This window comes from Paracoccus denitrificans, from assembly GCF_900100045.1.
GTDB lineage: Bacteria > Pseudomonadota > Alphaproteobacteria > Rhodobacterales > Rhodobacteraceae > Paracoccus > Paracoccus denitrificans.
Genome location: NZ_FNEA01000004.1, coordinates 1 through 225,223 on the forward strand (window position 1 = coordinate 1; position 225,223 = coordinate 225,223).

A 225,223-nucleotide genomic window follows, 5' to 3' on the forward strand; every position below is an offset into this window, starting at 1 on the left:
CCCCCGCAACCAACGATAATTGCGAAACCTCCGTAGCATTAAGCGCGGAGGTTTTTGCTTTTGTACGCCCCGGCTTCCGCGATACCGCCATCTGACCCAGAAGATTGTCCAGCGCCTCGGCCTCCGACAGGAAATCCGGATCCTTCTTTCCCGCCGCGAAGCGCAGGATGGCGCCGAGGTCGCCGCGCAGCACGATGGCCAACTCGCCCTCCTCCGGCAACAGCGTCACCTGATCGACCAGCGAGCGCAGGATCTCCGCCGCTTGCGCGCGGCTGTCCTCGTGCTGCAGGTTCTCGGAAAGCTCGGTGATGCGTTGGGCATAGAGCGCCGCCATGTTCGGGTGCAGCAGGGGCGGCGGCTCGTCGGCATTGGCCAGCTTCTCCGTCGCCTCGGCCTTGCGGGCCTCCAACTTGGTCATCTTCTCCTTCATCGAGGGGTGATACATGCCGTCGGTGATCGCCTCGATGATCTGGGAAATCTGCCTGCCGATCTTGTCCAGTTCCCGGCGTGCGACCTCCAGATCGGCGCCACGCTCCATCCGCAGCCGGTTCACCTCCCGGGTGAACTCGGCACAGAACTCACGGAACAGCTCCGGCTCCATCAGGTGTTTTTTGAGCCCGTTGAGGACCGAGGCCTCGAGCGCGTCGCGGCGGATGTTGACGCGATTGTCGCAGGTGCCCTTGTTGCGCGCCGTCGAGCAGCCCAGGAGATCCTTCGAGATCATCGAATAGCCACCGCCGCAGCAGCCGCATTTGACCAGGCCGGCGAAGAGGTGCTTCGGGCGCCGTCGGTCGTTCAGCGGATTGCCCTCCAGCCGGCTGCGGGTCGAGAAGGCCAGTTCGCCCTGCCGGGCCTTCACCGCGTCCCAGAGCGCCTGGTCGACGATGCGCAGGTCTGGCACGTCCTGGACCACCCATTCGCTTTCCGGGTTCAGCCGCGACACCCGCCTGCCGGTGTCGGGATCCTTGACGTAGCGCAGCCGGTTCCAGACCAGCCGGCCGACATAAAGCTCGTTGTGCAGGATGCCGGTGCCGCGCTCGCGGTTGCCGTGGATGGTCGACGGCCCCCATTCCCGGCCCATCGGTCCGGGCACGCCCTCGCGGTTCAGCGCCATGGCGATGGTGCGCGACGAGAGCCCGCTGTCGTAATCGGCGAAGATGCGGCGGATGACGGCGGCCTGCACCGCGTTGATCATCCGGTCGCCGCGGATCGGCTCGCCGCTGGCGTCGAACTTCTTGACCACGTTGTAGCCGTAGGAATTGCCGCCGCCGGACTTGCCGTCCTCGACCCGGCCGCGCAACCCGCGGCGGGTCTTGTCGGCCAGGTCCTTGATGAACAGCGCGTTCATCGTGCCCTTCAGCCCGACATGCAACTCGCTGATCTCGCCCTCCGACAGCGTGAACATCTTCACATCGGCATAGCGCATGCGCTTGTAGATGCCGGCGATGTCCTCCTGGTCGCGGCTGACCCGGTCCAGTGCTTCGGCCAGCACCATGTCGAAGCGGCCGCGCGCGGAATCCATGATCAGCGCCTGGAGGCCGGGACGCTGGATCATGCTGGAGCCCGAAATCGCATGGTCGGAATATTCCTCGACCACCTGCCAGCCTTCCTTCTCCGCCCGCAGCCGGCACATGCGGAACTGGTCGGCAATGGACGCATCGCGCTGCTGATCGGAGGAATAGCGGGCGTAGATGGCGACTCTCATGTGCAGGCCTCCTGTTCAGTCGGGGCGGTGTTTGAGATTCTCGCGCTCCTCGGCTTCGACGAACTCCCGTGCCGCGTGTCGGGCCAGCAGGCGGACCAGGTCCGCAAGGCGCCGGTCCGGGGAGGGCAGGGGCGCGGCAGAATCCCGGGCCGGTTCTGCGACCACCCGGAGCCGTTCCGCAACTGTCTGCCTCCGCCGTGCCATCGCCCCGTTCCGCTTCCCGCGCGGCAGGATCCGCGCCAACACGAGCGTGGCGCAGGGAAGGGCGAAATCACAGGCGGGTTCGGGCGCATCGCATCAAGCCTCGGCGCAGCACAGCGTAAACCGGCGCTGCCGCGCCTGCTGCAGGGAGCACTGCGCGGCGGCATCCACGTAGGGTGGCGTAAAAATACTGGAAAAGCGCGGGATATCTCGCGACAAGGGGCGAGATCGGCGGGGTTCCGCCTTTCACGCGGACCTCGCGGTCGAAGCCGATCTCGGCTAACTGGGCCAAGCCGTCGGCGTCATTAGTGTCGATCTCGTTCGGGGCCATGTCCAGCACGGTCTTTGCATGCCTAACGTCGACGCAGATCGTCGGAATGCCTTCGGTGCTCAGGGCATGACAGAACCAGACCGACAATGGGCTGGTCTCAAACACAACCCGCTTTGCATTTGGTGCGAGCCGCCGCAGAATTGCAGCGATTGCTCCCGGATCCGAGGGGTATTTGCTGCGCCAGACCCGTCGGCCGTTCCGTCGCACGGAAATCGCCGTTTCCTTCAGAGATACGTTCAGACCGATATAGTCGCACATAGTTTGTTCCCCGTTCCGATGAATGGGTCCGGCGTCCATCGTGAGCCCGTACCTGTGTCCCATCGAGAAAAACCACCTGCCCAAAATCCGCTGGCATAAACGGACCTTCTACGCAGAGTCGAAGCGACCATACGGCCCCATCGAAAGTCGACATTTATTTTATATCAAGACCAAGCTCCTCTCCACACGGCCGTGGGTCGGCTCAGATTCCCAAGCCTCATCGTGAAAATGTCCGAACGGCAGGCGGTAGATAGTGTCCGATACATTCAGAACAAATAATGAATACGCCCCGTTGTTCCGTTGAAAATTTTACCGAACACTGCTAGATGTTGAGGCTCAAAGGGCTCTACCCGCAAGATGGGTCCATTATGAGAGGTGCGTCTTGTCCGAGCACGAGTATTCAGTCGTTGGTCACAGCCGATCAAGGGTCGGCATGTACATAGCCTTCTTCGCCGGAACAATTGCCGGTGGTTTGGCAGTCGGCGTGGGCCTTCTCATGACTGTCGCCCGCGATGCCGGATACCTGAGCCTGCCAGAAATCGTTCTCTGGCCTGTCACGGGTGCTGCCGTTTTCGGGGCCATGTTTTTCGTGTTCGACAGGTTCGGATGGCGTTGGAGGGGGGTCCGCTCCGCTGTTGGCATCCCGGATATTTCTGGAACGTGGTTGCTTGAGGGAGTGTCTTATGACCAGGGCTCCCAGCCGAAATGGCGGTGGTCCGGGCAGATTGAAATCACCCAGAAATATGAGAAGATTTTCGTCTGCCTGCGCACAGCTCAGAGCGGATCGTACAGTATCTCGGCAGCTCTCATCCCAGAAGGACGCCGTTACAGACTCATCTACAGCTACAGGAACCAGCCGAAGCCGGGAGAGCCAGACCTTCAGGCCCATATCGGCCATTGCGAACTTCTGTTTGAACCCGATCTTCAGTCGGCCGAGGGCAGCTATTTCAACGGCGGCGGCCGCTTCACGCACGGGACTATGAATTTGAAGAGGAGAGCCCCCGATGCCGCGTAATTTTGACGAAAGACTGGCGCGTCTGCGCACTCGTCGGATGGACGATCAGAATACGGTTCTGGCTTCGCGGGGCTTCGGGGAATCCTATGAAAAACGCTCTGCCAACAAGGCGACGAAATATGTTCTCGGTGCCATGCAGGAGGTCGATCCACGGTCTACACAGATTTCGCATGAGGAAGCCCAGAAGGTTGAGAGGAACCTTAAGGAAGGACTGGAAGCTGAAGGGCTTTTTCCGAACTTTCGATTACAGGGATCGGTTCCGCTCAATGTCCACATTCGCGGTGTTAGCGATGTTGATCTGCTCGTCATTGAGGGTTGCTACCTGCGCTACGAAAGCTGCGAAGGGAGCCGCAAGAGCTACCTTCCCTATACTGGTCGGGGCCAATTGGTGGACGATGTTCTGTTCCTCCGATCGAAATCCGAAGAGATTTTAGAGCGACGCTTCTGGGGAGCCACCGTCGATAAATCCCCCGCCAAATCCATTCAACTTTCCGACGGAGCATTCCGGCGAAAGGTGGATGTTGTGCCTTCCAACTGGCTGGATACTGTGAATTACCAGAGAACGCTGGTAGATGCGCACAGGGGCATACAGATCGTCAACAAATATACTCGCGAGCATATCAGCAACTATCCATTCGTCTACATTGCTGAGATTACCTCTAAAGCTCGCCAAACTAATGAGGGAGCCCGCATGGGCATCCGTCTCGCGAAGAACGTTAAGAACGATGCAGAGGCCGAGATTGCGCTTAGCAGCTACGATATCGGTAGTCTAATCTACCATTGCCCCAATCATTACGTCACACATCTGGTTGCACGAGATTTGATGATACTGTCGGGCGTCGAGCGCTGGTTCGATGAATTATCACGCGACCGCGTAAGAGCCACCTCCCTCATGACCCCGGACGGAACAAGGCGAATCTTGGACGGAACCGCGAAGTGGGAGGGTCTGTTGAAGCTGTCCAGTGAATTGACCGATCTGGCCCAAGCCGTCGAGCGGGAACTCGCTAGTCCCTACGATTACGCGCCTCCGGATCGTGACACACTGCGTAAGCGTCTCAATGATAATGCCATCCCGCTGGCACCTGAGTTAATTGTTGGTGGAGTAAGGTTCTAAAGGGTGTATGATCTGCCGCTGGATAAAAATTCAGGGGCAGGTCACGTAACTGAACCCGCCTCGGCGCGGATGACATGTCTTAGGGGCTTTCGACGTCGGCCAGATGGATGCTGGCGAGACCTTTGAAGCCGGTCGACTGGTTGTGCGTTGGGCATCGTCCCTTTCTCTTGCTGCAGTAGTGCTTCTCTACGCGGGATGGCGCTGGCTGCCTATGCTGCAATCGATGATTTTTCCATACCTGGGCGGGTGTTGGCAAGGCGAGGTCCGCTACGTTGATAAGAACCAGAATCCTTGTGCCAAGCCCGTCACGATGGAAGCCAAGCACACCTTATTCGGTATCAAGTTCCTGCTTGACTCAGACGAGTCGACGTCCGCAACACTTGCGGTTCATGCCGAAAAGGACCCAGATTTCGACAGGTACCGCTTGTTCTATGTCTACCTGAACCGCCGCAAAGAGGGTGTGGTCGGTGGTGGAGAGGCCTATAGAGGCCTCGCGGTCGTCCGATGGGCTGACGCACCACAGCCGTCGCTGGAAGGCGATTATTTTACCGATACGCACCGGGATGGTACGCTTCATCTTCGCAGAGTTGAGAAGACACCCTTCTGGAAATTGTGGCGCTGAGGTGAGCGGCGCCGAGGAAAGAAAGGGATCTCGTCGGATAAAGCGGTCATCCCTACACGGTTCGATTAGCGCTTAACGCCCACCCAGCCCCCACGCTGCCGCTGGTCGGCTGAGGTCTGGGAAGTTCAATGAACGCCCAGCATCAAGCATCTTCGTCGAGAAGCTCAAGTCCGCAAGCCGCACAATCAGCGGAAGGCCAAGGCCGATCGACCGTCCGAACGCCCTCTTCAAATTCGCCAAAAGCGGAGCGCCAGCCTTCGGTCAGCTGCCCGCCAAGTGACTCGATGCGGCGCGGCGACGCGACGAATACGCGACTGAAAGATTGTGCCGGTGGATCGAGAAGACAGTCCAGCGCGACTTCCGTGATCATTGCGTTCACGTAGGCGCCGCGATGGGCATACCCGGCCGAACATCTGCGCAATCTGGGAGTTGGCCGGAGCCACGTTTTTGCGCAGCGCCCGGAGTGGTCGTTGGCTTCGCGGCGCTTATATGCTCTCAAGCGAACTGTCGCGGCATGGGATACGAAACGGCATGCAGTGGATACTTCAGCAGTTCGAGGACACGCAGAAGCTGGCCGATGCACTTGATCGGCTTGGCATCTCTTACTCGTGGCACAAGGTCGTTCCATTCATCGGCACGCTCGAGCCCGAGCCGGAGGTGCGCGATCCGCAAGCCGTTGTGATGTTCGGCTCTTACATGCGGTCAGCGGAGTGGCAAGATTATCTGTGGCATATGTCGATCTGATCGACGTGGCGGGAAGACCTGTCGATCTTTTCGACTCGCACCGTTATGTTCTGGTCTGCAGGGGTGTCGTACGCCGGAGCATTCCTTGAGAAACCCTTGGTTGGAGGGTCTAGAACACTGTAGTTAGATGTTTCTTAAAGAGACCCGTGGCGTCTGCTTTGAAAATATGCCATCATAAGCGTCATGGTGGCCGAACGAGCGCAAAACCTGAAGAAGGTCCTTGATGCAGTGCCCTCCGGGTATCTGGTCGATGCGGCATGGCTCACCGCGCATGGCATCGCCTACGAGACCTTTCGTGACTACGTCAAGCGCGGCTGGCTCGAGCGTCTGACCCGAGGCGTTTTCCGTCGCCCGTTTCTGGGCACTTCTGCTTCGGATACGATCGACTGGAAGATCTGCCTGCTCTCAGTCCAGCACATCATGGGTCACGATGTCCATGTCGGTGGCATGACGGCGCTCGCCCAGCAGGGTTACGGCCACTACCTGCGGCTGGGCGGTAACGCCCCGGTATGGATCTATGGTGAAGTCATACCGAACTGGCTTTCGAAGCTGCCGCTGAACGCGCCGATCGAGACGCACAGCAGGTCCCTCTTTGACGATCCGAAGCTGGGCCTTCCCGATGATACCACGGATGCCGGGCAAACCCTTCCTTGGGACTGGCAGCTCAGGATGTCGTCTCCCGAACGGGCAATCCTCGAAGCTATCGATGAGCTGCCCGACCATGAAAGCTTCCACAACCTCGACATGGTATTCGAGAGCCTGACGACGCTGCGGCCGAAAATGCTGTCGGCGCTGCTGTACAGTTGCAGGAAGATTAAGGTGAGGCGGCTGTTCTTCGTCTTCGCTGATCGCCACGATCACCCCTGGCGCAAGCGCCTCGATCCCGAGAAATTCGACCTCGGCAGCGGCGACCGGGCTCTAGTCGAGGGCGGCAGGATACACCCGCGGTACCGGATCGTGGTGCCGGAGGAATTCGCAAAGACCGAGGCTGACGATGGCGCGTGAGGACTATGAAGCTCAGGTCGCGTTGCTCGTGCGCGTGCTCCCGCATGTCGCGAAGGAAAGGGCATTCGCGCTCAAGGGCGGCACGGCGATCAACCTGTTCTACCGCGATCTGCCCCGCCTGTCGGTCGATATCGATCTGACCTACCTGCCGATCAAGGATCGCCGTGAAAGCCTCGCTGAGATCAACGAGGCAATGGATCGCATCGCCGCCGCCGTCGAAGGCAGCATAGCCGGCGTGAAGACGCAACGCATCCAAGGCGGGGGAGGCGGCGCCACCCGTGTTCTCGTTCGACTGGGTGGTGCCGAGATCAAGATCGAGACCTCGCCGGTCATGCGTGGCGCCGTCCACGATCCCGAGATGCGCCCGGTGTCAGATGCGGTTGAGGACGAATTCGGCTATGCAGAGATGCAGGTGGTTTCCTTCGAGGATCTGTTCGGAGGCAAGTTGCATGCCGCAGTGGACCGCCAGCATCCGCGTGACCTCTATGACATCAAGCTGCTGTACGAGAATGAAGGTCTGACAGAGGATCTGTTCCGGACCTTCCTGATCTATATCGCCTGCTCATCGCGTCCCGCGCATGAACTTCTGAACCCGAACTTTATCGACCTCGACCAGCCTTATACGAAGGAGTTTGAAGGCATGACGAAGGTCCATGTCAGTCTTGACGACCTGCTCGAAACCCGCAAACGGCTGGTCGCGGACATCCGGTCTCGTCTTGATGAAAAGGCCAGGACGTTTCTCCTGAGCCTGCATGATGGCACGCCCGACTTCGATGCCATCGAACGGCCGCGGGCGGCTGACCTGCCTGCAGTTCGTTGGAAGCTGATCAATCTGGAGAAGCTGAAGAGCGACAACCCGGCCAAGCATGCGGAGCACCGATCTGTGCTGGAAGCGCTGTTCCGCTAGTCGCAGTTGCGGCTGTCGTTCCGCTCAGAGACTGTCTGGCCGCAGCTCTCCTGTCCTGCCTCTGGCAATAATGCGAAGTGTGAGCGCCTCGAAAACGGGGTTTCCTAAGCCACGGCAATGAGTTACACTAAGCGGCGAGTTTCGGGATTTGGCGCTCGACCAATCGCAAGTATCGTTGGTTGCAGGCCCCCGCAACCACTTCTGTCATAAAACACTCGAAATCCAAGTGTGAGACCTGCTAAATGGCGGGTTTTTGTGTCTTCTGGGCCAGCAAGAGAAGTTCGCCGGACGACGGCGCGAGGACTCGCAAGCCTTTGGCAAATGTGGTGATAGCAAGCACACACATCTGTAAAGCGTCGCTTGACGCTACTCATGTGCTCTTGTAGCAGTGGGTGGAATTCTGCTCATGCAGGCTACGCTTGGATCGGGCAGAGGTGAACCCGTCTGTCTGAGGCAACGCTATGACCGGCATAAGAGTGAAAGCTCCCGCCCATCCCGGCGGATTTGTGAGGGCCGAGGTGATCGAGCCTCTGGGCCTTTCGGTCACGGCTGCTGCTGATGTGCTCGGCGTCACCCGAGCCGCCTTGTCTGCTCTTCTCAATGAGCGAGCTGACTTGTCGCCCGAAATGGCGATTCGCATCGAGAAGGTGTTCGGGGTTTCAATGGAAACCCTTATGCAGATGCAGAACAGCTTTGACATCGCCGAGGCGCGCGCACGAGCCGGGGACATCAAGATCGCCCCATACAGGGGCAAAGAATGAGACTCTTACGGAATAGCGGCAACGAACGTGTGATAGAGGACATTGGCGTCCAGCAGAGCGGTGTAGCGGCTCATGGACGGTGGTAGCCCATGCCCTGTTCCTGCGCTTCGCTGACGAGCTGGTCGAGCACGGCCTCGCGTTCGCGGTCGATGGCGGTCTTATAAGCCATCACGTCTTCCATGCGAATGCGCCGATGCTTACCACGCGGGCTGACGCTGCCTTTGCAGGGCCGATCCAATCCCGGGAGCCCGCTGGGACAAGCTGGCATCCCCAGCGCCGTGCTCGGCTTGACGGCTTTCTTGCGAAAACGGCCTGGGCGCATTGCGCGGCCTTGGTTGCCGGCGCGGTCGTATCGTCTGATCGCCGCACGCTCGACCGTTTCCGCAATCTCCTGTGCGAGTCATGGAACCGACGGGCCTTGCGAGCTTTTCGATGTACGGCCCCGCATGGGCGTGTCCTGGCCTTCGCAAGGGCCATGCGCATGCACGGATCAACTGCAAAGAGCCGTCTCGATATCTCGGGATTTTCATGGTGCTGTGAGAGAGGATTGAACTCTCGACCTCTCCCTTACCAAGGGAGTGCTCTACCACTGAGCTACCACAGCATCGTGGGCGGGGCTTTAGACCGACTGGGCGAAGGGTGCAAGGGGGGAGTTGGAAAAAATCCAACTTCGCCGTTCGTTGCCGATCGCCGCGGCGGCGACGGTGCCGCCGCTGGACGCAAGCCGGCAAGGGCGCTAACAGAAAGACATGACAAGAACACCCCGCGATCCCAAGGGCGATGCACGCGAAGCGCGGCTCAAGGCCGCGCTGCGGGCCAATCTTGCGCGGCGCAAGGCACAGGGGCGTGCGCGGACGGGGGCATCGGACGAGACGACGCAGAACGAGCAGCACGGGCCAGAGATGCCGCCGAACGGACAGGCGCCCGGGAACGAGGAATAGATGGACCAGATCATTGTAAGGGGGAACGGGCCGCTCAAGGGCGAGATCCCGATCACCGGCGCCAAGAATGCCTGCCTGGCGCTGATGCCGGCGACGCTGCTGACCGACCAGCCGCTGACGCTGACCAATGCGCCGCGGCTGTCGGATATCCGCACCATGACCGCGCTGCTGCAATCGCTGGGGGCGGAGGTCGCCAGCCTCCAGGACGGGCAGGTGCTCGCGCTGTCGAGCCATGACCTGACCAGCCACCGGGCCGATTACGACATCGTGCGCAAGATGCGCGCCTCGATCCTGGTGCTGGGGCCGATGCTGGCGCGCGACGGCCATGCCGTGGTCTCGCTGCCCGGCGGCTGCGCCATCGGCGCCCGGCCGGTGGACCTGCACCTGCGCGCGCTCGAGGCGATGGGGGCCGATCTCGACCTGCGCGAGGGCTATGTCCATGCCAAGGCGCCTTCGGGTGGGCTCAGGGGCGCGGTGATCGACTTCCCGCTGGTTTCGGTCGGCGCGACCGAGAACGCGCTGATGGCGGCGACGCTGGCGCGGGGCACGACCGTCATCAACAATGCCGCGCGCGAGCCAGAGATCGTGGACCTGGCCGAATGCCTGCGCCGCATGGGCGCGCAGATCGAGGGCGAGGGAACATCGACCATCACCGTCGAGGGCGTCCAGGCGCTTGGCGGCGCGACGCATCCGGTGGTGACCGACCGGATCGAACTGGGCACATACATGCTGGCCCCCGCGATCTGCGGAGGCGAGGTCGAATGCCTTGGCGGCCGGATCGACCTGGTCGCGGCCTTCTGCGAAAAGCTCGACGAGGCCGGCATCGAGGTGGTCGAGACCGGGCGGGGGCTGAAGGTTTCGCGCAAGAACGGCCGCGTGCGTGCGGTCGACGTGGTGACCGAACCCTTCCCGGGCTTCCCCACCGATCTCCAGGCGCAGATGATGGCGCTGCTTTGCACCGCCGAGGGCACCTCGGTGCTGGAGGAGAAGATCTTCGAGAACCGCTTCATGCATGCCCCGGAACTCGCGCGCATGGGCGCCCGGATCGAGGTGCATGGCGGCCATGCTACCGTCCACGGCGTCGAAAAGCTGCGCGGTGCCCCGGTGATGGCGACCGACCTGCGCGCCTCGGTCAGCCTGATCCTTGCCGGGCTTGCTGCCGAGGGCGAAACCATCGTCAGCCGCGTCTATCACCTGGATCGCGGCTATGAAAAGGTGGTGCGCAAGCTGCGCGGCGTCGGCGCCGATATCGAACGCATCAAGGAGGTCGCCGATGGCTGACGCCCGCTTTACCGACGCCGATCCCGCGCCGCTGGCGCTTCTGGCCAGCGATGCCGAGGATCTGACCGTGATCTCGGCCCTGGCGCAGGACGCGATCCTGCCGGTGACCGAGATCGCCTATGACAGCCGCCACCGGCAGCTCGCGCTGCTTTTGAACCGCTTCCGCTGGGAGGATGCCGAACTGGCCCGCCGCGACGGCCGCCCCTATGAGCGGGTGCGCTCGGTATTGCTGGTCTCCGACGTGCGCCGCGTGCTGAGCGACGGGATCGACCGCAAGGACAAGGACCTGATCCTGGAACTGCTGACCCTGACATGGCAGGCGGGCGAGGACGGCACCGGCCTGCTGCTTCTGGAATTCGCCGGCGACGGCACGCTGGCGGTCGAGGCGGAGTGCCTGAATGTTGAGTTGCGCGACGTGACCCGGCCCTATGTCGCGCCCTCGCGCCACGCGCCGCAGCATCCCGACAGTTGATCCCGCCGTGCCTTCCGGTCGGGGACGGCGCCCGTTGCCAGGCCGCATGAGTATTTGGAGAACGAAGAAGAGAGCTTGGCTTCTCTGTTCCCCAAATACTCGAATCCCGCCATGCAACCGGCGCTGAACGTGCAGGTTCAGCAGTGCCATAGCCGCTTGAGCCCCTTGCCCGCAGCCGCTAACAAGGTCGGGTCATTGAAGGCCCGACCCATGCCCATCCATCTTTCGACCGCCCAGCCCGATTTTGCCGAACGCTTCGCCGCGCTTCTTTCGATGAAGCGCGAGGATGCGGCCGATGTGAACGATGCCGTCGCGTCGATCATCGCCGATGTGCGCGGCCGGGGCGATGCTGCGCTGGTCGAGTTGACCGGGCGTTTCGACCGTCTGGCGCTGACGGCGGAAACGCTGGCCTTCTCGAAGGACGAGATCGCCGCGCAAACGGCGAAGGTCTCGGCCGAGGATCGTGCCGCGCTGGCCATGGCGGCAAGCCGGATCCGGGCCTATCACGCCCGGCAGATGCCCGACGATCTCAGCTGGACCGATCCCGAAGGCGCAACGCTGGGCTGGCGCTGGACGCCGGTCTCGGCCGCCGGTCTTTATGTGCCGGGCGGGCAGGCGAGTTATCCCTCCTCGGTCCTGATGAATGCCATTCCCGCGCGCGTGGCGGGGGTCGAGCGGCTGGTGATCTGCGTGCCGACGCCCGACGGCGTGGTGAATCCGCTGGTGCTGCTGGCGGCGGAGCTTGCCGGCGTGGACGAGGTCTATCGCATCGGCGGCGCGCAGGCGATCGCCGCCATGGCCTACGGCACCCGGACCATCCGCCCGGTGGACAAGATCACCGGGCCGGGGAATGCCTATGTGGCTGCGGCCAAAAGGCAAGTTTTCGGGCGCGTCGGCATCGACATGATCGCCGGCCCATCCGAGGTGCTGATCATCGCCCAAGGCGAGCAGAACCCGGAATGGCTGGCGCTGGATCTGCTGGCGCAGGCCGAGCATGACGCCGATGCCCAGTCGATCCTGATCACGCCGGACGAAACCCTGGCCCGCGCCGTGGTCGCCGAGGTCGAGCGGATCCTGCCTGCGCTGCCGCGCGCCGAGGTGGCCGGGGCGAGCTGGCGCGACTATGGCACGGTGATCGTGACGCGCGACCTCGACGAGGCGGCGGCGCTTTCCGACCGGCTGGCGCCCGAGCACCTGGAGCTTTGCGTGGACGATCCCGAGGCACTGGCGGAAAAGACCCGCCATGCCGGGGCGATCTTCCTGGGCGGCTGGACGCCCGAGGCGGTGGGAGATTATGTCAGCGGCCCGAACCATGTCCTGCCGACGGCGCGTTCGGCACGGTTCTCCTCCGGCCTGTCGGTGATGGATTTCCTCAAGCGCAGCACCATCGCCAGGCTTTCGCCCGAGGCGCTGGCGGCGATCGGCCCGGCGGCGGTGCGGCTGGCCGAGTCCGAGGGGCTGTCGGCGCATGGCCGTTCGGTCTCGGCGCGGCTGGCGGTTTTGAACGGGGGGCAGGGATGAGCCAATCCGCGAACCGGCTGTGCCGGATCGACATCGACGACAGTGCGTTGCCGCCGCCATCGCCCGAGATCGAGCAGGACCGGCGCGTCGCGGTCTTCGATTTGCTGGAAGACAACAGCTTCACCTTGCCTGGCCGCGAGGGGCAGGACGTTCCCCCCGGCCCCTATGCGTTGGCTCTGGCGGTGCGCGAGAAGCGGCTGGTTTTCGACATCGCCACCGAATCGGGCAGCAAGGTGGCCGAGTTCCACCTGTCGCTGGGCCCGTTCCGGCAGACGGTCAAGGACTACTTCCAGATCTGCACCAGCTATTTCGATGCGGTCAAGCGCCTGCCGCCGGCACAGATCGAAGCCATCGACATGGCCCGGCGCGGCATTCACAACGAGGGCGCCCGTACCTTGCAAGAGCGGCTGGAGGGCAAGGCCGAGGTCGATATCGACACCGCCCGGCGCCTGTTCACCCTGATCTGCGCCTTGGTTCCGGGGTGATTCGTGGCCGGACCGATTCCCCATTCGGTGCTGTTCTGCTGCGACCATAACGCCATCCGTTCCCCCATGGCCGAGGGGATGATGAAGAAATTCTACGGCCGTGCCGCCTATGTGCAATCGGCCGGGGTCAAGAACGACATGGAGATCGACGGCTTCGCCATCGCCGTCTGCAAGGAGATCGGGATCGAGCTTTCGACCCATCGCTCGCGTTCCTTCGAGGAGATGAAGGCTTGGGGCGACGACCTGACCAGCTTTGACCTGGTGATCGCCCTGTCGCCGGCCAGCCAAAGGCAAGCCCTTGAACTGACGCGAGTTTCTCATCTGGATGTGGAATACTGGCCGATCATGGACCCCAGCGGCCTGGCAGAGGGGCGCGAGGCGAAACTGGCGCTTTACCGGACTGTGCGAGACCAGATCCGCAAGCGGATGATCGAACGCTTCGGCCCCCCGATCGAGGTTTGAGGAAAAAGCTCTCGCGCTAACGGAATCTTAGCCTATTGGGGCAATCCTGCCGGAAATCCTTTGCGGGAGTTTTCCGGAATGACTGAAATCGAGCGGCTTCACCACGACCTCGAATGGGCCATGCGGGCGATGGGCACGCATCGCGCGGTGCTCATCCTCGATCTTGCGGGCCATATCGTCGCGGTAAACCAGAGTTATCTCGGCATGTGCGGCTATCGGCGCGAGGAATTGATCGGCCGGCCGGTGGCGATCCTGCTGGACCCCTCGGAGAAGGGTCCGAACCGGCTTTGGCGCATGCTCGAGACGCCGGGCGGGTGCGACCTGCGCTTGCCTGGGCTGGCGCAGGTCGCCAAGTCTGGGCGACGCTTCCGGGCCGATGCCCGCCTTTGCCCGATTCGCGACGATGACGGCCATATCTGCCTGAACGTGCTGTTCTTGCGGGAACTGGCCGAGGGTGCGGGGCCGATGCGGCTGGACCTGCCGGGAATGGCCGATATGGCGCAGATGATCTGCCTGCCGGCGCGTGCGCCGGGCGGATCATGGCCGCAACGATACGGCCAGTCCCGGGACGGTATCGCCATCCGCCCCGTGGCGTGTTGCGAGCATTGATGGATGCCGCCCGCCTGCTGGGCGAAGGGCGGCGGTTGTCAGACGACGACCGCCGCGCCCTCGGTCGCCGGCCCGACATGGCGACGGAAGGCGGCGAACAACTCGCGCCCCAATCCCTCGGCCGAATGCGAGGGGTCATGTTCGGCCGGCTGGCGATCCTCGAAGCCGGCGGCGAGGCAGGACAGCGTGCCGCCTACCGCATCCAGCCGGACCAGGTCGCCGTCGCGCAGCCGCGCCAGCGGTCCGCCATCTGCCGCCTCGGGCGAGATATGGATCGCGGCGGGAACCTTGCCCGAGGCGCCGGACATGCGGCCGTCCGTGACCAGCGCCACCCGCAGGCCGCGATCTTGCAGCACGGCCAGCGTGGGGGTCAGCGAATGCAGTTCGGGCATGCCATTGGCACGCGGTCCCTGGAAGCGGACGACGACGATCACGTCCTCGGTGAACTCGCCGCGCTTGAAGGCGGCCTTCACCTCTTCCTGGTCGGAAAACACCCGGACGGGGGCCTCGATGACATGGCGCTCGGGCGCCACGGCCGAGACCTTGATGACCCCCCGGCCCAGATTGCCGGAAAGCTGCTTCAGCCCGCCTGTCGGGGCGAAAGGATCGGCGGCCGGGCGCAGGATCTTGTCGTTCAGCGTTTCGCGCGCGCCTTCGACCCATTCGATCCGGCCGTCCTTCAGCCGGGGTTCGTGGGCATATTGGTCCAGGCCGCCGCCGGCGATGGTGCGCACGTCCTGATGCAGCAGCCCGGCATCCAGCAATTGGCCGATCATGTAGCCAAGGCCGCCGGCGGCATGGAAATGGTTCACGTCGGCCAGCCCGTTGGGATAGACCCGGGCCATCAGCGGCACCGTCTCGGACAGGTCGTGGAAATCCTCGAGGTCCAGGATCACCCCCGCCGCCCGCGCCATGGCAGGCAGGTGCAGCACCAGGTTGGTCGAGCCGCCGGTCGCCATCAGTCCGACGATGCCGTTGACGAAGGCGCGTTCGTCCAGCACCTCGCCTGCCGGCAGGTAGTCGTTGCCCAGCCGGGTAATCGCGGCCGCGCGCTGGACCGCGGCGCTGGTCAGCGCATCGCGCAAGGGCGTGTTCGGATTGACGAAGCTGGAGCCGGGCAGGTGCAGGCCCATGAACTCCATCAGCATCTGGTTGGTGTTCGCCGTGCCGTAGAAGGTGCAGGTGCCGGGCGCGTGATAGCTGGCCATCTCGGCCGCCATCAGCGCCTCGCGGCCGACCTCGCCGATGGCGAATTGCTGCCGGACCTTGGATTTCTCGTCGTTCGGCAGGCCCGAGGGCATGGGACCGGCCGGGACGAAGACCGCCGGGATATGGCCGAAGGTGCCGGCGGCGATGATCAGCCCCGGCACGATCTTGTCGCAAACGCCCAGATACAGCGCCGCGTCGAATGTGTCATGCGTCAGCGCCACGCCCGAGGCCAGCGCGATCACATCGCGCGAGAACAGCGACAGCTCCATCCCCGGCCGGCCCTGCGTGACGCCGTCGCACATCGCCGGCACGCCGCCCGCGACCTGCGCCGTAGCGCCTGCGGCATGGGCCGCCTGCCGGATCAGGTCGGGATAGCGCTCATAGGGCTGATGGGCCGAGAGCATGTCGTTATAGGCGGTGACGATGCCGATGTTCGGCTTGCGCGTGGTGGCGAGATCCTGCTTGTCCGGCATGGCGGCATAGGCATGGGCCTGGTTGCCGCAGGACAGATGGGCGCGGCGCGGCCCTTCCTCGGCGGCGCGGGCGATCTTGGCCAGATAGGCGCTGCGGCTTTTTGCAGAACGCTCGCGGATGCGGTCGGTCACCCGGTCGATGGTGGCGTGCAAGGTCATGGCTGGCGTCTCCTTTGCTGCCAATCTATCCTGTTAGCGGTAACATTGCAACCGGCCCGCTCTTGCCCGCGGGCGCCTGCCGTGGCAGTCCTGCCCCGTTTTGCACGAGGCCGCCATGAACGCCGATCTGCCCATCATCCGATTGCGCCCGAAATCCAAGCCGCAGGCGATCCGCCACGGCTTTCCCTGGGTCTTTGCCGACGAACTGGTCACCGACCGGCGCACGCGGGCGATCCCGCCCGGCAGCTTTGCGCTGCTCGAGGATGCCGAACGCCGGCCGCTGGGTCTGGTCACGGTAAACCCCGATTCGCGGATCATCGCCCGGATGATGGACCCCGACCCGCAGGCGCAGATCACCCGCGACTGGATCGCCGCGCGACTGCAACGGGCACTGGCGCTGCGGGCGCGGCTGTTCGATGCACCGTTCTACCGGCTTATCCATGCCGAGGCCGACGGGCTGCCCGGCACCATCATCGACCGTTTCGGCGATGCCGCGGTGATCCAGCCCAACGCCGCCTGGGCCGAGCGCATGGTCGAGGACATCGCCGCGGCGCTGCGCGAGGTCGCGGGTGTCTCGACCGTCATCCTGAACGGGCAGGGCCGGGCGCGAGCGCTGGAGGGTCTGGACGAGCGGACCGATATCCTGTCCGGTGCGGTCGACGGTCCCGTCGAGGTGCCGATGAACGGTGCGATCTACCTGGCCGATCTGACGCAGGGGCAAAAGACCGGGCTGTTCTACGACCAGCGTCCGAATCATGCCTTTGCGCAGCGGCTGGCGCAGGGCCAGCGCGTGCTGGACGTGTTCTCGCATGTCGGGGGCTTCGGCCTTGCCGCCTTGGCGGCCGGCGCCACCCATGCCACCTGCGTCGACGGCTCGGCCGCCGCGCTGGAACTGGCGCGGGGCGGCGCGCGCGCCATGGGCGCCGAGGCGCGGCTGACCACCCGCCAGGGCGATGCCTTCGAGCAGATGGAGGCATTGGCTGCCGAGGGCGCGCAGTTCGACCTGGTGATCTGCGATCCGCCGGCCTTCGCGCCCTCGAAACCTGCGCTGGAGGCGGGCTTGCGCGCCTATGAGCGGGTGGCGAAGCTGGCCGCGCCGCTGGTCGCGCCGGGCGGCTATCTGGGCCTGTGTTCCTGCAGCCATGCCGCCGACCTGATCGCATTCCGCAATGCCAGCGCCCGCGGCATCGGCCGGGGCGGGCGGCGGATGCAACTGCTGCATACCGGGCAGGCTGGCCCTGACCATCCCACGCTGCCGCAACTGGCCGAGACCGGCTATCTCAAGGCGCTGTTCTTCCGGCTGGACGGATGAAGGCGGTTCTGGACGCCTGCGTGCTGTTTCCGACCGTGCTGCGGGAAATCCTGATCGACACGGCGGCGGCGGGGCTGTTCCAGCCGGTCTGGTCGCGTCGCATCCTGGACGAATGGCGTCATGCCGCAACCCGACAGGGTGCCGCGGCCGGGGTCGAGATCGCGCTGCTGGAGTCGCGCTTTCCGCAGGCGCTGGCCGCGCCGGGGCAGGGGGCAAGCGGCCTCGACCTGCCCGATCCGGCCGACCGGCATGTGGTCGAATGCGCACTGGCGGCGGGTGCCGAGGCCATCGTCACCGCGAATCTGCGCGACTTTCCGCGCGGCACGCTGGCCTCGGTCGGGCTCAGGGCGATCCATCCCGACGAATTCCTGCGCGACCTTTATCTGCGGGCGCCCGAAACCGTACTGGCCGCGATCGAGGCCACCGAGGCGCGCGCCCGGGCCGCCGGCGGCGCCATGACCCGCAAGGAGCTGATGCGGCGCGCCCGCCTGCCGCGCCTGGCCAAGGCCGTCGCGCGGCTGGAGGCCCCCGAAACCGCGACATTTCCGTCGCCTGAAACCGCTATCATCCCCCCGCGGGAACAAGACTGAGATGAGGATGGGTGTGAAGGACTTGATGTTACCGCTAACATCGGCTAATCGGCAGATCAGCGATGAGGAGGCAGCGATGGTTTCACGCATCATTCCGGTTGAGGATTTCGACCTGGTGATCTTTGGTGCAACCGGCGACCTGGCCAGGCGCAAGATCGTGCCCGGGCTTTACCGGCGTTTCGTGGCCGGGCAGGTGCCGGACAGCGCGCGCATCATCGGCGCGGCCCGCACCCGTCAGGACGACGATGCCTTCCGCGCCGAGATGCGGGCCGCGATCGAGGAGTTCATCGGCCCCGGCCAGGACCCGGCGCAGCTTTCGGCCTTTCTGGACATGCTGGGCTATGTCGCCATCGACGCACGCGGCACCGACGGCTGGGCCGAGCTCAAGGCGCGGGTGCGTCCGGGGGTGGTGCATGCCTTCTATTTCTCGGTCGCGCCGGCGCTTTTCGGCGATATCGCCGAGCGGCTGGCGGCCAATGGCATCGCCGATGCGGACAGCCGCATCGTCGTCGAAAAGCCCTTTGGCCGCGACCTTGCCACCGCGCGCGCGCTGAATGCGACGCTGGCCCGGCATTTCGACGAGAACCAGATCTACCGGATCGACCATTATCTCGGCAAGGAAACCGTCCAGAACCTGATGGCGGTGCGCTTTGCAAACATCCTGTTCGAGCCGCTGTGGAACGCGCAATATGTGGACCATGTCCAGATCACCGTGGCCGAGACGGTGGGCGTCGGCGGGCGTGGCGAATATTACGACCATTCCGGTGCCATGCGGGACATGGTGCAGAATCACCTGATGCAGCTTCTGTGCCTGATCGCGATGGAGCCGCCCTATCATTTCGATCCCGATGCGGTGCGCGACGAAAAGCTCAAGGTGATCCGCGCGCTCGAGCCGCTCGCGGCCGAGGACATCGTGCGCGGCCAGTATGTGGCCGGCCCCGACGGCCCCGGCTATCTGGAGGATGCCGAAAACCCGCTCTCGCGCACCGAAAGCTTCGTGGCGCTGAAGGTGCGGATCGCCAACTGGCGCTGGACCGGCACACCCTTCTATCTGCGCACCGGCAAGCGGCTGCGTGCGCGCACCAGCGAGATCGTCGTCACCTTCAAGGAGCCGCCGCATTCGATCTTCGACGACGGCGGCACGCATAAGGCGAACCAACTGGTCATCAAGCTGCAGCCGAACGAGGGCATGCACCTGACCGTGATGATCAAGGAGCCGGGACCGGGCGGCATGCGCCTGGTGCAGGTGCCGCTGGACATGAGCTTTGCCGATGCGCTGGGGGCCGAGGGCTCCGACATGCCCGACGCCTATGAGCGGTTGATCATGGACGTGATCCGCGGCAACCAGACCCTGTTCATGCGCGGCGACGAGGTCGAGGCCGCCTGGGCCTGGACCGACCCGATCATCGGGGCCTGGGAGGCCGGCTCGAAGCGGCCCGAGCCCTACGACCCCGGCTCCAGCGGCCCCGAGGAGGCGCTGCGCCTGCTGCATCGCGACAACCGTCGCTGGAGGGAGATCCGGCCATGACCCTGGAATTCATCGAATATCCCGACCGCGAGATGCTGTTTCTGTCCCTGACCGACCGCTTGGCGGGGCAGCTGTCGCAGCATTTGCGGGTGAACGACAGCGCCAGTCTCTGCGTGCCGGGCGGCACCACGCCGGCGCCGCTTTACGACTATCTCTCGGGCAGCGAGGTCGACTGGCCGCGCGTCGCCGTGCTGCTCAACGACGAGCGCTGGGTGGATGGCGAGCATCTGCGCTCGAACGGCCGGCTCCTGCGCCGCCACCTGCTCAAGGACAAGGCGGCGGCGGCTCGCTATATCGACCTCTATACCGGCGACGAACGCCCCGAGGATGCGGTGCCGGCGCTGGCCGAGGCCATCGCCCCGCATCTGCCGCTGACCGTGCTGCTGCTGGGCATGGGCACCGACATGCATACCGCAAGCCTGTTCCCAGCCGCCTCGGAAACCGTGCTGGCGCTGGCGCCCGACGCCCCGCCGGTAATGGCTGTCAACAGCGTCAAGGACGAGCCCAGGATCACCCTGACCGCCTCGGCGCTGCGCGGTGCGATCAACACCCATCTGCTGATCGCCGGCGCCGACAAGCGCGAGGCTTTCGAGCGTGCGCAGGGCCTCGACCCGACCGAGGCGCCGATCCGCGCTTTCCTTGGCGACATCACCGTGCATTGGGCAGAGTGACATGACCATCTGGAGCCGGCTGCAAGACTACCGCAAATCCCAGGGCGCGCTGCGGATCGAGGCGCTGTTTGACGCCGACCCAGCGCGCGCCACCGCCTTTTCGACCAGCGCCGAAGGACTGGTGCTGGACTGGTCCAAGACAACCATCGACACGGGCGCGCGCGACCTGCTGCTGGAACTGGCCGCGCCCGTCCCCGGGCGTCGCGAGGCCATGTTCGGCGGTGCGCGCATCAACGAGACCGAGGATCGCGCCGTGCTGCATACCGCGCTGCGCAACCTGGACGGCAGCGTCATGCTGGACGGCCGCGACGTGATGCCAGAGCTGCGCCGCACGCATGAGCGGATGAGCGCATTCGCCGCCGCCATCCGCGACGGCAGCTTTGCGGGGCAGGGCGGCCGCATCACCGATGTCGTCAATATCGGCATCGGCGGCTCGGACCTTGGCCCGGCCATGGCCACGCGGGCGCTTTCGCCCTGGCATGACGGGCCGCGGGTGCATTTCGTCTCGAACGTGGACGGGGCGGACATCGCCGATACGCTCAAGGGGCTCGATCCGGCGACGACGCTGGTGATCGTCGCCTCCAAGACCTTCACCACCATCGAGACCATGACCAACGCCCGGACGGCGCTGGACTGGATGGCGGCGTCGGTCGCCGATCCGGCGGCGCAATTCGCCGCGCTTTCCTCGGCCACCGAGCGCACCGCCGAATGGGGCATCGACGAGGCCCGCGTCTTCGGCTTCGAGGATTGGGTAGGGGGGCGCTATTCCATGTGGGGGCCCATCGGCCTTTCGCTGATGATCGCCATCGGACCCGGGAATTTCGACCGCTTCCTTGCCGGCGGCGCGGCCATGGACCGCCATTTCCGCGAGGCGCCCCTGGCGGGGAACTTGCCGGTGATCCTGGCGCTGGTCGGCATCTGGCATAATCAGGTCTGCGGCTACGGCACCCGCGCCGTGCTGCCCTATGACAACCGCCTTGCCCGCCTGCCGGCCTATCTGCAGCAGTTGGAGATGGAATCGAACGGCAAGCGCGTCGCCATGGACGGCAGCGACCTGACCCTGCCCTCTGGCCCGGTGGTCTGGGGCGAGCCGGGCACCAACGGCCAGCACGCCTTCTATCAGCTGATCCACCAGGGCACGGCGGTGGTGCCATGCGAATTCATCATCGCCGCGCGCGGCCGCGAACCCGACCTCGCGCATCACCACCTGCTCCTGATCGCCAATTGCCTGGCGCAATCCGAGGCGCTGATGCGCGGCCGCTCGCTTGACGAGGCGCGCGAGATCATGCGCGCCAAGGGCCTGACCGGCGCGGAACTGGACCGCCAGGCCCGCCATCGGGTCTTTCCGGGCAACCGCCCCTCGACCACGCTGCTGATCCCCGAACTCGCCCCCTATACGCTGGGCCAGATCGTCGCGCTCTACGAGCATCGCGTCTTTGCCGAGGGCGTGATCCTGGGCATCAACAGCTTCGACCAATGGGGGGTCGAACTCGGCAAGGAACTGGCGCTGAAGGTGGCCCCGCTGCTCGAGGGCGAGCCCGCCCCCGGCCACGACCCCTCGACCGAACATCTCGCGGCACTGATCCGCGAAGCGCGCCGCTGAACTTCTTCGTTCCCAAAATACTCATGGGACGGTGCCACCGGCACCATCCCCGCCGATTTACCCCATCCCGCTGCAGATTCCGGGATTGACCCGCTCCGCATCCCGACTAGCCTTGGCCCGCGCAGTGAGGAAGGAAAGCCATGGATCTTCTGGCCAAGGCAACGGCCATTGTCGGTGGGGCAATGGTGCTGATGCGCCGGATGGGCGCCCCCCGGACGCCGGCATTCGGGTCCAGCCCCGCCATCCCCGAGGCGAAGAAACAGGGCATCATGACCCTGAAGATGCCCACCGGCCGCGGCTGGGCGCCGGGGCAATTGCCCAAGGCCGCACCCGGCCTGCGCGTCGATGCCTTCGCCCGCGAATTGCGCCATCCGCGCTGGATCGAGGTGCTGCCCAATGGCGACGTGCTGGTGGCCGAGGCCCTGCAAGAGGCCAGCCCGCCGCGATCGCTGCTCGACCGCGCCGCCCAGGCCACCATGCGCCGCGCCCGCGCGCTGGGAACCAGCGCCAACCGCATCACGCTGTTGCGCGACCGCGATGGCGACGGCGTGGCCGAAACGCGCGAGGTCTTCCTCGAAGGCCAGCGCCAGCCCTTCGGCATGGCCCTGGTCGGCGACACCTTCTATGTCGGCAATACCGACGGCATCGTCGCCTTTCCCTATGCGCCCGGCGCGACGCGGCTCGACGGGCTGGGCCGCAGGCTTGTCGAGTTCAAGCCCGGCGGGCATTGGACGCGCAGCCTGATCGTCTCGCCCGACCGCAAGCGGCTTTACTGCGGCGTCGGCTCGCTGACCAATATCGCCGACGACGGCATGGAGGCGGAACAGGGCCGTGCCGCGATCTGGGAACTGGACCTGGAAACCGGCCAGGCCCGCATCTTCGCCTCGGGTCTGCGCAATCCGGTCGGCATGGCCTGGGAGCCCTCGACCGGCGCGCTCTGGACCGTGGTGAACGAACGCGACGGGTTGGGCGACGAGACGCCGCCCGATTACCTGACCTCGGTGCAGGAGGGCGGTTTCTACGGCTGGCCCTATTGCTACTGGGGGCGGATCGTCGACGACCGCGTGCCGCAGGATCCGGCCGAGGTAGCCCGCGCCATCGCCCCGGACTATGCCCTCGGCGGCCATACCGCCTCGCTGGGCCTGTGCTGGATGCCCGAGGGCACGCTGCCGGGCTTTCCCGACGGCATGGCGATCGGCCAGCACGGCTCGTGGAACCGCTCGACGCTTTCGGGCTACAAGCTGATCTTCGTGCCCTTCCAGGATGGTCGCCCCTCGGGTCCGCCGCGCGACATCCTGTCGGGTTTTCTGTCCGAGGACGAGAAATACTCCCATGGCCGCCCCGTCGGCGTGACCATTGGCCCGGATGGCAGGTCGCTCCTGATGGCCGATGACGTGGGTGACGTGATCTGGCGGGTCAGTGCCGCCTGACCGCGTCCGGCCGCTTCAGAACCACTGGCCCGGCTCCATCAGCCCGAAATCCATCAACTGCTGCGCATTCCACTGGAAAGGGTGCGAGTTACGCCAGCGAAAGCTGCGGATATGCCCGCGCGAGCCGGGATTCCTGGCCAGCGCCTTGGCCACCCGGAACGAGGCGATGGCCGCGGTCAGGTTGTTGTGCCAGGGACAGGCATAGGTGTTGTATTCCTCGACATTGAAGCGGTGATCGGGCAGGAGCCGCAGCCCCGGCTGGCTGCGGAACAGCGCGATGCGGTCGATGCGGCGGCGATCCTGCGGCAGGTGCTCCTCGAAGCGCCAGCGCAGCCCGCCATGGAAGTCCAGCTGACGTTCCTTGTAGCGGCCGTCGCGGTCCATGCGGCCAAGCGCGTAATAGCCGGTGCGGTCGAACATCGCCTCGTCCAGGCTGACCGCATCGGGAAAACGCTCCAGATCCGGGGCATAGAGGTCGATGACATAGGTCAGCATCGCCCGCCGCCGTTCCTCGGCGTGAAAGGTCAGCATCTCGCCCACGGTGCGGCTTTCCGAGAAGGGATAGAACAGGAATTCCGCATTGTAGCCGTAATAAAGCCAGGTATCGGCGGGCGCGGCCTCGATCACCGCATTGACCGCCTCGACATGCGCCCGGCCGCGGCGCGAATCGTGGCGCAGGTTGACGATTCGCTTCGCGCCGTCCTCGGGCAGGGCATGGGCCGGCAGCGGCTCGGGCGAGAGCGCCAGGATCAGCTTGAACCCGGCGGTCAGGTGATGCGCCAGCGTCTGCTGAACCGCGGCCTCGTCCTCGATCAGCACCAGCGCGATGGGTCCCTTGTCCAGCCGGTCGCGCGCGTTCTTCAGGAAATCGGCGAGGCTGGGAAAGCTCATGGCAGGGCTGCCTTGATCTGGTCCAGCGCCTGCGCCAGTGCCGCCGGGTCCAGGGCCGCGTTGTCGAGCAGCGCGATCAGCCCGGCCTTGCGTTCGGCGGAAAGGCCCGATTGCTCGATCATGGTGCGCACCTTGCCCGCGTCGAACCCCTGCGGGGTCAGGGCGGCGTCGATCCCGACCGCTTCGCTGGCGGCAACGGCGGCTGCCTCGGCCTGCTCGGGCGTGGCATTGGCCGCCGCCGCTGCATCCGCGGCGCGGTCGGCTGCGGCGATGGCGGCTTCGGCCGCCGCCTCGGCCTGTTCGGCGGCAGAGCCGGCCGCGCCGACCGCCGCCTGTCCGGCCGAGATCGAGGCATCGGCCGCCGCATCCGCCGCGATGGCGGCCGCATCGGCCGCGGCGTCGGCCGCCGCGTTGGCGCTTTCCTGCGCCGGGGGCTGGTCGGCTGCGGGTGCTGCGGGCGTGGCGGGGGACTCGGCCGGCGGCGTGCTGCCTGCCAGGCGGGTCGGGTCGCCGCCGTTCCACAGCCACAATCCGCCAAGCGCGAGGGCCAGAATCACGATCAAGGCCAGGATTTTCTGCATCGTCTTCTCCGTCAGGGCTGCGGCGGTTCGGGTCCTCTATGCCATGCCGCGGCAAGGGGGAAAAGCGCCCCGGCGACGCAGGTGCCGCATGCCTGCGCATGGCTGCGTCAACCGTTGCGCGAAAGTGCGGGGACGGCCGCCAAACCTTGGCCAGACTCATCGAATCCGGTTGAAAATCCGCCTGCGCAGGACTATTTAACCGCCCGAAAGCCCCGGCAATACAAGGAAGACAGCCATAGCCCGCAGACCGCATAACGCTCCGCCCACCCGTGACACCGGCCCCCGCGTCAACGAGCGCATCCGAGTCGCCGAAATCCGCCTGATCGGTGCGGATGGCGAGAATGTCGGTGTCGTGACACCCGCCCGCGGTCTGGAGCTTGCACAGGAAGCCGGGCTTGATCTTGTCGAAATCTCGCCGAATGCCACGCCCCCGGTCTGCAAGATCATGGACCTGGGCAAGTTCAAGTATGAACAGCAAAAGCGCGAGGCCGAGGCCCGCAAGAAGCAGAAGATCATCGAGATCAAGGAGATCAAGTTCCGTCCCGGGACCGATACCCATGATTACGACGTCAAGATGCGTTCGGTCATGAAGTTCCTGGCCGAGGGCGACAAGGTCAAGATCACCCTGCGCTTCCGCGGCCGCGAGATGGCCCACCAGCAGCTTGGGCTTGAGCTTCTGAACCGCGTCGCCGCCGACGTGGGCGAGGCCGGCAAGGTCGAATCGATGCCCAAGCTGGAAGGGCGTCAGATGGTCATGATGATCTCGCCGAGATAAGGGGCTTTGGAGATGGCGGCCGAGGTGACGATTCTGGTTCTGCGTGAACCGGGCGCCGATCCGGCGCTGCCCCTGCCCGAATACCAGACCCGCGGTTCGGCCGGCGCCGACCTGCGGGCCGACCTGGGCGGGGGCGAGCTGGTGCTCGATCCCGGCCAGATCCGCCTGGTTCCCACCGGGCTGCGCGTGCAGATCCCCGAGGGATACGAGATGCAGGTCCGCCCCCGCTCCAGCCTGGCGCTGAAGCATGGCGTGACGCTGCCCAACACGCCGGGGACCATCGACAGCGATTATCGCGGGCCGCTGGGCGTGATCATGATAAACCTCAGCCAGCAGCCCTATACCATCCATCATGGCGAGCGCATCGCCCAGGCCGTCGTCGCCCCGGTGACCCGCGCGGCCTATGTCATGGCCGAGGCGCTGGAGCAGACCGCGCGCGGCGAGGGCGGCTTCGGCTCGACCGGGCGGGCCTGAGCCCGTGCTGATCCTTGCAATCATGCTTGCCGTGCTGGTCGCGGCGCGCCTGCTTGGCTGGCCGGCATGGCGCGGCTGGGCGGGTGTGGCGGCGCTGTGGCTGGCTGCCGTTGCCGCGCTGGTGCTGGCGCCGGGCAGCGGGGTCGCGCACCTGGTCGGCGGCGATGCCCGGGTCTGGGTGCTGGGCGGCGGCGTTGTGGCGCTGCTGCTGGGCTATCGCCTGCTGCTGCGCCAGTTGCATCGCCGGGCCGTTCCCGTGCCGGAGGCCCCGCAGCCGTCAGCGCAATCCGGCCCGCTGTCTGACCCCGAGCTTGACCGCTATGCCCGCCATATCGTGTTGCGCGAACTGGGCGGGCCGGGGCAGGCGGCCTTGAGGCGCGCCCGCGTGCTGGTGGTCGGCGCAGGCGGGCTGGGCGCGCCGGTCTGCCTTTATCTTGCTGCCGCTGGCGTTGGGCGGATCACGGTGGCCGACGACGACCATGTCGGCCTGTCGAACCTGCAACGCCAGGTGATATTCCGCAGCGCCGATGACGGCCGCCCCAAGGCCGAGGCCGCGCGCGATGCCATGCTGGCGCTGAACCCGCATGTCGAGGTCGCGGCGCTGAACCGTCGCATCACCGATGCCGATGCCGCGCTGATCGCCGAACATGACCTGGTGCTGGACGGCACCGACAGCTTCGCCGCGCGCCGTGCGGTGAATGCGGCCTGCGTCGCGGCTGGCGTGCCGCTGGTCGCCGGCGCCATCGCGCAATGGGAAGGGCAGGTGACCATCTGGGATCCGCGCCATGGCGCGCCCTGCATGACCTGCATTTTCCCCGAGGCGCCGGCCCCGGGCCTTGCGCCGGCCTGCGCCGAGGCGGGCGTCGTCGGCCCGCTGCCCGGCGTCATCGGCAGCCTGATGGCGCTGGAGGCGATCAAGCTGATTGCCCGCACCGGCGAGCCCTTGCGCGGCCGCATGCTGATCTTCGACGGGCTTTACGGCGAGAACCGGCTGATGAAAATCTCGCGACGTGCCGATTGCCCCACCTGTGGCTCTGGACATTTCCGCGCAGGCTGAAACACTCGCGGCCAACCGGAAAAGGAGGCTCGCATGAACCCCGAACTGACGCATTGGACCGGCCCGCTGGGCCTGCCGCGTTTCGACCTGATCCGCGACGAGGATTTCGACCCGGCCTTCGACGCCTGTCTGAAACTGGCCGAAGAGGCGGTCGAGGCCATCGCCGCCAGTCCCGCCCCGCCGACCTTCGACAACACCGTTGCCGCGCTGGAAAGCGCCGAGGAGCCGCTGAACCGGCTTTGCGCGATCTTCTTCACCTTGGCCGGCGTCGATTCCAACCCGGCGCGCGAGGATCTGCAGCGCCGGATCGCCCCGCGACTGGCCGCGCATGGCAGCAAGGTCAGCATGGACCCGCGGCTGTTCGACCGGGTCGAGGCGGTGATGCAGGATGCCGACGAGTTGGCGCCCGAAGATTGCCGCCTGACGGAACTGACCCTGCGCGGGCTGCGTCGGGCGGGCGCGGGCCTGACCGGCGCGGCACGCGAGCGCATGGCCGCGATCCGCGAGCGGCTGGCGGTGCTGTCGACCGAATTCGCCCAGAACGTGCTGGCGGACGAGCGCGACTTTACCATGAGCGTCGCCGACAGCGATCTGGCCGGCTTGCCCGACTGGCTGGTGCGCGCCATGCGAGCCGCTGCGCGCGAGCGCGGGCTTTCGGGCCAGATCGTGACGCTGAATCGCTCGCTGATCGTGCCTTTCCTGGAATATTCCGAAAAACGGGCCCTGCGCGAAGCGGCTTGGCGGGCATGGTGCGCGCGCGGCTCGGGGCAGGGCGCGGGCGGGGCCGCGACCGACAACCGCCCCATCGCCGCCGAGATCTTGCAATTGCGGCACGAGCGCGCCCGGCTTCTGGGCTATGCGGATTTCGCCAGCTACAAGCTGGAGCCCGAGATGGCGAAAACTGCCGAAAACGTCGAGGCGCTGCTGACCGAGGTCTGGGCCGCCGCCAAGGCCCGGGCCGATGCCGATGCCGCGCAGTTGACCGGGATGCTGCACGAGAACGGCGTGAACGGCGCGCTGGAGCCCTGGGACTGGCGCTTCTATGCCGAGCGGCGGCGCAAGGCCGAACACGACCTGGATGAGGCCGAGGTCAAGCCCTACCTGACGCTGGAGGCCATGCTGGGCGCGGTTTTCGACACGGCGCAACGGTTGTTCGGGATCGAGATGCGCGCATTCGACGCGCCGCTCTGGTCCCCCGATGCGCGGGCGTGGGAGGTGACGCGGAACGGCTGGCACATGGCGGTGTTCGTCGGCGACTACTACGCCCGGCCCGGCAAGCGCTCGGGGGCCTGGTGCTCGTCCCTGCAGCAGCAGCACAAGATCGGGGCGGGGCAGCGTCCCATCGTGGTGAATGTCTGCAACTTCACTCCGCCCGAGGCCGAGGGCGCGCCGGCCTATCTGTCCTGGGACGATGCCCATACGCTGTTCCACGAATTCGGCCATGCGCTGCACCATATCCTGTCGGATGTGAACTGGCCCTCGATGTCGGGCACCTCGGTCGCGCGCGATTTCGTCGAATTGCCCAGCCAGCTTTTCGAGCATTGGCTGGAGCGGCCCGAGGTGCTGGACCGCCATGCCCGCCACGCCGAGACCGGCGCGCCGCTGCCCGCCGATCTGCGCGACCGCATCCTGGCGGCGGGCAATGCCGACCAGGGCTTTGCCACCACCGAATATCTGGAAAGCGCCTTGGTCGACCTGGCCTTTCACCGCGGCGAGCCGCCGGCCGATCCCATGGCGCGGCAGGCCGAGGTGCTGGCGGAACTGGGCGCGCCCGCCGCAATTCCCATGCGCCATGCCACGCCGCATTTTGCGCATGTCTTTTCCGGAGACGGTTATTCCTCGGGATACTACAGCTATATGTGGTCCGAGGTGATGGATGCTGACGCATTCGCGGCCTTCATGGAAAAGGGCGACGCCTTCGATCCCGAAACCGCGAGGCGGCTGGAGCAATGGATCCTGTCCAAGGGCGATTCCCTGCCGGCCGATGAGCTTTGGCTGAAGTTCCGGGGACGAAAGCCTGGCGTCGAGGCGTTGCTGAAGGGGCGCGGCCTTCTGGCCGAGGCGGACTGACCCGCTGTCGCGAGGCCGCATGACCCGCGGCGATTCGCTGGCCGGGTGGCGGTTTTACAGGCGGATTTCACAACCGAAGGATGCATTGCCGCGCTGCATGTCGCGATTGGATCGACATGGACCCGTATATTCCGACAGGCCGGCGCGAATTTCTTGATGGGTGCGCGGGGTGCGTCCTATCCTCCCGCAGGCGGGTCTGGTCAGGATATTCGGCGATCTGCCAAGGGGGAAGGCATGCGGATTTCCAATGCGGCCTCGATGAAAAGCGTCGGCGAAGTGCCGATCGACAAGATGGGGCTCCAACATTATTTCGTCAATTACGATAAATATATCGGCCCGCTTCGAATGCGGCCGTTGCGATTGCTGGAATTGGGCATAGCGCGAGGCGATTCGCTGAAATACTGGGAATCCTGGCTGCCGAATGCCGAAATCACCGGGCTGGACATCAATCCCTGCAAGGCCCGTTTCGAAAGCGGCCGGGTGCGCTGCTATGTCGGCGAACAGCAGGACAAGGCGCTTCTGGACCGGATGGCGGCGGAACGGGCGCCGCAAGGGTTCGACGTCATCATCGACGATGCCTCGCATGTCGGGCAATTGTCGCGCATCAGTTTCTGGCATCTCTTTGAAAACCACCTCAAGCCGGGCGGATATTATTTCATCGAGGATTGGGGCACCGGCTATTGGCGGCAATATCCCGACGGCAAATCCTATCGCCCCCGGCCGCCCGGGCTTTCCCCGCGCGAAAGGCTGCTCGACAGGCTGCATCGATCAGGGCTGGCGCAGGCGATCCATCCGCTGGGCAAGCTGACCGGCTGGATGCGCTGGAACCTGGTGCGGCGGCGGTTTCACGGCCATGACCGCGGCATGGTCGGCTTCGTCAAGGAACTGATCGACGAATGCGGGGCCGAGGACATGACCCATCCCGATTTCGGCACCGGCACGCCGCGCAGCTCGCGCTTTGACTGGATGCGGGTCTCGCTGGGCCATGTGGTGATCCGCAAGGCCGGCTGAGCGGTCGGCGCCGGGCCTCAGTCGCGGATCTCGTCGGGATCGACGCCCCAGATCGTGGTCTTGGGCACCCAGCCCTTTTCGCCGCCGCCCGAGACCCGGCACCAGTCGACGATGCATTCGTGCAACCGGACGATGGCGCCGGCCTCGGCCCGGGCCACCACGCTGGCGCGCGGCTCGGGCCGCGCCAGCAGGTCCAGCATGTCCTTGGTCACGATGGCGGTGCGCACGCCCGACAGCAGCGAATAATGCACCCAGCCGCCGGCGCCGTCCTGGTCCTCGACCCGGCGCCAATGGCCGAATTCGGCCACCACGCGCAGCGGCATGCCGGCATGGCGGAACACCCAGTCGATGCGATGAGACAGGCTGGGGCCGCGCCGGGCATTGCCCTCGCCGCCCTTCAGGCTGACATAGCGCGGTAGCGGCAGGTTGGTCACCGACCCGCGGTTCGGGTCGCGCTTGCCGTCCTGATGGCGGCTGATTGTCGCATCGGCGGAAAGCCCGGGGATCTGCTTTGCATCCAGCGTCTCACCCGGATCGGTGGCCTGCGCCAGCGCCGCCGACCCCAAACACGTCCCCGTCGCCAATATCGCGGCGCCGAGCCAGACCCGTCCTTGCTTCATCTGCCCGTCCTGCTTTTTCGGGGTCTTGTGCCTGCCCCGCATCGCGGGCACTTTGCCAAAAGCCGCCCGGCTTTGGAAGAGAGGAGCGACCATGCCAGCCGTTCATGCGACCGATCCGACCCGCTCGCGCCTTAAAGTTACCGTGACCCGGCGCCTGCCCGAGGCGGTCGAGACCCGGATGTCCGAGCTTTTCGACGTTTCCCTGAACGCCGAAGACCGCAGGATGAGTCGCGAGGAACTGGTCGCCGCCATGCGCGTCTCGGATGTGCTGGTGCCGACGATCACCGATCATATCGACGCCGCCATGCTGGCCCAGGCCGGCGACCGGCTGAAGCTGATCGCCAATTACGGCGCGGGGGTGGACCATGTCGACGTGCATTCCGCCCGCCAGCGCGGCATCCTGGTCAGCAACACCCCGGGCGTCGTGACCGAGGACACGGCCGATGTGGTCATGGCGCTGATCCTGGGCGTTACCCGGCGCCTGCCCGAGGGCATGGCCGAGATGCAGGCCGGCCGCTGGCAGGGCTGGTCGCCCACCGCGCATCTGGGCGGGCGGCTGGGCGGGCGGCGCCTGGGCATCCTGGGCATGGGCCGCATCGGGCAGGCGGTGGCGCGGCGGGCGAACGCCTTCGGCATGCAGGTGCATTATCACAACCGCCGCCGCCTGCGCCCCGAGGTCGAGGCCGAGTTGCAGGCGACCTACTGGGAAAGCCTGGACCAGATGCTGGCGCGCATGGATATCGTCAGCGTGAACGCGCCGCATACGCCCTCGACCTTCCATCTGCTGAATGCGCGGCGGTTGAAGCTGCTGAAGCCCTCGGCCGTGGTGATCAACACCTCGCGCGGCGAGGTCATCGACGAGAACGCGCTGACCCGGATGCTGCGCGCGGGCGAGATCGCGGGTGCCGGCCTGGACGTTTTCGAGCATGGGCACGAGATCAACCCCCGCCTGCGCGAGCTGCCCAATGTCGTGTTGCTGCCGCATATGGGTTCGGCCACCATCGAGGGGCGGGTCGAGATGGGCGAGAAAGTCATCATCAACATCAAGACCTTCGCCGACGGCCATCGGCCGCCGGACCTGGTGGTGCCCTCGATGCTGTGATCCCGACGCCCCGGTTCGCCGGGGCGTTTGCGTCTGGCGTCCTGGCCGAATGCGCCATGTCGTTTTTTGCCCAGAACATGTCGCGGGAAATGCGGGCGCCGCGCGCTGTTCCGGCTCTAATCGTGACAGGTAGCCCATGCGCGAAATAAGGAGTCGCTTGCGATGAAAACCCATGTGAAGGCCCTTGTGGTCGGAGGCGGCGCGGTCGGCTGCGGCATCGCGCTGCACCTGGCCCGCGCGGGCTGGGACACGATGCTGGTCGAGCGGGACGAACTGACGGCAGGCTCGACCTGGCATGCCGCGGGTCTCTTGCCGCTGTTCAACATGGGCTATGCGACCAGCCATATCCACGACTATTCGGTCAAGCTGTATGCCGGGCTGGAGGCCGAGACCGGGCTGAACGCCGGTTTTACCCGCTGCGGCAACCTGCGCATGGCGCAGACCGATGCGCGGATGGACGAATACATGCTTTACTCTGCCACCGCCGAGACGGTGGGCATCGAGCATGAATTCCTGACGCCCCGGCAGATCAAGGATCGCTGGCCGCTGGTCCGTACCGAGGATCTGAAGGGCGCGCTGTTCCATCCGACCGACGGCTATATCAACCCTGCCGACGTGACCCAGGCCATGGCGCGGGCCGCGCGCATGGCGGGCGCCACCATCGAGCGCAAGATCCAGGTCAACGGCTACGAATGGACCGGCGAGGAATGGATCGTCACCTGCGAGAAGATGGTCGAGAAGGGCGGCAACCTCGTCTCCTCGGGCGAGCAGTTCGAGATCCGCGCCGAGCATGTCGTGACCGCGACCGGCAACCACGCGCAGCGCACCGCGCGGCTTCTGGGCATCAAGATCCCCGCCATTCCGGTCGAGCACCAGTATATCGTGACCGAGCCCGACCCGGCGCTGGTCAAATGGCGCGCCGAGGGCAACCCAGAACACCCGGTGCTGCGCGATGCCGACGCCAAATGGTATGTGCGCGAGGAGCGCGGCGGCTGGATCCTGGGCCCTTATGAGCGCAATGCCCCGGCGCGCTTCCTCTATGACGTGCCGGAAAGCTTCCGTGCCGACCTGTTCCCGCTGGATCTGGAACGGATCGAAGAGGAATACATGTCGATGATCCACCGGCTTCCCACCTCGGAAACCGTGGGCCTCAAGGACGATTTCAACGGTCCGATCTGCTACACGCCCGACGGCAACCCGCTGGTCGGCCCGGCGCCGGGCCTGCGCAACATGTGGCTGGCCGAGGGTTTCAGCTTTGGCATCACCGCCGCCGGGGGTGTCGGACACTACCTTGCCCAGATGATGACCGAGGGCGAGGCCGAGATCGACATGGCCAGCCTCGATCCCCGTCGCTTCGGCGGCTGGATGACGACCGAATACGCCGCCCGCAAGAACGAAGAGGCTTACGAGCATGTCTTCGTCCTGCACCACCCGGACGAGGAACGCGAAGCCTGCCGTCCGCTGCGCACCGCGCCCGCCTATGACCGCCAGAAAGAGGCCGGCGCGCAATTCGGCCAGGTGAACGGATGGGAGCGGCCGAACTATTACGCGCCCGCCGGTTTCGACGACCATGCCGCGCGCAGTTTCCGCCGTGGCGGCTGGTGGCAATATGCCAAGGCCGAGGCCGAGGCGATCCGGGGCACCGCCGGGCTGATCGACGCCTCGGCATTCGCCAAGCATCGCGTCCATGGCAAGGGGGCGACGGCTTTCCTCGACTGGTTCACCACCAACAAGCTGCCCAAGGTCGGCCGCATCAACCTGACCTATGCACTGACCGAGGCCGGCACGACGCGGACCGAATACACCATCGTGCGGCTGGCCGAGGACGACTATTACCTGATTTCGGCCGGTGCCTGGGCGGATTACGACGGCGACCACCTGCGCAAGATGGCCGAGGAGATGGAGGGCGAATTCGGCCAGGTGATCGTGCAGGACATCACCACGCAATGGGGCGTCTTCGCCATCGCCGGCCCGAACAGCCGCGCCATCCTCAAGGAACTGGTGCGCGACGCCGATCCTGCGACGGCGCTGGGCAACAAGCGTTTCCCCTGGCTTTCGATGCGCAATATCGAGTTGGGCATGTGCCCGGTCCGCGCCATCCGCGTTGCCTATACCGGCGAGCTGGGCTGGGAGCTGCACCACCCGATCGAGTTCGGCCGCTATCTCTGGGACCAGTTGGTCGCCGCGGGCGAGAAGCACGGGCTGAAGCTGGTCGGCGCGCGCGCCCAGAACTGGCTGCGGCAGGAGAAGTCCTATCGCGCCTTCGGCACCGAACTCGGCCGCGACGCGACGCCGCTGGAGGCCGGGCTGGACCGCTTTGTCGATCTGGACAAGGCGTTCAACGGCAAGCAGGCAATGCTGGACAAGGGCATCCGCAGCAAATGCGTGACCCTGCTGATCGACGGGCCGGGCGATGCCGATCCCTGGGGGCGCGAGGCGCTTTACGCCGCCGACGGCACCAAGGTCGGGCGCCTGACTTCGGCCGGCTGGTCCGCGGCCTTCGGCAAGTCCATCGGCATGGGCTATGTCCGTCCCGACCTGGCGGAGCCGGGCACCAGGCTGAAGGTGCGCATGCAGCGCGAGCTGTGGGACGCGGTGGTGACCGAGGACAGTCCCTATGATCCCGAGAACAAGGTGATCCGGGTGGACGGCTGATTTCCTCCCCAGCCGCCGCAGGAAGAAAGGCCCGCCACCGCGCGGGCCTTTTTCATGGCCGTGGTCGAACCTGTCGGGACAGGCCGGCCGGGGTGTTGCGATAGGTTGTTATCCGGCGTCGTGGTTCGGGTCGGGTCCGACCATGGTGCTCCAGTTCTCATGGAAGCCCAGTTTCTCGCGGTTGCGGCTGTCGGCGGCATTCTCTCGCGTAGCAGAGGGGCCTCCCTCGTCGCGGTTCTCCGTTCCCTTTGGCCCAAGGATGATGCGGTGGTCTACGTAAGCAGGGGCTCGGTCGGGTGCCAGCCTTCCGCAAGGCTGGTGTTCCATGCCAGCGGTCGTTTGGGGTCATGTCTAGGTGTTCAGTCCCGGCATCTGGTAGATGGGGTTTAGGATGAATCGATCCGGCTTGAGGTCGCTGTCCCCTCGCGCATCCGGGTTTCGAAACCGTCGCCGGGATGCAGGCCCGGCTTGGCGAGCTGGCATTTCGCGGGCCCGAGGCCCGCCATTTCGACAGATGCTCGGGCATGCTCCGCGCTTTCCGGACCTTGACGGGCGGGGCATCCGTCAGGCGCGGCGCGCGGGGTTCACATATCGTTATCCCCGCAACGCTTCCAGCCGCCGTGCCAGGTCGTTGCGCAGCGCCATGCGCTCCTCGGGTGCCAGGAAGGCGCCCAACTCGACCTCGCGCTTGCCGTCGGTCAGCACCAGATAATCCTCGACCGGGCCGTTCTGGCGCAGGGCGAGGCGCACCCAATAGGGGTTGGTCTGCCAGATGCGATCAGGTCGTCCAGGGTCGCTGCGGGTCAGGATCAGCCGGTCGCGGTCAAGCAGCATGACCTCGCGCGCCGTGCCGTAGCTGCGGACGATGCCCTGCCACAGCCCCCAGACCGCCAGTGCCGCAAAGGGCAGGAGCCCCCAGAGCACCTTCGAGCCGACCACGGCCAGCAAGGGCAGCGCCAGACCCGTCGCGGTCAGGCCGATCACCCAGACGAAGCCCTTGCGGGACAGCGAGCGGTGCGGCCAGACCTCGAGCCGAAAGCATGCGGCCCCGGAATTCTCCGGGGCCGCATCATGCCATGCATAGGGCATCGTTGGATCAATGCGGGGATCAATGCGCGTGTGCGCGATCCCAGTCCTCGCGCTTGGGCAGGGTCTCGAAGGTATGCTCGGGCGGCGGCGAGGGCAGGGTCCATTCCAGCGTGTCGGCATGCTCGTTCCAGTAGTTCGGCACGTTCACGCGCTTGCCGGCGAAGAGCGTGTAGAACACGATGCCGATGAAGAACAGGAAGGACGCGAAGGAGATATAGGCGCCGATCGACGAGATGTTGTTCCAATAGGCGAACTCGACCGGATAGTCGATATAGCGCCGCGGCATGCCCTGGCGGCCCAGGAAGTGCTGCGGGAAGAAGATCAGGTTCGAGCCGATGAACATCATCCAGAAATGCAGCTGGCCCGCCCATTCCGGGTATTGCCGGCCCGACATCTTGCCGATCCAGTAATAGACCCCGGCGAAGATGCCGAACACCGCGCCCAGCGACATCACGTAGTGGAAGTGGGCCACGACGTAATAGGTGTCGTGATAGACCCGGTCCAGCGGCGCCTGGCTCAGCACCACGCCGGTCACGCCGCCGACGGTGAACAGGAACAGGAAGCCGAAGGCCCAGAGCATCGGCGTCTTGAACTCGATGCTGCCGCCCCACATGGTCGCGATCCACGAGAAGACCTTGATGCCGGTGGGCACCGCGATGGTCATGGTCGCCAGCATGAAATAGGCCTGCTGGGTCAGCGACATGCCGGCCGTGTACATGTGGTGCGCCCAGACGACGAAGCCCAGGATGCCGATCGCCGCCATGGCCAGCACCATCGGCAGGTAGCCGAAGATCGGCTTCTTGGCGAAGGTCGAGATGACGTGGCTGATGATGCCGAAGCCCGGCAGGATGATGATATAGACCTCGGGATGGCCGAAGAACCACAGGATGTGCTGGTAAAGCACCGGGTCGCCGCCGCCGGCCGGATCGAAGAACTGCGTGCCGAAGTTGCGGTCCATCAGCAGCATGGTGATCGCGCCCGCCAGAACCGGCAGCGACAGCAGGATCAGCCAGGCGGTGATGAAGACCGACCAGGCAAACAGCGGCACCTTGAACAGCGTCATGCCCGGTGCGCGCATGTTGAGGAAGGTGGTGATGATGTTGATCGCGCCCAGGATCGACGAGGCACCCGAGACGTGGACGGCAAAGATCGCCAGGTCCATGGAATAGCCCGCCTCGGTGGTCGAGAGCGGCGGGTAGAGCACCCAGCCGACGCCCGAACCCATCTGGTCGTTGCCGCCCGGCGCCAGCAGCGAGGCGACGCCCAGGGCCACGCCGCAGACATACATCCAGTAGGAGAGGTTGTTCAGCCGCGGGAAGGCCATGTCCGGGGCGCCGATATGCAGCGGCATGAAATAGTTGCCGAAACCGCCGAACAGTGCCGGGATCACGACGAAGAACATCATGAGCACGCCGTGGTAGGTGATCATGACGTTCCACAGGTGTCCGTTCGGGGTGCATTCCGCCGAGGCGTCGGCGATGAGACGCGCGCCTTCCAGGCACATGTATTGCACGCCCGGATGCTGCAGTTCCATCCGCATATAGACGGTGAAGCATACCGAGATCAGGCCGACGATGCCGGCCGTGAACAGGTAAAGGATACCGATATCCTTGTGGTTTGTTGACATGAACCAGCGGGTGAAGAACCCGCGGGTGTCATGATGGTCACCGTGGCCGTGAACGGCTGCGTCTGCCATGCGTGGACTCCCTAGACATGCGGCTGGCCGGCGCAAAGGCCGACGGACTCGCCTGTTTCTAGACCACAATCCTACCCCTCGCAATGCGAAGAAAGGACTAAAAGTCGCGCCCCTGCGCGCTTTTGTCGCACGCAGGGGCGGGGCCGTCGAGACATCTCGGAGGCGTCGGGATCAGTTCGATTCGCCCTCGGCCGCAGCCTCGCCGTCGCCGCCCGCATCGGGCGAGTTCTGGGCCAGGAAGGCCACCACGTCGGCCTGGTTCTTGCCCATCTTGAAGGTCATCTTGGTCTTGGCGCCCTTGTCGTCGGTCATCTTGACCAGCCAGGGCTTGGGGTCGGTGACGTATTCGATCAGGTCGGCCTCGGTCCAGGTCAGGTCGGGGTTCTTTTCGGCGACCTCGAGGATGCCTTCGCCGTATTTGAAGCCCTCCTCCGAGGCGATCTTGCGGCCGACGACGCCGTAAAGGTTGGGCCCGGTCTTGCCGCCCTTGATGATGTCGGTGCCGTCCGGCGCCTGGATCATGTGGCAAGCCTTGCACTTGTTGAATTCTTTCTCGCCTTTGGCGGCGTCGCCATCCTGGGCCGCAGCGGGCAGGGCGAGGGTGATGGCGGCGAGAGTGGCATAGATGCTGATCTTCATCGCGTTTCCTCTTGGGTATCGCTCATGTCCGGGCAACGGACCTCTCCGCTTCCCGATTGACAGGGCTATCATGTGCCAAGCGGGCAGAATACAGGAAAAACGTCGTAGAACGGCTGAGGGAGAATATGTCGCAGGGCGAAAATCAGCCGGCGAGCGGCGGAAAGTTCCGTGCGAAGCTGCGGCGCAGGGCCAGGTCCAGGTCATCCATGCCGACCGGCAGGCCCATGTCGACCAGGCTGGTGACGCCGTGCCCCGAGATGCCGCAGGGCACGATGCCGGCGTAATGGTTCAGGTCCGGCTCGACGTTGATGGCGATGCCGTGGAAGCTGACCCACCTACGCAGCTTGACGCCGATGGCGGCGATCTTGTCCTCGCGCATGGAGCCGTCGGGCAGGGGCGCCTTGTCGGGTCGGGCGATCCAGACGCCGACGCGGCCGTCGCGGATCTCGCCGCGCAGGTTGAACTCGGCCAGCGCGTCGATCACCCAGTTCTCCAGCGCCTTGACGAAGGCGCGCACGTCGCGGCCGCGCCGGTTCAGGTCCAGCATGACATAGACCACGCGCTGGCCGGGCCCGTGATAGGTATATTGCCCGCCTCGCCCCACGGCATGGACCGGAAAGCGCGCCTCCAGCAGATCGGCTGCCTTGGCCGAAGTGCCGGCGGTATAGAGCGGCGGATGCTCGACCAGCCAGACCAGTTCGCCCGCCTCGCCGGCCGCGATGGCGGCTGCGCGCGCCTCCATGAAGGCGAGGGCTTCCTGATAGTCGGTCAGGCCCGGGGCGGTGATCCATTCTGTCATGTCCGCCAGATAGGCCGGGGCGGGCGAGGCCGCAAGTGGGCCTGCGGATCATGAATCCGCTGCAAGATCATTGTGCGGATGTTGAATTTCACTAAATGACTGTCTGCTTATATACAGACGGTCTCACAACGCCCGGATGCTGCCATGATCTTGCCCCTTTCCCCCGTGTTCGACGCCATGCGCGCGGCTGCGCGCGACCGTATCCTGATCCTCGACGGGGCGATGGGGACGCAGATCCAGCAGCTTGGCCTGTCCGAGACGGATTTCGCCGGCCATGGCACGGGCTGTGCCTGCGGCTGCCATCCCCCCGCGCCGGGCGAGCATCCGCAGCAGGGCAACAACGACCTGTTGAACCTGACCCAGCCCAAGGCGATCGAAGAGATCCATTACCGTTATGCGAAGGCGGGCGCGGATATCGTCGAGACCAACACATTCTCGTCCACGACCATCGCGCAGGCCGATTACGGCATGGAGGCGGCGGTCTACGACCTGAATTTCCATGGCGCCCGTATCGCGCGGCAGGCCCTGGACCGCGCCACGGCCGAGGACGGCCGCCCGCGCTGGGTCGCCGGGGCCCTGGGGCCGACCAACCGCACCGCCTCGATCAGTCCCGACGTGAACAATCCCGGCTATCGCGCCGTCACCTTCGACGATCTGCGCATCGCCTATGCCGAGCAGATCCGAGGGCTGATCGACGGCGGCGCCGACCTGATCCTGATCGAGACGATCTTCGACACGCTGAACGCCAAGGCCGCGATCTTTGCCTGCGAGGAGGTGTTCCAGGACAAGGGCCAGCGCCTGCCGGTGATGATCTCGGGCACGATCACCGACCTCTCGGGCCGCACGCTTTCGGGCCAGACGCCGACCGCCTTCTGGTATTCCATGCGCCATGCCGCGCCGATCACGGTGGGCCTGAACTGCGCGCTCGGCGCCGCTGCGATGCGCCCGCACCTGGCCGAGCTTTCCACGGTCGCCGATACGCTGATCTGCGCCTATCCCAATGCCGGCCTGCCCAACGAGATGGGCCAGTATGACGAGACGCCCGAAGAGATGGCGGCGCAGGTCGCCGAGTTCGCCCGCGAGGGGCTGGTGAACGTGGTCGGCGGCTGCTGCGGCTCGACGCCCGAGCATATCGCCGCCATCGCCCGCGCCGTGGCCGATCTGCCGCCGCGCGCCATCCCCGAGATCGAGCCGCGCCTGCGCCTTTCGGGGCTGGAGCCCTTCGTCAAGACCGACGACATTCCCTTCGTCAACGTGGGCGAGCGGACGAACGTCACCGGCTCGGCCAGATTCCGCAAGCTCATCACCAACGGCGATTACGCCGCGGCGCTGGATGTGGCCCGCGACCAGGTGGAAAACGGCGCCCAGATCATCGACGTCAACATGGACGAGGGGCTGATCGATTCGAAGCAGGCGATGATTGACTACCTGAACCTGATCGCCGCCGAGCCCGACATCGCCCGCGTGCCGGTCATGATCGACAGCTCCAAGTGGGAGGTGATCGAGGCCGGGCTGAAATGCGTCCAGGGCAAGGCCATCGTGAACTCGATCTCGCTCAAGGAAGGCGAGGAAGGCTTTCTGAACCAGGCCCGGCTCTGCCGCCGTTATGGCGCGGCCGTGGTGGTCATGGCCTTCGACGAGACCGGCCAGGCCGATACCGAGAACCGCAAGGTCGAGATCTGCTCGCGCGCCTACGACCTCCTGGTGAACGCGGTCGGCTTTCCGCCCGAGGACATCATCTTCGACCCGAACATCTTTGCCGTCGCCACCGGCATCGAAGAGCATGACAATTACGGCGTCGATTTCATCGGCGCGACCCGGCGCATCACCCAGGCCCTGCCGCATGTGCATGTCTCGGGCGGGGTCTCGAACCTCAGCTTCAGCTTCCGCGGCAACGAGCCGGTGCGCGAGGCGATGCATGCGGTGTTCCTCTATCACGCCATCCAGGCGGGGATGGACATGGGCATCGTCAACGCGGGCCAGCTGGCGGTCTATGACCAGATCGACGCCGGCCTGCGCGAGGCTTGCGAGGACGTGGTGCTGAACCGCCAGCCCAAGGCCGGCGGCACCGCGACCGAGAACATGCTTGAGATCGCCGAGCGTTTCCGCGGCGAAGGCGGGGCCAAGGCTCGTGAAAAGGATCTGACCTGGCGCACATGGCCGGTCGCGAAACGGCTGGAGCATGCCCTCGTCAACGGCATCACCGAGTATATCGACGAGGATACCGAGGAGGCGCGGCTTTCCGTCGAGCGCCCGCTGCATGTGATCGAAGGCCCCTTGATGGCCGGCATGAACGTGGTCGGCGACCTGTTCGGCTCGGGCAAGATGTTCCTGCCGCAGGTGGTGAAGTCGGCCCGGGTGATGAAGCAGGCCGTGGCGCATCTTCTGCCTTACATGGAGGCCGAAAAGGCCGGCAGCGGCGCCTCGTCCAGCGCCGGCAAGGTGCTGATGGCGACGGTCAAGGGCGATGTCCACGACATCGGCAAGAACATCGTCGGCGTCGTGCTGGCCTGCAACAATTACGAGATCATCGACCTGGGCGTGATGGTGCCCGCGACGAAGATCCTGGAGACCGCCAAGGCCGAGAATGTGGACATCATCGGGCTTTCCGGCCTCATCACCCCCTCGCTGGACGAGATGGTGCACGTCGCCTCGGAAATGGAGCGCGAGGGCTTCGACATCCCGCTGCTGATCGGCGGCGCCACGACCTCGCGCGTGCATACGGCGGTCAAGATCCATCCGCGCTATGGCCGCGGGCAGGCGGTCTACGTCACCGATGCCAGCCGTGCCGTGGGCGTGGTGGGCAGCCTGCTTTCGGGCCAGAAGAACGCCTATGTCGAGAATATTCGCAGCGAATACATGGACGTGGCGAACAAGCACGCCCGCGCCGAGGCGGACAAGAAGCGCCTGCCGCTGGCCACGGCCCGCGACAATGCGGTCAGGATCGACTGGACCGGGTTCCAGGCCAAGGCGCCCGAGTTCCTGGGTTCGCGCGTGATCGAGGATTTCGACCTGGCCGAGATCGCCCGTTATATCGACTGGACCCCGTTCTTCCAGACCTGGGAATTGAAGGGCGTCTATCCGCGCATCCTCGATGATGAAAAGCAGGGCGAGGTGGCGCGGCAGCTCTTTGCCGACGCGCAGGCCATGCTCACGCGCATCATCGATGAGCAATGGTTCAAGCCCCGGGCGGTCATCGGCTTCTGGCCGGCGAACCGGGTCGGCGACGATATCCGGCTGTTCACCGCCGAGGATCGGGCGGCGGAACTGGCCACCCTGCACACGCTGCGCCAGCAGGTGACCAAGCGCGACGGCCGCCCGAACGTGGCGCTGGCCGATTTCGTGGCGCCCGAGGGGCATCGCGACTATGTCGGCGGCTTCGTGGTCACGGCCGGCGGCGAGGAGCAGCAGATCGCCGATCGCTTCAAGGCCGCGCATGACGATTTCTCGGCCATCCTGGTGCAGGCCCTGGCCGACCGTTTCGCCGAGGCGCTGGCCGAGATGATGCATGAGCGGGTTCGCAGGCAGTACTGGGGCTATGCGGACGAGGCTTTCAGCCCCGAGGAACTGATCGCCGAGCCCTATGCGGGCATCCGCCCGGCGCCCGGCTATCCGGCCCAGCCCGACCATACCGAAAAGGTGACGCTGTTCCGTCTGCTGGACGCCACCGCCGCCACCGGGGTCGAGTTGACCGAGTCGATGGCGATGTGGCCCGGCGCCTCAGTCTCGGGCCTCTATATCGGCCATCCCGATGCCTATTACTTCGGTGTCGCCAAGGTCGAGCACGACCAGGTTCTGGACTATGCCGACCGCAAGGGCATGCCGGTGTCGCAGGTCGAGCGCTGGCTGGCGCCGATCCTGAACTATACCCCGCAGGCGGCCGTCGCGGCCGAGTGAAAAGAAACGCGTGGCGGGTGCAAAAATGCCCTTTTCATCCGCCGCGCAAGCGTCTAGAAGCCGCCTTGCTACGGATGCGGTCGTGGCGGAATTGGTAGACGCGCAGCGTTGAGGTCGCTGTTCCTTAACCGGAGTGGAAGTTCGAGTCTTCTCGACCGCACCAAGCCTATCCCCCTTTGAAAAGTTGAAAACGCGGTAACGCGGAATCCCGGCGGGTAATGCTGCGGGCTGTGCTGGTCGGTGGGCAAAGGCCGCCCTGGCGCTGAAGTTCGGCACCCGGGATGCTCTGTCCGTTGCGATGCGATTCCCATGCGGGGATGCGGCCATATCGCGCAGGCATATTCTGCCAAATGCCTAAAATTACCCCAAGATCTTTCTTGATCTAGTACAAAATGGACAATAGGACCGGCTGGGTATTCAGTGCGAGGTTTCTTGATGTTCGGACGTATTCTTGCGCTTTGCGCAGCATTTTCATTGGCTGGCTGTGCGACCATCACCCGCGGGACCAAGGACGTGCTGGTCGTGAACTCGACCCCGGCTGCGGCGCAGGTCAAGCTCAGCAACGGGGAATCCTGCGACAATACCCCATGCAGCTTCAAGGTTCCCCGCAAGTCGGAACTGAACGTCCTGGTGACGAAGGATCGCTGCAAGCCGCAGCAGGTCCGCGTGACGAACCGCGTGGCGGGCGGCGGCGGCGCGGCGATGGCCGGCAACGTCCTCGTCGGCGGGATCATCGGTGCGGGCGTCGATGCCGGGTCGGGCGCGATGCTGGAACTGGTGCCGAACCCCGTCGACGTGCAGCTTGAATGCCGCTGAGCCACTCGCCCGGCTGAGGCTCTGCTGATATTCCCAGGCCCGCCCCGTCCAAGGCGGCGGGCCATCACCGACCCGGCGGGACCGCAGCGCGGCGTCCTGGGGATGGGTGCGAATGCCGGAGCGGAAGCCATCGGCGCATCTCTCCTGCATGGCCGGTCGCTTGGGCGGAAGGAAAAGACGCTTGCAGGCCGTGCCGGGAGAATACCTTTCGGCCAATGCCTTGCGGGACGATGGCGCCGTCCTTTCCGGCGCCGGCCCGCGCCTTTCTTGTTCCCTTCCGCCGCAGCTTGCGCCTAGTCTCTGCCTCGAACAAGAGGAGAGTTTCCATGTCCGAGAAATGGGGTTTCGACACCACCGCCATCCACGCCGGCAGCGCGCCCGACCCGGCGACCGGGGCGCGGCAGGTGCCGATCTATCAGACCACGGCCTATGTCTTTCAGGATGCCGCCCATGCCGCGCGGCTCTTTGGTCTGCGGGAGGTCGGCTATATCTATTCCCGCCTGACCAACCCGACCGTCGCCGCGCTTCAGGCCCGCGTGGCCGAGCTCGAGGGCGGGGCGGGGGCGGTCTGCTGTTCCTCGGGCCATGCGGCGCAGATCATGGCGCTGTTCCCGCTGATGGGACCAGGCAAGAACGTGATCGCCTCGACCCGGCTTTATGGCGGCACCATCACTCAGTTCAGCCAGACCATCAAGCGGTTCGGCTGGTCGTGCAAATTCGTCGATCTGGACGATCTCGATGCGCTGCGGGCGGCTGTCGATGACGACACCCGCGCCATCTTCTGCGAATCGATCTCGAATCCCGGCGGCTATGTCACCGACATTCCGGCCGTGGCCAAGGTCGCGGACCAGGTCGGCCTGCCGCTGATCGTCGACAACACGCTGGCCACGCCCTGGCTGTGCAAGCCCATCGAGATGGGCGCGACGCTGGTCGTCCACAGCCTGACCAAATACATGACCGGCAACGGCACGGTGACCGGCGGCGTGATCGTGGATTCGGGCAAGTTCGACTGGTCGGCCTCGGGCAAGTTCCCCAGCCTGTCCGAGCCCGAGCCGGCCTATCACGGGCTGAAGTTCCACGATACCTTCGGCGCGCTGGCCTATACCTTCCACGGCATCGCCATCGGGCTGCGCGACCTGGGCATGACCATGAACCCGCAGGCGGCGCATTACACGCTGATGGGGATCGAGACGCTGGGCCTGCGCATGGAGCGTCATGTCGGGAATGCGCAGAAGGTCGCGGAATGGCTGGAGGCCGACCCGCGCGTGACCTCGGTAACCTATGCGGGGCTGGCCTCATCGCCCTGGAACGCGACGGCGCGGCGCGTCTATCCCAAGGGGGCGGGGGCACTTTTCACCTTTGCGATCAAGGGCGGCTATGACGCGGCGGTGAAGCTGGTCGATAACCTGAAGCTCTTCAGCCATGTGGCGAACCTGGGCGATTCGCGTTCGCTGGTGATCCATTCCGCCTCGACCACCCACAGCCAACTGACCGACGAGCAAAAGATCGCCGCCGGTGCCGGCCCGGACGTGGTGCGGCTGTCCATCGGCATCGAGGATGCGGCCGACATCATCGCCGATCTGGACCAGGCATTGGCCGCTTCCACCGCCTGAGACGAAAAGGGGCGGCGCATCGCTGCGCCGCCCGCCTCTGACAATGCGCCCCTGGTCAGTTCGCCGGGTCAGTTTGCCGGGGCTTCCACGGGTTCGTCCGTGGTCTCGCCCTCGGGTGCCGGCGGCTCGCTGCCTTCCGGCGCATCGGCGGGGTGCATGGCGAAAACCGCCGTGACATTGGCGCTGACGGCCAGTTCGCCCGCCTCGATGGGCGTATCGGCCGCGCTTGCGGCTTCGGCGCGCATGGCCATCATCGGGCGCGGCCCGCCGCCCATCTGCACATCCGACAGCGACAGCAGCCGGCCAAGCCGCATGCCCGCCGCATCGGCCATCACCTCGGCCCGGCGGCGTGCCTCGGCCACGGCCTCGGTCCGGGCCTGATCCTCGGCCTCGGCCATGTCCTCGCGCGAAAATGCGATGCCGCTGATTTCATTGGCGCCCGAGGCGACCAGCTTGTCCAGCACCGGGCCGAGCCCCGCGATGTCGCGCACCCGCACGGTGACGCTGTTTTGCGCGCCGTAGCCGGTCAGCTTCGGCGGCTGACCCTGGTCCGAGTAATCCATCACCGGAGACAGGTTCAGCCCCGAGGTCTGGATGTCGCGCGCCTCGATGCCCTCGGCCTTCAGCGTCTCGATGACCTTGGCCTGCTGCTCGGCATTCTGCGCCATGGCCTCGGCGGCGGTGGCGGCCCGGGTGCTGACGCCCAGGGTGATGGTCGCCATGTCGGGCTGGGTCGTGGCCTGGCCGGCGCCGGTCACGGTCAGCCTGGCGAAGGGGGCGGCATGTTTCATGGCATGATGTCCCATCTGTGCGGGCGGCGGCGGGGCGTCGGTCTGGGCGGGCTGGGCCATCAGCGGGCCTGCGCCCAGAACGATCAGCGTCGCGGCAGCCATCAGGGGTCGGAATTGGGGCATCGGGTCTTTACTCCTTGGCGCGTCGGGGTCGTGCCCTTGCGCAGTTGTCTTCACGAGCCCCAGTAACGCCGCAAATGCGTTTTGGGATGCCTCACAATCCGGTGTTCGGCTTTTCACGCATCGCGTTCTGGGTTAGTTCAGAAGCATCAATCATGAAGATGCGCCCAAGGATGCCCGGGGGCGCCCGGAACCGAAAGCAAAGCCCGTCGATGTCGCTTGATTCCGTTACTGAATACGCCCTCTCCTTCAGCGAGGACGCCGTGCATCTCGAACGGCGCGAGCGGGGCCCGGGGCGACAGGGCGGCGGCGGTGCACCGGCGGCCTGGCGGCATCTTGGCTCGGTCGATTTCACTTCCTCCGATTTTCAGGGGGAACTGGCCCGTCTGCGCGCCATGGCGACGGGCGACGGGACCAGGTCGACGCTGCCCGTCACCCTGATCATTCCCGACGACCAGATCCTCTACACGACGCTGACCGTCGCGCCGGGCGCGGATCGCGAGCATGCGGTGGGCCGGGCGCTGGACGGGCTGACCCCCTATGCCATCGAGGATCTGGCCTTCGATTGGGAAGGCGACGGCGACAGCGTGCGCGTCGCCGCCGTGGCCCGCCAGACCCTGCGCGAGGCCCGCGATTTCGCCGGGCAATACGGCTTTGACGGGCAGGGCTATTGCGCCGTGCCCGAGGCCGGGCTTTATCCGGGCGAGCCGGTCTTCGTGCTGGAGCCCGCCCCTTCCGCCCGCCCGCGGGTCGACCCGGCACAGGCCGGCGTTACCGCCTCGGGGCTGCTGATCGAGGAGGAATTGCCCGAGGAACAGCCGGCGCTGGATCTCGACGGCGACCAGTCCGAGGCGGAGGAAGAGGTTGCGGCCGAAAGCCCGGTCGAGCCGGTCCCCGAGGAGAGCGCCTCGACGGTTGCCGCCAAGGAAACCGACGAGCCGGGAGAGGCCGTTTCAGTATCCGAGCCGGCTCCCTCTGCAGAAATGATCGAGGATTCCGAGGCAACAGAAGAAGTTTCCAGGGAAATATCGGGGAACCATCCTGCTGAAACCCCGCCCGCTGGCATTCCGGCCGCATTGGCCGACGATGCTCAGGCGGCGCCGCTAGACGAGGCCGAGGCCGTCGCCGGGGCCGATGACGTTCCCGCCGCCGGCGCCGTCGAAGCGGCGGCACCGATCCAGGCTTCGGATGCTGCGGAAACGGCAGCGGCTTCGGAGCAGGCCGTGCCCGCTGCGCCCCGTGACGTTGCAGCCCATGATCCGGCGCCCCAGGGCCCCGCGCCGCAAGCGGATGCCGGTCTGAACCCGCGCGCCCGGGCCGTGCATGAGCGCGCTGCCGGTGCTCGCCAGGCCCGCCCGGCGGGCAGCGCTCCGGTCCAGCCCCGCCGGCCGGGCGAGCGCGGCGGCCTTGCCGGGCTGATCGCCATGCTGGGGGCGCTGGTGGTCGGGCTGATCCTGATCTGGGCCTTTCTGGTCCCGGATCGGCAGGAAGCGCAGCTTGCAGCCGTCACCCCATCCGAGCAGGCACCGGCCCCGCAGCCTGTCGAGCCCGTGCCCGCGCAAACCCCGGAACCCGCGCCCGCACCGGAACCCACCGCACCGGCCGAAGCCGAAACCGTCCAGCCGGAGCCTGCCGCGCCGCAACGCGCGGCGACCGAGCCCGAATCTGCCCCGGCGCCGCTCTCGGCCCTGACCGAGGAAGAGCGCCGTCGCGTCCTCGTCGCCGCCGCTGCCGTGGCTGCCGCCGTGGTGCCGCCTTCGGCCTCGGTGCCCGCGGCCCCGGCATCTCCGCCCCCTGCATCCGCCGCATCCGTGCAGGACGGGGAACGCGCGCCTGCCGTCGGCGAAGCGGCGCAACCCGCAGCCGCTGCCCGGCCTGCCGCAACCACGCCGACGCCTGCGGCCCCTGCACCAGCCCAAGCGCAGGCCCGGCCTGCGCCGTCTGCACCCGCTGCCACGCGGCTGACCAGTTCGGCCCGCCCGCAGCTTGCACCGCGCCGCAGCACGCCGCAGACCTCGGTGCCGCGCGCCGATACCGCGCCGCGCGTGCCTGCGGATCCGCTGCCTTTCGAGGCCAGCCAGCGCCGCGCTCAGCCTGTCGGCAGCGCCCGCCCGCCCGAGCGCAGCCGCCGCGCCGCCCCGACCCCTGCGGCGACTCCCGTGGCGGCTCCTGCTGTGGCGGCGCCTGCGCAGGTGCAAGCCCAACCCGCCGCCGCGGCCGGCACTGCCGGGCTGCGCGGTTCGGCGCGGCCGCCGTCGCGCCCCGAGGGCTCGACCCCCGAACTTCTGACGGATGGGACGCAGGCGGACAGCCTGACACCGGCGGAACAGCAGCATCTGCGCGACCTCATCCGCGACATCGGACGGGGTGGACTGGCCTCGCTCGATCCCTTGCCGCGCGGCGAAAGGCTGGCGCAGGCCCGGCCGCAGCGCAAGCCGGGCACGGCCAGCGATGCGGCCGATCCATCGGCGATTGATGCCGCAGTGAGGTCGGCCACCACGCCACCACCGGACAAGCCCGACAGCGTCGAAACCGCTGCCGCGCCCGCCCGGGATCCGGGCGGGCTTTTGCGTGGTTCGGCCCGTCCGCGCGCCCGTCCCGCCGCGGCGGCCGGTGGTGGCGCTGCGGTTTCGGGCGGGGCTGTCGAAGCGGCCATTTCGGCCGCCGTCGCGGCCTCGCCCGCGCCGCCGGGCGGGGTGCAGCTTTCGGCGCTGGCCTCGTCGCCGCTGCCCCCCCGGCGCGGCGAGCGGCCGCCCGCCGCGTCCGAGGCTGCCGCCACTCCGGCGCCCCCGGCCGCTGCCGCTGGCCCCAGCGAGGCCGAGCTGGCCGCCCGCCGCAAGCTTGACGAGCAGTTGCAGGCCCAGGCCGAGGCGCGCATCCGCGCCCGCGCCGCCGCCGATGCCAAGGCCGAGGCAGAGGCCCGCGCCCAGGCCGAAGCCCGCGCCCGCGCCCAGGCCGAGGCCGAGGAGCGCGCCGCCCGTGCCAAGCGTCAGGAATACAAGCCGCCCGAGGTCGACAACGAGCCCGAGATCGCCACGGCCGCCCTGCCCAAGGGCTCGACCTCGGCCAGCGTGGCCAAGGCCGCGACCCAGCCGCGCGGCCTCGACATGGGCCGCACCACGGTGATCGGCATCATCGGCGCCGGCAAGGCCAGCCGCGCGCTGATCCGGCTGCGCAACGGCAAGGTGGTGACCGTCCGCCTGGGCGACCGCATCGACGGCGGCACCATCAATTCGATCGGCGACGGGCGACTGACCTATGTCAAGGCGGGCCGCACCCACGAATTGCGGATGCTGGACGGGCGCTGACAGGGGCCTTCCTGCTGATCGCCGCCGTCTATCTGATGGCAATGGCGATCGCCGTGCCGCTGTCGGTGCGGCTGGGCTCGGCGCTGGGCTATCTGATCGCGGCCATCGTCATAGACGCGATGCTGGATGTTGCTGCTGATCGGGCTGGAGCTTGAGCCGCAGGCGCTGTGGCAGATGCGCCAGCGCCCTTTTGGGGCCGGCCCGCATGCAGATCCTGGGCACGGCGGCGCTCTGGAGCGTCTCACCCATGATCCCGGCGTCGCGCCCATCGCTCCCGGGCCGGATGAACTGCCTTAGCATGGGCTGGCTCGTCCCGTCGAACGCTGACCGCGACCCCCGAGCCGCGATCCGCGACCCTTGCGAGCCGCGCGCCAAGCGCCTAGAAGGCGGGGCAGCCTTGCCAAGGGAAATGCCATGCTCGACCATCTGACCTATACCGCCCCGGAACCGAAGATCATTCAGGGTGCGAAACAGGACTGGGAACTGGTCATCGGGCTGGAGGTCCATGCCCAGGTCGCCTCGAACGCCAAGCTGTTCTCGGGCGCCTCGACCGGCTTCGGGGCCGAGCCGAACAGCCATGTCGCCTTCGTCGATGCCGCCATGCCGGGCATGCTGCCGGTGATCAACGAGTTCTGCGTGGCGCAGGCGGTCAAGACCGGCCTTGGCCTCAAGGCGGCGATCAACCTGGTCTCGGCCTTCGACCGCAAGAACTATTTCTATCCGGACCTGCCGCAGGGCTACCAGATCAGCCAGCTTTATCATCCCATCGTGGGCGAGGGCGAGGTGATCGTGGACATGGCCCCCGGCGTCGCCCGCCGCGTCAGGATCGAGCGCATCCACCTGGAACAGGATGCCGGCAAGTCGATCCACGACATGGACCCGAACATGTCCTTCGTGGACCTGAACCGCACCGGCGTCGCGCTGATGGAGATCGTCAGCCGCCCCGACATCCGCGGCCCCGAGGAGGCGGCGGCCTATGTCGCCAAGCTGCGCCAGATCATGCGCTACCTGGGCACCTGCGACGGCAACATGCAGAACGGCAACCTGCGCGCCGACGTGAACGTGTCGGTCTGCGCGCCCGGTGCCTATGAGCGCTATCAGGAAACCGGCGATTTCAGCCATCTCGGCACCCGCTGCGAGATCAAGAACATGAACTCGCTGCGCTTCATCCAGCAGGCCATCGACTACGAGGCCCGCCGCCAGATCGCCATCATCGAGGATGGCGGCAAGGTGGTGCAGGAGACGCGGCTCTACGATCCCGACCGGGGCGAGACCCGCTCGATGCGCTCCAAGGAAGAGGCGCACGACTACCGCTATTTCCCCGATCCCGACCTGCTGCCCCTGGAGATCGAGCAGGGCTGGGTGGACGATATCGCCGCCGCCATGCCGGAGCTGCCGGACGAGAAGAAGGCGCGTTTCGTCACCGGACTGGGCCTTTCCGAATACGATGCCGGCGTGCTGACCGCCGAGGTCGAGAGCGCCGACTATTTCGAGCAGGTCGCCTCGGGCCGCGACGGCAAGCAGGCCGCGAACTGGGTCATCAACGAGCTGTTCGGCCGGCTGAACAAGGAGGGGCTGAGCGTCGAGACCTCGCCGGTTTCGGCCGCCCAGCTTGGCGGCGTGATCGACCTGATCGGCTCGGGCGCGATCTCGGGCAAGATCGCCAAGGACCTGTTCGAGATCCTGTGGACCGAAGGCGGCGACCCGGCCGAGATCGTCGAGTCGCGCGGCATGAAGCAGGTTACCGACCTCGGCGCCATCGAAAAGGCCGTGGACGAGATCATCGCCGCGAACCCGGCTCAGGTGGAAAAGGCGCGCGCGAACCCCAAGCTCGCCGGCTGGTTCGTGGGCCAGGTGCTCAAGGCCACCGGCGGCAAGGCCAACCCGGCGGCGGTCAACGAGCTGGTGGCAAGGAAGCTGGGACAGTAAGTCCCGGCGCCCTGCCGCCTGTCGCCGTCGTCCCGCGGACCGCCATGCGGAACATGGCGGTTGATGCGGCGGGCTGCCTGTTGCTAAGCATCACCTAAACAACGAGCAGTCGGGACAGGCAAAATGAGAATCCTGAACGCAAGGCCATGGGGGGGCGGGCTGTCCCTCCTTCTCGTCCTGCTGGTCGTGGCAGGCTGCGGGATCGGCCGCCGGCATTCGGAACTGGAATGCATGGAACGTGCCATGTTCTTCGAATCGCACCGCTCCAGCCGCGACGGCATGATCGCGGTGGGCAGCGTGGTGATGAACCGCGTCCAGTCGCGCCAATATCCGAACTCGGTCTGCGCCGTGGTGGGACAGAAGGGCCAGTTTGCGCCCGGCATCATGTCGCGGCCGATGAAGTCGCAGGCCATGCCGGAGGTGCGCGAGGCCGCCCGCTCGGTCATGCGCGGCGAGCGCCATCCGCTCGTCGGCAACGCGATGTTCTTCCATGCCGCCAGCCACAGGTTTTCCTATGACAACATGCATTACGTCCTCGTCGCGGGCGGCAATGCCTTCTACGAAAAGCGCCGCCGCGAACTGGTGACGCAGCCGGTCCCGCCGCGCCCCATAGAAGGCATCACCCGCAGATAGGACAGGGCGGAGGGTGCAAGGCGCCGCCCAGGGCAAGCGGCAACGCTTCCCTTGGCCGGCCATCTCGCCTAACCTGCGCCGTAAAGGGAAAGGCCCACGCATGAGCAGCTACGAATACACCGTCATCCCCGCCCCGGCCCGCGGCGAAAAGACCAGGGGCGCGCGCAGCGGGATCGAGCGTTTCGCCGCCACCCTGACCGACACGCTGAACCAGATGGCCCGCGACGGCTGGGAATATGTCCGTGCCGAAACCCTGCCGGCCGAGGAACGCTCGGGCCTGACCAGCCGGACCACGGTCTATCACAACCTGCTGATCTTTCGCCGCGCGCTCGCGCAGCCCGAGCGTCCGCAAGACGCCCTGCCGCAATCGCAATCGCAGCCGCAGCCGGCTGTCGCCCCGACCGAACCCCAGCCGGAACCCGAAGCCCAGGCACCTGCGCGCGGCCCCTTCAGCCAGCCGATGCGGGCCGCTCCGAAGCCTGCCGCGCCGCCGACCGCCCCGAATGCCCGCGCCCGGGTCTCGGAACCGCCGCTGACGGCGCCGCAAGCTCCGGCACCGACCGGCCCGCGCCTCGGGCCGGCCAGCCGCTGATTTCTCTGTTCCCAAATACTCCGGGGTGAGCCCCCGGCACGGGGGCGAGGGGCAGCGCCCCTCAGGCCCTTACCAATGCGGCGGCCGCTGGTCCGCCAGCGGAACTGTTCCCGCCTCGGCCTCGCGTTCCGCCTCGCGCTCCATCAGCATGCCGACATGCCGCGCCAGCCGCGCGATCTCGCCTTCCTGCCGGGCCACGATGCCCGACAGATCCTCGACGGTGCGCGTCAGATAGGCCACGGCTTCCTCCAGCCGTTCGATCCGTTCCTGCGTCTGCTTGTCCATCCATCCTCCATCCGTTAGACCGCCGCATGGAAAAGCCCGAGGCAAACCATGGCGAAAGATCAGAAGAAACAGCCCCGTCCCAAGGCCGAGACGCCCAAGGGGTTCCGAGACTATTTCGGCGCGGATGTGACCGAGCGCAAGCAGATGCTCGACCGCATCGCCCAGATCTATCATCGCCACGGCTTCGAGCCGCTTGAAACCAGTGCCGTCGAAACGGTCGAGGCGCTGGGAAAGTTCCTGCCCGACGTGGACCGCCCCAATGCCGGCGTCTTTGCCTGGCAAGAGGCAGAGGTTCCCGGCGGCGGGGCCGGCGACTGGCTGGCGTTGCGCTATGACCTGACCGCGCCGCTTGCGCGCGTCGCCGCGCAGTTCCGGGGTGACCTGCCGTCGCCCTATCGCCGCTATGCCATGGGCCCGGTCTGGCGCAACGAAAAGCCCGGCCCCGGCCGCTTCCGCCAGTTCTACCAATGCGATGCCGATACCGTGGGCTCGGCTTCGGTCGCCGCGGATGCCGAGATCTGCGCCATGCTGGCTGCGGCGCTGGAGCATGCCGGCATCCGGCGCGGCGACTACCTGATCCGCATCAACAACCGCAAGGTGCTGAACGGCATCCTGGAATCCATGGGCGTGGCCGAGGGCAAGCCCGCCGACGACGTGCTGCGCACCATCGACAAGTTCGACAAAGTCGGCGAGCAAGGCGTGCGGCAATTGCTGACCACCGGCCGCAAGGACGAATCCGGCGCCTTCATCGAGGGCGTGGGCCTGAGCCCCGAACAGGCCGAGCCGGTGCTGGCCTTCCTGACCTCGAAAGGCGCGGACAATGCCGGGACGCTGGCAAACCTGCGCGCCGCCGTGGGCGCCTCGGCCACCGGGGCCGAGGGCGTCGAGGAACTGGCGCAGATCGCCCGGATGCTCGCCGCCATGGGCGTGGGCGAGGAGCGCGCCATCGTCGACCCTTCCATCGTGCGGGGCCTGGGCTATTACACCGGCCCGGTCTTCGAGGCCGAACTGACCTTCGAGATCCTCGACGACAAAGGCCGCAAGCGCCAGTTCGGCTCGGTCGCCGGCGGCGGGCGCTATGACGGGCTGGTGGAACGCTTCACCGGCCAGAAGGTGCCCGCGACCGGGGTTTCCATCGGCGTCGACCGGCTTCTTGCCGCCCTGCGCGCCAAGGGGTTGATGGGCGGGACCGAACAGGGCCCCGTCGTCGTCACCGTCATGGATCGCGAACGCATGGCCGATTACCAGGCCATGGCCGCCGAACTGCGCGCCGCCGGCATCCGGGCCGAGGTCTATCTGGGCAATCCCAAGAACTTCGGCAACCAGTTGAAATATGCCGACAAGCGCAATGCCCCCGTCGCCATCATCCAGGGCGGGGACGAGGCGGCGCGCGGCGTCGTGCAGGTCAAGGATCTGGTCCTGGGCGCGAAGATCGCGGCCGAGGCCAGCCACGAGGAATGGAAGGCCCAGCCCGCCCAGACCGAGGTGGCCCGCGCCGACCTGGTCGCGGAAGTCCGGCGCATCCTGGGATGAGCAAGCGCGAGAAACAGGCCATAGGCCAACAGATCCTCGCCGCCTTTCGCGCCGCCGGAGCGCAGGAGGTCGCGCCCGACATCCTGCTGGAGGCCGAGACGCTGCTGGACCTCTACGGCGAGGATATCCGCGCCCGCGCCTATGTGACCCAAGACCCGATCCGCGGCGAGATGATGCTGCGCCCGGATTTCACTGTGCCGGTGGTGCAGATGCATATGGCGAACGGCGCCGAGCCGGCACGCTATTGCTATCTGGGCGAGGTGTTCCGCAAGCAGGACCATGGCGAGACCCGGCCCGAGCATCCGCGCGACAACGAATACCTGCAGGCGGGTTTCGAGCTTTTCGCCCGCGACCCCGAGGCCGATGCCGAGGTCTTTGCGCTGTTCCACGACATCCTGGCGCCCTTGAACCTGCAAGCCAGCATGGGCGACATGGACCTGCTGATGGATGCGGTGCGCGCCCTGCCGCTGTCGGGCGCGCGGCGCGCGGCGCTTTTGCATCACATCTGGCGGCCCCGGCGCTTTGCCCGGCTGCTGGCGCGCTTTGCCACGCCGGCCGAGGCGCGCAGCTTTCCCGAAAGCGGCGCGCCCTGGACCGGGCTGCGCTCGCCCGCCGAGATGCAGGCTCGCATCGACCGGCTGCGCGGCGATGCGGCCGAGGCGCCGCTGGCGCCGCAATGGGTCGAGCGGTTGGAGCGGTTGTTCGCGATCGGCGCCCCGGCACCCGAGGCGCTGCGGCAGTTGCGCGAACTGGTGGCCGAGATCCCCGACATTGCCGAGGCCGTGGACCGGCTGGAGCGCAACCTGGCGGCGCTGGCCGCGCGCGGCATCGACGTGGGTGCCGTCCATTTCGACGCCAGCCATGGCCGCCATACGATGGAATATTACGACGGCATGACCTTCAGCTTTGCCGCCGCGGGGCATGAGGACTGGCCGCCGGTCGCCTCGGGCGGGCGCTACGATGCGCTGGCGGCGGTGCTGGGGCAGGCGCAGGGCCGCTCGATCCCGGCGGTGGGCGGCATCATCCGGCCGGGGCTGGTTCACGAGCTGGGGGGCCAGATCTTGGGGAAAGCAGCATGATCCGGCTGGGCGTGCCGTCCAAGGGGCGGCTGATGGAGCAGTGCTTCGACTGGTTTGCCGCCCGCGGCGTGCGGCTGTCGCGCGCCGGCTCGGATCGCGAATATGCCGGCCGGGTCGATGGGGCCGAGAACGTGGCATTGGTGCTGCTTTCGGCGGGCGAGATCCCGCGCGAACTCATGGCCGGCCGCATCCACCTGGGCGTGACCGGCACCGACCTGATCCGCGAGAAGCTGGCCGGCTGGCGCAGCCATGTCGAGGAGCTGGCGCCGATGGGCTTCGGCCATGCCGACCTGATCCTGGCCGTGCCCGCCTGCTGGAGCGATTGCGACAGCCTGGACGATTTCGCCACCATCGCCCGCGATTTCCGCGCCGAGCACGGCTTTCGCCTGCGCATCGCCACGAAATACCACCGGCTGGTGCGGGCCTGGCTCTCGGCCGAGGAGGTCGCGGATTACCAACTGGTCGACAGCCAGGGTGCGACCGAGGGGACGGTGGCCAACCTGACCGCCGAGGCAATCGCCGACATCACCTCATCCGGCGAGACACTGCGGGCGAACCATCTCAAGATCATCGGCGAGGAGCCGCTCCTGCGCTCGCAGGCGACGCTCCTGCGCTCGCTTTCAGCCGGGGACGAGACCGAGGTTCGCGATTTCGTGGCGCGGATCGGGCTCTAGAAACCCGAGGCGGGGCAGGGGCGTTGTGCCCTCGCACCGCTATGGAGAACGAAGATGCGCCTGGCCGTCCTGATGCTGCTTTTGTCCGCGAGTCCCGCGCTGGCCTCGTCCGAGGAGGCTTGGGAACAGTTCCGCAAGGATGTCGAGACCGCCTGTACCGTGCTCGCTCCGGAGGAGGGCGAGACCGCCATCGAGATCAACCCCTTCGGCTCGGAAAGCTATGGCGCGGCGCTGCTCATTACCACGCTCGCCGATGGCGGGGTGGACCGTTATGTCTGCATCTTTGACAAAGAGGCCGGGACCGCCGAACTGACCGCGCCCTTCACGCCGCCGCAGGATGTGGTCGAGATGCAGGCCGATCCGGCGGGCAATGTCGCGCCGGCCGAGGACACCAAGACGGACGCGCATCTCGTCAAGCCGTGACGCCGCGCCGGCTGCGCGGCCGCATGGGTATTTGGAAAACGGAAAAAGGGCCGGGTTCAGTCCCCGAGACCGACCAGCGCACGGGCGAAATCGCGGGCGTCGAAGGCGTCGAGATCGTCGATCTGCTCGCCCACCCCGATGGCATGGATCGGCAGGCCGAAGCGGTCGGCCAGCGCCACCAGCACCCCGCCGCGCGCCGTCCCGTCCAGCTTGGTCATGACAAGACCCGAGACATCGGCGAGCTTCCGGAAGATCTCGACCTGGCTCAGCGCGTTCTGGCCGGTGGTGGCGTCCAGCACCAGCAGGGTGTTGTGCGGGGCCGAGGGGTCCTTCTTGCGGATGACGCGGACGATCTTGGCCAGTTCTTCCATCAGGTCCTGGCGGTTCTGCAACCGGCCGGCGGTGTCGATCATCAACAGGTCGGCACCCTCGGCCTCGGCCTTGGTCATGGCGTCGAAGGCAAGGCTGGCGGGGTCGCTGCCCTCGGGTGCGGTCATCACCGGCACCCCGGCGCGCTGGCCCCAGACCTGCAATTGCTCGACGGCTGCGGCGCGGAAGGTGTCGCCGGCGGCGATCACCACCTTCTTGCCGGCCGCCTTGAACTGGCTGGCAAGCTTGCCGATGGTCGTGGTCTTGCCCGAACCGTTCACCCCCACCACCAGCACCACTTGCGGCCGCTTGGGATAAAGCGGCAGGGGTTTCGCCACCGGCGTCATGATGCGGGCGATCTCATCGGCCAGCAGCTCTTTCAGCTCGGTGGCCGAGACGCGGCGGCCCATGCGGCCCTCGGCGATATTGGCGGTGACGCGCAATGCGGTCTCGACGCCCATGTCGGCCTGGATCAGCATCTCCTCAAGCTCTTCCAGCATCGCATCGTCAAGTTCGCGCCGCGGTTCGGCGACAGCCGGGGCGCGGCCCAGAAGCCGGCCCAGGACGCCGGGGCGTGCTTCCGGCTCGGTTGCGGGTTGCGATGCGGCGGGGGCGGGCGAGGCCGGCTTTTCATCGGCTGCGGCTTCCGAGACGATATCCTCCAGCCCCGAGCCTATCTTGGACGAGGATCGCGTCAGCCGGTCGCGCAGCTTCGAGAAAAACGACATGCACCCATCCTTTTGTCTGTCGCGCGAGAGACTAGGCAATCTTGCCCGAAAGGAAAAGGGCGCCCCGAAACGGACGCCCCTTCACCGTTCGAAAAATACTCCGGGGTGTGGGGCAGAGCCCCACGGCAATCAGGCCTTGCCCAGGTAGATGTCGACCAGTTTCTGCAGCATTTCCAGCGCATCCTCGCGCGAGCGCTGGAAGCTGTTGCGGCCGATGATCGAGCCGTTGCCGCCGCCGTCGCGGATGGCGCGCGCGTCGTCATAGACCGCATCCGCGCCCTTGGCCGCACCGCCCGAGAACACCACGATGCGGCGGCCGTTGAAGGCCGACTGCATGCAATGCTCGACGCGCTTGGCCTGGGTCGAGATGTCGATGCCCTTGGCCTCGTAGACCTTTTTCGCCTCGCCCAGTTCCAGGTGGTCGGTCGAGAGCTTGATCTTGATGACATGCGCGCCGATCAGCGCCGCGATCTGGGCGGCATAGGCGGCGATGTCGATGGCGGTCTCGCCGTCCTTGCTGATCGCCTCGCCGCGCGGATAGGACCAGATCACGGTCGCCACGCCCTTGGCGGCGGCTTCCTTGCGCATCTCGACGATCTCCTCGATCATGTCGAGCGCCATGTCCGAGCCCGGATAGATGGTGAATCCGATGGCTGCGCAGCCCAGCCGCAGCGCGTCGTCGACCGAGGCGGTGATCGCCTGGTTCTTGCCGGCCGTGTCCGACATCAGCGAATTGGCCGAGTTCACCTTGAGGATCGTCGGGATCTGGCCGGCGAAGGTGTCGGCGCCCGCCTCGATCATACCCAGCGGCGCGGCAAAGGCGTTCAGCCCCGCGTCGATGGCCAGCTGGTAGTGGTAATGCGGGTCGTAGCCGGCGGGGTTCGGCGCAAAGCTGCGCGCGGGGCCGTGCTCGAAACCCTGGTCCACGGGCAGGATGATCATCTTGCCGGTGCCGGCCAGCTTGCCGGTCATCAGCATGCGGGCCAGCTGTGCCTTCACACCCGGCGCTTCGCCCTCGTAATTGGCGAGGATCTTGCGGACGGTATCGGTCATCTGCATCGGGAACTCCATGTCTGAATGCGGGCTGCTTAGCAGACCCGCCGCCAAGGGCAATCGCGATTGCGCTAACGGAACCCGTGGCGGCCTTTCGGCGTTGTTCCGCTGTCAGAATTGGGGGGAATTCCCATGGCAAACGAAGATCCTGCCGGCATTCCCGAACAGATCCGCCAGAACCGACCCTTCTTCCTTGTGCTGGGGCTGGCCTTCGTGGTCTCGATCGGGGCCTTTCTCTATATCCTGTTCCTCGATACCGACTCGCGCGATGTCGGGCGCAATGCGCCGCCCGCCGTGACCGCGCCAGCGACGCCGACAGGCGAAGCCGCGCCGGCAGAGGGGAATTGACGCCGCATCTGGCAGGGGACGTGCCTGCGTCCCCTGTCGCACGACCGTGGTGACGGTCGGGCTGCGGTCGCGAAGATCGCCCGGAAGCGCGGCGCCCAGGCCGCACGAGACCGATCCGCAGCGGACCGCCCTGCGTGTTGCCGGCCCTGGCCGGACGATGGGCTGCGCAGCACCAAGGGCTTTCGCCGATGCAAAAAGGGGCCGCGAAGGCCCCTTTCGCATCGCCGCCAGCGGGCGGTTTCAGCGTTTCTGCAAGGCCGCGACGCCGGGCAGTTCCTTGCCCTTCATCCATTCCAGAAAGGCGCCGCCAGCGGTCGAGATGAAGGTGAAGTCGCCCGAAACGCCGGCCTTGTTCAGCGCCGCCACCGTATCGCCGCCGCCGGCGACCGAGATCAGCTTGCCCTCGCGGGTCAGCCGCGCGGCTTCTTGCGCCGCGGCATTGGTCGCGGCGTCGAAGGGCGGGATTTCGAAGGCGCCGAGCGGGCCGTTCCAGATCAGCGTGCGGCTGCTTTCGAAAACCTCGCGGATCTTCGCCACCGTGGCGGGGCCGGCGTCGAGGATCATCGCATCGGCCGGGCAGGCATCCGCCGCCACCGTCTCGCTGTCGGCGCCGGCCTTGAATTCACGCGCCACCACCACGTCCACCGGCAGGTGGATGGTGCAGCCGGTCTTTTCCGCCTTGGCCAGGATGTCGCGCGCCGTATCGGTCATGTCGCGCTCGGCCAGCGATTTGCCGACCTCGATGTTCTGGGCGACCAGGAAGGTGTTGGCCATGCCGCCGCCGATGACCAGGTGGTCCACCTTCTCGATCAGGTTGCCGAGCAGGTCGAGCTTGGTCGAGACCTTGGCGCCGCCGACCACGGCGACGACCGGGCGCTGCGGATTGCCGAGCGCGGCGTCCAGCGCCTTCAGTTCCGCCTCCATCAGCCGGCCGGCCGCGGCGGGCAGGAGCCGCGCGATCCCCTCGGTCGAGGCGTGCGCCCGGTGCGCGGCCGAAAAGGCGTCGTTCACATAGGCTTGGCCCAACGCGGCCAGCGAGGCGGCGAAGGTCGCGTCATTCGTCTCTTCCCCCGGATAGAAGCGGGTGTTCTCCAGCAGCAGCACGTCCCCCTTGGCCAGATCGGCCACGGCGCGCTTGGCGGGGCCGCCGATGGCCTCGTCCGAGAACTTCACCGGCTGGCCGAGCGCCTTTTCCAGCGCCGGCAGCACGACCTTCAGGCTCATGCCGTCCACGCGCTTTCCCTTGGGGCGGTCGAAATGCGCCAGCAGCACCGGGATGCCGCCCCGGCCCTGGATGTCCTTGACGGTCGGCACGATCTTTTCGATCCGCGTGGCATCGGTGACCTGGCCGTTTTCGACCGGGACGTTCACGTCCACGCGGACAAGCACCACCTTGCCGTCAAGATCCAGGTCGTCGATCGTGTTGAAATCCGCCATGCTCATGTCCCTTTCCTGTTGGGCTGACACGTCCCCCGGCGGGTTTTCCCGCATCATGACATTTTCGTCAACCGGCGCCGGACCCGGGCTTGCGGCGAAACGCGCGGCGCCGGCGGGCGTTGTATGGTCCGGGCGAAATGCTTATGCCTTTGCCCAAGCCATCAGAAGGAGACCCCCATGGCCGAGATCAAGGATCCCGAGAACACGGTCATCATCGAGCTGAAGGACGGCCCGGTGGTGATCGAGCTGCTGCCCGACGTGGCGCCCAAGCACGCCGAGCGCATGAAGGAACTGGCCCGCGCCGGGAAATACGACAACGTGGCCTTCCACCGCGTGATCGAGGGCTTCATGGCCCAGACCGGCGACGTGGAACATGCCAACATGGAAAACAACTACAACCCGGGCCGCGCCGGCACCGGCGGCTCGGACCTGCCGGACCTGCCGGCCGAGTTCTCGCGCCTGCCCCATGACCGCGGCACGCTGGGCGCGGCGCGTTCGATGAACCCGAACTCGGCCAACAGCCAGTTCTTCATCAACTTCAAGGACAACCATTTCCTGAACGGCCAATACACCGTCTATGGCCGGGTGATCGAGGGCATGGAGCATGTCGACAAGATCGCCCGCGGCGAGCCGCCGGCGAATCCCGACCGGATGATCTCGGTGAAGGTGGCGGCCGATGTGGAATAAGCTGCTGGTTCCCGCGCTGGTGCTGGCCGCCGGCGCCGCCTGGGCCGAGGGACTGCCGGGCGTCACCGACGGTCCGGGCCCGAACCTCGTGATCGAGGTGGCCGACGCCAAGGGCGCGGCCAAGGGCCGGATCGTGCTGGACCTCTACAAGGACAAGGCGCCCAACCATGTCGAGCGTCTGGTGACGCTGGCGAAATCCGGTGCCTATGACGGCGTGGTGTTCCACCGCGTGATCGACGGCTTCATGGCCCAGACCGGCGATGTCGAATTCGGCAAGCACGGCGGCGATACCGCGCGGGCGGGCATGGGCGGCTCGAACATGCCGGACCTTCGTGCCGAGTTCAACGATGTCAGCTTCCAGGCCGGTACCGTGGGCATGGCGCGGTCGCAGGACCCCAACAGCGCCAACAGCCAGTTCTTCATCGACCTGGCGCCGGCGACCTTCCTGGACGGGCAATACACGGTTGTCGGCCAGCTGGTCGACGGCTGGGACGTGCTCAACGCGATCAAGAAGGGCGACCCGGCCGCCAATGGCGCGGTGGTCGAGCCGGATTACATGGTCAAGGTGACGGTCGAGGAGTGATCCCGGCCCGATCCCTGTCGCGAAAGCCCCGCCCGCGCGGGGCTTTTTCATCAAGGAGTTCCGCATGACCACGCTCTACATCGATGCCGATGCCTGCCCCGTCAAGTCCGAGGCCGAGCGGGTCGCCACGCGGCTGCGGCTGCCGATGGTGCTGGTCTGCAACGGCGGGCTGCGGCCCCCGGCCAATCCGCTGGTCTCGCTGGTGATCGTGCCCGAGGGGCCGGATGCGGCCGACCAGTGGATCGCGGCGCATTGCGGGCCGGGCGACGTGGTGGTCACCACCGATCTGCCGCTTGCCGACCGCTGCCTGAAGGCGGGGGCGCAGGTCGTCCAGCCCGATGGCGAGGTGCTGACGCCGGCCAATATCGGCCCGCGGCTGGCGACGCGCGACCTGATGCAGGACATCCGCGCCGCCGATCCGTTCCACCAGGGCCGGGGCGGCGGCTTCGGCAAGGCCGAGCGGGCGCGCTTCCTGCAATCGCTGGACCGGGTGATGGCGGCGGCGCAGCGGATCGGCTAGGGCGCAGGCAGGTCATGGACAGTGCGGCGCAAAGATGATTTCACCTCGCATCATGTTCACGCGTCGATCCGCCCCCTATTGGGCCACGTTCCTTGTCATTGTCCTGGCGGCCCTCTGGCTGCTCTGGATCGGTCGCGAGCCGATCTGCACATGCGGCAGCGTCAAGCTGTGGCATGGCGAGACGATGAGTTCCGAGAGTTCGCAGCATATCGCGGACTGGTATACGCCCTCGCATGTCATCCATGGGCTGGTGTTCTATGCCGCGCTGTGGCTGGTCGCGCCCCGGCTGAGCTTCGGCTGGCGGCTGGCCATCGCCACGCTGGTCGAATCCGCATGGGAGATCGTCGAGAACTCGGACGCGATCATCGAGCGCTATCGTGCGGTGACCATCTCGCTGGATTACTATGGCGACAGCGTGCTGAATTCGGTCTCCGACATCCTGGCGATGGTGCTGGGCTTCGTGCTGGCCGCGCGGCTGCCGGTCTGGGCCTCGGTCGCCATCGTCATCGGGTTCGAGGCGCTGACGACCTGGCTGATCCGCGACGGGCTGGCGCTGAACGTGCTGATGCTGCTCTGGCCGCTGGAGGCGGTGCGCGGCTGGCAGGCGGCGTTGTGAAAAAGGCTGGGTGAAAAAGGCCGGGATCGCCCCGGCCTTCCTGTTTATCCCAGTTGCACCATCCGGTGCTTCTTCTTGCCGACCGAGACCTTCAGCCCGTCGCCGATCAGCGCCGCATCGACGGCAAGCTGCGGATCGGACACGGCTTCGTTGTTCAGCCGCAGACCGCCCTCGGCGATCAGGCGCTTGGCCTCTTTCCCCGAGGCGGTGATGCCGGTTTGCGCCAGCAGCTGCACCACCGTCAGCCCCGAAGCCAGCGCATCGGCACTGAGGGTCACCACCTCCAGGTCGCCGCCGGCACCGCCCTGCTCGAAGACCTCGCGCGCGGTGGCCTCGGCCGACGCGGCGGCATCGGCGCCGTGCAGGAGCGTCGTCACCTCGTTGGCCAGGATGATCTTGGCCGCGTTGATCTCGGACCCCGAAAGCGCGCCGAGGCGGTCGCATTCCTCGACCGGCAACTCGGTGTAAAGCTTCAGGAACCGGCCGACATCGGCATCGGTGGTGTTGCGCCAGAACTGCCAGAACTCATAGGGCGACAGCATCGCGCCGTTCAGCCAGACCGCGCCGCCCGCCGACTTGCCCATCTTGCGCCCGTCCGAGGTGGTCAGCAGCGGCGAGGTCAGGCCCCAGATCTCGGCATCCAGCACCCGGCGGGTCAGGTCGATGCCGTTGACGATATTGCCCCATTGATCGCTGCCGCCCATCTGCAACCGGCAGCCATAGCGCCGGTAAAGCTCAAGGAAGTCATAGGCCTGCAGGATCATGTAGTTGAATTCGAGGAAGCTCAGCGACTGCTCGCGGTCCAGCCGCGACTTGACCGATTCAAAGGACAGCATCCGGTTGACGCTGAAATGCCGGCCGATGTCGCGCAGAAAATCCAGGTAGTTCAGGCTGTCCAGCCATTCGGCGTTGTTCAGCATCATCGCGCCCTGATCCCCGTAATCGAGGTAGCGGGCAAAGACCTGCTTCATGCCGGCGATGTTCTCGTCGATCTTGTCCGGGGTCAGCAGCGGGCGTTCCTCGGACCGGAAGCTGGGATCGCCGACCTTGGTGGTGCCGCCGCCCATCAGCGTGATCGGGCGGTTGCCGGTCTTCTGGAACCAGCGCAGCATCATGATGTTCAGAAGATGCCCGACATGCAGGCTGGCCGCCGTCGCGTCATAGCCGATATATGCCGTCACCGGGCCGTCGATCAGCGCGTCGTCCAGCGCCTGCATGTCGGTGCAGTCCGCCAGGTAGCCACGTTCGATCATCACGTTCAGGAAATCGGATTTGGCACGGTAGGTCATGGGCTTTTCCTTTCGACTGGCGCGGATATACCGGGGGAAAGGCGGAAGGGAAAGCATGCGAATGATCCGGGCGCTGGGGATGATGTCGGGCACCTCGCTGGACGGGGTGGACGCGGCGATGATCGAGACCGACGGGACGCGCATCGCCGGTTTCGGCCGCAGCGCCTATCGTGCCTATTCCGGCAATGAATCGGGCCTGCTGCACGCGGCGCTGGGGCAATGGCCGGGCGGACCGGACGTGGCCGAGGCGGCCGGGCTTTCCGTTGCCGCCCATGCCGCGCTGGGCGAGGGCTTCCCCGAGGCGGAGCTGGTCGGCTATCACGGCCAGACGCTGGCCCATGATCCTGCGGGGCGCGGCACGCATCAGGCGGGCGACGGTGCCGCGCTGGCGCGCAAGCTGGACCGGCCGGTGGTCTGGGATTTCCGCTCCGAGGACGTGCGGCAGGGCGGCGAGGGCGCGCCGCTTGCGCCCTTCTTCCACTGGGCCTGCGCGGAATGGGCGATGGGGCAGGGGCTTTTGCCGCGCGCCCCGGTCGCGTTCCTGAACCTGGGCGGCGTGGGCAACCTGACCTGGGTCGATCCGACCGCGGGGGCGCCCGAGGCGCCGGGCGCCTGCATCGCCTTCGACACCGGCCCGGCCAATGCGCCCCTGAACGACCTGATGCGTGCCCGGCGCGGCGCGGCGCGGGACGAGGGCGGGCGGCTTGCCCTGCAAGGCGGCCCGGACGAAGGCGTCATCGCCCGCTTCCTGCGCCATCCGCATTTCGCCCGGCCCTTGCCGAAATCGCTGGACCGCGATGCGTTCCCCGACCTTGCGGCCGAGGTTGCGGGGCTTTCGGATGTGGATGCGGCGGCGACGCTGACCCATGCGGCGGCGGCGGCGGTGGCGGCGGGGGTTGCGCTGTTGCAGCGGCCGCCGCAGTTGATCCTGGTCTGTGGCGGCGGCCGTCACAATGCCGCGATGATGGCGGCGCTGGCGCAGCGCCTGTCCGCCCGTGTCGCGCCGGTCGAGGAGGCGGGGCTCGACGGCGACATGCTCGAGGCGCAGGCTTTCGGCTGGCTGGCGGTGCGGGTGCTGCGCGGCTTGCCGACCTCGGGGCCGGGCACCACCGGCGCGCCGGGGCCGGTCTGCGGCGGGCGGATCAGTCATCCGCCGCGGCGCTGAAACAGGGGCGCTGAGACGGGGTGCAGGCACGGGGCGCAGGCCGGCCGGATCACGGGCGGATTTCCGCCTTGTGATTGTTTCGACGCCGTTTCATGGGAACGATGCCGCGGAAAGGGGCGTTGGACGGACATATGACGGCATCGCGCCGTCCGTGACAACGACAACCGGAAAGGACACCGTCCATGAAACCTCTTGTCATCGCCGCCACCACGCTGGCTCTGGCCAGCCCCGTCTTTGCCCAGACCGAAACCACCCCGCCGCCCGAGATTCCGGCCGAACAGGTCGAGGATGCCGCCACCGCGGCCGAAACTGCCGCCGACCAGGCCGAGCAGGCTGCCGATCAGGCGGAACAGGCCGCCGACCAGGCTGCCGAGGAAGCCGGCGCCGCCGCGGCCGATGCCGCCGGTGACGCTGCCGATGCGGCCAGCGATGCCGCCAACGACGCCGCCGGCGCTGCCGCCGAGATGGGCGTCGCCCCCGATGCGCCCGCAGGCGATGCGGTGCCCGAAGCGGCCGAGGGCGCGGCCGAGGATGCTGCCGGCGCGGCCGAGGATGCCGCCGATGCGGCAGGCGACGCTGCCGATGCCGCCGCGGATGCTGCCGCCGAGGCGCCGGTCACGCCGCCCGACGTCAACCCGCCGGCGATCTCCGAGGCCGAGCCGGGCGTGCTGTCGAGCTGGCTGACCAGCCGCCGCATCTGGACCACCAACCAGCCCTCGACCACCGAATGGGTCGATCCCGCGGTCGAGGAGCGTCCGGCCGAATGGCAGGACATCGCCAAGGTGAACGACATCGTGCTGGATGATTCGGGCCAGGTCGTCGGCTATGTCGCCGATATCGGCGGCTTCCTGGGCATCGGCGCCAAGAAGGTGCTGCTGGGCGTGGATGCCATCCACCTGGTGGCCGTCGGCAACGACACGTTCTTTGCCACGAACTACACCAAGGCCGAACTGGAGGCCCTGCCGGATTTCGACGAAAAGACCGTGCGGAAATAAGGTTTCCGGCCATTGCCGGACCGGACGGGGGCGCCTTTCGGGGCGCCCTTGCGTTTTTTGCGCAAGATCGGCCTTGACGCCATCCGCCGCCATGCGTAAACCCCCTCGCACCCCGGACGGCGATCCGGGGAAGTGGTCTGCGCGGTTGTAGCTCAGTTGGTTAGAGTACCGGCCTGTCACGCCGGGGGTCGCGGGTTCGAGCCCCGTCAACCGCGCCACCACCACCATATATCGCCGAAAAGATGCGCGGTTGTAGCTCAGTTGGTTAGAGTACCGGCCTGTCACGCCGGGGGTCGCGGGTTCGAGCCCCGTCAACCGCGCCATCTTTCCCCATGATCATTACGGCTTTGCAGCCGCGCCTGTGGCGCGGTTTTTTGAGTATTTGGGGAACGAAGAAGCCGGCTGCCGGTCGTGCTTCCAGGCGGCGCTAGGGGCTTTTCAAGCCGCCTCATTTCCCTATGCTGGCCCCCAACACGACGGAGGACGCCATGGCACGCGGAATAGATTACGGCGGAATGATGCACCGGGCCATGCAGCGGCTGATTGCGGAGGTGCTGGAGACGGTGGCCGAAGAGGGGCTGCCGGGCGAGCACCATTTCTTCATCACCTTCGACACCCGCGATTCGGATGTCGAGATGGCCGACTGGCTGCGCGAGCGCTATCCCGAGGAAATGACCATCGTCATCCAGCATTGGTTCGAGAATCTCTCGGTCACGCCCGAAGGCTTTCACATCACGCTGAATTTCGGCAATTCTCCCGAGCCGCTCTATATCCCCTTCGATGCGCTGCGCACCTTCGTGGACCCGTCGGTCGAGTTCGGGCTGCGCTTCGAGAACCACGAGGAAGACGAGGACGAGCCCGAAGCGGAGGAGGACGAGCCCCAGGAGCCGGGCGAGGACGGCCCCAAGGGCAGCGCCGAGGTGGTCAGTCTGGACAAATGGCGCAAATGACGCGCTGTTAGCGCATGGCATACCACGGCATGCCGATTGCGAATCCCCGCCATCGGGCCTAGAACCCCCACGACACCGTGAGGGAGCACGCCATGACCAAGACCACCCGCACCGAGACCGACAGCTTCGGCCCGCTGGAGGTGCCCGCCGACAAGTATTGGGGCGCCCAGACCCAGCGCTCGATCCAGAACTTCCCGATCGGCTGGGAGCGGCAGCCCGTGCCGATCATCCGCGCGCTGGGCGCGATCAAGCAGGCCGCGGCCGAGGTGAACATGGCGGCGGGCAAGCTGGACCCGGCCATCGGCAAGGCCATGGTGCAGGCGGCCTCGGAAGTCGTCGCGGGCAGGTTCGATGACAACTTCCCGCTGGTGGTCTGGCAGACCGGCTCGGGCACGCAGTCGAACATGAACGCCAACGAGGTGATCTCGAACCGCGCCATCGAGATCCTGGGCGGCGAGATGGGCTCGAAGAAGCCGGTCCATCCGAACGACCATGTGAACATGGGCCAGTCGTCGAACGACACCTTCCCGACCGCGATGCATGTCGCCATCGCCATGCAGGCGCGCGATGAGCTGCTGCCGGGGCTGGAAAAGCTGCACAAGGCGCTGGTCGCGAAGTCCGAGGAATTCAAGGACATCATCAAGATCGGCCGCACCCATACCCAGGACGCGACGCCGCTGACGCTGGGCCAGGAATTCGGCGGCTATGCCCATCAGGTCGCCAAAGGCATCGAGCGGGTCAAGCTGGCGCTTGGCGACATCTATGAACTCGCGCAGGGCGGCACGGCGGTCGGCACCGGGCTGAACACCAGGAAGGGTTGGGACACGGCCATCGCGGCCAAGATCGCCGAGATCACCGGCCTGCCCTTCGTCACCGCGCCCAACAAGTTCGAGGCGCTGGCCGCGCATGATGCGATGGTGATGTTCTCGGGCGCGCTGAAGACCGTCGCCGCCTCGCTCTTCAAGATCGCCAACGACATGCGCCTGTTGGGTTCGGGTCCGCGCTCGGGGCTGGGCGAGTTGATCCTGCCCGAGAACGAGCCGGGCTCGTCGATCATGCCGGGCAAAGTGAACCCGACCCAGGCCGAGGCGCTGACCATGGTCTGCGCCCATGTCATGGGCAACGATGCCGCCGTCGGCTTCGCCGGCTCGCAGGGCCATTTCGAGCTGAACGTCTATAACCCGATGATGTCCTACAACGTGCTGCAATCCATGCAGCTTCTGGGCGACGCGGCGGGTTCGTTCACCGACAACATGGTCGTGGGCACCCAGGCGAACATTCCGCGCATCGACAAGCTGATGAAGGAATCGCTGATGCTGGTGACGGCGCTGGCGCCGACCATCGGCTATGACAACGCGACCAAGGTGGCCAAGACCGCGCACAAGAACGGCACCACGCTGCGCGAGGAAGCGATCGCGCTGGGCTTTGTCGATGGCGAGACTTTCGATCGCATCGTTCGCCCCGAGCAGATGATCGGCCCGGAAGACTGAGCATGACCGGAGCCGGATCAGGCAAGGTCATAAACCTGCGGGCGGCGCGCAAGACCGCCGCCCGCGATGCCGCCCGCAAGCAGGGCGACGAGAATGCGGCGAAGTTCGGCCGCAACAAATCCCAGAAGCTCGCCGAGAAGGACGCCGCCGCGCGTGCCGCCCGCCATCTGGACCAGCATCGCCGCGAGGATCCCGAGAATGGCGACGAATGATCCACCTGCCGCGGGGCCTTTGCCCCTGCCGCTGCCGCCGATGTCGGCGCCCAGCAAGCGCTCGGTGACCATCGGCGGGCACCGGACCTCGGTCAGCCTCGAGGATGCGTTCTGGCGCGAGTTGCGCGAGTTGGCCCGGGCAGGGGGTCGCACCACCGCCACCCTGATCGCCGAGATCGACGCCGCCCGCCCGCCCGAGGTGGGGCTGGCCACTGCCTTGCGGCTTTTCGTGCTGGCCGAGATCGTCAAGAATCGGGCGTAAAGCTTGCGGCCCCGGCCCTGGCTGACTAAAAGCCGCAGCACATATCCAAATTCCGGGAAATACCATGGCAGGCCATTCCAAATGGGCCAATATCCAGCATCGCAAGGGCAAGCAGGACAAGCTGCGCTCGAAGCTGTTTTCGAAACTGGCCAAAGAAATCACCGTCGCCGCCAAGATGGGCGACCCTGACCCCGAAAAGAACCCGCGCCTTCGCCTTGCGGTAAAGGAAGCCAAGTCGAACTCGATGCCGAAGGACGTGATCGACCGCGCCATCAAGAAATCGCAGGGCGGCGATGCCGAGAACTATGACGAGATCCGTTACGAGGGCTACGGTCCGAACGGCATCGCCATCATCGTCGAGGCGATGACCGACAACCGCAACCGCACGGCGTCCAACGTGCGCAGCTATTTCACCAAATACGGCGGCGACCTGGGCCAGACCGGCTCGGTCAGCTTCATGTTCGACCGCAAGGGCGAGATCCTCTACAAGCCGGATGCCGGCGATGCCGACACGGTGATGATGGCCGCGATCGAGGCCGGGGCCGAGGATGTCGAAAGCGACGAGGACGGGCACTGGATCTATACCGCGGACACCGACCTGGCCGAGGTTTCGACCGCGCTGGAGGCGTCCTTGGGCGAATCCGAACATGCCAAGCTGATCTGGAAGCCGCAGGCGCCGACCGAGATCGACCTGGAGACGGCCACGAAGCTGATGAAGCTGATCGACGCGCTGGAAGAGGATGACGACGTGCAGAACGTCACCGGGAATTTCGACATTCCCGAGGAAGTGGCCGCGCAGCTTTGAGTTTCCGCCTCCGGCGGGGGTATTTGGGAAACGGAAAGTTCAGGGTCGCAGTTCTGCTGCGGCCCTTTTTCTTATGGCGGCGGTCAGGGGGGCGAGGGCAGGGGCCATGGCGCGCTGCACATGCCAATGCAGCGCAACGTCCAGCGGCAGGTCGGGGACCAGCGGTTGCAGGCGGCCCTGGTGCAGGGCCGGGGCGGCTATGCTCTCGGGGATCATGCCCCAGCCGAGACCGAGTTCGACCGCGCGGGCAAAGGGTTCCGAGGCCGGGATCAGGTGGCCGGGCAGGTGCAGGCGCCTGCCGGTGGCCTTTTGCGCCCAGCGGGATTGCAGCGCGTCCTTGGCGTTGAAGGTGATCGCAGGGGCGGCGCGCAGGCCGGCTTCGGTCACGCCGTCCGGGAAATGCCGGGCGAGGAAATCCGGGGTGGCCAGCGCCAGATAGCGCATCGCGCCCAGCGGCAGCGCATCGCAGCCCGGCACCGGGTCTGGGTCCGAGCTGATCGCGGCCGAGACCTGGCCTTGGCGCAGCCAGTCCCGGGCATGGTCCTGGTCGTCCACCACCAGGTCGTAGAGCACCGGCAGCGCCGTCATCACCGGAGGGAACCAGGTCGCCAGGCTGTCGGCATTGACCGCCAACCGCAGCACCGCCGGCCCGCCCGTGGGGCGCAGGCTGGCGGCGAGCGTGGTTTCCAGCAGCCGCACCTGGTCGAGATGCTGCATCAGCCGCAGCCCGGTCTCGGTGCCGCTGGCGGGCGGGCCGCGATGGATCAGCACCTGGCCCAGCCGCTCCTCCAGCCCCTTGATGCGTTGCGACACCGCCGAGGGGGTGACGCCGAGCGCCGCGGCCGCCGCCTCGAAACTGCCGCGGCGGATGATTTCGGACAGGGCGGCGAGGGCGGCGTAGTCGAGCATTAAGGCAACCTTAATCAGTGTAATGATTTTGAATTTGCCTGAACGGTGTCGCGCGGGCAAGACGGCGCAAAGGAGAGCCGCATGCATGCCTATTTCGCCGGCCTTGGCACCGCCCTGTCGCTGATCGTCGCCATCGGGGCGCAGAACGCATTCGTGCTGAAACAGGGGCTCATGCGCCGGCATGTGCTGGCGACCTGCGCCTTTTGCGCGATCTCGGATGCCGTTCTGATCACCGCGGGGGTGCTGGGTGCAGGGGCCATCGCCGCCGGCGCGCCCTGGTTCCTGGCGGCGATGCGCTGGGGCGGCGCGGTCTTCCTGCTGGCCTATGGCGCGCGCGCCTTTCGTGCCGCCTGGAGGGGCGGTGAGAGCCTGCGGGCCGGGGCGGGCAATGCGGCGGGGCTTGGTGCGACGCTGGCGGTGCTGGCCGGGCTGACCTGGCTCAACCCGCATGTCTGGCTGGATACGGTGGTGCTGATCGGCTCGATCTCGGCGGGGTGGGAGAACAAGCCGGGCTTCGTCGCCGGCGCGGTCTCGGCCTCGGTGCTGTTCTTCTTTGCGCTGGGTTACGGCGCGCGCTGGCTGTCGCCGCTGTTCGCGCGGCCCGTGGCGTGGCGGGTGCTGGACGGGCTGGTGGGGTTGGTCATGTGGTCGATCGCGCTGGGGCTGGTGCTGAACGGCTGAGCCTTGCGCTGCCCCGGCGGACAGGGCATGGCTGGCGGCATGAGCAGGGCCACTCCCATCCTTCGCAACGACCTGCCGGGCATCCTGTGGATGCTGGCGGCGGGGCTGTGCTTTGTCGGCGTCAACGGCACGGTGCGCTGGCTGGGGCAGGCGCTGCCGGCGGCCGAGGGCGCCTTCATCCGCTTTGCCTTCGGCTTGCTGTTCCTGGTCCCGGCGCTGGGGCCGGCCTTGCGGCGGGGATTCGCGCCGCGCATCTGGGCGCTTTTCGTGCTGCGCGGCGGGCTGCATGTGCTGGCGGTGATCCTGTGGTTCTATGCCCTGGCGCGCATTACCGTGGCCGAGGTCACCGCCATCGGCTATCTCAACCCGATCGTGGTCACGCTGGGCGCGACGCTGCTGATGGGGGAGCGGATCTCGTGGCGGCGGGCGCTGGCCATCGCCGTGGCGCTGGCGGGCGCGATGATCGTGCTGCGCCCCGGCATCCGGGTGCTGGAGCCGGGGCATGTCGCGCAATTGGGCGCCTCGGTGATCTTCGGGATGTCCTACCTGGTGGCGAAGCGGCTGTCCGAACTGGTGCCGGCCACGGTGGTCGTGGCGATGATGTCGCTGACGGTCTGCATCGGGCTGGCCCCCATCGCGGCGCTGGTCTGGGTGCCGCCGACGCCCCTGCAATATGCGGTGCTGGCCTGCACGGCGCTTTTCGCCACCGCGGGCCATTACGCCATGACGCGGGCCTTTGTCGCCGCGCCCCTGACGGTGACGCAGCCGGTCACCTTCCTGCAGCTGATCTGGGCCAGCCTGCTGGGCGCGCTGGTCTTTGCCGAGCCGGTCGACCTGTGGGTGCTGGTGGGCGGCGCGATCATGATCGGCGCCATCAGCTACATCACCTGGCGCGAGGCGAGGCTGCGGCGCCAGACGATCACGCCGCCGGTGGGCGCGACCCGGGAAAGCTGACCCGGCCGCGCCCGTCCGGGCCTAGTGCTCGACGGCACCGCCGCCCTGGCTGCGTTGCGCGACCAGGCGCGTCATGATGCCCTGCCGCGTCACCCGCCGTCCGCCTTGCAGGGGCAGCATCTCGGCATCCGCCTCGGTCATGATCTGGATGACCTCGCGCACCGGGGTTTCGGGGTCGATGGGCTCGCCCGCCGCTTCGCCCGGCTCGGCCATGTCCTCGGCGGTCAGCACCGCCAGCGGGTTCATGTGGGCCACGAAATCCTCGACATAGGCGTTGACCGGATTGGCGATGATCTCGCGCGCGGTGCCGACCTGCACGATGCGGCCGCCCTCCATCAGCGCGATGCGGTTGCCGATGCGGAACGCCTCGTCGAGGTCGTGGCTGACGAAGATGATGGTGCGGCGGAACCGCTGCTGCAATTCCAGCAACTCGTCCTGGAGCCGGTTGCGGATCAGCGGGTCCAGCGCCGAGAAGGGCTCGTCCATCAGCAGGATCGGCGCCTCGGTGGCGAATGCGCGTGCCAGGCCGACGCGCTGCTGCATGCCGCCCGAAAGGTCGCCCACCTTGCGCTCGGCCCATTCGGCCAGGCCGACGGTGGCGAGCTGGGCATCGACGCGCTTGCGCCGCTCGGCCGCGGGGATGCCGGCAAGTTCCAGCCCCAGCCCCACGTTCTCGCGTACCGAGCGCCAGGGAAGCAGGCCGAATTGCTGGAAGACCATGGCGATGCATTCGCGCCTGAGTCGCCGCAACTCGGCGCCCGAGGCTTTCGTGACCGAGGCCATGCGGTCGCCGTCCCAGATCCGCACCTCGCCGCGGCAGACGGCGTTGAGCCCGTTCACCGCCCGCAGAAGCGTGGACTTGCCCGAGCCGGACAGGCCCATCAGCACCAGGATCTCGCCCTCGCGCACGGTCAGCGAGCAATTGTGAACGCCCAACACCTGTCCGGTCTCGGCCTTGATCGGGCCGCGTTCCAGCCCTTGGTCCATCAGCGGCAGCGCGGCATTGGGCGCGTCGCCGAACACGATGTTCACATTGTCGAATTCGACCGCATTATGTGCGGCTTGCATGCGTTCACTCATCGCGCCCCCTTACCCGCAGCATCCGGTCCAGCATGATGGCGACCACCACGATGATGAAGCCGCTTTCGAAACCCAGCGCCGTGTTCACGCTGTTGAGCGCCCGGACCACCGGCACGCCCAGCCCCGAGGCGCCAACCAGCGCCGCAATGACGACCATGGACAGCGACAGCATGATGGTCTGGTTCAGCCCTGCCATGATCTGCGAAGTGGCCGAGGGCAGCTCGACCTTCCACAGCAGCTGGCGCGGCGTGGCGCCGAAGGCGATGGCGGCCTCGACCAGCGCCTTGGGGGTCGAGCTGATGCCCAGATGCGTCAGCCGGATCGGCGCCGGCAGCACGAAGATCACCGTGGCGATCAGGCCGGGCACCATGCCGATGCCGAAGAACACGATGGCCGGGATCAGGTAGACGAAGGTCGGCAGCGTCTGCATCAGGTCCAGCACCGGCCGCATCCAGGCATAGAGCCGGGGCCGGTGCGCGGCGGCGATGCCCAGCGGCACGCCGATCGCCATGCAGACCACGCAGGCCGACAGCACCAGCGTCAGCGATTGCATCGTCGCGTCCCAATAGCCCTGGTTGAGGATGAACAGAAAGCCCAGCGCGACCAGCAGGCAGGTCTTCCAGCTGCGTTGCAGCGCCCAGGTCAATGCCACGGCCAGCAGGGTGAAGACCAGCGGATGGGGGAACACCAGCATCTTCAGGATGCCGCCGATCAGCCCGTCCATCATCTTCGAGATGAAGTTGAAGACGACCGCGGCGTTGGCGTTCAGCCAGTCGAAGATCGCCTTGGCGGTGCGGCCCACCGGGATCTTTGTATCGGTCAGAAGTGCAGTCAGTTGGTCCATGCGTCCCTTTCTTTCTGCCATGCGGGACATTCGGGCGTCCGGGGACCGGCATGCGCCACGGGATCATGGCGGCACGGCCCGGAGGCGATGTCCCGGCTAGGGTAGAGGAAAATGCCCGATGAGCAAGGCGCGCGGGCAGGAGGCTGCATCCCGCCCGCCGGACCTCACTTGGACAGCACCGTGTCCAGGGCCGCCTGCGCATCGCCGCCATCGGCAGCGGTCACGCCCGCGATCCAGGGTTTTGCCGCGTCCGGGTTGGCCTTCAGCCATTTCAGCGCCGCATCGGCGGGCTGCTCGCCGTCGTTCAGGATCAGGCCCATGACCTCGTTCTCCATGGGCAGGGTGAATTCCAGGTTCTGCAGGAACTTGCCGACGTTCGGGCAGGCCTCGACATAGCCGGCGCGGGTGTTGGTATCGACCCGCGCGCCGCCGAAGTCGGGGCCGAAGACCTCGTCGCCGCCGGACAGGTAGGTCATCTGGAACTGGCTGTTCATCGGATGCGGCTCCCAGCCCAGGAAGATCACCGGCTTGCCGGCGGCGTCGGCACGGGCGACCTGCGCCAGCATGCCCTGTTCGCTGCTTTCGACGACCTCGAAGGTGCCTAGGTCGAACTTGTTGTCGGCCACCATGTCCAGCAGCAGGCGGTTGCCGTCATTGCCCGGCTCGATGCCGTAGATCTTGCCGGCCAGCGCGTCCTTGTGCTGGGCGATCTTGCCGAAATCGTCGATGCCCAGATCGGCGCCGGCCTGGTTCGTCGCCAGCGTGTATTTCGCCCCGGTCAGGTTCGTGCGCACGATCTCGACCGTGCCCGCCTCGCGATAGGGGGCGATATCGGCCTCCATCGTCGGCATCCAGTTGCCCAGGAACACGTCCACGTCGTCGGTCGACATGGCGGTATAGGTCACCGGCACCGACAGGATCTTGGTCTCGGTCTGGTAGCCGAGGGCCTGGAGCACGGTCGAGGCCAGCGCCGTGGTGGCGCTGATATCGCTCCAGCCGACATCCGAGAAGACGACCTTGCGGCACTCCATCGGCTCTTCTGCCGCAGCGATGCCAGCCGTGGCGAGCGAGGCGACCAGCCCGGCGGCAAGAGCGGCGGTGGTGCGACGAAAAGTCATCTTTATCTCCCTGGTTTGTTGACTGGTGAGTCGATTAAGGCTTTTATTGATTGACGAGTCAATCAAAGATCTGTCAGATACGGGTCTCTTGCGCGAATTTTCGAACGAAACTGCACAATGGTATCCTGTCATGCCCAAGCTTGGCGCTGAACCTATCCGAAAAGCGGCGCTGATCAACGCCGCGATTGCCACAGTGGGGCGGGCGGGCTCGCTGGATGTCACCGTGGCGCAGATCGCGCGCGAGGCGGGCATGTCCTCGGCCCTGGCGCATCACTATTTCGGCTCCAAGGAGCGGATCTTCCTGGCAGCCATGCGGCATATCCTGACGCAATACGGCACCTCGACCCGCACGGCGCTGCGGGGGGCCGGGACGCCGCAGGACCGGCTGCGCGCCATCGTCGGCGCCAGTTTCGACAGCGCGAACTTCGAGCGCGAGACCATCGCCGCCTGGCTGAACTTCTATGCCCTGGCGCTGGTCGAGCCCGAGGCGGCGCGGCTTTTGCGCGTCTATCACCGCCGGCTCTCCTCGAACCTGCTGGTGGCGCTGCGCCCCCTGGCGGGTGCCGGGGCCGAGCGGATCGCCCGCACGCTGGGGGCACTGATCGACGGGCTTTACCTGCGCGCGGCGCTGTCCAACGAGGCCGATGCGGCCGCCGCCGAACGCACGACGCTGGATTATCTGGAGAAGGTGCTGCCATGAGCCATGATGCGCAACCGCAGGCGAGCCTTTACATCGACGGTGGCTTCGTCGAGGGCGAGGGCGCGGCGCTGCCCGTGCATTATCCCTATACCGGCGAGGTGATCGCGTTGCTGCGCGAGGCGAATCGCGACCAGGTCGCCCGCGCCACTGCCGCCGCGGCCGCCGCCCAGCCGGCATGGGCCGCCGCCCGTCCGGTCGAGCGCGGCCGGGTGCTGATTCGCGCGGCACAGATCATCCGCGAGCGGGCCGAGGAACTGGCGCGGCTGGAGACGCTGGATACCGGCAAGCCGATCCAGGAGACGCGGGTGGCCGACTGGCCCTCGGGCGCCGATGCGCTGGAATATTTCGGCGGGCTCGCGCCCACCGTCACCGGGCAGATGATCCCGCTGGGCGGCGATTTCGCCTATACGATCCGCGAGGCGCTGGGGGTCTGCGTCGGCATCGGCGCCTGGAACTATCCCAGCCAGATTGCCTGCTGGAAGGCGGCGCCGGCGCTGGCCATGGGCAATGCCATGGTCTTCAAGCCCAGCGAGGAAACGCCGCTGGGCGCGCTGAAACTGGCCGAGATCCTGGCCGAGGCGGGGCTGCCGCCGGGCATCTTCAACGTGGTGCAGGGGCGCGGCGAGATCGGCGCGGCGCTGGTGACGGACCCGCGCGTGGCCAAGGTTTCGCTGACCGGCTCGGTCGCGACCGGGCAGAGGGTCTATGCGAGCGCGGCCGAGGGCATGCGCCATGTCACCATGGAGCTGGGCGGCAAGTCGCCGCTGATCGTCTTTGACGACGCCTCGCTGGATGATGCGGTCGGTGCGGCGGTGCTGGCGAATTTCTATTCCTCGGGCCAGATCTGCTCGAACGGCACCCGGGTCTTCGTGCAGAACGGCATCCTGCCCGAGTTCCTCGACCGGCTGGCCGAGCGGGTGGCCGGGGTCAGGATCGGCGATCCGCTGGACGAGGAGACCCAGCACGGCCCCATCGTCAGCCCGGGCCAGGCGGCGAAGATCCGTGCCGCCATCGCGCGCGGCCGCGACGAGGGTGCGCGGCTGGTCTGCGGCGGGCCGGGCGAGGGCCCATTCGTCCCGCCGACCGTGTTTGCCGATGCCTCGGACGACATGTGGATCGTGCGCGAGGAGATCTTCGGCCCGGTGATGTCGGTGCTGGGCTTTTCCTCGGAGGACGAAGTGGTCGGGCGCGCCAATGCCTCGCCCTATGGGCTGGCGGCGGGGGTGTTCACCCGCGACCTGGCGCGCGGCCACCGGGTCGCGGCGGCCCTGCAGGCCGGCACCACCTGGATCAACGCCTATAACCTGACCCCGGTCGAGGCGCCCTTCGGCGGCGTCAAGCTGTCGGGGATCGGGCGCGAGAACTCGGCCGCTGCCATCGAGCATTATTCGCAGCTGAAATCGGTCTATGTCGGCATGGGAGGCGTCGATGCGCCCTATTGATCGGCGTCGCGCCCCTGGCGCGGTGGGCATGGGTATTTGGAAAACGGAAAGAGCCGCGGCGGCGGTGCAGGGGAGGCAGGCGTGATCCCGGATTATGTGATCGTCGGAGCCGGCTCGGCCGGTTGCGCGCTGGCTTACCGGCTGGTGATGGCCGGCAAGCGGGTGGACATCATCGAATATGGCGGCAGCGATGTCGGGCCCTTCATCCAGATGCCGGCGGCGCTGAGCTATCCGATGAACATGCGCCGCTATGACTGGGGGTTTTCGTCCGAGCCCGAGCCGCATCTGGGCAGGCGCCGGCTGGTCACGCCGCGCGGCAAGGTGGTCGGCGGCTCGTCCTCGATCAACGGCATGGTCTTCGTGCGCGGCCATGCCCGGGATTTCGACTTCTGGGCCGAAAGCGGCGCCGGCGGCTGGGCCTATGCCGACGTGCTGCCCTATTTCAAGCGCATGGAAAGCTCGCATGGCGCGGTCAGCGACTATCGCGGCACCGAGGGGCCGCTGCATGTGACGCGCGGCTCGCGCAAGAATCCGCTGTTCAACGCCTTCATCCGGGCGGGGCGTGAGGCCGGCTATCCGACGACCGAGGATTACAACGGCGCCCGGCAGGAGGGTTTCGGCGCCATGGAGGCGACGATCTGGGAAGGCCGGCGCTGGTCGGCCGCCAATGCCTATCTGCGTCCGGCGCAGGAAACCGGCCAGCTGCGGCTGCGGCGGGGACTGGCGCAGCGCGTGGTCTTCGAGGATGGCCGCGCCGTGGGGGTCGAGGTGAAAAACAGCCGCGGGGTCAATGTATTCCGCGCGAAACATGAGGTGATCCTTTCGGCCAGCTCGATCAATACGCCGAAGCTGCTGATGCTGTCGGGCATCGGGCCGGCCGAGCATCTGGCCGAGCATGGCATCGCGGTCCGGGCGGACCGGCCCGGGGTGGGGGCGAACCTGCAGGACCACCTGGAAGTCTATATGCAATATACCGCCACCAAGCCCATCACGCTCTACAAGCACTGGAACCTGTGGGGGAAGGGCTCGATCGGGGCGCAATGGCTGGCGACGGGGACGGGCCTGGGCGCCTCGAACCAGTTCGAGAGCTGCGGTTTCATCCGTTCCGCGGCGGGGGTGGAATATCCCGACATCCAGTATCACTTCCTGCCGCTTGCCGTGCGCTACGACGGCAAGGCGGCGGCCGAGGGACATGGCTTCCAGGTCCATGTCGGGCCGATGCGCTCGAAATCGCGCGGCACGGTGCGGCTGAAATCCGCCGATCCCAGGCAGGCGCCCGAGATCCGCTTCAACTACATGTCGCATCCCGACGACTGGGCCGAGTTCCGCGCCTGCGTGCGGCTGACGCGCGAGATCTTCGAGCAGCCGGCCTTTGCCGAATACAAGGGCTACGAGATCCAGCCCGGCGAGGAAGTCGTGAGCGACGAGCAGATCGACGCCTTCATCCGCGAACATGCCGAGTCGGCATTCCACCCCTGCGGCACGGCGCGCATGGGCCGCGCCGACGACCCGATGGCGGTGGTCGACCCCGAATTGCGGGTGATCGGGGTCGAGGGGCTGCGCGTTGCCGACAGCTCGATCTTTCCGCGCATCACCAATGGCAACCTGAACGCGCCCTCGATCATGACCGGCGAAAAGGCCGCCGACCACATCCTGGGCCAGGGGATGCTGGCGCCGCTGAACCTGGGACCGGAGATTTCGCCCGATTGGGAGAAACTCCAGCGATCCGCCTAGGTTACGAGTCGTTCTTCGGCTGTTTCAGCAGGTCCGCGAGCCCGGCGAAAGGCTTGCGGGCCGGTTCCTCGGGCGCGGGTTCGGGCGCGTCCAGCGCCGCATCCTCGGCGCGGGGGTAAAGCGGCAAGGCCAGCACCAGCGCCTCGGTCATGATCGCCTCGACGTCGATGAACTGTCCCAGGGGCTCCAGTTCTTCGTCGGGCATCTCGACCTCGTCATCCTCGGGTGTGCCGACATGGGGCGAAAAGACGCGATGCACCTCTTCGCGCAGATCGGTCGCGACCGGCGCCAGCGTCACCACGCAGGGCTGCACGACACGGGCCGCCAGTTCACCCGTCACCTCCCAGGCGTCGCTGGCCAGCGCGCGGATGCGGCCGGAAAAGCGCAGCCGGGGCAGGGCGTTCAGCCCCAGCTCGGCCGCCAGCGCCTCGCGTGCGGGCGCGGCGGGGGCCAGCGCGAAATCGGTCGGCTGCCGGGGGTTCAGGTGGGCCACCCGGAACCGGGTCTGCGGGGTTTTGGAATCGGTCATCGGTGGCCTTTCGCGGGCTGATCCGCCCTGGGTCTGGATATTCTTGAGCGCGGGGCATGAGTTTGCTAAGCCGGTCGCGCGGCGTCAACAGGCGCGTAGAGGGACAGAGAGAAGATGAAGATTTCCCGGCGGCAGCTCTTGGGTCTTGCACTGGCCGCACCTCTTGGCCTTTCCGCCTGCCAGGCCACCTATCGCAACCACGGCTACATCCCCCCCGAGGAGCAGCTGGCGCAGGTGACCGTCGGCCAGACCACGCAATCCGATCTGGAGGGGCTGATCGGCCGGCCCTCGGCGCAGGGGCTGCTGACCGGCTCCGCCTGGTATTACGTCGGTTCGCGCTGGCAGCATTACGGCCCGCGCGAGCCGCGCGAGATCGACCGCCAGGTGCTTGCCGTCAGCTTTGCCGAAAGCGGCGTGGTCAGCAATGTCGAGCGTTTCGGGCTGGAGCGCGGGCAGGTCGTGGTGCTGTCGCGCCGCGTGACGGATACCGGCGTGACCAGCCTTGGCCTGATCCGCCAACTGCTGGGCAATGTCGGCCGCGTCCAGGCCGGAGATTTCCTCGGGGATTGACGGGAACGGGGCGCCCATCGGCGCCCTTTTCCATGTCAGCCCGGTTCCGGCACGAAGCGCAGCGCCACGCCGTTGATGCAATAGCGCAGGCCCGTGGGCGGCGGGCCGTCGGGAAAGACATGGCCCAGATGCGCGTCGCAGCGGTGGCAACGCACCTCGGTGCGGATCATGCCGTGGGTGATGTCGCGATGCTCGTCGATCTTGCCGCCGGGCTGGGAAAAGCTGGGCCAGCCGCAATGGCTTTCAAACTTGGCATCGCCGTCGAACAGCCGTGCCCCGCAGCAGACGCATTCGTAATGCCCCGGCCCCTTGGGAAAGCCCGGATGCGAGAACGGCCGCTCGGTTCCCGCCTGCCGGGTCACGCGATAGGTTTCGGGATCCAGCTCTGCGCGCCACTCCGCATCGGTCTTGGTGATCCGCTCTGACATCTTCGCCCTTCAATCCTGCTATGCTGCTGTTACAAGATAGGCGCAGTGTGGTTGTTAACAAGTCGAAGTGGGCCGGTCTACGGATCGGGCGGGGCGTCATGATGTCATTCAGCAAGGGCCGCTATGTGGTCGGCTTTGCCGAAAGTGCCGAGAATATCCGTGAGGCGCAGCGGCTGCGCTGGCTTTGCTTTCTGGGCCGCCGGCCTGGTGCCGAGGCATCAGGGGCGCTGGATGCCGACGATTACGACGAGCGTTGCAACCATGTGCTGATTCGCGACGACTCTACCGGCGCGCTGGTTGCGTGCTTTCGCATGTTGACGCTGTCGGGCGGGGCCGAGATCGGCGACAGCTATTCCGCGCGCCATTACAACCTGTCGCGGCTGCGCGATTTCGACGGCCGCATGGTCGAGATCGGCCGTTTCTGCATCCATCCCGAATGGCGCGACCCGGATATCCTGCGCCTCGCCTGGGGCGCGCTGGCCCGCCATGTCGACGACGAGCGCATCGAGATGCTTTTCGGCTGCTCCAGCTTCGTGGGCACCGATACGGACGGCTATGAGGACGCATTCGCCATGCTGCGCGAGCGGCATCTGGCGCCGAAGCGCTGGCTGCCGCGCGTGAAGGCGCCGCAGGTGTTTCGCTTTGCCCGCGCGCTGCGGCTGCGCAAGCCGGATCCGCGCCGGGCCATGGCGGCGATGCCGCCGCTTCTGCGCTCATACCTGGCCATGGGGGGCTGGGTCAGCGATCATGCGGTGGTGGACCGCCAACTCGACACGCTGCATGTCTTTACCGGGCTGGAGATTCGCGCCATTCCCCCCGAGCGGGCGAAGCTCTTGCGCGCGGTTGGGGCGTAAGCCGGCTTTGCATCCGCCGCGCAAAGCGCCTATGTGCCGGCGCATGAGCGACAAATTCTCCTTCTCCGTCTCGGCCACCGACGGCCGCGCCCGCAGCGGGGTGATCCACACGCCGCGCGGCGAGATCCGCACCCCCGCCTTCATGCCGGTCGGCACCGCTGCCACGGTCAAGGCCATGCTGCCCGAATCGGTGCGCGCCACCGGCGCCGACATCCTGCTGGGCAATACCTATCACCTGATGCTGCGCCCGGGCGCGGAACGCATCGCCCGGCTGGGCGGGTTGCACGAGTTCATGAACTGGCCGCGCCCGATCCTGACCGATTCGGGCGGGTTCCAGGTCATGTCGCTGTCCAGCCTGCGCAAGCTGACCGAAGAGGGCGTGACGTTTTCCAGCCATATCGACGGCTCCAAGCATCACCTCTCGCCCGAAACCAGCATGGAGATCCAGCGCCTGCTGGGCTCGGACATCGTCATGGCCTTCGACGAATGCCCGGCGCTGCCGGCCTCGGAAGAGGAGGTGGCGAAATCCATGCGCATGTCGATGCGTTGGGCGCAGCGTAGCCGCGACGCCTTTGGCGACCGGCCGGGGCATGCGCTTTTCGGCATCATGCAAGGCGGCGTCACTCGCGAATTGCGCGAGGAATCGGCCGAGGCGCTGAAGGCCATCGGCTTCGAGGGCTATGCCATCGGCGGCCTCGCCGTGGGCGAGGGGCAGGAGGCGATGTTCGGCGTGCTCGACTATGCGCCCGGCTTCCTGCCCGAGGACAAGCCGCGCTATCTGATGGGCGTGGGCAAGCCCGACGACATCGTCGGCGCGGTGCTGCGCGGCGTGGACATGATGGATTGCGTGCTGCCCTCGCGTTCGGGGCGCACGGGGCAGGCCTGGACCCGGCGCGGGCAGGTCAACATCAAGAACGCGCGTCATGCCGACGACCCGCGCCCGCTGGACGCGGATTGCACCTGCCCGGCTTGCACCGGCTACAGCCGTGCCTATCTTCACCATGTCTTCCGCGCTGGCGAGATGATCTCGGGCATGCTGCTGACCTGGCACAACCTGCATTACTTCCAGGAGCTGATGGCCGGGCTGCGCGATGCCATCGGGCGCGGCGCCCTGGCCGGCTTTGTCGCCGAATTCGAGGCAATGCGGGCACAGGGCGACATCGATCCGCTGTGAAACGCTGGGTCGTGCCTTGAATTTCGGCGAAGCTTCGATAATCCCGAAGAGAATCGCCGGCGGCATGACCGCCCCCTGAAGGAAGCCTATGCCCGCAAACGCCCTGAACGACCGCAAGCCCGAGATCCGCACCCTGAGCACCACGGCCGAACTGGCCGAGTTCTGCGAACTGGCCAAGGCCGAGCCCTATGTCACGCTCGACACCGAATTCCTGCGCGAACGGACCTATTACTCCAAGCTTTGCCTGATCCAGGCCGCCCTGCCGCCGGCATCGGCCACCAAGGCTGCGGGCGGGCTTTCCGTGCTGATCGACCCTCTGGTCGAGGGGTTGTCGCTAGAGCCGCTCTACGACCTGTTCCGGCACAAGCCGACGGTCAAGGTCTTCCACGCCGCGCGGCAGGATCTGGAGATCTTTTTCCACGACGCCGGCGTCATGCCCGATCCGCTGTTCGACACCCAGATCGCCGCCATGGTCTGCGGCTTCGGCGAGCAGGTCGGCTATGAGACGCTGGTCAAGAAGATCGCACGCCAGCCCCTGGACAAGTCCTCGCGCTTCACCGACTGGTCGCACCGGCCGCTGTCGGATGCCCAGGCGGCCTATGCGCTGGCGGACGTGACGCATCTGCGGGCGATCTACGAATTCCTTTCGGCCCAGCTCGACAAGACCGGACGCGCGCCCTGGCTTGCCGAAGAGGTCGCGGTGCTCCTGAACCCCGAAACCTACATCACCCGCCCGGAAGAGGCGTGGGAGCGGGTGCGCACCCGCTCCGGTTCGCCGCGCTTCCTGGCCGTGGTGCGCGAACTGGCGCGCTTCCGCGAGACCTATGCGCAAGAGCGCGACATACCCCGCGCCCGGGTGTTCAAGGACGATGCGCTGATCGAGCTGGCCTCGACCAAGCCGCTTTCCGAGGCCGATCTGGCCAAGTCCCGCCTGCTGTTGCGCGACGCCCGCCGGGGCGAGATCGCCAATGGCATCCTTTCGGCCGTCAAGGCCGGGGTCGAGGCGCGCGACCTGCCCAAGCCCGCCCCCGAGGAACCGGGCCGTCCCGGCAATGCCGCGCTGGCCGATCTGCTGCGCGTGCTGCTGAAGGCCAAGGCCGATGCGGCGGGCGTGGCGCCGCGGCTGATCGCCTCGGCCTCCGATCTCGACGCCATCGCCTCGGGCGCCCGCGACCTGCCGGCGCTGCATGGCTGGCGGGCCGAGGTCTTCGGCCATGACGCGCTGCGGCTCGCCTCGGGCGAGATTGCGCTTTCAGCCCAGGGCGGCGCGGTCAAGGTGGTGGCCTGCCCCTAGTCTTCGTCGCCCCCGGCCACCTCGCGGGCGGCGGGGCTGACAAGCACCCGGATCAGGTAAAGCACCACCATCGCCATGCCGGTGGCCATCAGCGCCAGCCGCAGGTCGCCGGTGCCGCAGCACAGCCCGACGGCGCCGCACAGCCACATCGAGGCGCCGGTGGTGATGCCGCGCACATTGCCCTTGTTGATGACGATGGACCCAGCGGCAAGGAAGGCCACGCCGGCCGTCACCGCCTCGATCAGCCGCAGCGGGTCGGTGCGCTGCTGCTCTTCGTTCACCGGGCTGAAATCGACCAGTTCCATAGCCACCAGCGTGAAGCAGGCCGCCGCCAGGGCGATCAGCATATGCGTGCGCAGCCCGGCGGCGCGGGATTTGACCTCGCGTTCCCAGCCGATCACCCCGCCCAGCAGAACCGCCATGGTCAGCCGCAGGACGACCACGCCGGCGGGCAGGCTCATGGGGCGCGAGAACTCGCCCGCCAGCATGTCCAGCATGATGTCACTTTCGAGACGCTTTTTCCTCGATCCCCGAACGCCCCTCGCGGCGGTCGAGTTCATTTTCCACGTCGGAAAGCGTCACGTCGCGCGCGGCAAGCATGACCAGCAGGTGATAAAGCGTGTCGGCCGCCTCGGAGATCAGTTTGGCGCGGTCGCCCTTGACCGCCTCGATGATCGCCTCCACGGCCTCTTCGCCGAATTTCTCGGCGCATTTCTCGGGACCCTTGGCCAGCAGCTTGGCGGTCCAGCTGGTCTCGGGGTCGGCACCTTTGCGTGCTGCGATGGTCTCGGCCAGGCGGTGAAGGCCGGTCGGGTGCGGGCCGCTCATGTCAGCCGCACCGGGATGCCGGCGGCGGCCAGGTGCTCCTTGGCCTCGCGCACGGTGAAGGTGCCGAAATGAAAGATCGAGGCCGCCAGCACCGCCGAGGCATGGCCCTCCAGCACGCCCTCGGCCAGATGCTCCAGCATGCCGACCCCGCCCGAGGCGATGACCGGGATCGTGACCGCATCGGCCACGGCGCGGGTCAGCGGGATGTTGAAGCCGGACTTGGTGCCGTCGCGGTCCATGCTGGTCAGCAGGATCTCGCCCGCGCCCTTGGCGGCGACGGTGCGGGCGAATTCCACCGCGTCGATGCCGGTGGGCTTGCGGCCGCCATGGGTGAAGATCTCCCACTTGCCGGGCGCCACGGTCTTGGCGTCGATGGCGCAGACGATGCACTGGCTGCCGAAACGGTCGGCGGCCTCGGCGATCACGTCCGGGTTTGCGACGGCGGCCGAGTTGAAGCTGACCTTGTCGGCCCCGGCCAGCAGCAGGGCACGCACGTCCTGGTGGCTGCGCACGCCGCCGCCCACGGTCAGCGGCACGAAACAGGCCTCGGCCGTGCGCGTCACCAGGTCGTACATGGTGCCGCGATTCTCATGCGTGGCGTGGATGTCGAGAAAGCAGATCTCGTCCGCGCCGGCCGCGTCATAGGCGCGCGCCGCCTCGACCGGATCGCCGGCATCGCGAAGGTCGACGAAGTTCACGCCCTTGACCACGCGGCCATCGGCGACATCCAGGCAGGGGATCACACGGGTCTTCAGCATGATGCCTTGTTACCTCGCCCGCCGCATTCAGGCCAGCGCCTTCAGCGCCGCATTCAGGTCGATGGCGCCGTCGTAAAGCGCCCGGCCGGAAATCGCCCCGGCGATGACCCCGGTCGCGCGCAGCGCCATCAGGTCCTGCATCGAGCTGACCCCGCCCGAGGCGATGACCGGAACGTTGACCGCCCGTGCCAGCGCCTCGGTCGCGGCGATGTTGGGACCGGCCATGGCGCCGTCGCGGTCGATGTCGGTATAGATGATCGCGGCGACGCCCGCGTCCTCGAAGCGATGCGCAAGGTCGACGACGTTCACGTCGGTTTCCTCGGCCCAGCCGCGCGTCGCCACCCGGCCGCCGCGCGCGTCGATGCCCACGGCGATCTTGCCGGGGAATGCCATCGCCGCCTCGCGTACCAGTTCGGGCTGCTCGACCGCCACCGTGCCCAGGATCACCCGTGCCAGCCCGCGGTCCAGCCAGCCTTCGATGGTCGCCATGTCGCGGATGCCGCCGCCCAGCTGGACGGGCAGGTCGATGGCGGCCAGGATCGCCTCGACCGCGGCGGCGTTCACCGGCTTGCCGGCAAAGGCGCCGTTCAGGTCGACCAGATGCAGCCATTCCGCCCCGGCGTCGCGAAAGGCGCGGGCCTGGGCGGCGGGGTCGGTGCCGAAGACGGTCGCCGCCTCCATGTCGCCGCGCAGCAGGCGCACGCAATTGCCGTCCTTGAGGTCGATCGCGGGATAAAGGATCATCGCATCTCTCCTGATAGCGTGGCGCCCCTTTGCCACAGCCGGCGCCGATCCGAAAGGCCCCGGGTCCCGCGGCCGCGACCTCACGTCAGGCTTGATCGCGGGCGGCCGGCACCCGCATCCTGCACCCGGGACCATAGCCCCAGGGGAGGGGGAATCACCATGAGGACACTGGCTCTTGCCGCTTTGCTCGCGCTTGCGGGCACCACCGCCCAGGCCGAGGGCATCGGCGGCATCTTCCAGACCCAGGCCAATGACGACGGCAATGTCGGCATGGTCGAGTTCTACGATTGCGGCGGCAAGTATTGCGGCAGGCTGATCAAGAGCTTCGACAAGGCGGGCAAGGAGATCAAGTCGCCTCATGCCGGCAAGAACATCGTCGCCGGCATGACCGACGATGGCGGCGGCAAGTTCTCGGGCGGCACGATCTGGGACCCGGGCGCCGACAAGACCTACAAGTCGAAGATGCAGCTCGACGGCAAGACGCTGAACGTCTCGGGCTGCGTCGCGGTCTTCTGCAAGACGCAACGCTGGGTCCAGGTCAAATAGCGGCCCGGCTTCTTTCCGTTTTCCAAATACCCCGGGGACGCCCTTCGGGCCCCGTCGAGGGGCCTGAAGGGCGGGGGGCAGAGCCCCCGGCCGCGCCCCTCACGGGCGCCAGCGCAGGAAGTTGCCGATGATGTGCAGGCCGACGGCCTGCGACTTCTCGGGATGGAACTGGGTGCCGACGATATTGTCGCGCCCGACCACCGCCGTCACCGGCCCGCCGTAATCGACAGTGGCCAGCAGATGCGCCGGATTGGCGACGCGGAACTGCCAGCTATGCACGAAATAGGCGTGATCGCCGGTCGCGATGCCGTCCAGCAGCGGATGCGGGCGCAGCACCGTCAGGTCGTTCCAGCCCATATGCGGCACCTTCAGGCCGGGGGCGTCGATGGCGTCGATCTCGCCGCCGATCCAGCCCAGCCCCTGGGTGTCGCGATATTCGTGCCCGGTCTCGGCCAGCATCTGCATGCCGACGCAGATGCCCATGAAGGGCACGGCGCGGTCCAGCACCGCCTCGCGCAGCGCCTCGACCATGCCGGGCACGGCATCCAGTGCCGCGCGGCAGGCCGGAAAGGCGCCATCGCCCGGCAGCACGATGCGGTCGGCGCGCGCGACCGCATCGGGGTCCGAGGTCACCACCACTTCGGCCCCCGCCTCGCGCCCCATCAGCGCAAAGGCCTTTTCAGCCGAATGCAGGTTGCCGCTGTCGTAATCGACCAGGGCCACCCGCATCAGAGCGCGCCCTTGGTCGAGGGCAGCACGCCCGCCATGCGCGGGTCGGGCTCGACCGCCTCGCGCATGGCGCGGGCCACCGCCTTGAAGGCGGCCTCGGCGATGTGATGGGCGTTCAGCCCGTGGATGCGGTCGACATGCAGGGTGATCCCGCCATGGGTCGACAACGCCTGGAAGAATTCCCGCACCAGCTCGGTGTCGAACGTGCCGATCTTCTGCGCCGGGAAATCCACGTTCCAGACCAGATAGGGCCGCGCCGAAAGATCCAGCGCCGCACGGACCAGCGCATCGTCCATCGCCAGGTGGAACGAGCCATAGCGCCGGATGCCCCGCTTGTCGCCAAGCGCCTGGGTCAGCGCCTGGCCGATGGCGATGCCGGTATCCTCGACCGTGTGGTGGTCGTCGATATGCAGGTCGCCCTTGGCCCGCACCGTCAGGTCGATCAGCGAATGCCGCGCCAGCTGGTCCAGCATGTGGTCGAAGAAGCCGACGCCGGTCCGGTTGTCGTAGCGGCCGGTGCCGTCGAGGTCCAGCTCGACCTCGATCTGCGTCTCGGCCGTTTCGCGGGTGATCTTTGCGCGGCGCATCGCGTCCTCTCCTCATGCAGGCTTGCCGCCTTATAGGGCCCGATCCGGCGGCTGAAAAGCCGATGCGGCGGCGCGGATCGGGCGGGAAGTCCCGCCCGTCCTTGTCATATGGCCGATCCAATGCGAAAAGTGACGGGCAAGCCCCAAAGGACAAGCGACCCGAAAGGATCCTGGCCGATGAGAGAAGACCTGAACCTCAGCGAAAAGCGGCTGATCGCGGCGCTGGACCGGATCGACCAATTCCTGGACCGCGTGGCCCAGGCGCGCCATGCCCCGCCGCCGGCATCCTCGGCCGAGGCAGAGGCGGTGCAAGTGCGGCTGCACGAGGCCGAGGCCGAGAATCGGCGTCTTTCGCAAGAGCTTGCCGCCCTGCACCAGCGCCAGGCCACCACGCTTTCCGACTGCGAGGCGCGGCTGGCCGAGGCGCATCAGCGCCTGGTCGCGGTCGGGCAGGAAGCCGCGCAGCTGTCTGCCGCGAACGAGGCCCTGGCCGAGGCCAACCGTGCCTTCGTCGCGGCGCAAGGCGAGGGCGCGTCGCAGGACGATATCCGCCGCGCGCTGGAGGCCGAGATCGAATCGCTGCGCGCCGCCCGTGCCGCCGAGGTCGCGCAGATGGGCGAGATCGTCGACGCGCTGGACCGCATGATAGACGGCCCGGCGCCCCCGGCCCCCGCCGATGCGCCGCCCGCCATGGTCGAGACCCCGGCGCCGCCGGAAGCCGCGACCCTTGCCGGCGAGGCGCGGGAGGACGGCCCGCCCGAGGCGGCGGAGCTTGCCGGGGACGGCGCCACTCTGGACGGGGAAAGGGGCTGAGCGATGGCCGAAGTGGATTTCTCGATCGGGCACAAGGCCTATACCCTAGCCTGCCAGGAGGGCGAGGAGCGGTTGCTGAAGCGCGCCGCCGGCCTGCTGGATGCCGAGGCCCAGGTGATTCTGGAACAGGCGGGCCGGATGCCTGAGCCGCGGCTCCTGCTGCTGTCGGGGCTGATGCTGGCCGACCGCACCTCGGGGCTGGAGGACCGCGTCGCCACGCTTGAGCGCGAGTTGGCGCGGCTGAAATCCAATCCGCAGCGCGTCGAGGTCCCGGTGGTGCCCGAGAGCCTGAGCGAGGCCATGGCGGAGCTGGCGGCGCGGGCCGAGGCCCTGGCCCAGAAGGCCGAGGACCAGTCGGCGGACTGAGCGCCGTCGGCGCCGTCCCTGGAGTATTTGCAGAACGGTGAAGATGGGGCCGTGGCCCGCCGTATGGCAGCGGTGTTCGTCGCGATGCGATGTCCCCGGGCACGGGGCGAGCGGCCTTTCGTCGCGCTTTGCGACACGGCGGCAGAGGCGGGCGCGTCGTCAGGCCCCTTGGTCCGAATATCTTTTCCCTTCGTTCCTGGCGCCGCCATCGCGCGCCGGTGGCGGTGCGGGCCTGCGCCGCGAAGGCTCGCCCCTTCCGGGCGGCGGCGCGCGGTATATATAGCGCGGGCCGTCCATTCATTCAGGAGCATTCATGGAACGCCTTCTCGAACGCAGCCTTTTCGCCAGTCGCTGGATGATGGCGCCGATCTATGTCGGTCTGGCGCTGTCGCTGTTGATCCTGCTTTGGGTCTTTGCGCTGGAACTGTGGCACCTGGTCGGCATCCTGCCGGTCATGACCGTCAACGACGCGGTGCTGGGCGTGCTGGCGCTGATCGACCTGAGCCTGGCGGCGAACCTTTTGCTGATCGTGATCTTTTCGGGCTACGAGAATTTCGTCAGCCGCATGGACCTGAGCGAGCATGAGGACAGGCCGGACTGGCAGGGCGAGGTCGATTTCTCGGGGCTGAAGCTGAAGCTGGTGGCCTCGATCGTGGCGATCTCGGGCATCCATCTGCTGAAGGTGTTCATGGATGTCAGCAAATACGCCCCCGATCAGATCCGCTGGATGGTGGTTATCCATCTGGTCTTCGTGATCTCGGGCGTGCTGCTGGCCGCGATGGACTGGATCGCGAACCATGGCAAGACGCTGAAGAAGGCCAAGGCTTCCCAGGCATGAGAGGTCGCGCCGGCTGCGCGGTCGCATGAGTATTTGGGGAACGAAGAAGGGCAGGGGCGGCGCATGATCGGCGCCGCCCCTTTTCGCTTTGGCGGATTTTTGGCCGGGCGGGCGGCGCGGACCCTTGCGACTTTGCCCGCCATGGCTATAACCCCGGACGATTTATCAGCCGCCAGCCCGAGGGACCGTCATGCCGAAGAGAACCGATATCAAATCCATCCTGATCATCGGCGCCGGTCCCATCGTCATTGGCCAGGCCTGCGAATTCGACTATTCCGGCGCCCAGGCCTGCAAGGCGCTGCGCGAGGAAGGCTATCGGGTCATCCTGGTCAACTCGAACCCCGCCACGATCATGACCGATCCCGAGATGGCGGATGCGACCTATATCGAACCGATCACCCCCGAGGTGGTCGAGAAGATCATCGCCAAGGAGCGGCCCGATGCGCTGTTGCCGACCATGGGCGGGCAGACGGGCCTGAACACCGCGCTGGCGCTGGCGGATATGGGCGTGCTGAACCGCTATGGCGTCGAGCTGATCGGCGCGCAGCGTGCCGCCATCGAGATGGCCGAGGACCGCAAGCTGTTCCGCGAGGCCATGGACCGCATCGGCCTGGAGAACCCGCGCGCCACCATCGTCGCGGCGCCCAAGCATCCGAACGGCCGCTATGACGTCGCGGCCGGCGTCGCCATGGCGATGGAGGCGCTGGAGGAGATCGGCCTGCCCGCCATCATCCGGCCTGCGTTCACGCTGGGCGGCACCGGCGGCGGCGTCGCCTATAACCGCGACGATTACGAGCGCATCGTGCGGTCGGGGCTGGAAGCCTCGCCCGTGGCGCAGGTGCTGGTGGACGAGAGCCTGCTGGGCTGGAAAGAGTATGAGATGGAGGTCGTGCGCGACCGCGCCGACAATGCCATCATCGTCTGCTCGATCGAGAACGTCGACCCGATGGGCGTGCATACCGGCGACTCGATCACCGTGGCCCCGGCGCTGACCCTGACCGATCGCGAATACCAGCGCATGCGCAACGGCTCCATCGCCGTGCTGCGCGAGATCGGCGTTGAGACGGGCGGCTCGAACGTGCAATGGGCGATCAACCCCAAGGACGGCCGCATGGTGGTGATCGAGATGAATCCGCGCGTGTCGCGGTCCTCGGCGCTGGCCTCGAAGGCGACGGGTTTCCCCATCGCCAAGATCGCCGCCAAGCTGGCGGTGGGCTATACGCTGGACGAGTTGGACAACGACATCACCCGCGTGACGCCGGCGAGCTTCGAGCCCTCGATCGACTATGTCGTGACCAAGATCCCGCGCTTCGCCTTCGAGAAGTTCCCGGGCTCCAGGCCCGAGCTGACCACGGCGATGAAATCCGTGGGCGAGGTCATGGCCATCGGCCGGACCTTCCACGAATCGCTGCAAAAGGCGCTGACCTCGATGGAGAACGGGCTGACCGGGCTTGACGAGATCGAGATCCCCGGCGCCCCCGACAAGGCCGCCATCGTCAAGGCGATCAGCCAGCAGACCCCCGACCGGCTGCGCCTGATCGCCCAGGCCATGCGCCACGGGCTGAGCGACGACGAGATCCAGCATGCGACCGCCTTCGATCCCTGGTTCCTGGCCCGGCTGCGCGAGATCGTCGATGCCGAGGCCGATGTGCGCGCCCAGGGACTGCCCGAGGATGCCGAGGGCTTGCGGCGGCTGAAGATGATGGGCTTCACCGACGCCCGGCTGGCGAAGCTTGCCGGCAAGCCCGAGGCCGAGATCCGCAAGGCCCGCCGCGCCCATGACCTGCACCCGGTCTTCAAGCGCATCGACACCTGCGCCGCCGAGTTCGAGGCCCAGACCCCCTATATGTATTCGACCTACGAGGCGCCGGCGATGGGCGAGGTCGAGAACGAGGCCCGGCCCAGCGACCGCAAGAAGGTGGTGATCCTGGGCGGCGGGCCGAACCGCATCGGCCAGGGCATCGAGTTCGACTATTGCTGCTGTCACGCCTGTTTCGCGCTGACCAAGGCCGGCTACGAGACGATCATGGTCAACTGCAACCCCGAGACCGTGTCCACCGATTACGACACCTCGGATCGGCTGTATTTCGAGCCGCTGACCCTGGAGCATGTGCTGGAGATCCTGCGCATCGAGCAAGAGAACGGTACGCTGCACGGCGTCATCGTCCAGTTCGGCGGCCAGACGCCGCTGAAGCTTGCCAATGCGCTGGAGGAAGAAGGCATCCCGATCCTGGGCACCACGCCGGACGCCATCGACCTGGCCGAGGATCGCGAGCGGTTCCAGAAGCTGCTGAACGACCTGGACCTGAAACAGCCGATCAACGGCATTGCCCATAGCGATGCCGAGGCCATCGAGATCGCCGGCCGCATCGGCTTTCCGCTGGTCATCCGCCCTTCCTATGTCCTTGGCGGTCGCGCGATGGAGATCGTGCGCGACATGGACCAGTTGAACCGTTATATCCGCGAGGCTGTGCAGGTTTCGGGCGACAGTCCGGTGCTGCTCGACAGCTATCTCTCGGGCGCCATCGAGGTCGATGTCGACGCGCTGTCCGACGGCGAGACCGTGCATGTCGCGGGCATCATGGAGCATATCGAGGAAGCCGGCGTGCATTCCGGCGACTCGGCCTGTTCGCTGCCGCCGCATACGCTGGACGCTGCCACCATCGCCGAGCTGAAGACCCAGACCGAAGCCATGGCCAAGGCGCTGAACGTCGTCGGGCTGATGAACGTGCAGTTCGCGCTGAAGGACGGCGCGATCTATGTGCTGGAGGTCAACCCGCGCGCCTCGCGCACCGTGCCCTTCGTCGCCAAGGCCACCGACAGCGCCATCGCCTCGATCGCGGCGCGGCTGATGGCGGGCGAGCCGATGTCGAACTTCCCCGCCCGCCCGGCCTATCCCGAGGGCGTCGGCCCCGACGATCCGCTGCCCTTCGCCGACCCGCTGACGCTGGCCGACCCGAACACGCCCTGGTTCTCGGTCAAGGAGGCGGTGCTGCCCTTCGCCCGCTTCCCCGGCGTCGATACGCTGCTTGGCCCCGAGATGCGCTCGACCGGCGAAGTCATGGGCTGGGATCGCAGCTTCCCGCGCGCCTTCCTCAAGGCGCAGATGGGGGCGGGCACGCAATTGCCCGAAAGCGGCCTAGTCTTCGTCTCGGTGCGCGACGCCGACAAGACCGAGGCGCTGGCCGAGGCGGCGCGCGAGCTGACCGCCATGGGCTTCAAGCTGGTTGCCACCCGCGGCACGGCCGAATTCCTGCGCGGCGCGGGGGTCGAGACCGAACTGGTCAACAAGGTCTATGAGGGCCGCCCGAACATCGTGGACCGCCTGAAGAACGGCGAGATCGTCATGGTGCTGAACACCACCGAGGGCGCGCAGGCCATCGCCGACTCGCGCGAGATTCGCGCGGTCGCGCTGAACGACAAGATCCCCTATTACACCACGGCCGCCGGCAGCATTGCCGCGGTCGCGGCGATCAAGTCGCGCGGAGAGGGTGAAGTCGGGGTCAGGTCGCTTCAAGCCTAGCGCCGGAATACGGCTGTTTCGGGGGCTTTTCAGCGCCCCCGACCGTGCGACGCGATTGAGAGCCCGGCTTTGCCGGAAGGAATGCCTGTAGGCCACCCGATCAACCGGGCAGGCAGGACCGGGATCGTCCTCGGCCCTGTAACGCAGGTGCGCGGGATCGCCTGTCGGCTGCAGCCGCGCCGGTTGGGGTAGCACAACCTTTGTCCGGGGCACCCACTGGATGAAGCGCAGGCCTTGCCGGCGCGCGAGGGCGATCTACGATCATCGGCAACTTTGGATAGGTCGCATCGGGTTGCCGGTATGGGCAAGCGCGCATGGCCCCGGTGTTTCAGGATTGCAGGACCGGAGGCCACGGTGTTCGCAGCCGATTGCCCATCGCGGTCGCAGAGCGGAGCCTTGTCCGACCCGAAGGGCGCAATGTTTTGCTTCTGAAGGGAAGAAGTGGCAGCCCGTAGGGGAGTCGAACCCCTCTTTTCAGGTTGAAAACCTGACGTCCTAACCGATAGACGAACGGGCCACTTTCCGTATCCGCCGGGTCGTACCCTGCGGCGTGGGGCGGTATTTAGGTTCTCTGCTGCGGGCCTGCAAGCGGAAAAATCACCTTGGCATAAAGTTTTTTCCGGCTGGAACCGGGGGCCTCAACCCACCGGCGCGGCATCGTCCAGACGCAGCCGCACCCGCTCGCGACCGCCCCATTGCGATAGCTCCAGCTTGCCCGCCAGATGGAAGCAGCGGCCGCGGGCGCCCAGCAGCGCGGGACCCAGCGGGCCGTTCATCGCGCCCCAGGCCACCGCCTCCAGCACCGGGCTGCCGGGGCTGCGGAAACGCAGGCGCAGGTGGCTGTCGCCCATCGCGCCCGCGCTGTCGATCAGCTGCTCGGCAAAGGCAAAGCGCGGTGCCGGCGCCGCCTGGCCGAAAGGGCCGGCGCGCTCCAGCATCTGCATCAGCTCGACCGTCGCCCCGGCGGGGTCCATGAGGCCCGAGATGCGCAGCTCGCCGGCGCCCGGACGCTCGGCCATTTCGCGCGACAGAAGCTGCGACAGGCGCTCCATGGCTGCGGGGATCTTTGCCTCCTCGATTGTCAGGCCGGCTGCCATGGCATGCCCGCCGCCCTTCAACAGCAGCCCCTCGGCCGAAAGGCGCTGGATGGCGCGGCCCAGGTCCACGCCGGGCACCGAGCGGGCCGAGCCCTTGCCGATGCCGCCCTCTACCCCGATCACCACCGAGGGCAGGCCGGTCGCCTCCTTCACCCGCGCGGCAACGATGCCGACGACGCCGGGATGCCAGCCGTCGCCCGCCGCCCAGGCGACCAGGCTGTCGCTGGCGCGGGCCTCGACCTGGGCCAGCGCCTCGTCGCGCACGGCGGCCTCGATGGCGCGGCGGTCGCGGTTCAGGACGTCCAGTTCGGCCGCCAGCCGCTCGGCCTGCCGGCCGTCGGTGCAGGACAGGCACAACGCGCCCAGATCGGCACGCCCGACCCGGCCGCCGGCATTGATGCGCGGCCCCAGGAGAAAGCCCAGGTGAAAGGCGTTCGGCGCCGAATCGAGCCGCGCCACGTCCGACAGCGCCACCAGGCCCGGACGTTCGCGCCGCGCCATGACCAGCAGCCCCTGCCGCACGAAGGCGCGGTTCACGCCCACCAGCGGCGCCACATCCGCGACCGTCGCCAGCGCCACCAGGTCCAAGAGCGGGATCAGGTCGGGTTGCGGATGGCCGTCCCTGCGCAGCAGGCTGTTGCAGCGCACCAGCGTCAGGAACACCACGCCCGCGGCGCAGAGATGTCCAAGGCTGCCGTCCTCGTCGGCGCGATTCGGGTTCACCACCGCCAGGACCGGGGGCAGGGTTTCGCCGCCCTGGTGATGGTCCAGCACGATCACATCGCAACTCGCCGCCGCCAGCGCCTCATGGCTGAGCGTGCCGCAGTCGACGCAGATGATCAGGTCATGACCCTGCGACAGCGACGCGATGGCAGGGGCGTTGGGGCCATAGCCCTCGTCGATGCGGTCGGGGATATAGAGCGTGGCGTCGCGGCCCTGCCGGCGCAGCCAGTCCAGCAGAAGCGCGGCCGAGGCGCCGCCATCGACATCGTAATCGGCGAAGATGGCGATGCGCTGGCCGGCCAGCACGGCCGCGACCAGCCGCTCGGCCGCCTTGTCCATGTCGCGCAGGCTCGAAGGGTCTGGCAGCAGGTCGCGCAGCTTGGGATCGAGGTAAAGCGGCGCCTCATGCGCGGGCACGCCCCGCGCGGCCAGCACCCGGCTGACGGGCAGGGGCAGGCGGCTGTCCTGGGCCAGCGCCTCGGCGGCGCGTTCCAGCGTGGCTTCGGGACCGCGCCAGAGGCGGCCGGTCAGCGAGGATTCTACGGAAAGAAAGGCGGTCATGTGGGCTTCATCCCCCATGACCGCCTGCTGTTCAAGCCCGTCCGTCCAAGCTTACTTGATCGGGTTGCGATAGATCATGCGCCGCACCGAGCCGGTCTTCGAGCGCATCAGTATGGTTTCGGTCTGCAGGTAATGCGGCTCGCGCTTGACGCCGGCCACGATCGAGCCGTTCGTCACCCCGGTCGCGGCAAAGATCACGTCCGCCGTGACCATTTCGTCGCGCGAATAGATGCGGTTCAGGTCGGTGATGCCGGCCTTGGCGGCGCGGCCCTTCTCGTCGTCGTTGCGGAACAGCAGCTTGCCCCACATCTGCCCGCCCATGCATTTCAGCGCCGAGGCGGCCAGAACCCCTTCGGGCGCGCCGCCCGAGCCCATATACATGTCGATGCCGGTCAGCTCGGCCTCAGCGCAATGGATCACGCCGGCCACGTCGCCGTCGGTGATCAGCCGGATGGCCGCGCCGGTCGAGCGCACCTCGGCCACCAGGTCCTCGTGCCGGGGGCGCTCCAGGATGCAGACGGTGATGTCGCTGTCCTTGACCCCGCGCGCCTTGGCCAGCGCCCGCACCCGTTCCGAGGGCGACATGTCCAGGCTGACCACGTCCGTGGGATAGCCCGGGCCGATGGCAAGCTTTTCCATGTAGACATCGGGCGCATGCAGCAGCGTGCCGCGCGGCGCCATGGCGATCACGGTCAGCGCGTTGGGCATGTCCTTGGCAGTCAGCGTGGTGCCCTCCAGCGGGTCCAGCGCGATGTCGACCGCGGGGCCGGCGCCGGTGCCGACCTCCTCGCCGATGAACAGCATCGGCGCCTCGTCCCGCTCGCCCTCGCCGATGACGACGACGCCCTTGATGTCGAGCATGTTCAGCTGCTCGCGCATCGCGTTCACGGCGGCCTGGTCGGCGGCCTTCTCGTCGCCGCGGCCGATCAGCCGCGCCGAGGCATGGGCGGCGGCCTCGCTGACGCGGGCAAGGCCGAGCGACAGCATGCGATCGTTGAAATCCTTGGGCGAGGTCATGCGGAAATTCCTTGTGCTTTCTGGCTTTCCGGGCTTCTACGCCCGGTGCCCCGGTCCGGCAAGCCTGCGCGCGCTAACGGGTCAGTTTTCCGCCAGTTCCAGTGCCAGCGCATGGATACGCGGCACGATGTCGCCCAAGGTCGCATGCACCAGCCGGTGGCGCGCGACACGGCCCAGCCCCGCAAAACGGGCGCTGGCCATGCGGATGCGGAAATGCGTCTCGCCGCCCTCGCGCCAACCGCCATGGCCGCGATGGTTCTCGCTCTCATCGATGATTTCCAGCCGCAAGGGCTGGAGTTCGGCCAGTCTTTTACGCATCTCGTCGGCAATCATGCGCTTGCCCCCTTTCATGTCCCGCGAAATAGCCTAAACTGCCTGTCCCGTTCAGGACAAGGCAGGCAGATGAGCAACAGCGACCCGTTCGGATTCGACATTTCCGCGGCCTCGGACAAGAAACGCCGGGCCAAGGGCCGGCGCGGCATGTCCGGCGCCTTCGAAACATCGACGCGGCGATGCGACAAGGAGGGCTGCAACCAGCCGGGCCAGTATCGCGCGCCGAAATCCCCGCGGGCGCTGGACGAATACTATTGGTTCTGCAAGGAACATGTGCGCGAATACAACCTGAACTGGAACTATTTCCAGGGCCAGTCCGAGGCCGAGTTCCAGGAATTCCTGGACAATGCCACGGTCTGGGAACGGCCGACCAAGCCCTTCGGCCGGGCCGCGCAGGAACAGAAATGGGCCCGCCACGGCATCGACGATCCGCTGGAGATCCTGGGCGCGAACGGCACCAACCCCGAGCTGCGCACCCGCACCGCGCGCAAGCTGCCGCCGACCGAGCGCCGGGCGCTGGAGATCCTGGAGGCCAAGGAGACCTGGACCCGCGCCGAGATCCGCAAGCAATACAAGTCCCTGGTCAAGGATCTTCACCCGGACATGAACGGCGGCGACCGCTCGGACGAGGATCGGCTGCAAGAGGTGGTCTGGGCCTGGGACCAGATCAAGGACAGCCGCAGCTTCAAGGACTGAGCGCCCGGTCCCGCATGGAAAAAGAGCCGCGAAAACCCGCGGCCCCTTCTCTGTTTCGAAAATACTCTGGGGGAGCGCGGAACGCGCGGGGGCAAAGCCCCCATACCCTCAAAGCTCGCGCTTGATCGCCTCGACGAGATCGGTCCGCTCCCACGAGAAACCGCCATCGGCATCGGGGGCGCGGCCGAAATGGCCATAGGCGGCGGTGCGGCGATAGATCGGGCGGCAAAGCGCCAGATGCTCGCGGATGCCGCGCGGTGTCAGGTCCATGGCCCGCGAGACGGCGCGCTCGATCTCGGCCTCGGGCACCTCGCTGGTGCCGAAGGTGTCGGCATAGATCGACAGGGGCTTCGCCACGCCGATGGCATAGCTGAGCTGGATCACGCAGCGCTTCGCCAGTCCGGCCGCGACGACGTTCTTGGCCAGGTAGCGCGCGGCATAGGCGGCCGAGCGATCCACCTTGGTCGGATCCTTGCCCGAAAAGGCGCCGCCGCCATGCGGGGCCGCGCCGCCATAGGTGTCGACGATGATCTTCCGCCCGGTCAGGCCGGCGTCGCCGTCGGGTCCGCCGATCACGAAGGTGCCCGTGGGGTTCACCCACCATTCCGTGCGCTCGGTCAGCCATTCGGCGGGTAGGACCTCGCGGATATAGGGCTCGACGATGGCGCGGATGTCGTCCGAGGTCTGGCTCTCGTCCTTGTGCTGGTGCGACAGCACCAGGCTGGTGATCTCGACCGGCTTGCCGTTCTCGTAGCGCAGGCTCAGCTGGGATTTCGCATCCGGCCCTAGCGTCGGCTCGGCGCCGGACTTGCGCGCCTCGGCCAGCCGGCGCAGGATCGCGTGCGCATACTGGATCGGCGCCGGCATCAGTTCCGGGGTCTCGTCGACGGCATAGCCGAACATGATGCCCTGGTCGCCCGCGCCGTCGCGGTCGACGCCCTGGCTGATATGGGCGGACTGCTCGTGCAGGTAGTTGTGGACATGGCAGGTGTTCCAGTGGAACTTTTCCTGCTCATAGCCGATGTCGCGAATGGTGTTGCGGGCGATCTCGGCGATGCGGCCCATGTATTCGCCAAGCTTTTTCTTGTCGCTCAGCCCGATCTCGCCGCCGATCACGACCGTGCCGGTGGTGGCGAAGGCCTCGCAGGCGACGCGGGCGGCCGGGTCCTCGGCCAGAAGCGCGTCCAGAACAGCGTCCGAGATCTGGTCGCACAATTTGTCGGGGTGGCCCTCGGAGACGGATTCCGAGGTGAACACATAGTCCTGTCTGGCCATGAAGATGCTCCGTTGAAATGACGCCGCCACGCCAGGAAGCCGTTGTGGCGGTCAGGGGAAGCGTTAGTGGACGCGCCCGCCGACGTCAACCGCGCAACTTGGCGCGAGACGTTCCGGCAAGCAGCAGGAAGGCCGCCAGCGCCAGCGCCACGGCCGGCCAGTCGCCCCAGCGCGACCATGGCGTGGGCGGCAATGCCCCGGGCAGCGCGGCATCGATGCGGCCGGCGCGGTTCAGTCCCAGCGTGGCGCGCAGCCCCCCGCGCGCGTCGATCACCGCCGAGACGCCGGTATTGGCCGCCCGCATCAGGGGCAGGCCCGATTCGATAGCACGCAGCCGCGCCTGCGCCAGATGCTGCCACGGCCCGGAAAGCTGGCCGAACCAGGCGTCGTTGGTGACTTGCAGCAGCCATTCCGGCCGATTTTCCCCGGCGATCAGGTGATGCGAAAACACCGCCTCATAGCAGATCAGCGGCTGCATCGCCGGCAGGCCGGGCAGGTGCATGACCTGCGGCGCCGGGCCGGCGGAATAGCCGAAGCCGTGCTGCGCGGCAAAGGCGCGAATGCCGAACTGCGCCATGATGTCGCCCCAGGGCGTGTATTCGCCAAAGGGAACCAGATGGAACTTGTCGTAGACCGGGCCGATTCCGTCGGCCGAGAACTGGGTCAGGCTGTTGAAATAGCGCTCGCCCTCGACCCGCTGGATGCCAAGGATCACCGGAGTGCCGACATAGGCGGCGATCTCCTGCGGGGCGGTGCCCGATTGCTCCAGCAGGAAGTTCACCGCCGTCTCGGGCCAGATCACCGCATCGGGCGGCGCCGCGTCGGGGTCGCGCGCCGCCGAAAGATCAAGCAGGCGGCGGAAGAACACTTCGGACCAATAGGGGTCCCATTTCAGCGCCTGGGTGGCGTCGGGCTGGATCAGGCGCAGGCGCAGGCCGGTATCGGGCGGCAGGGGCTGGGCCAGCCGCGCCAGCCCGGCGCTCCAGGCGGTGGCGACGACCAGCGCGGCCAGGACCGTGCCGGGCAGTGCCGGAAAGCGGCCGGGCCGGTGAAAGCACAGGGGCAGGGCGGTGGCCAGCATGGTCAGGCCGGACAGCCCGATCGCGCCGAGGGTCGCCGCGACCTGCCCGGCGGGGGTGTCGATCCAGACATGGCCGGTCAGCGCCCAGGGCAGGCCGGTAAAGATCCAGCCGCGCATCCAGTCCGACAGCACCATCAGCGCGGCAAAGCCCAGCCCCTGCCGGGGAAAGCCGGGCGCAAAGCGGGCGGCGAGCCAGGCGGGAACGGTCCAGAACAGTGCCCCGCCTGCCGCCATGAAGACCAGCGCAAAGGGGGCCATCCAGCCATAGATCTCGGGCTCGACCAGGAAGGGCTCGACGATCCAGGACATCGCCAGCGCGAAATGGCCCAGCCCGGCGGCAAAGGCATTCCAGGCGGCGGCGCGGGGCGTTGCAGCATGGGCGACCCGCCGGCAGAGCAGCGCCAGCGCCAGCAAGGTCAGCGGCCAGAGATCCCAGGGAGCCTGACCCAGCGCGGCCACCGCGCCCAGCCCGACGCCAAGGGCGAGCGCCGTCCAGGATGGGCGCCCGCGTCGCGAGGATGGCGTGAAGGCCGAAAGGGCCATGGACCCGGCTCAGGCCCCGGCGGTGGTGTCGTCCGGGCTCGGGGCAGTCTCAGCGCCGGGTTCCGCGGTTCCGGTGGCGGCCTCCGTCTCGGCCGCCTTGGCCTTCGTCTTGCGGGGTGCGCGGGGCTTGGCCGGCTTTTTCGCTGCCTTGCGCGCCGGCTTGGCGGCGGGCTCGGCCTCAACCTCGGCTGGGGCCTCCGGTTGCGCGATTTCGGCCTGTTCCGGTTCGGGCTGCGCGGTTTCGGCGGCCTCGGGAGCGGGCGCCTCCGCCGCTTCGGCCTTGGCCTTGGTCGCGCGCGGCTTGCGCTTGCGGACGGGCTTCGCCTTGGCCTCGGGTTCCGGGGCCGCTGCGGGCTCGGCAGGTGCTTCTTCGGCAGCGGCTTCGGGGGTGGCTTCCGTCACGGGTTCTGCGACAGGCTCGACCGTGGCAGGTTCGGGGGCCGGCACAGGCTGGACCTCGGCAAGCGGCTCGACGGCTGCAGGTTCGGCGGGTTGGGCAGCAGCACCGACCGGTGCGGATTCGGCCCGGGCCTGTTCCGCCGGGGCCGGTGCGATGCCTTTGCGCCGGGGCTCGGCCGCGACGGTTTCCTCGGCCGGCATCTCTTCGGCGGGTTCGGTGAAGCCGGGGCGGAAGCTGCGGGTCAGGAATTCCGGCACATGATCGCCCATGCCCATGATGGGATGGCGGTCGGTGCGGCGGTCCTCGCGCCGGTCATGGCCACGCTCGTGGCGCTCGCGGCGATCTTCGCGGCGGTCTTCACGGGGCGCGCGGTCATGCCTGCGCTCGGCCGGCTCGGCCGGTTTCGCTTCGGCGCGCGGCTCATGGGCCTGGACGGGTGCCGCTGCGCGCTGTTCGCTGTCGTCGCGGCGGCCCCGGCGGTCGCGGTCGCGCCCGCGTTCCTTGCGGCCGGTTTCGCGTGCGGGGCGCGGCGCGCCCTGGGCGGCGGTGGACAGGGTGAAGCCCTCCGGCACCGGGCAGCGGGGCAGGGCCTGCTTGACCAGCGATTCGATGGCGCCCAGGTATTTCTCGTCCGCCGGCGTCGCGATGGAAATCGCGGTGCCCAGTCGCCCGGCCCGGCCGGTGCGGCCGATGCGGTGCACGTAATCCTCGGCATGGCTGGGCAGGTCGAAGTTGAAGACATGGCTGACCGCCGGGATGTCCAGCCCGCGCGCCGCCACGTCCGAGGCGACGAGAAAGCGCAGCGTGCCCTCGCGGAAGCCGTCCAGCGTCGCCATGCGGTGGCGCTGGTCCAGGTCGCCGTGGATCGGAGCCGCGTCGAAGCCATGCGCCTTGAGCGACTTGGCGACGATGTCCACCTCGGTCTTGCGGTTGCAGAAGATGATGGCGTTCTTGAGGCCCTCGCCCTCGGCGCGGATCAGGGCGCGCAGCAATTCGCGCTTCTGCTTGGCGGTCTGGTCGCGGCGGGTGGGGGCGATCTCGATCAGCTTCTGGGTGATCGTCTCGCTGGTGGTGGCCTGGCGGGCGACCTCGATGCGTTCGGGCGCGTGCAGGAAGGTGTCGGTGATGCGCTCGATCTCGGGTGCCATGGTGGCGCTGAAGAACAGCGTCTGCCGGGTAAAGGGCGTCAGTTGGAAGATGCGCTCGATATCGGGGATGAAGCCCATGTCGAGCATCCGGTCGGCCTCATCGACCACCATGATCTGCACGCCGGTCAGCAGCAGCTTGCCGCGCTCGAAATGATCCAGCAGCCGGCCGGGCGTCGCGATCAGCACATCGACGCCGCGGTCGATCAGCTTGTCCTGCTCGCCGAAGGAAACGCCGCCGATCAGCAGCGCCTTGGTCAGCCGGGTATGCTTGGCATAGATGTCGAAATTCTCGGCCACCTGCGCGGCCAGTTCGCGCGTCGGACACAGCACCAGGCTGCGCGGCATCCGCGCCCGCGCCCGGCCGCGGCCGAGCAGGGTAATCATCGGCAAGGTGAAGCTGGCGGTCTTGCCGGTGCCGGTCTGGGCGATGCCCAGCACGTCGCGCCCTTCCAGCGCCGGGGGAATCGCCCCGGCCTGGATCGGCGTGGGCGTCTCATAGCCCGCCTCGGCGATGGCTTTCAGAACCTTGGGGTCCAGCTTCAGATCGGAAAACTTGGTCATTCAGGGCTTTCGTATCAAATGCGCGGGCCAGCCCGCGCCGTGCTTGCGTCCATCGCCGCCTGCCCGGGGAAACCGGGTTTCGCGGCGGGTCGGGACGCAATTTCCGCACGCCCCTCGCCTTGCCTGCCGGATGCAGACAGGGCGGACCTAGCGGAAAACCCGCTCTTCGTCAATCTGATGCGGTTTTCGCGTTCGGCGGCCCGGTTGACGGCCCCCTTGGGCAGGCGCTATCCCCGGGCGATCTTACGGATGGAAGCCATGAACCTCTTTTCGGATATCCGCACGCTGGTGATCGGCGCGCTGGCGCAGATGGAACAGGCGGGCGAGCTGCCTGCGGGCCTCGACACCGCGAACGTGACGGTCGAGCCGCCGCGGGACGCCGCCCATGGCGACATGGCCACCAACGCCGCCATGGTGCTGGCCAAGCCCGCCGGGAAAAAGCCGCGCGACATCGCCGAGGCGCTGGCCGCGCGCCTGGCCGCCGATCCGCGCATCGCCTCGGCCGAGGTGGCGGGGCCGGGCTTCCTGAACCTGCGGCTGGTGTCCGGCGAATGGCAGTCCGTCGTCCGCGCCGCGCTGGCCGAGGGCGGGGATTACGGCCGTTCCGAGATGGGCAGGGGCCAGCGGATCAACGTCGAATTCGTCAGCGCCAACCCCACCGGCCCGATGCATGTCGGCCATACCCGCGGCGCGGTCTTCGGCGACGCATTGGCCGCGCTGCTGGATTTCTCGGGCCATGAGGTCACGCGCGAATATTACATCAACGACGGCGGCGCGCAGGTCGACGTGCTGGCGCGCTCGGCCTATGAACGCTATCGCGAGGCCAACGGGCTGGAGCCCGAGATCCGCGAGGGGCTTTATCCCGGCGACTACCTGATCCCGGTGGGCGAGGCGCTGAAAACGAAATACGGCGAGACCCTGCTCGACAAGCCCGAGGAGGAATGGCTGGCCGAGGTGCGCGACTTCGCCACCCGGGCGATGATGGACATGATCCGCGAGGATCTGGCGCTGCTCAATGTCCATATGGACGTGTTCTCCAGCGAGAAGGCGCTTTACGGCACCGGCCGGATCGAGGCTGCGATCGAGCGGCTGCGCCAGGCCGGGCTGATCTACGAAGGCGTGCTTGAGCCGCCCAAGGGCAAGACGCCCGAGGATTGGGAGCCACGGGAACAGACGCTGTTCCGCTCGACCGCGCATGGCGACGACGTGGACCGGCCGGTGAAGAAATCGGACGGCTCCTGGACCTACTTCGCGCCCGACATCGCCTATCACTGGGACAAGATCGAGCGCGGCTACGATGCGCTGATCGACGTCTTCGGCGCCGACCATGGCGGCTATGTCAAGCGCATGACCGCCGCCGTGAAGGCGCTGTCCGACGGCCGGGTGCCGCTGGACGTCAAGCTGATCCAGCTGGTGCGGCTGTTCAAGAACGGCGAGCCCTTCAAGATGTCCAAGCGCGCCGGCACCTTCGTCACCCTGCGCGACGTGGTCGAGCAGGCGGGGGCGGACGTGACCCGCTTCCACATGCTGACGCGCAAGAACGACGCGGCGCTGGACTTCGACTTCGCGCGCGTCCTGGAGCAGTCCAAGGACAACCCGGTCTGGTATGTGCAATATGCCAGCGCCCGGGTGAACTCGGTGCTGAACAAGGCCGCCGGGATGGGTGTCGACACCACGGATGCGGCGCTGGCGCAGGCGGATCTGGCGCAGCTTTCGCATCCGGCCGAGCTGGAACTGGCCCGCAAAGTTGCAGAATGGCCACGCACGGTCGAGATCGCGGCCCGCGCGCATGAGCCGCATCGGATTGCGTTTTTCCTCTATGATATCGCGTCCGAGCTGCATTCGCTGTGGAACCGCGGCAATGACGAACCCGCCCTGCGCTTCCTGCAAGAGGGCGATCCTGCGGCCATGGCGGCGAAAATCGCCCTCGCACGGTCCGTCGGCGTTGTCATTTCGGCCGGTCTTGGTATCTTGGGGGTGACTCCGGCCAAAGAAATGCGCTGAAGAACGGCGCCTTGCCGGGGACGAGCAGATAAACGAGCAGCGTCGGGACAACCGGCAGGCAGGCAGGAATGACGGTAGTAGATTTCCGCTCTTCGGGCGGGTTTGACGGGTCGCAGTCGCATGGGCTGTCGCAGGATTGTCCCCATGCCGACCGGCAGCAGGGCCATGTCGAGGACTGGCAGGACGAGGGCTGGCAAGACGGCGGCTGGGACGGGCAGCACTATCACGCCCATGCCGAGGCACTGGCCGAATCGCCCTCGCTTCTGGGGCGGCTTACGCGGCTTACGCATTACGTCGGGGCGCTGGTTTCGGTCGGGCTGATCGTGATCCTGGCCGTCTGGGGCTACAAGCTGGTGGTCCGCGACGTCTCGGGCGTGCCGGTGATCCGCGCCATCGAGGGCGAGGCCCGCACCGCCCCCGACAATCCGGGGGGCGAGTTGACCGACCGCACCGGCCTTGCCGTGAATTCGGTCGCCGCCGGGGCCGAATCCGCGGCCGTGGAACGCGTGGCCATCGCGCCGTCCGCTACCCCGCTCGAGGGTCAGGACGTGGCCATGGGCGAATTGGGCGCCACCGCGCAAGAGCCTTCGCATCCGGTCGAAATGCCGCTGATGGAGGAAACCGCCCGCGTCATCGCCCGTCCCGACGGCGAAACCCTGGCCGAGCCCGATCCGGCTGCCGAATCCGTCGCCAATGCGGTGATCTCGGATGCCCCGGCCGCCGATGCGCCGGTGAACGAGGCGGTGACCGACCTTGCCGGCAACGAGACGCGCGACATCGCCATCACCACCGCGCTGGCCGAGGCCGGCGTCGCGCCGACCCCCGCCGGCATCGCGCAATCGGCGCGTCCCGCGCCGCGTCCGCGCCGTGTGGCCGCCGCCTCGGCGTCATCCGCGCCGGCGCCCGTGGCTGCGCCTGCCGCCGCCGCCGAGAGCCGTCCCGCCGCCGCGCCCGAACCCGCTGCGCCCGCTCCGGCGCAGGTCGCCTCGGGTGCGCCGCTGGTCCAGATCGGCGCCTTTGACAGCGATGCGCTGGCGCGGGGCGAATGGAACCGCGTCTCGGGCAAGTTCGGCGCGCTTTTCGCCGGCAAGGGCATGGTGGTCCAGGAGCACAAGGCCAATGGCCGCACCTTCTGGCGCCTGCGCGCCGCCGGCTTCGCCTCTCGCGACGAGGCGCGCCGCTTCTGCGCGGCGCTGATCGCCGAGGGCGTGGACTGCATCCCCGCCGCGGCGAAATGAGCTGCTGAAATGACCAGCGCCACCATCCTCGGCGGCATCGCCGGCCCGGACCTGAGCCGGGCCGAGCGCGATTTCTTCCGCGCCGCCGACCCTTGGGGCTTCATCCTGTTTGCGCGCAACGTCGATGCGCCGGATCGCCTGCGCCGGCTGGCCGCCGAATTGCGCGAAGCGGTGGGCCGCGATGCCCCGGTGCTGATCGACCAGGAGGGGGGGCGCGTCCAGCGTATGCGCGCGCCGCATTGGACCGACTGGCCGGCGCCGCTGGACCAGGCGGGGCGCGGCGAACGTGCGGTCTGGCTGCACCACTACCTGCTGGCGCAGGAATTGCGCGCCGTCGGCATCGACGCCGATTGCGCCCCGGTGCTGGATATCGCGCGCGAGGACACCCATCCCTTCCTGAGGAACCGCTGCCTCGGCTCGGATGCCGATACGGTGATCCGGCTGGGCCGCGCCGCGGCGCAGGCCATGCTGGCCGCCGGCGTGCTGCCGGTCGTCAAGCACATGCCGGGCCATGGCCGGGCGCGGGTGGACAGCCACAAGGACCTGCCGGTGGTCGACACGCCGCTGGACGAGCTTCGCGCCGGCGATTTCGCCCCCTTCCGCGCGCTCGCCGACCTGCCCATGGCGATGACGGCGCATATTCGCTTTACCGCCATCGACGACGCGCCCGCCACTGCCTCGGCCCCGGTGATCCGGATGATCCGGCGCGAGATCGGTTTCGACGGGCTGCTGATGTCCGACGATATCGGCATGCAGGCGCTGTCGGGCAGCCCGGCCGAACGGGCCGCGGCCACCATCGCCGCCGGTTGCGACCTGGTGCTGTCCTGCAACGAGACGCCGGCGCAGATGGAAGAGATCGTCGCCGCCGCCGGAAGCATGAGCCCGCGCGCGACGGAGCGGGGGCAGGCGGCGCTGGCCCTGCGCCGCGCGCCGGTTCAGGACGATATCGCCGCATTGAGGGCCGAACTGGCGGCGCTTGGCGGGCTGGCGGCCTGATCGGTTGACTAAGCCCGGCCTATCGCGGATTCTGCGCAGGTTCTCTTGCCTGGACGCGACATGACCAAGGTGCCTTACCTGACCCCCGTGCCGGACCCGGTTTCCGAACCCGATCCGGCGCCGCATCTGCCGGGGCTCGCGCCGCAGGCCGTGGCCGAGCGCCGCGCCGAGGAGGTGCTGGTCGTCGATGTCTCGGGCTTCGAGGGGCCGCTGGACCTGCTGCTGACGCTGTCGCGCACGCAGAAGGTCGATCTGATGCAGGTCTCGGTGCTGGAGCTTGCCGACCAGTATCTGGCCTTCGTCGAAGAGGCCCGCGCGCTGCGTATCGAGCTGGCGGCGGATTACCTGGTCATGGCGGCCTGGCTTGCCTATCTCAAGTCGCGGCTGCTTCTGCCACCCGACCCCGAGGCCGAGGGGCCGAGCGCCGAGGAAATGGCCGCGCATCTGGCTTTCCAGCTGGAGCGGCTGAACGCCATGCGCGAGGCGGCGGCGCGGCTGATGGCCCGCGACCGGCTGGGGCAGGACCGCTTTGCACGCGGCGCGCCCGAAACCGTGGCCCGCCAGCGCCAGGTCGCCTGGCAGGCCGGGCTGATCGACCTGATGCGCGCCTATGCCCGGCTGCGCACCCGCGACGAGTTCCGCCCCTATGCCTTCGACCGCCGCGACGTGCTGACCATGGAGCAGGCGCTGGACCGGGTGCGCGGGCTGATCGGCTTCGCCGGCGACTGGACCGAGCTTTCCGCCTTTCTGCCCGACGGCTGGGAGGCCGATCCGCAGCGCCGCCGCTCGGCCACCGCGGCGACCTTTGCCGCGACGCTGGAACTGGCGCGGCAAGGCGCGCTGGAAATCTCCCAGGCCGGAACCTTTACCCCGATCACCATCCGCAGGCGCCCGCAATGAGCCAGGACGACATCGCCGCCCCCGATCCCCAGCGTTTCCCGCCGCCGCCGCTGGCCGAGCAGGAGCGCATGGTCGAAGCCATTTTGTTCGCCTCGGCCGAGCCGATGAGCCAGCGCGAAATCGCCGCGCGCCTGCCTGCCGGTTGCGATGTGGGCGAGGCGGTGCAGGCCCTGCGCGCCCGCTATGAAGGGCGGGGGGTGCAACTGGCGCGCGTCGGCGATGCCTGGGCTTTTCGCACCGCCGCCGATCTGGGGTTCCTGATGCAGGAAAGCGTGGTCGAAAGCCGCCGCCTGTCGCGCGCCGCGACCGAGACGCTGGCGATCATCGCCTATCACCAGCCCGTCACCCGCGCCGAGATCGAGGAGATCCGCGGTGTCGCCGTCAGCCGCGGCACGCTGGACCAGCTGATCGAGCTGGACTGGGTCCGCATCGGTCGCCGCCGCCAGACCCCCGGCCGCCCGGTGACCTTCGTGGTGACCGAAGCCTTCCTGGATCATTTCGGGCTGGAAAGCGCCCGCGACCTGCCGGGGCTGGCCGAGCTGCGTGCGGCCGGCCTGCTCGAATCGCGCCCGCCGGGCGAGGGGCTCGCACCCGGCCTGTTCGGCGAAGAGGGTGCCGATGAGGCCGAGGCGATGGCCGAGGATTTGTTCGAAGATGAGTAAAGAGTGCCGGGTAACCAGATGAATTTGAACCAGATTGTCAATATGCTGATGCGGATGGCCGCGAACCGGCTGCTGAACTGGGGCACGCGCCGGATCAATGCGCCGAAACCGGGGCAGAAGCAAAGCCCGCAGCAGCAGAGCCGCGAAAAGACCATGCGCGAGGCGATCAAGCGCGCCCGCCAAGCCGCGCGCGTCACCCGGCGGATGCGTTAGGACTGCCCCCGGCCACGCCAGCCTGCGCGCCGTTCAGGCGAATTGCTTGGCGAGCTTCAGCCCCTGGCCCTGGTAGTTCGATGCGATGCCGCTGCCGTAAAGCCGCTCGGGCCGCGCGGCCATACGCTCATAGACCAGGCGACCGACGACCTGGCCATGCTCCAGCGCAAAGGGTGCCTCGTGGCAGCGCACCTCCAGCACGCCCCGCGCGCCCTGGCCGGCGCTGCCATGGCCGAAGCCCGGATCGAAGAAGCCGGCGTAATGCACCCGGAACTCGCCCACCATGGCCAGGTAGGGCGCCATCTCGGCGGCGTAGTCGGGCGGGATCGCCACCGCTTCGCGACTGACCAGGATATAGAAGGCGCCGGGATCGAGGATCAGCTGACCGTCTGTGGTGCGCAACTCGTCCCAGAAGTCGCGGGCCCGATAGGCGCCGATGCGGTCGAGGTCGATCACCCCGCTATGCGGCCGGGCGCGATAGCCGACCAGATCGCCCCCTTGGGGCCGCAGGTCGACCGAAAAGCCCAGCCCCTCGTCGATCAGCGCCTCGCCGGTCACCAGCGGCTCGCGCACATGCAGGTCGCGCAATTCGGTATCGGTCAGCACGGCTTGGCCCTGGCGCAGCCGCAACTGGTTCAGCCGCATGCCGGGCCGCACCAGAACCGAAAAGCTCCGCGGGCAGATCTCGGCATAGATCGGGCCGTCATAACCCTGCGGCAGGCGGTCGAACTCGGTGCCCTCGTCGGTGACCAGCCGCGTCAGCAGGTCCAGCCGCCCGGTCGAGCTTTTGGCATTGGCCACCGCGTCGAGACCGGCGGGCAGCGTCAGGCGCTCCATCAACGGCACCAGGTAGACGCAGCCCTTTTCCAGCACGGCGCCGTCGGTGAGATCCATGCGGTGCATCTCGAAATCCCGCAGGCGGTCACTGACCTTGCGCCCGCGCCCGGCCAGGAACGAGGCGCGCAGCCGCCAGGCGGTCGCACCCAGCCGCAGATCCAGGCTGGCAGGCTGGACCTGTTCGGGCAGGATGGGCTGGTCGGCCGAGATCGCACCGCTCGCGATCAGCTGGCGCAGGGACGTATCGGGAAGCACACCGTTCACGCGAAACCCTTTCGGCAAAAGGAAACGCCCACCCCCGGACGGGGATGGGCGTTTTCGGAATGGTCGGGCCGGCGAGATTCGAACTCGCGGCCTTCCGCCCCCCAGACGGACGCGCTAACCAGGCTGCGCCACGGCCCGACGAGGGGCATATAGAGCGAAGCGGGCCGCCAGCACAAGGGGCCAAGGGCGGAATTTTCGGCAAGATTTTCGATTGCTGTGGACAGGCCGCCGCGGGCGGTGGGAAAGCGGCCGGCCATAGGCGTCAGCGGCGGTCGTGCAGCGCGTCGCGCAGGGCTTTTGCACGGGCGGGCAGGGGCTTGCCCTGCAATTCGTGCTGGCGCAGCGCCATGGCGGTGCCGACCAGCCGCCCCAGCCAGTCGGTTGCGGGGGCGGAAGGGCGACCAGTATCCAATCCCGCGAAAAGCGGCAGCGATTCGGCGTGTTGCGGGGCAGGGCGGGCCGGTTTTGCCACGGTCCTGGCGCGGGTCGGTGCTGCCGGCATTGCCGGTTCGGCCGAGCCGGGCAGGGCCAGGCGCACCGCCGGGCTGGGGGCGGGGCGTTCAGCCGGCCCGGCATCGCCTTGTGCCTCGCCCAGGCGTGCGGCGCCGATCTCGCGCAGCGCCGAGCCGCGGTCGGCGCCGATCAGCCGCTTGGCGCCGCGGATGCTGAGCCCCTCCTCGCGCAGAACCTGGCACAGCCCCGCGGCGAGGCGCACATCGTCGGGTCGGTAATAGCGGCGCCCATCGGCGCGCTTCACCGGCGCAAGCTGCGTGAATTGCGATTCCCAATAGCGCAGCACATGCGGCGCGACGCCCACGAGGCGCGAGACCTCTCCGATGGATCTGAAGGCGTCGGGGGATTTGCTCATCAGCCCTTGCGCCTGTTCCCTGCCGCCACCCGATCCTTCATCAGATGCGACGGCCGGAAGGACAGCACCCGGCGCGGCGTGATCGGCACCTCTTCCCCGGTCTTGGGGTTGCGGCCGATGCGTTCGTTCTTGTCGCGGACCGAGAACGTGCCGAAGGACGAGATCTTGACCTGCTCGCCGCGCACCAGCGCATCGGAGATATGGCCAAGCACGCTTTCGACGAGTTGGGCCGATTCGTGGCGGGACAGACCCACCTCACGGAACACGGCCTCGGCCAGGTCCATGCGGGTCAGGGTAGAGTCGCTCATCTCGGAAACCTCTTGAATGGTGCGAAGGATGATTTCTTTACGGCGCCGAGTCAACAACCCCGGCCCGATTCCGTTCCCTCATCGGCCGATTTTGTCCCGCATTATTCGCGCCTTACCCGCAAGACCCCGCGCATGGCGCCTTGGGCGATGCTTGGAAGCGCAGCAATTCATGCCTATCTTGGGGTCGGAAAGGCAGGCGGAACGGAGCTGACATGGCTGGCGGCTGGGCGCGCGACGATGCGGTGAACGAGCAGATCGAGGTCTCGACGCAAGAGGCGATCGAGCGCATGCGGCTGCGCAATGCGCAGCGCGGCGACCGGGAAAGCGCCGCCTTCTGCGAGGAATGCGACGAGCCGATCCCCGAGGCGCGGCGGCGGGCGATTCCCGGCGTGCGGCTGTGCGTGGATTGCCAGTCGGGCCGGGACAGGGCATGGCGCCCGAGCGCCGGGATCAATCGGCGCGGCTCCAAGGATTCGCAGCTGAAGTAAGGGCTTGCCTACCAGCGCAGCACGACCGAGCCCCAGGCGAGGCCGCCGCCGATGGCCTCGGCCACCAGCAGGTCGCCGGGCTTGAAGCGCCCCTCGGCATTGGCCACCGAGAGCGCGAGCGGAATCGAGGCGGCCGAGGTGTTGCCGTGGTCGGCGACCGTCAGCACCACCTTTTCCATCGGCAGGTGCATGCGCTTGGCCGTGGCCTCGATGATGCGCAGGTTGGCCTGGTGCGGCACCAGCCAATCCACCTGGTCGGGGGTCAGCCCGGCGCGATCCAGCGCGCGATGCGCGGTGTCGGCCAGCTTTTCGACCGCGTGGCGGAAGACCAGGTTGCCCTGCATGCGCAGATGCCCGGCCGTGCCGGTCGAGGCGACGCCGCCATCGACATAGAGCAGGTCGCGATATTGCCCGTCGCTGTTCAGGTCGGTCGCCAGGATGCCGCGGTCGGCAGAGCTGCCCTGGCCCTCGGCGGCCTCCAGCACCACGGCGCCTGCGCCGTCGCCGAACAGCACGCAGGTGCCGCGGTCGGTCCAGTCCATGATCCGGCTGAAGGTCTCGGCCCCGATCAGCAGGACGCGATCCGCAAGTCCGGCGCGGATCAACGCATCGGCATTGGCCAGCGCATAGACGAAGCCGGCGCAGACGGCCTGCAGATCATAGGCGAAGCCATGCCGCATGCCCAACCCGGCCTGCACCATGGTCGCGACCGAGGGGAAGGTCAGGTCGGGGGTCGAGGTCGCCACGATCACCGCGTCGATCTGTGCGGCCTCAAGCCCGGCATCGGCCAGTGCGGCCTGCGCGGCCAGGATGCCCAGGTCGCTGGTGCGCTGGTCCTCGGCGGCGAAATGGCGCCGCTCGATGCCGGTGCGGGCGCGGATCCATTCGTCGCTGGTGTCCAGCTTGTCCTCGAACCAGCTGTTCTCGACCACGCGCTCGGGCAGGTAATGGCCGGTTCCCCGGACGATCGCACGCCGCATCAGGACGCCTCGCTTTCCTTGCTGCCGTTGATTTGGCCGGCCGCCGCGACGGATTGCGCCACGCGCGCCGCCAGCCGGTCCTGAAAGCCGGATTGCGCCAGCCGGAAGGCCAGCTTGATCGCCGCCGAGACGCCGGTCGCATCGGCAGACCCGTGCGATTTCACCACCGTCCCGTTCAGTCCCAGGAAGACGCCGCCATTGATGCGGCGCGGGTCGATGCGCTTTTGCAGCCGCTTGAGCGAGCCCATGGCCAGAAGCGCCGCGAATTTCGACATCACCGACTTGCCGAAGGCTTCCTTGAGCAATTCGCCGACCAGTTTCGCCGTGCCCTCGCCGGTCTTCAGCGCGACATTGCCGGTAAAGCCGTCGGTCACGATCACGTCCACGCGGGCCGAGGGCAGGTCGCCCCCCTCGACGAAGCCGACATAGTCGAAATTCGCCGCCTGCGCCGTGGTGGGGATCAGTTCATGGGCCTGCTTCAGCTCGGGCCGGCCCTTGTGTTCCTCGGTCCCGACATTCAGCAGGCCGACGCGCGGCCGCTCCAGCCCGAAGCCGTTGCGGGCATAGGAGGCGCCCATCAGCGCATAGGTCAGCAGGTCCTGCGCATCGGCGCGGATATCGGCGCCGACATCCAGCATGACGTTGAAGCCTTGCGGATTACGCGAGGGCCAGAGGCAGGCGATGGCCGGCCGGTTCACGCCGGGCAGCTTGCGCAGCCGCAGCATGGACAGCGCCATCAGCGCGCCGGTATTGCCGCAGGAGACGGCGGCGGTCGCCTCGCCCTGGCGCACCGATTCGAGCGTGGACCACATCGAGGTGCCCTCGCCCTTGCGCAGCACCTGGCTGGGCTTGTCGTCCATGGTCACGACGCCGGCGGCGTCACGAATGTCGCAGCGCCCGGCAAGATCGCCGCGACGGGCGATCAGTCGTTCCAGTTCGGCCTGCGGGCCGTGGACGATGAAGCGGATGCCGGGGTTCTTCCCGGCACTTTCGGCCATGCCGGCGACCACCGTCGCCGGGCCGCGGTCGCCGCCCATCGCGTCAACGGAGATCACCACGCCGTCCCCGTCGCCAGGGGCGCGAGGCAGGGTGTTGGAATCTGCCGAAGCCATATCCGCGGTCGGTCCGCTCAGGCCGCGTCTTCGTCCAGGTCGACCTCATTGGCCTGCGCCACGACCTCGCGGTCGGCATAATGGCCGCAGGACGGGCAGACGTGATGCGGGCGCTTCAGCTCGCCGCAGTTCGAGCATTCGTTCGGGTTGCCGGCGACGAGCGCATCATGCGAACGGCGCATGTTGCGGCGGGAGCGGGTAACTCGGTTCTGAGGGACGGCCATGTCTCAACCTCAAGTGGTTCGGGGGGCAACCCGGCTGGGGCGGCCCCGGATTCGGTGTTCGTATCTGGGGCGGGCATAGGCCACCGGAGCGTTGGCCGCAAGTCGCGAAAACTGCTCGCAAAGCGGGGGCCGCGGTCCGGGGTTCCCCCGCCGGTCGAATGAACGCGGCAAAATAGCGGGATTTTCGCATTGCGCAAGGGAAATCTGCAAGGGAAGCGGCGCATCCGCGCCGCTGCCTCCGGCGGGGGTATTGGGGCAACGGAAAGAGGCCGGTCAGCGCCCGAGCCTGGCGTGGACTTCGTCCAGGTCGACCTCGCCTTTGGGCAGCTTGTTGTCGGGATCGTCGAAGTCGTATCTGAAGAGTTGGAAATCCTTCTTGTAGATTTCCCAGACAAGATGCTGCGACAGGTCTTCGAAATAGGCGCTGACCTTGTGGGCGCGCTTGGGGCCGTGGCCTTCGGATTCGTTGAACTTCGGCACGTCCTTCACGTCCAGCTTGACCGGGGTGGGCGCGGCGTCCAGCACCTTCTGCATGCCTTCGTCGAACTTCTCGGTAAAGAAGATCTGGTCGTAGCGGCCGCCGTTGGCGATGAAGGTCGAGATATGGCCCGACATGGCCGACCAGTGGATGTCAGGCTCCATCGGGCGGCGCCAGCGGATCGTGTCGCGGGCAAACAGCAGGAAGCGGCGGAAGCTGGCGACCTGGTCGAATTCGAAGCCGTTTTCGGGACTGCCGACATCGACCCCGTAGCGCTGCATCAACTGCGGCACGAGATTGCCGCGGTAGCGCTTGCCGTTGCGCTGGATGCCGGCGATCTTGTCGAAGAACGAGGACAGGATGCGCGCATAGGGATTGCGCACGCAGGTGAAGGTCAGCGCCTTGTGCGCCGTGACGTTGCTTTCGATCAGCGGCTGGCTGTCGGGCTGGTTCCACTTGTGCAGCCCGCCGGTGGAATCGTGGATGTCACCGTCGAAGTAGCGGCCGTGGTCGGAATAGAACATGATCTGCCCGATGGACGAGCAGGCGCATTTCGGGACGACGCGATAGACCATGCTTTCGCTTTCCGTCATCCAGGTTCCTGGAAAACCCATACTATACTTTCCCTTCACAAAAAACTGCACCGGCCGGGGCGGGTCTGCGACCGGGTTGCTCCCTCGTTCAAAATCGGTAAGGACACAAAGCAAATCGCCGGCAGAGATTCAACCTGCTGTAGAGTTGTTGCCCGCGGGAGCCGGACGGGATGGGTATCGAGATGGCGCGTATTGCCTTCATTCTGCTCTGTCACAAGGACCCAAAGGGCGTGGTGGCGCAGGCCCGCCGGCTGACGGCCTCGGGCGATTACGTGTCGATCCATTTCGACGGGCGCGCCAATCCGGGGGATTTCGACCTGATCCGCGAGGCGCTGGCCGACAATCCCTCGGTCGTTTTCGCGCAGCGGCGCTGGAAATGCGGCTGGGGCGAATGGTCGCTGGTCGGCGCCACGCTGGAAGCGGTGCGTGCCGCCGTCGCCGCCTTTCCGCAGGCGACGCATTTCTACATGCTCTCGGGCGATTGCATGCCGATCAAGTCGGCGGAACATGCCCATGCCTTCCTGGAGGCGGAGGATTGCGACTATATCGAGAGCTTCGACTTTTTCGAATCGGACTGGATCAAGACCGGGTTCAAGGAGGAACGGCTGGTCTATCGCCACTGGTTCAACGAGCGCACGCAGAAATGGCTGTTCTACACCAGCTATGAGCTGCAAAAGCGATTCGGCCTGGAGCGCAGGGTGCCCGCCGATATCCAGGTCATGATCGGATCGCAATGGTGGTGCCTGCGCCGCCAGACCGTCGAGAAGGTGCTGGATTTCTGCGCCGCCCGAACGGATGTGATGCGCTTTTTCTCGACCACCTGGATCCCGGACGAGACGTTCTTCCAGACCGTCGTGCCGCATGTCGTGCCGCGCAAGGAGATCCGCTCGCGCACGCTGACCTATCTGATCTTCACCGATTACGGCATGCCGGTGACGTTCCACAACGACCATTACGATCTGCTGATGGGGCAGAACTATCTGTTCGCCCGCAAGATCAGCCCCGAGGCGATCCGCTTGCGCGAGCGGCTGGGTGCGCTCTGGGCGGCGAGCGGGGTGCATTTCCCGATCTCGAACGAGGCGGGGGGACTGTTTCGCTTCCTCACCGCGCGCGGCCGGATCGGGCGGCGCTTCGGCCAGCGCTTCTGGGAGGCCGAGGGCAGCCTGGGCCGGGACAATACGCTGCTGCTGGTGGTGAGCAAGAAATGGCATGTCGCCAAGCGGCTGACCGCGGCGATCCGGGCGCAGGCCGCGATCCCGGCGGTGGATTTCGTCTTCAACGAGCTCGATGCGCACCTGCCCGATCTGGGCGGGGTCGAGACCACGGTCGAAAAGCGTGACCGGCACCGGCGCGCGCTGATCCGGCTGCTGTTCCAGCAGTTCGAATCGCATCGGCTGGTGCTGTGCCTGGACCCTTCGGCGCTGCCTCTGATCCAGGACCTGACCTCGGACAAGGCCGATACCCGGCTTCTGCTGATCGATTCGCGCTTCGACGACGACTATCTGCGCGGCCATATCGCGCGCGTGGGCCTGGCCGGGAGCGAAACCGCGTCCGAGGTCATCGAGCGGCTGCTGCCCATGGTGCGCGCCGATCTGGAACATGAGGCCGAACGGTTGCGCGACCTGGACTTCGCCGCCCTGCACTCCATTGCTCCCTGGCGGTCGCCCGAGCAGAATGCCGCGCAACTGGCGCGTTTCCTGGATGTGCCGGCCGAAACCGCGCTGGCGCTTGCCAGGACCGAATACCTGTTCAGCGATTGAGGAGAGATCCATGCCCGCCTATGACGACAGCAACATCTTCGCCCGCATCCTGCGCGGCGAGATTCCCAACGACACCGTGCTGGAGACCGAGCATACGCTGGTCTTTCGCGACATTCGGCCGCAGGCGCCGGTGCATGTGCTGGCGATCCCCAAGGGGGCCTATGTCAGCTACGACGATTTCGCGGCCAATGCCTCGGATGCCGAGATCGTGGATTTCCACCGCGCCCTGGCCCGGGTGACGCGCGAACTGGGCGTCGCGCTGGACGGCGGACAGGGCTTTCGCGCCATCTCGAATGCCGGCCCGGACGGCGTGCAGGAAGTGCCGCATTTCCACATGCACATCCTGGGTGGCCGGCCGATGGGCCGCATGGTTCAGCCAGGCTGAGGCGCCTGGCGCGAGGTCAGCTGGACGAAGACGTCCTCGAGATCCGGTGCTTCGACCGCGACGTCGCGGATCGGCAGGCCCGCGGCGCGCAGCGCGTCGATCAGCCCGTCCGCAGGGATGCGCGAAGGCGCATAGCTGAGCGCGAGCCGGCCGTCCTCGCGCCGCTCGGCCCGCACGCCCTCTGGCAGGGCAGGCAGGGCGCGGGCCTCGCCCGTGTCGACGACCAGCGTCTTGGAATCGGCGCGGCCGAGCAGGGCGGCGGTATCCTCGCACAGGATCAGCTGGCCATGGTCGATGATGGCGATGCGGTCGCACATCTCCTCGGCCTCTTCCAGGTAATGCGTAGTCAGGATGATGGTCATGCCCTGGTCGTTCAGCCTGCGCACGTTGCGCCACAGCATCTCGCGCAGCTGGATGTCGACGCCCGCCGTCGGTTCGTCCAGCACCAGGATCTGCGGCCGGTGGACCAGCGCCTTGGCAAGCAGCAGTCGCCGCTTCATGCCGCCCGACAGGTGGCGCGAATAGCTTTCCGCCTGTTCGGTCAGCCCGACCAGTTCCAGGAGCTCGTCGGTCCAGCGTTCGCGTTTCGGCACGCCGTAGAGCCCCGCCTGCACCTCAAGGCTGGCGCGAGGGGTCAGGAACGGGTCGATGTTCAGCTCTTGCGGCATGACGCCGATGGCGGCGCGGGACTGGCGTGGGTTCACGTCCTGGTCGAAGCCCCAGATCCTGACCTTGCCCGAGCTTTTGCGCACCAGCCCGGCCAAGATATTGATCGTCGTCGATTTCCCGGCGCCGTTCGGACCCAGGAGGCCGAAGATCGAGCCGGCGGGGATGGCGAGGTCCAGCCCCTTCAGCGCCTGTTTCGCCGGCGCCTGGCCGGCGGCGGCATAGGTCTTGGTCAGGCCACTGATTTCGATGGCGTTCGGGCTTTGCTCTGGGGCTGGCATCGGCTCTTGGCGTTCATTATGATCGCCGCCGGTTTAACCCCGTTTGTCGTCAAAGCTCAAGGAACCGCCATGACCATTCCGGCCCCCGAGATCCAGACCGTCACCTCCTGGAAGGTCGCCTGCGACGGCGACGAGGCGCGGGGCCTGGGCCATCCGCGCGTCTGGCTGGCCATTCCGCGCGACACCGGCTGGGTCGAATGCGGCTATTGCGACAAGCGTTTCGTGATCGACCGCGAGCACGCGCACGACGATCACTGACGCCGCGGCCGGGTCTTATCAAGCCCGGTCCTCCAAGGCTGCGACGGAGCACGGACCGGGGCGTCGCGACGCCTCCGGCGGGAGTATTTTTCAAACGGAGAAAGCCGGGGAAGCGCGGTCTTGGCCCCGGGGCCGCTTCGTGGCAGTAAGGCTGGCGATAGCAAGAGCAGGGGGCGCGCGCATATGACGGACGGATTCGGCAAGGGCCATCACCTGCACCTGATCGACGGATCGGCCTTCATCTTTCGCGCCTATCACGCGCTGCCGCCGCTGACCCGGCGCTCGGACGGGCTGCCGATCGGGGCGGTGGCCGGGTTCTGCAACATGGTGTGGAAATACCTGCAGGACGGCAAGGGATCGGACCAGCCGACCCATGCGGCGGTGATCTTCGACCATTCGGCGCGGACATTCCGCAACGACATCTATCCGCTCTACAAGGCCAACCGGCCCGAGCCGCCAGAGGATCTGCGGCCGCAATTCCCGCTGACCCGCGAGGCGACGCGGGCCTTCAACATCGCCTGCATCGAGACCGAGGGCTTCGAGGCCGACGACATCATCGCCTCGCTGGCCTGCCAGGCGCGGGATGCGGGCGGGCGGGTCACCATCATCAGTTCGGACAAGGATCTGATGCAGCTGGTCGGGGGCGGCGTCGAGATGATGGACCCGATCAAGGCCAAGCCCATCGGTCCTGACGAGGTGCGCGAGAAATTCGGCGTCGGTCCCGAGCGGGTGGTGGATGTGCAGGCCCTGGCCGGCGATTCCATCGACAACGTGCCGGGCGCGCCGGGGATCGGCATCAAGACCGCCGCGCAACTCATCGAGGAATATGGCGATCTGGAAAGCCTGCTGGCGCGCGCTGCCGAGATCAAGCAGCCCAAGCGCCGGCAGACGCTGATCGACCATGCCGAGCAGATCCGCATCTCGAAGCGGCTGGTCGAGCTGGACTGCGGGATGGTGCTGGATTTCACCCTGGAAAGCCTGGAGATCCGCGAGCCCGATCCCGAGGCGCTGCTGGAATTCCTGACCCGCATGGAGCTGCGCACCCTGACCAAGCGAGTGGCCGAGCGTTTCGGGACCGAGCCGCCGACCATGGCCGAGGTGGCTGTTCCCGCACCCGCCGCCGGTGCGGACCCGGCGATGCCGGCCGCGGCCGAACTGCCGGCGATCGACCGCAGCCTTTACATCACCATCCGCGACGAGGCCGTGCTGGCCGAGTGGCTGGCCGAGATCGCCGAGAAGGGCGTGGTCGCCATCGACACCGAGACCACGGGGCTGGACGAGATGCAGGCCGAACTGGTCGGGGTTTCGCTTTGCACCGGCCCGGGGCGGGCGGCCTATCTGCCGCTGGGCCATGTCGACGGGGCCGCCGATCTGTTCGGCTCGGGCGCGCGGGTCGAGGGGCAGATGGATCTGGACCGTGCGCTGGCGATGCTGAAGCCGGTGCTGGAGGATCCGTCGGTGCTGAAGATCGGCCAGAACATCAAGTATGACTGGAAGGTGCTGGCCCGCCACGGCATCCGCATGGTGCCTTTGGACGACACCATGCTGCTGTCCTATGCGCAGAACGCCGGGGCGCACAACCACGGCATGGACGAGCTGGCGGACCTGTATCTGGGCCATCGCTGCCTGCCGATCAAGGATCTGATCGGCTCGGGCAAGTCGCAGATCAATTTCTCGCAGGTGGCCATCGACAAGGCCAGCGAATATGCTGCCGAGGATGCCGAGGTGACCTGGCGGCTGTGGCGTCACCTGCGTCCGAAATTGGCGCCGAACCATGTCACCACAGCCTATGAACGGCTGGAGCGGCCGATGATCGCGGTGCTGGCCGACATGGAGATGGCCGGCATCCGCATCGATTCCGAGCACCTGAAGCGCATGTCCAACGCCTTTGCCCAGAAGATGGCGGGGCTGGAGGCCGAGATCCACGAACTGGCCGGCGGGCCGTTCAACGTCGGCAGCCCCAAGCAGCTGGGCGAGATCCTGTTCGAGCGCATGGGGCTTGCCGGCGGCAAGCAGGGCAAGACCGGAGCTTTTTCCACCGGCGCCGAGGTGCTGGAGGATCTGGCCGCCGAGGGGCATGAACTGCCGGCGCGGGTGCTGGACTGGCGGGCGATCTCCAAGCTGAAATCGACCTATACCGATGCGCTGCCCTTGCATGTGAACCCCGAGACCGGCCGCGTGCACACCAGCTATTCCATCGCCGGGGCGCAGACCGGGCGGCTGGCCTCGACCGATCCGAACCTGCAGAACATTCCCGTGCGGACCGACGAAGGGCGGCGCATTCGCGAAGCCTTCGTCGCCGCGCCGGGAATGCGGCTGGTGAGCCTGGACTACAGCCAGATCGAGTTGCGCATCCTGGCGCATGTGGCGCAGATCCCGGCGCTGCAACAGGCCTTTCGCGACGGAATCGACATCCATGCCATGACGGCGAGCCAGATGTTCGGCGTGCCGGTCGAGGGCATGGACCCGATGATCCGCCGTCGCGCCAAGGCGATCAATTTCGGGGTGATCTACGGCATCTCGGGCTTTGGCCTGGCGCGCAACCTGCGCATTCCGCGCGCCGAGGCGCAGGCCTTCATCGACACCTATTTCGAGCGCTTCCCCGAGATCCGCGCCTATATGGATCGCACCGTGGCCGGGGCCAAGCAGGACGGTTTCGTGCGCACGCTGTTCGGGCGGCGGATCATGACGCCGGGCATCAACCAGTCGGGGCCGGCGGCCGGCGGCGCGCGCCGCGCGGCGATCAACGCGCCGATCCAGGGCGCGGCGGCCGACATCATCCGCCGGGCCATGATCCGCATGCCCCAAGCCATCGCGCATCTGCCGGCCAGGATGCTGCTGCAGGTGCATGACGAGCTGGTCTTCGAGGTCGAGGAGGCGGCGGTTCCCGAGCTGGTCGAGGTTGCGCGCGGCGTCATGCAGGGCGCGGCCGATCCCGCGGTCCGGCTGGACGTGCCGCTGATCGTCGATGCGGGGCAGGGCGCCAACTGGGCCGAGGCGCATTGAGGACCGGCGGTCGCGTGGATTGCGCGGCCGCATGAGTATTTGGGGAACGAAGAAGCCGGCGAGGGGACGGAATGGGCCATTCGCATGCGCATGAGGGCGAGCACGGTCATTCGCATCTGCCGGGCGGGGTGGGCGACGGCACCATCCTGATCGCGGTGGTGGTCAACCTGGCGCTGACCGGGGCGCAGATCCTGGGCGGCTATGTCGCCGATTCCACGGCGCTGATCGCGGATGGGGTGCATAATCTTTCGGATGCGCTGGCGCTGGTGCTGGCCTTTGGCGCCCGGCGCCTGGCCCGGCGTCCCGCCAGCCCCGGGATGAGCTATGGCTGGGGACGGGCCGAGGTCGTCGCGGCCTTCGTCAACTATATCGCGCTGATCGCGATTTCGGTCTGGCTGGGGATCGAGGCGCTGGGGCGCATGGTCGAGCCGCCGCAGGTCGCGGGTGGGCTGGTGATGGCCTTGGCGGGTTTTGCGCTGCTCGTGGACATGGCTACGGCGGCGCTGGTCTGGCGCGCCGCGAAGGAGAGCGTGAACATCCGCGCCGCCTTCCTGCACAACCTGGCCGATGCGGCGGTCTCGGTTGCGGTGATCCTGGGCGGGGCGCTGATCTGGGCCTTTGGCTGGCATCTCGCCGATCCGGTGCTGACGCTGCTGATCTCGGGGGTGATCCTGTGGCATGTCGGGCAGGAGATCGGGCCGGTGATGCGCATGCTGATGCTGGCCGCACCCGCCGGCGTGGATCACGCGGCGCTGATCGGCGCCATGGCCGGGGTCGAGGGCGTCGCCGGCGCGCATCACCTGCATCTGTGGCAGATCGACGAGCGCCGCACGGCGCTGTCGGTGCATCTGGTCATGCGCGACGGGGCCGATGCGGTGATGGCGGTGCGCCAGGCCAAGGCAATGTTGCGGCGCGATTTCGGCATCGACCATGCCACGATCGAGGCCGAGCGCGAAGGCGATGCCTGCAGCGATGCCGGCGACGGCCATGACGGCCATCGCCATTAGCGTCAGATCGCCGCGGAATGGCCCGAGGCCGCCATGTCGTAGCCGTCGAACATGCGGGCGATCATCCGGGTCAGCGGTCGCCCCCTGGGCGTGATGCGCAGGCCCGAGGCGTCGGCATCGACCATGTCGCCGAAATGCGCGGCGACGGGGGTGAGGATGCGGGACAGGCTCTCGGCGTCGAAGCCGTGGTCGCGGATGAACTCCTCGGCCCGGATCTCGAAATCGCACATCAGCGCCTCGATCATCCGCGAGCGCCAGCGATCCTCGGCCGAGAAGGCATGGCCGCGCGTGGTCGAGAAGCGCCCGTCGCGGATCCTGGCCAGGTGGGCGCCGGTCGCCGGGGCGTTCTGCGCATAGCCCTGCGGGAAGCGCGAGATCGACGAGGCGCCCAGGCCCACCAGCACTTCGGCCCGGTCGTCGGTATAGCCCTGGAAGTTGCGGCGCAGCAGGCCGGCCTTTTGCGCGCGGGCAAGACCGTCGCCGGGGCGGGCGAAATGATCGATGCCGATCTCGTCATAGCCGTCGGCGAGGAACAATTCGCGCGCGGTCTCGAACAGCCGCAGCCGGCCATGCGGGTCGGGCAGCGCCTCGGACGGGATCATCACCTGCCGCTTGGCCATCCAGGGCACATGGGCATAGCCGTAGAGTGCCACCCGGTCGGGCGACAGCGCCAGCAGCTTCTGCACCGATTCGGCGATCCGGTGTGGGTCTTGATGGGGCAGGCCGTAGAGGATGTCGGCGTTCAGGCTGGCGATGCCGCGGTCGCGGATCATGTCCACGGCGCGTTTCGTCACTTCGAAGCTCTGCTCGCGGCCGATGATCTTCTGGATCTCGGGGTCGAAATCCTGCACCCCGATCGAGGCGCGGTTCAGCCCGGCCTCGGCCAAGGCGTCCATGCGGGCCTCGTCGATCTCGTTCGGGTCGATCTCGACCGAGAATTCCGCGCCCTCGGCCAGCGGGAAGGCGTCGAGGACCGCGCCGGCGACCAGCCGCATCATCTCGGCCGGCATCAGGGTCGGCGTGCCGCCGCCCCAATGCAGGCGCGACAGCCGGACGCCGGGGGCGAGCGCCGACTTCAGCATGTCGAGTTCGGCCAGCAGGGCCTTGGCATAGGCGCGCACCGGCTCGTCGGATTGCGTGCCCTGCGTGCGGCAGGCGCAGAACCAGCACAATCGCCGGCAGAACGGCACATGCATGTAGAGAGAGATCGCCGCGCCGGCGGGAATCGCTGCGATCCAGTCGCGGAAGACCGGCTCGCCCACGGCGGGGGTGAAATGCGGCGCGGTCGGATAGCTGGTGTAGCGCGGCACGCGCGCGTCAAACAGTCCCAGCCGCTCAAGTTGCGATTGTTGTTCCATACTGCTATCCTGCCGCGGAACACGCGCTGGAACCTTGACCCAAATCAAATGCCACATGACGCCGCCCTCTGCGCGACGCAGCAGCCCTGCGAGATTTGTCCGATACGGTATCGGGCCGTTTGCGCACATTGCGAAGGCGATGAGCTGACCGAACTGGAGGAGATGAAATTCTATCGCCGCTACGAGGCGGGACAGGTCGTGGTCTGGGCCGGCGACCGGATGGATTTCGTGGCCTCGGTGGTCGCCGGCATGGCCGGGCTGACCCAGCAGCTCGAGGATGGGCGCACGCAGATGGTGGGTCTGCTGCTGCCCAGCGATTTCCTGGGCCGGCCGGGGCGCGACATGGCGGCCTATACCGTGACCGCGACCAGCGACCTTGTGCTGTGCTGCTTTCGGCGCAAGCCTTTCGAAAAGCTGCTGATCGACAATCCCCGCATCGCCAGCCGGCTGCTGGAGATGACGCTGGACGAGCTTGACGCCGCCCGCGACTGGCTGCTGCTGCTGGGCCGGAAATCGGCGCGCGAGAAGATCGCCTCGCTGCTGGTGATCCTGGCACGGCGCGAGGCTGCGCTGATCAAGCGCCGCCCCGAGGGGCGCATCACCATCGAACTGCCGCTGACGCGCGAGGCGATGGCGGATTACCTGGGCCTGACGCTGGAGACCGTCAGCCGGCAGATGAGCGCGCTCAAGCGCGAAGGGGTGATCGAACTCGACGGCAAGCGGCGGGTGATCGTGCCCTCTTTCGTGCGGCTGGTCACCGAAAGCGGCGACGACTCGGACGGCGGGCCGCTCAGCTAGGCGGCCGGGCCGGGTCGCGGGTTGCCCGGCGGCCCAAAGCAAGACCCCCGGGACTTGCCCGGGGGTTTGCTTTGCCAGGACGGCAGATCAGCGCGCCATCAGGACCGGCACCTGCGCCTTTTCCAGCATGTTGCGCGTCGCGCCGCCCAGGATCGCCTCGCGGAAGCGGGAATGGCCATAGGCGCCCATCACCAGCATGTCGGCGCCGATCTCGGTGGCGCGGCGGTTCAGGATGTCGCTGATCAGCGGCAAGGTGCGGGCCAGTACCGAGATTTCCGCCTTCACGCCATGGCGCGTCAGCATCTGGCACAGCGCGCCGCCGGGATCCGAGCGCTCGGGGCCGCTGGGCGAGGGGTCGATCACCGTGATCTCGACGCTTTCGGCGGCGATCAGCAGGGGCAGGGCGCGGCGCACGGCGGCCAGCGCCTCGTTCGACTGGTTCCAGGCGATCATGACCTTCTTGCCGAAGGGCTCCTTCAGCTCATCCGGCACGATCAGCACCGGGGCCGCGCCCTCGAACAGCGCCGCCTCGGTCACCGCCTCGGCGTCGGCGGGGGCGCCCTCGCCATAGGGGCGGTTCAGCACCACCAGGTCGGAATAGCGCGCGCGCATTCCCACCAGCGTCGAAAGCCCGCCGACCTGGGCCACTGCGGAATCCACGGACCAGCGGATGTCTTCGGGATCGAGCCGGTCGCGGACCTTTTCCTCCAGCTCGCCGGCAGCGGCCACGGCCTTGTCGATGGATTCCTGGAACACATAGGCCGAGGCACCCGCGTAGTAATAGCCGCTCTGGGTGTGGTCCACGCCCATGCAGAACACGTCGAGATGCGCATCCTCGCGCCGGGTCATGGCAACGGCCGAATCGAGTTGCTTCTGCTGGTTGGCGTTGGTCAGGACGGTGAGGATCGTTTTGTAGCCCATGGGCCCTCTCCTTTCGGGGTTCGGCGCAAGTTTCACCTGCATCCGGCAGGATCGCAATCGTTGCCGGGGGGCGGCTGCGACATCCTGTCCAGATATTCCGGGATTTTACACCTATCCAGCAATGACAGATTGACGCAGATCAAAGTCTCACGAAACCGTGTGACGTTAGAAGTTAGCTGTCGGAGCCGCGTTCCCGTCGCATTTCGTGCGAATCGGCCGCCTTCGGCGCAGGATTTAAGGACACGAATTCATGTTGGACACCATCAAGCTGATCGCGCTGGGCACGATCGCGGTCCTGGCCGCGATCGCGGCCAATTATGCGCGACCCGATGATCTCGCGTATCTGGTCAACGCCCTGATCATCATGCTGGCGGCGGGGATCATGTTCCTGCGCGTGCTGCGTCAGATGGGCAATGAGCAGCCTGCGCTCGAGCCGCACCCCGAAACGCAATATATGGACGACGTCGTCCGGGCGGGCGTGATCGCCACCGCGTTCTGGGGCGTGGTGGGCTTTCTGGTCGGGGTGGTCATCGCCTTCCAGCTGGCCTTCCCGGCGCTGAACCTCAGCGACATCACCATGGGCTATACCAATTTCGGCAAGCTTCGCCCGCTGCATACCTCGGCGGTGATCTTCGCCTTTGGCGGCAACGCCCTGATCGCGACCTCGTTCTACGTGGTGCAGCGCACCTCGGCGGCGCGGCTCTGGGGCGGCAACGCGGCCTGGTTCGTGTTCTGGGGCTATCAGCTCTTCATCGTTCTGGCCGCGACCGGCTACATCCTGGGCGCCACCCAGTCCAAGGAATATGCCGAGCCGGAATGGTATGTGGACTGGTGGCTGACCGTCGTCTGGGTCGTCTACCTGGCAGTGTTCCTGGGCACGATCCTGAAGCGGAAAGAGCCGCATATCTATGTGGCGAACTGGTTCTACCTGTCCTTCATCGTCACCATCGCCATGCTGCATATCGTCAACAACCTGGCGATCCCGGTCAGCCTCTTCGGCTCGAAATCGGTGCAGCTCTTCTCGGGCGTGCAGGACGCGATGACGCAATGGTGGTATGGCCACAACGCGGTGGGCTTCTTCCTGACGGCGGGCTTCCTGGGCATGATGTATTACTTCATCCCCAAGCAGGCCGAGCGTCCGGTCTACAGCTACAAGCTGTCCATCATCCACTTCTGGGCGCTGATCTTCCTTTATATCTGGGCCGGTCCGCACCACCTGCACTATACCGCGCTGCCCGACTGGGCCTCGACGCTGGGCATGGTGTTCTCGATCATCCTGTGGATGCCCAGCTGGGGCGGCATGATCAACGGGCTGATGACGCTCTCGGGCGCCTGGGACAAGCTGCGCACCGATCCGATCATCCGCATGATGGTGGTGGCCGTCGGCTTCTACGGCATGGCGACCTTCGAGGGGCCGATGATGTCGATCAAGGCGGTGAACTCGCTGTCGCATTACACCGACTGGACCATCGGTCACGTCCATTCCGGCGCGCTGGGCTGGAACGGCATGATCACCTTTGGCGCGCTCTACTACCTGGTGCCGCGGCTTTGGGGACGTGAGCGGCTTTATTCGACGGGGCTGGTCAGCTGGCACTTCTGGCTCGCCACCATCGGCCTGGTGCTCTACGCGGCCTCGATGTGGGTCTCGGGCATCATGGAAGGGTTGATGTGGCGCGAGGTCGACGCCCAGGGCTTCCTGGTCAACGCCTTTGCCGACACGGTCGCCGCGAAATTCCCGATGAACGTGGTGCGGGCCCTGGGCGGCGTGCTCTATCTCGGCGGTGCGCTGATCATGTGCTACAACCTGTGGGCCACCGTCGCCAAGCAGCCCAAGACCCAATCGACCGCCGCTGCGGTTCCTGCCGAGTGAGGACGGATCATGGCCATTCTTGAAAAGCACAAGGTCCTGGAAAAGAACGCCACGCTTCTGCTGGTCTTTTCCTTCCTCGTGGTGACCATCGGCGGCATCGTGGAAATCGCGCCGCTGTTCTATCTGCAAAACACCATCGAAAAGGTGCAGGGCATGCGGCCCTATACGCCGCTGGAACTGAAGGGCCGCGACATCTATGTCCGCGAGGGCTGCTATGTCTGCCACAGCCAGATGATCCGCCCGATGCGCGACGAGGTCGAGCGTTACGGCCATTACAGCCTGGCGGCCGAGTCGATGTATGACCATCCGTTCCAATGGGGCTCCAAGCGGACCGGGCCGGACCTGGCCCGCGTTGGCGGCCGCTACTCGGACGAATGGCATCTCGACCACTTGGTGGACCCGCAGGCGGTGGTGCCGGAATCGATCATGCCGAAATACGGCTTCCTGCTGAATCGCCAGGTCGATGCCTCGAACATGCAGCAGCGGCTGAAGACCGACGCGCTGGTCGGCGTCCCCTATGACGACGCGATGATCGCCGCGGCGGTCGAGGATTTCCGTGCCCAGGCCGACCCGGATGCGGATGCCTCGGGGCTGGAGGAACGCTATCCGGGTGCGCAGCAGCGCAATTTCGACCGCCGCCCCGGCGTGTCCGAGATGGATGCCCTGATCGCCTATCTCCAGGTCCTGGGCACGATGGTCGATTTCTCGACCTTCGAACCCGATCCGAACCGCTGAGGCCCGCCATGGACAGGTATTCCTTCCTGCGCGAACTGGCCGACAGCTGGGTGCTTCTGCTGCTGGTGGTCTTTTTCCTGGGGACGATTGTCTTCGCCTTCAGGCCGGGCTCGCGGCCGCTGCATCGCGACGCGGCCGAAAGCATCTTCCGTAACGAGACGAAACCCGCATCCGCGGGCGAGAAGGAGGTCGAGTGATGGCCGATACCGACGACGAGCATGCCAGCCCGCAGAACCCCGACAACCGGATCGAGCTGGAACGCCAGGCCGCCGACGAGGCTCACAAGGCGAAGATCCTCGCCCATCCGCCCGAAGGGCCCGGCGGCGATCCGCTGCATCCTCCGGTCACGCCCCGGCCCGGCGCCACCCGCGTGGTGCGCGACCGCAAGGGCGGGCGCAGGGTGGTCGAGGTGCCCTCGACCGGCCATAGCTGGGACGGGATCGAAGAGTATGACAACCCCTTGCCGCGCTGGTGGCTGTGGACCTTTTACGCCACCATCGTCTGGGGGGTGCTCTATCTCATCGCCTATCCCGCCATTCCGCTGGTGAACGGGGCGACCCAGGGCCTTCTGGGCCAGAACTACCGTTCGGACGTGGCCGCCGAGATCCAGCGCTTCAACGAGGCCAATGCCCCGATCCAGGCCAAGCTGGTCGAGACGCCGCTGGAAGAGATCGCCGCCGACCCGGAACTGGCGAACTATACCGCCAATGCCGGCGCCGCGATCTTCCGCACCTGGTGCGCGCAGTGCCACGGCTCGGGGGCGGGCGGGGCCACGGGCTATCCCTCGCTTCTGGACAACGACTGGCTCTGGGGTGGCACTCTGGAAGAGATCCACACCACGGTCATGCATGGCATCCGCGATCCCAAGGATGCGGATACCCGTTATTCCGAAATGCCGCGTTTCGGCATCGACGGCTTGCTGGAAAATGCCCAGATCAGCCAGGTCGTGAACCATGTGCTGGAACTGGGCGGCCTGCCGCATGACGCGGCGCTGGCGGCCGAGGGGGTGGAGGTCTTCGCCGACAACTGCTCGTCCTGCCATGCCGAGGATGGCACGGGCGACCGTGCGCAGGGCGCGCCCGACCTGACCGATGCGGTCTGGCTTTACGGTTCGGATCCGGCGACGATCACCCGCATCGTGCGCGACGGTCCTTTCGGCGTGATGCCGGCCTGGACCGGCCGCCTGTCCGAGGCCGACATCGTCGCCGTCGCCGCCTATGTCCACAGCCTCGGCGGTGGCGAATAACAGATCCCGAGATCCGCGGCCGGGCAACCGGCCCCGGAGGCACTGGCCCCCCGTCCTGTTCGCGCGTTTCCAAGGGGGGCCGGTGTTTTTATCAAATGCCAGGCACGCGAACCGGCGCAAGCCGGTGGCGCGTTTTTTTGTGCCGGGATGCGACAATCCGGCCCATGTCTTGCCATTTTCCCGTCCGTTATGCTCGGCATGCCCGCGCTTGACGCAGATCAATGCGCTCTCGCAGCAAGGCTTTATACCCGGGCCACGCGCAACAGGAGCCAATCATGTCGAATTCCGACATCGACCCGCCACGTCTCTATGCCGCCCGGGAGCCGATCTTTCCCCGCCGGGTCCATGGCTGGTTTCGGAACCTGAAATGGATCATCATGGCGGTGACCTTGGCGATCTATTACGTCACGCCCTGGATCCGCTGGGACCGCGGCCCCGGCATGCCCGACCAGGCGGTGCTGATCGATCTGGCCAACCGCCGCTTCTATTTCTTCTGGATCGAGATATGGCCGCATGAGTTCTATTTCGTCGCCGGCCTTCTGGTCATGGCGGGTTTGGGGCTTTTCCTGTTCACCTCGGCGCTGGGACGGGTCTGGTGCGGCTATGCCTGTCCGCAGACGGTCTGGACGGACCTTTTCCTGCTGACCGAGCGCTGGGTCGAGGGCGACCGCAACGCCCGGCTGCGGCTGTGGAACGCGCCTTGGAGTGCGCGCAAGCTGCGGCTGCGGTTGGTGAAATGGGTGGTCTGGCTGCTCATTTCGGTGGCGACCGGCGGCGCCTGGATCTTCTATTTCACCGATGCGCCGACGCTTCTGGGCAACCTGTTCACCGGAACGGCCCACCCCGTCGCCTATATCACCATGGGCATCCTGACCGCGACCACCTTCCTGTTCGGCGGCTTCGCGCGCGAACAGATCTGCGTCTATGCCTGCCCCTGGCCGCGCATCCAGGCCGCGATGATGGACGAGGACACGCTGACCGTCGCCTATCGCGAATGGCGAGGCGAGCCGCGCGGCAAGCTGCACAAGGGCGAGCCGACGAAATCCGACGGCGGCGCCAAGGGCGATTGCATCGACTGCATGGCCTGCGTAAACGTCTGCCCGATGGGCATCGACATCCGCGACGGCCAGCAGCTGGAATGCATCACCTGCGCGCTCTGCATCGACGCCTGCGACGAGGTGATGGACAAGATCGGCAAGCCGCGCGGGCTGATCGACTACATGGCGCTGAAGGATGAAACGGCCGAGCGGTCCGGCGCCGCGCCCAAGCCTGTGCTCAAGCATATCCTGCGGCCGCGCACGATGCTGTATTTCACGCTCTGGGCGGGGATCGGCGTCGCGCTGGTGGTGGCGCTGTTCCTGCGCTCGCCCTTCGACCTGAACGTGACGCCGGTCAGGAACCCGCTTTACGTCACGATGGCCGACGGTGCGATCCGCAACACCTATGCCCTGCGGCTGCGCAACAAGCAGGGGGCCGAGCGCGACTTTGCCGTTTCGGTCACCGGCTCGGACGGCGCCGCGCCGCAGGGGATCAGCCTGACGCTGGAGGGCTTGCCCGATGCCGGTGTCAAGGTGGCCGCCGACAGCACCCATACCCAGCGGGTCTACATCACCGCCGAGAAGGACTCGGCCCTGGCCGAAGCCGCACAGAGCGAGTTGACGCTTTGGGTCGAGGATGTCACCGATGGGGTGAAGTCCCGTATCGGCACCGTCTTCCACGGAAGGAGCGAATGATGCCCCGCGAACTGACCGGCCGCCATGTGCTGATCATCACTCTGGGCGCCTTCGGCACCATCATCGCCGTCAACGTGTTCATGGCGGTCAAGGCCGTCGGCACCTTCCCGGGGCTGGAGGTCAAGAACAGCTATGTCGCCTCGCAAAGCTTCGACCGCGACCGCGACGCCCAGGCGGCGCTGAACTGGACGGTGACGCCGGAATATGACGGGCGCGAGCTTACGCTGGCGATCCGCGACGCAGAGGGCTATCCGGCGCCGGTGCAGGGGCTGGAGGTGACGGTCGGACGTCCTACCCACATGCGCGATGATCGGCGGCCCGAGTTCACCTATGCCGGCGGGCTGTTCCGCGCGCCGCTGGCGCTGGCGCCGGGGACGTGGAACATCCACCTGACCGCGACCGCACCCGACGGCACGGTCTTCCGCCAGCGCATCGACCATTACCACGGCAACCGGGTGAAATGAGATGTCCGACGCCACGCTGCACGATCACGACGCCCGGCTTTCGGCCTGTCCGGCCTGCGACGCGGCACCGCTGGCGAGCCGCATCGCGGGGACTCGGGGCGTGCAGGAGGATATCGTCCTGTCGCTGCCGACCATCCATTGCGCGACCTGCATCACCGATGTCGAGCGGGTGCTGCAACGCCATCCCGGCGTCAGGGATGCGCGGGTCAACCTGACGCTGCGCCGCGTCACCGTGGACGCGCCGGGCATGACCGCCGAGGAACTGATCCCCGTGGTCGAAAGCATCGGCTACGAGGCGCATGAGCTCGACCCCGCCGCGCTGTCGGCCAGCGCCGCCGACCGGCAGGGCCGCGACATCCTGATGCGCATCGGCGTGTCGGGTTTCGCGATGATGAACATCATGATCCTGTCCGTCGCGGTCTGGTCGGGGGCCGAGGACGCGACGCGCGACATGTTCCACTGGATTTCCGGCGCCATCGCCCTGCCGACCGTGGCCTTTGCCGGCCAGCCCTTCTTTTCCAGCGCCTGGCGGGCACTCAGGCATGGCCGGCTGGGCATGGACGTGCCGATCTCGCTGGCGCTGATCCTGGCCAGCGCCATCTCGGTCTACGAGACGCTGCATTCCGGCCATCACGCCTATTTCGACGCGGCGGTGATGCTGTGCTTCTTCCTGCTGATCGGGCGTTACCTGGACTATCGCACCCGCGCCGTCGCCCGCTCCGCAGCCGAGGAGTTGACGGCGCTGGAGGTGCCGCGCGCCTTCCGCGTCACCCCTGCGGGCGACGAGCCGGTCCCGGTGGCCGAACTGGTTCCTGGCGACCTGATCCGCATCCGCCCCGGTGCCCGTGTCCCGGCCGATGGCGAGATCGCCGAGGGCAGCAGCGAGATCGACCGCTCGCTTCTGACCGGCGAGAGCATCCCGGTCGCGGCCGGCCCGGGCCTTGCGCTTTCGGCGGGCGAGGTTAACCTGACCGGCCCTCTGGTCATGCGGGTGACGGCGGCCGGGCGCGACAGTTCTCTGGCGCGGCTGACCGCGCTGGTCGCCGCCGCGGAATCGGCGCGCGGCCATTATACCGGCCTCGCCGACCGCGCCTCGCGGCTTTATTCGCCGTTGGTGCATCTTCTGGCCTTTTGCAGCTTTCTCGGCTGGTATCTCGGCACGCATGACCTGCGGCTGGCGGTGAACGTGGCCGCGGCTGTGCTGATCATCACCTGTCCCTGTGCGCTGGGTCTGGCGGTGCCGGCGGTGGTCACCGCGGCCTCGGGGCGGCTGTTCCGGCGCGGGATGCTGATCAAGGACGGCACCGCGCTGGAGCGTCTGGCCGAGGTCGATGCCGCGGTTTTCGACAAGACCGGCACCCTGACCATGGGCGTGCCGCAACTGGTCTCGCTGGACCCCATTCCGACCGATGCGCGTCCCGTGGCGCTGGCCCTGTCGCAAGGATCGGGCCATCCGCTGTCCCAGGCCTTGGCGCAGGCGCTGCGCGAGACCGGCACCGAGCCAGCGGCATTGCAGGATCTGCGCGAGGTGCCGGGCCATGGCATTTCCGGGGTCTGGCAGGGCCGCGAGGTGCGGCTGGGCCGCGCCGACTGGCTTGGCGCCCGGCATGGCGAGGCGACGCTGTCGGCAAGCTGGCTGTCGCTGGGGCAGGGCGCGCCGATCCGGCTGGAATTCTCGGACCGGCTGCGTCCGGGGGCCGAGGCCTGCGTGGCGCGGATCGTTGCCTCGGGCCGGCGGGTGATGCTGCTCTCGGGCGATGCGGCGCCGGTGGTTCAGGATCTGGCGCGTCGGCTGGGCATCGAGGAATGGCGGGCCGGCGTCACCCCGGTCGAAAAGGCCGAGGCCCTGCGCCGGCTGCGGCAGGAGGGGCTGCATCCGCTGATGGTCGGCGACGGTCTCAACGACACCGCCGCCTTGACCGAGGCGCATGTCTCGATCTCGCCCGCCTCGGCGCTTGATGCGGCGCGCACCGCCTCGGATATGGTGCTGATGGGCAGCGACCTGGCCCCGGTGGCCGAGGCGCTGGAACTCGCGCGAAGCGCCCGTGCCCGGATCAAGGAGAACTTCGCGATCTCGCTGGTCTACAACATCGTCGCGGTGCCCATCGCCATCGCCGGCTTTGCCACGCCCCTGATGGCGGCGCTGGCCATGTCGCTGAGCTCCATCAGCGTGACGTTGAACGCGTTGCGGCTGCGATAGGGAGGAAGCATGGAAATCCTCGGCCTTCTGATTCCGGTTTCCCTGGGTCTTGGCGGGCTTGGCCTGCTGGCCTTCATCTGGTCGCTGCGCGGTCGGCAATACGACGATCCCAAAGGCGATGCCGAGCGCATCCTCAGCTCGGAATGGGACGATCACCCGAAGCCCTGATCCCGTGGTCACGGCCTTGTTGGCTTGCATTGCGGGCGGCGAAAGGCCAATCAGGCGCCACCCAACAGACAGGTGAGCGATGGCCAGCACCGCCCCGTTTTCGCGTTACGAATTCATGATCGCCTGGCGCTATCTGCGCGCCCGCCGCGCCGAGGGCGGGGTCAGCGTGATGACCTGGATCAGCCTGATCGGCATCACCCTGGGCGTGATGGCATTGGTCGCCACGCTGGCGGTGCGCGCCGGTTTCCGGGCCGAGTTCGTCGACACCATCCTGGGCGCCAATGCCCATAGCACCGTCTATTACGCGCCCACGCAGGTCTATAACGAGCTGACCGAAGAGACCTATGTCACCCAGGGCCGGATCGAGGATTACGACGCGCTGGCCGCCAGGATCGCGCAGATCCCCGGCGTGACCCGCGCCGTTCCGGCCGTTCGCGCCCAGGTCATGGCGCGGCAGGGCGATGCGGCCGCCTTGGGCGATGTGCATGGCATCACGCTCGATGCGCTCGGGGGGATGGCGGGCATTGCCGATCCCGAGAGCGCGTCGGGCAGCCTGGACGATTTCGACCAAGGCATCGCCATCGGCATCGGCATGGCGCGCAACCTGGGCGTTCGGATCGGCGACCGGCTGCAACTGGTCGCGCCCGATGGTGCCAAGACCCCCTTCGGCACCACGCCGCGGGTCGAATCCTTCGAGGTCGTCTATATCTTCTCGGCGGGACGCTATGACGTGGACCAGGCCCGCATCTACATGCCGCTGGCCGAGGCGCAGAGCTTTTTCAACCGAGAGGGGCTTGCCGACGAGATCGGGGTCTATGTCGCCGATCCCGAGCGGGTCGACGACTGGACCATGCCGCTCTTGCAGGTCCTGGGCGAGCGGGGGCAGATCTGGACCTGGCGCGATGCTTCGGGATCGTTCCTGGCCGCGCTCGACATGGAGGATGACGTGATGTTCATCATCCTGTCGATCCTGGTGCTGATCGCCTCGATGAACATTACCTCGGGGCTGATCATGCTGGTCAAGAACAAGGGTCGCGACATCGGCATCCTGCGCACCATGGGGCTGACCGAGGGCTCCGTCCTGCGGGTCTTTTTCCTCTGCGGCGCCTTTACCGGGGTGATCGGCACCATCGCCGGCGTGGTGCTGGGCGTGCTTCTGTCGCTGAATGTCGATCACATCATGGCGGCGCTGAACATGCTGACCGGCGGCAATGCCTGGCAGCCCGAGGTGCGCGGCATCTACCAGCTGACTGCCGAATTGCGGGGCTGGGACATCTTCCGGGCGGCGGCGCTGTCGCTGGCCCTGTCCTTCATCGTCACCATCTTCCCTGCGCGCCGCGCTGCGCGCATGAACCCGGTAGAGGCGCTGCGCTATGAGTGACATCCTGGTTCTGGAAGGAATTTCCAAGACTTACGGCATTGGTGGTCCCGCGCCGGTGCCGGTGTTGAACGGGTTGTCCCTGCAGATCGTCCGAGGCGAGGTGGTGGCGCTGGTCGCGCCCTCGGGCGCCGGCAAGTCGACGCTGCTGCACATCGCCGGGCTGCTCGACACCGCGGATTCTGGCCGGGTGCTGCTGAAGGGGCGCGACATGGCCGGGCAGAGCGACCGGGCGCGGACCGAGGCGCGGCGCGAGGAACTGGGCTTCGTCTATCAGTTCCACCACCTGCTTCCAGAATTTTCGGCGGCGGAGAACATCGTCCTGCCGCAACTCGCCAACGGCGTCTCGCAGGCGACGGCGCGGGCGCGGGCGCTGGATCTGCTGGGGCGCGTGGGGCTGACGCATCGCGCCGATCACCGCCCGGCGCAATTGTCCGGGGGCGAGCAGCAGCGCGTCGCCTTCTGCCGGGCGCTGGCGAACCAGCCCTCGCTGCTGCTGGCGGACGAGCCGACGGGGAACCTGGACCCTGCGACCTCGGACAAGGTCTTCGACATGCTGATGGCGCTGGTGCGCGAGACCGGGCTTGCCGCGCTGATCGCCACCCATAACATGGACCTGGCGGCGCGGATGGACCGGGTGATCCGGCTGGACGCATGAGCCGCGCAACGGCGGCCTGCGCGGCGATCTGCCTTCTGACGGCCCCGGCAGCGGCCGATCCGTTCGAGCAGTTCGGCACGGCGATGAAATACGGCCTGCCGCTGGCGGCGGCGGCCTGCGCCATGGACCAGGACCGGCTGGAGGATTTCGCGGTCCGGGGCATCCTGCAGGCGGCGCTGGTCTGGGGGATGAAGGAATTCTTCGACGGCCAGCCGGTCTCGCGCCGGCCCTCGGGCGAGGGCAAGGGTTTCCCCTCGGGCCATACGGCAGCGGCGTTTTTCGGGGCGGCGGACCTGGCGGGGAAATGTTTCGACGACCGGCCCGAGGCCGGGGCGCTGGCCTATGGCGCGGCGGGCCTGACCGGCTGGAGCCGGGTCCATGCCGGCGAGCATACGCCGCAGCAGGTCTGGACGGGGGCGCTGGTGGGGTTCACCTTCGGCGCCGCGAGCTTCGGCATCGGCACCGAGGGGGTGAGCTTTTCGGTCGGCATGCGGTTCTGATCGATCCGCCACCAGGATTTCGGGGATAGGGTGAACGCTGCTGGCCGACGACCTGCGGCTGAACCGACCTGCAGGCGGGGCGCTATGCCGCGCGCGGCCCGGCCAGAATCACCATCGCCCCCAGCACGCACAGCCCGCCGCCAAGAATATCCCAGCGCGTCGGCACCTGTCCCTCGGTCAGCCACAGCCAGCCCAGCGAGGCCGTGACATAGATCCCGCCATAGGCGGCATAGGCGCGGCCGGCGAAATCGGCATCGACCCGGGTCAGCAGCCAGGCGAAAACTGCCAGCGAGACCATTCCCGGCACCAGCCACAGCGGCGATTTCCCCAATCGCAGCCAGGCCCAGAAGGCAAAGCAGCCGGCGATCTCGGCCAGCGCCGCCAGGACATAGACGGCGATCGGCGCGGCCAGGGTCACACGTCCAGTTCCTCGGCATCGGCGAACTGGGCGTTCTCCTGGATGAACTGGAAGCGCAGTTCGGGCTTCTTGCCCATCAGCCGCTCGACCAGATCGCCGGTCTCGCCGCCCTCTTCCTCGTCGATCGAGACGCGGATCAGCTTGCGCGTCCGGGGGTTCATCGTGGTGTCCTTCAGATCCTTGGCGTCCATCTCGCCCAGCCCCTTGAAGCGCTGCACGTCGATCTTGCCCTTGCCGCCCAGCCCCTTGGCCAGCCACGATTCCTTTTCGGCATCGTCGGCGACATAGATGCGATGTGGCCCCTGCGTCAGCCGGTAAAGCGGCGGGCAGGCGAGGTAGAGATGCCCCTTGTCGATCAGCGGCCGCATCTGGGTGAAGAAAAAGGTCATCAGCAGCGAGGCGATATGGGCACCGTCCACATCGGCATCGGTCATGATGATGATCTTGTCATAGCGCAGGTCGTCGACGTTGAAGCGCGAGCCCATGCCGACGCCAAGCGCCTGGCAGAGATCGGCGATCTCCTGGTTCGAGCCGAGCTTGGAAGAGGCCGCGCCCAGCACGTTCAGGATCTTGCCGCGCAGGGGCAAGAGCGCCTGGGTGGTGCGCTCGCGTGCCATCTTGGCACTGCCGCCCGCCGAATCGCCCTCGACGATAAAAAGCTCGGTGCCTTCGCGATTGGTGGCCGAGCAATCGACCAGCTTGCCCGGCAGGCGCAGCTTTTTCGTCGCCGATTTCCGGGCGGTTTCCTTTTCCTGTCGGCGGCGCAGCCGTTCCTCGGCCCGCAGCACCAGGAAATCCAAGATGGCGCCCGCCGATTTCGTATCCGCCGCCAGCCAGTTGTCGAAATGGTCGCGCACCGCGCCCTCGACCAGCCGCTGCGCCTCGGTGGTGGCCAGGCGGTCCTTGGTCTGGCCGACGAATTCCGGCTCGCGGATGAAGCAGGAGACCAGCGCGCAGCCGCCGGCCAGCAGGTCGTCGCGGGTGATCTGCGCCGCCTTCTTGTTGCTGACCCGCTCGCCATAGGCGCGGATGCCGCGCAGGATGGCGGACCAGAAGCCGGCCTCGTGCGTGCCGCCCTCGGGCGTGGGCACGGTGTTGCAATAGGACTGGATGAAGCCGTCGCGCGACGGTGTCCAGTTGATTGCCCAATCCACCTTGCCGGGCGTGTTGAACTTTTCCTTGAAGTCGACGCTGCCGGCAAAGGGACGGTCGGCATAGGTCGAGGCATTGCCCAGCACCTCGCCCAGATAGTCGGCAAGCCCGCCGGGGAAGTGGAACGTGGCCTCCAGCGGCGTCTCGCCGTCGTCGATCTCGGATTTCCAGCGGATCTCGACGCCCGAGAACAGATAGGCCTTGGACTTGACCATGCGCAGCAGCCGCGCCGGCTTGAAGCGGTGATGGCCGAAGATCTGCTCGTCGGCATGGAAGGTGACGGTGGTGCCGCGCCGGTTCGGGGCGGCGCCGACTTTCTCGACCGGGCCAAGGGGCAGGCCGCGCGAGAAGCACTGCTCGTAAAGTTCGCGGTTGCGGGCGACCTGCACCACCATGCTGTCGGAAAGCGCGTTCACGACCGAGGCGCCGACGCCGTGCAACCCGCCCGAGGTCTGGTAGACATCGCCCGAGAACTTGCCGCCGGCATGCAGCGTGCACAGGATCACCTCCAGCGCCGACTTGCCGGGGAACTTGGGGTGCGGGTCGATGGGGATGCCGCGGCCGTTGTCGCGGATCACCACGCTGAAATCGGCCAGCAGTTCGACCTCGATGCGGCTGGCATGGCCGGCCACAGCTTCGTCCATCGAGTTGTCGAGGATCTCGGCTACCAGGTGATGCAGCGCGCGTTCGTCGGTGCCGCCGATATACATGCCGGGTCGCTTGCGCACCGGCTCCAGCCCTTCGAGCACCTCGATCGAGGAGGCCGAATAGCTTTCGGAAGCCTTATCCGCGGCGGGGAAGAGATCGTCGGCCATGGCACCTGCTCGTCTTGTTCTTCTGGGGCGGGGTTATCTCATGTCCCATGGGCCGGGGGCAAGGGAAAGTGGATCATCCGTCGCCGACCGCAAGGGATGGGTGCGGCCTCATGACGGATCTGTGTCGATTGCATGACTGGAATCGGGGTTTGTTGACACGGATCAAGTCGCGCGGCCGCGTGTCGTGCCATAATCTACAAAGTTAACGAGTGATAGTTTGGTTTGGGTATATGGAAGGTCATCCGGTTCCAGGAAAAGTGTTTCCGGCCATGTCTGCGGTCAACGAGTTCGCCGGGGCTGAGGCGGGGAGGGCAGAGGTATCGGCCGCCCCGCCCGTCATTCCTCCGCCCGAGGCGGAGGCGAGGGGGCCGAAAAGCTTTCCGAGCCTTGACCCGGATGCGATCCGGCTGGCCTTCGAAACCGGGCATTATCCCTATCCGCGCCGCATGGGGCGCGTGGCCTATGAACGGGAAAAGGCCCGGTTGCAGGCGGAACTGCTGAAGGTGCAGATCTGGGCCCAGGAAACCGGGCAGAAATTCGTCATCCTGTTCGAAGGCCGCGACGCCGCCGGCAAGGGCGGCACGATCAAGCGCTTCATGGAGCATCTGAACCCGCGCTTTGCCCGGGTGGTGGCACTGAACAAGCCGTCCGAGATCGAGCGGGGGCAGTGGTTCTTTCAGCGCTATATCCAGCATCTGCCGACCGCGGGCGAAATGGTGTTCTACGACCGCAGCTGGTACAACCGCGCCGGGGTCGAGCGGGTCATGGGCTTCTGCTCGCCCGTCGAGTATCTGGAATTCATGCGCCAGGCCCCGGAATTCGAGCGTATGCTGGCGCGCTCGGGCATCCGGCTTTACAAATACTGGTTCTCGGTCACCCGCGACGAGCAGCGGGCGCGGTTCAAGGCGCGCGAGACCGATCCGCTGAAGCGCTGGAAGCTATCGCCCATCGACCTGGCCAGCCTCGACAAATGGGAAGACTATACCGAGGCGAAGGAGGCGATGTTCTTCTACACCGACACCGCCGACGCACCCTGGACCATAGTCAAGTCGAACGACAAGAAGCGTGCGCGGCTGAACTGCATGCGGCATTTCCTGTCCACGCTGGACTATCCCGACAAGGACCTGGCCATCGCGATGCCGCCCGATCCGATGATCGTCGGCCATGCCAGCCATGTGATCCATTCGGCCGAGCATATCCTGGGTGCGGCCCTGCATCCCGATCACCGGCGGACGGCGGCGCCGGAAGGATAGGTTCGGGCGCTACCCGCCGTCGAAAGGCGCAGGAAGCTGTGCTCCTTTCCCAAGGCTCAGGCGCTGGGGCGGAGTTGCCGGCCCCGGAACCGCCCCGCAAACTTCGGGACGGGCAGGGCGGAATGCGCAGGCAAGGGCCGCCACCGGCTCCGGCCGTGCGGGTCACTCGGGCTCGGCCAGCCGCTCTTGCCACATCTTGCGAAAGGCGGGACGGGCCTGGCAGTCGTCAAGCCAGGCCATGACCGCCGGGAACTGCTCCATCAGCTGGCCATAGCCCTGCGCATAGCGCAGCACCTCGGCCAGGTTCAGGTCGGCCACGGTGAAGCGCCCCCCGACCAGGTGGCCATGGCGGGCGATGTGATCCTCCAGCACGCGCAAGGGCCGGATCAGCCGCTCGGCGGCATGGGCGACGCTGGCCTGGGCCGCGCCTGACTGGATCTGGCCCTTGTCATGGTTGAACAGGATGGTCAGTGCGTCCTGCTCGATGGCGGTGGCGGCGTAAAAGCTCCATTGCAGCATCAGCGCGTCCTCGACGGCATCGGCGGGCCCGAAGGGCTGGCCGTATTTGCGTGCCAGATGCAGCGTGCATGCCAGCGATTCCGACAGCACCAGGTCGCCGTCCTGGATCACCGGCACGGCGCCGGCGGGCGAGAGCTTCAGGAAGTCCGGCGAATGCGTGTTCAGCGGCGCGTCCGGCGCATCGGGATCGGGCAGGCGATAGGCCTGGATCACCGGTACCTGCCTGAAGGGCAGGCCCAGTTCATGGCACAGCCAGATGATGCGCGAGGCGCGCGAGCGGGTGACGCCATAGATGGTCAGCATGGGCCTCTCCTTGATGCTGCGAAAGCTTAGGCACGCTCAAAGCATCTGGGCAAGATAGCGCATCATGTTGCCGCCCATGACCTTGGCGATCTGCTCGTCGCCAAGGCCGGCATCCATCAGCGCCTGGGTCAGAGCCGCCAGATGCGCCGCGTCGAAGGGTGCATCGACCGAGCCGTCGTAATCCGAGCCCAGCGAGACGTGATCCTCGCCCACCAGCGCGATGGCTGCCTGGATGCTGCGGGCGATGTCGGCCGGGGTCTTGCCGCAGACCACGTCGGCCCAATAGCCGATGCCGATCAGCCCGCCCTTGTCGGCGATGGCCTTCAGCAGCGCATCGTCCAGGTTGCGCGGGCTGGGGCATTGGCCGTGGATGCCGGTATGGGACAGGATCGGCCGGGTGCCCGGAATGGCCAGCACGTCGCGCACCATCTGCGGGCTGGCATGGGCCAGGTCGATGACCATGCGACGGGCCATCATCTCCTCGACCACCTGCCGGCCGAAGGGGCTGAGCCCGGCGCCGCTGCCGCCCTCGCCATGCAGGCTGCCGCCCAACTCGTTGTCGAAGAAATGGGTCAGGCCCAGCAGGCGGAAACCGGCGCCGTAAAGCACCTGGAGATTGCCGATCTGCCCCTCCAGCGGATGCGCCCCCTCAGCGCCGAGGATGGCGCCGACCGTGCTTGCGCCGTTCTGCCGCGCCTCGAGCAAGGTTTGCAGATCCTCGGCCGAACGGATCAGCATCACCTGGTCGGGTGCGCGTTCGGCGGCGCGGCGCAGTGCGGCGGCCTGCACCAGCGCGCGCTCCTTGAGGCTGAACCAGCTTGGCAGCGGGCGCAGCTGGCCGATGAAAAGCGGGGTGATATTGTCCGGCGCCTCGGCGGAGTTCTGGCCGTAATTCTGGCCGCGCGGGCTTTTGGTGACGGTGGTGAAGACCTGCACCGCGACATTTCCCTGTGCCAGCCGGGGGATGTCGGTATGGCCGCGGTCGGCATGCTTGAGCAGGTCGCGGTCCCAAAGCAGCGCGTCGGAATGCCAGTCGCCGATCACCAGCCGCTGATGCAGCGCCTCGGCCTGGGGCGAAACGGGCCATCCCTCGGCCGGCATGGTGACCGGGTTCAGCCGCCGCTCGACGAAGCCCGGTCCCCAGATCGCCACCACGGCCGCGGCCAGCACCGCCAGCGCCAGAAGCCAAAGGATGATGCGCCGGATCATGCGGATCATGCCGTCCCCTTTCCCGTTTTCCGGCAGCATAGGGCAGTGATGCGCCCCGGGCGACGGAAAACTGCCCCGACGGGGCGGAGGAGAAGGGGGAATGCGCCTGTCCCTTGGGGAATACGGGCACGCAAGAACAATGGGATAGGCCAGGCGGACCCGGGGGCAAGGCGCCCCCGGGGCAAGCGGCGGTTCACCCCTCCATGGCCTCGAGCTCGTCGATGAAGCCTTCGATCATCGACAGGCCCTTGTCCCAGAACGCCGGGTCCGAGGCGTCGAGGCCGAAGGGCGCCAGCAGTTCCTTGTGGTGCCGCGAGCCGCCCGCCGCCAGCATGTCGAAATATTTCGCCTGGAAATCGGGCAGCCCGTCCTCGTAGGCGGCGTAAAGCGCGTTCACCAGCCCGTCGCCGAAGGCATAGGCATAGACATAAAAGGGCGAATGCACGAAATGCGGCACATAGGTCCAGAAGGTCTCGTAGCCCGGCATGAACTCGAAGGCATCGCCCAGCGATTCCGCCTGCACCGACATCCACAGCGCATTGATGTCCTCGGGCGTCAACTCGCCCTTGGCGCGGGCGGCGTGCAGCTTGCATTCGAAATCGTAGAAGGCGATCTGGCGCACGACCGTGTTGATCATGTCCTCGACCTTGCCGGCCAGCAGCGCCTTGCGCTGGGTTTTGTCGGTGGTCTTGGCCAGCAGCGCGCGGAAGGTCAGCATCTCGCCGAAGACCGAGGCGGTCTCGGCCAGCGTCAGCGGCGTCGCGGCCAGCAACTCGCCCTGTGCCGCCGCCAGGCTTTGGTGGACGCCGTGGCCCAGCTCATGCGCCAGCGTCATCACGTCGCGCGGCTTGCCGAGATAGTTCAGCAGCACATAGGGGTGGACGGTGGTCACGGTCGGATGGGCAAAGGCACCCGGCGCCTTGCCGGGTTTCACCGCCGCATCGATCCAGCCGCGCTCGAAGAAGGGCTGCGCCAGTTCGGCCAGCTTCGGTGAAAAGCCGGCATAGGCATCCAGCACCGTCGCCTGCGCCTCGGGCCAGGCGATCAGCCGCGGGCTTTCGGTCGGCAGCGGCGCGTTGCGGTCCCAGACCTGCAGCTTGTCGAGCCCCAGCCATTTCGCCTTCAGCCGGTAATAGCGATGCGACAGGCGCGGATAGGCGGCGGTGACGGCGTTGCGCAGTGCCTCGACCACCTCGGGCTCGACATGGTTCGACAGGTGCCGCGCGGTCTGCGGCGTCGGCATCTTGCGCCACTTGTCCTCGATGGACTTTTCCTTGGCCAGCGTGTTGTGGATGCGGGCGAAAAGCTTGACGTTCTTGCCAAAGACCTCGACCAGCGCACGGGCGCCGGCCTCGCGCCGGGCGCGGTCGTGGTCCGTCAGCAGGTTCAGCGTGGCTTCCAGCCCCAGTTCCTCGCCTGCCACGTCGAAGGTCAGGCCCGCCGTGGTTTCGTCGAAAAGCCGGTTCCAGGCAGCGGCACCGACCACCGAGTTGTCGTGCAGGAAGCGCTCCAGCTCGTTCGAGAGCTGATAGGGGCGCATGGCGCGCATGCGGTCGAAGACCGGCTTGTAGCGGGCCGGGCCGTTCGGTGCGGCAAAGACTTCCTCATAGCGGGCATCGGGGATGCGGTTGAACTCCAGGCTGAAGAACACGAGCTTGGTGGTCGCCGTGGTGATGCGGTCCTGAAGGTCGCCCATCTGCTTGGCGCGGGCCGAATCGGTGGTGTTCTGGTAATAGCGCAGCCCGGCATAGGACATGATCCGCCCGGCCAGGATGTCGATCTGCTGATAGCGTTCGATGCAGTCCAGCATCTTGCCGGCGTCCAGCGAGGCCAGCTTGCCCTCGTAGTTGCGGGCGAATTCGCAGCATGCCTGTTCCACCGCTTCGAGGTCGCGGGTCAGCTCGGGCGAATCGGGGGCGGGGTAAAGGTCGCTCAGGTCCCATTCCGGCAGCGCGCCCAGATCGGGGGCCTCGGCTGCGACGGGCAGGGCGTTCTCGTCACGCGGCAGCATGCGGTGGAGGGTGCGGTCCAGGGGGCTGCGGGCAGAAATCGTCATGATCGGTCCTTTCGTATGGTCAACATGTGACCTCTGAACCGCCGGGCTGCAAGGCATCCGATGGGCCGGTTTCCGGTTGCGGGCCGGTTCAGCCCGCCGCGGCGGACTCGAAATGGGCGAGGGCGGCTTCAAGAAAGCGGCTGCGGACGGGGTCGCGCTCCATCATCGGCTCATGCCGGCAATCGGGCAAGTCCAGCATGGTGGCGCCGGGCCAGGCGGCGACGCGGGTGCGGATGGCATGGGGCGAGACGATCCGCTCGCGATCGCCAAGCGCGATCAGCGCCGGCAGTGCCGGCGAGGGCAGGGCGGCGAGGCGGCGGCATTCCAGAAGCGCCGCGCGCAGCCAGCCGTAGCTGGCGCCGCCGACCGCGATATCGGGCCAGGTGGCGGCCTCGGCCACCAGCCGGCCCCAGCGCCGGCCGTCCCCGGTCAGCAGGTTGTCGTGGAAAGGGTCCAGCAGCACGAAGCTTTCCTCGCCCCCCGAGCCGGGAGCGGGATGGCCGCTCCGGCCCAGCCGGATGCCAAGCCGGGCGACGGCCATGGCGACGGCTTCCGGCACGCGGCGCAGGTCGATGCCCCACATCGGCGCCGAGAAGACCACGCTTTCCACCGGCAGCCCGGCATCCAGCGCCGCAAGGCCGATGGCGCCGCCCATGGAATGCGCCAGAAGATGCCAGGGCCGGGGCAGGTCCAGTTCCTGCGCGGCGACGACCAGTTCGACCACGTCGCGCTGGTAATCGGCGAAATCGCCGACATGGCCGGGGCGGGTATTGTCCTGCAATCGGTCGGACATGCCCTGGCCGCGCCAGTCCGGTGCCAGCACGTCCAGCCCGGCGGCATTCAATTCTGCCGCGATGTCGTTGTATTTCTCTAGATATTCCGTGCGGCCCGGAAACAGCAGCACCGTCCCCGAGGCGCCGCCCGCCGCCCAATGCGCCGCCCGGAGCCGCACCCCGTCCTCGGCCCGCAGCCAGAAGGCGCGGGCCAAGGGGAGCGGATCGCCGGGCAGCGTGTTGAAGGGTGCGGGCTTCATCGCTTACGAGAGCAGCGCCCCCAGCTTCATCGCCATGCCCATCGAGCCGTCGACCCGCAGCTTGCCGGTCATGAAGGCGGTGGTCGGGTTCACGTCGCCCGACAGCAGGCCCTCGAAGGTCTCGCGGCTGGCGGTCAGCGTCACCTCGGCTTCGTCGTCGGCGGCGCGGGCGCCATCGGCGTCGATATAGACCGACCCCTCGCCCTCGATGACGAATTTGGCGGTGCCGTCGAAGCCCTTGGCCTTCTCGTCCAGTGCGGCCACGGCTGCCTCGACCACTTTGCTCATTCTCGATCTCCTGTTCTCGTGTCTGGAATTAGACGATTGGGAAAGTTACATGGTGAGTATGCTTTTGCCAGTCCCACATTTCCATCATGCCGTCACGGCAGCGCTTTTCCTGGGGCTGGCGGGTGCCGGTGCCTGCCATGCCGGGCCTGCGGCGGCCCAGGCAGAGATGATTCCGGCCCCCGCGATCCCGGTTCAGGACGAGGCGCCGCAGGAAGGCCCGCCCGAGGACGGCGGCGATGCGGCGCCGGAAAGCCCGCTTTCCGAACCTGCCGCGCCGTCCGAGCCGACCGCCGAGGCAAGGCTGCGCGAGCGCGAGGATCTGGACCTGCTGTTCGCGGAACTGGCCCAGCCGGGCGGCGAGACCTGGGCGCGGGCCGAAACCGACATCCTGCGCATCTGGTCGCGTTCCGGCTCGGCGGCGATGGACCTGCTCTACAAGCGCGGCGAGGCGGCGCTGGACGCGGGCGACACCGTTACCGCCCTCGGCCACCTGACCGCGCTGACCGATCACGCGCCGGATTTCGCGGCGGGCTGGTATCTGCGCTCGGTCGCCTTTTACCTGGACGGGGACCTGGGTCCGGCCATCGCCGATCTGGGCGAGGTGCTGCGGCTGGAGCTGCGCCATTTCGGCGCCCTGACCCAGCTTGGCACGATGCTGGAGGAGCTGGGCGACGACAGGAACGCGCTGGAGGCGTTTCGTCAGAGCCTGAAGATCCACCCCCACCAGCAAGAGGCGCAGGACGCCGTCCGGCGCCTGGAACAGAAATTGCAGGGCACGGACGCCTGAGATGCAGGACAGATCGCGGGTCACGGCCGTTCTCGGCCCGACCAATACCGGCAAGACGCATTACGCCATCGACCGGATGCTGGCGCATCGCACGGGGGTCATCGGCCTGCCGTTGCGCCTGCTTGCGCGCGAGGTCTACGACCGCATCGTCAAGGCGCGCGGCCCCTCGGTCGTGGCGCTGGTCACCGGCGAGGAGCGGATCGTGCCCGAGCGGGTGCAATACTGGGTCGCCACCACCGAGGCCATGCCCGAGGTCGGCGCCGATTTCGTCGCCATAGACGAGATCCAGCTTTGCGCCGACCCCGAGCGCGGCCATGTCTTCACCGACCGGCTGCTGAACATGCGGGGCCTGCACGAAACCCTGCTGCTGGGCAGCGACACCATGCGTCCCGCCATCGCCGCGCTGGTGCCTCAAGTGCAGTTCATGCGGCGCGAAAGGTTTTCCACGCTGTCATGGGCGGGCTCGAAAAAGATCAGCCGCATGCCGCCGCGCTCGGCCATCGTCTGCTTTTCGGTCGAGGAGGTCTATGCCACGGCCGAGCTGATCCGCCGCCAGAAGGGCGGCTGCGCGGTGGTGATGGGCGCGCTGAGCCCGCGCACCCGCAACGCGCAGGTCGCCATGTATCAGCAGGGCGAGGTGGATTACCTGGTCGCCACCGATGCGATCGGGATGGGGCTGAACCTCGACATCCGCCATGTCGCCTTTTCCGCCACCGAGAAGTTTGACGGCCGCCGCTATCGCCCGCTGTTCCCCCATGAGCTGGGCCAGATCGCCGGGCGGGCCGGGCGGCATACCGAGCCGGGCACGTTCGGCGTCACCGGCGATGCCGGCCCGCTGGAGGAGGGACTGATCGAGGCCATCGAGAACCACCGCTTCCAGCCCATCAGCCGGCTGATGTGGCGCAACGGCGCGCTGGAATTCGGCACGGTCGAGCGGCTGCTGCAAAGCCTGGAGACCCAGCCGCAATCGGAATGGCTGGCGCGCGGGCGCGAGGCGGACGACATGCGCGCGCTCAAGGCGCTGTCCGCCATGCCCGAGATCCGCGACAGCATGTCGCACCCCCGCGACGTGCGGCTTTTGTGGGATGTCTGCCGGATCCCGGATTTCCGCGGTATCTCTCCGGTCGAGCATGCGACGCTTCTGGCGCGGATATTCGGCTTTCTGCGCGAGGGCGGCGTGCCCCGGGACTGGCTGGCGGGGCAGATCGCCCGGATTGATAAAACGCAAGGCGACATCGACACATTGTCGAAACGATTGGCATATATACGGACCTGGACCTATGTTGCCCAACGATCCGGCTGGGTTTCGGACGAAAGCCATTGGCGTGCGGAGACGCGCGCGGTAGAAGATCGGTTGTCGGACGCGTTGCACGCGGCTCTGACGCAAAGATTCGTGGACCGGCGCACTTCCGTGCTGCTGCGCCGGCTCAAACAGAAGGAGAGCCTTTTGGCCGAGGTGAATGACAAGGGCGAAGTGACGGTCGAGGGCGAGTTCGCCGGTCGTCTGGAGGGCTTCCGCTTCCACGCCGATCCGAGCGCAACCGGGGACGAGGCGCGCATGCTGCAGCGCGCCGCCTATGAGGCGCTGCGCCCCGAATTCCATCTGCGCGCCGACCGCTTCTACAACGCGCCGGATACCGAGCTGGACTTCACCGAACAGGGCGGCCTGATGTGGGGCAGTTCGGCGGTGGGCAAGCTGGTCAAGGGCGGCGAGGCGCTGAAGCCCGGCGTCGAGCCCTTCGTCGACGAAGAGGCCGGGCCCGAGATCGCCGAGAAGGTGCGCCGCCGCCTCCAGCATTTCGTCGACCGCAAGATCGCCACCCTGTTCGAGCCGCTGCTGGCGCTGAAGAACGACGAGACGCTGGCCGGGCTGGCCCGCGGTTTCGCCTTTCGCCTGCTCGAATCCTTCGGCGTGCTGCCGCGCGAGGGCGTGGCCACCGAGGTCAAGGAACTGGATCAGGATGCGCGCGGCCTCTTGCGCAAGCATGGCGTGCGCTTCGGCCAGTTCACCATTTTCCAGCCGGCGCTCTTGAAGCCGGCGCCGACCCGGCTGCGGCTGGTGCTCTGGGGTCTGGACCAGGGCCTGTCCGAGTTCCCCGAAAGCCCGCCCCCCGGGCTGGTGACGATCCCCAACCTGCCGGACGTGCCAAAGGGCTATTATACGCTTTCGGGCTATCACCCGGCGGGCGAGCGGGCGATCCGCATCGACATGCTGGAGCGGCTGGCCGACATGCTGCGCAGCCAGGACAGCCGTGGCGGTTTCGAGGCGACGCCCGACATGCTGTCGATCACCGGCATGACGCTGGAGCAGTTCGCGGGCCTGATGCAAGGTCTGGGCTACCGCGCCGAAAAGGGCGAGCGTGCCAAGGTCCGCGCAGAGGCGGCGCCCGTCGCCGAGCCCGCGCCGGAAGAGGCCGATCACGAGCATCCGCTGACCGAGGAGGAAAGCGTGCTTGCCGCTGAAACCCGGGCCAAGTGGGAGGCCGAGCAGGCCGCCCGCAAGGCCGCGGAGGCGGAAGCCGAGGCTGCGGCCGGAACCGGCGACGAGGCTGCCGAGCCTGCCGCGGCCGAGATGGAGCTGTTCTATACCTTCACCTGGGCGCCGCGCCCGCGGGGCGGCCATCGCCGGCCCGAGCGGGGCGAGCGTCACGGCCAAGGCCAGCCGCGTCCCCAGGGCGAGCGCGGCCCGCGCCGCGAGCGCGAGGCGGGATCGGAAAAGGCCGGGCAGGAGAACAGGCGCGAGGGCAAGCCCTTCGAGGGCAAGCGTCGCGACGAGCAGCGTGGCGAGCGCGGCCCGAAAGGCAAGCCCAAGGGCAAGCCGCGCCATGACGGTCCCAAGAGTTTCGAGGCCCGCCCGCCGCGGGCCGAGAAGCAGGCCGATCCCGACAGCCCCTTCGCCATCCTCGCCGCGCTCAAGAACAAGTCGTGAGCCAGGAGGCGGCCGGGGCGATCCGGCTCGACCGCTGGCTGCATCACGCGCGGCTGTTCAAGACCCGCACCCTGGCCGCCGACGCGATCGGTGCCGGGGGCATCCGGGTGAACGGGCAGCCTTGCAGCAAGCCGGCGCAGGCGGTCAGGGGCGGCGATACTGTCACCGTATCGGCCCATGGCCGGGTGCGGGTGCTGCGGGTCCGGCTATTGGGCGAGCGGCGCGGCCCGGCCAGCGAGGCGGCGACGCTTTACGAGGAACTCTAGGCGCGGGGGCAAGGAACCGGGTTCCGCCCCGCGCCCCTGCGACAGAACGCCATCCCGTGCCGGCCATGCCGCGGCCCTATCCTCGTCTTTTCGCCGGTGGTGGCCTTGATTGATGGCGGTCGCGGGCGTAACTAGCCGATCAGGAAACAGGAATATCGCGCCATGACCTATGTCGTCACTGAAAACTGCATCATGTGCAAATACACCGACTGTGTCGAGGTGTGTCCCGTGGACTGTTTCTATGAAGGCGAGAACACGCTGGTCATCCATCCCGACGAATGCATCGATTGCGGCGTCTGCGAACCGGAATGCCCGGCCGACGCGATTCGTCCCGATACCGAGCCCGACATGGACAAGTGGGTCGAGTTCAACCGCAAATATGCCGAATCCTGGCCGGTGATCACCCGCAAGAAGGATCCGATGCCCGGCTATCAGGAGATGGACGGCGCGCCCGGCAAGCTGGAGAAATACTTCTCGGAAGCTCCGGGCGAGGGGGATTGAGACCGGCGGTCCCGTTTGGGTCCGAAAGCTTGTTCACAAAGCTAACGACTGTGCTGATCGCGCATCATATGGTGCTTTTGTCTGGGATCATTCTGGCGGGAAAAGCCGGGAATCGGTAAATCGCGGTTGTGGCGGGGAGCGGTTGATTCGTCCCGTGCCACGCATCGGCTCTGTCGGTGAATCGGTAGCGTAGTGCTGATTTTAAACGATTTTCCATCATCAGGCAGGGCCGGTGCCGCTTTGCAGCGAGGCTTTGAACCGGGGCGATTTTTGTGCTATGGTGCAGCTATCTCGCGCCGGTCGGGCCGCTTTCGTGGCCTGAGCGGCGCTGCTGCCTGTCATGATCGCCTGCCCGGTCAGTAGTGCAAGAACAACAATGTGGCCCGTAAGGGGGGATCGTCCCGCCTTGGGGGCTTTTGTGTCGCGCGGCGGCGCAACTGCGAAGGATGCCCAATGTCGAAAGCCAAGAAGACCGAATTCCGTCCCGATGACTTCGTCGTCTATCCGACCCATGGCGTGGGTCGCATCGTTTCGATCGAAGAGCAAGAGGTCGCGGGGCTGCGCCTCGAAATGTTCGTCATTTCGTTCGAAAAGGACAAGATGACCCTGCGCGTGCCGACCGCGCGGGCGACCGAGATCGGCATGCGCGGTCTTTCGACCCCCGACCTGGTCGAGCGGGCGCTGGACACGCTGAAGGGCAAGGCCCGGGTCAAGCGTGCGATGTGGTCGCGCCGCGCCCAGGAATATGAGCAAAAGATCAACTCGGGCGACCTGATGTCGATTGCCGAGGTGGTGCGCGACCTGCACCGCAACGACGACCAGCGCGAGCAGTCCTATTCCGAGCGCCAGCTTTACGAGGCTGCGCTGGACCGCCTGACCCGCGAAGTGGCCGCCGTTTCCGGCATGGACGAGGCGGGCGCTCAGAAGAGGGTCGAAACCGTGCTGACCGCGCGCGCCGCATAAGGGGCCGGCAGTCGCGATGATCGGGCGCCTTCGGGCGCCCTTTTCATGTCATGCCACGGCACGATGAGCCTGCCGCGCGATGCACATGCGGAGGGTTCGGGAACTGCCGGGCGAACGCTTGGGCTGGCTTGCCGCCATCAGGCGCGCATGACGCCGAAAACCAGCGAAATCGAAACGAAGGCGAGCCAGATCGAGGCAAGCCGCTGGATGCCCTGCCGCCGCCCCTGGCCGCCCTTGCCCACCTGCGTCAACGCCCCCGCGCCGCCCCAGACCAGCGCGGCGCCCGTCACCATCAGGCAGAACAGCCCCAGCCGGGCTGCGAAAGCCGGATCCTGCGGCGCGGGCAGCAGGACGAGGCCGAAGATCAGCGCCTTGGGATTCAGCACGGTGGTCACATAGATCCGGCGGGCACTGACCCCCCGGCCTTCCCCTTCGCCGTTTCGCGACCGCCACAGGGAAGTGGCGAGGATCATGATCCAGACGGCTGCCGCCAGTTTCAGGGCGGTGGCGAAGGTCGGCGAGCGTTCAAGAAGCTGCGCGCCCAGCAGGGCCAGCGGCAGGACGGTCGTCAGATAACCCGCCAGTTCCGCAGGCAGCAGGCGCATGACCCGGGCGAGACCGCGCTCCGCCCCGGCGATCCCCATCAGCGTATTCGTCGGCCCCGGAGCCAGAAGCAGGGCCAGAACCGCCGAGACGAATGCGATGATGGTCATCGGGTGCAGATCTCCTCAATGCTGCAAGTGCGCTAGCACGGCTCCGTGCTGCATGAATTGATCTGGGTCACGCGTGCAAGGCAAGGATCGGGATTGCGGGCGCTCCTGCCAGGGTGCCGGGGCGGCCGCGGCGACCGCCCCGCCGCATCTCAGCCCAGGGCCGCCAGGATGCGCGCCCAGCTTCGCGCCCCCTTGGCGAAGCTGTCGAGGTCGTATTTCTCGTTCGGCGAGTGGATGCGGTCGTCGTCGCGGGCAAAGCCGATCAGCATGGAATCCATGCCCAGGATCTCCTTGAAATCCCCGGCGATGGGGATCGAGCCGCCGGCGCCGATATAGGCGGCCTCGCGTCCCCATTCCTGGCTCAGCGCCGCCTTGGCCGCCGTGAAGGCCGGGTCCGAGATGTCCATGCGGCTGGCCGGGCTTGCGCCGTGGCCGTGGAATTCCACCGTGCAGTCCGCGGGCACATGGGCGCGGATATGGGCGCGGAAGGCTTCGCGGATGCGCTCGGGGTCCTGGGCGCCGGTCAGGCGGAAGCTGACCTTGGCACGAGCCTCGGCCGGCAGCACGGTCTTGAAGCCATCGCCGGTATAACCGCCGGTGATGCCGTTGATCTCGAAGGTGGGGCGGTTCCAGACCATCTCCAGCCCGGTGCGGCCCTGTTCGCCGATGGGATGCTTCAGCCCGACCCGCGACAGGAACTCGCCCGGATCGAAGCCGAGCGCATCCCAGTCGGCGCGGAGTTCCCCGGACAGTTCCTCGACCCCGTCGTAGAAGCCGGGCAGGGTGACGCGGCCGGTGGCGTCCTTGATGGTCGAGAGCGCATCGACGAGGACCTGGATCGGGTTCGCCGCCAGCCCGCCGAAACTGCCCGAATGCAGGTCGCGATCGGCGGCGCGCAGCACGATCTCGTCCCCGTAAAGCCCGCGCAGCTGGGTGGTGATGGCCGGCCGGCCGTCGGCATAAAGCCCGGTGTCGCAGATCATCGCCACGCCGGCGCGCAACTCCTCGGCATTTTCGCGCAGGAAGGGGCGCAGGCTGGGCGAGCCGGATTCCTCCTCGCCCTCGAACAGCAGCACCAGGTCCGAGGGCAGGCTGCCATGCACCGCCTTCCAGGCGCGGAACGCCTCGACGAAGGTCATCAGCTGGCCCTTGTCGTCCGAGGCGCCGCGGCCGCGGATCACCTTGCCCTGGGGCGTGTCCTCGATCTGCGGCTCGAAGGGCGGGCGCTCCCACAGGTCCAGCGGATCGACCGGCTGCACGTCGTAATGGCCGTAGAACAGCAGCGGGCGGCGCGTTCCCTTCGGCGAATGGGCGACGACCATGGGGTGGCCGGGCGTGTCGCGCAGTCCGGCCTCGAAGCCCAGCGAGGTCAGTTCGGCACACAGCCATTCCGCCGCCCGCCGCACCTCGCCCTTGTAGGCCGGGTCCGTCGAGATCGAGGGAATGCGAAGAAATTCCACGAGCCGGTCGAGCGCCCGGGGCAATTCTTCGTCCAGCGTTGAAAGCACTTCGCCAATTCTGGAATGATCCGTCATCCTTCGCCTTTCCTGATTGATTTCCTCAGAGAAAACCCCTGCCATCTTGGTTTGAGTGCGACATTTTTACGCTGTATTTTCTCTGGCTTGATGCGTATCAAGGTGTGACCCGCGGGATCGCAGCATGATCCCCCAAGCGAGCAAGTTCAAGCAAGGCAAGGGATCCGTAATGGACTATTCAGCTGCCCTCGATCAGGCCATCGGCAAGCTGCACGAAGAGGGGCGCTACCGGACCTTCATCGACATCGAGCGCCGCAAGGGGGCCTATCCGCAGGCGGTCTGGACGCGGCCGGACGGGACCGAAACCCGGATCACCGTGTGGTGCGGCAACGACTACCTGGGCATGGGCCAGCATCCCGTCGTGCTGGCGGCGATGCATGAGGCGCTGGACGCCACCGGCGCGGGTTCGGGCGGGACGCGCAACATCTCGGGCACCACGGTCTATCACAAGCGGCTGGAAGCCGAGCTGTCCGACCTGCACGGGAAAGAGGCCGCGCTGGTCTTTTCCAGCGCCTATATCGCCAACGACGCGACGCTCTCGACCCTGCGCAAGCTGTTTCCCGGCCTCATCATCTATTCGGACGAGTTGAACCACGCCTCGATGATCGAGGGGATCAAGCGGTTCGACGGCGCCAAGCGCATCTTCCGCCACAACGACGTGGCGCATCTGCGCGAGTTGCTGGCGGCCGACGATCCCGAGGCGCCGAAGCTGATCGCCTTTGAATCCATCTATTCGATGGACGGCGATTTCGGCCCGATCAAGGCGATCTGCGACCTTGCGGACGAATTCAACGCGCTGACCTATCTGGACGAGGTGCATGCCGTTGGCATGTATGGTCCGCGCGGCGGTGGCGTGGCCGAGCGCGACGGGCTGAGCCATCGCATCGACATCTTCAACGGCACACTGGGCAAGGCGTTCGGCGTCTTCGGCGGCTATATCGCCGCTTCGGCCAGGATGGTGGATGCGATCCGCTCCTATGCGCCCGGGTTCATCTTCACCACCTCGCTGCCCCCGGCGGTGGCGGCGGGCGCGGCGGCCTCGATCGCCTTCCTCAAGACGGCCGAGGGGCAGTTGCTGCGCGACCAACAGCAGCTGAACGCCCGCATCCTGAAGATGCGGCTGCGCGGCCTCGGCATGCCGATCATGGACCATGGCAGCCATATCGTGCCGGTGCATGTCGGCAACCCGGTGCATTGCAAGGCGCTGTCGGACATGCTGCTGGCCGATTTCGGCATCTATGTGCAGCCGATCAACTTCCCGACCGTGCCGCGCGGGACCGAACGTCTGCGTTTCACGCCCTCTCCGGTGCATGATCCCAAGCAGATCGACCATCTGGTGAAGGCCATGGACAGCCTGTGGTCGCAGTGCAAACTGAACCGTTCAACTTCGGCTGCCTGAAGCGGTTTCGGGGTGAAGACCTCTCGCGCCCGTGATAACCTTGCTTTAATCAAGTTGTGAGAGTCTTCCGATTCGGGGAGGGCGAACAGCAAAGAATGGGGCAGGCGCAATGATCGGGCTAAGGGGGAATCCCCCGTCCAATGGCCATGAGGAGCCGGCGGCATTGCCGCCCGGTTTCGACGATCCTGATATTCGTCTTGGCGACCTGATGCGGGGCGAACGGGCCACGTTGGGCAAGTCGCTGCTGGATGTCCAGCGCGAATTGCGCATTCGTGCCTCCTATGTCGCTGCCATCGAGAATTGCGACATCTCCGCCTTCGACACGCCCAGCTTCATCGCGGGCTATGTCCGCTCCTATGCGCGCTATCTGGGCATGGATGCCGACTGGACCTTCCGTCGTTTCTGCCAGGAATCGGGCTTCCAGCCGACGCATGGCATGGCGCCTTCCGCCGCGGGGCCGAAGCCGCAGCGCCGGCCCTCGGACCCGGCCGAGGCGCTGGCCAATCCGCATCCGATCTTCCTGCCCCGGCAGGAAAGCGTCTGGAACTCGATCGAGCCGCGGGCCATCGGCTCGCTGCTGGTCATGGTCGTGCTGGCCTGCGGGCTGGGTTATGGCGGCTGGACCGTTCTGCAAGAGGTGCAGAAGGTCAACCTGACCCCCGGCGACCAGGCGCCCGGCGTGATCGCCGCGCTCGATCCGGTGCAGGAGGCCGCCGAGCCCGAAACCGTGGAATCGGCCCAGGTCAACCTGCCGCGCCCCGAGGGGCTGGACCGCACCTATCGCCCGCAGGCGCTGGAGGTGCCGGTGCTGATGGCCCGCGACGGACCCATCGCCGCCATCGACCCGGGTCTGAATGCGCCGGCCATGCAACCCGAAGGCGCCGAACCGGTGGCCCGCATCGCCGCAGTCCAGGACCGGGTCCATGGCCCGCAAATGCCGGCCGAGCAGGCCGCCGTACGCACCGTGGCCCCCGATGCGCCCGAGGTCGAGATCCTGGCCGCCCGCCCGGCCTGGGTGCGCGTCACCTCGGCCGATGGCACGGTGCTGTTGGAAAAGACCATGGACGCCGGCGAGCGTTTCGCCCTGCCCAAGCTTGAAGCGCCGCCGGTGCTGCGTGCGGGCAATTCGGGCGCGATCTATTTCGCGGTGAACGGCCGCACCTACGGTCCGGCCGCGCCCGGTGCCAAGGTGGTCAAGAATGTCGAGCTTTCGCCCAATGCGCTGACCGCGAAATTCGCCTTTGCCGACCTGGCCAAGGACCCGCAACTGGCCGAGATGGTGTCCTTCGCGTCGGCAGGCCAGGCGGAACAGGTGCCCGTGCAGGATTGACCCGACCGCAGGTCACGGATGCGGCATCGCATCGTCGGGCGGGGGCCGGATGGCTTGCCCGTCCGGCCGCATCAGCCTATCTGTGACAGGTGAATCCCGTCCCTGGCGCAGGAAAAGGCCCCAGCCATGTCGCACAATCCGATCCGCCCCTGGCGCAATATCGATCGGCGCAACTCGCGCCGGATCATGGTCGGCAACGTGCCGGTTGGGGGCGATGCACCGATCAGCGTGCAGACCATGACCAACACCGACACGTCGGACGTGCGCGCGACGCTGGACCAGATCATCCGTGCCGCCGATGTGGGTGCCGATATCGTCCGCGTCTCGACCCCGGACCAGGATTCGACCCGTGCGCTGCGCGAGATCTGCCGCGAAAGCCCGGTGCCCATCGTGGCCGACATCCATTTCCACTACAAGCGTGCCATCGAGGCCGCCGAGGCCGGCGCCGCCTGCCTGCGCATCAATCCCGGCAATATCGGCGATGCGACCCGGGTGCGCGAGGTGATCAAGGCCGCGCGCGACCACGGCTGCTCGATCCGCATCGGCGTGAATGCCGGCAGCCTGGAAAAGCACCTGCTGGAGAAATACGGCGAGCCCTGCCCGGATGCGATGGTGGAATCCGGCCTCGACCATATCCGCATCCTGCAGGACAACGATTTCCACGAATTCAAGATCAGCGTGAAGGCCAGCGACGTCTTCCTTGCCGCCGCCGCCTATCAGCAGCTGGCCGACGCCACCGACGCCCCGATCCATCTGGGCATCACCGAGGCGGGCGGGCTGACGGCCGGCACGGTGAAATCCGCCATCGGGCTTGGCAACCTTCTGTGGATGGGCATCGGCGACACGATCCGCGTCAGCCTTTCCGCCGATCCGGTCGAAGAGGTCAAGGTCGGCTTCGAGATCCTGAAATCGCTGGGCCTGCGCACCCGCGGCGTGCAGATCATCTCGTGCCCAAGCTGCGCGCGGCAGGGTTTCGACGTGATCAAGACGGTCGAGATCCTGGAGAAGCGCCTCGAGCATATCAAGACACCGATGAGCCTGTCGATCATCGGCTGCGTGGTGAACGGCCCGGGCGAGGCGCTGATGACCGATATCGGCTTCACCGGCGGCGGGGCGGGGTCGGGCATGGTCTATCTGGCCGGCAAGCAGAACCACAAGATGACGAACGCCCAGATGGTCGACCATATCGTCGAACTGGTCGAGAAACGCGCCGCCGAGATCGAGGCCGCGCAATCCGCCGCTGCCGAATAAGCGAAAGGGCGGCCCAAGCGCCGCCCCTGCTGCTTCTTCGTTCTGCAAATACTCATTCCACCCGCGCAACGCGCGCCGGCGGTGCGGCTTCAGCCCTCGGCCTTGGCCTCGCGTGCCCGGGCGACGGTGCCCTCCAGCCCCTCGGCGGGCATGCCGCGCAGCATCTCGCCCTCGATGATGAAGGTGGGCGTGCCCATGATCCGCATCTGCTCGGCCAGCTGGTGGTTCTTGCGCAGCACGGCCGAGACGTCCTCGGTGTTCATCCGGTTGATGACCGCCTGCGCCTCGACGCCCAACTCGCCGGCAAGCTTGGTCAGGCTTTCCAGGTTGACCGGCCCGCGCGATTCCATCAGCGCGTCATGCGCCTTCTTGTAGGCGTCGGGGCCGGCTTCCTGCTGCACCGCGACGGCAAAGCGGGCGGCCATGTCGCTTTCCTGGGTCAGGATCGGGAATTCCTTCAGGATCCAGCGGATATTGCCATCGGCCGAGATCAGCTTCTCCACGTCCGGGCTGACCCGCTTGCAGACGCCGCAGCGGTAATCGATGAACTCGACCAGCGTCACGTCGCCCTGCGGGTTGCCGCCGACCCAGCTGTGCCCGTCGTCGAAAATGGCGGCCTTGCTGTTTTCGACCAGCAGTTCGTCGTTCCTGGCCTCGTCGGCAAGGCGGCGTTCCTCCAGCACGTTGATCGATTCGATCAGCACGTCGGGATTGGCCATCAGGTAGTCGCGCACCGCCTCGCCGAAGGCGGCCTTCTCGGCCTCGGTCATGTTGGCCGGGTCGAAGGCCATGGCGGGCAGGGCGGTCGCCGTCAGCAGGGCGGCGGTCAAAAGGGCTTTCATCCAAGGATCCTTTCCAGTTGCCGGCAACTTGGCCCGTTCGGGGCTGCGTTGCAAGCGATCCGCCCCGGTTTCACGCGGGCTTGACCGGGCCGCCCGCAGGCCTGATACCCGGCCAAAACCATGAGGCTGGCAGATATGAGACAATCCCGCCGCGGGCAGGTCGACCCCTTCATCGTCATGGATGTGATGGAGGCCGCCCGCAAGGCCGAGGCCGAGGGCCGCCGCATCATCCACATGGAGGTCGGCCAGCCCTCGACCCCGGCCCCCCAGGGCGCGTGCCGGGCGCTGGCCGCGGCGCTGGACCGGCCCTTGGGCTATACGGTCGCGCTTGGCCTGCCGGAACTGCGCCGGGGCATCGCCGGGCTTTACAAGCGCTGGTATGGGCTCGACCTCGATCCGCGCCGCGTCGTGGTGACGCCGGGCTCCTCGGGTGCCTTCATCCTGGCCTTCTCGGCGCTCTTCGACGCGGGCGAGCGGGTGGCACTGGGCGAGCCGGGCTATCCCAGCTATCGCCAGATCCTGCGCGCCATGTCGCTCACGCCGGTCGGCATCCCGACCCGGGCCGTGGATCGCTATCAGCCGCGCCCCGGGGATCTTCCGGCCGATGCGCAGGGGCTGATCCTTGCCTCGCCCGGCAACCCGTCGGGCACGGTGCTGCGGCGCGAGGAACTGGCGGTGCTATGCGCGCGGGCGGCGGAACTGGGCATGGCGGTGATCTCGGACGAGATCTATCACGGGCTGGATTACGGCGCCGGCTTCCATTCCGCGCTGGAGGTGACGGACAAGGTCTTCGTCATCAACAGCTTCTCGAAATATTTCAGCATGACCGGCTGGCGGGTCGGCTGGATGGTGGTGCCGGACAGCATGATCCGCACCGTCGAGCGCATCGCGCAGAACATGTTCATCTGCCCGCCCCATGCCAGCCAGGTCGCGGCGCTGGCGGCGCTGGATTGCGTGGACGAGGCCGAGGCGAACCTGGCCGTCTATGCCGAGAACCGCCGCCTGATGCTGGAACGCCTGCCGCAGATGGGATTCGACCGCATCGCGCCGCCCGAGGGCGCCTTCTACATCTATGCCGATGTGTCGGACCTGACGACGGACAGCCTGGGCCTTGCCGCGGAGATCCTTGAAAAGGCCGGCGTGGCGGTGACGCCGGGGCTGGATTTCGACCCCCGTCGCGGCGCCCGGACGCTGCGTTTCAGCTATGCCGCATCGACGGCCGAGATCGCCGAGGGGCTGGACAGGCTCGCGGCCTTCATGGCGGCGCGATGAGATGGCTTTGCGCCCTGCTGCTGGTCTGGCTTGCGCTGCCGGTGCTGGCCGATGACCGCGCGCGCTCGGCGCTTGCGACGGTCGACCTGGCGGAGTCCTCGCTCATGGCCGAGGGGCGCGACCGGGGCAGGCCGCGGCCGATGGAATTGCGGCTGACGATCAGCCAGCCGGTGCCTTACCGGGTCTATTTCCTCGACGGGCCGCCGCGACTGGTGGTCGATTTCCGCGAGATCGACTTTTCGGGCGCCGATGCCGATGCGCTGCCGGGGCGCGAACTGGTGCCGGCGCTGCGCTGGGGCCGGTTCCGGCCCGGCTGGTCGCGCCTGGTGATGGAACTGCCCGGCCCCTATGCGCTGCGCCTGGCGGTGCAAAGCCCGGCCGAGGGCGGGGCGCAGGGAGCGCTGGTCAAGCTGCGCATCGAGCCGGTCGATCAGAAGGATTTCGCTACCCGGGGCAATGCGCTCTCGGCGCTGTGGGACCTGCCGTCGCCGGCGGCCGTCGCCCCATTGCCGCCGCGCCGTGCGGGCGCGCGGCCCTTGCGCGTCGCGCTGGACCCGGGCCATGGCGGCCATGACCCGGGCGCCCAGGTCGGCGCGATCAGCGAAGCCGCGCTGATGCTGGGCTTTGCCCGCGAACTGACCGAGATCCTGACCCGCGCCGGTTTCGAGGTCGTGGCAACCCGCAAGGACGACAGCTTCATCCCGCTGGAGCGGCGCATGACCATCGCCCGTGCGGCGCAGGCCGACCTGTTCATCTCGCTGCATGCCGATGCGCTGCCGGCGGGCGAGGCGGCGGGCCTGTCGATCTATGTCTGGAACCAGCAGGCCGACGACCGCGCCACGCGCGAACTGGCCATGCGCCACGACCGCGCCGACCTTCTGGCCGGGCTGGACCTGTCGGGCACCGACGACCAGCTGGCCGACGTGCTGATGGATCTGGCGCGGACCGAGACGCATCCGCGCTCGGAAGCCTTTGCCAAGTTCGCGGTTTCGGAACTGAACCGCGCAGGCATCGCCATGCATCGCAGGCCGGTGCGCGGCGCGGCATTCTCGGTGCTGAAATCGCCCGACATTCCCTCGGTGCTGGTCGAACTGGGCTTCATGACCGATCCGGGCGACCGGGCCAACCTGTTCGACCCGGATTGGCGGGCGCGCACCGCGCAGGCGCTGGCGCAGGCGATCGGACATTGGGCGCAGGACGACGCCGCCCGCGCCGCCTTGCTGCGCAAGTAGCGCAAGGTTGCTTTGACGGGCGCGGCGACGCTGTCTATAGAGACGCAGGTTATCCCCAGAGGCTTGCCCATTGCTGCGTTTCCTGCTGTCCTTCATCGGCGCGATCTTTTCCTGGCTCGTGACCGCGGTCTTCTTCATCGCCCTGACCGTGGGCGCGGTGTTCTGGATGTATTCGCGCGACCTGCCCAGCCATGAGCAGCTGGCGCAATACGCGCCCAAGACCATCAGCCGGATCTATTCCGCCGAGGGGCGCCTGATCGACGAATTCGCCGAGGAGCGCCGCATCTTCGTGCCGATCGGCGACATTCCGCCGCTGGTGAAGCAGGCTTTCGTCAGCGCCGAGGACAAGCATTTCTACAGCCATCACGGCTTCGACCCGATGGGCATGGGCAAGGCGGTGCTGGATGCGATCAGCTCGGGCGGGCGCAACCTGCGCGGCGCCTCGACCATCACCCAGCAGGTGATGAAGAACTTCCTGCTGTCCAGCGACCGCAGCGTCGAGCGCAAGATCAAGGAACTGATCCTGGCGACGCGGCTGGAGGCGACGCTCAGCAAGGACCAGATCCTTGAACTTTATCTCAACGAGATCTTCCTGGGCCAGAACAGCTTCGGCGTGGCTGCGGCGGCGCAAAGCTATTTCAACAAGCCGCTGACCGAACTGGCCCCGCATGAGGCCGCGACGCTTGCCGCCATGCCCAAGGCGCCCAGCCGCTATCACCCGGTCACCGCCAAGGAGGCCCTGACCGAGCGGCGCGACTACGTCCTGCGCGAGATGTGGCAGAACGGCTATATCGACAAGGCGACCTATGAAGCCGAGGCGCAGCAGCCGTTGCGTTCGGTGCAGAACGGCGACTTCCCCGCCTTCCGCGAGCAGTTGCCGCAGCGCGATTATTTCACCGACGAGATTCGCCGCCAGCTTTCGGCGCAGTTCGGCGCCGAGGAATTCTTCGGCGGCGGTTTGGCGATCCGGGCGACCGTCGACCCCAAGCTGCAAAAGGTCGCCGCGCACGCGCTGCAACAGGCGCTGGAGAAATACGACCGCGGCCGCGGCGTCTGGCGCGGCACCCGCGTCACGATCCCCGCCGAGCAACTGGACAGCGAGCAGGAATGGCGCGCCGCGCTTGCCGATGCCAGCGTGCCGCGCGACATCGAGGGCTGGTTCCCGGCCGTGGTGCTGTCGCTGGAGGGCGGCGACGCCTCCATCGGCATCGAGGATCAGGAGGGCATCGCCACCATCCCGGCCAAGGACGTGCAATGGGCAAGGAAACGCCGCGCCGACGGCACGCTGGCGCCCAAGGCCAAGGTGGCCTCGGACCTGCTGGAGCTGGGCGACGTGGTGCTGGTGCGCCGCATGACCAGCGACAGCGACGGCAGCTTCATCCGCTGGACCCTGCGGCAGGTGCCCGAGGTGCAGGGCGGTTTCATGGCCATGGACGTCAATACCGGCCGGGTCATCGCCATGCAGGGCGGCTTTTCCTATCAAAGCTCGGTCTTCAACCGGGCGACGCAGGCGCAGCGCCAGCCGGGCTCCAGCTTCAAGCCCTTCGTCTATGCCGCCGCGCTGGATTCGGGCTTCAACCCGGCGACCATCGTGGTGGACGAGCCGATCACCGTGAACACGCCCCAGGGGCTGTGGACGCCCAAGAACGCCAGCGGCAAGTTCTATGGCCCGACCCCCATGCGCACCGGGATCGAGCAGTCCCGGAACCTGATGACCATCCGCATCGCCCAAGGCATCGGCATGGACACGGTGGCGAAATATGCCGAGAAATTCGGGGTCTACGACCACCTTGGCCATTTCCTGGCGAACAGCCTCGGTGCGCAGGAAACGACGCTGTTCAAGATGGTCGCGGCCTATGCCATGTTCGCCAATGGCGGCGAGCGGGTCGAGCCGACGCTGGTAGACCGCGTTCAGGACCGCCGCGGCCGCACCATCTATCGCCACGACCGCCGCGAATGCGTGACCTGCGGCCAGCCGACGCTGCCCGCCGGCGCCGCGCCCGAGATCCGCTCGAACCGCGAACGGGTGATGGACGCGATCACCGCCTATCAGCTGACCTCGATGCTGGAGGGCGTGGTCAAGCGCGGCTCGGGGCGTGGGGTGAACCTGCCGGTGCCGGTCGCCGGCAAGACCGGCACCACCAACGACGCCAAGGACGTGTGGTTCATCGGCTTTACCTCGAACATCGTCGCCGGCTGCTACCTGGGCTATGACCAGCCGCGCACGCTGGGCGCCAACGCCTATGGCGGCACGCTTTGCGTGCCCGTCTTCAACGAGTTCATGCAAGAGGCTGTCAAGGAATTCGGCGGCACCGTCTTCAAGGTTCCGCCGGGCGGGCATTTCGTCAACATCGACCGCTTCAGCGGCGCGATCCTTGGCCCGGATGCCAAGGGCGACAACGTGATCGCCGAATATTTCCGCGATGGTCAGAACCTGACCGGCCTGATGCTGGTCGATGGCGGCTTCGGCCGCGCCGATCCGGGCACCTTGCCGCTGTTCACGCAGGCACGCGATGGCGGGCAGGCGGTGACCACCTCGACCGGCCAGAAGAGGGTGATCCCGAAAAAGGCCGATTTCGGCACCCTGTCCTCGGGCGGGCTGTATTGAGGCCGCTTTGCCGGGCGGGTGCTTGCCGCCGCCCGCCGCCCGCGTTATTTGTCCTGCCCTATCCGAAATCCGAACCCAGAGAGTGCCCATGCGCGCCGAAACCCAAGCCACCATCGAGGCGATCCGCAAATCGCTGAAACTGCTCGGCCAGCGCATGGACTGGGAAACCGCGCCGCACCGGCTGGAAGAGCTGAATGCGATGATCGAGGCGGGCGACATCTGGTCCGACCAGGCCCGCGCCCAGAAGCTGATGCGCGACCGGCAGATGCTGTCGGACGCGGTCGAGACCTATCGCCGCATCGAGAGCGAGCTCAAGGACAATGCCGAACTGATCGAGCTGGGCGAGGCCGAGGGCGATGACGAAATCGTCGCCGATGCCGAGGCTGCGCTGAAGTCGCTGGCGGAACTGGCTGCCCAGAAGGAACTGGAGGCGCTGCTGAACGGCGAGGCCGACGGCAACGACACCTTCCTTGAGATCAATGCCGGCGCCGGCGGCACGGAAAGCGCCGACTGGGCCAGCATGCTGGCGCGGATGTATGTCCGCTGGGCCGAGAAGAAGGGCTATAGCGTCGAGCTTCTGTCCGAGACGCCGGGCGAGGAGGCGGGCATCCGTTCCGCCGCCTACAAGATTTCCGGGCCGAACGCCTATGGCTGGCTGAAATCGGAATCGGGCGTGCATCGGCTGGTGCGCATCTCGCCCTATGATTCGGCGGCGCGGCGGCATACCTCGTTTTCGTCGGTCTGGGTCTATCCGGTGGTCGACGACAATATCGAGATCACCATCCCCGACAACGAGATCAGGATCGACACCTATCGCTCCTCGGGCGCCGGCGGGCAGCACGTCAACACCACCGATTCGGCGGTGCGGATCACCCACCTGCCGACCGGCATCGTGGTGACCAGCTCGGAAAAGTCGCAGCACCAGAACCGCGCCAACGCCATGGCGGCGCTGAAGGCGCGGCTGTATCAACTGGAGCTGGACAAGCGCAATGCCGCGATCAACGCCCAGCACGAGGCCAAGGGCGATGCCGGCTGGGGCAACCAGATCCGCTCATACGTGCTGCATCCCTATCAGATGGTGAAGGATTTGCGGACCGGGCACGAGACCTCGGACACGCAAGGGGTGCTGGACGGGGCGCTGGATGCCTTCATGGCCGCCACGCTGGCGCTGGATGTGGCGGGCAAGTCGCGGGCCGAGGCGCAGGCCGAGGACTGATCCGTCGCGCCTTTCGCGCGGTTGCATGAGTATTTGGAGAACGAAGAAGCCCGAGGCTTGCGCATCGCGGTGCGGGCCGCGACTGTGGCGCCATACACCTTTTCGTCAGCGCGGGAACGCCGAGATTGGATGCTGCGTTGCGGCATAGTATGCTGCGATTGCAAGATGCGGGGTGGGCATGGACGTGAAGCGGATCAATCTGGCGCTTCAGGGCGGCGGCGCGCATGGCGCCTTTGCCTGGGGCGTGCTGGACCGGCTGCTGGACGAGCCCGGGATCGAGATCCGCGGCATCAGCGGCACCTCGGCCGGGGCGCTGAATGGCGCTGCGCTGGCTGCCGGCCTGTCCTGCGGACCGGGCAGGCGTGGGCGCGAGGCGGCGCGGCAGAACCTGGCCTATATCTGGTCGCAGGTCGGGCAGGTCAGCGACAATTCCGTGGTGCGCTGGCTGCATTCCATGTTTCCGGCGCCGCGCGCCTGGCAGCGGCTGACCGAGCTTTTCTCGCCCGTGGCCTGGCTGGGTTCGCTGACGCGGGTGTTCAGCCCCTATGATTCGGGGCCGTTCTACACCAACCCGCTGGCCGCCATCCTGCGCGAGATGCCGCATCCCCGGCTGGGCCGCGAGGAGGGGCCGGCCTTTTTCGTCACCGCGACCAATGTGCGCACCGGGCTGGTGCGGGTCTTCGGCGGGGCCGAGGTGACGGTGGACAGCATCCTGGCCTCGGCCTGCCTGCCCGAGCTGTTCCGCGCCGTCGAGATCGACGATCCGCTGACCGGAGGGCGCGAGGCCTATTGGGACGGCGGCTATTCCGGCAATCCGGCGCTGTTCCCGCTGTATCGCCCGGACCTGCCGCGCGATATCGTCATCGTCAACATCAATCCGATGCTGCGCGATGCCGTGCCCAAGACCCCGGCCGCGATCCAGGACCGGGTGAACGAGATCAGCTTCAACGCCGCGCTGCTGGCCGAATTGCGTGCCATCAATTTCGTCAAGCGGTTGCATGCCGAGGATCGGCTGACCGGGCGGCCGATGAAGAACGTGCTTCTGCATGCGTTCATGGACGAGGATCTGATGAACTCGCTGAGCGCCAGCACCAAGCTGATCCCGAATCCCGGCCTGTTGCAGCGCATGCACGACGCCGGGGTCGAGGCGGCCGATCGGTTCCTGGAGGATGATGCCGAGAATCTGGGCGAGCGCGATTCCTACGACCTGTCGCGGCTTTTTGGCCGCCGCTAGGTGGCCATGGCGGCGGCGATGCGCGCGGCCAGCCGGGCATTGTTCAGCACCAGCGCGATATTGGCGTCGAGCGAGCGGCCCTGGGTCAGCTCGAAGATGCGTTGCAGCAGGAAGGGCGTGACCGCCTTGGCCGCGATGCCCTGCGCCTCGGCCTCGGAAAGCGCCTGTTCGACCACCGGGATCATCTCTGCGCGCGGGATCTCGGCCTCCGGGGGGATCGGGTTCACCACCAGCTGGCCGCCCGAGAGGCCCAGTTCGCGCCGCAGCCGGGCGCTGGCGGCGATCTGGGCCGGGTCGTCCATGCGCAGCGGCGCGGCAAGGCCCGATTCGCGCGACCAGAAGGCCGGCAACTGGTCCTGGCCGAAGGCGATCACCGGCACGCCCAGCGTTTCCAGCACCTCCAGCGTCTTGGGCAGGTCCAGGATCGCCTTGGCCCCGGCCGCGACCACCGTGACCGGGCTTTGCGCCAGCTCCTGCAGGTCGGCCGAGATGTCGAAGCTGGTTTCGGCGCCGCGATGCACGCCGCCGATGCCGCCGGTGGCAAAGACCTCGATCCCGGCCAGATGGGCGCAGATCATCGTGGCGGCCACCGTGGTCGCCCCGGTCCGTCCCAGCGCCAGGCAGGCGGCGAGGTCGGCGCGCGACAGCTTCATCACCTGCTCGGCCGGCGTCGAGGCCAGCGCCTCCAGCGCCTCGGCATCCAGGCCCACGCGGATGCGCCCGCCCATCACTGCGATGGTGGCGGGCACGGCGCCCTCTTCGCGCACCGCGGCCTCGACCTGCTGCGCCACCTCGAGGTTCTGCGGATAGGGCATGCCATGGGTGATGATGGTCGATTCCAGCGCCACCAGGGGCTGGCGGTCGGCCAGCGCCTGCGAGGTTTCGGGGGAAAGCGCGATCAGGGGGGGCATGGTTGGTCCTTTCCACAGACATGGTCGGATGCGGCGTTCACCGCGCGGGTCAGGGCCTCGGCGCGCCCGGCGCCGCGGCTTTCGGCCGCGAGATGCGCGGCAAGGAAGCTGTCGCCCGCGCCGGTGACGCGCGTGGCTGCGACGGGGGGCGGTGCCTCGGTCAGGGTCGGCGCGTCCTGTGCCGCATCGGCGGCGGGACGGGCGCCGTCGGTCACCAGCGCGCGGCGGGCGCCGAGTGCGATGACGGCCTCGGCTGCGCGGGCGGCATCGGGCAGGCTGCGGCCGGCCAGCGCCTCGGCCTCGGCGCGGTTCAGGTGGAAGATGGCGCGGGGATGGTCGATCAGCACCCGCAGCCGGGCCGCCTTGTCGGGGCTGGCGGGCACGATGCGCAGGTCGGCGGCCGAGAGGCGCGGATCCAGCGCGATCCGGTCCAGGACCGGCGCGGTCAGGTTGCCGTCGAGTACCAGTGTGCCCCGCCAGGGCCGGGTGGCATCGCCCAGCCGGCCGTCGAGCAAGGGGGCGAGGATCGCGGTGCCGGCGGTTTCCAATGCCCGGGCATCGGCGATGGCGGCGACCAGCCCGTCCGGGCTTTCGATGGCCAGGTAGCTGTCGGTGGCAAGCCCGCCGTCGCGCCACAGCCAGCGGGTATCGACGCCGCGCCGGCCCACCTCGGTCACCAGCGCCTCGCCCGGCGCATCGCGGCCGACGGCCGAAAGCATGGCCGGCGCGAGCCCCTGCCGCGCCAGGGCCAGCGCCACGTTCAGCGCCACGCCGCCCGGCTGCCGGGTGATCCGGCCGGGCAGGTCGGCCCCCGGGTCAAGCCGCATGGCGCTGTGCCCGATCACGTCCCATAGCATGGCGCCGAGGCAGAGAATGCGGGGGCGGGTGGTCATCGGCGGGCCTTCGGACGGGTTGGGCCCGCGCAGGCTATCGGTTCACGCTGAGGGGGAAAAGAGGGTGAGAGGCTGGACAGCGACCCAAGCGGGACTCGTTACGGCTGCTTCCTTCCGGACCTGACCGGGTTGGCGAGGCGCCTGCCCGCGCCAACCTCTCGCCGCCTAGATAGGCGCGCGCGCGGCGGGATGCAAGCGGCTTGGCCCGCTAGAGATGCAGCCGCAGGCGCAGGAAGCCGTCAGGGCCCATGCCGGCCGGCTCGGCCCGCGCGGAAAGCCCGTCCAGATGCCGGGCGGCGGCCGGCCCGGTCTCGAACAGGACCGAGGCGCCGGGCAAGGGGCGAAAGCTCCAGCCCATCTGCGGGTCGGGGGCCAGCACGCGGCGGCGCGCCACATAGCGGCGCAGCACCTCGCGGGTGCGCAGGGCGCCGTCCAGCAGCACCGGCCGGCCCGCCGCCACCGGGGCGAACAGGCCGCAATCGGACAGCCGGTAGCTGTTCGTCACCAGGATAAAGGGCTGGTCCGGCGCCACCGGGCGGCCGCGATGGGTCAGCGCGCCGATGCGGTGCGAATCGCCATGGGCCAGCCGGCCGTCCGGGGCGTAGCGCGGCGGGCGGCTGAGGTCGATCTGCCAGCCGAGCCCGTCGATGACGTCGAAATTGTAGCTGGGAAACTCCGGGTCGATCAGCGGCTGGTCGGGCCGGCCCGGCTCGATGCGCAGAAACAGGCCGGCTGAGCGTTCCAGCCATTCGCGCAGCTCGGCCCCGGTCAGGCGGATGGCGCAGATCCGGTTCGGGAACAGGTAGAGATCGGCGATGTTGCGCAGCGTCAGTCGCCCCGCCGGCACATCGGTATAATGCTGCGGCCCGCCGCGCCCTCCGGCGCGAAAGGGCGCGGCCGCCGAAAGGATCGGCAGGTCCTGCCAGCGCGTGCCGCGCAGGGCGTGCCGCACATGCCAGCGCTGCGCCATGGTCACCAGCCGCAGCCCGGAATCCTGGCCGATCAGCGAGAAATAGCTGTTCAGCGGCCGCTCGGTCCGGCCGATGCGGCGGCGGAAATGCCGCAGGGTGCGGCGGTGGACGGCCAGTGCCGGGCCGGTGACGGCGGGGTCGTCGTCTTCGGTCCCGACCGGCTCGGCGCGGCAGGCAAAGCCGGCGATGCGCCAGCCGTCGTCCGTGGGCAGCAGCCGCAAGTCGACCAGCCCCAGATGCGAGCCCCAGAAGCCCGGCATGACCGCGGGCTTGCCGGCCAGCGTGCCGCGCAGGGCGTCGATCCCTGGGCCCTGCGGATGGTCGGGCGACGGGAACAGCCGATGCGTATGGCCGGCGATCACCACGTCGATGCCGGGCAGGGCGGCCAGGGCGGTCGCGGCGTTTTCCATCATCGGGGCGGGGGCAAGCGCGCCGATGCCGCTATGCGCCAGCGCCACCACCAGATGCGCGCCCTGGTCGCGCAGCGCCCTGATGCCGGTGCGGGCGGCCGGCAGGATGTCCTCGACGGCGATCTCGGATTTCAGCCTCGGCTCCCACGCGATCGTCTGGGGCGGCAGAAAACCCAGCACGCCGATGCGCAGCCGCTGCGGGCGTCCTTGCGCGTCGTGGAACTGCCGCTCCAGCAGGACATGGCTCTGCACCGGCAGGGGACGCAATGGCCGCAGGTTGGTCGAAACCACCGGGAATGCGGCCGCCTCCAGGGCGCGGCGCAGAAAGCCTAGGCCAAAGCTGAAGTCGTGGTTTCCAAGGGTGGCCGCGTCATAATGCAGCGCATTCATCGCCGCGATGGCCGGGTGCGGCCGGTTCGGGCCGATGCCGTCCGATTCGGCCAGGTAATCGCCCATCGGGCTGCCTTGCAGCCCGTCGCCATTGTCGAACAGCAGGCAATTCCGTGCCGTCCGGCGCGCGCGGGCGATCAGCGCCGCCACCCGCGACAGCCCCAGCCGGTCCGAGGGCCGGTCCGCGAAATAGTCATAGCCCAGCACATGCATGTGCAGGTCCGTCGTCGCCATGATGCGAAGCTCGACGGCATTGGCGGCGGAATGCGGATGGATGGCAGAGGACGTGCAGCTCATGCCATGCGAATGCAGACAATTGGTCCATAACGCAACCATGGATTGTATTTCGTGATCAAAGGTCGCTACCGCAGATGGGCGGGCGGACTTGCATGCCGCAACGCAACATGGGATGAGCCGCCAAGCTGCGACCTTTTCATATTGACCGGATTAACGATGAAATTCTCGACCCGACAGGATATCGACCTTGCCGCGGAAGGGTTGTTCCGCGCCGCCAGCAACTTTCCTGCCATCGAGCGGCTGCTGGTGCGTCGCGGCGCTACGGTGCGCCGGCTGGACGACCTGGCCGAGCCGGGGGTCGGCATGCGGTGGCTGATCGGCTTTGACTGGCGCGGCCGCCATCGCGAAGTGACCGCCGAGGTTGCGCAGCTGGATGCGCCCGAGGTGGTCGTCATCAAGGGCGGTTCCGACCAGTTCGACCTGACGATCCGCCTGACGGTGGTGGCGCTGACCCGGGCCAAGGCGCGGCTGATCTTCGAGACCGAGGCGCATCCGCGCAGCATGAAGGCGCGGCTGATGGTGCAGACCGCCAAGCTGGGCAAGGCGCAGCTCGACCGCAAGTTCGCGCGGCGGGTCGGGGATTTCATCGCCGCCCTCGTCTCGGGCCAACACGCCTGAGCCTTCCGCCCGGCCCGCAGCGGCGCTGCCCGGCCGCGCTTACTCGGCGGCGGCCGCTTGCGACTGCGCCGCGCGCAGCGGGTCGGCGGGATAGACGCCCAGGATGTTCAGGCTGGAGGTGAAATAATCCAGCTCTTCCAGCGCGCGGGCGACATGCGGGTCTTCGGGGTGGCCCTCGATGTCGGCATAGAATTGCGTGGCGGTAAAGACGCCGTCCACCATGTAGCTTTCCAGCTTGGTCATGTTGACGCCGTTGGTGGCAAAGCCGCCAAGCGCCTTGTAAAGCGCGGCCGGAATGTTGCGCACCCGAAAGACGAAGCTGGTCATCATGGTCGTGCCGCCCTCGGCATTGGCGCGGCGGCTGAAATCGGGCTGCCGCGCCATGACCAGGAAACGGGTGGTGTTGTTCTGGCGGTCCTCGATCCCCGAGGCGAGTTCCTCGAGCCCGTAGATCTCGCCCGCCAGCGGCGCGGCCAGCGCGGCCAGCGCCGGCTCGCCCCGGCGCGCGACCTCCAGCGCCGAGCCGGCGGTGTCGGCGCCGATCACGCTGCGGATGGCGTGGCGGCGCAAAAAGCCGCGGCACTGGCCCAGAAGCACCGGATGGCTCATGGCTTCGCTGATCTGCGACAGCTTCGTGCCCGGCACCGCCAGCAGGCTGATGCGCACCCGCACGAATCCCTCGTCGATGATGTGCAGCCCGGTCTCGGGCAGCAGGTGATGGATGTCCGCGACCCGGCCGTAGGTCGAGTTCTCGACCGGCAGCATGGCCAGTTCGGCACGGCCGCTGCGCACCGCTTCGATCGTATCCTCGAAGGTGCGGCAGGGCAGCGCCTCCATCTGCGGGCGATAGGAGCGGCAGGCCTGGTGGCTGTAGGCGCCGGGTTCGCCCTGGAATGCGATCACGTTCTGGGTCGAGGCGTCGGTCATGGATCACACCTTGGCTTGGGGTGGCGTCTTGGGGCCGTGCCCTGTGCCGGGGCGGCCTCTACGTCCGTTTTGTGCTTTGCGAGCGACAACTACACCTTGAACCGGCGGAACAAAAGCGGGTAGATACGGCCAAATCCACGGACAGCCCAGGGGATCCGCAGATATGTTCGATACCATGACCGTCACCAAGGCAGCCGGTGCGCTGATCGGCTCGCTTCTGTTCCTTCTGCTGATGAGCTGGGCGGCATCGGGTATCTTTCACGTCGGCACCTCGGGCCACGGCGCCGAGGGCGAAGAGCATGCCCAGGCATATACCATCCCGGTCGAGAGCGCCGGCGGCGCCGAGGGCGAGGCCGTGGACGAAGGCCCCGATTTTGCCACCGTCCTGGCCTCGGCCGATCCCGCCGCTGGCGAGAAGGTGTTCGGCAAGTGCAAGGCCTGCCACAAGCTGGACGGCAACGATGGCGTCGGCCCGCATCTGAACGGCGTCGTCGGCCGCACGGTCGCAGGCGTCGATGGCTTCAACTATTCCGACCCGATGAAGGCGCATGGCGGCGACTGGACCCCCGAGGCGCTGCAGGAATTCCTGACCAACCCGAAAGCGGTGGTCAAGGGCACCAAGATGGCCTTCGCCGGCCTGCCCAAGATCGAGGATCGCGCCAACCTGATCGCCTATCTGGAAGGCCAGCAGTAATCGGCCGGCCCATGCCGCGCAAGGATGGGGCGTCCCTTGGGGGCGCCCTTTTTGCTTGCCGCGGCCGTGCCGGGCGCGGCGGATCACGCAATTGCATGTTGAACCGGGGCCGAGGGCTGCTAGCTTTGGCGCCCGAGGCAGGCTGCTGCCCGAGCAAGACCCAAACAAGGATCGACAAGACCCGATGACGATGCGTTTCCTGCGACATGCCCCGATGGTTGCCCTTGTGGCGTTGCTGCCCGGCTGGACCCTGGCGCAGGAGCAGCAGAAGCAGGAGCCCAAGACCATCGTGTCGCACGGCATCTCGGTCTTCGGCGAGCCCGAACTGCCCGCCGATTTCCCGCATCTGCGCTATGTGAACCCGGAGGCGCCCAAGGGCGGCGAGATTTCGGAAAGCTGGCTGGGCGGTTTCGACAGCTACAATCCCTTTACCCATCGCGGCCGCGCCGGCCGGCTTTCGGTCATCATGCTCGAACGGCTGATGGAGGATCCGGCGGATGAGCGTGGTTCGTCCTATTGCCTGCTTTGCGAGACCATCGAATATCCCGAAAGCCGCGACTGGGTGATCTTCCACCTGCGGCCCGAGGCGAAGTTCTCGGACGGATCGCCGCTGACCGCGCATGACGTGCTGTTTTCCTTCGAGCTCTTGCGCGACAGGGGGCTGTCTTCCTATCGCACCGGCATCGCCAAGATGGTCGCCAAGGCCGAGGTGATCGACGATCACACCATCAAGTTCATATTCCAGCCGGATTATCCGCGCCGCGACGTGATCCAGCAGGCCGGTAGCCAGATCGTCTTCTCGCGCGAGGATTTCCGCAAGAACGACCGCGACATCGAGCGGTCGAGCAATATCCCCTTCCTCGGCTCGGGGCCCTATGTCTTCGATGCGGCCGAGATGGGCCGCTCGATGACGGTGCGCCGCAACCCGGACTACTGGGGCAAGGACTTGCCGATCAACGTCGGGCGCCACAATTTCGACAAGATCCGCTTCGAGTATTTCACCGATTACGACGCCGCTTTCGAGGCCTTCAAGGCCGGGGTCTATACCTTCCGCAACGAGGTTTCCTCGATCCACTGGGCGACGCGCTACGATTTCCCGGCTCTGAGATCCGGTGCGGTCAAGCGGGAAATGCTGCCCAACGGCGATCTCGCGACCGGCCAGTCCTGGATCTTCAACCTGCGGCGCGAGAAATGGCAGGACATCCGCGTCCGCGAGGCGATCGGGCTGGTGTTCAACTTCGAATGGTCGAACGAGACGCTGTTCTACGGGCTCAACACCCGGGTCAACTCCTTCTGGGACAACAGCGATCTGGCCGCCACGGGCAAGCCGTCCGGGGCCGAGCTGGAACTGCTGAAGCCGCTGGCCAAGGATCTGCCCGAGGGCGTCCTGACCGAGGATGCCGTGGTCCAGCCCGTTTCGGGCAAGTCGCAGCTCGACCGCAGGAACCTGCGCAAGGCCTCGGCGCTTCTGGACGAGGCGGGCTGGAAGGCCGGTTCCGACGGGATGCGCGTGAATGCGAAGGGCGAGCGGCTGAAGCTGGAAATCCTGAACGACAACCAGAGCTTCGACCGCATCATCAACCCCTTCGTGCAGAACCTGCGCGCGCTTGGCATCGATGCGGTGAACGCGCGGGTGGACGACGCCCAGATGACTGCCCGCACCCGCAGCCACGATTTCGACATGATCACCGACAATTTCCTGCTGGGATTCTATGTCGGCGGCGGGACCGAGCAGGTCTTCGGCTCCGAGAACGTGGGCGACGTCTTCAACCCGGCCGGCCTGGCCAATCCCGCCATCGACGCGCTGATCGAAAAGGGCATCCAGGCAACCACGCAGGAAGAGATGGACACCATCATCCATGCGCTGGACCGCAGCCTGCGCGCGCTGCGCTTCTGGGTGCCGCAATGGTACAAGGCCGAGCATACCGTCGCATATTACGACATTTTCGCCCATCCCGAGACCTTGCCGCCCTATGCGCTGGGTGAGCTTGATTTCTGGTGGTATGACGCGGATAAGGCGGAAAAGCTGAAACAATCCGGCGCGCTGCGCTAGGTCCCCCGGGGCCGGCGCGGATCAAGGCGGAGCAAGGGGACGGATGGCAGCCTATATCCTGCGGCGCTTGTTGCTGATCATACCCACGCTGATCGGCATCATGCTGGTCAACTTCACGCTGACGCAATTCGTCCCCGGCGGCCCGATCGAGCAGGTGATCGCCCGCGTCCAGGGCGAGGGCGACGCGCTGCGCAACATCACCGGCGGCGCCGGCGACGCACCCCAGAATACCGAATATGCCGGCGCCCGCGGCATCCCGCCCGAATTGCTGGACCAGTTGGAAGTGCAGATGGGCTTTGCCAAGATCGTCTGCACCCCCGCGCATCAGGGTGAGCCGGACCTGAAATCCCCCGACTGCGCCAAGGAAAAGATCGGCGCGGCCGAACGTTTCCTGATCATGCTGGGCAATTATGTCCGCTTCGATTTCGGCATCAGCTTCTTCCGCTCGATCTCGGTCATCGACCTGGTGCTGGAAAAGATGCCGGTCTCGATCACGCTGGGGCTGTGGTCCACGCTGATCGCCTATCTGATCTCGATCCCGCTGGGCATCCGCAAGGCGGTCAGGAACGGCACCTCCTTCGACACCTGGACCTCGGGCGCGATCATCGTGGGCTATGCCATCCCGGCCTTCCTGTTCGCGGTCCTGCTGATGGTGCTGTTCGCGGGCGGCAGCTATTGGCAGATCTTTCCGCTGCGCGGGCTCACCTCGGACAACTGGTCCGACCTGAGCCTTTGGGGCAAGGTCAAGGACTATCTGTGGCACATCGCCCTGCCGGTGACCGCCACCACCATTTCCAGCTTTGCCACGCTGACGCTGCTGACCAAGAACAGCTTCCTGGACGAGATCAACAAGCAATATGTCATGACCGCCCGCGCCAAGGGCCTGACCGAGGGGCGGGTGCTTTACGGCCATGTCTTCCGCAATGCGATGCTGATCGTGATCGCCGGGTTTCCGTCCATGTTCCTGGGCGTGTTCTTCGGCTCGTCGATCCTGATCGAGACGATCTTTTCGCTGGACGGGCTGGGCCGGCTGGGCTTCGAGGCCGCCGTGCAGCGCGACTATCCGGTGATCTTCGGCACGCTTTACGTCTTTGGCCTCATGGGCCTGGTGGTCGGGATCCTGTCGGACCTGATGTATGTGCTGGTCGATCCGCGCATCGATTTCGAGCGGAGGGCCGGCTGATGGCGATGACCGAGCTGAACCGCCGCCGGCTGCGGAATTTCCGCCGCAACAAGCGTGCCTTCTGGTCGCTGGTCGTCTTTACCGTGCTGTTCGTGGCCTCGCTGTTCGCGGAACTGATCGCCAACGACAAGCCGGTCCTGGTCAGCTACAAGGGCGAACTGCATTTCCCGGTCTATCGCTTCTATCCCGAGACGGCCTTCGGCGGCGATTTCGGCACCGAGGCGATCTATACCGATCCCGGCGTGCAATGCCTGATCCGCACCGGCGGGCGTGAGGAATGCTGGGACGACCCCGAGGCCACCGAGCGCGAGGCGCGCGAAACCGGCCAGGTCGCGGGCGAGGCGGTCGAGCGGGGCTGGATGCTGTGGCCGCCGATCCCCTATCACTATCGCACCATCAACAATGTCGGCACCGCCCCCAGCGCACCCGATGCGGCGCATTGGCTGGGCACGGACGACACGGCGCGGGACGTGCTGGCGCGGGTGATCTATGGCTTCCGCCTGTCGATCATGTTCACGTTGATCGTGACCGTGGTCGCCTCGCTTCTGGGCATCGCGGCGGGGGCGGTGCAGGGCTATTTCGGCGGCCGCACCGACCTGGTGTTCCAGAGATTGCTTGAGATATGGGGCTCAACCCCATCGCTTTACGTGATTATCATCTTGTTCGCGATCCTGGGGCGAAGCTTCTGGCTGCTGGTTTTCGTCTCGATCCTGTTCGGCTGGCCGGCGCTGGTCGGCGTGGTGCGGGCCGAGTTCCTGCGGGCGCGCAACTTCGAATATGTCCGGGCGGCGCGCGCGCTTGGGGTCAGTGACCGCGTCATCATGTTCCGCCATATCCTGCCCAACGCCATGGTGGCGACGCTGACCATGCTGCCGTTCGTTGTCACCGGCACCATCTCGTCGCTGGCGGCGCTGGATTATCTGGGCTACGGCCTGCCCAGCTCGGCCCCCTCGCTGGGCGAACTGGCCTTGCAGGCCAAGCAGAACCTGCAGGCGCCCTGGCTGGGCTTCACCGCCTTCTTCAGCTTTGCCATCATGTTGTCGCTGCTGGTGTTCATCTTCGAGGGCGTGCGCGACGCCTTCGACCCAAGAAAGACCTTTCGATGACGCCGGTTCTGGAAGTCAGCGACCTGCGGGTGGGGTTCCGGCAGGACGGGCAGCTTGCGCCCGCCGTCAAGGGCGTCAGCTTTACCGTCGGCAAGGGCGAGACGGTGGCGCTGGTCGGCGAATCCGGCTCGGGCAAATCGGTCACGGCGCTTTCGACGGTGCGGCTGCTGGGCGAGGCGGCAGAGGTCTCGGGCTCGGTCCGCTATGACGGGCGCGAATTGCTGGGCGCGGCCGAGCCGGAACTGCGTCGGGTGCGCGGCAACGACATCAGCTTCATCTTTCAAGAGCCGATGACCTCGCTGAACCCCCTGCACACGCTGGAGCGGCAGCTTGCCGAAAGCCTGGCGCTGCATCAGGGGCTGCGCGGCGCGGCGGCGCGGGCGCGCATCATCGAGCTGCTGACCCGCGTCGGCATCCGCGACCCGGAAACGCGGCTTGCCGATTACCCGCACCAGCTGTCCGGCGGCCAGCGCCAGCGGGTGATGATCGCCATGGCGCTGGCGAACGGGCCGGAACTGCTGGTCGCGGATGAGCCGACGACGGCGCTGGACGTGACCATCCAGGCGCAGATCATGGAACTCTTGGCAGAGCTCAAGGCTGCCGAGGGGCTGTCGATGCTGTTCATCAGCCACGACCTGGGCCTGGTGCGGCGCATCGCCGACCGGGTCTGCGTGATGAAGGGCGGCGAGATCGTCGAGCAGGGCCCGGTCGAGCAGATCTTTGCCCATCCGCAGCACGAATATACCCGCATGTTGCTGGCCGCCGAGCCACAGGGCCGCGCCGACCCCATTCCCGCCGACGCGCCGCAGGTCGTGGCGACGCAGGATCTGCGGGTCTGGTTCCCGATCCAGCGCGGCTTCCTGCGCCGCACCGTCGGCCATGTGAAGGCGGTGAACGGCGCCACGATCTCGGTCCGCGCCGGCGAGACCCTGGGCATCGTCGGTGAATCCGGCTCGGGCAAGACCACGCTGGCGCTGGCGATCATGCGGCTGATCGAGAGCGAGGGGCCGATCCTCTACATGGGCCGCGACATCTCGAAACTGCCGGGTCGGGCGCTGCGCGGCTTGCGCCGCGACATGCAGATCGTATTCCAGGATCCCTTTGGCAGCCTGTCGCCGCGCATGACGGTCGAGCAGATCATCTCCGAGGGCCTGGGCGTGCATGGCATCGAGCCGGGCCGCGACCGCCGCGGGATGGTGGACGAAATCATGCGCGAGGTCGGGCTGGACCCCGCCACCATGCACCGCTATCCGCATGAATTCAGCGGCGGCCAGCGCCAGCGCATCGCCATCGCCCGCGCCATGATCCTGAACCCCAGGCTGGTGGTGCTGGACGAGCCGACCAGCGCATTGGACATGACCGTGCAGGTGCAGATCGTCGAGCTTTTGCGGCGGCTGCAACGCAAGCACGGGCTTACCTTCCTGTTCATCAGCCACGACCTGCGCGTCGTGCGTGCCATGTCGCACCAGATCATGGTCATGCGCGCGGGCGAGGTGGTCGAGCAGGGATCGACCCAGGCGGTCTTCGACAATCCGCAAAGCGACTACACTCGCCGTCTGATCGAGGCGGCGTTTCTTACGGTAATAAGTGAAGATTTTTCGGTAATTTAATGAAAATACTGTTTGTTCACCAAAATTTCCCGGCCCAGTTCCTGCATCTGGCGCCGGCGCTGGCCGCGCGCGGCCATCACGTCATGAGCTTGACGGACGAAAAGAACCCGCGCCCTTCGCCCGTCCGCGTGGTGCGCTACAAGACGCCGCCCGAACTGAACCTGTCGCCGATGCTGGGCCGGACCTATAGCGAGATGGCCGAGCGCGGCTGGCTGGCCGCGCGCGGCTGCCGGGCGCTGCGCGATCGTCACGACTATACCCCCGACCTGATCTTCGGCCATAGCGGCTGGGGCGAGACGCTGTTCCTGCGCGAGATCTGGCCGGACGCAAAGCTGCTGGTCTATGCCGAACTGATGTATCGCACGCGCGGCCATGACGTCGGCTTCGATCCCGAGATCAGCCCCGACAGCGACGAGGCGCGGGTCAACACCGTCGCGCGCTCGGCGCATCTGATCCAGGGGCTGGTGCAGGCCGATGCCGGGCTGGCGCCGACGCGGTATCAGGCGGATTCCTTTCCGCCCGAATTGCGCCGCAAGCTGACGGTGATCCATGACGGCATCGACACAGTAAAGGTCTGCCCCAATCCGCTGGCGGAATTCCCGCTGCCGGACGGGCGCAAGTTGCGGGCGGGGGACGAGGTGCTGACCTATGTGTCGCGCTCGCTCGAACCCTATCGCGGCTTTCACCGCTTCATGCGCGCGCTGCCCGAGGTGCTGCGGGCGCGGCCGAATGCGCAGGTGGTGCTGGTCGGCGGCGAAGGCGTCAGCTATGGTGGCCTGCCCAAGGATGCGGCCGGCTGGAAGGAAAAGCTGCTGGCCGAACTCGACGGCCAACTGGACCTGTCGCGTGTCCATTTCATGGGCCGCGTGCCCTATCCGCAATATCTGGCGCTGTTGCAGGTCAGCCGGGTGCATTGCTACCTGACCTATCCCTTTGTGCTGAGCTGGTCGCTGACCGAGGCGATGGCGGCGGGCTGTTATGTCGTCGGCTCGGATACCGAGCCGGTGCGCGAACTGGTCCGCGACGGCAAGAATGGGCGGCTGGTGCCGTTCTTCGACCAGTCGGCGCTGGAGGTGGCGCTGATCCGCGGGCTTGCCGGCGACCCCGATGCCGCGCGGCTGCAAGCGGCGGCGCGCGAAACCATCCTGCAAGGTTATGACCTGCACCGCCACAGCCTGCCGCAGTTGGTCGACTGGGTGGAAAGCTTCGCGTCCTAAAGCTCGATCTCGTTTTCCGGATCGCGCTCGGGTAGCGGCAGCGGCGCGTCGGGGGTGTCGGGCAGCGGGTCCAGGCGCGGATCGTCCCCGGGCGCGGGGCGCAGCATGTCGCGCAGCGCATCGCCGACCGGCGGGGGCGGCGGCGCATCGGCACGGCGGCGGATCAGGATGTCGCCATTTTCCAGCCGCTCGGGCGCCTGATAGTTGCGCACATCGTCCATCAGCTTGCCGATATCCTCGAAGACCGGCGCGACCGCGCCCAGCGTATCGCCCAGATCGCGGCCCAGCCGGTCCAGATGCGGCTCGGCCTGGTCCAGCAGGTTGCGCATGAAGTTTTCAAGGCCCCGTTCCAGCATGTCGGATTCCGGCGCGGGCATGTCCTCGGAGGGCGGTTCGTCTGCCAGCGGCGGCTCGTAATCCTGCGCCACGGCGGCTGGGGCCATGAGCGCGCAGAGGATCGCGGGGACAAGGAGGTTGCGCATGGGCCGGTCCTTCGGCTGTTCGCAGGGGAAACGGATGCCGGACCGGGCGGGTTCCCTCAGGCCGGGCGCATCCGGTGCATGTTGCGGAAATTCTCCCAGGCTTCGTTCAGCGCGCGGGTGCGGGCTTCGGCCAGGCGGATCGCCTCGGGCGGCAGCCCGCGGGCGATGGCGCGGTCGGGGTGGTTCTCGCGCACCAGGTCGCGCCAACGCCGCCGCGCCTCGGGCAAGGGGGTCTCGGGCGTCACGCCCAGCACCTCGCACGAGGGGCAGCCCTGCCGGCGGTCGTGGCGGGCACGGATCGCTGCCACCTGCTCGGGCGGCAGGCCGAAGATGCGCGCCACCTCGTCGATGAAGACGATCTCGGCCTCGTGCAGGTCGGTATCGGCGACGGCGATGATGAACAGCCCCTCGACCACATCGGCCAGCACCGGGTCGCCCTGCGGGAACATGGCCGCGATGCGCCGGGCCCAGGCGTCGAAGCCGGCCACGTCCTGCCGCGCCAGGTCGAAGACGCGGGCGGCGTTCTTTTCCTCGGATCGCGGGATGATGAAGACGCGGCGAAAGGCCGCGACCTCCGAGCGTGCCACCGTGCCGTCGGCCTTGGCGAGCTTGGCCCCCAGCGCGATCACGGCGATGGTGAAGGCGACCGATTTCTCGGGCGGGGTGGCGGATCGGCGTGCGCCGACGATCGCCGCCAGCCGGTCGGCGATGCGCTGCCAGAAGCTGCGCGGCTTCGGCAATTCGGGGCAGGGCTGTTTCTGGTCCTTGATCGCGGCGTCCATGGCGTGCAGCCTAGGTGGGGCGACGGGTCAAGTCCACTGACATTCCCGCCAGTTATGCGGCTTTACCTGCGGCTTTCCAGTGCCGCCTTGATCACCAACACGACCAGCGCGATGACGGTCAGGGTCGAGGCTGCGGCAAAGGCGCCGGTGGTGTTGAGATCGTTGAACATCAGCTCGATCTGCAACGGCAGGGTGTTGGTCTGGCCCCGGATCGAGCCGGAAACCACCGAGACCCCGCCGAATTCGCCCACCGCGCGGGCGGTGCAGAGCACCGCGCCGTAAAGCAGCGCCCAGCGGATGTTGGGCAGGGTCACGCGGGAAAACACCTGCCAGCCGCGCGCGCCCAGCGTGACCGCCGCCTGCTCCTGCTCCGAGCCCTGGGCCTGCATCAGCGGCAGCACCTCGCGCACCACGAAGGGGGCGGTGACGAACATGGTGACCAGCACGATGCCGGGCAGGGCGAACATGACCTTCAGGTCATGCGCGGCGAGCCACGGTCCCAGCAGGCCCTGCCGGCCGTAAAGCAGCAGGTAGCAGATGCCGGCGATGATCGGCGAGATCGAAAAGGGGATCTCGATCAGCACCATCAGAAGCTTGCGCCCCGGAAAGCGGAAGCGGGCGATGGCCCAGGCGGCGGCGATGCCGAAGGCGATGTTGACCGGCACCACGATCACCGCGACCACCGTGGTCAGCCAGATCGCATGCACGACCAGCGGGTCGGCGATGTTCTTCAGATAGACCGCCCAGCCGTCTGCGAAGGCGCGCCAGAAGATGAAGGCCAGCGGTGCCACGACGAAGATCGCCGTCAGCGCGAAGGCCAGCCCGATCAGCAGGCGCGGCGCGGTGCGGCTTTGGCCGGGGGCGTGGGTCAGCGCAAGGGTGCTCATCATCGCGCCTCCAGATGGCGGGCGGCGCGGAACTGGATCAGGTTCGACAGCGCCAGCAGGATCAGCGCGATGAGCAGCAGCACCAGCGCGATGGCGGCGGCGCCCTGGTAGTCGTATTCCTCAAGCCGGATGAAGGCGAGGAGCGCCGCGATCTCGGTCTTGAAGGGCAGGTTGCCGGCGATGAACACCACCGCGCCGAACTCGCCCAGGGATCGGGCGAAGGCCACGGTCGAACCCGCCAGCCAGGCCGGCAGGATCGCCGGCAGCACGACGCGGCGGAAGATGGCGAAGGGCCGGGCGCCCAGCGTCATCGCCGCCTGCTCCAGCGCCGGGTCCAGATCCTCCAGCACCGGCTGGATGGCGCGCACCACGAAGGGGATCGAGGTGAAGGTCATGGCCAGGATCACGCCGCCCAGCGTATAGACCAGCTCGATGCCCGCCCCGGTCAGCGGCGCGCCGAACCAGCCGTTCGCCGAATAAAGCGCGGTCAGCGAGATGCCGGCGACGGCCGTCGGCAAGGCGAAGGGGATGTCCATCAGCGCGTCCAGGATGCGCTTGCCGGGAAAGTCGTAGCGGGTCAGCACCCAGGCCATCAGAAGCCCGTAGAAGGCGTTGAAGACGGTGGCCGCCGCGGCGGCGGTCAGCGTCACCCGCAGCGCCGCCAGCGTGCGCGGCGCGGTGACGATGGCCCAGAACCGCACCGGCCCGATCTCGGCCCCTTTCAGGACCAGTGCGATCACCGGGATCATGATCACCAGCGCGACGTAAAGCAGCGTCGTGCCGAGGCTCAGCGAGAACCCCGGCAACACGCGTTTCGCGCGGATCGGCGCGGCGGCGGCGCTCATTGGTTGACGAAGACCTTGTCGAGGATGCCGCCCTCGGCCAGGTGCTCGGCCGTGACCTTGTCCCAGCCGCCGAAGACCTCGTCCACGGTCAAGAGCTTCACCTCGGGGAACTCGGCGGCGTATTTCGCCGTAACCGCCTCGTCCGTGGTGCGGTAATGGTTCTCGGCCAGCGTCTCTTGCGCCTCGGGCGAATAGAGCCAGTTGAGATATTCGGTCGAAACTTCGGCCGAGCCGTTCTTTTCGGCATTCTCGGTCACCAGCGCGACCGGGAAGGCGGCGAACAGGCTGGTCGCCGGGGTCACGGCCTCGAAGCCCTGCGCCTCGTATTGCTTGGCGATGCCCTTGGTCTCGGCCTCGAAGGTGATCAGCACGTCGCCGATATTGCGCTCGGCGAAGGTCTGGGTGGCGGCGCGGCCGCCGGTGTCGAAGACCGGCACGTTGGCAAAGATCTTGCCGACGAATTCCTGCGCCTTCTCGGGCGTGCCGCCCTCTTGCGTCAGGGCATAGGCATAGGCGGCCAGATAGGTATAGCGCCCGTTGCCGCTGGTCTTGGGGTTCGGGAACACCGCCTGCACGTCGTCGCGCGCCAGGTCCGACCAGTCCTTGATGCCCTTGGGATTGCCCTCGCGCACCAGGAAGGCCGGCAGCGAGTAATAGGGCGAGGCGCCGTTCGGCAGGGCATCGCGCCAGTCCTCGGCCACCAGCCCGTTCTGCGCCAGCACGTCCACGTCGGTCTCCTGGTTGAAGGTGACCACATCGGCCGGCAGCCCCTCTAGGATGGCGCGCGCCTGTTTCGACGAGCCGCCATGGCTTTGGTCGATGGTCACGTCGCGGCCGGTCTTGTCCTTCCAATAGGCCTGGAATTCGGGGTTCAGCGCCTCGAACAGTTCGCGGGCGATGTCATAGCTGACATTCAGGATCTTGTCCTGGGCAAGCGCCGGGCTGCTGCCCAGGAGCAGGGCCAGTGCGGCGACGTGAAGCTTGCGGATCATCATAGGCTTTTCTCCTTGCGGGGGAATTCGGTGGCGGCGGGTTGCGGAGACAGGGCGCGGGGGCCGGGAAAGATCGTGCCCGCCTCGGGGCGCAGGTCGACGCGGGCTCCGGGGACGAGGCCCTGCGCCTCGGGTGCGCGGCGGGGCAGGTCGATGCCGAACCGGCCCGTGCCGTCCGTTCCCTTGTCATCCGCCAGGTCCAGTCGCAGCAGGGCGCCGTTGCTGGTGCGATGCGTGATCTGCCAGCGCCCGGCGGGATCGGGCAGGGGCGTCACGTCCGCGGGGCGCAGGAACAGCGTGGCCGGCCCGTCGGGCAGGGCGCGGCGGGGCAGGCGGCTGCCGTCCAGCCCCGGCGCCTCGGCCCGGCCGGCTTGCAGCGTGACCGGCAATTCGATGGTCGCGCCCATGAAGCGGGCGACGAAGGGGCTGGCGGGATGGTCGTGGATCTGGTCGGCATTGCCGATCTGCTCGATCCGGCCGTCGCCCATGACCACGACGCGGTCGGCCAGCTCGAATGCCTCTTCCTGGTCATGGGTGACGAAGATGGTGGTCGAGCCGGTCTGGTCATGCACCTCGCGCAGCCAGGCGCGCAGGTCGCGGCGAACAGCAGCATCCAGCGCGCCGAAGGGTTCGTCCAGCAGGAGCACGGTGGGCTCGATGGCCAGCGCCCGGCCAAGGGCGACGCGCTGGCGCTGCCCGCCCGAAAGCTGCGCCGGATAGCGCTCGCCCAGATGGGCGATCTGCAGGAACTCCAGTAGCTGGTCGACCTTGGCCGCGATCACCGCCTTGCCCGGCCGCTCTGCGCGCGGGCGCACGGTCAGTCCGAAGGCGATGTTGTCGCGCACGCTCATATGCGGAAACAGCGCGTAATGCTGGAATACGAAGCCGATGCGGCGGTCCTGCGCCGCCAGATGCAGCCAGTCGGCACCATGCACCACCAGCCCGCCCGAATTCGGCCATTCCAGCCCGGCGATGATCTTCAGAAGCGTGGTCTTGCCCGAGCCCGAGGGACCGAGCAGCGCCACCAATTCGCCCGATTCGATGGTCAGGTCGATGCCGCGCAGCACCGCAGTGCCGTCGAAGCTTTTGGTCATGTGCTCGATGACGATGGACATGGGCGCCTCCGTTTCCGTTGCAGAGGTAGCGGGCGCATCCTGGACCGGCAAGCCGCAGGGACGCGGCGGATGGCGCGGCGTGGCGAATGTTTTCCCGCCGCTGGCCGGGCGGCGGATCGCTGTTCCCCCTTGCCCCTCCCCAAGCGGAAAGCGTCCGGGCCGGGCCGGGCTACGGGGCGCATTCTTCCTTATTTTTCATGCCGTCCGGACGCACGGGGCTTCGCAAGCCGGCGTGGTGCTGCTAGGGTCCGCCCCGCAGCGGACAAGGGGGCACGGCGATGGATGGAGAGGGTCTGGCGATCGGGCGGGAAAGCCCCCTGGGCGAGGACCTGGCATTGCTGTTCGAACGCCATACCGCCGACATGCATGCCGACACGCCACCGGAATCGATCCACATGCTGCCGCGCTCCGCGCTGGTCAGCCCGGAAATCGCGTTTTTCGTGCTGCGCGAGGGCGGCGTCCCGGTCGGCATGGGCGCGGTCAAGCGCATCGCTGCGGATCATGGCGAGATCAAGTCCATGCATGTGCTGGCCGAGGCGCGCGGCCGTGGCCATTCGCGCCGCATGCTCGACGCGCTGATCGCCCATGCGCGATCCGAGGGCATGGCACGGCTGAGCCTTGAGACGGGCGTGCAGCCGACCTTCGTCGCCGCGCGCGGGCTTTATGCGCGGGCGGGTTTCGTCGAATCCGCGCCCTTTGGCGATTACCGGCCCGATCCGAACAGCGTCTTCATGACGATAGACCTGGAAGGCGCTGATTGAGCGGTTGATTCAGCCGTCGTCCTGCGCCATGACTGCCGCCATGCGGCCCCGTAGCTCAACTGGATAGAGCAAGCGCCTTCTAAGCGCTAGGTTCCGGGTTCAAGTCCTGGCGGGGTCGCCATTCTATCAAAAAATTGTTTTAATACGATACGTTAGCGGCGCTGTTTCCATTCCGGGCCGGTCCTTGCTGCGCCGGTCTGGCCGATATCCGCCGTCATGCCCGGCAGGCGGTTCTGGTCGCGCCCATGATCTGATACCCTATCGAAAGTTGCATTTCATCGGATCAACTCTCTCAAGGCGGGTATCTATGTCCTTTGCATCGGCGAACGAACGCTATTTCGTCAGTTTGGTCAACCAGGCCCGCCGGGCCGAAGGACATTCCGCGCTGGCCATCGAAAAACGGCTGAACGATTCCTCGGAGGATCATAGCCGCTGGATGCTGGAGGCGGATGTATTTTCCCATACCGGCCGGGGCGGTTCGTCCTCGCGCGAGCGGATGGAGGCGGCGGGCTTCGATCTGGCCGGTGGCTGGATGACGGCGGAGAACATCGCCTATGTCAGCATCCAGGGCGAAAGCGACCTTCGCGACGAGATCCGCCAATTGCACCAGAACCTGATGGACAGCCCCGGCCATTACAGGAACATCATGAGCGACGCCGCCTATATCGGCATCGGGCTGGAGGTGGGCTATCTCAAGGTGAACGGCCGCGATTACAAGGTGCTGATGGCGACGCAGAACTTTGCCGATACGGATGGGCAGGTGCGCGTCGATACCGGCACCTTCGCCCGGGTTGCAGAGCCTGCGCCCAACTTGGCGATGCAGACCCGCGCGGACTGGCTGGAAACCTTCAACGGCGAGCTTTTTGTCACGCCCGGACCCGCGCAGAACACGCCGCGCAACGACGATTATCGTCTGACGGCCAGACATGACGTGGCCTCGGGCGGGAACGGCAACGACTGGATGGAAGGCAGGGCGGGTCGCGATACGCTGAACGGCAATGCGGGCCACGACCGGCTTATCGGCGGTGCCGGCTTCGATTCCCTCAACGGCGGTTACGGCAACGATACGCTGCAAGGCGGCGACGGCAACGACACGCTGGTCGGCGCCGCCGGGCGTGACCAGCTTCGCGGCGGCGCGGGCAATGACACGCTGTGGGGAGGTGCGGGATACGACACCTTGCTGGGCGGGCCCGGCGCCGACAAGCTGGACGGCGGGGCGGGCAATGACTGGCTGAGAGGAGAGAGCGGCAACGACACCCTGACCGGCCGCGCGGGCAACGATACGCTGCATGGCGGTTATGGCAATGACGTGCTGAATGGTGGCTATGGCGCCGATGCGTTCATCTTTCGCAGCGGTCACGGCGCGGATACCATCTATGGCTATCAGCAGGGCCTCGACAGGCTGCTGATCGGGAACGGCCTGCTGGACGCCAATCCTGCCGCCTTCATCCGCGACCACATGCGCAAGACCGCGAATGGGGTGGTTATCGATTTCGGCGACGGCGACCGGATCGTCGTCAACGGCCAGGGCCTGACCGTCGCCGGAGTGGCGGACGACATCTTCGCGATCTGACGCCTGGCCTCGGCTTTGGCGGGAAATCGGTGGCTGCAGGGTTTTGAGGCGTTTCCCCTGTCCGCCCCTTGTGCGAGGCGCGCGGTGACGGTGACGGCGCTGCCAACCCGTTCAGGCGCCGCGCCGTCGGCAGAATCTTCGCGCCAATCGGATCGATTCTCAAAGCAATTTGCGGGGCTGCGGCAATGACGCGCATCTGCCCGCGATTCGCGACGGACTTCAATGCGATAAGGGCTCTGGCTGACGCATCGGCGTATCGAGCGCGATGCTTTTCGTGCCCGAAGAGAGCAGAATGCGGACCGGCCCGGAGAAGGATGTCGCAAGGCGCCATCCCAGATGCGGCAACAGCCCGGTGCCGGAACAGGTGGTCTGACCGTTACGCTCCGGTGCGCGAGGCGTAGAACTTGGGCGGCCAGTGCCCCGAGGCACCAATGCGCGAGCCGTCACGAGAACGCTCAGGAGAGGACCGGGAATTTCAGGGATCATATGGTGCCCGGAGGCGGATTCGAACCACCGACACGCGGATTTTCAATCCGCTGCTCTACCAACTGAGCTATCCGGGCGCCGGAGCATCTTGCTTCGGACTGGCGCGTTGTTATGGCAGGGCCGTCTCGGTGTCCAGAGCCAAAAGCAAAATTTTCACGCGTCCCTGTCATTATCCGGGGCCGGCTCGCCGGGGATGCGATAGTCGCCGCGTAGCCAGCGCGCCAGGTCGACATCCGCGCAGCGGCGCGAGCAGAAGGGCCGATAACGCTCGGAGGCGGGCTTGCCGCAGATCGGGCATTTCATGCGTCGGCCCCTGTCCCGGCCAGCCGCGCCAGCAGGATGCGGTCGCGCTTGCGGCTGAGCTCGTAAAGCCCCATCGCGGTCCAGCCGATCAGCACCGTTTCGGCCGATTCCGAGCGGAAGGCGGCGCGCAGCACCTGTTCCAGCGTGCCGCGGTCGCGCTTGGGCATGGGTGCGAAGTCGATCACGATCTGGCCGCCCAGCCCGCGCAGGCGCAACTGCCGCGGCAGGTCGCGGGCCAGCGCGATATTCGCCTTGAGCCCCGCGGCCGGAGAATGATCGCTGCCGGTATTGACGTCGATGGCGACCAGCGCGCGCAGCGCCTCGATCTCGGCCCAGGCACCGCCGCCCAGGTCCAGGCGCGGGTGCAGCATTTGCAGGACGGCGGCCTCGGCCCCCGTCGCCTCGAAGGCATCGTCCCCGTCCTCGACGCTGTCCGGCGGCGGATCGGCCCAGTCCTGCCAGGCCTGATCGGCGGGTTCGGGCGCATCCAGCAGCAGTTCGGGCGCGCCCTGGTGATCGGCCGTGACGGCTTGCGCAAGCTCAAGAAGCTGCTCGAGTTCGGCCGCGATCCCATCGCTCCCGGCCGTGGCCGCGATCGAGCGAAAGACGATGCCGGGGGGGTCTTCCAGGCCCTCCAGGGCGGCTTCGCCCAGGCGGGTAAGCGCGTCGCGCAATGCGCTGTCGCGGATCCGGCGCGAGACGTTCACGCCGGGCGCGCCGGGCGTCACGATGACATGCCGGCCGCGGAAATTCAGCCGGGCCGAGACCGGCACGGCCTTGCCGTCCTCGGCGCTGCCATTGACCTGCACCAGCAGGGACTGGCCTTCGCGTAGGCCGGAACGGTCGCGCAGGAAGCCGCGCGCGCCTTCGGGCAGGCGCAGGAAGACGCCGCCCTGGCCCTTGACCAGCCGGTCCACCTTGGCGCGGCAGATCGCGCCGGGGGCCAGCGGCGTCGCGCCCGCCGGATCGACGACCAGATCCTCGAGCCGGCCGTCCTGCATCAGGGCCGCCGCATTGCGGCCGAAGATCCGCCCAAGGACGATCTGGCGTCCCTTCATGTCGCTTTTCCTTGAATTCCGATGGCGTCGAGCAGGGATGCGGTTTCGGCCAGCGGCAGCCCGACCACGCCGCTATAGGAGCCCTGCATCCAGATCGCAAAGGCCGAGGCATGGCCCTGGATGGCATAGGCGCCGGCCTTGCCCTGCCACTCGCCGGTGGCGAGATAGGCGTCGATTTGCGCTGCGGTGAGGGGGCGGAAGCGGATGACGGTTTCCACCAGCCGCTCGCGCAGGCGGCCTTCATGGGCCAGCGCGACCGAGGTCAGTACCCGGTGGCGGCGCCCCGAGAGCAGTTGCAGGAAGCGCCGCGCCTCAGCGTCGTCGAGGGGTTTTCCCAGGATCCTGCGCCCCGCCACCACCGCCGTATCGGCGCAGAGGATGGCGCCATGGGCACTGCCGGCAAGCGCCGCGGCCTTTTCGCGCGCCATGCGCCGGACATAGTCGCGCGGGCTTTCGCCGCGCCGCGGGGTTTCGTCGATTTCCGCCGGCAGGATCATGTCGGGCACGATCCCGATCTGGGCCAGCAGTTCCAGCCTTCGCGGACTGGCCGAACCGAGAATCAGCGCCGGCGTGTCGGTTTCCGCTGCGGCGGCGCGCGGCTCGGGACCGTTTCTGGCGCCTCGCGCGACATTCGGCATGGTCACGTCGCGCTCCGAACCGGCGGTCTTACTTGAAGCGGTAATTGATCCGCCCCTTCGTCAGGTCATAGGTGTTCATTTCCACCTGAACCTTGTCGCCGGCGAGGACGCGGATGCGGTTCTTGCGCATCTTTCCTGCCATATGCGCGATGATCTCATGGCCGTTCTCTAGCTCGACCCGGAATGTCGCGTTGGGCAGGAGTTCCTTCACGACGCCGGGAAATTCGAGCATTTCTTCCTTGGCCATGTTCTCTCCTGTAGGGTGACCCGCGTTTTGGGCGGGCGCAAGCTACATGCGTCCAGACGGGCCGTTTTTCAAGGGGAATCTGGGCTTGCCCGGGCTTTCCGCAGTCCGGTGGCATATCGGCACGGGCTATTTCGTGGAAAAGTTGCGCGATTGCGACGATCGGCCCGGGTTGCGCGCGGGCGGTTCATCCGGCCTTGACCATGGGAGGCGTGGGCCCAGCCATGCGGAAGCCGTCGGGGCCTTCGTGATCCGCAAGCGACAACCCCACGTCGTCCGGCGGCGGCTCTGCATCGTCAGGCGGCGGCTCCGCCCCCTCTGTCCGCCAGCCGTCCGCTGTCACCGAGGCGGGGGTGGGCGGCGTGTCCTGGCCGATATCGCGCAGGCGGATGGCATGGAACCCGTCCTTTTCCCCCAGCCGTCCGCGTGCGAGAAGTTGGCCCTGCGGCGTTTCCAGCCTGGCTTCGTCGAGCACGTTCTGGGGCAAGGGCAGCAGCGATCCGGTGGCCAGGCCGCGCAGCTGATGCAGGCTCAGCCGGCGGCGGCAGAGGATGCCCGCCAGCCGGATCGGGGCCTCTTGCACCGCCTCGGCCAGTGATGGCGCGACGGGCGGGTCGGCCGATGGTGCGACCGGCAATCGCGACTGGTTTCCCGCGATGGCGGGCACCGCATCGGGAGGGGCGCCGACCCTGGCCGGCAGGGCGATCATCAGCCTGCCGTCGCGCTGCCCGCCGGTGCCGATGCGAAAGCGGAAATCCAGCCGCGTCATCTCGCCGTCCTCCAGCAGCAACGACAACGGGCGCGGATCGTCCATGAAGGTCGCATAGCGATAGGCACCGAAATCGGGGCAGCCGTCCCGCGCCGCGCATTCCCGGCCCAGTTCTGCCAGCAGCGCATTCACGAAATCGGCCGAGATCGCGGCATCCGTCCGCGTCGGCCTGCGCGGCGGGGCGGGGCGCGAGGTCACGCGGCCGATCGCCTGCATCTCGATCAGCGCGGCCAGCAGGTCGGGGCAGATCGCCACGACGCCAAGCGCGTCGCGCCGGCCCCCGACGACCGCAAGCAAGGCGCGCTCGGGCAGGAGTTCGGGCAATTCGGCCAGCACCATGCCCGCCCGCTCGACCTTTTCGACAAAGACCGGCAGGCCGGCCTGTTTTTCGGCCGCGCGGGCCAGGGCGGTGGCGGCGGCGCGCTCCAGCCGGAATTCGGCGGCCTGCCGTGCGGAAGGGCCCGCAGCCGCGCGGACTCTGTCGCGTTCGGCAATCCAGCGGCGCAGCACCCGGCCGGGCGCCGGGGCCGCGGACCCGTCCCGTTCCGTCCCGGTTGGTCCCGGGTCGTCCGAAGTTTTCCCTGCCGCGCTTTCCATACCCGACCGAATCGATGCTGCCTTTGGCGCAAGATGGCACGGACTGGTTGCGGAAAGGTTTAACCCGCTGCATTTTCCGTATTTTCCGCGCGGCGTGGTGGGCGCGGCGGCAGCGCGATGCGAAAGCAGGCGCCGCCCTGGCCTGGCAGATAGGCGATCGTGCCGCCCAGGAAATCCATGATCTCCTTGCAGATCGCCAGTCCCAGCCCGGCACCCCCGGCGCGCGAGGGATCGTCCAGCCGCGCGAATTTCTCGAAGATCAGCGCGCGGTTTTCCGGGCCGATGCCCGAGCCGTTGTCGTGGATGTCGATCTCGGTCCAGCCCTGGGGGTTGCGGCGGGTGTCGATGCGGATCGCGGGCTCGCTGGCGTCGCAATATTTCCGCGCGTTCGAGATGACGTTGATCAGCACCTGCAACAGCCGGTCCGGGTCGGTGATCACCGGCAGATGCTCGGCGACCGGGTTGCGGCGGATGGCGAATTCGCGCCCCGTCGCACTTGCCCCCGCGGCGGCCAGCGCGCGCCCGATCAGGTCGTGCAGGTTGACGACGCCGGGCTTCAGTTGCGCCCGGCCCGCCTCCAGCACCGAAAGGTCCAGCAGGTCGTCCAGCAGCCGGGTCATGCGGCAGGCCTCGTCCTGGATGATCCCGGCGAAGCGGGCACGGTCCCCGGTGGGCAGGTCCGGTTCCATCAGGATCTCGGAGAAGGCGCGGATCGAGGTCATGGGCGTGCGCAGCTCATGGCTGATCTGGCCGAGAAAGGCGTCCTTCTGCGCGGAAAGCGTGGTCAGCTTCTCGTTGCTTTCCCGCAGCATGGCGGCGGTTCTGGCCAGTTCCGCCGAGGTGATCTCCAGCCGGCGGTTGTCCTCGCGCGCGCGGCTGGCCTCGCCCGCGACCTCCATCAGGTCGGCCACGGTGACGCTGCCGCGCCCGCCGACCCGCGCCATCAGCGCCGAGGCCGTCGCCGCGCCCACCGTGCCGGCCAGGTGGCGCTCGAACCCGGCGAGAAAGCGCGGGGTCAGGTCGGGAAGATAGCCGGATTTTCCCTGATCTTCCGCGGCCTTGCGGAACACCTCCAGCGCATGTTCGTTGCCCCAGATCCGCCCGGCCAGCGTCAGCAGCGCCTCGGCCTGCACCGCTGGGGCGGTTTCGCTGGCGGCGGCGTCGGGGGCGATGGCATGGACGAAGGACAGCGCCTGCAACCGCTCGGTCGGGTCGGGGAAATCCATGAGCGAGGTCAGCACCAGAAGCAGCAGGTTCACCGCCAGCGCCAGCAGCACCGCCCCCGCGAAAGCATCGATTCCGGCAGGAAATGCCGGCGGAGCGGCCAGCCCCAGCGAGGGCAGGAAGACCGCGCGTCCCCAGATCAGCGCTCCCGCGACGATCCCGGCGATGGCGCCCCGCCGGGTCGCGCCGCGCCAGATCAGCCCCGCGATCATGGCCGGCAGCACCTGCGCCATGCCCGAAAAGGCGACCGTCCCCATGGCGGCCAGGGCGGTGGTGCCCCCGGTCATGCGGTGATAGAGCCAGCCCGCGCCGATCACCGAGACGATGGCCAGCCGCCGCGCGTTCAGCATCAATGCGCCCAGATCGTCGCGGGCCTGCGCCGGTTCGGACAGCGCCGTCTGGCGCAGCCAGAGCCACAAGGGCACCAGCCAATGGTTCGCCATCATCGTCGACAGCGCGATGGCGCTGACCACCACCATCGACATGGCCGAGGAAAAGCCGCCCAGGAACACCAGCGCCGCCAGCGTGTCGCGCCCCTGCGACAGCGGCAGGGCCAGCACGTAAAGGTCGGGGTTCGAGCCCTTGGGCAGCAGGTCCGCGCCGACCACGGCGATGGGCAGCACCAGGAAGGACATGGCGGCCAGATAGGCGGGAAAAGCCCAGCCGGCCTGGCGCAGCCGATTCTCGTCGCTGGCCTCGACCACCAGGACGTGGAACATGCGCGGCAGCACCATCACCGCCGCCCCGGACAGCGCGATCAGCGTGAACCAGCGATCCGGCCGGATCAGCCAGCCCTCGCCCCCGGCCGAGACCGCCATGCGGTCGATACGCGCCAGCACGTCGGCAGGCCCGTCCGCGATCCCCCACAGCACATAGGCGCCGACGGCCAGAAAGGCGGCAAGCTTGACCACTGCCTCGACGGCGATGGCGATGACGACGCCGTGATGGCGCTCGTTCGCGGCCAGGTTGCGGGTGCCGAACAGGATGGCGAAGGCGGCAAGCCCGACCGCCACCCACAGCGCGATACTGCCGGGCAGGGGGTGGCCGCTGGTGGCGAATGCCGAAAGCGCCATCGAGACCGATTGCAGTTGCAGCGCGATATAGGGGGTCGAGGCCAGGACGCCGATCAGCGTCACCAGCGCCGCAAGCCCCGCGGACTTGCCGAAGCGGCTGGAGATGAGGTCGGCGATCGAGGTCACGCGATGCAGCCGCGCGACCCGGACCAGCCGCCTGAGGCCCCACCATGCCCCGGCAAAGACGATGCCGGGGCCAAGGTAGATGGTCAGGAACTCCAGCCCCGAGCGGGTGGCGTAGCCCACGGCGCCATAGAAGGTCCAGGCCGAGCAATAGACCGACAGCGACAGCGTATAGATCACCGGCCGGTCCATCCAGCGCCAGCGGCCGGCGGCGGCGGCCCGGTCGGCGGCATGGGCCAGCAGGAACATCAGCGCGACATAGACGACCGAGGCGGCGCCCAGGGTTTCAGGCGTCATCCTCGTCCTCCGCCTTTCCGCGCCCGATCATGCGGTGCAGTGCGGCGGTGACGGCGATGGTCAGCGCCCAGCTTGCCGCCAGCCAGACCGCGCCGCGCGCGTAGCTGAAATATTGCGGCAGCCACATCGGCGGCAGCACCGCCAGCAACGCGAACAGCACCGGCAGGACCCGGATGGCGTCGCCCAGCCGGCGCTTGCGATAGGCATCGCGGCCAAGGAAAAGCCGGCGCATCCGCGACCTCAGCCCGCGTCCAGAAGCTCGCGCACCATGGCGCGCAGATCGGCATTGGCAAAGGGCTTGGCAAGCGTCCGGTCCGCGCCCTGGGGCAGGTTCGCCATGCCGCGGGCGCTGAGCAGCAGCACCGGCAGCGTCCGCAACTCGGGATCGGCGCGCAGGTCGGCCAGCACCTCGGCGCCGCTGCGGCCGGGCAGCATCACGTCCAGGATCACCAACCGCGGCGCAAGCGCGCGGATGCGCTGGAGGGCGCCGTTGCCTTCGAGCCATTGCTCGCATTGCCAGCCCTCGCGCGACAGGATGAAGCGGACGGCCTCGGCGATGCTGGGTTCGTCTTCGATCAGCAGCACATCGACACTTGCGGTCACGGGCGGCACTCCTGGGGCTTTGCGGCGATCATGGCGGCGGGCGGGGGCATTGTCAAAATCAGGCTGGCCCCAGGATCGAGGGTTCGTGCCTTGCGGCACAGTCGGGACGGGGACAGATGCGGCAGGCCGGCCCCACCCCCAGCGCCGGGCGGCCGTCGCGGCCCGGTGCGGGGCGGATCAGCATCTGCGCGCGGCTGAGCGCGGGGCCGCCGAAACCCATGGGCAGCAGCCGTTCGGCGACCGCCCAGGCAGAGAAGCGGTGGCCGTTCGTGGTCTCGATCAGCCGCGCCACCGGCAGTTGCGGCTGGGCCAATGCCTCGAACAGCGGCCAGAGCGCGCAGCCCTCGCCCGGGCGCGGCAGCTCGAAACCCGGCGCGGCGTGGCGAAACAGCGTGGCGCCCGAGCCGTCGCAGACCACCAGCCCGGCCTGCGCCCAGGCGCCCGGACGCAGCATGCCCAGCCGGCGCAGCACCAGGTCCAGCGGCTGCCCCAGAATCGCTGCGATCACCGCCGGGTCGTCGGCGGCCTCGCCGGCCTCGTCCACCGCCGCCGCCAGCGCCGCATCGGGCAGCGCGGCGCGGTCGCGCGCCTGTGCCGCCAGCAGATCCTGCGCCAAGACCCGCGCCGCATCCGAGGCAAGCTCCGTCGCCTCGGCGGGCTCGGGTTGGCCGGCGGCGATCCAGGCCTCGACCTCCTCCCGCGGAGACATCGGCACCGCCTCGTCCTCGAAGCTGTCCAGATAGGCGACGAGCGATTGCGCGGTGCGGGACAGCCGCTGGCTGTCGCTGTCCAGGTTGGCATGGAATCGGTCGCGCCATTCCGGCTCGATCTCGGGCGTCTCGGCCAGGATCGAGGCGGTCGAGCGCAGCGCCGTGACCGCCGATTGCACCTCGTGCAGCGTCGCCAGCAGATAGGGGTCGCGGGTCATGCGGTCCGACAGCGCGATCAGCCGCCGCTCCAGCGCATCGGCGCGGCGCGTGACCCCGGCCAATGCCGAGGCCCAGCCGGGAAACCGGGCGGCGAATTCGGCGATCTGGTCCAGCTCGACCGTGGCGCCGGGCTGGTCGGCGGCGCGCGCCGCCGCCTCGCGCAGCGCGCCGATCAGCGCCTCCTCGCGGTCCGAGGCCAGCTCGGTCGCGTCGATCTCCAGTGCATCGGCCAGCCGCGACAGCAGTTCCTCGCCGACCGGGCGGCGGTTGTGCTCGATGAGGTTGAGATAGGCGGCCGAGATCTCGGCCCGGCGCGCCACCTCGGTCTGGCGCCGGCCGAGCGACAGGCGGCGCTCGCGGATGCGGGTGCCGATCAGGGGGCGTGCGACGGGATGGCGGGGCAAGGAACGTGGCATGGCTCAGATCCCGTCGCGGGTCTCTTCGAGGTGGCGGATCGCCTTGACGACCAGGTCGGCGAAGCTTTGCGCCGACAGCTTGTCCTTGAGCGTCTGGCTGACGTTCGAGACGGTCTTGTAGCTGATGTTCGCCCGCTCGGCGATCTCGCGATAGCTGAGCCCCTCGGCGATGGCGCGCAGGATGTCCAGCTCGCGCGGGGTCAGGCGCGGGCGCGGCGGCGTGGCGCCGGGCCGCTCCAGCAGGGCGATGCGGCGCGCCAGGTCGGCCGGGACGTAGTCCCCGCCGCGGGCCACCTCGCGCAGCGCCTCGCAGATATCGTCCGAGGGCGAATCCTTCATGATGATGCCGTTGCAGCCGGCCTGCAGCGCCCGCCGGGCGATGATCGGGCTGCGATGCATGGTAAAGACCAGGATCGGCTGGTTCGCGCCGGCGGCGCGCAGCCGCTCGATCAGCCGGGCGCCTGCCAGCCTGGCCTCGCCCATGGTCAGGTCGACGACGATCACGTCCGGTGCCTGCCGCCGCCAGGCCCGCCAGCCCTGCGATGGCGTGGCGGCGGCGATGACCTCGCAATCCAGGCGGCCGCGGGTGATCCATTCCCAGCCCTCGGCGACGACCGGGTGATCGTCGACGATCAGCACGCGCAGCGGCGGGGCGGGGCTTGGGACGGTTGCGGTCATCGGGCTGATCCTTGCTCGGCCGGGCAGGGCAGGTGGCATTCGGTAAGGGTCCAGGGGCCTTCGCGCCGGGGCGGCTGGTAGCGCCCGCCAAGCGCGCTGGCGCGGTCGCGCATGCCGGCCTGGCCAAGCCCGGCCCGGCTGCCCGGTGCGGCGGGGCCGCTGCCGTCGTCGGCGACGCGGGCGGCGATGCCGTGGTCCTCATGCGCCAGGGACACCCGGATCGCGCCGGGCGCGGCATGGCGCAGCGCGTTGAGCACGCTTTCCCGCACGAAGCGGTAAAGCGCGATCCGCCCGGCCTCGCCCGGCTCGGGCAGGTCGGGCGGGCAGTCCAGCGTGATGGCGGTATCGGGCGCGATCTCGGCGAATTCGATCAGCAGCTCTTGCAGCATCTCGGCAAGGCTCGCGCCCTCGGCCGGGGCCAGCCGCAGGTCGTCGATGGCGGCGCGGGCGCTTTGCCGGATCGCCTGCGCGTGGCGCGAGACGGCGGAAAGCGCCTCGGCCAGCGCCGGGTCGCGGCCGGTCCCGGCTGCGCGGCCGGCCTGGCCCACGGCCGCCTGCAGCGCGAAAAGCTGCGGGCCGATGCCGTCATGCAGGTCGCTGGCGATGCGGGCGCGCTCGGCCTCGGCCAGGGTCAGCATCCGGCCTTGCAGGCGGCGGTTCTCGGCCCGCTCTCCGGCCAGATGCGCGGCCAGCGCGTTGACGCCGTCGGTCAGCACCGCCAGTTCCGCCAGCCCGGTCTGCGGCGCGGGATGGTCCAGATCGCCCGCCCGCATCCGGTCCAGTGCCGCGCCCAGCAGTCCCAGCCGCCGCAGCACCAGCGCGGTGATGGCCATGGTGACGCCGATCGCCACCAGCGCCATGGCGGCCAGAAGCGGCAGGATCAGCCGGAAATCCGCCCAGGCCTCGGCGATCTCGTCGCGGGGATCGGTGCGGATCTCCAGCACGCCCAGCACGTTGGGATATTGCGCGATGGGGATCAGTTCGTGCAGCGGCTCGGGGCGGATCAGCGCGGCGAACCACTCCGGCACCTGCCCGGGCGGCAGGCGCGGCGCCAGCGCCAGCGCCACGGGCTGGCCCTGGGCATCGCGCAACTCGGCCGACAGGTGGCGCTGCGCCTCGATCTCGGCGGCGATGCGGGCTGCCTCGGCCATCATGTCGCGCCGCTCGAAGGCGGTGGGCAGATGCAGCGTGGCAAAGGCATTGGCCAGCTGGAAGGCCGAGCCGGTCTCGTCCCGGGCCGAGTTGCGGGCGTTGAGGATCAGCACCGTGGCGACGATGGCGACCATGGCGAGCCAGGCCAGCGCCGAGCCGCCAAGCGCCAGAAGCCGCAGGGCCACGCCATGCGAGCGCCCACGCCGGACCGGCGCGTCCCGGGCAGCCGCGATGTGGCTGGTTGCGTCCATGTCTCTCCCTGCCGCCGCGGCGGCTCCTCGGCAAAAGACTAGGACGCGGATCGGGGCGGGGCAAGCGGGCTGCGCGCCATAAGGAAAGGGCCGGGACGCGCAGCGCAGATCCCGGCCCCCAAGGCTGTCTTGCGTCCCGGCTCAGGCGCGGGACGCTGCGGGCTCCGCCGGCTCGGGGCGGCCGAGCGCGCGGCGCACCAGCACGAAGAACAGCGGCACGAACAGCACGCCCAGCACCGTGGCCGAGACCGTGCCGCCCAGCACCGTGGCGCCGATGGTGTTGCGGCCGTTCGCGCCGGCGCCAGAGGACAGCACCAAGGGCAGCACGCCCAGTGAGAAGGCGACCGAGGTCATGATGATCGGCCGGAACCGCTGCCGCGCCGCCTCGACCACCGCATCGTAAAGCGGCTTGCCCTGTTCGGCCTGTTCGCGGGCGAATTCGACGATCAGGATGGCGTTCTTGCCGGTCAGCCCGATGACCGTCAGCAGGCCGACCTGGAAGAACACGCCATTGTCGAAACCGCCCAGCCAGGCCCCGACCAGCGCGCCCAGAACGCCGATCGGCATGGCCAGCATCACCGCGAAGGGGATCGACCAGCTTTCGTAAAGCGCGGCCAGGCACAGGAACACCACCGCCAGCGACAGGCCGTAAAGCAGCAATGTCTGGTTGCCGGCCTGCTGTTCCTCCAGCGACAGGCCGGTCCAGGCCACGTCGAAGCCAGCGGGAAGCTGCGCGGCCAGCTCCTCGATCGCGGCCATGGCCTGGCCGCTGGAGACACCCGGCGTCGGGCTGCCCTGGATCTGCATGGCGGGCACGCCGTTATAGCGGTCCAGACCCTGCGGCCCATAGCTCCAGCGGCCGTCGGCGAAGTTCGAAAACGGCACCAGCCCGCCCGAGCTGTTCCTGACCCGCCACTTGTCGATATCGGTCGGCACGGCGCGGGAATCGGATTCGCCCTGCACATAGACGCGCTTGATGCGGCCGCGGTCGATGAAGTCGTTCACATAGCGCCCGGCCCAGGCGACCGAGAGCAGGCTGCCCACATCGGTCGCCGTGACCCCCATGGCGCCTGCCTTGCGCCAGTCGATGTCGAGATTGTATTGCGCCGCGTCCTCCAGCCCGTTCGGCCGGGCCGACGCGATGCGGTCGTCCTGCCCGGACATGCCCAGCAACTGGTTGCGCGCATCCAGCAATTGCTCATGGGCCTGGCCGGCACGGGCCGGCACGGGCCTGCAGGTAGAAGTCGAAGCCCGAGACGTTGCCGAGCTCGATCACCGAGGGCGGAACGATGGGGAAGGCCATGGCGTCGCGGATGCCCATCAGCGCCGGGAATGCCCGCCCGGCGATGGCCTGCACCGACTGCTCGGCGCCGGGCCGCTCGCTCCAGTCCTTGAGCCGCAGGAAGGCGATGCCCATGTTCTGCCCCGATCCGGCGAAGCTGAAGCCCGAGACGCCGAAGAAGGACTCGACATTGTCGGATTCGTTTTCCGCGAAATAGTGCTGGATCTGGTCGATCACCGCATCCGTGCGCTCGCTCGTGGCGCCGGTGGGGCCCTGGACCAGCACGAACATGATGCCCTGGTCCTCGTCGGGCAGGAATCCGGTGGGCGTGCGCAGGAACAGGAACACCATGGCCGCGCCGATGCACAGGTAGATCAGCATCATCCGCAGCGGGCGGCGGATCAGCCAGTTCACCGAACTGCCATAGCCGTGGATGGTGCGGTCGAAGCCGCGGTTGAACAGGCCGAAGAAGCCGCGTGTCTTGTGGCCGTGCTCGTTCTTCAGCAGCGTGGCGCAAAGCGCCGGCGTCAGCGTCAGCGCCACCAGCACCGACAGGCCCATGGCCGAGGCGATGGTGATGGCGAACTGCTTGTAGATCACGCCGGTCGAGCCGCCGAAGAAGGCCATCGGCACGAAGACCGCCGACAGGACCAGCGCGATGCCGATCAGCGCGCCGGTGATCTGGCCCATGGACTTGCGCGTCGCCTCGCGCGGGTCCAGCCCTTCCTCCTCCATGATGCGCTCGACGTTCTCGACCACGACGATGGCGTCGTCCACCAGAAGGCCGATGGCCAGCACCATGGCCAGCATGGTCAGCGTGTTGATGGTGAAGCCAAGCGCCGCCAGCACGCCGAAGGTGCCCAGAAGCACCACCGGCACCGCCAGGGTCGGGATCAGCGTCGCGCGCCAGTTCTGCAGGAACAGCAGCATGACGAAGAACACCAGCACGATGGCCTCGACCAGCGTCTTGACCACCTCCTCGATGGAGATCAGCACGAAGGGCGTGGTGTCGAAGGGGATGACGTAGTCCATGCCCTCGGGGAAGAAGCGGGCGAATTCCTCCATCCGCGCCTTGACCCGTTCCGCCGTGTCCAGCGCGTTCGCCCCCGAGGCCAGGCTGATCGCCATGCCCGAGGCCGGCTGGCCGTTGTAGCGGGCATTGGTCATGTAGTCCTCGGCGCCGATCTCGACCCGGGCCACGTCCTTGAGCAGGATCAGCCCGCCGTCCTGCTCGGCGCGCAGCACGATCTGCTCGAAATCCTCGGGGGTCGAGAGCAGCGATTGCGCGGTGACGGTGGCGTTCAGCATCTGCCCCCGGGGCGCGGGCTGGCTGCCGAAGGAGCCGGCCGAGATCTGCGCGTTTTCCGACGAGACCGCCGCCACCACGTCCGAGGGCGTCAGCTCGTAGGCGGCGAGCTTCGAGGGATCGAGCCAGATCCGCATGGCATATTGCGCGCCGAAGACCTGGACCGAACCCACGCCCTCGACCCGGCTGAGGTCGTTCACGAGGTTCGAGATCAGGTAGTCGGCCAGGTCCACCTGCTCATAGCGGTCGTCGGCCGAGGTCAGGCCGATGACCATCAGGAAGCCCGAGGCGGATTTCTCGACCGTGATGCCCTGGCGCTGCACCGGCTCGGGCAGCAATGCGGTGGCCTGTGCCAGCTTGTTCTGCACCTGCACCTGGGCGATGTCGGGATCGGTGCCGGTCTCGAAGGTCAGCGTCGTGGTCGAGGTGCCGGCCGAGGTCGAACTGGACGAGAAATAGCGCAGCCCATCCAGCCCGGTCATCTGCTGTTCGATGATCTGGGTGACCGTATTGGCGACCGTATCGGCCGAGGCGCCGGGATAGGTGGCGCGGATCGTCACCGAGGGCGGCGCGATCTGCGGATATTGCGCCACCGGCAGCGAGGTGATCGACAGCAGCCCGAGCCCCATGATCAGGATCGAGATCACCCAGGCGAAGACCGGACGGTCGATGAAAAAGCGGGCCATGTGCGGTTCCTGTCCTGTTCCCTCGCGGCGTCCGGGGTCAGTTCGCCGGCTGTTCGGCGCCGGCCTCGGTTGCGGGCTGCGCATCCTCGCCCTGGCCCTCGGCCTCAGCCTCAGCCTCAGCCTCAGCCTCAATCTCGGGCTGGGTGGCGGGCTGCTCTGCTTCTCCGGCCTCGGGCGCGGGTTGTTCTCCGGTGTCGGCGGCTTCGGGCGTGGGCTCGCCGGCATCCGGGGCGGCGCCCCCTTCGGCGGCCGCCGGCGCGGCGGCCTGGCGTTCCTCGGGGGCGACGGTCATGCCGGGGCCGATCTTCTGCAAGCCCTCGACGATGATGCGGTCGCCGTCATTCAGCCCCTCGCCGACGATCCAGCTGTTGCCCATGTCCTGAAGGATGGTCAGGGGGCGCTGCTCGACCGCGTTGTCGGCATTGGCCACCAGTGCGACGGGCTGGCCGCGGCGGTCGCGGGTGACGCCCTCTTGCGGGGCAAGGATCACGTTGCGCGCCGTGGCCTGCTGGACGACGGCCTGCACATACATGCCGGGCAGCAGGATGCCGTCGGGATTGGCAAAGGACAGCCGCAGCGTCACCACGCCGGTCGTCTCGTTCACATAGGGCTCGGCGGCGGTCAGCCGGCCTTCGTGGCCGTATTGGGTGCCGTCCGCCAGGCGCAGCGTCACCTTGCGGTCCTGCTGGCCCTCGGCGTCCTGCGCAGCCATCTCGCGGCGGAAGCGGATGAGCTCGGCCGCCGATTGCGTCACGTCCACATGCACCGGGTCGAGCTTGCGGATCACCGCAAGCGGCGTCGGCTGGCTGGCGGTCACCAGCGCGCCCTGGCTGGTCTGCGCGAGGCCGATCACCCCATCCAGCTCGGCGCGGATCGTGGTGCGTTCCAGTTCGATCCGGGCGGTCTGCAGCTGCGCCTCGGCGACCTTGACGGCGGCCTCGGCGGAATCGCGGGCGGCGATGGCATTGTCGGTCGTGCTTTCGCTGGCGACGCGGCGGTCGCGCAGGGCGCCGACGCGCTCGGCCTCGCGGCGCGCCGCCTCGGCCTGGGCGCGGGCCTGGGCCACGGCGGCCTCGGCCTGGGCCACGGCGGCCTGATAGGTGGTGGCGTCGATGCGGAACAGCGGGTCGCCGACCTTCACATGGCTGCCTTCCTCGAACAGGCGCTCGGTGACGATGCCGTTGACCTGCGGCCGCACCTCGGCCTCGGCCGAGGCGGTGACGCGGCCGGGCAGGGTGGTGGTCAGGGCGACGTCCTGGGCATGGAGCGTCACCACCGTCACGGCCGGCGGCGGCATCTGCGAGGGATCCTGTCCCAGGGCGGCCAAGGGGGAAAGCCCCGCCGCAAGCGGAAGGATCACGGAAATCGCCATGCGGCGCGATAGCGCGAACATCGTTTTGCTCCGGCATTTGCTGACGCAAGCATAACGAACAGTTTCGCACAGGATGATCAATCCCAAAATCGTTTCGGACCGCGACGTTGCATCACCGGCCGCGCTCCGCCGAAAGGCCGGTGGGGCTGCGGGGAAACGTCGCCATCGCCCAGGCGGCGCGGGGGCTTGAGTATTTGGGGAACGAAGAAGCGCCGGGCGCAGATTGGCCTTGCGGCGGTCGGCGCGAGACAGTAAGCAATCCGGGCCTCGCGGGTGTAGCTCAATGGTAGAGCCGCAGCTTCCCAAGCTGAAGACGAGGGTTCGATTCCCTTCACCCGCTCCAGCCTTTCCCGCAAGCCGATCGGTTCAGCGCAGGCCCATCTCGGCCAGCGCCCGGGCGATTTCGGGCGGCAGGTCCGGCTCGTCCCCACGTCCCGCCGGCAGGTCTGGCGGGGCCTCGGCGCCGGGCAGGTAGCGCCAGCCCTGGAAGGGGCGGCGGGGCACGGCGGCGACGCGCACCAGCTCGGGGTCGAGAATCAGCGCGCAGCGGCGGATGCCGTCCTCGCCCAGCACCTCCTGCAATTCCAGGACGCGCTGGCGGGCCTGCATCACGCCCTTGAACACCCAGTAGATCGAGCCGCCGTCCAGCAGTTCGGCCTCGCGCTTGGGCCACATGCGGGTGACATGGCGGGCCGGGCCGCCGCCGAAGCGGTGCTTTTGCCAGGCGGCGAGTTCGGCCGGATCGTCGCAGCCGACGCAGAGTTTCATCAGGTTCAGGGACGCGCTCATGCGCCAGATATAGCCCGGCGGCCGGCGGGCGCAACCGGCAGTCCGGGCATCGGGGCCTTGAACCCGGCAGCCTGCGGCGTTACGCCCGGGTGCTGGCTTTGGGAAACATCATGTCCGATCCGATTGCTCGACCGTTCCGCAGGCAATCCCTGCCGGAATTCATCGCGATGCTGGCGCTGATCTTTGCCGTCATCGCCTTCTCTATCGATTCCATGCTGCCGGCGCTGCCCGAGATCGCGGCGGCCCTGACGCCCGGGAACGTCAACCGCGCACAACTCGTCCTGACCTCCTTCGTCGGCGGCCTGGGGCTGGGGCTGTTCGTCGGCGGTCCGCTTTCCGACGCGCTGGGGCGCAAGCCGGTCATCATCGCCGGTTTCGCGCTTTACGCCCTGGCGGCCGTCGCCGCGGTCTTTGCCGATTCGCTGGAGCTGCTGCTGGCGGCGCGTTTCGTGCAGGGCATCGGTGCCGCCGCCCCGCGCATCGTGGCGCTGGCCATGGTGCGCGACCTGTATCAGGGGCGCGAGATGGCGCGGATCACCAGTTTCGTCATGATGATCTTCATCCTGGTGCCCGCGGTCGCGCCTTCGATCGGCGCGGTGATCATTCATTTCGTCGGCTGGCGCGGGGTGTTCGGCTCTTTCGTCGTGCTGGCGCTGATCGGCAGCCTGTGGCTGAACCTGCGCTGCCCCGAGACCCTGCCCGAGGCCGTGCGCCGGCCCTTGAACCTGCGCAGCCTGGCCGCTGCCGCGCGCGAGGTCATGGGCAACAGGCAGGTGCAGCTGGTGACGGTGGTGATGACCCTGGGCTTCGGGCAGATGTTCGCGCTGCTGAGTTCGGCCCAGCAGCTTTTCTCGGACACCTATGGCAAGGGCGAAAGCTTCCCGCTGTGGTTCGCCGCGATGGCGCTGCTGTCGGGCAGCGGGACGGTGCTGAACGCGCGCTATGTCATGCGGCTGGGCATGCGGCGGATCGTGGGCTGGGCCTATGGCATGCAGGTGCTGGTTTCGGGCGTGATGTCGGTTCTGGTGTTTGGCGACCTGCTGCCCGAGGCGCTGCGCTTTCCGGCCTTCTTCTTCTGGGCGGTCAGCGTGTTTTTCATGGCGGGCGTGACCTTCGGCAACCTGAACGCCATGGCGTTGCAGCGCATGGGCCATGTGGCGGGGATGGCGGCCTCGGTCATCGGGGCGCTTTCGACGCTGGGGGCGGTGCTGATCGCGGCGCCGGTCGGGCTGCTCTATGACGGCACGGCGCGGCCCATCGTCCTGGCGACGCTGGTCTGCTCGGCGCTGGCGCTGGCGCTGATGCGCCATGTGCGCGAGCACTGAACCGCGCCGTGGCGGCGCGTGCCGCGGCGGCATGTTCGAGTTACCCACAACGGAATGCGCCGCGGCCCCTTGCGCCGCCGCGCGAGCTGGCCTAAAGAGCGCCGGTGTCGCCGGCCATGGTGCCGGTGCAGGCGTGGCCCGTTCGTCTATCGGTTAGGACGTCAGGTTTTCAACCTGAAAAGAGGGGTTCGACTCCCCTACGGGCTGCCAACGCCATGCTTTCATCCATGATCTCGATGCTCTCCAGGACGCTGCGCGCGAATGCGGGCGGCTGGGAACCAACGGCCTCGGGTGCTTGCCACCGCAGGCGGGTCACGGGATCCTGTCAGCCGGGATGGAACGGAAAGATCACCGGCACGAGGCTCGTGGCCACGACCAGCGCGATCAGGACCAGCGGCAGGCCGATCCGCGTGAAGTCCCAGAACCGATACCCGCCCGGCCCCACGACCAGCGTGTTGACCGGCGACGAGACCGGCGTGAGAAAGGCGGCCGAGGCCGCCAGCGCCACGGTCATCGCGAAGGGATAGGGCGACAAGCCCATCTCGGCGGCCAGCGCCAGCGCGACCGGACCCATCAGCACCGCCGTCGCGGTGTTCGAGATGAACAGCCCCAGAAGCGCCGTGGTCGCGAAGATCACCGCCAGCGCGATGCGCGGGTCGGCATCGCCGATCATCGCCCGCAGCCCTTCGGCCGCAAGGTCGACGCCGCCGGTCTTTTGCAGGGCGAGCGAGAAGGGCAGCATCCCTACGATCAGCACCAGGCTTTGCCAATGGATCGAGCGATAGGCCGAGGGCATGTCGACGCAGCCGAAAAGCCCCATCAGCAGACAGCCGATCAGCGCCGCCAGCACGTTCGGCACGATGCCGGTGATCATCATCGCCACCACCAGCCCAAGGATGATCACGGCGGGAACGGCGCGGAACGGCGCCTCCAGGACCTCGTCCACCTCGCCCGGCAGGGCAAGCACGACCAGGTCGCGGCCGCGGTGCAGCTGCCGGATGCGGTTCCACCTGCCGATCGCCAGCAGCACATCGCCGCCGCGCAGAACCGTCTGGGCATCCACATCCTCGTCCGGCTGGTTGTCGCGGCGCAGGCCGACGATGGCGAGGCCATAGACCGACCGGAACCGCGACTGCGCGATGCTCTTGCCCGCCAGCGGCGACCCCGGCGGCACGATCAGCTCGACCATGCCGATCTCTTGCGCCCGATCGGTGAAATAGGCGCCCGAGATCGGCAGGCGGTGCAGGCCGTGGGCAGTGCAGAACGCCTCGATATCCGTGCTCTTCCTGAAGACGTCGAGAAACAGCACGTCGTCCGCCTGCAACACGGAATCGGCCTTGGGCTGGATCAGCCGGCGCCCGTAGGGGGTCGACCGCTCGATGCCGAGGATGTTGACCCCCGCCGTGCCGCGCAGGTCAAGCTGGTCGAGCCGCTTGCCCATAAGCGTGGAACTCGCCCCGAGGCGAAGCCGGAATTCGCGCTCGGCCAGCCCGTAGCTGTCGATCCAGTCGGCAAGCCTGGGGCGCGAGGCGGGTGCGGCGGGGCTTTCGACGGCCAGCCAGCGCCGGGCGACCAGCATATAGCCGATCGCCAGCACCAGGATCGGCACGCCGAAGGGGGTAAAGTCGAAAAAGCCGAATCCCTGATGCCCTTCGCGGCGCAGCAGGCTGTCGAGCACGAGGTTCGGCGCGGTGGCGACCAGCGTCATCATTCCGCTGATCAGCGCGGCCGCGCTGAGCGGCATCATCAGCCGCCCCGGCGCCGTGCCGATGTTCGCGGCGATCCGCAGCACGATGGGGATGAAGATCGCCACCACGCCGGTCGAGCTCATGAATGCCCCGATTCCGGCCACCGAGGCCATCAAGAGCATGACCAGCCGCATCTCCGACGCGCCGGAATGGCGCACCAGCAGATCGCCGGTGCGCTGTGCGACGCCGGTGCGCACGAGCGCCTCGCCCAGAACGAACAGCGCCGCGATCAGGATGATGTTGGGATCGCTGAACCCCGCCAGCGCCTCGTCGAGCGTGATGATCCCGGTCAGCGGCAGCGCGACCATGACCAGGATGGCGACCACGTCCATGCGGGGCCGGTTGATGGCAAACATGGTGACGGCTGCCGCCAGCAGCCCCAGGACGATTGCCAGATCCGTCGTCATCGGTCCCTCTCTCTACGCGGTGATGCCGTCCGTTTTCGCATGGAAGGGATCGGGGTGTAACCTCGGCAACGCGATTGTCCAGCGTCTGGCCGCCTGATGACATGGCCAGGGGCGCAGGCACGCCGGTTCAGCGGCGGGGCAGCAACTCGCCGGGGGCATGGCCGTAGCGGCGCCGGAAGCCGGTGGCGAAATTCGCGGCGCTGGAATAGCCGGCCATCGCCGCCGCCTGCTGCACCGTCGCCCGTCCCTCGCGCAGGGCGGCATGGGCGCGCTCCAGCCGCTCTTTGCGCACATGGTCGAAGACGCTCATGCCTTCGGCCAGCCGGAACAGCCGTTGCAGGTTGCCGGGGCTGGTCCCGGCGGCGCGGGCGATGGCGGCGACGCTGGTGGCGGCCAGCGGGTCCTCGGCCACGAAGGCGCGGGCGCGGGCCAGTTGCGCCAGCTCGCGCCGGTTCAATCCGGCCGACCCGCCCGCCGGCACGGCGGAGATCGCGGCAATGGTCTCGGCCACGATCTCGACGGCGCGGGATTCCAGATAGAGGCCGCGCAGCGTCGGCAACGGAGGGGCGGGGGCAAAGACTTCGGCGATCAGGCCCAGCATGCGCGGCGGCAAGAGCCAGCGGTGATCGACGAGATCGTCGCCCAGCCTTCGCTCGCCCGCCGAGAGGCCGGCCGCCGCCAGCGCCTCTTCGGACAGCCAGGGCAGGTCGGCCGAGATCACCAGGTGCCGCAACCGCTGCCGCCCGCGCGAGACGCGGTGGAACCGTTCGGGCTCCCGGCAGATGAAGGCGGCGCCGGTCAGAGGCGCATGGCCTTCGTGGCGAAAGGACAGCGCGCGCGAGCCGATGTGCAGGTCCACCGCGCCATCCAGGAAAAACACGCAGTTCAGCCCTTCGCCCAGCATCGAGGTGACGGCAAAGGGATGCTGCTCGACCGCATCGCTCAGATGCAGGGTCAGGCCGGGGCGCAGCTCATGGTTCAGGAAGGCGCCGCACATCAGCGTCTGGTCGTCGCTCAGATCGGCCGGGCTGTCGAACTCGACCCCCGCGCGGCCCAGCATGTCGCCGACGCGCAGCGCGCTCTCGGTCGGCTGGGGCTGGGGGTCGGCTGAACGCATGATCCGGGTCCTGTCGCGGTGGCGGCTCGGCAGCATGGCGGGCAAGGTTCTGCGCTGGCGCAAAGCTGTTCTGGTCTTGTGCAAAGGCCGCGGCATTGCTGCCAGCCGGCCCGCTGCTCTAGTCCTAGCTTATCCTGACAGGATCAGTCAATTAATGCGAGGATGCGGATGCGGCGGCATGGCAAGACGGCAATGGGCAGGCTGCTTTGGCAGGGAACGGCTTTGGGGGCGCTGGCGATCGCCGGCGCGGCCGGGGCGCAAGATGCCCCGGTGACGCTGGACGAGGTGGTGATCGAGGGCTCGTCGCCCTCGGCCTTCGTCGCCAAGCGGGCGCGCGGCGCTGCCAAGACCGACACGAGGCTGGTCGAGACGCCGCAGGCGGTCAACGTGGTCTCGACCCGCGAGATCGAGACGCGCGGCGCCCGCACCGTGGCGCAGGCATTGCGCTATACCCCCGGCCTGCATCCCGAGCCGAACGGCTATGACATCCGCTATGACTGGCTTTATGTCCGCGGCTTCAACGCCTATGGCACCAGCTGGCTGAACGGGCTGGTGCTGCCCGGTGATCCGAGCAACTACGCCACCCCGAGCGTGAATCCCTATGCGCTGGAACGGGTCGAGGTGATCAAGGGCCCCGCCTCGGTGCTTTACGGCCGCAGCGAGCCGGGCGGGCTGGTCAACCAGGTGATGAAGCGTCCCGAGGATGCCGCCCGGCGCGAGGTCGAGCTGGGCCTGACCTCCTTTGGCGGGGCGCAGTTCGGCTATGACTTCACCGGACCGCTGTCCGACCAGTTCAGCTATCGCATCGTCGGGCAGGTGCGCGACAACGGCACCCAGGTCGATACCGAACGCGACCGCCAGTTCATGCTGGCGCCCAGCCTGACCTGGCGGCCCGGCGATGCGACCGAACTGACGCTTTACGCCTATTACCAGAAGGACGATCCCAAGAACTTCAATCCGCGCTTCTATCCGGCGGTCGGCACGCTGATCCGAAATCCCCTTGGCCAGATCCCGCGCGACATCCATCTGGGCGATCCGGCGCTGAACCAGTTCAACCGCAGCTTCCGCGCGGTCGGCTATGAGTTCAGCCATGAGCTGAACGACACCTGGACGCTGCGCCAGAACCTGCGCTACGGCAAGGCCCGGCAGGACATGCTGCTGGTGCTGGTCAACCCGGCCTTTGCCTATGGCGCCCCGGGCACGGTGCTGAACCGCGCCTCGGCGATCTCGGACGATTACGTCACCAGCTTCGCGGTGGACAGCCAGATCGAGGGCCGCTTCGCCACCGGCGCGGTCGAGCATCGGATCCTGGCGGGAATCGACCATGTCCGCGCCGATTCCAGCACCAATTTCGGCAATGGCGTCGCCGGCGTTCCGCCGCTGGACTATCGCGACCCGGTCTATGGCACCGTCGGCATCCCTGTTCCCGCCGTCACCCGCTCGGCCCTGCAAGAGCAGCGCCAGACCGGGCTCTATGTTCAGGACCAACTGCGCTACGGCAATTGGATCGGTACGCTGGGCCTGCGCCATGACTGGTCGCGGATCGAGACGCGCGACCGCATGTCGGATGCGCGCTATGCCAACAAGGACAGCCAGACCTCGGTCCGGGCCGGCGTCACCTACCTGATGGACAGCGGCCTTGCCCCCTATGCCAGCTATTCGACCGGCTTCCTGCCGCTGCTGGGGCTCGACGCCTCGGGCGAACCCTTCGAGGCGCAGAAGACCCGCCAGTTCGAGATCGGCATGAAATACGAGCCCAGGGACGGGCGCGGCCTGATCGCGCTGTCGCTCTATGACCTGACGGTGCGCAACGCGCTGACGCCCTCGGCGGAAAATCCGCTGCTCAATGTGCAAAGCGGCAAGCAGCGCGTGCGCGGCGCCGAGGTCGAGGCGAAATACGTGCTGGACCCGGAATGGACGCTGGCCGCCGCCTATGCCTATTCGGACTCGAAGGTGCTGCGCTCGGGACGCGAGGGCGAGGAGGGTCGCGAGATGCTGACCCTTCCCAGGCATCAGCTGACGCTTTGGGCGGATTACAGCCCGGCGGCGGTGCCGGGACTGCGGCTGTCGGCCGGGTTGCGGGCCATGTCGGACTACCAGACGGATGTGAGCTACAATCCCGACCTGCGCATCCCGGGCCGCGGCCTGGTCGACATCGCCGCCGCCTATGAACTGGGCGAGGTCCGGCCCGAATGGCAGGGGGCCGCGGTGCAACTGAACGTGACCAACCTGTTCGACAGGACCTATGTCAGCCATTGCCGCAACGCCACCGGCGGAAGCTGCAACTATGGCGCCGCGCGCGAAGCCACGCTGAGCGTGAAATACCGCTGGTAAGATGCTGTTTCGACTGATCCTGATGCTTGCCCTGTTCGTGCCCGCGCTTGCGCGGGCCGAACTGCGCCTGACCGATGCCGCCGGGCGCGAGGTCGTGCTGCCCGGCCCGGCGCGCAAGATCGTCATCAATGACAGTCTGCTGCTGCTGTCCCTGGCGCTGCTGGAGGACGACCCGGTCGCGCCGCTTCTGGGCTGGGGCGGCGACAACCGTGTCGATGCGGGGCTGCGCGCCGCATTTCGCGCCCGATTTCCCGGCATCGATGCCGTGCCCGAGATTTCGGGCGTCGTGCCGCGCTCGACCTCGGCCGAGCCGATCATCGCGGTGGCGCCCGATCTTTATGTGGTGACGCTGTGGGATTCCGGCTGGCTGCCGCTGGTCGACAAGCTTCAGGCGGCGGGCATCCCGGTCCTGTTCCTGGAAGACCCGGCGGATCACCGGATCGGCCGGATCGAATCCTCGGCCCGCGCGCTGCGGCTGCTGGGACAGGCCATGGGCAGCGAGGCGCGGGCGCGGGCCTATGCCGATTTCGCCGACCGGCGGCTGCACGCCATTGCCGCCCGTATCGGCCCGGACACGGCCCGTCCGCGGGTGCTGATCGACGCCCATGCCTCGGGCGAGTGCTGCGCCATTCCGGGCCGCAACAACATGCTTGCGCAGATGGTGGCGTTGGCGGGGGGCGAAAGCTACGGCTCGGCCGCCGTTCCCGGCTATGACGGCCGCGTGGCACTGGAGCCGCTGATCGCCGATCCGCCGGCGATATGGATCGGCACCGGCGGCGCCCATCTGGCCGGCAGCGGCGGGCTGGTGCTGGGCACCGGGATCGAGCCCGCCGCCGCGCAGGCCTCGCTGCGCCGCGTGCTGGACGGCACGATGCGGCGCCTGATCCCCCCGGTGGCCGAGGGGCGGTCCCATGCCGTCTCGCATCAGCTGGCGATCTCGGCGCTGAACCTCGTGGTGACGGAATGCTTCGCGCGCTGGATCCACCCCGAACTCTTCGGCGCGCTCGACCCTCGGGAAACGATGGCGCGGATCGACGCCGAGTTTCTTGCCGTGCCGTTGACCGGCAGCTTCTGTATCGACGCAAAGGAATAGCATTTGGCCCGCAAGCTTGTCGCCCGCAGCCGTATCGCGCTGTCGCAGCCCGAAAAGACCGTTGCCGCCCTGTGCCGCCATCTGGCCGATCATCATGCCAGCCATCGCCGCGACGGCGACACCCATCACCTGCGCATGTTCGAGGCGTCGGCCCGGCTGCACCTTCGGCCGGCGGCGGCCGAGATCGTGGTCGAGGCGCCTGCGATCAAGCCGCTCTATTTCATGCGGCAGATGCTGGCCGAACATGTGCTGGAATTCGCGGCGCCCGAGGTGCCGCAGATCCGCTGGGAAGGCGACGGGACCGAGCTGCGGCGGCCGCCGAACTTCCAGGTCATGCGCGTCGCCGGGATGCAGGACCTGACGCCGCATATGCGCCGGCTGACGCTGGCCGGGCCGGACGTGTCGCGCTTCGACCAGCTCGATGCGCTGCATCTGAACGTGCTGGTGCAGAAACCGGGCTTGGCCACTCCGCAATGGCCGCGCGTCGGCGACAGCGGGCAGGTCGTCTGGGACGATCCGCCGAACCGCCCGGATTTTCGCAAATACACCGTGCGCAGCGTGGACCGGGTGCGCGGTCGCATCCATGTCGATTTCCTGCTGCACCAGACCTTCGGCCCCGGCTCGGACCTTGCCGCCCGTGCCGCGCCGGGCGACGAGATCGGCATCGTCGGACCTGGCGGCGGCGGGCTGCGGGCCGCCGATTGGTATGGCTTTGCCGGCGACGAGACCGCCCTGCCGGCCATCGCCCGCATGCTGGAGCACCTGCCCCCCGAGGCCAGGGGCCGCGCCCTGATCGAGGTCGAGGACGAGGCGGAAATCCAGCCCGTCGAGACCCGCTCGCAGGTCGCCGTGGACTGGCTGCTGCGCAGGGGCGAGGCGCCGGGCGCGCGGCTGCTGGCCGAACTGCGCGCCACTGTCCTGCCCGTCGAGGGGCGGCGCTATCTTTGGGTCGGCTGCGAATACCGGGCGTTTCGCGACATTCGCGCATGGCAGCGCGATGCGACCGACCTGGGGCGCGACGAGCATCTGATCGTCAGCTATTGGCGGCAGGGCATGACGGCGGAATGACCGGCCCGCCCGCGCCGGCCGGGGGGCCATCGACCGGCGGCAAGGTCGGGGCAGGGCAGATCCAGCGGCGTTTCGTGATCGAGAGCCGCTGTTGTCCATGGCTTCGGAACAACTCGCCGGCGATCCGGCCGGGCATATCCCGCGACACGCCTGGCCGGGGCGAGCGCACCGTATCGAGGCGGCCCGCGGCGGAATGGGAAAAGCCCGAACATTAAGGGACGTTCGAGCCGGACGGGCCGCCTTTGCGGCCCTGCATGTAGCTGAAGTCTAAGAAGTTTTGGCTCCGGCGGTAGGGATCGAACCTACGACCAATTGATTAACAGTCAACTGCTCTACCGCTGAGCTACGCCGGAACACGGGGCGGTGTATAGCCTTGCTCTTCGGGGTCGTCCAGAGGGGTTCGCGCATTTTTTTCGCCCATCCGGAAAATTCCGGCGCGGCCTGTCTCGGGCGCCCTCAATGCCCGGAAAAGACCGAATCCGAGGCGATCGGGCCGGGGGTCGAAACCGCGCCAAGCTCGGAAAGCGCGATCAGATGCGCCAGCACGTTGCGCATCGCGGCCGGAATCATCGCCGGCGGGATCTGGTAGATGCGCCGGGCAAGGGTCTCGGCCGTGGCGGGGCCGTCGCGCAGCGCGGCAAGGATCTGCACCGTGCGCTCGCGCCGATGCGCGGCCAGCTCGGCCAGACGCCCCGAGGGATCGCGCACCGCCGCGCCATGCGCCGGCAGCAACAGCCGCGCGCCCGCCGAATCGAGCCGCGCCAGCGAGCGGAAGTAATCCGCCAGATCGCCGTCCGGCGGCGAGATGATGGTCGAGGACCAGCCCATCACCACGTCGCCGCAAAAGATCGTCTCGTCCTGGCGAAAGGCCAGGTGGCCGGCGAAATGACCCGGCGTGTGCAGCGCGGTCAGGCGCCATTCGTCGGTCTCGACCACCGCGCCGTCGTCCAGCGCGATGTCGGGGGCGAAGTCGCGGTCCAAGCCCTCGCCGCCGTCGATCGCGCCCTCGCGCGCCAGCCGCTCCATCACCGCCGAACGGCCCGCCTCGGCCGGGCCGAAGCCCAGGATCGGCGCGCCCGTCGCCTGTGCCAGCGCGCGGGCACCGCCGGAATGGTCCAGATGCGCATGGGTCACGAAGATATGGCTGATGCGGCCGGGCCCTGCGGCGGACAGGATCGCCTGGCGATGCGCGGCAAGGTCCGGGCCGGGGTCGATCACGGCGATTCGCTCGTGTCCCAGCAGGAAGGTGTTGGTGCCCGGCCCGGTAAAGGGCGAGGGATTGGCGGCGGTGATGATCCGCAGGGCTTTCTCGGCGCTTGTCATACGGCTAACCTAGCCATGGCGAGGCCCGGTTTCCAAGGGCCGGGTGGGGCAAGAGGCGATGAATTTCGACTGGCTGAAACGGACCATGCCGCGTGGGCTCTACGGGCGGGCGGCGCTGATCCTGTTCCTGCCGGTCGTCGTGGTGACCATCGTCGTCACCATCATGTTCCTGCAACGCCATTTCGAGGACGTGACGCGGCAGATGACCTCGGGCATGGTGCGCGAGGTCGCGCTGGTCGCGGCCAGGATCGAGGCGGCGCCGGATGTCGGGGCGGCGCGCGACTCGGCCCGCGAGGTCGCCGACCCGCTGGGGCTGGAGTTGATCCTGCCCGCCGAGCCGGGTGCGGATTGGCGGGCGCTCTACGACCTGTCGGGACGTATCGTCATCGCCGAGCTGCACGAGCGCGTGCCCTCCGTGCAAGCCGTCGACCTGAGCCATCGGCGCGAGGTGCGGGTGACGCTCCGAAGCGGCTGGGGGCATTACCAGCTGATCTTTCCGCGCCTGCGGGTCAGCGCCTCGAACCCGCACCAGCTGCTGGTGCTGATGGTGGGCACCTCGCTTCTGATGACGGCGATCGCGACGATCTTCCTGCGCAACCAGCTGCGCCCGATCAGGCGGCTGGCGCGCGCGGCCGAGGAATACGGCAAGGGGCGGATCATCTCCTATCGCCCCGCCGGCGCCAGCGAGATCCGCAGCGCCGGCACCGCCTTTCTGGAGATGCGCGCCCGGATCGAGCGCCAGAACGAGCAGCGCAAGCAGATGCTCTCGGGCGTGAGCCACGACCTGAGGACGCCCCTGACCCGGCTGCGGCTGGGCCTGTCGATGCTGAGCCCCGACTACCCGCCCGAGCCCGACGAGATCGCGGCGCTGGAAAGCGACGTGGCGGCGATGGGCACCATGGTCGACGCCTTTCTGGACCATGCGCGCGACGCGGCGCAGGATGCGCCGCCCCAGCCGGTGCCGGCGCTGGATTTCGTGCGCGGCATCGTCGCCGATGCGCAGCGCGGCGGGCAGCGGGTGATGCTGCATTCGGTGGCGGGCGACGAGGCCGGCCGCGCCACCTTTCGCCGCGACAGCCTGCGCCGCGCCGTCGAGAACCTGATCGGCAACGCCGTGCGCTATGGCGAGCGCGCCGAGGTCGAGGCGGCGCTGGGGCCGAGCTATTTCCGCATCTCGGTCGAGGATGACGGGCCCGGCATCCCGGCAGGAAAGCGCGAGGAGGCGCTGAAGCCCTTTACCAGGCTCGACCCGTCGCGCAACCAGAACCGCGGGCAGGGCGTGGGCCTGGGCCTGTCCATCGCCGCCGACATCGCCCGCGCCCATGGCGGCCAGCTGCGGCTGGGCGAGGGCGAGCGGCTGGGCGGGTTGCGGGCCGAGATCGTGATTCCGCGCTGAGCGGCGCGGTTGCGGCAGGGAACGTCGCGGGCTAAGGCTGTTACAAAGACATAAGACAGAAGGGATTCCGCGATGCGGGCATTCGTATTTCCGGGGCAGGGCGCCCAGGTCGTCGGCATGGGGCGCGAGTTGGCCGAGGCCTATCCGGCGGCGCGCGAGGTCTTTGCCGAGGTGGACGAGGCGCTGGGAGAGAGCCTGTCCGACCTGATCTGGAACGGCGATATCGAGACGCTGACCCTGACCCAGAATGCCCAGCCGGCGCTGATGGCGACCTCTATCGCGGCCTTCCGGGCGCTAGAGGCCGAGGGTTTCGGCATCCAGGACGCGGATTTCGTCGCCGGCCATTCGCTGGGCGAATATTCGGCACTTTGCGCGGCGGGGGCGCTGAGCCTTGGCGATACCGCGCGGCTCTTGCGTTTGCGCGGCCAGGCCATGCAGGAGGCGGTGCCGGTCGGGCAGGGAGCCATGGCGGCGATCCTGGGCCTTGATTTCGCCGCGGTGGACCAGATCGCGCGCGATGCGGCCGAAGGCGAGGTCTGCCAGGCCGCGAACGACAACGACCCGGCGCAGGTGGTGATCTCGGGCCACAAGGCGGCGGTCGAGCGTGCGGCGGCGCTGGCCAAGGAGCGCGGCGCCAAGCGGGCGCTGATGCTGCCGGTCTCGGCGCCGTTCCACTCGGCGCTGATGCAGCCGGCGGCGGCGGTGATGGCCGAGGCCCTGGCGGCGGTCGAGATCGCCGCGCCCGCGGTGCCGCTGGTGGCCAATGTCCGCGCCGAGCCGGTGACCGAGCCGGGCGCCATCCGGCGGCTGCTGGTCGAGCAGGTGACGGGCGCCGTGCGCTGGCGCGAGTCGGTCGCCTTCCTGGCCGGGGCGGGTGTCACCGAATTCTGGGAAATCGGCGCCGGCAAGGCGCTGTCGGGCATGATCAAGCGCATCGCCAAGGATGCGGTGGTGCGCAACATCGGCGCTCCGGCGGATATCGCGGCGCTGAAGGCGTAAGGGGGCTCCGCCCCCATCCCTGCGGGATTCCCCCGGAGTATTTGGAAAACGGAGAAGGACCTGATGTTTGATCTGACGGGTAAGAATGCCCTTGTGACCGGCGCGTCGGGCGGGATCGGCGGGGCGGTGGCCGAGGCATTGCACGCCGCCGGCGCCACCGTGGCATTGTCGGGCACGCGCGAGGCGCCGCTGCGGGAACTGGCCGAGAAGCTGGGCGCGCGCGCGCATGTCGTCACCGCCAACCTGGCCGACGCGGCGGCGGTCGAGGCGCTGCCCAAGGCGGCGGCCGAGGCCATGGGCTCGGTCGATATCCTGGTCAACAATGCCGGGATCACCCGCGACAACCTGTTCATGCGCATGTCCGACGAGGAATGGGCGCAGGTGGTCGAGGTCAACCTGACCTCGAGTTTCCGGCTGTGCCGGGGGGTCTTGCGTGGCATGATGAAGGCGCGCTGGGGCCGGATCGTGAACATCGGCTCGGTCGTGGGCGCCACGGGCAATCCGGGGCAGGCCAATTATGCCGCCGCCAAGGCGGGCCTCGTCGGCATGTCGAAGAGCCTGGCCTATGAGGTCGCCTCGCGCGGGATCACGGTGAACTGCGTGGCGCCGGGCTTCATCGAGACGGCGATGACCGACAAGCTGAACGACGAGCAGAAGGGCCGGATCCTGGCGCAAATTCCCGCCGGCCGCATGGGTTCGGCCCAGGAAATCGCCGGCGCGGTGCTGTATCTGGCCAGCCCCGAGGCGGGCTATGTCACCGGCGCCACGCTACATGTCAACGGCGGCATGGCGATGATCTGAACGTGGTTTATGCGGGTTGCAAGATCACGTTCGCGTGCTATATCCCGCAAACAAGGCCGCAGGGGAACCGCCCTGGGCTCTGACCGGCAATCGCTGGAACACCTGGGCGGATTGCCCGCGAAAACGAGGAAGAGACATGAGCGATATCGCTGATCGCGTGAAGAAAATTGTCGTCGAGCACCTGGGTGTCGATGAAGAGAAGGTGACGGAAACCGCCTCGTTCATCGACGATCTCGGCGCCGATTCGCTGGATACCGTCGAACTGGTCATGGCTTTCGAGGAAGAGTTCGGCATCGAGATCCCGGACGATGCCGCCGAGACCATCCAGACCTTCGGCGACGCGGTGAAATTCATCCAGGGCGCGGTCTGATCCTGCTCTGAGCAGCTTTCGGGGCGGTGCTTTCGGTGGAAAGCGCCGCCCTTTTTCTTTGGCTGCGACGCTTTGACCCAGCGTCGCGGGGAACCGCCGCAGAGTTGCCTTCGTTTCAAGGGCGAACCTGACGAAGGAGAGTTTCATGGCCGTGAATGTCAAAGGGCTCAGCGACAATGCCCGCAAGACCGCAATCGCCGAGTTGAATGCCCGGCTTGCCGATGCGCTGGCGCTGTCGGCGGCGATCAAGCAGGCGCATTGGAACGTCAAGGGCCGCAACTTCATCGCCGTGCACGAGCTGTTCGACACCGTGAAGGCGCGGCTGGACGAGCATGTGGACATGATGGCCGAGCGCGTGCAGGTGCTGGACGGCGTGGCCGTCGGCACGGTCGAGAAGGTGGCCAAGGCCAGCACCCTGAAGGAATACCCGACCGACCTGACCAAGGCCGAGGACCATATCAAGGCCATCTGCGAGCGGATGCGCGATTACGGCGAGAAGGTCCGGGCCGCCATCGATGCGACCGACGAGGCGGGCGATGCCGATACGGCCGACCTGTTCACCGCCGCCTCGCGCACGGCGGACAAGGACCTGTGGTTCCTGGAAAGCCATCTGGAATAGGCTTTCCGCGTGGTGAACCGGGGCCAAGGCCCCGGTTTGCCGGTTGCGCCGCGGCTTATTTCGGCATCGGCGCCGTGATGCCCTCGACATAGAAATTCATCGAAGAGAGTTCCTCGTCGCTGGCGGCCTGCCCCTCGGCCAGCCAGGGCGTGCCGTCCTGCTTGTTCAGCGGCCCGGTGAAGGGATGGTATTCGCCCGAGGCGATCTGGTCGCGCAGCGCCTCGGCCTCGGCCTTGACCTCGGCGGGCACGGCATCGGTGATCTCGCCGATCACCACTTCGCCGTCGCCGATGCCCAGCCAGACGCCATGGGATTTCCAGGTGCCTTCCAGCGCCTCGCCCACGCGCTTGATGTAATAGGGCTCCCAATTGTCGATGATCGAGGCAAGCCGCGGCTGCGGCGCGAAGTTCGACATGTCCGAGGCCTGGCCGAAGCCGAAGGCGCCCGCCTCTTGCGCCTTGGCCAGCGGCGCGGTCGAGTCGGTGTGCTGCATGAACACGTCCACCCCTTCGGCGATCAGGGCGGCGGCGGCATCGGCCTCTTTCGCGGGGTCGAACCAGGTATAGGCCCAGACCACCTTCATCTCGACATCCGGGTTCACCTTCCTGGCGTGGATATAGGCCGAGTTGATGCCCTGGACGACCTCGGGGATCGGGAAGGAGCCGATATAGCCGATCTTGTTCGACTTGGTCATGCGGCCGGCAATCGTGCCCAGCACCGCGCGGCCTTCGTAGAAGCGCGCGTCGTAGGTGGCGACGTTTTCGGCGGTCTTGTAGCCGGTGGCGTGCTCGAATTTCACATCCGGGAACTTCTTGGCGACGTTGATCGTGGCGTCCATGAAGCCGAAGCTGGTGGTGAAGATCAGCTTATGGCCGGACAGCGCCAGCTGCGTGATGGCGCGCTCGGCATCGGCGCCCTCGGGGACGCTTTCGATATAGGTGGTCTCGACGCGGTCGCCGTATTCGCGTTCCACCGCCTGCCGGGCCAGGTCGTGCTGATAGGTCCAGCCGCCGTCGCCCACCGGGCCGACATAGATGAAGCCCACCTTCAGCTTTTCCTCTTGCGCGAAGGCGGGCAGGGCCGTGCTGGCCACCAGCGCCGCGGCGCTGCCAAGAAGGGTTCTGCGTTTCATGTCATGCTCCTTGCAGGTTGTGCCTATTTCAATGCGTGGAAGGGCCGGCCCAGGCTGGCGGGGGCCGCACCCCCGCCCGAGCGGCCGAATTTCTGCCGGGCCGAGATCAGCACCAGCACGATGATGGTCGCGAGATAGGGCGCCATGCTGAGCAGTTGCACCGGCACCGCGACGCCCGCCGCTTGCAGCCGCAATTGCAGCACGGTGACGCCGCCGAACAGCCAGGCGCCGGCCAGCACGCCCCAGGGGTTCCATTGCGCAAAGACCACGATGGCCAGCGCGATCCAGCCGGCGCCGGCGGTCATCCCCTCGGTCCATTGCAGCACGGTGGCGATCGAGATATAGGCGCCGCCCATACCCGCCAGCGCGCCGCCGAAGCCGATGGCGAGGATGCGCACCCGCCGCACCGGATAGCCGAGGCCGTGGGCGGCGTCGTGGTTCTCGCCCACCGCGCGCAGGATCAGGCCGGGCCGGGTGCGGGAAAGGAACCACCAGACCACGGGCACCAGCGCGATGCCCAGCCAGATCATCCAGTTCAGGCCCAGTGGCCCTGGCATCATCGCCGGGGCCTTCATCCCCTCGTATGGCTTGCCGAACATCGCGGTCAGGCCCAGGCCGAACAGCGTGAGCGCCAGCCCCGTCGCCACCTGGTTCGACAGCAGGAATTGCGTCAGCGCCGCGAATGTCATCGACAGCGCCGCACCGGCAACGGCGGCGGCGATGAAGCCAAGCGCCGGGCTGCCGCTGGCATGGGCGGCGGCGAAACCCGCCAGCGCGCCGGTGATCATCATGCCCTCGACGCCCAGGTTCAGCACGCCCGCGCGCTCGACCACCAACTCGCCGAGCGCGGCGAACAGGATCGGCGTCGCGGCGCCCAGCAGCAGGATAAAGACGGAAAGCGGGTCGATCATCATGCGCGCCTCCGAATGCGATAGCGGGTCAGGATGTCGAAGCCGAGCAGGAAGAACAGCAGCATTCCCTGGAACACCTGCACCGTCGCGGCGGGCAGGTTCAGCATCATCTGCGCCAGTTCGCCGCCGATATAGGTCAGCGCCAGCAGCAACCCCGCCAGCAGGATGCCCAGCGGGTGCAGCCGGCCCAGGAAGGCCACGATGATGGCGGTGAAGCCGTAGCCCGAACCGAAGCTTTCGGTGATCTGGCCGGCCGGGCCCGCGACCTCGAAAAGCCCGGCCAAGCCCGCCAGTGCGCCCGAGACGCCCAGGCACAGCGCCACCAGCCGCTCGGGACGCACGCCGGCGAAACGGGCGGCGCGGGGGGCCGCGCCGGCGGTGCGGATGTGGAAGCCCAGGACATGCCGCGACATGACGAACCAGGTCGCAGCCAGGGCCAGCACCGCCGCCACGCCGCCCCAATGCAGGCCGGAATTGGCGATGAGATCCGGGTTCGAGGCCGCCTCGTATTGCTGCAGGTTGCGCGAGCCGGGAAAGTTGAAGCCCTCGGGGTTCTTCATCGGGCCGAAGGCCATCCAGGCCGCGATGCGCTGCGCGACATAGACCAGCATCAGCGAGACGAGGATCTCGGACGCGCCGAACCAGTTGCGCAGCACCGCCGGGACCATGCCCCAGGCCCAGCCGCCCGCCGCGCCGGCCAGGATCATTGCCGGAAATATCCAGAAGGCGTCCATGGGATAGGCGGCCAGCGCCACCGCGGCGCCGCAGATCGCGCCGATGATGTATTGCCCTTCGGCGCCGATGTTCCAGATCCCGGCACGGAATCCCAGCGCCAGCCCCGAGGCGATCAGGATCAGCGGCCCGGCCTTGACCAGCAGTTGCGGCCGGGAATAGGCGGCGGTGGGGCCGAACAGCGGGTCCCAGAAGATGGTGCGGATCGCGGCCACCGGGTCGAAGCCCATGGCGGCGAACAGGCAGCCGCCGACGATCATGGTGGCCAGCACGGCTAGAACCGGCGTCGCGACCTGCCAGAGCAGCGGCGCCGAGGCGCGGGGCTCAAGCCGGAACATGCGCCACCTCCATGCCATGGGCGCCGCCCAGCATCAGGCCGATCTCCTCGATCGTCAGGCCCTCGGTCGGGCGGGGGGCAGAGAGCCGGCCCTGGTTCAGCGCGCAGAAACGATCCGAAAGCTCCAGCAATTCGTCGAGATCCTGGCTGATGACGATCAGCCCGGCCCCCTGCGCCGCCAAGTCCAGCAGCGCCTGGCGGATCGCGGCGGCGGCGCCGGCATCGACGCCCCAGGTCGGCTGGTTCACCACCAGCACGCGCGGCCGGCCCAGCACCTCGCGGCCGATGACGAACTTCTGCAAGTTGCCGCCGGAAAGCGCGCCCGCCGCCGTATCGGGGCCGGGGGTGCGCACGTCGAAGGCGCGGATCACCTGTTGCGCGAAATCCGTGGCGGCCTTGCGGTCGATGAGGCCGCGGCGGATGAGGTTCTGCCGCGCGCCGGCGGTCAGCAGCGTGTTTTCGGCCAGGCTGAACTCGGGCACGGCGGCATGGCCCAGCCGGTCCTCGGGCGCGGCCAGGAGCCCGGCGCGGCGCCGCGCCTCGGGGCCGGCGCGTGACAGGTCGCGGCCCTCCAGCGCGATGGTGCCCGGTGCGGTCGGGGTCTCGCCCGACAGTGCCGAGAGCAGTTCCTCCTGCCCGTTGCCCGCGACGCCGCCGATGCCCAGGATCTCGCCCGAGCGCAGGGTCAGCGCGACCTCCTTCAGCGCCACGCCCTCGCCGCCCGCCGTGGAAAGGCCGCGAACCTGCAGCACGGGTGCGGCGGGCTTGCGGCCGGATCGGTCCACCAGCCGCATCTCGGCCCCGACCATCATCGCCGCCAGTTCGCGGGCGGAATGGGCGCGCGGATCGACCGTGCCCACCACCTTGCCCTGGCGCAGGATGGTGGCGCGGTCGCAATGGCTGCGGATCTCTTCGAGCTTGTGGCTGATATACAGGATCGCCGTGCCGGCTTCGGCCAGTTGGCGCAGGGTGGCGAACAGGATCTCGGCCTCCTGCGGGGTCAGCACCGAGGTCGGCTCGTCCATGATGAGCAGACGCGGGTTCTGCAGCAGGCAGCGCAGGATCTCGACCCGCTGCCGCTCGCCCGCCGACAGCGCGGCGATGCGGCGCGCGGGGTTCAGCGGCAGGCCGTAGCCCTGCGACAGGTCGGCGATGCGGCGCGAAAGCTCGGGCTGCGGCGGCGGGTTCTCCATCCCCAGCGCGACGTTTTCGGCGACCGTCATCGCGTCGAACAGGCTGAAATGCTGGAACACCATGGCGACGCCCGCGGCGCGCGCCGCACGCGGGTCATGCGGCGCGTAAGGCGCGCCCAGCAACGCCATCTGCCCCTCGTCCGGCCGCACGAGGCCATAGATCATCTTGACCAGCGTGGACTTGCCGGCGCCGTTCTCGCCCAGCAGGGCATGGATTTCGCCGGCCTCGACCGCGAAGGACACGTCGTCGTTGGCGCGCACGCCGGGATAGGTCTTGCCCAGGCCCTCGGCCCGGAAAACATTGCTCACTGTCGCGCGCCTCGCTGCTTTTTGCGCAAGATTAGCGGTTTTCCGCCGGGGGGCAATTGCGCAGTTGGGCAGGTCGCCCCTAGATTGGCGCCATGCCGGAAAATTCTCCCCGATTCATCCACCTGCGCACACATTCCGAACATTCGCTGCTGGAAGGCGCGGTGCCGGTCAAGAAACTCGCCGATCTTGCGGCGCAGAACGGCATGCCCGCCGTGGCGCTGACCGACAGCAACGCCCTGTTCGCGGCGCTGGAATTCTCGGTCAAGGCGCAGGATGCGGGCGTGCAGCCGATCATCGGCTGCCAGGTGACGCTTGCTGCCGAGGCGACCGGCCCCGTCGTGCTCTTGGCGCAGAACGAGGCGGGCTGGCTGAACCTGATGGAGCTTTCCACCTGCCTCTACCTGCGCGACGACCATGCCTTGCCGCATGTGACGCCCGAGGAACTCGCGGCCCATGCCGAGGGGCTGATCTGCCTGACCGGCGGCGCCGGCGGCCCGCTGGGGCAACTGGTGCTGCAAGGCCGACAGGCCGAGGCGCGCGCGCTGGCCGAGCGGCTGGCGGCCGCCTTCCCGACACGGCTTTACGTCGAGTTGCAGCGCCATCACGATGCCGAGGGCCAGCCGGTTCCCGAGGAGACAGGGTCCGAAGGCGGCATGATCGACATCGCCTATGCGCTCGACCTGCCGCTGGTCGCCACCAACGACGTCTATTTCCCCAAGCCCGAGCTGTTCGACGCGCATGACGCGCTGATCTGCATTTCCGAACGCGCCTATGTCGACCAGACCGCGCCGCGCCGCCGGCTGACGCCGCAGCACTACTTCAAGTCCGCCGCCGAGATGGCGACGCTGTTCGCCGATCTGCCCGAGGCGATCCGAAACACCGTCGAGATCGCCCGCCGCTGCGCCTTTGCCGTCAAGAAGCACAAGCCCATCCTGCCGCGCTTTGCAGATGACGAGGTCGAGGAACTGCGCCGCCAGGCCTGGGATGGCTTGCGCGCCCGGCTGGCGGTGATCCCGCATTCCGCGACGGTCGAGGAATACGAGGAGCGGCTGCGCTTCGAACTGGGCATCATCGAGCAGATGGGCTTTCCCGGCTATTTCCTGATCGTCGCCGATTTCATCAAATGGGCCAAGGAACATAACATCCCGGTCGGGCCGGGCCGGGGCTCGGGCGCGGGCTCGCTGGTCGCCTATGCATTGACGATTACCGACCTGGATCCAATCCGTTACAGCCTGCTCTTCGAGCGGTTTCTGAACCCCGAGCGGGTCTCGATGCCCGACTTCGACATCGACTTCTGCATGGATCGCCGCGAGGAGGTGATCCAATATGTGCAAGAGAAATACGGCCGCGACAAGGTGGGCCAGATCATCACCTTCGGCGCGCTCTTGTCCAAGGCCGCGGTGCGCGACGTGGGCCGGGTGCTGCAGCTGCCCTTTGGCCAGGTGGACCGGCTCAGCAAGATGATCCCGGTCGAGGGCGTCAAGCCCGTCAGCGTCACCAAGGCGCTGGCCGACGAGCCGCGCCTGCGCGAGGCGGCCAGGGAAGAGGTGGTGAACCGCCTGCTGGACTATGCCGCCAAGATCGAGGGGCTCTTGCGCAATGCCTCGACCCATGCCGCCGGCGTGGTGATCGGCGACCGGCCGCTGCACCGGCTGGTGCCGCTTTACCGCGACCCGGCATCGGACATGCCGGCGACGCAGTTCAACATGAAATGGGTCGAGCAGGCGGGGCTGGTCAAGTTCGACTTCCTGGGCCTGAAAACCCTGACGGTGATCCAGAACGCGGTGGACCTGATCAACGACGGCGGCCGGCCGCTGCATGTCGCGGCAGACGGGCGCCAGCTTTACGAGCCCGCCAAGGGGGCCGAGAACCAGATCAACGCCATCCCGCTGGACGACAAGCCCAGCTACGATCTTTTCGCCAGCGCCCGCACGGTCGCGGTGTTCCAGGTCGAAAGCTCGGGCATGATGGACGCGCTGCGGCGCATGAAGCCGACCTGCATCGAGGACATCGTGGCGCTGGTGGCGCTGTATCGTCCCGGCCCGATGGAGAACATCCCGACCTATTGCGAGGTGAAGAACGGTCTGCGACCCCTTGAATCCATTCACCCTTCGATCGACGACATCCTGGCCGAGACGCAGGGCATCATCGTCTATCAGGAACAGGTGATGCAGATCGCGCAGGTCATGGCCGGCTATTCGCTGGGCGGCGCCGACCTGCTGCGCCGCGCCATGGGCAAGAAGATCGCCGAGGAGATGGCCAAGGAACGGCCGAAATTCGTCGAGGGTTGCAAGGCGCAGGGAATCGACACGAAGAAGGCCGGAGAGGTCTTTGACCTTCTTGAAAAATTCGCCAATTACGGCTTCAACAAATCGCATGCGGCAGCCTATGCCGTGGTCAGCTACCAGACCGCCTGGCTGAAGGCCAATCACCCGGTCGAGTTCATGGCCGCGGTGATGAACTGCGATATCCACCTGACCGACAAGCTGGCCGTTTACAAGCGCGAGGCCGACCGGATGGGGATCGAGACGGTGCCGCCTTGCGTGAACCGCTCGGAGGCCCTGTTCAGCGTCAAGGACGGCAAGATCCTCTATGCGCTCGGCGCGCTCAAGGGCGTGGGCGTCGAGGCGATGAACCTGATCGTGCAGGCGCGCGCCGGGCGTCCCTTTGCCGACATGCACGACTTCGCCCGCCGCGTGGACATGCGCCGGGTCGGCAAGCGGCCGCTGGAGATGCTGGCCCGCGCCGGCGCCTTCGACGCGCTGGAGCCGAACCGGGCGCGGGTGC

General features: G+C 67.5%; 206 protein-coding genes, 11 tRNA genes, 1 other RNA gene, 2 pseudogenes and 1 riboswitch (1 of these 221 cut by a window edge). Of the genes and pseudogenes, 128 read left to right on the forward strand and 92 right to left on the reverse strand.

Translation table 11 applies throughout. The features are described 5' to 3' along the window. A partial coding sequence (locus tag BLT64_RS03690; RefSeq protein WP_074810365.1) for a recombinase family protein occupies positions 1-1,705 on the reverse strand: 1,705 nt, incomplete at its 3' end. A 442-nt stretch (positions 1,706-2,147) separates the two neighbouring features. Next, positions 2,148-2,495 (reverse strand): annotated as a pseudogene (locus tag BLT64_RS03700) (IS110 family transposase); the annotation flags it as partial. Between the two features lie 433 nt (positions 2,496-2,928). On the opposite strand from BLT64_RS03700, the gene BLT64_RS03705 reads away from it, so the two are divergent. From BLT64_RS03705 to BLT64_RS03715, 3 genes are all read left to right on the forward strand, one after another. Beyond that, positions 2,929-3,510, forward strand: a complete 582-nt coding sequence (locus BLT64_RS03705; protein ID WP_011748259.1) for a Cap15 family cyclic dinucleotide receptor domain-containing protein — start codon at positions 2,929-2,931, stop codon at positions 3,508-3,510. After that, positions 3,500-4,624, forward strand: a complete 1,125-nt coding sequence (locus tag BLT64_RS03710) for a nucleotidyltransferase-like protein (protein WP_011748258.1) — start codon at positions 3,500-3,502, stop codon at positions 4,622-4,624. Before BLT64_RS03705 ends, BLT64_RS03710 begins: the two co-directional genes overlap by 11 nt. Positions 4,625-4,727: 103 nt before the next feature. After that, positions 4,728-5,246 (forward strand): Cap15 family cyclic dinucleotide receptor domain-containing protein, encoded by a 519-nt coding sequence (locus tag BLT64_RS03715; RefSeq protein WP_011748257.1) that lies wholly within the window; start codon positions 4,728-4,730, stop codon positions 5,244-5,246. Positions 5,247-5,388: 142 nt separating this feature from the next. Here BLT64_RS03715 and BLT64_RS03720 read toward each other — a convergent pair whose 3' ends face one another. Beyond that, entirely contained in the window at positions 5,389-5,616 is a 228-nt protein-coding gene (locus BLT64_RS03720) for a hypothetical protein (protein ID WP_175474400.1), read from the reverse strand. Positions 5,617-5,777: 161 nt separating this feature from the next. Between BLT64_RS03720 and BLT64_RS03725 the strand changes: the two genes are divergently transcribed. The 4 genes from BLT64_RS03725 to BLT64_RS03740 all read left to right on the forward strand — a co-directional run bounded on the left by BLT64_RS03725 (position 5,778) and on the right by BLT64_RS03740 (position 8,663). Further along, positions 5,778-5,990 (forward strand): hypothetical protein, encoded by a 213-nt coding sequence (locus BLT64_RS03725; protein WP_036758785.1) that lies wholly within the window; start codon positions 5,778-5,780, stop codon positions 5,988-5,990. A gap of 183 nt (positions 5,991-6,173) precedes the next feature. Then, a complete protein-coding gene (locus BLT64_RS03730) occupies positions 6,174-6,995 on the forward strand; it encodes a type IV toxin-antitoxin system AbiEi family antitoxin (protein WP_011748254.1) in 822 nt (273 codons plus the stop codon). After that, a complete protein-coding gene (locus tag BLT64_RS03735; protein ID WP_011748253.1) occupies positions 6,985-7,902 on the forward strand; it encodes a nucleotidyl transferase AbiEii/AbiGii toxin family protein in 918 nt (305 codons plus the stop codon). The genes BLT64_RS03730 and BLT64_RS03735 overlap by 11 nt, the downstream gene beginning before the upstream one ends. 461 nt (positions 7,903-8,363) lie before the next feature. Further along, entirely contained in the window at positions 8,364-8,663 is a 300-nt protein-coding gene (locus BLT64_RS03740) for a HigA family addiction module antitoxin (RefSeq protein ID WP_011748252.1), read from the forward strand. A gap of 529 nt (positions 8,664-9,192) precedes the next feature. On the opposite strand, the gene BLT64_RS03750 is transcribed toward BLT64_RS03740, so the two are convergent. Then, positions 9,193-9,267 (reverse strand) — tRNA-Thr (locus BLT64_RS03750). A gap of 145 nt (positions 9,268-9,412) precedes the next feature. On the opposite strand from BLT64_RS03750, the gene BLT64_RS03755 reads away from it, so the two are divergent. The 7 genes from BLT64_RS03755 to BLT64_RS03785 all read left to right on the forward strand — a co-directional run bounded on the left by BLT64_RS03755 (position 9,413) and on the right by BLT64_RS03785 (position 14,434). Next, positions 9,413-9,604: a hypothetical protein gene (locus BLT64_RS03755; protein WP_041529909.1), complete on the forward strand. Its 192-nt coding sequence runs from the start codon at positions 9,413-9,415 to the stop codon at positions 9,602-9,604. After that, on the forward strand, positions 9,605-10,885 hold the full coding sequence (murA, locus tag BLT64_RS03760; protein ID WP_011748250.1) for a UDP-N-acetylglucosamine 1-carboxyvinyltransferase: 1,281 nt from the start codon (positions 9,605-9,607) through the stop codon (positions 10,883-10,885). It abuts the gene before it with no gap. Beyond that, entirely contained in the window at positions 10,878-11,357 is a 480-nt protein-coding gene (locus BLT64_RS03765) for a DUF2948 family protein (RefSeq protein WP_011748249.1), read from the forward strand. The genes murA and BLT64_RS03765 overlap by 8 nt, the downstream gene beginning before the upstream one ends. Before the next feature lie 210 nt (positions 11,358-11,567). After that, entirely contained in the window at positions 11,568-12,878 is a 1,311-nt protein-coding gene (hisD, locus tag BLT64_RS03770; RefSeq protein WP_011748248.1) for a histidinol dehydrogenase, read from the forward strand. Further along, positions 12,875-13,363, forward strand: a complete 489-nt coding sequence (locus BLT64_RS03775) for a UPF0262 family protein (protein ID WP_011748247.1) — start codon at positions 12,875-12,877, stop codon at positions 13,361-13,363. The genes hisD and BLT64_RS03775 overlap by 4 nt, the downstream gene beginning before the upstream one ends. A 3-nt stretch (positions 13,364-13,366) precedes the next feature. Beyond that, positions 13,367-13,825, forward strand: a complete 459-nt coding sequence (locus BLT64_RS03780; RefSeq protein ID WP_011748246.1) for an arsenate-mycothiol transferase ArsC — start codon at positions 13,367-13,369, stop codon at positions 13,823-13,825. A gap of 78 nt (positions 13,826-13,903) precedes the next feature. Then, a complete protein-coding gene (locus tag BLT64_RS03785; RefSeq protein WP_011748245.1) occupies positions 13,904-14,434 on the forward strand; it encodes a PAS domain-containing protein in 531 nt (176 codons plus the stop codon). A 38-nt stretch (positions 14,435-14,472) separates the two neighbouring features. Here BLT64_RS03785 and edd read toward each other — a convergent pair whose 3' ends face one another. Next, positions 14,473-16,275, reverse strand: coding sequence for a phosphogluconate dehydratase (gene edd / locus BLT64_RS03790; protein ID WP_011748244.1), 1,803 nt, complete (start codon positions 16,273-16,275; stop codon positions 14,473-14,475). Between the two features lie 115 nt (positions 16,276-16,390). Here edd and BLT64_RS03795 point away from each other — a divergent pair, with 115 nt between their 5' ends. The 6 genes from BLT64_RS03795 (at position 16,391) to BLT64_RS03820 (ending at position 23,409) form a co-directional block, all read left to right on the forward strand. Further along, positions 16,391-17,587, forward strand: coding sequence for an RSP_2647 family RNA methyltransferase (locus BLT64_RS03795; protein WP_011748243.1), 1,197 nt, complete (start codon positions 16,391-16,393; stop codon positions 17,585-17,587). Further along, complete coding sequence (locus tag BLT64_RS03800; RefSeq protein WP_011748242.1) at positions 17,584-18,177, forward strand: RSP_2648 family PIN domain-containing protein; 594 nt, start codon at positions 17,584-17,586, stop codon at positions 18,175-18,177. The genes BLT64_RS03795 and BLT64_RS03800 overlap by 4 nt, the downstream gene beginning before the upstream one ends. 76 nt (positions 18,178-18,253) lie before the next feature. Continuing rightward, positions 18,254-19,705 carry a glucose-6-phosphate dehydrogenase gene (gene zwf / locus BLT64_RS03805; RefSeq protein ID WP_041529908.1) on the forward strand — a complete coding sequence of 484 codons (1,452 nt, stop codon included), beginning with the start codon at positions 18,254-18,256 and terminating at the stop codon, positions 19,703-19,705. Beyond that, the gene (gene pgl, locus BLT64_RS03810) at positions 19,702-20,376 is read left to right on the forward strand and encodes a 6-phosphogluconolactonase (protein WP_011748240.1); all 675 of its coding nucleotides are present in this window, start codon (positions 19,702-19,704) and stop codon (positions 20,374-20,376) included. The genes zwf and pgl overlap by 4 nt, the downstream gene beginning before the upstream one ends. 1 nt (position 20,377) lies before the next feature. Further along, positions 20,378-21,979: a glucose-6-phosphate isomerase gene (gene pgi, locus BLT64_RS03815; RefSeq protein ID WP_011748239.1), complete on the forward strand. Its 1,602-nt coding sequence runs from the start codon at positions 20,378-20,380 to the stop codon at positions 21,977-21,979. A gap of 140 nt (positions 21,980-22,119) precedes the next feature. After that, a complete protein-coding gene (locus BLT64_RS03820; protein ID WP_011748238.1) occupies positions 22,120-23,409 on the forward strand; it encodes a PQQ-dependent sugar dehydrogenase in 1,290 nt (429 codons plus the stop codon). Positions 23,410-23,424: 15 nt separating this feature from the next. Here BLT64_RS03820 and BLT64_RS03825 read toward each other — a convergent pair whose 3' ends face one another. Continuing rightward, a complete protein-coding gene (locus tag BLT64_RS03825) occupies positions 23,425-24,300 on the reverse strand; it encodes a glycosyltransferase family 2 protein (RefSeq protein WP_011748237.1) in 876 nt (291 codons plus the stop codon). After that, positions 24,297-24,881 (reverse strand): hypothetical protein, encoded by a 585-nt coding sequence (locus BLT64_RS03830; RefSeq protein WP_041529907.1) that lies wholly within the window; start codon positions 24,879-24,881, stop codon positions 24,297-24,299. The genes BLT64_RS03825 and BLT64_RS03830 overlap by 4 nt, the downstream gene beginning before the upstream one ends. Positions 24,882-25,116: 235 nt before the next feature. Between BLT64_RS03830 and infC the strand changes: the two genes are divergently transcribed. From infC to BLT64_RS03855, 5 genes are all read left to right on the forward strand, one after another. Next, positions 25,117-25,656, forward strand: coding sequence for a translation initiation factor IF-3 (gene infC, locus BLT64_RS03835; protein WP_041529906.1), 540 nt, complete (start codon positions 25,117-25,119; stop codon positions 25,654-25,656). 12 nt (positions 25,657-25,668) lie between these two features. Continuing rightward, positions 25,669-26,130 carry a dUTP diphosphatase gene (gene dut / locus BLT64_RS03840; RefSeq protein ID WP_011748236.1) on the forward strand — a complete coding sequence of 154 codons (462 nt, stop codon included), beginning with the start codon at positions 25,669-25,671 and terminating at the stop codon, positions 26,128-26,130. A gap of 4 nt (positions 26,131-26,134) precedes the next feature. Next, a complete protein-coding gene (locus BLT64_RS03845; RefSeq protein WP_011748235.1) occupies positions 26,135-27,187 on the forward strand; it encodes a HesA/MoeB/ThiF family protein in 1,053 nt (350 codons plus the stop codon). Between the two features lie 33 nt (positions 27,188-27,220). Beyond that, the gene (locus BLT64_RS03850) at positions 27,221-29,257 is read left to right on the forward strand and encodes a M3 family metallopeptidase (RefSeq protein WP_011748234.1); all 2,037 of its coding nucleotides are present in this window, start codon (positions 27,221-27,223) and stop codon (positions 29,255-29,257) included. Between the two features lie 234 nt (positions 29,258-29,491). Then, the gene (locus tag BLT64_RS03855) at positions 29,492-30,268 is read left to right on the forward strand and encodes a class I SAM-dependent methyltransferase (RefSeq protein ID WP_041529905.1); all 777 of its coding nucleotides are present in this window, start codon (positions 29,492-29,494) and stop codon (positions 30,266-30,268) included. A gap of 17 nt (positions 30,269-30,285) precedes the next feature. Here the strand turns inward: BLT64_RS03855 and BLT64_RS03860 are convergent, their stop codons facing one another. Continuing rightward, positions 30,286-30,888, reverse strand: a complete 603-nt coding sequence (locus BLT64_RS03860) for an SH3 domain-containing protein (RefSeq protein WP_011748232.1) — start codon at positions 30,886-30,888, stop codon at positions 30,286-30,288. Positions 30,889-30,979: 91 nt separating this feature from the next. Here BLT64_RS03860 and BLT64_RS03865 point away from each other — a divergent pair, with 91 nt between their 5' ends. Further along, complete coding sequence (locus BLT64_RS03865) at positions 30,980-31,990, forward strand: 2-hydroxyacid dehydrogenase (RefSeq protein WP_011748231.1); 1,011 nt, start codon at positions 30,980-30,982, stop codon at positions 31,988-31,990. Between the two features lie 162 nt (positions 31,991-32,152). Further along, positions 32,153-34,645, forward strand: a complete 2,493-nt coding sequence (locus BLT64_RS03870; RefSeq protein ID WP_011748230.1) for a GcvT family protein — start codon at positions 32,153-32,155, stop codon at positions 34,643-34,645. A 594-nt stretch (positions 34,646-35,239) separates the two neighbouring features. Here the strand turns inward: BLT64_RS03870 and BLT64_RS03875 are convergent. The 4 genes from BLT64_RS03875 to lipB form a co-directional block, all read right to left on the reverse strand. Then, positions 35,240-35,734 (reverse strand): DUF2244 domain-containing protein, encoded by a 495-nt coding sequence (locus BLT64_RS03875; RefSeq protein WP_011748229.1) that lies wholly within the window; start codon positions 35,732-35,734, stop codon positions 35,240-35,242. Between the two features lie 19 nt (positions 35,735-35,753). After that, on the reverse strand, positions 35,754-37,430 hold the full coding sequence (ctaD, locus tag BLT64_RS03880) for a cytochrome c oxidase subunit I (protein WP_011748228.1): 1,677 nt from the start codon (positions 37,428-37,430) through the stop codon (positions 35,754-35,756). A gap of 171 nt (positions 37,431-37,601) precedes the next feature. Next, a complete protein-coding gene (locus BLT64_RS03885) occupies positions 37,602-38,069 on the reverse strand; it encodes a cytochrome c550 (RefSeq protein WP_011748227.1) in 468 nt (155 codons plus the stop codon). 142 nt (positions 38,070-38,211) lie between these two features. Next, the gene (lipB, locus tag BLT64_RS03890; protein ID WP_011748226.1) at positions 38,212-38,868 is read right to left on the reverse strand and encodes a lipoyl(octanoyl) transferase LipB; all 657 of its coding nucleotides are present in this window, start codon (positions 38,866-38,868) and stop codon (positions 38,212-38,214) included. A gap of 144 nt (positions 38,869-39,012) precedes the next feature. On the opposite strand from lipB, the gene metH reads away from it, so the two are divergent. From metH to BLT64_RS03910, 4 genes are all read left to right on the forward strand, one after another. Then, a complete protein-coding gene (metH, locus tag BLT64_RS03895) occupies positions 39,013-42,765 on the forward strand; it encodes a methionine synthase (RefSeq protein WP_011748225.1) in 3,753 nt (1,250 codons plus the stop codon). Between the two features lie 76 nt (positions 42,766-42,841). Next, positions 42,842-42,928: transfer RNA gene (locus tag BLT64_RS03900), tRNA-Leu, on the forward strand. 311 nt (positions 42,929-43,239) lie between these two features. Further along, positions 43,240-43,581 carry a translation initiation factor 2 gene (locus tag BLT64_RS03905; protein ID WP_230999155.1) on the forward strand — a complete coding sequence of 114 codons (342 nt, stop codon included), beginning with the start codon at positions 43,240-43,242 and terminating at the stop codon, positions 43,579-43,581. Positions 43,582-43,907: 326 nt separating this feature from the next. Next, positions 43,908-45,194 carry an O-acetylhomoserine aminocarboxypropyltransferase/cysteine synthase family protein gene (locus BLT64_RS03910; protein WP_011748223.1) on the forward strand — a complete coding sequence of 429 codons (1,287 nt, stop codon included), beginning with the start codon at positions 43,908-43,910 and terminating at the stop codon, positions 45,192-45,194. Between the two features lie 68 nt (positions 45,195-45,262). Here BLT64_RS03910 and BLT64_RS03915 read toward each other — a convergent pair whose 3' ends face one another. Beyond that, complete coding sequence (locus BLT64_RS03915; protein WP_011748222.1) at positions 45,263-46,108, reverse strand: SIMPL domain-containing protein; 846 nt, start codon at positions 46,106-46,108, stop codon at positions 45,263-45,265. A 209-nt stretch (positions 46,109-46,317) separates the two neighbouring features. Here BLT64_RS03915 and BLT64_RS03920 point away from each other — a divergent pair, with 209 nt between their 5' ends. The 4 genes from BLT64_RS03920 (at position 46,318) to BLT64_RS03935 (ending at position 52,567) form a co-directional block, all read left to right on the forward strand. Then, positions 46,318-49,413: a hypothetical protein gene (locus BLT64_RS03920; RefSeq protein ID WP_041529904.1), complete on the forward strand. Its 3,096-nt coding sequence runs from the start codon at positions 46,318-46,320 to the stop codon at positions 49,411-49,413. A gap of 414 nt (positions 49,414-49,827) precedes the next feature. Next, complete coding sequence (gatB, locus tag BLT64_RS03925; protein ID WP_011748220.1) at positions 49,828-51,342, forward strand: Asp-tRNA(Asn)/Glu-tRNA(Gln) amidotransferase subunit GatB; 1,515 nt, start codon at positions 49,828-49,830, stop codon at positions 51,340-51,342. Positions 51,343-51,465: 123 nt separating this feature from the next. Next, positions 51,466-51,975, forward strand: coding sequence for a cell wall hydrolase (locus BLT64_RS03930; RefSeq protein ID WP_011748219.1), 510 nt, complete (start codon positions 51,466-51,468; stop codon positions 51,973-51,975). A gap of 100 nt (positions 51,976-52,075) precedes the next feature. Then, positions 52,076-52,567: a DUF4177 domain-containing protein gene (locus BLT64_RS03935; RefSeq protein WP_011748218.1), complete on the forward strand. Its 492-nt coding sequence runs from the start codon at positions 52,076-52,078 to the stop codon at positions 52,565-52,567. 69 nt (positions 52,568-52,636) lie between these two features. On the opposite strand, the gene BLT64_RS03940 is transcribed toward BLT64_RS03935, so the two are convergent. Beyond that, on the reverse strand, positions 52,637-52,852 hold the full coding sequence (locus BLT64_RS03940; protein ID WP_011748217.1) for a SlyX family protein: 216 nt from the start codon (positions 52,850-52,852) through the stop codon (positions 52,637-52,639). Between the two features lie 48 nt (positions 52,853-52,900). Here BLT64_RS03940 and hisS point away from each other — a divergent pair, with 48 nt between their 5' ends. From hisS to BLT64_RS03960, 4 genes are read left to right on the forward strand one after another with little or no spacing between them, the layout of a single operon-like run. After that, positions 52,901-54,385, forward strand: coding sequence for a histidine--tRNA ligase (gene hisS / locus BLT64_RS03945; protein ID WP_011748216.1), 1,485 nt, complete (start codon positions 52,901-52,903; stop codon positions 54,383-54,385). Beyond that, the gene (locus BLT64_RS03950; protein ID WP_011748215.1) at positions 54,382-55,464 is read left to right on the forward strand and encodes an ATP phosphoribosyltransferase regulatory subunit; all 1,083 of its coding nucleotides are present in this window, start codon (positions 54,382-54,384) and stop codon (positions 55,462-55,464) included. The genes hisS and BLT64_RS03950 overlap by 4 nt, the downstream gene beginning before the upstream one ends. Continuing rightward, positions 55,461-56,138, forward strand: coding sequence for an ATP phosphoribosyltransferase (gene hisG / locus BLT64_RS03955; protein WP_011748214.1), 678 nt, complete (start codon positions 55,461-55,463; stop codon positions 56,136-56,138). Before BLT64_RS03950 ends, hisG begins: the two co-directional genes overlap by 4 nt. Positions 56,139-56,192: 54 nt before the next feature. Continuing rightward, the gene (locus tag BLT64_RS03960) at positions 56,193-56,561 is read left to right on the forward strand and encodes a hypothetical protein (protein WP_011748213.1); all 369 of its coding nucleotides are present in this window, start codon (positions 56,193-56,195) and stop codon (positions 56,559-56,561) included. 56 nt (positions 56,562-56,617) lie between these two features. Here BLT64_RS03960 and ftsY read toward each other — a convergent pair whose 3' ends face one another. Further along, positions 56,618-57,658, reverse strand: coding sequence for a signal recognition particle-docking protein FtsY (gene ftsY, locus BLT64_RS03965; protein WP_011748212.1), 1,041 nt, complete (start codon positions 57,656-57,658; stop codon positions 56,618-56,620). A 129-nt stretch (positions 57,659-57,787) separates the two neighbouring features. Next, positions 57,788-58,717, reverse strand: coding sequence for a class I fructose-bisphosphate aldolase (locus BLT64_RS03970; protein WP_011748211.1), 930 nt, complete (start codon positions 58,715-58,717; stop codon positions 57,788-57,790). Positions 58,718-58,843: 126 nt separating this feature from the next. Between BLT64_RS03970 and BLT64_RS03975 the strand changes: the two genes are divergently transcribed. Continuing rightward, a complete protein-coding gene (locus tag BLT64_RS03975) occupies positions 58,844-59,059 on the forward strand; it encodes a hypothetical protein (RefSeq protein ID WP_011748210.1) in 216 nt (71 codons plus the stop codon). Between the two features lie 240 nt (positions 59,060-59,299). Here BLT64_RS03975 and BLT64_RS03980 read toward each other — a convergent pair whose 3' ends face one another. Next, entirely contained in the window at positions 59,300-60,496 is a 1,197-nt protein-coding gene (locus BLT64_RS03980) for a phosphoglycerate kinase (protein ID WP_011748209.1), read from the reverse strand. A gap of 177 nt (positions 60,497-60,673) precedes the next feature. Between BLT64_RS03980 and BLT64_RS03985 the strand changes: the two genes are divergently transcribed. From BLT64_RS03985 to BLT64_RS04000, 4 genes are all read left to right on the forward strand, one after another. Continuing rightward, entirely contained in the window at positions 60,674-61,183 is a 510-nt protein-coding gene (locus tag BLT64_RS03985) for a peptidylprolyl isomerase (protein ID WP_011748208.1), read from the forward strand. Further along, positions 61,173-61,766 (forward strand): peptidylprolyl isomerase, encoded by a 594-nt coding sequence (locus tag BLT64_RS03990; RefSeq protein WP_011748207.1) that lies wholly within the window; start codon positions 61,173-61,175, stop codon positions 61,764-61,766. The genes BLT64_RS03985 and BLT64_RS03990 overlap by 11 nt, the downstream gene beginning before the upstream one ends. Before the next feature lie 64 nt (positions 61,767-61,830). Continuing rightward, on the forward strand, positions 61,831-62,286 hold the full coding sequence (locus BLT64_RS03995) for a YaiI/YqxD family protein (RefSeq protein ID WP_011748206.1): 456 nt from the start codon (positions 61,831-61,833) through the stop codon (positions 62,284-62,286). A gap of 34 nt (positions 62,287-62,320) precedes the next feature. Beyond that, positions 62,321-62,902, forward strand: coding sequence for a DUF2585 domain-containing protein (locus tag BLT64_RS04000; RefSeq protein WP_011748205.1), 582 nt, complete (start codon positions 62,321-62,323; stop codon positions 62,900-62,902). Positions 62,903-62,946: 44 nt separating this feature from the next. Here the strand turns inward: BLT64_RS04000 and tyrS are convergent, their stop codons facing one another. Then, positions 62,947-64,191 (reverse strand): tyrosine--tRNA ligase, encoded by a 1,245-nt coding sequence (gene tyrS / locus BLT64_RS04005; RefSeq protein WP_011748204.1) that lies wholly within the window; start codon positions 64,189-64,191, stop codon positions 62,947-62,949. Positions 64,192-64,246: 55 nt separating this feature from the next. Here tyrS and BLT64_RS04010 point away from each other — a divergent pair, with 55 nt between their 5' ends. The 9 genes from BLT64_RS04010 to BLT64_RS04050 all read left to right on the forward strand — a co-directional run bounded on the left by BLT64_RS04010 (position 64,247) and on the right by BLT64_RS04050 (position 70,070). Next, positions 64,247-65,356 carry an anhydro-N-acetylmuramic acid kinase gene (locus BLT64_RS04010; protein WP_011748203.1) on the forward strand — a complete coding sequence of 370 codons (1,110 nt, stop codon included), beginning with the start codon at positions 64,247-64,249 and terminating at the stop codon, positions 65,354-65,356. Positions 65,357-65,538: 182 nt separating this feature from the next. Beyond that, positions 65,539-66,351, forward strand: coding sequence for a PRC-barrel domain-containing protein (locus tag BLT64_RS04015; protein ID WP_041529902.1), 813 nt, complete (start codon positions 65,539-65,541; stop codon positions 66,349-66,351). A gap of 141 nt (positions 66,352-66,492) precedes the next feature. Continuing rightward, a tRNA-Asp gene (locus tag BLT64_RS04020) sits at positions 66,493-66,569 on the forward strand. Between the two features lie 28 nt (positions 66,570-66,597). Then, a tRNA-Asp gene (locus tag BLT64_RS04025) sits at positions 66,598-66,674 on the forward strand. Between the two features lie 165 nt (positions 66,675-66,839). Continuing rightward, a complete protein-coding gene (locus tag BLT64_RS04030; protein WP_011748201.1) occupies positions 66,840-67,301 on the forward strand; it encodes an SspB family protein in 462 nt (153 codons plus the stop codon). A 92-nt stretch (positions 67,302-67,393) separates the two neighbouring features. Next, positions 67,394-68,791: a class II fumarate hydratase gene (fumC, locus tag BLT64_RS04035; RefSeq protein WP_011748200.1), complete on the forward strand. Its 1,398-nt coding sequence runs from the start codon at positions 67,394-67,396 to the stop codon at positions 68,789-68,791. A gap of 2 nt (positions 68,792-68,793) precedes the next feature. Then, complete coding sequence (locus tag BLT64_RS04040; protein ID WP_011748199.1) at positions 68,794-69,003, forward strand: DUF4169 family protein; 210 nt, start codon at positions 68,794-68,796, stop codon at positions 69,001-69,003. Further along, positions 68,990-69,265 carry a ribbon-helix-helix domain-containing protein gene (locus BLT64_RS04045; RefSeq protein ID WP_011748198.1) on the forward strand — a complete coding sequence of 92 codons (276 nt, stop codon included), beginning with the start codon at positions 68,990-68,992 and terminating at the stop codon, positions 69,263-69,265. The genes BLT64_RS04040 and BLT64_RS04045 overlap by 14 nt, the downstream gene beginning before the upstream one ends. A 64-nt stretch (positions 69,266-69,329) precedes the next feature. Beyond that, the gene (locus BLT64_RS04050) at positions 69,330-70,070 is read left to right on the forward strand and encodes a YebC/PmpR family DNA-binding transcriptional regulator (protein ID WP_011748197.1); all 741 of its coding nucleotides are present in this window, start codon (positions 69,330-69,332) and stop codon (positions 70,068-70,070) included. A 39-nt stretch (positions 70,071-70,109) separates the two neighbouring features. Here the strand turns inward: BLT64_RS04050 and BLT64_RS04055 are convergent, their stop codons facing one another. Next, positions 70,110-70,979 (reverse strand): LysR family transcriptional regulator ArgP, encoded by an 870-nt coding sequence (locus BLT64_RS04055; protein ID WP_011748196.1) that lies wholly within the window; start codon positions 70,977-70,979, stop codon positions 70,110-70,112. An 81-nt stretch (positions 70,980-71,060) separates the two neighbouring features. On the opposite strand from BLT64_RS04055, the gene BLT64_RS04060 reads away from it, so the two are divergent. Together BLT64_RS04060 and BLT64_RS04065 are read left to right on the forward strand one after the other, a co-directional pair. After that, the gene (locus BLT64_RS04060; RefSeq protein WP_011748195.1) at positions 71,061-71,660 is read left to right on the forward strand and encodes a LysE/ArgO family amino acid transporter; all 600 of its coding nucleotides are present in this window, start codon (positions 71,061-71,063) and stop codon (positions 71,658-71,660) included. Between the two features lie 39 nt (positions 71,661-71,699). Continuing rightward, positions 71,700-72,614 carry a DMT family transporter gene (locus BLT64_RS04065; RefSeq protein WP_041529900.1) on the forward strand — a complete coding sequence of 305 codons (915 nt, stop codon included), beginning with the start codon at positions 71,700-71,702 and terminating at the stop codon, positions 72,612-72,614. Between the two features lie 21 nt (positions 72,615-72,635). Here BLT64_RS04065 and choV read toward each other — a convergent pair whose 3' ends face one another. From choV to choX, 3 genes are all read right to left on the reverse strand, one after another. Then, positions 72,636-73,694, reverse strand: a complete 1,059-nt coding sequence (gene choV / locus BLT64_RS04070) for a choline ABC transporter ATP-binding protein (RefSeq protein ID WP_011748193.1) — start codon at positions 73,692-73,694, stop codon at positions 72,636-72,638. Next, complete coding sequence (gene choW, locus BLT64_RS04075; protein ID WP_011748192.1) at positions 73,687-74,538, reverse strand: choline ABC transporter permease subunit; 852 nt, start codon at positions 74,536-74,538, stop codon at positions 73,687-73,689. The genes choV and choW overlap by 8 nt, the downstream gene beginning before the upstream one ends. A gap of 164 nt (positions 74,539-74,702) precedes the next feature. Continuing rightward, a complete protein-coding gene (gene choX / locus BLT64_RS04080) occupies positions 74,703-75,656 on the reverse strand; it encodes a choline ABC transporter substrate-binding protein (protein WP_011748191.1) in 954 nt (317 codons plus the stop codon). 130 nt (positions 75,657-75,786) lie between these two features. Here choX and betI point away from each other — a divergent pair, with 130 nt between their 5' ends. The 3 genes from betI to betA all read left to right on the forward strand — a co-directional run bounded on the left by betI (position 75,787) and on the right by betA (position 79,532). Next, on the forward strand, positions 75,787-76,356 hold the full coding sequence (gene betI, locus BLT64_RS04085; RefSeq protein WP_011748190.1) for a transcriptional regulator BetI: 570 nt from the start codon (positions 75,787-75,789) through the stop codon (positions 76,354-76,356). Next, the gene (gene betB / locus BLT64_RS04090) at positions 76,353-77,798 is read left to right on the forward strand and encodes a betaine-aldehyde dehydrogenase (RefSeq protein WP_011748189.1); all 1,446 of its coding nucleotides are present in this window, start codon (positions 76,353-76,355) and stop codon (positions 77,796-77,798) included. The genes betI and betB overlap by 4 nt, the downstream gene beginning before the upstream one ends. Before the next feature lie 81 nt (positions 77,799-77,879). Further along, positions 77,880-79,532, forward strand: a complete 1,653-nt coding sequence (gene betA, locus BLT64_RS04095) for a choline dehydrogenase (RefSeq protein ID WP_011748188.1) — start codon at positions 77,880-77,882, stop codon at positions 79,530-79,532. 1 nt (position 79,533) lies between these two features. Here the strand turns inward: betA and BLT64_RS04100 are convergent, their stop codons facing one another. Continuing rightward, positions 79,534-80,061, reverse strand: coding sequence for a YceD family protein (locus BLT64_RS04100; RefSeq protein WP_011748187.1), 528 nt, complete (start codon positions 80,059-80,061; stop codon positions 79,534-79,536). Positions 80,062-80,175: 114 nt separating this feature from the next. Here BLT64_RS04100 and BLT64_RS04105 point away from each other — a divergent pair, with 114 nt between their 5' ends. Beyond that, positions 80,176-80,631, forward strand: a complete 456-nt coding sequence (locus BLT64_RS04105; RefSeq protein WP_011748186.1) for an outer membrane protein assembly factor BamE — start codon at positions 80,176-80,178, stop codon at positions 80,629-80,631. A gap of 35 nt (positions 80,632-80,666) precedes the next feature. On the opposite strand, the gene msrB is transcribed toward BLT64_RS04105, so the two are convergent. Then, positions 80,667-81,059, reverse strand: a complete 393-nt coding sequence (msrB, locus tag BLT64_RS04110; RefSeq protein ID WP_011748185.1) for a peptide-methionine (R)-S-oxide reductase MsrB — start codon at positions 81,057-81,059, stop codon at positions 80,667-80,669. Between the two features lie 98 nt (positions 81,060-81,157). Here msrB and BLT64_RS04115 point away from each other — a divergent pair, with 98 nt between their 5' ends. The 3 genes from BLT64_RS04115 to rnd all read left to right on the forward strand — a co-directional run bounded on the left by BLT64_RS04115 (position 81,158) and on the right by rnd (position 84,381). Beyond that, a complete protein-coding gene (locus BLT64_RS04115) occupies positions 81,158-81,913 on the forward strand; it encodes a GNAT family N-acetyltransferase (RefSeq protein ID WP_011748184.1) in 756 nt (251 codons plus the stop codon). A gap of 43 nt (positions 81,914-81,956) precedes the next feature. Then, a complete protein-coding gene (gene tgt / locus BLT64_RS04120; RefSeq protein ID WP_041529898.1) occupies positions 81,957-83,087 on the forward strand; it encodes a tRNA guanosine(34) transglycosylase Tgt in 1,131 nt (376 codons plus the stop codon). Between the two features lie 88 nt (positions 83,088-83,175). Beyond that, the gene (gene rnd / locus BLT64_RS04125) at positions 83,176-84,381 is read left to right on the forward strand and encodes a ribonuclease D (protein WP_011748182.1); all 1,206 of its coding nucleotides are present in this window, start codon (positions 83,176-83,178) and stop codon (positions 84,379-84,381) included. Here the strand turns inward: rnd and BLT64_RS04130 are convergent. From BLT64_RS04130 to hisA, 4 genes are read right to left on the reverse strand one after another with little or no spacing between them, the layout of a single operon-like run. Then, entirely contained in the window at positions 84,378-84,878 is a 501-nt protein-coding gene (locus tag BLT64_RS04130) for an MgtC/SapB family protein (protein ID WP_011748181.1), read from the reverse strand. The two genes, rnd and BLT64_RS04130, sit on opposite strands and share 4 nt — an antisense overlap. Positions 84,879-84,882: 4 nt before the next feature. Beyond that, a complete protein-coding gene (locus BLT64_RS04135; protein WP_011748180.1) occupies positions 84,883-85,209 on the reverse strand; it encodes a phosphoribosyl-ATP diphosphatase in 327 nt (108 codons plus the stop codon). Continuing rightward, positions 85,206-85,967: an imidazole glycerol phosphate synthase subunit HisF gene (gene hisF / locus BLT64_RS04140; RefSeq protein ID WP_011748179.1), complete on the reverse strand. Its 762-nt coding sequence runs from the start codon at positions 85,965-85,967 to the stop codon at positions 85,206-85,208. The genes BLT64_RS04135 and hisF overlap by 4 nt, the downstream gene beginning before the upstream one ends. A gap of 27 nt (positions 85,968-85,994) precedes the next feature. Continuing rightward, positions 85,995-86,711 (reverse strand): 1-(5-phosphoribosyl)-5-[(5-phosphoribosylamino)methylideneamino]imidazole-4-carboxamide isomerase, encoded by a 717-nt coding sequence (gene hisA / locus BLT64_RS04145; RefSeq protein ID WP_011748178.1) that lies wholly within the window; start codon positions 86,709-86,711, stop codon positions 85,995-85,997. Between the two features lie 159 nt (positions 86,712-86,870). On the opposite strand from hisA, the gene BLT64_RS04150 reads away from it, so the two are divergent. Further along, positions 86,871-87,257, forward strand: a complete 387-nt coding sequence (locus tag BLT64_RS04150; protein WP_011748177.1) for a DUF2147 domain-containing protein — start codon at positions 86,871-86,873, stop codon at positions 87,255-87,257. Positions 87,258-87,356: 99 nt separating this feature from the next. Here BLT64_RS04150 and hisH read toward each other — a convergent pair whose 3' ends face one another. Both hisH and hisB read right to left on the reverse strand, forming a co-directional pair. Further along, complete coding sequence (hisH, locus tag BLT64_RS04155; protein WP_011748176.1) at positions 87,357-87,986, reverse strand: imidazole glycerol phosphate synthase subunit HisH; 630 nt, start codon at positions 87,984-87,986, stop codon at positions 87,357-87,359. Then, the gene (gene hisB, locus BLT64_RS04160) at positions 87,986-88,573 is read right to left on the reverse strand and encodes an imidazoleglycerol-phosphate dehydratase HisB (protein ID WP_011748175.1); all 588 of its coding nucleotides are present in this window, start codon (positions 88,571-88,573) and stop codon (positions 87,986-87,988) included. Before hisB ends, hisH begins: the two co-directional genes overlap by 1 nt. Before the next feature lie 177 nt (positions 88,574-88,750). Here hisB and BLT64_RS04165 point away from each other — a divergent pair, with 177 nt between their 5' ends. From BLT64_RS04165 to carB, 4 genes are all read left to right on the forward strand, one after another. Beyond that, the gene (locus BLT64_RS04165; RefSeq protein ID WP_011748174.1) at positions 88,751-89,386 is read left to right on the forward strand and encodes a hypothetical protein; all 636 of its coding nucleotides are present in this window, start codon (positions 88,751-88,753) and stop codon (positions 89,384-89,386) included. Between the two features lie 3 nt (positions 89,387-89,389). Continuing rightward, positions 89,390-89,752, forward strand: coding sequence for a cell division protein ZapA (locus tag BLT64_RS04170; RefSeq protein WP_011748173.1), 363 nt, complete (start codon positions 89,390-89,392; stop codon positions 89,750-89,752). A gap of 313 nt (positions 89,753-90,065) precedes the next feature. Further along, positions 90,066-90,590, forward strand: coding sequence for a TIGR00645 family protein (locus BLT64_RS04175; RefSeq protein WP_011748172.1), 525 nt, complete (start codon positions 90,066-90,068; stop codon positions 90,588-90,590). A gap of 190 nt (positions 90,591-90,780) precedes the next feature. Beyond that, positions 90,781-94,113, forward strand: coding sequence for a carbamoyl-phosphate synthase large subunit (gene carB / locus BLT64_RS04180; protein WP_011748171.1), 3,333 nt, complete (start codon positions 90,781-90,783; stop codon positions 94,111-94,113). 442 nt (positions 94,114-94,555) lie between these two features. Here the strand turns inward: carB and BLT64_RS04185 are convergent. From BLT64_RS04185 to BLT64_RS04200, 4 genes are all read right to left on the reverse strand, one after another. Continuing rightward, positions 94,556-94,630 (reverse strand) — tRNA-Glu (locus BLT64_RS04185). Positions 94,631-94,751: 121 nt separating this feature from the next. Further along, a complete protein-coding gene (recJ, locus tag BLT64_RS04190) occupies positions 94,752-96,494 on the reverse strand; it encodes a single-stranded-DNA-specific exonuclease RecJ (protein WP_011748169.1) in 1,743 nt (580 codons plus the stop codon). Positions 96,495-96,545: 51 nt separating this feature from the next. Continuing rightward, on the reverse strand, positions 96,546-97,511 hold the full coding sequence (glpX, locus tag BLT64_RS04195) for a class II fructose-bisphosphatase (RefSeq protein ID WP_011748168.1): 966 nt from the start codon (positions 97,509-97,511) through the stop codon (positions 96,546-96,548). A gap of 81 nt (positions 97,512-97,592) precedes the next feature. After that, positions 97,593-97,844, reverse strand: a complete 252-nt coding sequence (locus BLT64_RS04200; RefSeq protein WP_011748167.1) for a BolA family protein — start codon at positions 97,842-97,844, stop codon at positions 97,593-97,595. Positions 97,845-97,913: 69 nt separating this feature from the next. On the opposite strand from BLT64_RS04200, the gene BLT64_RS04205 reads away from it, so the two are divergent. Next, positions 97,914-98,540, forward strand: coding sequence for a J domain-containing protein (locus tag BLT64_RS04205; RefSeq protein ID WP_011748166.1), 627 nt, complete (start codon positions 97,914-97,916; stop codon positions 98,538-98,540). 108 nt (positions 98,541-98,648) lie between these two features. On the opposite strand, the gene metK is transcribed toward BLT64_RS04205, so the two are convergent. The 3 genes from metK to BLT64_RS04220 all read right to left on the reverse strand — a co-directional run bounded on the left by metK (position 98,649) and on the right by BLT64_RS04220 (position 103,548). Next, complete coding sequence (gene metK, locus BLT64_RS04210) at positions 98,649-99,815, reverse strand: methionine adenosyltransferase (RefSeq protein WP_011748165.1); 1,167 nt, start codon at positions 99,813-99,815, stop codon at positions 98,649-98,651. A 5-nt stretch (positions 99,816-99,820) separates the two neighbouring features. Beyond that, a riboswitch (SAM-SAH riboswitch) is annotated at positions 99,821-99,869 on the reverse strand. A 31-nt stretch (positions 99,870-99,900) separates the two neighbouring features. Beyond that, positions 99,901-101,439: an apolipoprotein N-acyltransferase gene (gene lnt / locus BLT64_RS04215; RefSeq protein WP_049792321.1), complete on the reverse strand. Its 1,539-nt coding sequence runs from the start codon at positions 101,437-101,439 to the stop codon at positions 99,901-99,903. Positions 101,440-101,448: 9 nt separating this feature from the next. After that, the gene (locus BLT64_RS04220) at positions 101,449-103,548 is read right to left on the reverse strand and encodes a DEAD/DEAH box helicase (protein WP_041529897.1); all 2,100 of its coding nucleotides are present in this window, start codon (positions 103,546-103,548) and stop codon (positions 101,449-101,451) included. Between the two features lie 258 nt (positions 103,549-103,806). On the opposite strand from BLT64_RS04220, the gene argS reads away from it, so the two are divergent. The 6 genes from argS (at position 103,807) to BLT64_RS04250 (ending at position 109,561) form a co-directional block, all read left to right on the forward strand. Then, on the forward strand, positions 103,807-105,552 hold the full coding sequence (gene argS, locus BLT64_RS04225; RefSeq protein WP_011748164.1) for an arginine--tRNA ligase: 1,746 nt from the start codon (positions 103,807-103,809) through the stop codon (positions 105,550-105,552). Positions 105,553-105,620: 68 nt separating this feature from the next. After that, a complete protein-coding gene (locus BLT64_RS04230; RefSeq protein ID WP_011748163.1) occupies positions 105,621-106,790 on the forward strand; it encodes an SPOR domain-containing protein in 1,170 nt (389 codons plus the stop codon). A 9-nt stretch (positions 106,791-106,799) separates the two neighbouring features. After that, the gene (gene nagZ, locus BLT64_RS04235) at positions 106,800-107,786 is read left to right on the forward strand and encodes a beta-N-acetylhexosaminidase (RefSeq protein WP_011748162.1); all 987 of its coding nucleotides are present in this window, start codon (positions 106,800-106,802) and stop codon (positions 107,784-107,786) included. Between the two features lie 60 nt (positions 107,787-107,846). Further along, entirely contained in the window at positions 107,847-108,686 is an 840-nt protein-coding gene (locus BLT64_RS04240; protein ID WP_049792320.1) for a segregation and condensation protein A, read from the forward strand. Beyond that, entirely contained in the window at positions 108,683-109,348 is a 666-nt protein-coding gene (scpB, locus tag BLT64_RS04245) for an SMC-Scp complex subunit ScpB (RefSeq protein ID WP_011748160.1), read from the forward strand. The genes BLT64_RS04240 and scpB overlap by 4 nt, the downstream gene beginning before the upstream one ends. Before the next feature lie 18 nt (positions 109,349-109,366). Continuing rightward, complete coding sequence (locus BLT64_RS04250; protein WP_041529896.1) at positions 109,367-109,561, forward strand: hypothetical protein; 195 nt, start codon at positions 109,367-109,369, stop codon at positions 109,559-109,561. A 33-nt stretch (positions 109,562-109,594) separates the two neighbouring features. Here BLT64_RS04250 and BLT64_RS04255 read toward each other — a convergent pair whose 3' ends face one another. From BLT64_RS04255 to ihfA, 4 genes are all read right to left on the reverse strand, one after another. Further along, complete coding sequence (locus BLT64_RS04255) at positions 109,595-110,662, reverse strand: 2'-deoxycytidine 5'-triphosphate deaminase (protein ID WP_041529895.1); 1,068 nt, start codon at positions 110,660-110,662, stop codon at positions 109,595-109,597. A gap of 60 nt (positions 110,663-110,722) precedes the next feature. Next, positions 110,723-110,800 (reverse strand) — tRNA-Pro (locus BLT64_RS04260). A gap of 124 nt (positions 110,801-110,924) precedes the next feature. Beyond that, positions 110,925-111,530 carry a MerR family transcriptional regulator gene (locus tag BLT64_RS04265; protein ID WP_011748158.1) on the reverse strand — a complete coding sequence of 202 codons (606 nt, stop codon included), beginning with the start codon at positions 111,528-111,530 and terminating at the stop codon, positions 110,925-110,927. Beyond that, positions 111,530-111,838 (reverse strand): integration host factor subunit alpha, encoded by a 309-nt coding sequence (gene ihfA, locus BLT64_RS04270; RefSeq protein ID WP_011748157.1) that lies wholly within the window; start codon positions 111,836-111,838, stop codon positions 111,530-111,532. Before ihfA ends, BLT64_RS04265 begins: the two co-directional genes overlap by 1 nt. 212 nt (positions 111,839-112,050) lie before the next feature. Between ihfA and BLT64_RS04275 the strand changes: the two genes are divergently transcribed. Next, on the forward strand, positions 112,051-112,326 hold the full coding sequence (locus BLT64_RS04275) for a DksA/TraR family C4-type zinc finger protein (protein ID WP_011748156.1): 276 nt from the start codon (positions 112,051-112,053) through the stop codon (positions 112,324-112,326). An 8-nt stretch (positions 112,327-112,334) separates the two neighbouring features. Here BLT64_RS04275 and BLT64_RS04280 read toward each other — a convergent pair whose 3' ends face one another. The 4 genes from BLT64_RS04280 to BLT64_RS04295 form a co-directional block, all read right to left on the reverse strand. Next, positions 112,335-113,306, reverse strand: coding sequence for a beta-ketoacyl-ACP synthase III (locus tag BLT64_RS04280; RefSeq protein WP_011748155.1), 972 nt, complete (start codon positions 113,304-113,306; stop codon positions 112,335-112,337). Continuing rightward, positions 113,306-114,418 (reverse strand): phosphate acyltransferase PlsX, encoded by a 1,113-nt coding sequence (plsX, locus tag BLT64_RS04285; RefSeq protein ID WP_011748154.1) that lies wholly within the window; start codon positions 114,416-114,418, stop codon positions 113,306-113,308. Before plsX ends, BLT64_RS04280 begins: the two co-directional genes overlap by 1 nt. 17 nt (positions 114,419-114,435) lie before the next feature. Further along, a complete protein-coding gene (rpmF, locus tag BLT64_RS04290; RefSeq protein ID WP_011748153.1) occupies positions 114,436-114,642 on the reverse strand; it encodes a 50S ribosomal protein L32 in 207 nt (68 codons plus the stop codon). Between the two features lie 273 nt (positions 114,643-114,915). Beyond that, the gene (locus BLT64_RS04295; protein ID WP_011748152.1) at positions 114,916-115,734 is read right to left on the reverse strand and encodes a sulfotransferase family protein; all 819 of its coding nucleotides are present in this window, start codon (positions 115,732-115,734) and stop codon (positions 114,916-114,918) included. A 161-nt stretch (positions 115,735-115,895) separates the two neighbouring features. Between BLT64_RS04295 and BLT64_RS04300 the strand changes: the two genes are divergently transcribed. Then, on the forward strand, positions 115,896-117,473 hold the full coding sequence (locus BLT64_RS04300) for a DUF5928 domain-containing protein (protein WP_041530212.1): 1,578 nt from the start codon (positions 115,896-115,898) through the stop codon (positions 117,471-117,473). Positions 117,474-117,483: 10 nt separating this feature from the next. Continuing rightward, positions 117,484-117,858 carry an HIT domain-containing protein gene (locus tag BLT64_RS04305; RefSeq protein ID WP_011748150.1) on the forward strand — a complete coding sequence of 125 codons (375 nt, stop codon included), beginning with the start codon at positions 117,484-117,486 and terminating at the stop codon, positions 117,856-117,858. On the opposite strand, the gene BLT64_RS04310 is transcribed toward BLT64_RS04305, so the two are convergent. Next, complete coding sequence (locus tag BLT64_RS04310) at positions 117,846-118,805, reverse strand: ABC transporter ATP-binding protein (protein WP_011748149.1); 960 nt, start codon at positions 118,803-118,805, stop codon at positions 117,846-117,848. The genes BLT64_RS04305 and BLT64_RS04310 overlap by 13 nt on opposite strands. 69 nt (positions 118,806-118,874) lie before the next feature. On the opposite strand from BLT64_RS04310, the gene BLT64_RS04315 reads away from it, so the two are divergent. The 3 genes from BLT64_RS04315 (at position 118,875) to BLT64_RS04325 (ending at position 123,076) form a co-directional block, all read left to right on the forward strand. Continuing rightward, the gene (locus tag BLT64_RS04315) at positions 118,875-119,063 is read left to right on the forward strand and encodes a zinc-finger domain-containing protein (RefSeq protein WP_011748148.1); all 189 of its coding nucleotides are present in this window, start codon (positions 118,875-118,877) and stop codon (positions 119,061-119,063) included. A gap of 183 nt (positions 119,064-119,246) precedes the next feature. Continuing rightward, on the forward strand, positions 119,247-122,069 hold the full coding sequence (polA, locus tag BLT64_RS04320) for a DNA polymerase I (protein ID WP_011748147.1): 2,823 nt from the start codon (positions 119,247-119,249) through the stop codon (positions 122,067-122,069). 71 nt (positions 122,070-122,140) lie between these two features. Further along, positions 122,141-123,076 carry a cation diffusion facilitator family transporter gene (locus BLT64_RS04325; RefSeq protein WP_011748146.1) on the forward strand — a complete coding sequence of 312 codons (936 nt, stop codon included), beginning with the start codon at positions 122,141-122,143 and terminating at the stop codon, positions 123,074-123,076. A 2-nt stretch (positions 123,077-123,078) separates the two neighbouring features. On the opposite strand, the gene hemN is transcribed toward BLT64_RS04325, so the two are convergent. Continuing rightward, entirely contained in the window at positions 123,079-124,434 is a 1,356-nt protein-coding gene (hemN, locus tag BLT64_RS04330; RefSeq protein WP_011748145.1) for an oxygen-independent coproporphyrinogen III oxidase, read from the reverse strand. A 48-nt stretch (positions 124,435-124,482) separates the two neighbouring features. Here hemN and fnrL point away from each other — a divergent pair, with 48 nt between their 5' ends. Beyond that, positions 124,483-125,232 carry a transcriptional regulator FnrL gene (gene fnrL / locus BLT64_RS04335; RefSeq protein ID WP_041529894.1) on the forward strand — a complete coding sequence of 250 codons (750 nt, stop codon included), beginning with the start codon at positions 124,483-124,485 and terminating at the stop codon, positions 125,230-125,232. A gap of 87 nt (positions 125,233-125,319) precedes the next feature. Here fnrL and BLT64_RS04340 read toward each other — a convergent pair whose 3' ends face one another. After that, positions 125,320-126,153: a universal stress protein gene (locus BLT64_RS04340; RefSeq protein WP_011748143.1), complete on the reverse strand. Its 834-nt coding sequence runs from the start codon at positions 126,151-126,153 to the stop codon at positions 125,320-125,322. Between the two features lie 250 nt (positions 126,154-126,403). Between BLT64_RS04340 and ccoN the strand changes: the two genes are divergently transcribed. The 11 genes from ccoN to BLT64_RS04395 all read left to right on the forward strand — a co-directional run bounded on the left by ccoN (position 126,404) and on the right by BLT64_RS04395 (position 137,105). Next, entirely contained in the window at positions 126,404-128,023 is a 1,620-nt protein-coding gene (gene ccoN / locus BLT64_RS04345; RefSeq protein ID WP_011748142.1) for a cytochrome-c oxidase, cbb3-type subunit I, read from the forward strand. Positions 128,024-128,032: 9 nt separating this feature from the next. Next, the gene (gene ccoO, locus BLT64_RS04350) at positions 128,033-128,758 is read left to right on the forward strand and encodes a cytochrome-c oxidase, cbb3-type subunit II (RefSeq protein ID WP_011748141.1); all 726 of its coding nucleotides are present in this window, start codon (positions 128,033-128,035) and stop codon (positions 128,756-128,758) included. Positions 128,759-128,766: 8 nt separating this feature from the next. Further along, positions 128,767-128,955, forward strand: a complete 189-nt coding sequence (locus BLT64_RS04355) for a CcoQ/FixQ family Cbb3-type cytochrome c oxidase assembly chaperone (RefSeq protein ID WP_011748140.1) — start codon at positions 128,767-128,769, stop codon at positions 128,953-128,955. Further along, positions 128,955-130,004 (forward strand): cytochrome-c oxidase, cbb3-type subunit III, encoded by a 1,050-nt coding sequence (ccoP, locus tag BLT64_RS04360; protein WP_011748139.1) that lies wholly within the window; start codon positions 128,955-128,957, stop codon positions 130,002-130,004. The genes BLT64_RS04355 and ccoP overlap by 1 nt, the downstream gene beginning before the upstream one ends. 275 nt (positions 130,005-130,279) lie before the next feature. Further along, on the forward strand, positions 130,280-131,737 hold the full coding sequence (ccoG, locus tag BLT64_RS04365) for a cytochrome c oxidase accessory protein CcoG (protein ID WP_011748138.1): 1,458 nt from the start codon (positions 130,280-130,282) through the stop codon (positions 131,735-131,737). Beyond that, positions 131,737-132,201 carry a FixH family protein gene (locus tag BLT64_RS04370; RefSeq protein ID WP_011748137.1) on the forward strand — a complete coding sequence of 155 codons (465 nt, stop codon included), beginning with the start codon at positions 131,737-131,739 and terminating at the stop codon, positions 132,199-132,201. The genes ccoG and BLT64_RS04370 overlap by 1 nt, the downstream gene beginning before the upstream one ends. 1 nt (position 132,202) lies before the next feature. After that, positions 132,203-134,401, forward strand: coding sequence for a heavy metal translocating P-type ATPase (locus tag BLT64_RS04375; RefSeq protein ID WP_011748136.1), 2,199 nt, complete (start codon positions 132,203-132,205; stop codon positions 134,399-134,401). 9 nt (positions 134,402-134,410) lie between these two features. After that, a complete protein-coding gene (gene ccoS / locus BLT64_RS04380) occupies positions 134,411-134,569 on the forward strand; it encodes a cbb3-type cytochrome oxidase assembly protein CcoS (RefSeq protein ID WP_011748135.1) in 159 nt (52 codons plus the stop codon). A gap of 79 nt (positions 134,570-134,648) precedes the next feature. Next, entirely contained in the window at positions 134,649-135,950 is a 1,302-nt protein-coding gene (locus tag BLT64_RS04385; RefSeq protein ID WP_011748134.1) for an ABC transporter permease, read from the forward strand. Further along, positions 135,943-136,605, forward strand: a complete 663-nt coding sequence (locus BLT64_RS04390) for an ABC transporter ATP-binding protein (RefSeq protein WP_011748133.1) — start codon at positions 135,943-135,945, stop codon at positions 136,603-136,605. The genes BLT64_RS04385 and BLT64_RS04390 overlap by 8 nt, the downstream gene beginning before the upstream one ends. Then, entirely contained in the window at positions 136,602-137,105 is a 504-nt protein-coding gene (locus tag BLT64_RS04395; protein WP_011748132.1) for a phosphatase PAP2 family protein, read from the forward strand. The genes BLT64_RS04390 and BLT64_RS04395 overlap by 4 nt, the downstream gene beginning before the upstream one ends. Positions 137,106-137,187: 82 nt before the next feature. Here BLT64_RS04395 and BLT64_RS04400 read toward each other — a convergent pair whose 3' ends face one another. Next, positions 137,188-137,523: a YnfA family protein gene (locus BLT64_RS04400; protein WP_011748131.1), complete on the reverse strand. Its 336-nt coding sequence runs from the start codon at positions 137,521-137,523 to the stop codon at positions 137,188-137,190. Next, positions 137,520-139,490, reverse strand: a complete 1,971-nt coding sequence (gene parE / locus BLT64_RS04405) for a DNA topoisomerase IV subunit B (protein WP_011748130.1) — start codon at positions 139,488-139,490, stop codon at positions 137,520-137,522. Before parE ends, BLT64_RS04400 begins: the two co-directional genes overlap by 4 nt. Positions 139,491-139,759: 269 nt before the next feature. On the opposite strand from parE, the gene ppk2 reads away from it, so the two are divergent. Beyond that, positions 139,760-140,743: a polyphosphate kinase 2 gene (gene ppk2, locus BLT64_RS04410; RefSeq protein ID WP_041529893.1), complete on the forward strand. Its 984-nt coding sequence runs from the start codon at positions 139,760-139,762 to the stop codon at positions 140,741-140,743. 162 nt (positions 140,744-140,905) lie between these two features. Here the strand turns inward: ppk2 and BLT64_RS04415 are convergent, their stop codons facing one another. The 5 genes from BLT64_RS04415 to BLT64_RS04435 form a co-directional block, all read right to left on the reverse strand. Beyond that, entirely contained in the window at positions 140,906-141,565 is a 660-nt protein-coding gene (locus BLT64_RS04415; RefSeq protein WP_011748128.1) for a glutathione S-transferase family protein, read from the reverse strand. A gap of 36 nt (positions 141,566-141,601) precedes the next feature. Further along, positions 141,602-142,783 (reverse strand): dipeptidase, encoded by a 1,182-nt coding sequence (locus BLT64_RS04420; RefSeq protein ID WP_011748127.1) that lies wholly within the window; start codon positions 142,781-142,783, stop codon positions 141,602-141,604. Between the two features lie 184 nt (positions 142,784-142,967). Then, on the reverse strand, positions 142,968-144,785 hold the full coding sequence (locus tag BLT64_RS04425; RefSeq protein WP_049792319.1) for a M3 family oligoendopeptidase: 1,818 nt from the start codon (positions 144,783-144,785) through the stop codon (positions 142,968-142,970). Between the two features lie 133 nt (positions 144,786-144,918). Further along, on the reverse strand, positions 144,919-145,863 hold the full coding sequence (locus BLT64_RS04430; protein ID WP_011748125.1) for an alpha/beta hydrolase: 945 nt from the start codon (positions 145,861-145,863) through the stop codon (positions 144,919-144,921). 3 nt (positions 145,864-145,866) lie between these two features. Beyond that, a complete protein-coding gene (locus BLT64_RS04435; RefSeq protein WP_011748124.1) occupies positions 145,867-146,151 on the reverse strand; it encodes an SCP2 sterol-binding domain-containing protein in 285 nt (94 codons plus the stop codon). A gap of 49 nt (positions 146,152-146,200) precedes the next feature. Here BLT64_RS04435 and BLT64_RS04440 point away from each other — a divergent pair, with 49 nt between their 5' ends. The 5 genes from BLT64_RS04440 to BLT64_RS04460 all read left to right on the forward strand — a co-directional run bounded on the left by BLT64_RS04440 (position 146,201) and on the right by BLT64_RS04460 (position 151,597). Continuing rightward, positions 146,201-146,938: a tetratricopeptide repeat protein gene (locus BLT64_RS04440; RefSeq protein ID WP_011748123.1), complete on the forward strand. Its 738-nt coding sequence runs from the start codon at positions 146,201-146,203 to the stop codon at positions 146,936-146,938. Between the two features lies 1 nt (position 146,939). Further along, positions 146,940-149,867 (forward strand): helicase-related protein, encoded by a 2,928-nt coding sequence (locus BLT64_RS04445; protein WP_011748122.1) that lies wholly within the window; start codon positions 146,940-146,942, stop codon positions 149,865-149,867. Then, positions 149,864-150,133, forward strand: a complete 270-nt coding sequence (locus tag BLT64_RS04450; protein ID WP_011748121.1) for an RNA-binding S4 domain-containing protein — start codon at positions 149,864-149,866, stop codon at positions 150,131-150,133. Before BLT64_RS04445 ends, BLT64_RS04450 begins: the two co-directional genes overlap by 4 nt. Before the next feature lie 162 nt (positions 150,134-150,295). Then, a complete protein-coding gene (fdxA, locus tag BLT64_RS04455; RefSeq protein WP_011748120.1) occupies positions 150,296-150,634 on the forward strand; it encodes a ferredoxin FdxA in 339 nt (112 codons plus the stop codon). A 453-nt stretch (positions 150,635-151,087) separates the two neighbouring features. Beyond that, on the forward strand, positions 151,088-151,597 hold the full coding sequence (locus BLT64_RS04460; RefSeq protein WP_011748119.1) for a CarD family transcriptional regulator: 510 nt from the start codon (positions 151,088-151,090) through the stop codon (positions 151,595-151,597). A gap of 137 nt (positions 151,598-151,734) precedes the next feature. Here BLT64_RS04460 and BLT64_RS04465 read toward each other — a convergent pair whose 3' ends face one another. Beyond that, positions 151,735-152,310 (reverse strand): LysE family translocator, encoded by a 576-nt coding sequence (locus tag BLT64_RS04465; RefSeq protein WP_011748118.1) that lies wholly within the window; start codon positions 152,308-152,310, stop codon positions 151,735-151,737. Positions 152,311-152,459: 149 nt separating this feature from the next. Continuing rightward, on the reverse strand, positions 152,460-153,845 hold the full coding sequence (locus BLT64_RS04470; protein ID WP_011748117.1) for a dipeptidase: 1,386 nt from the start codon (positions 153,843-153,845) through the stop codon (positions 152,460-152,462). Positions 153,846-154,014: 169 nt separating this feature from the next. Between BLT64_RS04470 and hemA the strand changes: the two genes are divergently transcribed. The 3 genes from hemA (at position 154,015) to ispG (ending at position 157,825) form a co-directional block, all read left to right on the forward strand. Further along, positions 154,015-155,244, forward strand: a complete 1,230-nt coding sequence (gene hemA / locus BLT64_RS04475; RefSeq protein ID WP_041529892.1) for a 5-aminolevulinate synthase — start codon at positions 154,015-154,017, stop codon at positions 155,242-155,244. 109 nt (positions 155,245-155,353) lie between these two features. Then, positions 155,354-156,574 carry a helix-turn-helix domain-containing protein gene (locus BLT64_RS04480; protein ID WP_011748115.1) on the forward strand — a complete coding sequence of 407 codons (1,221 nt, stop codon included), beginning with the start codon at positions 155,354-155,356 and terminating at the stop codon, positions 156,572-156,574. Positions 156,575-156,700: 126 nt separating this feature from the next. After that, a complete protein-coding gene (ispG, locus tag BLT64_RS04485) occupies positions 156,701-157,825 on the forward strand; it encodes a flavodoxin-dependent (E)-4-hydroxy-3-methylbut-2-enyl-diphosphate synthase (RefSeq protein ID WP_011748114.1) in 1,125 nt (374 codons plus the stop codon). A gap of 89 nt (positions 157,826-157,914) precedes the next feature. Here ispG and BLT64_RS04490 read toward each other — a convergent pair whose 3' ends face one another. Continuing rightward, positions 157,915-158,667, reverse strand: a complete 753-nt coding sequence (locus BLT64_RS04490) for a DsbA family protein (protein WP_011748113.1) — start codon at positions 158,665-158,667, stop codon at positions 157,915-157,917. 135 nt (positions 158,668-158,802) lie between these two features. Here BLT64_RS04490 and BLT64_RS04495 point away from each other — a divergent pair, with 135 nt between their 5' ends. The 5 genes from BLT64_RS04495 to BLT64_RS04515 all read left to right on the forward strand — a co-directional run bounded on the left by BLT64_RS04495 (position 158,803) and on the right by BLT64_RS04515 (position 166,229). Next, positions 158,803-159,939 carry a pyridoxal phosphate-dependent aminotransferase gene (locus BLT64_RS04495; protein ID WP_011748112.1) on the forward strand — a complete coding sequence of 379 codons (1,137 nt, stop codon included), beginning with the start codon at positions 158,803-158,805 and terminating at the stop codon, positions 159,937-159,939. Beyond that, positions 159,936-161,171, forward strand: a complete 1,236-nt coding sequence (locus BLT64_RS04500; RefSeq protein WP_011748111.1) for an N-acetylmuramoyl-L-alanine amidase — start codon at positions 159,936-159,938, stop codon at positions 161,169-161,171. The genes BLT64_RS04495 and BLT64_RS04500 overlap by 4 nt, the downstream gene beginning before the upstream one ends. A 70-nt stretch (positions 161,172-161,241) precedes the next feature. After that, entirely contained in the window at positions 161,242-163,779 is a 2,538-nt protein-coding gene (locus BLT64_RS04505; protein ID WP_011748110.1) for a penicillin-binding protein 1A, read from the forward strand. An 88-nt stretch (positions 163,780-163,867) separates the two neighbouring features. After that, complete coding sequence (prfB, locus tag BLT64_RS04510; RefSeq protein ID WP_041529891.1) at positions 163,868-164,995, forward strand: peptide chain release factor 2; 1,128 nt, start codon at positions 163,868-163,870, stop codon at positions 164,993-164,995. A gap of 178 nt (positions 164,996-165,173) precedes the next feature. Next, on the forward strand, positions 165,174-166,229 hold the full coding sequence (locus BLT64_RS04515; RefSeq protein WP_011748108.1) for a patatin-like phospholipase family protein: 1,056 nt from the start codon (positions 165,174-165,176) through the stop codon (positions 166,227-166,229). On the opposite strand, the gene BLT64_RS04520 is transcribed toward BLT64_RS04515, so the two are convergent. The 4 genes from BLT64_RS04520 to BLT64_RS04535 form a co-directional block, all read right to left on the reverse strand. Continuing rightward, positions 166,226-167,140 (reverse strand): pseudouridine-5'-phosphate glycosidase, encoded by a 915-nt coding sequence (locus BLT64_RS04520; protein ID WP_011748107.1) that lies wholly within the window; start codon positions 167,138-167,140, stop codon positions 166,226-166,228. The two genes, BLT64_RS04515 and BLT64_RS04520, sit on opposite strands and share 4 nt — an antisense overlap. Next, positions 167,128-168,033, reverse strand: a complete 906-nt coding sequence (locus tag BLT64_RS04525; protein ID WP_011748106.1) for a PfkB family carbohydrate kinase — start codon at positions 168,031-168,033, stop codon at positions 167,128-167,130. The genes BLT64_RS04520 and BLT64_RS04525 overlap by 13 nt, the downstream gene beginning before the upstream one ends. Positions 168,034-168,096: 63 nt before the next feature. Then, an RNA gene (ffs, locus tag BLT64_RS04530) (signal recognition particle sRNA small type) lies at positions 168,097-168,193 on the reverse strand. Between the two features lie 48 nt (positions 168,194-168,241). After that, on the reverse strand, positions 168,242-170,140 hold the full coding sequence (locus BLT64_RS04535; RefSeq protein ID WP_011748105.1) for a bifunctional 2',3'-cyclic-nucleotide 2'-phosphodiesterase/3'-nucleotidase: 1,899 nt from the start codon (positions 170,138-170,140) through the stop codon (positions 168,242-168,244). 117 nt (positions 170,141-170,257) lie between these two features. On the opposite strand from BLT64_RS04535, the gene BLT64_RS04540 reads away from it, so the two are divergent. After that, positions 170,258-170,719, forward strand: coding sequence for a hypothetical protein (locus tag BLT64_RS04540; RefSeq protein ID WP_011748104.1), 462 nt, complete (start codon positions 170,258-170,260; stop codon positions 170,717-170,719). Positions 170,720-170,758: 39 nt separating this feature from the next. Here the strand turns inward: BLT64_RS04540 and BLT64_RS04545 are convergent, their stop codons facing one another. Further along, entirely contained in the window at positions 170,759-171,646 is an 888-nt protein-coding gene (locus tag BLT64_RS04545; protein WP_011748103.1) for a prephenate dehydratase, read from the reverse strand. Between the two features lie 163 nt (positions 171,647-171,809). On the opposite strand from BLT64_RS04545, the gene BLT64_RS04550 reads away from it, so the two are divergent. From BLT64_RS04550 to BLT64_RS04575, 6 genes are all read left to right on the forward strand, one after another. After that, positions 171,810-172,340: a c-type cytochrome gene (locus BLT64_RS04550; protein ID WP_011748102.1), complete on the forward strand. Its 531-nt coding sequence runs from the start codon at positions 171,810-171,812 to the stop codon at positions 172,338-172,340. A 184-nt stretch (positions 172,341-172,524) separates the two neighbouring features. Continuing rightward, positions 172,525-174,393, forward strand: a complete 1,869-nt coding sequence (locus BLT64_RS04555; RefSeq protein ID WP_041529890.1) for an extracellular solute-binding protein — start codon at positions 172,525-172,527, stop codon at positions 174,391-174,393. A gap of 43 nt (positions 174,394-174,436) precedes the next feature. Continuing rightward, complete coding sequence (locus BLT64_RS04560; RefSeq protein ID WP_011748100.1) at positions 174,437-175,576, forward strand: microcin C ABC transporter permease YejB; 1,140 nt, start codon at positions 174,437-174,439, stop codon at positions 175,574-175,576. Then, the gene (locus tag BLT64_RS04565) at positions 175,576-176,682 is read left to right on the forward strand and encodes an ABC transporter permease (RefSeq protein WP_011748099.1); all 1,107 of its coding nucleotides are present in this window, start codon (positions 175,576-175,578) and stop codon (positions 176,680-176,682) included. Before BLT64_RS04560 ends, BLT64_RS04565 begins: the two co-directional genes overlap by 1 nt. Further along, positions 176,679-178,292, forward strand: coding sequence for an ABC transporter ATP-binding protein (locus BLT64_RS04570; protein ID WP_011748098.1), 1,614 nt, complete (start codon positions 176,679-176,681; stop codon positions 178,290-178,292). Before BLT64_RS04565 ends, BLT64_RS04570 begins: the two co-directional genes overlap by 4 nt. Then, the gene (locus BLT64_RS04575) at positions 178,292-179,509 is read left to right on the forward strand and encodes a glycosyltransferase (protein WP_011748097.1); all 1,218 of its coding nucleotides are present in this window, start codon (positions 178,292-178,294) and stop codon (positions 179,507-179,509) included. Before BLT64_RS04570 ends, BLT64_RS04575 begins: the two co-directional genes overlap by 1 nt. On the opposite strand, the gene BLT64_RS04580 is transcribed toward BLT64_RS04575, so the two are convergent. The 6 genes from BLT64_RS04580 to BLT64_RS04605 all read right to left on the reverse strand — a co-directional run bounded on the left by BLT64_RS04580 (position 179,506) and on the right by BLT64_RS04605 (position 184,612). After that, entirely contained in the window at positions 179,506-179,991 is a 486-nt protein-coding gene (locus tag BLT64_RS04580) for a hypothetical protein (RefSeq protein WP_011748096.1), read from the reverse strand. The genes BLT64_RS04575 and BLT64_RS04580 overlap by 4 nt on opposite strands. 56 nt (positions 179,992-180,047) lie before the next feature. Continuing rightward, complete coding sequence (locus BLT64_RS04585; protein WP_011748095.1) at positions 180,048-180,773, reverse strand: molecular chaperone DjiA; 726 nt, start codon at positions 180,771-180,773, stop codon at positions 180,048-180,050. A gap of 62 nt (positions 180,774-180,835) precedes the next feature. Further along, on the reverse strand, positions 180,836-181,660 hold the full coding sequence (gene cysW / locus BLT64_RS04590; RefSeq protein ID WP_049792318.1) for a sulfate ABC transporter permease subunit CysW: 825 nt from the start codon (positions 181,658-181,660) through the stop codon (positions 180,836-180,838). Beyond that, positions 181,660-182,505: a sulfate ABC transporter permease subunit CysT gene (gene cysT / locus BLT64_RS04595; protein ID WP_011748093.1), complete on the reverse strand. Its 846-nt coding sequence runs from the start codon at positions 182,503-182,505 to the stop codon at positions 181,660-181,662. The genes cysW and cysT overlap by 1 nt, the downstream gene beginning before the upstream one ends. Continuing rightward, positions 182,502-183,500 (reverse strand): sulfate ABC transporter substrate-binding protein, encoded by a 999-nt coding sequence (locus BLT64_RS04600; RefSeq protein WP_011748092.1) that lies wholly within the window; start codon positions 183,498-183,500, stop codon positions 182,502-182,504. Before BLT64_RS04600 ends, cysT begins: the two co-directional genes overlap by 4 nt. Then, positions 183,497-184,612 carry a sulfate/molybdate ABC transporter ATP-binding protein gene (locus BLT64_RS04605; RefSeq protein ID WP_011748091.1) on the reverse strand — a complete coding sequence of 372 codons (1,116 nt, stop codon included), beginning with the start codon at positions 184,610-184,612 and terminating at the stop codon, positions 183,497-183,499. The genes BLT64_RS04600 and BLT64_RS04605 overlap by 4 nt, the downstream gene beginning before the upstream one ends. A 278-nt stretch (positions 184,613-184,890) precedes the next feature. Here BLT64_RS04605 and BLT64_RS04610 point away from each other — a divergent pair, with 278 nt between their 5' ends. The 3 genes from BLT64_RS04610 to BLT64_RS04620 all read left to right on the forward strand — a co-directional run bounded on the left by BLT64_RS04610 (position 184,891) and on the right by BLT64_RS04620 (position 186,946). Beyond that, on the forward strand, positions 184,891-185,373 hold the full coding sequence (locus BLT64_RS04610) for a GNAT family N-acetyltransferase (protein ID WP_011748090.1): 483 nt from the start codon (positions 184,891-184,893) through the stop codon (positions 185,371-185,373). A 44-nt stretch (positions 185,374-185,417) separates the two neighbouring features. Continuing rightward, a tRNA-Arg gene (locus tag BLT64_RS04615) sits at positions 185,418-185,494 on the forward strand. A gap of 186 nt (positions 185,495-185,680) precedes the next feature. Further along, positions 185,681-186,946: a CAP domain-containing protein gene (locus BLT64_RS04620; protein ID WP_011748089.1), complete on the forward strand. Its 1,266-nt coding sequence runs from the start codon at positions 185,681-185,683 to the stop codon at positions 186,944-186,946. Positions 186,947-187,433: 487 nt separating this feature from the next. On the opposite strand, the gene BLT64_RS04625 is transcribed toward BLT64_RS04620, so the two are convergent. The 14 genes and pseudogenes from BLT64_RS04625 to BLT64_RS04690 all read right to left on the reverse strand — a co-directional run bounded on the left by BLT64_RS04625 (position 187,434) and on the right by BLT64_RS04690 (position 202,454). Continuing rightward, positions 187,434-187,509, reverse strand: a tRNA-Phe gene (locus BLT64_RS04625). Positions 187,510-187,585: 76 nt separating this feature from the next. Further along, on the reverse strand, positions 187,586-187,735 hold the full coding sequence (locus tag BLT64_RS04630; protein WP_011748087.1) for a DNA gyrase inhibitor YacG: 150 nt from the start codon (positions 187,733-187,735) through the stop codon (positions 187,586-187,588). Beyond that, positions 187,732-188,793: a ribonuclease E/G gene (locus BLT64_RS04635; protein WP_011748086.1), complete on the reverse strand. Its 1,062-nt coding sequence runs from the start codon at positions 188,791-188,793 to the stop codon at positions 187,732-187,734. The genes BLT64_RS04630 and BLT64_RS04635 overlap by 4 nt, the downstream gene beginning before the upstream one ends. After that, positions 188,790-189,431, reverse strand: a complete 642-nt coding sequence (locus BLT64_RS04640) for a Maf family protein (protein WP_011748085.1) — start codon at positions 189,429-189,431, stop codon at positions 188,790-188,792. Before BLT64_RS04640 ends, BLT64_RS04635 begins: the two co-directional genes overlap by 4 nt. A gap of 28 nt (positions 189,432-189,459) precedes the next feature. Continuing rightward, entirely contained in the window at positions 189,460-189,678 is a 219-nt protein-coding gene (gene infA, locus BLT64_RS04645) for a translation initiation factor IF-1 (RefSeq protein WP_010397442.1), read from the reverse strand. A gap of 184 nt (positions 189,679-189,862) precedes the next feature. Beyond that, positions 189,863-190,954, reverse strand: a complete 1,092-nt coding sequence (locus tag BLT64_RS04650; RefSeq protein WP_041530202.1) for a FliM/FliN family flagellar motor C-terminal domain-containing protein — start codon at positions 190,952-190,954, stop codon at positions 189,863-189,865. A 146-nt stretch (positions 190,955-191,100) separates the two neighbouring features. Then, positions 191,101-193,758 carry an ATP-binding protein gene (locus tag BLT64_RS04655; RefSeq protein WP_011748083.1) on the reverse strand — a complete coding sequence of 886 codons (2,658 nt, stop codon included), beginning with the start codon at positions 193,756-193,758 and terminating at the stop codon, positions 191,101-191,103. Next, complete coding sequence (locus BLT64_RS04660; protein WP_011748082.1) at positions 193,748-193,990, reverse strand: hypothetical protein; 243 nt, start codon at positions 193,988-193,990, stop codon at positions 193,748-193,750. Before BLT64_RS04660 ends, BLT64_RS04655 begins: the two co-directional genes overlap by 11 nt. 8 nt (positions 193,991-193,998) lie before the next feature. Further along, positions 193,999-194,361 (reverse strand): response regulator transcription factor, encoded by a 363-nt coding sequence (locus tag BLT64_RS04665; RefSeq protein WP_011748081.1) that lies wholly within the window; start codon positions 194,359-194,361, stop codon positions 193,999-194,001. Positions 194,362-194,419: 58 nt separating this feature from the next. Then, positions 194,420-195,706, reverse strand: a complete 1,287-nt coding sequence (locus BLT64_RS04670) for a helix-turn-helix transcriptional regulator (protein ID WP_011748080.1) — start codon at positions 195,704-195,706, stop codon at positions 194,420-194,422. Between the two features lie 3 nt (positions 195,707-195,709). Beyond that, entirely contained in the window at positions 195,710-196,384 is a 675-nt protein-coding gene (locus BLT64_RS04675; protein WP_011748079.1) for a response regulator transcription factor, read from the reverse strand. Beyond that, complete coding sequence (locus tag BLT64_RS04680) at positions 196,381-197,787, reverse strand: LapD/MoxY N-terminal periplasmic domain-containing protein (protein ID WP_011748078.1); 1,407 nt, start codon at positions 197,785-197,787, stop codon at positions 196,381-196,383. Before BLT64_RS04680 ends, BLT64_RS04675 begins: the two co-directional genes overlap by 4 nt. A gap of 141 nt (positions 197,788-197,928) precedes the next feature. Continuing rightward, a pseudogene (locus BLT64_RS04685) lies at positions 197,929-201,061 on the reverse strand (efflux RND transporter permease subunit). Positions 201,062-201,098: 37 nt separating this feature from the next. Then, on the reverse strand, positions 201,099-202,454 hold the full coding sequence (locus BLT64_RS04690) for an efflux RND transporter periplasmic adaptor subunit (protein ID WP_011748075.1): 1,356 nt from the start codon (positions 202,452-202,454) through the stop codon (positions 201,099-201,101). Positions 202,455-202,702: 248 nt separating this feature from the next. Here BLT64_RS04690 and BLT64_RS04695 point away from each other — a divergent pair. Next, positions 202,703-202,776, forward strand: a tRNA-Gly gene (locus BLT64_RS04695). A gap of 23 nt (positions 202,777-202,799) precedes the next feature. On the opposite strand, the gene BLT64_RS04700 is transcribed toward BLT64_RS04695, so the two are convergent. Beyond that, on the reverse strand, positions 202,800-203,222 hold the full coding sequence (locus BLT64_RS04700; RefSeq protein WP_011748074.1) for a DUF1489 family protein: 423 nt from the start codon (positions 203,220-203,222) through the stop codon (positions 202,800-202,802). A gap of 110 nt (positions 203,223-203,332) precedes the next feature. Between BLT64_RS04700 and BLT64_RS04705 the strand changes: the two genes are divergently transcribed. Further along, complete coding sequence (locus tag BLT64_RS04705) at positions 203,333-204,547, forward strand: multidrug effflux MFS transporter (RefSeq protein ID WP_011748073.1); 1,215 nt, start codon at positions 203,333-203,335, stop codon at positions 204,545-204,547. Positions 204,548-204,682: 135 nt separating this feature from the next. Then, positions 204,683-204,757: transfer RNA gene (locus tag BLT64_RS04710), tRNA-Glu, on the forward strand. 115 nt (positions 204,758-204,872) lie between these two features. On the opposite strand, the gene BLT64_RS04715 is transcribed toward BLT64_RS04710, so the two are convergent. Together BLT64_RS04715 and BLT64_RS04720 are read right to left on the reverse strand one after the other, a co-directional pair. Beyond that, positions 204,873-206,702, reverse strand: coding sequence for an SLC13 family permease (locus BLT64_RS04715; protein ID WP_011748072.1), 1,830 nt, complete (start codon positions 206,700-206,702; stop codon positions 204,873-204,875). A gap of 127 nt (positions 206,703-206,829) precedes the next feature. Beyond that, positions 206,830-207,819: a helix-turn-helix transcriptional regulator gene (locus tag BLT64_RS04720; RefSeq protein ID WP_011748071.1), complete on the reverse strand. Its 990-nt coding sequence runs from the start codon at positions 207,817-207,819 to the stop codon at positions 206,830-206,832. Between the two features lie 192 nt (positions 207,820-208,011). Between BLT64_RS04720 and BLT64_RS04725 the strand changes: the two genes are divergently transcribed. Genes BLT64_RS04725 through BLT64_RS04735 form a run of 3 tightly spaced genes read left to right on the forward strand, consistent with a single transcriptional unit; the run spans position 208,012 to position 212,314 of the window. Further along, positions 208,012-210,153: a TonB-dependent siderophore receptor gene (locus BLT64_RS04725; RefSeq protein WP_198140498.1), complete on the forward strand. Its 2,142-nt coding sequence runs from the start codon at positions 208,012-208,014 to the stop codon at positions 210,151-210,153. 1 nt (position 210,154) lies between these two features. Continuing rightward, on the forward strand, positions 210,155-211,246 hold the full coding sequence (locus BLT64_RS04730) for an ABC transporter substrate-binding protein (RefSeq protein WP_011748069.1): 1,092 nt from the start codon (positions 210,155-210,157) through the stop codon (positions 211,244-211,246). A 3-nt stretch (positions 211,247-211,249) separates the two neighbouring features. Next, positions 211,250-212,314, forward strand: coding sequence for a siderophore-interacting protein (locus BLT64_RS04735; RefSeq protein WP_011748068.1), 1,065 nt, complete (start codon positions 211,250-211,252; stop codon positions 212,312-212,314). Between the two features lie 278 nt (positions 212,315-212,592). Here the strand turns inward: BLT64_RS04735 and BLT64_RS04740 are convergent. After that, positions 212,593-212,667: transfer RNA gene (locus BLT64_RS04740), tRNA-Asn, on the reverse strand. Between the two features lie 103 nt (positions 212,668-212,770). Next, positions 212,771-213,637 carry an MBL fold metallo-hydrolase gene (locus tag BLT64_RS04745; protein ID WP_011748067.1) on the reverse strand — a complete coding sequence of 289 codons (867 nt, stop codon included), beginning with the start codon at positions 213,635-213,637 and terminating at the stop codon, positions 212,771-212,773. A 58-nt stretch (positions 213,638-213,695) separates the two neighbouring features. On the opposite strand from BLT64_RS04745, the gene BLT64_RS04750 reads away from it, so the two are divergent. The 5 genes from BLT64_RS04750 to dps all read left to right on the forward strand — a co-directional run bounded on the left by BLT64_RS04750 (position 213,696) and on the right by dps (position 217,822). Further along, on the forward strand, positions 213,696-215,033 hold the full coding sequence (locus tag BLT64_RS04750) for an ATP-binding protein (RefSeq protein ID WP_011748066.1): 1,338 nt from the start codon (positions 213,696-213,698) through the stop codon (positions 215,031-215,033). Positions 215,034-215,105: 72 nt separating this feature from the next. Beyond that, complete coding sequence (gene fabD, locus BLT64_RS04755; protein WP_011748065.1) at positions 215,106-216,032, forward strand: ACP S-malonyltransferase; 927 nt, start codon at positions 215,106-215,108, stop codon at positions 216,030-216,032. A 63-nt stretch (positions 216,033-216,095) separates the two neighbouring features. Continuing rightward, positions 216,096-216,833, forward strand: a complete 738-nt coding sequence (fabG, locus tag BLT64_RS04760; RefSeq protein ID WP_011748064.1) for a 3-oxoacyl-ACP reductase FabG — start codon at positions 216,096-216,098, stop codon at positions 216,831-216,833. Positions 216,834-216,969: 136 nt separating this feature from the next. Then, positions 216,970-217,203 (forward strand): acyl carrier protein, encoded by a 234-nt coding sequence (locus BLT64_RS04765; protein ID WP_011748063.1) that lies wholly within the window; start codon positions 216,970-216,972, stop codon positions 217,201-217,203. Positions 217,204-217,330: 127 nt separating this feature from the next. Further along, on the forward strand, positions 217,331-217,822 hold the full coding sequence (gene dps, locus BLT64_RS04770) for a DNA starvation/stationary phase protection protein Dps (RefSeq protein ID WP_260155105.1): 492 nt from the start codon (positions 217,331-217,333) through the stop codon (positions 217,820-217,822). Between the two features lie 55 nt (positions 217,823-217,877). Here the strand turns inward: dps and BLT64_RS04775 are convergent, their stop codons facing one another. From BLT64_RS04775 to BLT64_RS04790, 4 genes are read right to left on the reverse strand one after another with little or no spacing between them, the layout of a single operon-like run. Continuing rightward, complete coding sequence (locus BLT64_RS04775; protein ID WP_011748061.1) at positions 217,878-218,954, reverse strand: BMP family ABC transporter substrate-binding protein; 1,077 nt, start codon at positions 218,952-218,954, stop codon at positions 217,878-217,880. Between the two features lie 23 nt (positions 218,955-218,977). Then, positions 218,978-219,868, reverse strand: a complete 891-nt coding sequence (locus BLT64_RS04780; protein WP_011748060.1) for an ABC transporter permease — start codon at positions 219,866-219,868, stop codon at positions 218,978-218,980. Further along, complete coding sequence (locus tag BLT64_RS04785; RefSeq protein ID WP_011748059.1) at positions 219,865-220,935, reverse strand: ABC transporter permease; 1,071 nt, start codon at positions 220,933-220,935, stop codon at positions 219,865-219,867. Before BLT64_RS04785 ends, BLT64_RS04780 begins: the two co-directional genes overlap by 4 nt. Then, a complete protein-coding gene (locus BLT64_RS04790) occupies positions 220,922-222,436 on the reverse strand; it encodes an ABC transporter ATP-binding protein (RefSeq protein WP_011748058.1) in 1,515 nt (504 codons plus the stop codon). Before BLT64_RS04790 ends, BLT64_RS04785 begins: the two co-directional genes overlap by 14 nt. 92 nt (positions 222,437-222,528) lie before the next feature. Here BLT64_RS04790 and dnaE point away from each other — a divergent pair, with 92 nt between their 5' ends. Continuing rightward, positions 222,529-225,223, forward strand: the 5' portion of a protein-coding gene (gene dnaE, locus BLT64_RS04795; protein ID WP_011748057.1) for a DNA polymerase III subunit alpha. Its footprint extends 776 nt past the window's final position; the window shows 2,695 of its 3,471 coding nt (coding positions 1-2,695); its start codon is at positions 222,529-222,531; its stop codon lies off the right edge, out of view.

Coding starts and splice junctions, on each gene's coding strand:
- BLT64_RS03705 (WP_011748259.1), top strand. CDS start 2,929: ATGTACATAGCCTTCTTCGCCGGAACAATTGCCGGTGGTTTGGCAGTC.
- BLT64_RS03710 (WP_011748258.1), top strand. CDS start 3,500: ATGCCGCGTAATTTTGACGAAAGACTGGCGCGTCTGCGCACTCGTCGG.
- BLT64_RS03715 (WP_011748257.1), top strand. CDS start 4,728: ATGGATGCTGGCGAGACCTTTGAAGCCGGTCGACTGGTTGTGCGTTGG.
- BLT64_RS03720 (WP_175474400.1), bottom strand. CDS start 5,616: ATGATCACGGAAGTCGCGCTGGACTGTCTTCTCGATCCACCGGCACAA.
- BLT64_RS03725 (WP_036758785.1), top strand. CDS start 5,778: ATGCAGTGGATACTTCAGCAGTTCGAGGACACGCAGAAGCTGGCCGAT.
- BLT64_RS03730 (WP_011748254.1), top strand. CDS start 6,174: ATGGTGGCCGAACGAGCGCAAAACCTGAAGAAGGTCCTTGATGCAGTG.
- BLT64_RS03735 (WP_011748253.1), top strand. CDS start 6,985: ATGGCGCGTGAGGACTATGAAGCTCAGGTCGCGTTGCTCGTGCGCGTG.
- BLT64_RS03740 (WP_011748252.1), top strand. CDS start 8,364: ATGACCGGCATAAGAGTGAAAGCTCCCGCCCATCCCGGCGGATTTGTG.
- BLT64_RS03755 (WP_041529909.1), top strand. CDS start 9,413: ATGACAAGAACACCCCGCGATCCCAAGGGCGATGCACGCGAAGCGCGG.
- murA (WP_011748250.1), top strand. CDS start 9,605: ATGGACCAGATCATTGTAAGGGGGAACGGGCCGCTCAAGGGCGAGATC.
- BLT64_RS03765 (WP_011748249.1), top strand. CDS start 10,878: ATGGCTGACGCCCGCTTTACCGACGCCGATCCCGCGCCGCTGGCGCTT.
- hisD (WP_011748248.1), top strand. CDS start 11,568: ATGCCCATCCATCTTTCGACCGCCCAGCCCGATTTTGCCGAACGCTTC.
- BLT64_RS03775 (WP_011748247.1), top strand. CDS start 12,875: ATGAGCCAATCCGCGAACCGGCTGTGCCGGATCGACATCGACGACAGT.
- BLT64_RS03785 (WP_011748245.1), top strand. CDS start 13,904: ATGACTGAAATCGAGCGGCTTCACCACGACCTCGAATGGGCCATGCGG.
- edd (WP_011748244.1), bottom strand. CDS start 16,275: ATGACCTTGCACGCCACCATCGACCGGGTGACCGACCGCATCCGCGAG.
- BLT64_RS03795 (WP_011748243.1), top strand. CDS start 16,391: ATGAACGCCGATCTGCCCATCATCCGATTGCGCCCGAAATCCAAGCCG.
- BLT64_RS03800 (WP_011748242.1), top strand. CDS start 17,584: ATGAAGGCGGTTCTGGACGCCTGCGTGCTGTTTCCGACCGTGCTGCGG.
- zwf (WP_041529908.1), top strand. CDS start 18,254: ATGGTTTCACGCATCATTCCGGTTGAGGATTTCGACCTGGTGATCTTT.
- pgl (WP_011748240.1), top strand. CDS start 19,702: ATGACCCTGGAATTCATCGAATATCCCGACCGCGAGATGCTGTTTCTG.
- pgi (WP_011748239.1), top strand. CDS start 20,378: ATGACCATCTGGAGCCGGCTGCAAGACTACCGCAAATCCCAGGGCGCG.
- BLT64_RS03820 (WP_011748238.1), top strand. CDS start 22,120: ATGGATCTTCTGGCCAAGGCAACGGCCATTGTCGGTGGGGCAATGGTG.
- BLT64_RS03825 (WP_011748237.1), bottom strand. CDS start 24,300: ATGAGCTTTCCCAGCCTCGCCGATTTCCTGAAGAACGCGCGCGACCGG.
- BLT64_RS03830 (WP_041529907.1), bottom strand. CDS start 24,881: ATGCAGAAAATCCTGGCCTTGATCGTGATTCTGGCCCTCGCGCTTGGC.
- dut (WP_011748236.1), top strand. CDS start 25,669: ATGGCGGCCGAGGTGACGATTCTGGTTCTGCGTGAACCGGGCGCCGAT.
- BLT64_RS03850 (WP_011748234.1), top strand. CDS start 27,221: ATGAACCCCGAACTGACGCATTGGACCGGCCCGCTGGGCCTGCCGCGT.
- BLT64_RS03855 (WP_041529905.1), top strand. CDS start 29,492: ATGCGGATTTCCAATGCGGCCTCGATGAAAAGCGTCGGCGAAGTGCCG.
- BLT64_RS03860 (WP_011748232.1), bottom strand. CDS start 30,888: ATGAAGCAAGGACGGGTCTGGCTCGGCGCCGCGATATTGGCGACGGGG.
- BLT64_RS03865 (WP_011748231.1), top strand. CDS start 30,980: ATGCCAGCCGTTCATGCGACCGATCCGACCCGCTCGCGCCTTAAAGTT.
- BLT64_RS03870 (WP_011748230.1), top strand. CDS start 32,153: ATGAAAACCCATGTGAAGGCCCTTGTGGTCGGAGGCGGCGCGGTCGGC.
- BLT64_RS03875 (WP_011748229.1), bottom strand. CDS start 35,734: ATGCCCTATGCATGGCATGATGCGGCCCCGGAGAATTCCGGGGCCGCA.
- ctaD (WP_011748228.1), bottom strand. CDS start 37,430: ATGGCAGACGCAGCCGTTCACGGCCACGGTGACCATCATGACACCCGC.
- BLT64_RS03885 (WP_011748227.1), bottom strand. CDS start 38,069: ATGAAGATCAGCATCTATGCCACTCTCGCCGCCATCACCCTCGCCCTG.
- lipB (WP_011748226.1), bottom strand. CDS start 38,868: ATGACAGAATGGATCACCGCCCCGGGCCTGACCGACTATCAGGAAGCC.
- metH (WP_011748225.1), top strand. CDS start 39,013: ATGATCTTGCCCCTTTCCCCCGTGTTCGACGCCATGCGCGCGGCTGCG.
- BLT64_RS03910 (WP_011748223.1), top strand. CDS start 43,908: ATGTCCGAGAAATGGGGTTTCGACACCACCGCCATCCACGCCGGCAGC.
- BLT64_RS03915 (WP_011748222.1), bottom strand. CDS start 46,108: ATGCCCCAATTCCGACCCCTGATGGCTGCCGCGACGCTGATCGTTCTG.
- BLT64_RS03920 (WP_041529904.1), top strand. CDS start 46,318: ATGTCGCTTGATTCCGTTACTGAATACGCCCTCTCCTTCAGCGAGGAC.
- gatB (WP_011748220.1), top strand. CDS start 49,828: ATGCTCGACCATCTGACCTATACCGCCCCGGAACCGAAGATCATTCAG.
- BLT64_RS03930 (WP_011748219.1), top strand. CDS start 51,466: ATGAGAATCCTGAACGCAAGGCCATGGGGGGGCGGGCTGTCCCTCCTT.
- BLT64_RS03935 (WP_011748218.1), top strand. CDS start 52,076: ATGAGCAGCTACGAATACACCGTCATCCCCGCCCCGGCCCGCGGCGAA.
- BLT64_RS03940 (WP_011748217.1), bottom strand. CDS start 52,852: ATGGACAAGCAGACGCAGGAACGGATCGAACGGCTGGAGGAAGCCGTG.
- hisS (WP_011748216.1), top strand. CDS start 52,901: ATGGCGAAAGATCAGAAGAAACAGCCCCGTCCCAAGGCCGAGACGCCC.
- BLT64_RS03950 (WP_011748215.1), top strand. CDS start 54,382: ATGAGCAAGCGCGAGAAACAGGCCATAGGCCAACAGATCCTCGCCGCC.
- hisG (WP_011748214.1), top strand. CDS start 55,461: ATGATCCGGCTGGGCGTGCCGTCCAAGGGGCGGCTGATGGAGCAGTGC.
- BLT64_RS03960 (WP_011748213.1), top strand. CDS start 56,193: ATGCGCCTGGCCGTCCTGATGCTGCTTTTGTCCGCGAGTCCCGCGCTG.
- ftsY (WP_011748212.1), bottom strand. CDS start 57,658: ATGTCGTTTTTCTCGAAGCTGCGCGACCGGCTGACGCGATCCTCGTCC.
- BLT64_RS03970 (WP_011748211.1), bottom strand. CDS start 58,717: ATGCAGATGACCGATACCGTCCGCAAGATCCTCGCCAATTACGAGGGC.
- BLT64_RS03975 (WP_011748210.1), top strand. CDS start 58,844: ATGGCAAACGAAGATCCTGCCGGCATTCCCGAACAGATCCGCCAGAAC.
- BLT64_RS03980 (WP_011748209.1), bottom strand. CDS start 60,496: ATGGCGGATTTCAACACGATCGACGACCTGGATCTTGACGGCAAGGTG.
- BLT64_RS03985 (WP_011748208.1), top strand. CDS start 60,674: ATGGCCGAGATCAAGGATCCCGAGAACACGGTCATCATCGAGCTGAAG.
- BLT64_RS03990 (WP_011748207.1), top strand. CDS start 61,173: ATGTGGAATAAGCTGCTGGTTCCCGCGCTGGTGCTGGCCGCCGGCGCC.
- BLT64_RS03995 (WP_011748206.1), top strand. CDS start 61,831: ATGACCACGCTCTACATCGATGCCGATGCCTGCCCCGTCAAGTCCGAG.
- BLT64_RS04000 (WP_011748205.1), top strand. CDS start 62,321: ATGATTTCACCTCGCATCATGTTCACGCGTCGATCCGCCCCCTATTGG.
- tyrS (WP_011748204.1), bottom strand. CDS start 64,191: ATGACCTACCGTGCCAAATCCGATTTCCTGAACGTGATGATCGAACGT.
- BLT64_RS04010 (WP_011748203.1), top strand. CDS start 64,247: ATGCGAATGATCCGGGCGCTGGGGATGATGTCGGGCACCTCGCTGGAC.
- BLT64_RS04015 (WP_041529902.1), top strand. CDS start 65,539: ATGAAACCTCTTGTCATCGCCGCCACCACGCTGGCTCTGGCCAGCCCC.
- BLT64_RS04030 (WP_011748201.1), top strand. CDS start 66,840: ATGGCACGCGGAATAGATTACGGCGGAATGATGCACCGGGCCATGCAG.
- fumC (WP_011748200.1), top strand. CDS start 67,394: ATGACCAAGACCACCCGCACCGAGACCGACAGCTTCGGCCCGCTGGAG.
- BLT64_RS04040 (WP_011748199.1), top strand. CDS start 68,794: ATGACCGGAGCCGGATCAGGCAAGGTCATAAACCTGCGGGCGGCGCGC.
- BLT64_RS04045 (WP_011748198.1), top strand. CDS start 68,990: ATGGCGACGAATGATCCACCTGCCGCGGGGCCTTTGCCCCTGCCGCTG.
- BLT64_RS04050 (WP_011748197.1), top strand. CDS start 69,330: ATGGCAGGCCATTCCAAATGGGCCAATATCCAGCATCGCAAGGGCAAG.
- BLT64_RS04055 (WP_011748196.1), bottom strand. CDS start 70,979: ATGCTCGACTACGCCGCCCTCGCCGCCCTGTCCGAAATCATCCGCCGC.
- BLT64_RS04060 (WP_011748195.1), top strand. CDS start 71,061: ATGCATGCCTATTTCGCCGGCCTTGGCACCGCCCTGTCGCTGATCGTC.
- BLT64_RS04065 (WP_041529900.1), top strand. CDS start 71,700: ATGAGCAGGGCCACTCCCATCCTTCGCAACGACCTGCCGGGCATCCTG.
- choV (WP_011748193.1), bottom strand. CDS start 73,694: ATGAGTGAACGCATGCAAGCCGCACATAATGCGGTCGAATTCGACAAT.
- choW (WP_011748192.1), bottom strand. CDS start 74,538: ATGGACCAACTGACTGCACTTCTGACCGATACAAAGATCCCGGTGGGC.
- choX (WP_011748191.1), bottom strand. CDS start 75,656: ATGACTTTTCGTCGCACCACCGCCGCTCTTGCCGCCGGGCTGGTCGCC.
- betI (WP_011748190.1), top strand. CDS start 75,787: ATGCCCAAGCTTGGCGCTGAACCTATCCGAAAAGCGGCGCTGATCAAC.
- betB (WP_011748189.1), top strand. CDS start 76,353: ATGAGCCATGATGCGCAACCGCAGGCGAGCCTTTACATCGACGGTGGC.
- BLT64_RS04100 (WP_011748187.1), bottom strand. CDS start 80,061: ATGACCGATTCCAAAACCCCGCAGACCCGGTTCCGGGTGGCCCACCTG.
- BLT64_RS04105 (WP_011748186.1), top strand. CDS start 80,176: ATGAAGATTTCCCGGCGGCAGCTCTTGGGTCTTGCACTGGCCGCACCT.
- msrB (WP_011748185.1), bottom strand. CDS start 81,059: ATGTCAGAGCGGATCACCAAGACCGATGCGGAGTGGCGCGCAGAGCTG.
- BLT64_RS04115 (WP_011748184.1), top strand. CDS start 81,158: ATGATGTCATTCAGCAAGGGCCGCTATGTGGTCGGCTTTGCCGAAAGT.
- tgt (WP_041529898.1), top strand. CDS start 81,957: ATGAGCGACAAATTCTCCTTCTCCGTCTCGGCCACCGACGGCCGCGCC.
- rnd (WP_011748182.1), top strand. CDS start 83,176: ATGCCCGCAAACGCCCTGAACGACCGCAAGCCCGAGATCCGCACCCTG.
- BLT64_RS04130 (WP_011748181.1), bottom strand. CDS start 84,878: ATGCTGGACATGCTGGCGGGCGAGTTCTCGCGCCCCATGAGCCTGCCC.
- BLT64_RS04135 (WP_011748180.1), bottom strand. CDS start 85,209: ATGAGCGGCCCGCACCCGACCGGCCTTCACCGCCTGGCCGAGACCATC.
- hisF (WP_011748179.1), bottom strand. CDS start 85,967: ATGCTGAAGACCCGTGTGATCCCCTGCCTGGATGTCGCCGATGGCCGC.
- hisA (WP_011748178.1), bottom strand. CDS start 86,711: ATGATCCTTTATCCCGCGATCGACCTCAAGGACGGCAATTGCGTGCGC.
- BLT64_RS04150 (WP_011748177.1), top strand. CDS start 86,871: ATGAGGACACTGGCTCTTGCCGCTTTGCTCGCGCTTGCGGGCACCACC.
- hisH (WP_011748176.1), bottom strand. CDS start 87,986: ATGCGGGTGGCCCTGGTCGATTACGACAGCGGCAACCTGCATTCGGCT.
- hisB (WP_011748175.1), bottom strand. CDS start 88,573: ATGCGCCGCGCAAAGATCACCCGCGAAACGGCCGAGACGCAGATCGAG.
- BLT64_RS04165 (WP_011748174.1), top strand. CDS start 88,751: ATGAGAGAAGACCTGAACCTCAGCGAAAAGCGGCTGATCGCGGCGCTG.
- BLT64_RS04170 (WP_011748173.1), top strand. CDS start 89,390: ATGGCCGAAGTGGATTTCTCGATCGGGCACAAGGCCTATACCCTAGCC.
- BLT64_RS04175 (WP_011748172.1), top strand. CDS start 90,066: ATGGAACGCCTTCTCGAACGCAGCCTTTTCGCCAGTCGCTGGATGATG.
- carB (WP_011748171.1), top strand. CDS start 90,781: ATGCCGAAGAGAACCGATATCAAATCCATCCTGATCATCGGCGCCGGT.
- recJ (WP_011748169.1), bottom strand. CDS start 96,494: ATGACCGCCTTTCTTTCCGTAGAATCCTCGCTGACCGGCCGCCTCTGG.
- glpX (WP_011748168.1), bottom strand. CDS start 97,511: ATGACCTCGCCCAAGGATTTCAACGATCGCATGCTGTCGCTCGGCCTT.
- BLT64_RS04200 (WP_011748167.1), bottom strand. CDS start 97,844: ATGATTGCCGACGAGATGCGTAAAAGACTGGCCGAACTCCAGCCCTTG.
- BLT64_RS04205 (WP_011748166.1), top strand. CDS start 97,914: ATGAGCAACAGCGACCCGTTCGGATTCGACATTTCCGCGGCCTCGGAC.
- metK (WP_011748165.1), bottom strand. CDS start 99,815: ATGGCCAGACAGGACTATGTGTTCACCTCGGAATCCGTCTCCGAGGGC.
- lnt (WP_049792321.1), bottom strand. CDS start 101,439: ATGGCCCTTTCGGCCTTCACGCCATCCTCGCGACGCGGGCGCCCATCC.
- BLT64_RS04220 (WP_041529897.1), bottom strand. CDS start 103,548: ATGACCAAGTTTTCCGATCTGAAGCTGGACCCCAAGGTTCTGAAAGCC.
- argS (WP_011748164.1), top strand. CDS start 103,807: ATGAACCTCTTTTCGGATATCCGCACGCTGGTGATCGGCGCGCTGGCG.
- BLT64_RS04230 (WP_011748163.1), top strand. CDS start 105,621: ATGACGGTAGTAGATTTCCGCTCTTCGGGCGGGTTTGACGGGTCGCAG.
- nagZ (WP_011748162.1), top strand. CDS start 106,800: ATGACCAGCGCCACCATCCTCGGCGGCATCGCCGGCCCGGACCTGAGC.
- BLT64_RS04240 (WP_049792320.1), top strand. CDS start 107,847: ATGACCAAGGTGCCTTACCTGACCCCCGTGCCGGACCCGGTTTCCGAA.
- scpB (WP_011748160.1), top strand. CDS start 108,683: ATGAGCCAGGACGACATCGCCGCCCCCGATCCCCAGCGTTTCCCGCCG.
- BLT64_RS04250 (WP_041529896.1), top strand. CDS start 109,367: ATGAATTTGAACCAGATTGTCAATATGCTGATGCGGATGGCCGCGAAC.
- BLT64_RS04265 (WP_011748158.1), bottom strand. CDS start 111,530: ATGAGCAAATCCCCCGACGCCTTCAGATCCATCGGAGAGGTCTCGCGC.
- ihfA (WP_011748157.1), bottom strand. CDS start 111,838: ATGAGCGACTCTACCCTGACCCGCATGGACCTGGCCGAGGCCGTGTTC.
- BLT64_RS04275 (WP_011748156.1), top strand. CDS start 112,051: ATGGCTGGCGGCTGGGCGCGCGACGATGCGGTGAACGAGCAGATCGAG.
- BLT64_RS04280 (WP_011748155.1), bottom strand. CDS start 113,306: ATGCGGCGTGCGATCGTCCGGGGAACCGGCCATTACCTGCCCGAGCGC.
- plsX (WP_011748154.1), bottom strand. CDS start 114,418: ATGGCTTCGGCAGATTCCAACACCCTGCCTCGCGCCCCTGGCGACGGG.
- rpmF (WP_011748153.1), bottom strand. CDS start 114,642: ATGGCCGTCCCTCAGAACCGAGTTACCCGCTCCCGCCGCAACATGCGC.
- BLT64_RS04295 (WP_011748152.1), bottom strand. CDS start 115,734: ATGGGTTTTCCAGGAACCTGGATGACGGAAAGCGAAAGCATGGTCTAT.
- BLT64_RS04300 (WP_041530212.1), top strand. CDS start 115,896: ATGGCGCGTATTGCCTTCATTCTGCTCTGTCACAAGGACCCAAAGGGC.
- BLT64_RS04305 (WP_011748150.1), top strand. CDS start 117,484: ATGCCCGCCTATGACGACAGCAACATCTTCGCCCGCATCCTGCGCGGC.
- BLT64_RS04310 (WP_011748149.1), bottom strand. CDS start 118,805: ATGCCAGCCCCAGAGCAAAGCCCGAACGCCATCGAAATCAGTGGCCTG.
- BLT64_RS04315 (WP_011748148.1), top strand. CDS start 118,875: ATGACCATTCCGGCCCCCGAGATCCAGACCGTCACCTCCTGGAAGGTC.
- polA (WP_011748147.1), top strand. CDS start 119,247: ATGACGGACGGATTCGGCAAGGGCCATCACCTGCACCTGATCGACGGA.
- BLT64_RS04325 (WP_011748146.1), top strand. CDS start 122,141: ATGGGCCATTCGCATGCGCATGAGGGCGAGCACGGTCATTCGCATCTG.
- hemN (WP_011748145.1), bottom strand. CDS start 124,434: ATGGAACAACAATCGCAACTTGAGCGGCTGGGACTGTTTGACGCGCGC.
- fnrL (WP_041529894.1), top strand. CDS start 124,483: ATGCCACATGACGCCGCCCTCTGCGCGACGCAGCAGCCCTGCGAGATT.
- BLT64_RS04340 (WP_011748143.1), bottom strand. CDS start 126,153: ATGGGCTACAAAACGATCCTCACCGTCCTGACCAACGCCAACCAGCAG.
- ccoN (WP_011748142.1), top strand. CDS start 126,404: ATGTTGGACACCATCAAGCTGATCGCGCTGGGCACGATCGCGGTCCTG.
- ccoO (WP_011748141.1), top strand. CDS start 128,033: ATGGCCATTCTTGAAAAGCACAAGGTCCTGGAAAAGAACGCCACGCTT.
- BLT64_RS04355 (WP_011748140.1), top strand. CDS start 128,767: ATGGACAGGTATTCCTTCCTGCGCGAACTGGCCGACAGCTGGGTGCTT.
- ccoP (WP_011748139.1), top strand. CDS start 128,955: ATGGCCGATACCGACGACGAGCATGCCAGCCCGCAGAACCCCGACAAC.
- ccoG (WP_011748138.1), top strand. CDS start 130,280: ATGTCGAATTCCGACATCGACCCGCCACGTCTCTATGCCGCCCGGGAG.
- BLT64_RS04370 (WP_011748137.1), top strand. CDS start 131,737: ATGCCCCGCGAACTGACCGGCCGCCATGTGCTGATCATCACTCTGGGC.
- BLT64_RS04375 (WP_011748136.1), top strand. CDS start 132,203: ATGTCCGACGCCACGCTGCACGATCACGACGCCCGGCTTTCGGCCTGT.
- ccoS (WP_011748135.1), top strand. CDS start 134,411: ATGGAAATCCTCGGCCTTCTGATTCCGGTTTCCCTGGGTCTTGGCGGG.
- BLT64_RS04385 (WP_011748134.1), top strand. CDS start 134,649: ATGGCCAGCACCGCCCCGTTTTCGCGTTACGAATTCATGATCGCCTGG.
- BLT64_RS04390 (WP_011748133.1), top strand. CDS start 135,943: ATGAGTGACATCCTGGTTCTGGAAGGAATTTCCAAGACTTACGGCATT.
- BLT64_RS04395 (WP_011748132.1), top strand. CDS start 136,602: ATGAGCCGCGCAACGGCGGCCTGCGCGGCGATCTGCCTTCTGACGGCC.
- parE (WP_011748130.1), bottom strand. CDS start 139,490: ATGGCCGACGATCTCTTCCCCGCCGCGGATAAGGCTTCCGAAAGCTAT.
- ppk2 (WP_041529893.1), top strand. CDS start 139,760: ATGTCTGCGGTCAACGAGTTCGCCGGGGCTGAGGCGGGGAGGGCAGAG.
- BLT64_RS04415 (WP_011748128.1), bottom strand. CDS start 141,565: ATGCTGACCATCTATGGCGTCACCCGCTCGCGCGCCTCGCGCATCATC.
- BLT64_RS04420 (WP_011748127.1), bottom strand. CDS start 142,783: ATGATCCGCATGATCCGGCGCATCATCCTTTGGCTTCTGGCGCTGGCG.
- BLT64_RS04425 (WP_049792319.1), bottom strand. CDS start 144,785: ATGCTGCCGCGTGACGAGAACGCCCTGCCCGTCGCAGCCGAGGCCCCC.
- BLT64_RS04430 (WP_011748125.1), bottom strand. CDS start 145,863: ATGAAGCCCGCACCCTTCAACACGCTGCCCGGCGATCCGCTCCCCTTG.
- BLT64_RS04435 (WP_011748124.1), bottom strand. CDS start 146,151: ATGAGCAAAGTGGTCGAGGCAGCCGTGGCCGCACTGGACGAGAAGGCC.
- BLT64_RS04440 (WP_011748123.1), top strand. CDS start 146,201: ATGGTGAGTATGCTTTTGCCAGTCCCACATTTCCATCATGCCGTCACG.
- BLT64_RS04445 (WP_011748122.1), top strand. CDS start 146,940: ATGCAGGACAGATCGCGGGTCACGGCCGTTCTCGGCCCGACCAATACC.
- fdxA (WP_011748120.1), top strand. CDS start 150,296: ATGACCTATGTCGTCACTGAAAACTGCATCATGTGCAAATACACCGAC.
- BLT64_RS04460 (WP_011748119.1), top strand. CDS start 151,088: ATGTCGAAAGCCAAGAAGACCGAATTCCGTCCCGATGACTTCGTCGTC.
- BLT64_RS04465 (WP_011748118.1), bottom strand. CDS start 152,310: ATGACCATCATCGCATTCGTCTCGGCGGTTCTGGCCCTGCTTCTGGCT.
- BLT64_RS04470 (WP_011748117.1), bottom strand. CDS start 153,845: ATGACGGATCATTCCAGAATTGGCGAAGTGCTTTCAACGCTGGACGAA.
- hemA (WP_041529892.1), top strand. CDS start 154,015: ATGGACTATTCAGCTGCCCTCGATCAGGCCATCGGCAAGCTGCACGAA.
- BLT64_RS04480 (WP_011748115.1), top strand. CDS start 155,354: ATGATCGGGCTAAGGGGGAATCCCCCGTCCAATGGCCATGAGGAGCCG.
- ispG (WP_011748114.1), top strand. CDS start 156,701: ATGTCGCACAATCCGATCCGCCCCTGGCGCAATATCGATCGGCGCAAC.
- BLT64_RS04490 (WP_011748113.1), bottom strand. CDS start 158,667: ATGAAAGCCCTTTTGACCGCCGCCCTGCTGACGGCGACCGCCCTGCCC.
- BLT64_RS04495 (WP_011748112.1), top strand. CDS start 158,803: ATGAGACAATCCCGCCGCGGGCAGGTCGACCCCTTCATCGTCATGGAT.
- BLT64_RS04500 (WP_011748111.1), top strand. CDS start 159,936: ATGAGATGGCTTTGCGCCCTGCTGCTGGTCTGGCTTGCGCTGCCGGTG.
- prfB (WP_041529891.1), top strand. CDS start 163,868: ATGCGCGCCGAAACCCAAGCCACCATCGAGGCGATCCGCAAATCGCTG.
- BLT64_RS04515 (WP_011748108.1), top strand. CDS start 165,174: ATGGACGTGAAGCGGATCAATCTGGCGCTTCAGGGCGGCGGCGCGCAT.
- BLT64_RS04520 (WP_011748107.1), bottom strand. CDS start 167,140: ATGCCCCCCCTGATCGCGCTTTCCCCCGAAACCTCGCAGGCGCTGGCC.
- BLT64_RS04525 (WP_011748106.1), bottom strand. CDS start 168,033: ATGACCACCCGCCCCCGCATTCTCTGCCTCGGCGCCATGCTATGGGAC.
- BLT64_RS04535 (WP_011748105.1), bottom strand. CDS start 170,140: ATGGTTGCGTTATGGACCAATTGTCTGCATTCGCATGGCATGAGCTGC.
- BLT64_RS04540 (WP_011748104.1), top strand. CDS start 170,258: ATGAAATTCTCGACCCGACAGGATATCGACCTTGCCGCGGAAGGGTTG.
- BLT64_RS04545 (WP_011748103.1), bottom strand. CDS start 171,646: ATGACCGACGCCTCGACCCAGAACGTGATCGCATTCCAGGGCGAACCC.
- BLT64_RS04550 (WP_011748102.1), top strand. CDS start 171,810: ATGTTCGATACCATGACCGTCACCAAGGCAGCCGGTGCGCTGATCGGC.
- BLT64_RS04555 (WP_041529890.1), top strand. CDS start 172,525: ATGACGATGCGTTTCCTGCGACATGCCCCGATGGTTGCCCTTGTGGCG.
- BLT64_RS04560 (WP_011748100.1), top strand. CDS start 174,437: ATGGCAGCCTATATCCTGCGGCGCTTGTTGCTGATCATACCCACGCTG.
- BLT64_RS04565 (WP_011748099.1), top strand. CDS start 175,576: ATGGCGATGACCGAGCTGAACCGCCGCCGGCTGCGGAATTTCCGCCGC.
- BLT64_RS04570 (WP_011748098.1), top strand. CDS start 176,679: ATGACGCCGGTTCTGGAAGTCAGCGACCTGCGGGTGGGGTTCCGGCAG.
- BLT64_RS04575 (WP_011748097.1), top strand. CDS start 178,292: ATGAAAATACTGTTTGTTCACCAAAATTTCCCGGCCCAGTTCCTGCAT.
- BLT64_RS04580 (WP_011748096.1), bottom strand. CDS start 179,991: ATGCGCAACCTCCTTGTCCCCGCGATCCTCTGCGCGCTCATGGCCCCA.
- BLT64_RS04585 (WP_011748095.1), bottom strand. CDS start 180,773: ATGGACGCCGCGATCAAGGACCAGAAACAGCCCTGCCCCGAATTGCCG.
- cysW (WP_049792318.1), bottom strand. CDS start 181,660: ATGAGCACCCTTGCGCTGACCCACGCCCCCGGCCAAAGCCGCACCGCG.
- cysT (WP_011748093.1), bottom strand. CDS start 182,505: ATGAGCGCCGCCGCCGCGCCGATCCGCGCGAAACGCGTGTTGCCGGGG.
- BLT64_RS04600 (WP_011748092.1), bottom strand. CDS start 183,500: ATGATGATCCGCAAGCTTCACGTCGCCGCACTGGCCCTGCTCCTGGGC.
- BLT64_RS04605 (WP_011748091.1), bottom strand. CDS start 184,612: ATGTCCATCGTCATCGAGCACATGACCAAAAGCTTCGACGGCACTGCG.
- BLT64_RS04610 (WP_011748090.1), top strand. CDS start 184,891: ATGGATGGAGAGGGTCTGGCGATCGGGCGGGAAAGCCCCCTGGGCGAG.
- BLT64_RS04620 (WP_011748089.1), top strand. CDS start 185,681: ATGTCCTTTGCATCGGCGAACGAACGCTATTTCGTCAGTTTGGTCAAC.
- BLT64_RS04630 (WP_011748087.1), bottom strand. CDS start 187,735: ATGAAATGCCCGATCTGCGGCAAGCCCGCCTCCGAGCGTTATCGGCCC.
- BLT64_RS04635 (WP_011748086.1), bottom strand. CDS start 188,793: ATGAAGGGACGCCAGATCGTCCTTGGGCGGATCTTCGGCCGCAATGCG.
- BLT64_RS04640 (WP_011748085.1), bottom strand. CDS start 189,431: ATGCCGAATGTCGCGCGAGGCGCCAGAAACGGTCCCGAGCCGCGCGCC.
- infA (WP_010397442.1), bottom strand. CDS start 189,678: ATGGCCAAGGAAGAAATGCTCGAATTTCCCGGCGTCGTGAAGGAACTC.
- BLT64_RS04655 (WP_011748083.1), bottom strand. CDS start 193,758: ATGACGCCTGAAACCCTGGGCGCCGCCTCGGTCGTCTATGTCGCGCTG.
- BLT64_RS04660 (WP_011748082.1), bottom strand. CDS start 193,990: ATGCGCCGGCTTTTCCTTGGCCGCGATGCCTATCGCAAGCGCCGGCTG.
- BLT64_RS04670 (WP_011748080.1), bottom strand. CDS start 195,706: ATGCCACGTTCCTTGCCCCGCCATCCCGTCGCACGCCCCCTGATCGGC.
- BLT64_RS04675 (WP_011748079.1), bottom strand. CDS start 196,384: ATGACCGCAACCGTCCCAAGCCCCGCCCCGCCGCTGCGCGTGCTGATC.
- BLT64_RS04680 (WP_011748078.1), bottom strand. CDS start 197,787: ATGGACGCAACCAGCCACATCGCGGCTGCCCGGGACGCGCCGGTCCGG.
- BLT64_RS04690 (WP_011748075.1), bottom strand. CDS start 202,454: ATGTTCGCGCTATCGCGCCGCATGGCGATTTCCGTGATCCTTCCGCTT.
- BLT64_RS04700 (WP_011748074.1), bottom strand. CDS start 203,222: ATGAGCGCGTCCCTGAACCTGATGAAACTCTGCGTCGGCTGCGACGAT.
- BLT64_RS04705 (WP_011748073.1), top strand. CDS start 203,333: ATGTCCGATCCGATTGCTCGACCGTTCCGCAGGCAATCCCTGCCGGAA.
- BLT64_RS04715 (WP_011748072.1), bottom strand. CDS start 206,702: ATGACGACGGATCTGGCAATCGTCCTGGGGCTGCTGGCGGCAGCCGTC.
- BLT64_RS04720 (WP_011748071.1), bottom strand. CDS start 207,819: ATGCGTTCAGCCGACCCCCAGCCCCAGCCGACCGAGAGCGCGCTGCGC.
- BLT64_RS04725 (WP_198140498.1), top strand. CDS start 208,012: ATGGGCAGGCTGCTTTGGCAGGGAACGGCTTTGGGGGCGCTGGCGATC.
- BLT64_RS04730 (WP_011748069.1), top strand. CDS start 210,155: ATGCTGTTTCGACTGATCCTGATGCTTGCCCTGTTCGTGCCCGCGCTT.
- BLT64_RS04745 (WP_011748067.1), bottom strand. CDS start 213,637: ATGACAAGCGCCGAGAAAGCCCTGCGGATCATCACCGCCGCCAATCCC.
- BLT64_RS04750 (WP_011748066.1), top strand. CDS start 213,696: ATGAATTTCGACTGGCTGAAACGGACCATGCCGCGTGGGCTCTACGGG.
- fabD (WP_011748065.1), top strand. CDS start 215,106: ATGCGGGCATTCGTATTTCCGGGGCAGGGCGCCCAGGTCGTCGGCATG.
- fabG (WP_011748064.1), top strand. CDS start 216,096: ATGTTTGATCTGACGGGTAAGAATGCCCTTGTGACCGGCGCGTCGGGC.
- BLT64_RS04765 (WP_011748063.1), top strand. CDS start 216,970: ATGAGCGATATCGCTGATCGCGTGAAGAAAATTGTCGTCGAGCACCTG.
- BLT64_RS04775 (WP_011748061.1), bottom strand. CDS start 218,954: ATGAAACGCAGAACCCTTCTTGGCAGCGCCGCGGCGCTGGTGGCCAGC.
- BLT64_RS04780 (WP_011748060.1), bottom strand. CDS start 219,868: ATGATGATCGACCCGCTTTCCGTCTTTATCCTGCTGCTGGGCGCCGCG.
- BLT64_RS04785 (WP_011748059.1), bottom strand. CDS start 220,935: ATGTTCCGGCTTGAGCCCCGCGCCTCGGCGCCGCTGCTCTGGCAGGTC.